Raw genomic sequence first — 209,133 nt, 5'->3', positions numbered from 1 at the left:
CCAGAGCCAGCTGGGCTAGTAACAGCATTGAGCCCGCAGGTCCCTCCATCAAGATAATTCTGAAAATAACTTGTTACTTCGCGATTTTGATTGGCAGGCACCTCAATATAATCGGTGGTGACCCCATTCGGTGTAACTCTTGCGAAAGTACAGGTACACAGCACATCTTGTGATGAATTGACTAACGTAATCGCTCTCGTATCCGAATCATATTCGAAGGCGCACTCGCCCTGTGCATCACCAAAAGTAAAGACTTTTGAAACAGTTTTGACCTTTGAATGGCGTTTGGTATCCTCGGTCTCTAGCAAGAGGAAGAATAGCAGCTCACCGGCGATCATGGTTACGTCTCGAACGAAGCCCCAAAACTGGTCGCTCATTAGAAGCCTCCATTGCGATTATCTTTACAGCATGCCAGTGAGCAGCAGTCTAGAATATCAACAATTACTTCTATCTACTGGAAAGGGCAATGTGGCTAGAAAGACAAGCTTTGGACAGCCTGTGGATAGGATGGTAAGTAATATTACGCCAAGATCAACCGATTGTCAATAGCCTAACGCACTTATTGCGTGATACACGCTTGTGCGCATTACCATAACTCAACCTTGCAGCTGACCCCAAACGGGCATCCGCAGGAGATTGGTACGAATGTCTGTGGACGACGAGATTGCTCCCCTAGTATCGGCGCCAATTTGAGCCGGGCGCCCGCACCGCTTGGCGTACTCACCCGCTTGGCCAAACGCTGATTGTGACGTCGGGCTGCGGGCGCGTGCAGCGCGCGGGCGGGCCGATCGAGGAGATCCGGACGGGCGACGTGGTCTCGTTCGCGCGGGGCGAGAAGCACTGGCACGGCGCTGCGCCGACCACCGCGATAACGCATATCGCCATTCAGGAAGCGCTCGATCGAAAGGCTATCGAGTGGATGAGCATGTCAGCGATGAGCAGTACCAGCGTGACGCCACCGCGCGCTGAGGCAGAAGGCGTGCCCCGGGCGCATGTTCTCCTATGCTTACGGCTCGTGTTCGCGCTTGGAAGAGCGGCCAACTTGTTTGGAAGAGCAGCGCGATTCGTTCTGAACAGAAGCCTTTCCGCCAGAGTGCAGCTACAGCAAAGGCGGAGATATTGCTCAGGTGGCGTTTCCGCGAGCGCATCAGATAACTGATTGTTCTGCGCTCTCCGCTCTGCGCTCCCCTGCTCCAACGCTCCGCTGCTAGCAGTTGCGAATCATCGACGATCCTCAGGTCATTGCCGGAGGAACTGTTCGCTGCCGTGCGAATACCCACACTGGAGATAGACGGGCAGGAAAGTCATGGGATGCTGCGTCAGGCGGCGCAATCAGTCGCAGATACCTTACCGAATGCGCGATATCGCACGTTGAACGGTCAGGGTCACGATATTGTTCCCGCTGTTGTTGCCCCGGTGCTAGAGGAGTTCTGTCGCGCGGGTGTAGGCAGCAGCGCCGCGCCTACTGGCCGCGCTCGAGATCGAGCAGCCGGCGCTTCACGGCGAGCCCGCCGCCGTACTTGATCAGCGCGCCGCCGCTGCCGACCAGCCGGTGGCACGGCACGATGATCGGCACCGGGTTGGCGCCATTCGCCGCGCCGACCGCCCGAAACGCCTGCGGCGCGCCAATCGCGGCCGCCACGGCGGCGTAGCTGCGCACCTCGCCGTACCCGATCGTCAGCAGCTCGTGCCATACCCGCAGCTGAAACGGCGTGCCACGCAGGTCGAGCGCGAGGTCGAAGGCGCGCAGCCGCCCGGCGAAATACGCGCCAAGCTGTGCGGCCAGCTCGGCCAGGCGCGCGTCGTCGGCGGCGCGCAGTGCGCCTGGCGCCCAGCGCGCGGCCCAGCGCTCGCAGGCGCTCGTGTCGTCGGTGGGGAAGCTGAGCTGCGCCAGCCCGCGCTGCGTGAACACCGCGCCGTAGCTGCCTGCCGGGGTGGCCACGGCGCCAATTGTAATCGTCTCGCTCATGCGCTGTATTGTAGGGCAAAACCTGCGGCTGCGCGCGGCCTGTATGCTATACTTGCCGCCTTGGGCGGCCCGTGGGCGCGTGGCGAGCGGGACGGCCCGGCGTGGTATTGCAAAACGAGGATACTATGCGGATCTACAAGGCCAAGGCGCCAATGCGGATCGGCTTTTTTGGCGGCGGCACCGACGTGAGCCCCTACGCCGAGGAGTTTGGCGGCAAAGTACTGAACTGCACGATCGATAAATACGTGCGCTGCCAGCTGCGGCCCAGCGCCGACGGCGGCATCACCATTCGCTCGCTCGACCTTGAAGAAGTCAGCCGGAATGTAACCGGCCACTGGGAGGGGCGCCTGGGCCTGCCCCAGGCCGTGCTCGACGCCATGCCAGCCGCGCAGGGCGTTGAGGTGACGATGTTCTCCGACGTGCCGCCCGGCAGCGGCCTGGGCTCGTCGTCGGCGCTGGTGGTGAGCATGCTCAAGCTGATCTGCACCGCCTACAACATCGCCGCCGACCCGCACGAGGTCGCCGAGCTGGCCTACCGGATCGAGCGCGTCGACCTGGGCATCCCCGGCGGGCGCCAGGATCAGTACGCGGCGGCGTTTGGCGGGATGTGTGTATACCACTTCGGCGGCAAGCGGGTGATTGTCGAGCCGGTGCTGAGCGACCCGGCCATGCTGCTCGAGCTTGAGAGCTGCCTGATGATTGGCTATATCGGCGACCGCACGCTGCTGCGCCATCACCTGATGGAGGATCAGGTGCGCCGGCTCAAAGGCGGCGACACGCTGCGCTACCACGACGAGACCAAAGCCTTCGTCGACGAGTCGGTGAAGCTGCTGCGCGCAATGAAGATCGCCGAGTTCGGGCGGCTGCTGCACGACGCCTGGGAGGTGAAGAAGGCCTTCTCGCCCTACATTGCCCCGCCGATCGTCGACGAGATCTACGCCACGGCGCGCCGCCACGGCGCCTGGGGCGGCAAGATCACCGGCGCGGGCGGCGGCGGCTTTATGGTGTTCGCCTGCCCGTTCGACCGGCGGCTCGAGCTTGAGCGCGCGCTCGAGGGCGCGGGGGTGCGCATGCGCCCGTTCTCATTCACCACCCAGGGCGTGCACGCATGGAGCGTCGAGGTGGCCGAGAAGGGCGCGGGTGGCTAGGGCCAATTCTTTTCAAATAGCCATGAAGAAGCGAAAAAGCGAGGAATGTGCAGCCTCTGATTGCCTTCGACTCTTTGACAGGACGTACGCGGTCGACTGCGCTATCGGCTGGTTCTGCCTGCGGCAGCATGGTACTGCGCTTGCTTTTGTGCTGAGATGTTGGCGCTTTGCGCCAACATCTCAGCACCATCCATGAAAAAGTACCGCTCTGCCGAAGGTAAAAACGCGCACCGCGTAACTCCTGTCTTTGAGCTGTTGTGGCGATCGTCCGCTGGCATTGCTACTTGACACGAGTTGCGCGGCGTCCTCCCGCCAAAATCACTCTTTTTGGCTGGTCGCGGCACCACGTAATCGTGTGCTTGAAAGGTGCTGCGGCCAGCGCGCAGCGGCCGTGACACAACCGCGACGTGGCACGCCGAACCGATCAGCTTGCCCCGTTTTGGCCTTTGCTGCTGCGATGCTGCATATACCGCCAGGCCAGCCGCCGGCGCTGGCGCGAGATCTGCTGCTGCGCGCGCAGCGCCCACAGCCCCACCGGCCCGATCAGCGGCAGCCGCAGCGGCGCCCAGCGGCGCAGCGCGCGCTTGATCTGCACCGACGCCCAGCGGATCAGCCAGGTGCGCCGGCCCACCAGCGCGATGCCTGGGAACAACAGCGGCAGCCCTGGGATCACCGGCAGCACTACGCCGAGCAGCCCCAGCGCAATGCACGTCCACCCCAGCGCAGGCCGCAGCACCGGCCAGGTGTGCTTCCATACCGCGCTCAGCGCGATCTTCGATTGGGCCAGTGGCCCTGGTGTTGCGACCATCGTCATCAGCTCGCTGGCTCGACGATGCGAATCCGGTCGTCGTAGCCGGTGGCGTGCGCTGCGATGCCGAGCAGCTCGGCGGCAATATAGGCTGCCAGGTACGGCGCGATCCGGCCGTTCTCGATGCCTTGCTCGATCATCTCTAGGATCTCCTGCTTGCTGTGCATCGCTGCCTCCACGCTTCCAGAATGCTGAGTGGCGGCCACGCCGCGGGCCGCCACTCCCCGCTTCTCCTCCCCACTGCAGCCAGTATAGCCGGGCGCGGCGCCTGGGCCAAGAGCAAGCTTCCCCGATGCGCCGGGAAGAATTCCCCGCCAATAGCTGGGATTCATGCTCTATGGCGCTGCGATGCGCTGCGATACGATGGTGTTGTAAGCGAGAGGGCTTACGCGGCGGGGTTCGGGGATGCGTAGCCGCCCCGCGCAATTGCTTTTGCACACAAAGAAGGGAACCACACATGGGTAAAAATATACTGAAGCTCACTGCGCTGCTGACCGCGCTGACCGTGCTGTTCATGCTGATCGGCCGGGCTGTCGGCGGTACCGGCGGCATGCTGCTGGCCGGCGTGCTGGCCGCGGCCATGAACCTGGGCGCCTACTGGTTCTCCGACACCCTGGTGCTGAAGATGTCTGGCGCGCGCCCGGCCGACCCCGGCGAGGCCGCGTGGCTGCACGAGATGGTGGCGCGGCTGGCGCAGCGCGCCGGTTTGCCAATGCCGAAGGTGTATATCATCGACAGCGAGACGCCAAACGCTTTCGCCACCGGCCGCAGCCCTAGCCAGGGCGTTGTGGCTGTTACCAGCGGCATTACACGCATCCTCACCCGCGACGAGCTGGCCGGTGTGGTGGCGCACGAGCTGGCGCACATCAAGCACCGCGACACGCTGATCTCGGCGGTGGTGGCGACGTTCGCCGGCGCAATCGCGATGATCGCGAACATCGGCCAGTGGGCGCTGATCTTCGGCGGGTTCGGCGGCGACGACGAGGATGAAGGCGGCGGCGGCGTGCTGGGCGGCCTGCTGCTGCTGATCGTCGCGCCGATCGCGGCCACGCTCATCCAGCTGGGGATCTCGCGGGCGCGCGAGTTCGAGGCCGACGCCGGCGGCGCGCGCATCCTGGGCGACCCGCTGCCGCTCGCCAGCGCGCTCGAGAAGCTTGAGTGGGCTGCAGGGCGCGTGCCAATGCCGGCCAGCCCGGCCACCGCGTCGCTGTACATCGTCAACCCGCTCAGCGGCGGCGGCGTGCTGAAGCTGTTCAGCACCCACCCGCCCACGGCCGAGCGCGTGGCGCGCCTGCGCGCCCTGGCCAGCGGCGGGCTGCGCCAGACGCTTGAGCTGCGGGCCTAGCCGCATGATCGAGCGCGCGGCGCCGGCAAGGCGCTGGGCCTGAGCACACGCAAGGCGAAGGAGCGAACCCGCTCCTTCGCCTTTCGCCGCGCGCGGATGTCTTGTACAATACCTGGCGTTTCGTAAAGCGATCTGTATCGGCGTGCAGTTTTCCGCGCGCAGCCCGGAAAACTGCACACAAATCTGCCGAAGGGCAAAACCCTCACGGCGTACGCCCTCGATAGATTGCGAGAAAGGTTAGTGCGTGGATCAGGCCGGCTCGCCAACCATCAACCCACAAGAGTCGCGCTGGCGGCTGCTGCTGCGGCTACGCTGGCCGCTGGGCGCCGCGATCACCCTGGCGTTCGCGCTTGGGCAGCTGATCGAGCCGCTGCTGCTGGGCGAGCCGCGCAGCCTGGCGCGTCTGCTGCTCGATGTGATAACATGGGGCGTGCTCGGCGGCCTGGCGGTGTGGGTGAGCCTGACGTGGGTTGGCCGCCGGGAGCAGCGCTACCAGGCCGATCTCGAGCGCTCGCTGGCCGAGCAGCACATCCTGAACCGGCGCCTGCAGCGCGCCAACAGCCAGCTCGAGCTGCTGAGCGCCGCCAACCGCCAGATCGCCGAGTCGACGTCGCTCGACCAGATCCTCGACGCGGCGCTGCTCTTTCCGCGCCGGCTGGTTGTGGCGCAGGCCGCCGCGCTGCTACTGCACGACCCGCTCGGGCCGATCGTTGCGCGCGCCGACGGCGCCAGCGCCGACGACCTCGGCCGGCTGCGGGCGAGCTTCCAGCCCGAGCGCGCCGACGCCGGCCGCGAGCCGCTGCTGCTGGTGGCGCCCGATCGGCCTGGCGCCTGCCTGGCGCTGCCGCTGCACGACGGCGCCGTGCTGGTCGGGCGCGTCGAGCTGTACTGCGAGCAGGCCACGCCGCTGCCCGCCGACGAACTCGCCCTGCTCGCGACGATCGGCAGCGAGCTGGCCGAGGCGATCGTCAGCGCGCGCCGCCGATCGCGCGAGGAGCGCGCGATCTACCAGCTCGAGCGCGCGATCGCCGAGGAGCGCGCCCGCATCGCCCGCGATATCCACGACGGCCTGGCCCAGGCGCTGGCCTTCCAGCGCATGCGCGCCGACCTGTGGCTCGATTGGATCGCGAGCGACCCCGAGCGGCTGCGCGCCGAGCTGAAGCAGCTCAAGCAGTCGCTGCGCGAGCAGATTGCCGAGCTGCGGCGGGCGATCTTCGCGCTGCGGCCGGTGCAGTTCGACGACCTGGGCTTCGCCGGCGGGCTGAACCGCTACATCATGGAGTTCGCCGGGCAGCAGGGCTGGCAGGCGCGCGCCGACCTGAGCGGCCTGCCTACGGCGCTGCCGCCCGAGCTCGAGGCCACCTGCTTCAGGATCGTGCAGGAGGGCCTGAATAACATCGCCAAGCACGCGCGCGCCAGCCAGGCCGAGGTGCTGATCGACCAGATCGACGGCGGCCTGCGCATCCGCGTTTGCGATAACGGGCGCGGCTTTGAGCCAGGCCAGGCCGCCGATGGCCCGGCCGACCGTGTGGGGCTGCGCCAGATGCGCGAGCGGCTGGCCGCGCTGCACGGCCAGCTGACGGTGCTCTCACGGCCTGGCGCCGGCGCCGAGCTGCGTGTCTGGATGCCCTGGCGCCCCGCGCCGCCTACCAAGGAATAGCTATATGAGCAAACCACGCCTGCTGATCGCCGACGACCACCGCATGTTTCGCCAGGGTCTGCGCGAGCTGATCGAGCGCAAGACCGATTTCGTGGTGGTGGGCGAGGCCAGCACTGGCCACGAGGCGCTGTCGCAGGCCGAAGCGCTACGCCCCGATATTGTGCTGCTCGATATCCAGATGCCCGATCTGGATGGCGTCGCGGTGGCGCGCCAGCTCGCCCTGTCGCACCCCGAGATCAAGCTGGTGATGCTGACGATGTACCGGCACGACCAGCACGTGATCGAGGCGATCAAGGCCGGCGTGCGCGCCTACCTGCTGAAAGACGCCGACGCCGAGGAGCTGCTCGACGTGCTTGGGCGCGTGTACCGCGGCGAGTCCGCGCTCGACCCGTCGATCACCGCGCGCGTGTTTCAGGAGATCCGCCGCCTGAGCGGCCCGCCCGACGCCGGCGAGGCGCTGACGCCGCGCGAGCGCGAGATCGTCACTCTGCTGGCCGAGGGCCACGACAACCGCACGATCGCGGCGCGCCTGCACCTTTCCGAAAAAACCGTCGGCAATCGCCTCAGCGAGATCTTCCAGAAGCTCGGCGTGGCTAACCGCACTCAGGCCGCGATGGTGGCAATCCAGCGCGGCCTGGTGGCCACGCCCGGCGGCGAGCGCCTGCCATGAGCGAGTATTCTGCGCCTCTGGGCGATATCGCCGTGTGCGCGCCCCAGCGCGCCGACCTGAGCGCCGTTGTCGATCTGATCAACGCCGCGTCGCTGGCCGAGGGCGGCGCGCCCGATATGACGCCCGCGCTGGTGCTGGCCGACTGGGAGGGGCCGAACTTCGACCTGGCGGCCGACGCATGGCTGGCGCTCGATGCGCGCGGCAGCGTGCTGGGCTACGAGACGCTGTTTTACACGCCAGGCGCGGCGTACGCCGAGATCGACGGCTATGTGCACCCGGCGCACAAGGGCCGCGGCATTGGCACGCGGCTGCTGCGCCTGGCCGAGGCCCGCGCCCGCGCGCTAGCCGGCGCTGCGCCGCCGGCGCTGCACGCCAATATCGAGGCGACAAACCAGGCCGCGCAGGCGCTGTTCGCGGCCGAAGGCTACCGGCCGGTGCGCCACTTCTGGCGTATGGAGATCCTGTTCGAGCAGCCGCCCGCCGCGCCTGCTTGGCCGGCCGGCATGGCCGTGCGCGCGTTTGTGCCCGGCCGCGACGAGCGCGTGACCCACGCGGCAATACAGGAGGCATTTCAGGATCATTGGGGCTTCCAGCCAACGCCTTTCGACGAGTGGCGGCAGGCGCAGATCGGCCGCGCCGATTTCGACCCGGCGCTGTGGTTTCTGGCATTCGATCGCGAGGAGCTTGCCGGCGTGGTGCTGGGTTTCGCGCGTACCGACGAGCTGGGCTGGGTGCGCAACCTGGGCGTGCGGCGGCCATGGCGCGGTCGCGGCGTTGGTATGGCGCTGCTGCGGCAGGCGTTTGGCGCGTTCTACGCGCGTGGCATTCGTATGGCTGGCCTCGGCGTCGACGCGCAGAACCTGAGCGGGGCCACACGCCTGTACGAGCGCGCCGGCATGCGCGTGGCCGAGCGCTACGATACGCTTGAAAAAGTCCCGAGTGCATGAGCGCCGCTCTGCGCCGCGAGGCATAAGCATCTGGCGTTGCCGCTGGCACGGCCTTCCCGTAGGGCGCGCATCGTGCGCGCCTTCTCCCTCTCGTGGCAAACCGACACGCCACTCCGCATCACAGGGCATGTGCGTCTGTCATTGCCGCTGGCATAGAGGCTTTCCCGTAGGGCGCGCATCGTGCGCGCCTCATTGTCGTATGGGTGGCGCATGCCTCGTCGCAACGCCCGACTGGCACGGCCTTCGTGCCCGTAGGGCGCGCATCGTGCGCGCCTCATCGCTCCCCGCTCCAACGCTCTGCGCTCAAACGCTTCCCGCTCTCCGCTCCAACGCTCACTCGGGTGGGGTCGGCGGCTTGGCCTTCTTGGGCGGAGCGTTGTAGGCGTTCATGGCAGTGGTGAAACCGTCGCGCAGGACCATCTCCACGGCGTCGGCGACGCGCGCGTGAACCTCGGGCAAGGCCGCCTCTTCGTCGCGCGTGAAGCGGCCCAGCACGTAGCCCGCCGCGTCGCGGCCCGGCGGCCCCTGGCCAATGCCCACGCGAATGCGCGGGAATGCCTGGCTGCCCAGCTGGCCCACCAGCGACTTCATGCCATTGTGCGTGCCGGCGCTGCCGCGCTCGCGCAGCCGCAGCGCCCCGAACGGCAGGTCGAGGTCGTCGTAGATCACCAGCAGCTGCTGGTCGGCCGCCACCTTGAACCACTGGCACAGGCCCACCGCCGCCTGGCCGGCCAGGTTCATATAGGTGAACGGCTTGGCCAGCGCCACGCGCTGCCCGGCGATCGTGCCGAGCGCCACGCGCGATTTGGCGATCTTCTCGCTGAAATCGAGCCCGTGGCGGCGCGCTAGCACATTCACACACTGAAACCCGAGGTTGTGGCGGGTTTTGGTATACTCTTCGCCTGGGTTGCCCAGGCCCAGCACAATCCACACAGTCGGCCCCTCGCTGCGCGAAACCGCGCGCATTGTACACACAACCGCGCGCGCCGGCAAGCCCCGTGGCTATGGTATAATCGGCCCGTTGCAGGTGTGGCCCGCGCGGCCGCATCGAGCGCGGGGCCAGCCGCGCCAGCAGCACCTGCCCTGTGATACGATTTGTAGCCGATTTCACGCTGCCATGCCCGATCTGCCTGCGCCATTCACAACCCCGGAGTGGGTGCGCCACGCCGTGTTCTACCAGATCTTTCCCGATCGCTTCGCAAACGGCGATGCGTCGAACGATCCTGAAAATGCCCAGCCGTGGGGCAGCCTGCCGAGCTTCGACAATTTCACGGGCGGCGATCTGCAAGGCATCATCGACCACCTGGGCTACCTGGCCGACCTGGGCATCACCGCGCTGTACTTGAACCCGATCTTCCAGGCCTCTTCAAACCACAAGTACAACACCTTCGACTATATGCGGATCGACCCGCACTTCGGCGACCTCGCGACGTTCCACCGGCTGATCGCCGAGGCGCACGCGCGCGGCATTCGCGTGGTGCTCGACGGTGTGTTTAACCACTGCGGGCGCGGCTTCTTCGCCTTCAACGACCTGCTTGAAAATGGTGGCCACTCGCCGTACCGCAACTGGTTCTACATCGACCAATTTCCGATCCACCCCTACGACGGCGACAAGCCCGCGAACTATGCGACGTGGTGGGATTTCCGCTCGCTGCCGAAGTTCAACGTGGCGCACCCGCCAGTGCGGCGCTACCTGCTTGGGGTCGCGCGCTACTGGATCGAGCAGGGCGCCGATGGCTGGCGGCTCGACGTGCCGAATGAGATCGCCGACCACGATTTCTGGCGCGAGTTTCGCGGGGTGGTGAAGGCCGCCAACCCCGAGGCGTATATCGTCGGCGAGATCTGGAACGACGCTACGCCATGGCTCGACGGCACGCAGTTCGATGCGGTGATGAACTATTTGTTCCGCGACCTGTGCCGCGACTTTTTCGCGCGCGACAGCTTTCGCGCCGACGCGTTTGGCGCCGGGATCGACCATTTGCTCGGGCTATACCCGCGCCCCGCCACCGAGGTGCAGCTGAACCTGCTCGGCAGCCACGATACCGTGCGCTTTCGCACCGAGGCCAGCGGTGACCGCTCGCGATCGTACCTGGCAGTGCTGTTCCAGATGACCTTCCCCGGCGCGCCGTGCGTGTACTACGGCGATGAAGTGGGCATGGAAGGCGGCCCCGACCCGCTGTGCCGCGGCTGCTTCCCCTGGGACAAGGCCGAGTGGGACGCCGAGCTCTACGAGTGGACGCGGCGCTGCATCCAGCTGCGCCACGAGCACCCGGCGCTGCGCACCGGCGAGTATCGCTCGCTGCTGGCGCGCTCGACGGTGAACGTATACGCCTACGCTCGCTGGGACGCCAGCGAGCAGTTTGTGATCGCGCTGAACAACCGCGATGTAACCCGCACGCTCGATCTGCCGCTGGCGGGCACGCCGCTGCCCGACGGCGGCGAGATGGCCGATCTGCTGAGCGGCGAGAGCTACCCCATCCGCGCTGGCCGTGTCGAGCATGTGCGTGTGCCCCGCCGCGGCGCGGTGGTGCTGCACCGGCTGAGCGCGCCGCATTGAGATCGAGAAGCCCATGTCATTACGCTTTCACGAGATCGCCGAGCAGAACCACCGCATTCTGAACCCATTCACCGAGGATCAGCTGCTGCTGCTTGGCGAGATTTGCGGCATTCGCGCCGGGCAACGCCAGCTCGATCTGTGCTGCGGCAAGGGCGAGATGCTCTGTTGCTGGTCGGCATTGGCCGGTATCACCGGCGTTGGCGTTGACATAAGCCCGGTTTTTCTCGCGGCGGCGCGGCGGCGCGCAGCCGAGCTTCAGGTGAGCGAGCAGGTGTCGTTTGTCGAGGGCAATGCCAGCGTATACCCGATCGCGCCCGGCGCCTTCGATATCGTGAGCTGCATTGGCGCGACCTGGATCGGCGGCGGGCTGGTTGGCACGCTGAACATGGCGCGCCCCGGCCTGCGCGGCCGCGACGCTCTGCTGCTGGTTGGCGAGCCCTACTGGATCGACCCGCCGCCCGACGAGGCGGTCGCCGCGATTGCGGGCGGCAACGCTGCGCTGTTCGCCTCGCTCGCCAGCACGCTCGAGCGTATTGAGTCGGCCGGGCTCGAGCTGGTGGAAATGGTGGCGGCGAATCACCACGGCTGGGATCGCTACACCGCGCGCCAGTGGCTCGCTGTCTCCGACTGGCTGCGCGCCAACCCCGGCAGCCCCGACGCGGCGCATGTGCGCGAGCTTCACGAACGCTACCGGCGCGAGTATATGGCCTACACCCGCCGCTACCTTGGCTGGGCGGTATTCGTGCTGCGCCAGCCGTAGCGCCCTCGCTGATCACGGATCTGCGCTCTGTGCGCGGTTTTTCCGCACGCAGCGCGGAAAACTGCGCTGCCGCTTGGTGGGGGTTTGGGGCGGCATTGTGCTGCACTGCGTGGCGAGCCGATTAATCTATACGTGATCAAGCGCAGGCGTATAATACATTCGCTTGATGACGTACCTGGTGGGTTTGGGGGCGGCGAAGCCGCCCCATTTCTTTTCTTGTGCGGCGCCCGGCAAAGCCGGGCGCCGTAAAGAAAACACAAGTAATCAAACGGAGTTGGTATAAGCACAGGCCAGGAAGCGAACATCGCCTCCCCAAACGGGGAGGCGATGTTCGCTTTTTGCTAGGTTGAGGCAGCGTGAGCGGCTACACTCGTGTCTGCGCGCGGTGGATGCGCACTGTGCGCAGCAGCAGCGTCAGCCCCAGCAGCGCAAAGCCCGAGATCGGCACGCCCGTACTGGTGTTTGGCAGCTGCGGGGCCGGCGCCGGGGTAGGCGTCGCCACTGGCGGCTTGTTCGTCGAAGTCGCCGTTGGCACCACCGTGATCGTTGCGGTCGCGGCGATTATGGCGCTAGGCGCCGCCGTCGCGCTGGGTGCCGCCGTAGCGGCCTGCGCCACCGGGCCGAGCTGCGAGCCAACGATCAGCACTGTGACGATATTCGAGCGCAACGACTGGCCCAGGCCATCGTAGGTGGCTTCGGCTTGGCTCACCAGCCGCGTGCCGATCTCGACCGTATCTTTCACTGTCGCGTTGACCTTGATCTCGACGCCTTTGTCTGGCCCCAGCGTGTCGAGGTTGAGCGTCACAAGGTTGCCCTGGCGCTGCGCGTCGCCAACGTCTGAGCTTAGGCTTTTGATCTCGAGATTATCGGGCAGCGCGCTTGAGATCTGCACATTCTTGAAATCACCGCTCTTCTGCGTGTTGCGGAACGCAATCACATAGGTGATGTCTTGCCCGGTGAAGGCGCTGCCCCAGTCGCTAGCCATGCGGAAGTAGCTGCTGGGCGGCGTCGCGGTGGGCTGGCTGGTGGGCGTGCTGCTGGCCCCCGGCTTGGCCGTGGCCACTGCGGTGCCGCGCCCAGCCGGCCGCGCGGTCGGTCGCGCGCCGGGGCGCGGCGTGGGCGGCAGCGGCGGCAGCAGCGGCGAGGTCGGCTGCGGCGGCGTGGGCGAGCTCCCACCGCCACCACCGCCACCGCCGGGCTTCGACGTCGGCTTCTCGGTGGGCTGCGCAGTGGGCGAGGGGCCGGTGGTCGGTGAGGGGCCGGTGGTCGGCGAGGGGCCGCTGGTGGTGGGCGCCGGGCCGGCCTGGTTGATATCGACGTAGACTTTGTCCGACGCGGCGGTGTTCTGGTTGCCGTCCTGGGCAGCGGCCTGATTCGGCACGCGGCCGGGCTGGGCGTCGCCGCGCACCTTCACGGTGATGCTGATCGTCACCGGCTGGTTGTTCTGCACCGGCACGCTGCAGCTCACGTTCACGCCGGACACCGTGCACGAGCCTTTGCTTGCGCTCGCGCCGACGATCGTGAAGTGCTGGTCGATCGCGTCGTTGACCGTCACAGTGCTGGCGCTGGTGCTGGCGCTGAACACCGACAGCGTGTACTCGAATTGCTGGCCAGGCGAGGCCACGCCAACCGAGGCGCTTTTCACCAGGCGCAGCGGCGGCTCGCCCAGCACCGGCGTAAGCGTTGGCGTTGGCGTGCCCGGCACCGGCGTGTTGGTGGGCGGGCTGGTCGGCGAAGCCGCGGGCGGCGTGGTCGCCGTAGCGTTCGGGTCGGTGGTGGCGGTAGGCGCCGTCGTGGCGGTAGGCGGCGTGGTCGCGTTCGGGTCGGTGGTGGCGGTAGGCGCCGTCGTGGCGGTAGGCGGCGTGGTCGCATTCGGGTCGGTGGTGGCGGTAGGCGCCGTCGTGGCGGTAGGCGGCGTGGTCGCGTTCGGGTCGGTGGTGGCAGTTGGCGCCGTTGTGGCAGTCGGGTTGTCGATCGGCGTCTGTGTGGCGCGCTGGTCGCCGACTGCGCCGGTGTTTGTCGCCTCGGCCTGCGGGCGCGGCGCGGCCGGCGCCACGAGCGGGTTCACCCAGCGGTACGCCTCGGCATACAGTGGGAAGACAATCATCAGGATGGCCACCACAAGCATGGTAACCTCGATGAACGTCCAGCGTGCTGGCCTGCGCCCGGATGTTGGTCGTGTGGTGCGAAAGCGTTGCATAGCTTTAAACCCCCGCTGGTGCCCGCTACGGGCGTGGAGACGGTTTTGATTCGATCAGGTCGGCGACGACCACCAGGCGCTGCGTGTCCCAGTTTGTGCAGGTCATCAGCGTCAGCGTGGGCGTGCTGGTTGGGTCGAGCACTTCGATTTGATTCGGCCAGACATTCTTACTTTCACGCACGCGGTAATGGTAGCGCAGCCCGGCGGCGTCGAGAAAGATGTCGGCGCCGGCGCCGAGCGACCCGAGATCGCGAAACACTGCGCCGCGCATCCCGGCGTGGCCCGCCAGCACGGTGTTGCCGGTATCGCCGGGCAGGCCAGTGCCGTGCAGGTAGCCCGCGGCATAGTCGGCCACTTCCCAGGCGCCGTCGACGACAAACACTTCTTTCACCGGCGTATCGAGCGCGATCGCAGGGATGAGCAGGTGCGTTGGCTCGGGCGCGCCGGCCTCCGGCTCGCTGATGACGCCCTGGCGCGGCGCCAGGAACTCGTTCTCGGGCGGCGGCGGCTCCGTGACGTCGGTGGTGTAGGGCAGCAGCACCGCCGGCGCCGGAGCGCTACGCGGGCGCGCCGCCGGCCCGGCACCGCTGGCGCGTGCGGCCGGGGCGGCTGCCACTGCGATCGGCGGGGAGGGCACTGGGTTCTGGTACTCGTGCAGCCAGTCGCGGATTGGCCCATCGGCCAGCCAGTAGCCAAACACCAGCAGCGCCGCTACGATCACCATTCGCTCGGCGTAGCCCAGCATCGAATCGACCCAGCTGCGCAGCAGAAAGCCGCGCAGCGCGTGCCGCCGCTGCTCGGATGCCGAGCGCAACGCAATCGGCGCCAGCCGCCGTTCGGCGGGCGCCGTGGGCGCGTCGATCAGGTTTTGCAGCAGATCAAGCTCGGCTTGTTTGCGCGCTGTCGAGCGGGACTGTTTGCGAATTGGCATCCTTGGCCTCAGGCGCCGCAACACCCGGCACTATGCCATTAGTGTCCACTGGGGCGATTATACACTAGCCATGGCATGCGTGCAATAGGAAAAAGGTAACTAATGGGAAATTATCGGGCTGGCTGTCGGATGAGTGTAAAGTGATACGTCAGGCTGGCGCCCGGTCGGCTGCTGCGAGGTACTACCGTGCGTAGGCCGTGGGCGCGCTGCCGACAGCCGCCGCCACCGAGCCAAAGCCGTCGCGCCGTAGCAGTGCTGCAAGCTCGCGCTTGAGCTGGTATACCAGCCCCGGCCCGGCGTAGATCAGGCTGGTGTAGAGCTGCACCAGGCTCGCCCCGGCGCGGATATGCGCGTATGCGTCGGCGGCCGAGGCCACTCCACCCACCCCGATAATCGGCGCGCGCCCCTCGCTGAAGCGGTGAATCTGCTCGATCACCTGGCGCGCGGGCGCCGCCAGCGGCCGACCGCTCAGGCCGCCGGCCTCGCCGGACTGCGGGCTGCGCAGCCCCGCGCGCGCCAGCGTGGTGTTGGTCGCGATAAAGCCATCGACGCCGGCCGCCAGCCCCGCCGCGACAACTTCGCTCAGCTGCGCGGGCGCCTCATCGGGCGATACTTTCAGGAACACCGGGCGTGGCCGCGCCATGCGGCGGTTGAGCGCGTTCAGCTCGCCCAGCAGCTGCTCAAGCGCCGCGCGCTCGTGCAGCTTGCGCAGGCCAGGCGTATTCGGCGACGAAATATTGACCGCGATGTAGTCGGCCAGCGGCGCCAGCGCCACAAACGCCGCCAGGTAATCTTCGGCCGCGCGCTCCAGCTCGGTCGTGCGGTTCTTGCCAATATTCACGCCAATAATGAGCGAGCCGCGAGCCGAGAGGCGCGCGCCAATGTGCAGCAAACCGCTCGCGCTTTTCGGCGCTTGCGCCTGGCGGTACCCACGCAGGTTTTGGGCAGCGGCGACCATGCCGGGGCTGTTGAAGCCCATGCGGTTGATCAGCGCGGCGTCTTCCGGCAGCCGGAACAGGCGCGGGCGTGGGTTGCCAGGCTGCGCGCGCGGCGTAACGGTGCCGACCTCGACCGAGCCGAAGCCTAGCGCGGCCATCGGCCCGATCAGCGTAGCGTGCTTGTCGAAGCCGGCCGCCAGCCCGACCGGGTTGGCGAAGCGCAGCCCGGCCACATCGCACGCGAGGAGCGCGTCGTCGGCGGGCGCGAGCGCCGCCACTAGCGCGCGCAGCGCTGGGGTGTCGGCCGCGCGCAGCAGCCCGCTCACCAGGTTGTGCGCGCGCTCGGCCTCGAGCCGGAACAGCAGCGGCTTAAGAGTGCGGTAGAGCATAGAGTGTTCGTTTGTCCTGTTCAGGCGGCTTCTAGCGCCAGGTCGCGCAGATCGAATACCGGGCCATCGCTGCACAGCAGCCGGATGCCGCGCCGCAGCTCGACTGGGCACGCGCCGCAGGCTCCGACGCCGCAGATCAGCGGGCCTTCCAGCAGCGCGCTGGCGAAGCCCGGCTCCCAGCGCAGCCGCGCCGCGCGGATCGCGTTCGCCAAGGTTGGCAGCTGGCCGCTTGGCAGCGCCGCGCACACCTGGTCGGCCCAGGCGATCGGCGGCAGGGATGCCGGCGCAGCCGGCGCCGGGGTCTCGCGCCTGCGTTTTTCGCTGGCACGTTGCTCGTCTGGCGTATTGGCCGCCGCCGATGGCTGGCTCGCCAGCAGGTCGGTCGCCGCGCCAGCGATCGTCTGGTACTCGACCTCGCCGGGCAGCAGGTAGGCCGGCGGTAGTTCGTCGGCGGCGCCGGCGCCGGCCAGCAGCGTCACCGCCACCTGCTGAGCCGCTGCGGCGCGCGCGAGCAGCAGCAGCGCCGCCAGCCCCGGCCCGGCGCCAACGCACAGCAGCGTGCGCGTGCGCGGGCCAAGCGCGAACGGCCGCCCGAACGGCCCGAGCACGTCGAGCACATCGCCGGGGCGCCCGCGCGCAAGCCAGGCCAGGCCACGGTCGTTTGGCGCGAACAGCAGCGCAATCTGGCCGAGCGCCGGCTCGGCCGCAGCCACAAACAGCGGCCGGCGCAGCAGCGGGTCGTCGGCGTCCGGCTCGGCGCAGCGCACCAGCAAGTACTGGCCGGCGCGCGCGCCGCGCGCCAGATCGGGCGCGTCGAGCGTCAGCCAGCGCAGCTTTGGCGTGAGCGCGCGCTGGTCGGCAATTGTGAGAAAGCGCTGTTGGATCATAAGCGTCTGGCGTGCGTCGGCGGTATACGCCTGGTAATCGGCCTACTCGTCTTCCAAAATCCCCTCCAGCCGCGAGGCCTGCTGGAGTATCCCGGTGCTGCCGCCGAAGTTGCCGCGCCGGTAGGCGATCGCGCCGTGGTACATCGTCAGCATCACCTGGCCCTTCAGCCGCTGGCCGTTCACCGGCGTGTTCACGCCTTTCGAGGCGAACTTGCCGGTGTCGACCACCCAATTGTAGTCGGGGTCGAAGATCACGATGTCGGCGTCCGAGCCCGGGCGCAGTGTCGCGGGCGTGCGGCCGAGCACCGAGGCCGGCCCTTCGGTTAGCTTGGCGATCAAGTTCACCAGGTCCATCTCGCCGCGGTGCACCAGCGTCAGCACCAGGCCGAGCGCGGTCTCCAGGCCCGAGATCCCCGGCGCGGCCAGGCGATACTCGCACTCCTTATCGACGTGGCTGTGTGGCGCGTGGTCGGTGGCAATCGCGTCGATCGTGCCGTCGCGCAGCCCTTCGATCAGCGCCTCGACATCTTCCTCGGCGCGCAGCGGCGGGCTGACGCGCGTGCTGGTGTCGTAGGGCGCGATCTTGGTCGGGTCGAGCCAGCCCGGCAGCGCCAGCTCGGGGTCGTGCTTGTGCTTGCGCTTGCCGCGGCCGGTGGGCGCGCGCTGCTCGTTTGGCTCGCCGAGCGAGCCGAGAACCCAGCGGTCGGTCAGCGTCAGGTGGTGCGGCGTGGCCTCGGCCGTCACGTGCACGCCGCGCTGCTTGGCCGCGCGCACCAGCGCCACGCCGCCGGCGGTGCTGACGTGGCAGATGTGGATGTGCGCGCCGGTCATCTCGGCCAGCGCGATGTCGCGGGCGATCTGCACCTCTTCGGCCGCCGCCGGGTAGCCGGGCAGCCCCAGCCGCGTGCTGATCACGCCCTCGTGCATGGCCCAGCCATGGCTGAGCTTGAGATCCTCGCAGTGGCTCATGATCGGCACGCCGAGCATGGCCGCGTAGGCCAGGGCGTTGCGCATCACCGCCGGGTCGCTCACCGGGCTGCCGTCGTCGCTGAAGGCAATGCAGCCGGCCTCGACCAGCTCGGCCATCTCGGTCAGGTTCTTGCCCTCGCGCCCGAGTGTGATCGCGCCGATCGGCTCGACGCGCACCGCGCCGCCTTCGCGCGCGGCGCCCAGCACCTGCCGCACCACGCCGACGCGGTCGTGCGGCGGGCGCGTGTTCGGCATCGCGCACACCGTGGTGAAGCCGCCGCGCGCCGCCGCAGCGGTGCCGGTGGCGATCGTCTCTTTGTGCTCCTCGCCCGGCTCGCGCAGGTGCGTGTGCAGGTCGATGAAGCCGGGGGCGATCACTGCGCCGCGCGCGTTGATCACCTCGATCCCCTCGCCCAGCGGCTCCTGCTCGGTCGAAAGATCCGCCAGGTCGATCACCCGCGCGACCTTGCCGTTCTCCACCAGCACGTTGCCAACCGTCGCAACCCGGCGCGCCGGGTCGATGATCGAGCCATTTTTAATCAGGTAGCGCATTGTGTTCCTCTTTATTGAAACTGGCCGCCTGGGTTTGTGTAGCGCCAGGGCGCGAAGCGAATGCGTGCTCTGCCGGCGGCAGCGCGCGCCACAGCCCCAGCGCCGCCACGATCAGCAGCAGCACGAAGCTGGCCGAGCCGATCGCCGCCCAGGGCTGCGGGAAGCCAAAGCGCGGGTCGTTCAGCGCGAAGCTCACGATCGGCGCCTGCCGCAGGTCGAGCATGCGCAGGTGCGCCACGATCGGCGAGTAGGCCGGCTGGTACAGGTAGATCCGCTCGCGCCCGATGTCGCCGCGCGTTAGGTCGTTGATGTAGATGTTGAAATCGACCAGGATGCCGAGCAAGTTCACGCCAATCGACAGCGCCAGCAGCGCGATCAGGCCCCGCCGCCAGCCCGGCCGCTCCAGCAGCGCCCCCAGCGGCAGCACCAGAAACGGCATGAGCGGCACCAGAAAGCGCGGCCCCCAGCCCCACCCCGCCCACCAGATCCACCACAGCGCGCTCTGCGCCAGCGTCGCCAGCGTCAGCAGCCCGATCAGCGCGGCCTCGGCCCGCCAGCGCCGCGCGAACGGCGCAATCGCCCACGGCAGCGCCAGCAGCAGCGGCACATACAGAAACACCGATTTGCCAGGGCTCAGCAGCAGGCCGTACAGCCCCTCGATCAGGTTGCCGCTGAAGCTCTCGTTGGCGTAGCCGCGCTCGATCGGCGATCGAAAGCGCACCCAGTTGTAGCCCGCCATCGCCAGCGCGAACGGCGCGAGGCCCAGCCCAAACCATACGCACTGCCGGAAGAACGTCGCCCGTTTGCCGCGCGCGGAAGACGATAGACGAGACACGATGGACGTTAGCTGGTAGCCGCTCCGTTCGTCCATCGCCCGCTGTCGATCGTCAGACGCGCTAAGCCACAGATACAGCCCAAACGCCGGCAGCAGCACCAGCCCGCCCACGCGCGTCAGCAGCGCATAGCCGAAGCCCAGCCCGGCGATCAGCGGGCGCCGCGTCGCGATCGCCAGCGCAGCCAGCAGCAGCCCGGCGGCGAATAGCGGCTCGCTGAAGAAGAACCGGCTGTACGGCCAGGCCAGCGTGCCCACGCCAAACAGCAGCGCCAGCGCCGCGCCCACCCGCGCCGACTGGTACAGCCGCGCCGACCAGGCGCACAGCAGCGCGCCGCTCAGCGCGGTTGCCAGCGCCGGCAGCAGCAGCGTGAGGAACCGCCCGACGTAGAACGCGCCAGCGCCGGCGCCAATCGCCCGCCCCAGCACGTACCGCCCGAATGCGTACAGCGGCGCGGCCGCCAGCGGCTGCCCCAGGCCGTACTTCGAGAACAACACTCCGTCGGCGCGCCGCACTGTCTGCGGGTAGATCGCCGCGCCCTCGGGCAGCGAAACCGTGCGCTCGTCCACCATCCGCATTGCGGTGATCAGCATCACCTCGCCGTCGCTGATAAATGGCTGCCCGCCGGTGCTCAGTAGGTAGATCGCCAGCAGCAGCAGCCCGGCCCACGTCGCTACCCGGTCTGCCGGCGCGACGCCGCCGCCCTGCCGCTTGGCTCTCGGTTCTTGGCTCTCGGCTCTCAGCTCTCGGCTCTCGATTCTCGGCTCTTCGCTCGTGGCAGCCGGCGAAATGCAGGCGGCAGGGTGTGGTTCGCCTGTGCCGCCTGTCTGCTCGCTCACGAAACTTCGGCCAGGCGGTACATCAGCGCCATGCGCACCGCCACGCCGTTCGTCACCTGCGTCTCGATCACCGACTGGCGCGAAGTCGCGACGTCGGGCATGATCTCGACGCCCTCGTTCATCGGGCCGGGGTGCATCACCAGGCAGTGTGGCGCGGCGCGCTTCACCCGCGCGGCGTTCACGCCGAACACGCGGCTATACTCGCGCAGCGACGGCAGCAGCCCGGCTTCCTGGCGCTCTTTCTGCAGCCGCAGCGTCATGATCACGTCGGCGCCGGCCACGCACGCGTCCAGGCTGTGGCTGATCGTTACATTTGGCCAGGTCGCCGTCCACAGCGCGGCCGGCCCGAGCAGCGTCGGCGGCGCGCACAGCGTCACCTGGGCGCCCATGGCCGTCAGGCCCCACAGGTTCGAGCGCGCCACCCGGCTGTGCACAATATCGCCGACGATCACCACCTTCAGGCCCTCGACGCGGCCAAGCCGCTCGTTGATTGTGAACAGGTCGAGCAGCGCCTGGGTTGGGTGGGCGTGGCGGCCGTCGCCGGCGTTCAGCACCGAGCCGTGGAAGTGCTGGGCCACCAGGTAGGGCGCGCCGCTCTCGCCGTGGCGCATCACGATGATGTTGGCGCCTAGCGCTTGGAGCGTGCGCACCGTGTCGATCAGCGACTCGCCCTTTTCGACGCTGCTGCCTTTGCTGGTCATCGCCACCACATTCGCCGAGAGCGCCTTGGCCGCCAGCTCGAACGAGATCCGCGTGCGCGTGCTATCCTCGAAGAACATGTTCACCACGGTGGTGCCGCGCAGCGCCGGCACCTGCTTGATCGGCCGGCTCAGCACCTCTTTCATGCTGGCGGTCGTCTCGAGGATCTCAATGATCTCGTCGCGGCTGAAGTCGTCGAGGTCGAGCACGTGGCGGCGGCGGGGTGGCGAAGATTGGGAGTTGGTGGCTGGCGATGCTGCGACTGTGGTATTCGTCAGTGTGGTCATATCGGCTCCCTATTCCCTAACGATAAACACGCCGTCGTCGCTGCCGTCGACCTCGCTCAGGCGCGTTTCGATCCGCTCGTCGCTGGCGGTTGGCACATTTTTGCCCACGAAATCGGCGCGGATCGGTAGCTCGCGGTGGCCGCGGTCGATCAGCACCGCCAGCTGGATGCGCGCGGGGCGGCCTAGGTCGGCCAGCGCGTCGAGTGCGGCGCGCACCGTGCGCCCGGTGTACAGCACGTCGTCCACCAGCACCACCGTGCGGCCGGTGATGTCGAGCGGAATGCTCGTCGAGCGCACCACCGGCGCCGGCCCGCGCAACCCCAGGTCGTCGCGATACAGCGTAATGTCGAGCGTGCCCACCGGCACGCGCTCGCCCTCAAAATCGGCCAGCGCCGTGGCGATCCGCTGCGCCAGCGGCACGCCGCGCCGGCGGATGCCCACCAGCACCACCGAACGCACGCCCTCGTTGCGCTCGGCCACCTCGTGGGCGATGCGCGTGATCGCGCGCCGGATGTCGTCGACCGATAGGATCTGCTTTTCGCTCATGCAGGTGCCTTCACATGCGAAATAGGCCAAACAAAAAGCCCCGCGCTCGCCAATTGGCGAGGGGGGCGGGCAGGCTATGCTGTGGGCGCGCCAAACTGGCGCGGGGTGTCGTCGGAGACATGCAGTCTTCCCTTCTCAGCCTCGCAGGGCCGAATTAAAGGTGGCCGTATCCTAGCATGCTCGCGACTCGGTGTCAAGCTAGGTTGTCAAAACGCTACTTCGCGTATATAATAGTGCCTTGTGTTCAGCACATTGAAACTCGTGCGGGGGGAGGTGAAAGCAACGACAGCCGAATATCGATCGCCCGCTGCGGTGGTCGTGTTCGTATGTCACGCAGGCTATGAAAGTCGAGCGCCGTGAAGGAGAGACCGTCGAGCAGCTGCTGCGCCGCTTCAATAAGGGCGTGGTCGCCGAGCGCATCACCAAAACCTACCGCGAGAAGATGCATTTTGTCTCGAAGAGCGAGCAGCGCAAAGAGAAGCGCCGCCGCGCCGAGCGCAACCGCCGCAAGAAGGCGCTGCAGTCGCACTAGGCCGCAGCACTCGTGCCCATACCGGGGCGCACTGCCCAGCAGTGCCCTGGTATGGGCATTTTGTGTCGGTCAGCTATGCTATAATGTCGGGTGCGCGCCAGCGCATCATGCTGCAAAATAACCTCTAAGGGATCGTTTATATGTTCGACAAACTCGCGAGCCTCGATGCGCGCTACAACCAGCTGAGCGAGCTGATGGCCCAGCCCGACGTGGCGACCGACCACATGCGGCTCCAGCAGATCGCACGCGAGCTGAGCGAGCTCGAGGACGTGGTGATGGCCTACCGGGCCTATAACGACGTCGATCGCCAGGCCCGCGAGGCCCAGCAGATGCTCGACGAGGCCGACGACGCCGAGCTGCGCGCGCTCGCGCAAGACGAGCTCGATCAGCTGCGCGCCCGCCGCGACGAGCTGGCCGGCCGGATCAAGTTGCTGCTGCTGCCGCGCGACCCGAACGACTCGAAGAATGTGATCTTCGAGGTTCGCCAGGGCACTGGCGGCGATGAGGCCGCGCTGTTCGCGGCCGATTTGTTTCGGATGTACTCGCGCTACGCCGAGCGGCGCGGCTGGAAGCTCGAGGTTGTCAACGCCAGCGAGAACGGCGTCGGCGGCTTTAAAGAGGTTGTGTTCGAGGTGCACGGCGAGGGTGCGTATAGCCAGCTGAAGTACGAGGGCGGCACGCACCGCGTGCAGCGCGTGCCGGCCACCGAGGCGCGCGGCCGCATCCATACCTCTACCGCTACCGTCGCGGTGCTGCCCGAGGTCGAAGAAACCGATGTCGAGCTACGCCCCGAAGATTATCGCGTCGACGTATTCCGCTCGGGCGGGCACGGCGGCCAGGGCGTCAACACTACCGACTCGGCCGTGCGGATCGTGTATAAGGGCGGCACCCCCGACGAGATCGTGGTCACCTGCCAGGATGGCCGCTCGCAGCTGAAGAACAAGGCCGCCGCGCTATCGGTGCTGCGCGCCCGGCTCTACGCGATCGAGCAGGAGAAACGCCAGAAAGAGCTCGGCGAGTCGCGGCTGGCTCAGGTGGGCACCGGCGAACGCGCCGAGAAGATTCGTACCTATAACTTCCCGCAGGATCGCGTCACTGATCACCGGATCGGCCAGAATTTCTCGAACCTGCCCGGCATCCTCGACGGCGACATCGACCGCTTGATCGAGGCGCTGGTGGTGTACGATAATACCGAGCGTCTCGAAGCCGTGGGGATCGACTCGTAACTACCCAGGAACGCACGCGGTTATTTCCATACCAGAACCGGGGGTGCCGCCCAGGCTAGCCCCCTTTTTTGACCCCTGAAATAGGCGCTGTCAGCGCGCACGAGGTGGCCTGTGAGTACGCAACAGCCGCTAGCACCGTCGCTAGAAGCTTTTATTGCCGCGATGCCCAAAGTCGAGCTGCACCTGCACCTGGAGGGCGCGGTGCAGCCCGCAACGCTGCTGCGGATCGCCGAGCGCAACCGCGTCGAGCTGCCTGCGCGCGATGTCGCCGGCGTGGCTCAGCTGTTCAACTACCGGCATTTCCACGAGTTTCTGACGGTGTTCATGGTGCTGGCGCGCTCGCTGATGCGCGGCGAGGATTTCGAGCTGCTGGCCTACGAGCTGGGCCACCAGCTCGCCGACCAGAATGTGCGCTACGCCGAGGTGATGGTTTCGGCCTTCCAGTACTTCAATCGCGGCATCGACCTGGGCGAGGTGGTGCAGGGCGCGATGGCCGGCTTTGCGCGCGCCGAGCGCGAGCGCGGCACCCGCGTGCGCCTGGCGTTCGATTATGGCCGCCAGTTTGGCGCCGAGACGGCCTGGAAGGTGCTTGAGCTGGCGATCCAGAATATGCGCTACGGCCTGGTGGCGTGGTCGATCGGCGGCGACGAGCTGAACTACCCGCCCGAGCTGTTCGCCGAGGTGTTCGCCGCCGCGCGCCGGGCCGGCCTGCACCTGATGGCCCACGCCGGCGAGGTCGTCGGGCCTGCCAGCGTCTGGGGTGCCGTCGATGTGCTCCGCTGCGAGCGCATCGGCCACGGCATCCGCAGCATCGACGACCCTGCGCTGCTTGCGCACCTGCGCGCGCTCGGCGTCGTGCTCGATGTGTCGCCGTCGAGCAATCTCTACACTGGCGCGGTGCCCGATATGGCGTCGCACCCGCTGCGGCGGCTGTTCGACGCCGGGGTGACGATTACCTTGAATACCGACGACCCGACGTTTTTCAAGACTACGCTGAACGACGAGTACCGGCTGGCGGCGCGCGTATTTGGCTTCGGCGCCGATGATCTGGCCCAGCTGGCGCTCAACGGCGTGCGCGCGGCCTTTCTTCCGGCCGACGAGCGCGCCGCGCTTGAGCGGCAGTTTGCCGACGAGCTGGCGCGCTTGTAGCCGCGCTAGCGGCGGCGCAGCGGCAGCAGCAAAAACACGGTAGTGCCTTGATCCGGCTCGCCTGCGACCCACATTCGGCCGCCGTGGCGCTGCACCAGATCGCGCGCGATGAACAGCCCCAGCCCCAGCCCGCTGAAGAGCCCGACCACATTGCTGCCGCGCTTGAAGCGCTCGAAGATGCGCTCGCGCTCGGCGGCGGGCACGCCGATTCCCTGGTCGCTCACCGACACCACGGCGGCGCTGCTTCCGCCTGGCTGAGGCTGCTCGCTCAGGCCGATCGAAATTGTGCCGCCGTTTGGCGAAAACTTCACCGCGTTGCCGATGATCGCCTCAAGGCACTGGCTGATGCGCGCGACATCGAAGGTGGTGTACAGCGCCTCGGCTACGCCCTCGATGTCGATCAAGTGTTGATCGGTTTTGATCTGCTGCTCTTGCGCGACCCGCCGCGTGACATCCGCTAGGTCGGCGTAGCTTGGCTCGATATGAATGCGATTCGTGTTGATCCGCGAGGTGTCCGATAGCTGCTCGAGCAGGCCGGTGGCCTTTGTTACCTGCTGAGAGATGACGACTAACCCTTTACGATAGTTCTCGTTCGCATCTTTATTAGCGCGGCGCAGCAGCAGATCGGCGTAGCCCTTGGTTGAGGCCAGCGGGTTCTTGATCTCGTGAACTGCGTGCGCGATGAAGTCGTCCCACTCGTTGCTGAGCGCCTGCTCGGTCTGCTGCGGTTGCTGTGCTGGCCACAGGCTGGCGCCAAGATGCGCGGCGACGACGCGCCAGCGCAGCATATCGGCCGGCTCGCGCGGCTGCGCGACGATCGCCAGCACGCCAAAGGTGGCTTCGGCGTAGCACAACGGCAGCAGGCTCAGCTCGGCCGCGTCGCCGAAGGGAGCGGGCCGCGTGAGCGGCTGCCCGTTGGCGAGCACCTCGGCGACCAGCGGCGCCAGCGCAGTTTCGTCGAGGTTATGCTGGCCCAGGCAGCGCGATGCGTGGGTGTCGCCGCACCAGAGGCCCGCCGCCACAATGCGCGGGTCGCGGCGCAGCGCGGCGAGCACTTGCCGCGCCTGCTCGACGAGATCGGGAGTATCGGCCGCCCGCATCACGTCGAGCAGCCACGCAAGCGGCTCGCGGGCGGAAGGATGTACCATAAGGGGTCTCGTTTCTGTTTAGCGCGGATCTCAAACAGGCGTCAATGTGGAGACCGCCTGGACACTGCCCGTCGGTTGTAGCAATAACTGTTCCAGCGCCAACGCGGCGCGGCTGGGCGAGTTTGCGGCACAAAAAACACCCTTGCGCAGGGTGCTCGTGGCCGGGTTTTGGGATTTTTGGCGGCACGCCGGCCTGCTGCGCGATCAGGCCCGCGTCAGCGCCTTCTCAGTATCGTAGATCTGCACTTGGTCGGCGTCTTCGACATCTTGGAGGAGCTGCGACACCGTATAATATAGCACAGGGTGCATCAGCTTTGGCGCGATCTCGGCCAGTGGCTTGAGCACAAATGCGCGCTGGTGCAGGCGCGGGTGCGGAATGGTGAGCTTGCGCGTTTCGATCTGCACCGCGTCGTAAAACAGCAAGTCGAGATCGATCGGCCGTGGCCCATACTGCACCGGCCGCCGGCCCATGGCGCTCTCGATCGCCTGCATCATCTGCAGCAGATCGAGCGCCTTGAGCGTGGTAGTGCCCGATACCACCGCGTTGATAAATGCATCGTCGCGGACATACCCGAGCGGCGCGGCAACGTACAGCTGCGATGCGCGGGCGATCGAGACGATCGCGCCAAGCCGCTGTACTGCCTCGCGCAGGTACGCCACGCGGTCGCCAAGGTTGCTGCCGAGACCAATATAGACCGTGTGCAGTTTCATATGCCGACTCACAATCGATAGTGGCCCAGGCGAGACGACAATAGACCATAGCGCGCCGAGAGCGGATGGTGGTACTATGCAATATAGAGCGAACTGACGATTATAACGATGCTAGCGGCGACGGGAGTGTTCTTTTCATCGTTTCTTAAAACTTCCGCAGCGCCGCGTTGTTCAAGTGGTAGGATCTGCTATTATAGCGGCGATGTTTTGTATTTGCAAGTAGTTTATTACGAAGGCTTGGTAATAGAATGAGAGATGTGCGCCGGTTTTTTGTGGCCGCCGGAGGGAGCATACGATGACCGATCGCGAGACGCAGTGGCAGCCGCTGCGCTTCTGCTCGCGCTGTGGCGCTCAGCTGGCCGAGCGCGTGGCGAGCGGCCGGCTGCGCCCGGCCTGCCCGGACTGCGGCTTTGTGGTGTATATCAACCCGAAGCTCGCATGCGGCGGGCTGCTCGTGCGCGATGGCGAGGTGCTGCTGGTGCGGCGGCGCCACGAGCCGGGCCGTGGGCTGTGGTGCCTGCCGTGTGGCTTTGCCGAGGCCGACGAGCCGCCCGAGGCGGCGGCGTGCCGCGAGGTGCTGGAAGAGACCGGGCTGGCGGCGCGTGTGGCCGGGCTGTTGGGCGTCTACCACTATACCGACGACCCGCGCGGCGCCGGGGTACTGCTGGTGTTCCACATCGCCTGCGACGACCTAGGCCCGCTGGCTGCCGGCGACGATGCCGACGACCTAGGTTTTTTCGCCCCCGGCGCGCTGCCGCCGATCTCGCACCACACCCACCGCCGCGCGCTGGACGATTGGCTGGCCAGTGCATAGGAGCAACCCATGAGGCGCGACCCGCATACCCAGCACTTGCGTCGACAGCTTCAGCAGCTTATTCTGCTGCGCGAAACCGGGCCAAAGAGCGCGGCCTGGCATGCTGCGCGCTCGCGCATGATCTGGCGCCTGCACGACGAGATCAAACAAAGCGAGGCGCCTGGCGCCGGCGCGGCCGAAGCCGAGAAGCCGGAGCCTGAGCCGCCGCAGGCCTGACATGCCCGGCGCGGCCGCCGGCATGGTATACTTACACCTCTATGAGAGCGCGCGATACCGCCAACACTGCCAAGGTGCTCCTGATCGCCCTGGCCTCGATCGCCGTGCTGCTGCTGGTGTTGCGCCCCGACGCCACCGCGCGCCGGCTTGTCTCGCGCTGGCAGCCGCCGCTTACCGCGCCCGAGCCGCAGGCCAGCCAATCCGCCACCCCTGCGCCAATCAGCGGCGCGGCAATACCCCTAGCCTCGTTTGATACGCATGTCGACGATGGGCTATACCCCGACGAGCGTGCGCCGCTGGCAGCCGACCTCCAGCGCGCGCTGGGCTATGTCGTCGAGCGATTTGGCAGCGGGCCGAGCGCGCGCTTCACTGCTGTGATCGATCGCGACGACGGCTGCGGCCTGCGCGGCATCGCCTACACCGATGTTCGCCAGATGCATGTCTTTACCTGTCCGGGCATCCCGCGCGCCCGCGCGGTTGCGATCATGGCCCACGAGTTTACGCACCAGCTCGAGCAGGATCGCTATGGCGACGCACACATGCGCTCGGATCTGATCCTCTCGGAGGGCGCGGCCACGTGGGCCGCCGGCGAGTACTGGCTTGGCGGCCAGCCTGATTTTCGCTCGTATGTGCGCGAGCAGCGCCGCGCCGGCACCTACTACCCGCTCGCCACCGACTACAGTGGCCTGGGCGTGGGCGCGATGAACGCGCTGTACTACGAGTGGGCCAGCTTTGTCGAATACCTGATTGGCGCATATGGCCGCGAGCAATTCGATCGGCTGTACGTCTCGGGCCAGGGTGCGATTGGCTCGTCGGATTACGCTGGCGTGTATGGCAAGCCGCTGGGCGCGCTCGAGCAAGAGTGGCTCGCCTGGCTCGGCGGCTAGCGCCACGTACGAGCCGTTTGCAACCTGGAGTGTACGCGCTGCCCATGCCCGATGACTGCCTGCTGATCTACGATTTCGCCGACGACGCCGGCCAGCCGCGCCGCTTGCGCTTCGCCAACCCGCGCGCGGTGCTGCTGGCAACTACGCCTGGCGAAGTGCGGCCGGCGCTGCGTGAGCTAGGTCGTGCGACACGCGCCGGCATGTACGCGGCTGGGTTTGTCGCCTACGAGGCAGCGCCAGCGTTCGAGCCGGCCCTGCGCGTGCGCGCGCCGCGCGGCGACCTGCCACTGCTGTGGTTTGGCCTGTTCGACGCGCCCGAGCGCCCCGCCGCAGCGCCGCCGCCCGGCCCGTTCACGCTCTCGGAGTGGCGGCCCGACACCAGCCGCGCCAGCTATGCCGCCGCGATCGACCGCATCCGCGCGGCGATTGGCCGCGGCGACACCTACCAGGCCAACTATACAATGCGGCTGCGCGCCAGCTTCAGCGGCGACGACCGGGCATTCTACGAGCAGCTGCGCGCCGCCCAGGCCGCGCGCTATTGCGCTTACCTGAACATTGGCCGCTACCGTATTCTATCGGCCTCGCCCGAGCTGTTTTTCACGTGGGATGGCGCACGGATCGTGGCGCGCCCGATGAAGGGCACGGCGCCGCGCGGGCGCTGGTTGGCCGAAGATGCGCAGCTTGCTGCCCAGCTTGCCGCCTCGGAGAAGAATCGCGCCGAAAACCTGATGATCGTCGATCTGCTGCGCAACGATATCGGGCGCGTCGCACAGGTTGGCTCGGTGGCGGCGCCGCGCCTGTTCGAGATCGAACGCTACCCGACGGTGCACCAGCTCACTTCTACCGTCACCGCCGCGACGCGCCCCGGCACCGAGCTGGACGATATTTTCGCCGCGCTGTTCCCCTGCGGCTCGATCACCGGGGCGCCCAAGATCGCCACCATGAAGCTGCTGGCCGAGCTGGAAGCTACCGCGCGCGGGGTGTACTGCGGCGCGATCGGGCTGGTGGCGCCGGGCGGTGCGGCCACGTTCAACGTTGCCATCCGTACTGTCACGCTCGATACACGCGCCGGTGCCGCCGAGTATGGTATTGGCGGCGGGATCACCTGGGACTCGACCGCCGCCGACGAGCATGCCGAGGCGCTGCTCAAGGCCGCGCTGCTGGCCGAGCGCCTGGCCGCATTCGCGCTCTTCGAGACGCTGCGGCTTGAGGAGGGTGAGTTCGCGCTGCGCGAGCGCCACCTGGCGCGCTTGGCCGAGTCGGCGGCGTTTTTTGGCTTCGCGCTCAGCCGCGCTGCCGCAGCGTCTGCGCTCGACGAGGCAGCACGCGAGGCTGGGCCTGGCGCCTGGCGCGTGCGCCTGTTGCTGGCGCGCGATGGCGAGCTGCGTGTCGAGCGCCAGCCGCTGGTAGTCGAACCGGCACCAGGGCCGCTGCCGGTGGCGTTTGCGCGCACGCCGGTGGATCGGCGCGACCGCTTTTTGTTCCACAAGACCACGCAGCGCGCGGCGTACGAAAGCCGCCGGGCCGAGCGGCCGGCGGCTTTTGACGTGCTGCTGTGGAATACGGCGGGCGAGGTCACCGAGTTCACCATTGGCAACCTGGTGGCCGAAATCGATGGCCAGCGCTTCACCCCGCCGGTGGAGTGCGGCCTGCTGCCCGGCACGCTGCGTGCCGATCTGATCGAGCGCGGCGAGCTACACGAGCGCGCGCTGAGCCGCGCCGATGTTGAGCGTGCAGCGCGGCTCTGGCTGATCAACAGCGTGCGCGGCTGGGTTCCCGTGCGCCTGTAGCTCCGCGCGGCGCCTACATCGTGCGCTCGCCCGTACGCGGCAGGTTGGTATCAGGCCCTTCGAGCTCGGGCTCGCGCGGCGCGTCGGGCGTGGTGCTGTCGGGCTGCTCAGCGCTGGGAAGCGGCTTCCGCTCCTCGTGGCGCGGGCGTGGCGGCGCGTCTGGGGTAGAGACGCGTGGCCCGCCGGGCGTGGCCGGCGGCACCCCCAAAGTCTCGGGCGGCTGGGGATTGGGCGCGGTGGCCTCCACCGCAGCTGCACGACCGACACCAATCGTTCCGGCGGTGCGCGCCGTATCTTCGATCACCGGCTCAAGGCCATTCGCCGTCGGCTCGAGCGGCACGGCGCTGCGCTGCTCGCGATCGACTGTGGTGGGGTTGGTCGGCGCGCCGTACTCAAGCGCCTGGTTCACCGGCTGCCCGCCCGCGTCGTATGTGGCCACCCGCACGGCTGCGCCACCGCCGGTGAGGTCGGTCTGGTTGTCGCGGATCGACTCGGCGCCGGCGCCGACCATAATCCGGCGCGCCGCGACGCTGTCGGCCTCGTCGACTTTAGCGGCCACGAGCGTCTTGCCCTGGTGCACCTGCTGCTCGTAGCGCTGGGCCTCGGCCTCGGGGATGCCGCTAAAATCGATCAGCGCTGCGGCAATGCCGCCAACCACCGCGCCCGCCACCGCCCCGGTGAGCGCTGCGCCCAGCGCACCAAACGCCACAAATGGGCCAATGCCCGGAATGAGCAGCGCCGCCAGGCCTACCAGCCCGCCCCAGACTGCGCCAACCGCTGCGCCCTCGCCTGCCGACACGTCGTCGACGCTGCTGACGGGCGCGCCCGTCTCGGTGGCGCGCGAGATGATCGACACATCGTCGACGTGGAGCTGGCCGTCGCGCAGCTCTTCAAGCGCGCGCCGCGCGGCGCTCGGGTCGTCGAAAATACCGATAATTGTATTCTTCATGGTGTGCTCCTCGGCGGGCTATGCCGCCCTCGCCGGCCGTGGCGATCGGCCGGATCTGCTTGGCTGTAGCAATGTCTGTGCCAGACCTGCTGGCACAAAAAAGCCCCGCGCTCAGCCGAGCGCGAGGCCGTGGCGGCGGGTTGCGTGCGCCTACCAGTGCCCGCCCCACCTGCCGAAGATGCCGCTGAGGAACAGCAGCACGAAAATCCCCGGCCAGAGCATGGAGCTGTTCACCAGGAACGCCAGCGCCACAATCCAGATCAGTATACCGACAGCGCGGTCGGGGCGGCCGCGCGCGACCTGCCGCACCAGCATCGTCACGCCCATCAGCACCAGAATCCCCGGCCACAGCGCGCCGTTGGCCATCAGCAGCACCAGCCCCACCAGAAACACGATCGGCGCCGGGTTGCGGCGCGGCGCGGACGGCCGGAAGATTGGCGCGGGGCGGTATGGCTGAAGGTGCGGCGGCGTCGCCATGCGCGGGTAGCTCTGGCGCGGCGGCGCGGTGGGCCGTGGCGCGGTGGGCCGTGGCGCTGGCGCGAAGCTGCGCCCGCAGCTGGCGCAGAACTGCGCCTCTTCGGGGTTGTATGCGTGGCAGTGCGGGCAGATCGCGCCGCGCAGCTGTGTCGTCGGGCCGGTGCTTGCGTGCCCCAGCGTCGCGCCGCAGTCGATACAAAAACGCGCGTCGTGCGGGTTCTCGCCGCCACAGCGCTCGCAGGTTGTTGTGTTGGCCATACGGCTGCTCCATGAACTATGTGCGATTACATGTAATCACACGCTAGTGGTTATACGCAGCACGCCGGCAAAAGGTTGCAGCGCGCCGGATCTTGCGTCGCTGGCCCCTCTGAAGCATTGACAGCCCACCGGCGACGCGGTATCATAGCGCGACCCCAATGGACACATACAGCAAGAAGGTTCGGCCCATGCACCGCGCGTACCACCGCTGGGATAGCCCCGCGCTCAACCGTCCCATGGAGTTGCTGGTATTTGGCCACGCCGGCGCGCCGGTGATCGTCTTCCCAACCTCGCAAGGGCGTTTCTACGAATACGAAGATCGCGGCATGGTCGGCGCGCTCGCGCACCACCTCGACCAGGGCTGGGTGCAGCTGATCTGCGTCGATAGCGTCGACGCCGAGAGCTTCTACTGCGAGTGGGCGCACCCGCGCGGCCGGCTCTACCGGCACGACCAGTACGAGCGCTATGTGCTCGACGAAGTGCTGCCGTTCGTGCGCTCGCAGAACGCCAACCCGTTCACCATGCTGCACGGCTGCTCGTTCGGCGCCATCCACGCGATGATGTTCGGTCTGCGCTACCCGACGCGCTTCAACCGCGTGCTCGGCCTCTCGGGCTACTACGACATCCATCGCTTCCTCGACGGCTTCCACGACGAAGAGGTACATCACCACAATCCGATCGACATTGTGCGGCACCTGCAGGAAGGCCAGCTCGCCAACGACCTGCGCCGGATCGAGATCATCATGGCGATCGGGCGCGACGATGGCGCCGCCTGGACCAACCACGCCCTCTCCGACGCGCTCTGGAGCAAGGGCATCTGGCACGCGATGCGCTGGTGGGATGGCTGGTCGCACGATTGGCCGTTCTGGCAGCAGATGATCCAGCGCTATATCAACGGCGCCGACTAGCGTCGGCACTCACCAGCTTGGCAGTAAGCATGCTCGCGCCTGCCGCTGCCGGCCGCCTGCTGTAAGGAGGCATCAATGGCCGATGACCTGCTGAAGATCACGATCGGCGATCTCCTCGACCGGCAAGCTGCGCGCTTTGGCGAGCGCGACGCGCTGATTCACACCGAGCATGGCACGCGCTATAGCTATGCCGAGTTCCGCGACGAGTGCAACCGCGTCGCCAAGGGCCTGATCGCGCTTGGCATCCAGAAGGGCGAGCACGTCGGCATCTGGGCCACCAACTACCCCGAGTGGGTCGTGGCGCAGTTCGCTACCGCCAAAATTGGCGCAGTGCTGGTGACGATCAATCCTTCCTATCGCCTGCACGAGCTTGACTATATTCTGAAGCAGTCCGACGCGGCTACCTTGCTGCTGATCGAGCGCTTCAAGACTTCCGACTACCTCGCGATGATCAACGAGCTGATCCCCGGTCTGCGCGAGTCGGCTCCCGGCGATCTGCGCGCGGCGGCGTTCCCGCGCCTCAAGCGCGTGATCTTTATCGGCGAGGCGCCGCAGCCCGGCATGCTGCGCTGGGCCGACCTCGCGGCGCTCGGCGCGGATGTGCCCGACGCCGAGCTGGCCGCGCGCCAGGCCGCCTGCGCCCCCGACGACGTGATCAACATCCAGTATACCTCGGGCACTACCGGCTTCCCGAAAGGCGCCCAGCTCACACACTTCAATATCGTTGCCGATGCCTCGTATATCGCGCAGTGCATGAACTTCACCGAGCACGACCGGCTATGCATCCCGGTGCCGTTCTACCATTGCTTCGGCTGCGTGCTCGGCACGCTCTGCTGCGTCACCAGCGGCGCCGCCATGGTCATCCCAGCCGAGTACTTCGACCCGGTGAAGACCCTGCGCGCAGTTGAGAGCGAGCGCTGCACCGGGCTGCATGGCGTGCCGACGATGTTCATCGCCGAGCTGCAGCACCCCGACTTCGCCAGCTTCAGCTTTCCCGCGCTGCGCACCGGGATCATGGCCGGCTCGCCATGCCCGATCGAGGTGATGAAGCAGGTGGTCGAGCGCATGGGCGCCGGCGAGATCACGATTGCCTATGGCCAGACGGAGGCGTCGCCGGTGATCACCCAGACGCGCGTCGACGACCCGATCGAGCTGCGCGTGAGCACCGTCGGCCGCGCGCTGCCGAATGTCGAGGTCAAGATCGTCGACCCCGAGAGCGGCGCCGAGCTTCCGCCCGGCCAGCAGGGCGAGCTGTGCACCCGCGGCTTTATCGTCATGAAAGGCTACTACAACATGCCCGAGGCCACCGCCAAGGCGATCGATGCCGAGGGCTGGCTGCACACCGGCGACCTTGCGACGATGGACGAGCGCGGCTACTGCAAGATCACCGGCCGCCTGAAAGACATGATCATCCGCGGCGGCGAGAATATCTACCCGCGCGAGATCGAAGAGTTTCTGTATACCCACCCGAAGATCGCCGATGTGCAGGTGGTGGGCGTGCCCGACATGAAGTATGGCGAAGAGGTGATGGCCTGGGTCAAGCTCAAGGAGGGCGAGGCGGCCGACGCCGAGGAGATCCGCGCGTTCTGCCGCGACCGGATCGCCTACTACAAGGTGCCGCGCTACGTCAAGTTCGTCAACGATTTCCCGATGACCGTCACTGGCAAGATCCAGAAGTATAAAATGCGCGAGTCGGCTGTCGACGAGCTGGATCTGCACGAGGCCGCGCGTGTCGCGATGGCGTAGCCTGCCGATGGCCGGCAGGAACCTACAGCCTGCGGCAGCTATCTTGAGTGCGCGCTTTTCCGCGTTGGTGTGCTCGGCCTTCGGCAGATAGGTGCGCGGTTTTCCGCGTTGGCGTGCTCGGCCTTCGGCAGATTGGATGTGTTCATTTTCCTCGCGCAGCGCGGAAAATGGACGCACGATGAACACAAAGTACCGTGCTGCCGCAGGCTATACCATAATGAAGAACCGCCGCTTTACGCTCTGCTCTAGCTCATAAGGGACGACAATGACCATAACCGGCGAGGCGATCACATTCCCTGCCCAGAGCATGCCGCAGCTACAGGGCTACCTGGCGCGGCCCGATGGCGATGGGCCGTTTCCGGCGCTGGTGGTGATCCACGAGGCATTCGGCCTCAACGACGATATTCGCGCAATTACCCGGCGCTTCGCAGGCGCTGGCTATGTCGCGCTCGCCGTCGATCTGTTCAGCGGGCGCAGCCAGTTCCTGTGCATGGCCCGGCTGTTCGCCGGCATGCTGCGCAACTCGCTCGACCACGCCGGCGTGCGCGATCTCAAGGACGCGCTGACGTTCCTGGAGCGCCTGCCCGGCGTCGATACCGCCCGCATCGGCGCGGTGGGCTACTGCATGGGCGGCAGCCTGGCGATCGCGCTGGCCTGCAGCGATGGCCGGCTCAAGGCGATTGCGCCCTACTACGCCATGAACCCGCGCCCGGTCGCGGCTGTCGCCCGCGCCTGCCCGGTGGTCGGCTCGTACCCCGAGCGCGATTTCACCGCCAAGGCCGGCAGCGCGCTCGAGGCCGAGCTCGATAAGCACGGCGTTGCCCACGATATCAAGATCTACCCCGCCGCCGGCCACTCGTTCTTCAACGGCGGGCGCAACCACAACCCCGAAGCCGCGCAAGATTCGTGGCAGCGGGTGATGGCCTTTTTTGGCGAACATATTTCCAGCAAGCAGTAGGCAAGCTGCATCTGAAGGAGCGATGTGCCGAAGGCTGAGCGCGCCAACTGCGTAGGTTCTACACATACCGAGGAGAATGACCTTGACGAAAAAAATCGGCATCATGGTCGGCCGCGAGAACACCTGGCCGGGCGCGTTCATCGAAGAAGTCAACCGCCGCAACGAGGGTGTCACGGCCGAGTTTGTGAAGCTCGGCGGCACGCGCATGGCCGAGACGTGCGAGTATGACGTGATCGTCGACCGGATCTCGCACGAGGTGCCCTACTATCGCGCCTTCCTCAAGACCGCTATGATGAGCGGCACGGTTATTGTGAACAACCCGTTCTGGTGGAGCGCCGACGATAAGTTTACCGGCGCCAGCATTGCCACCTACCTGGGCGTGCCGCACCCTAAAAGCGTTGCGCTGCCCACGCACTCGTATATCGAAGGCATCGTACACCACGAGTCGCTGCGCAACCTCGTCGACCGCATCCCCTGGGAAGATCACGTCGACTATGTTGGCGGCTTTCCGCTGATCCTCAAGCCCGCCTGGGGCGGCGGCTTCAAAAATGTGTATAAAGTGCACTCCATCGAGCAGCTCTGGGAGGCCTACAACCAGACCGGCACCGAGTGCATGATGCTGCAGGAGTTCATCCAGTGGGATAAGTTCGTGCGCTGCCTGGTGATTGGCCAGAGCGAGATCCAGGTGATCAAGTTCGATATCAACGCGCCCTACCCGCACCGCTACTTCGACGAGCCCGGCTACCTGACGCAAGAAGAGCACGACAAGGTCGTTGAGTATGCCTTTGCGCTCTGCCGCGCGCTTGGCTACGATATGAATACCTGCGAGTTCGCGCTGAAAGATGGCGTGCCCTACGCGATCGACTTCACCAACCCGGCCCCCGATATGGACTACTGGTCGCTGAAAGATAAGTACTTCGCGTGGGTCGTGAAGGCGATGGCCGATATGTGCATCGCCAAGGCCAAGGCCGGCCGCGTTGTGCCGAGCGAGATGCACTGGAGCAAGCTGCTGAGCCCCCAGAGCGCAACAAAATGACAAGATGAAAGGCCTCAGGATGACACACGTATACATCTTGTCATCTTGCATCTCGCCACGAGGAGGCAGAGGCAATGCTTGAGCAAGCCATTTCCCACTACCACGCGCTGCTCGACGCCGATACCGCGCGCGCGACCCAGGCCCAGCTCACCGCCGAGCAGCGCGCGCGCAACCTGTATTTCGGCGAGCGCCCGCTGGTGTCGGTGCTGCGCCCACGCTTCATTACCCACGAGCAGTATGCGCTGGTGCAGCGCGCCTGCGGTACGGTCACCGCTGCGGCGCATCGCCTGGCCGATGCTATGCTCGAAGACGTGGCTCTGCGCGCCGATCTGGCGCTTACCCCGGCCGAAGAGCGCCTGATCGCTATGCACCCCGGCTACCCCGAGGCCAGCGCGCATTCGCGCATGGATACGTTTCTGACGGTCGATGGCCGCTCGCTCCAGTTCGTCGAGTACAACGCCGAAAGCCCGGCCGCGATCGCCTACGAAGATCTGCTCTCCGATGTGTTCGAGCAGCTGCCGGCGATGCAGCGCTTCGCCGAGAGCTACCAGGTTGCCAAGCTGCCGGCCCGTCAGCACCTGCTCGCCATGCTGCTCAAGGCCTGGGAAGCCTTCGGCGGCACTCACCCGCCCGCCATCGCCATCCTCGATTGGAAAGGCCTGCCGACCCACTCCGAGTTTCTGCTGTTCCAGCAGTACTTCCGCGAGCACAACCTCGAAGCCGTGATCTGCTCGCCCGACGAGCTGCGCTACGCCGACGGCCGGCTCTACGCCGATACCGCCGAAGGTACCGCCCAGATCGACTTGGTGTATAAGCGCGTGCTTACCAGCGAGTTCCTGATGCGCTATGGCGATGCCGTGTTCGAGCATCCACTGGTGCAAGCCTACGCCGCTGGCAGCGTGTGCATGGTCAACTCGTTTCGCGCCAAGCTGCTGCATAAAAAAAGCATTTTCGCACTGCTCACCGACGACGCGCACCAGCAGCATTTCAGCGAAAGCGAGCGCGCCGCGATTGCCCGCCACGTGCCCTGGACGCGGCTCGTGCGGCCGGGCGCCAGCACCTACCAGGGCGAGGCGATCGACCTGCTTGAATTTGCGCGCAAGAACCAGGAGCGCCTGCTGCTCAAGCCTAACGACGAGTACGGTGGCAAGGGGATCGTGATCGGCTGGGAGACTGACGCTGCCGCATGGGCACAGGCGCTGGCCGAAGCCCTGCAGAGCCCGTTCGTGCTGCAGGAGCGCGTCGAGATTGCCTACGAAGACTACCCCGCCATGATCGACGGCGCGCTGCATATCGGCCGCCGCCTGGTCGATACCGACCCGTTTCTGTTTGGAACTGAGGTGAGCGGCAGCCTGTGCCGGCTTTCGACAGTGACACTGCTGAATGTGACAGCCGGCGGCGGCTCGACGGTGCCCGCTTTTGTTATTGCCGAAAAAACCCGCTAATCCGAAATTGCAACCTGCAGCCTGCAAAGCCCGCGAGCCGATCTGTGCGCTGCACGTTGCAATTGGAAAGGTGCTCCCATGAGTATGTACGACCCCATGTCGCCCGACTTCCCGTTCACCATCGGCATCGAAGAAGAGTATCAGGTTGTCGACCCCGAGACGCGCGAGCTGCGCTCGTATATCACCCAGATCCTCGATCGCGGCCAGACAATCCTGCGCGAGCAGATCAAGCCCGAGATGCACCAGAGCATCGTCGAGGTCGGCACCAACCCCTGCCGCACAGTCGCCGAGGCGCGCGCCGAGGTGCTGAAGCTGCGCGGCACGATCGCCAGCCTCGCGGCGGTGCACAATCTCAAGATCGTGGCGGCCGGCACCCACCCGATTTCGTCGTGGATGAACCAGGAGATCACGCCGTTCGAGCGCTACAAAGGGGTAGTCGAAGAGATGCAGCAGCTTGCCTTGCAGCTGCTGATCTTCGGCATGCACGTACATGTCGGAATGCCCAACGACGAAGTCGCGATCGAGCTGATGAATGTGGCGCGCTACATCCTGCCGCACCTGCTGGCGCTGTCGTCGTCGTCGCCGTTCTGGATGGGGCGTAACACCGGCTTTAAATCCTACCGCGCCTCGATCTTCTCGAACTTCCCGCGCACCGGTATCCCGCCGTCGTTTCACTCGGCCAGCGAGTTCCAAAATTACATCAATCTGCTGATCAGCACGCGCAGCATCGACAACGGCAAGAAGATCTGGTGGGATCTGCGCCCGCACCCGGTGTTCGGCACGCTCGAATTTCGTGTCTGCGATATTGCAACCAAAGTCGACGAGTGCATCGCGCTGGCGGCAATTATGCAGGCGTTTATCGTCAAGTTCTACCGCATGTTCGAGCAGAACACCACCTTCCGGGTGTATCGCCGCGCGCTGATCAACGAGAACAAGTGGCGCGCCCAGCGCTACGGCCTCGACGGCAAGCTGATCGACTTTGGCAAGCGCACCGAGGTTGAAGCCAAGGCACTGGTGCACGAGATGGTCGCCTTTGTCGATGACGTGGTCGACGAGCTGGGCAGCCGCAAGGACGTGGAATACCTGCTGACGATGTGCGAGCAGGGCAGCAGCGCTGATCGGCAGCTGCGCGTGTTTAAAGACACCAACGATCTGAAGGCGGTGGTCGATAACCTGATCGCCGAGACCATGGAGTCTGTGCCGGTGGTCGATCTGGCGCACCACGGCATGTAGAAGACGCTACTGCTGCTCGTCGATCTTCTTCACCAGGCCAACCACCAGGCGGATGGCACGGTCGAGCGCTTGCTCGTCGACCTGATCGGGCGTATCGTGGGGGCTGCCGCGGAGCGCTGGGTTGCCATCGCCGTCAACCCCGATCAGCGTCAGGGTGCGCTTGCCCGCTCGGCGTAGCGGGCGCGCGAGCGCTGGCTCGCTGGTGTATCGCCGTGGCTCGGCGTCGATCAGCGGGTCGGCGGCCTCGGCCTCGGCTACCAACCGCAGCAGCAGCGGGTCGGCGTGCACTTGTGGCAGCACGCCGTCACGCGTCACGTAGCTCAGCCTGCCACTGCCCAGCGACTCCAGGGCTACAAACATGGTACTCGAATCGAACGGGTAGCGCCGCATCAAATCGGCCAGCCCCGCGCCGCTATCGTGCGCGCCAAGTGCCACGGCCCATAGCTCGGTCTGCTTCAGCGCCGCGAGCATATCGACGCTTTGCAGCAGCGCCGCCAGTGCGGCAGCGTGGTTGGCCGCGCCTGCGGTGGCCGGCGCCCTGGCGAGCTGCAATTCTAACGCGCTGGCGAGCAGCAGGTAGCATGCTGGCGCAAACTGCAGATACCACAGCGCGCGCCGCAGCTCGATCGGCCCGAAGAACGCGCCAGCTCCCAGCAGCGCAATCAGGCCGCAGGCGATCCCGCGGCCGCTCAGCAGCCGCCCTCCCGCCGTCAACGCGCGCGCCAGCCGCCCGCTGGCCGGCGGCGCATCTAGCGGCGCAAGCAGCACAACACGCCAGCGCGGCACGCTGTTGAGCGCGCGCGTCGCTATTACGTTCTGGCTCGGCCGCTTGCGCTGCAGCAGCGGCGCCGCCGGCCGCCATAGCCCCACCAGCGCTGCGCCGAGATTCCAGCAGGCCAGCGCCAGAGACGGAATCGGCAGCCAGTAGTACAGCAGCGCGCTTAGCCAGGCCAGCACCGTAGTCAGCCAGCCATCCCAGCCAATGCCGGTAGGCGCACGAAATGCCTCGGCCGAGACGCGCAGCCCGGCTCTGCGTAGGCGCCCGTCGATATAGGCGGCCGTCTGCGCCTCGGCCAGCGAAGTCGCGCGGCGCGGCCCGATCTCGCCGGCGATACGGTTGATTGAATCTTGCGGATCGTCGCGGAGGCGCCGCAGCAAGCTGCCCGACTGCAGCTCCGAGCTTGGTTGCATGAGTGGGCCGGTAGGGCGAAACGAGCGTTGCATAGTCGGGATCTTCGATCGTAGAAGCCAGTTTGTACACTTTACCACGAAAAATTGCCAACAGCAATGCGCTGCCAAAATAGTACCAACTCCGTTTGATCGCTTTCTGTTTGAGAAGCCCTATCCGGCTTCGCCGGATAGGGCTTCTCATACCAACTCCGTTTGATTACTTATGTTTTCTGGTGCGGCGTCCGGCTTTGCCGGGCGCACCAGAAAAGAAATTTCGGGGCGGCGAAGCCGCCCCGAACCCCACCATAATCCAAGCGATCAGCCGGATTTGGTATCAAACAGAAATTTCAGGGCAGCGCGCCCCGAACCCCCATCCTCCAAATGGCCTTTTCAAACTGCTTCTACGAAAAAGTAATGCTCGTGCTACGCCAAGAGTACTTTGCGCTAAGAGTACTAATGAGCCATTGCTACATTGCGCGAAGCATGCGATGATACAGGTGTAGAAACGTTCTACATCGCACTCATTCATCCAAGTTGAAAGGGGACGTCACACAATGCTACGTAGCTTTTTCGCCAAGGAAGAGGGCCAGGGTCTGGTCGAGTACGCGCTGATCCTGGTGCTCATCGCCATCGTTGTGATTGGTATCCTGACGCTGCTCGGCGGCAAGGTCAGCCAAGTGTTCAGCTCGATCAATAGTGGCCTGGGCTAAGCTTTCGGCTGATGTTCGCATGGGCGCCTCATCCACGAGGCGCCCTCGTTTTACCACTACACCCCTTCATCAGAAAGGCTTCACCAATGCTTCGCAGTTTTTTTGCCAAGGAAGAGGGCCAGGGCCTGGTTGAGTATGCGCTGATCCTGGTGCTCATCGCCATTGTTGTGATTGGTATTCTGTCGCTGCTTGGCGGCAAGGTAAGCCAGGTGTTCAGCTCGATCAACAGTAGCATGGGGTAGCATATCGCTCGCCCAGCCGGCTCGACCATCGCCTGGCGGGGTATGCTCGTATGTAGGCTCCTTGAAGAAAGGTCTTTGGCGATGATACGCAGCTTCTTCGCCAAGGAAGACGGCCAGGGCCTGGTCGAGTACGCGCTGATCCTGGTGCTCATCGCCATTGTTGTGATTGGTATTCTGACGCTGCTCGGCGGCAAGGTAAGCCAGGTATTCAGCTCGCTCAACAGTAGCTTCCGCTAGTTTTCCTTAGCATAGCACCACAAAGCCCCGCGGTAACCGCGGGGCTTTGTGGTGCTCTGGCAAGCAGGCTTATGGAAGCTCTTCGCCGTAGCGCCAGGCGTAATAGTGCCGGCCGACATTGCCCATCTCGACTTGCCAGCCGCTGGGGTTGTCGGGCGAGTAGGTGAGTACGCGGCGCTGGAATGTTTGCATAAGTACGTCGTGTTCGACGCCGCCGACTTTAATGCGCGCCCAGTATGGCTCGCTGATCGGGTAGCCAAGCGTAAAGACCCAGTCGAGCATTGTGTCGGTGTGGTAGCGATTGCTGTCGTACACCAGCCCGCTGGCGTTGAGGTAATCCCAGAATACTTGTGGTATGTTGTGCCCGCTTTCGGCCACGAAGTGCGCCAGCCGGGTTTCGGGGCGCTGCGGGCCGGTGTAATTGCCCACCTGGCCCGCGCGGTTAATCGTCTCGGCCGGAACCTGGCCGGTGTGGTCGCCGGGTTGCTGCCCCGTGACACCGCCAAAGCTGCCGTACGTTGGCGCGTTCGGGTCGCCCGGGTCACCGGCGATTGGGATATCGGCGGGGTTGTGCTGCACGAACTGGCTGTCGCCAATCTGCGTACGCCCGGTTATCAGCTCGACGACGAGCAGGCCGGTAGTGACAAACCAGCGGCTGTTTCGGTCGCCGCGCGGGTTGTTCACTTCCATGCGCCCTTTATCGAAGTACTGGACCTGGCGCAGCCCGCTGGCCGACTGGATGTAGCCCTCGGTGCGGGCCATCAGGCCACGCGGCCCCCAGATCCAGCTGCGCGCGGCACGCTGCTCGGCGATGGGCCTGTCGGTGCGCTGCCAGACACGATTAAAGGCGGGGTCGGCGAAGCCGTGCAGCGGGCCATTCACCATAGGGCCGGGCTTGAACGAGCTTTGGAGGAAGCTATTCGTATTGCTGCTGGATGTTGGCGATGGCGAGGGCGTTGCCGTAGGTGCTGCGCCCGCGGTCGGCGTCGTCGTTGGCGCGAATGTCGGCTGGGGCGCGGTGGCCACGCTGTCGCGCCGGCACTCCTGGCCGGGCAGGCACAGCTTGAGCGTCAGGTCGTACTTGATAAACTGGTTGCCGATATCGCCGACATTCTTCACCTGCAGGTAGTAGAAACCGTCGGCCGATGGCTCGAAGCGAATAGCCGAATCAAGCGAGGGCGCGGTCTGATCGCCTAAATCCTTCGACTCCTGATCGCGGCCGATATCGTCGTTGTAGTCGATGATTGAGACGCCATCGCGATCGGCCAGGTAGATCACCGTATCGGCGCCGGCCTCAGTGTTGGACTGCGCACCCGCGCCCTTGGTACGTGTGTCGGTGTAGATATAGTAGGTTTTGCCCTTCAGGCCGAAGAACTTGACCCAATCGGCGTCGCCGGTGGGGCAGAGCACGTGATCGCGCTGGATCTCGTTCGAAGTGATCAGGCGCGCCTGCTCGGGCAGACCGTCTTCCTCGAACATATCGCGGCAGATCTCGGTGATCTGGGCGGGGGTTGGGCCGTAGCTCTCGGAGTTGATCACGATCGTGTACGAGCGCCCGCCGCCGCCGAGATTGAGCGTATCGCGTACGCGGATGTAGTACAGGCCATCCTGCGGCGCGCGCCACGAGTGGATCTGCGGGCGCGGGTCGGACGCGCCGCCCGAGCCGACATCGCCGCTCGCGGGCGTGGTGGGTGGCCGGAACGAATAATCGTCGTTGAATGTCAGGCGGTTGCCGTTGGCATCGAACAATTCGAGCGACAGATCGAGGCCCGCGTTCATGCGCAGGATGTCGATCGTGTAGACCTTGCCGCCCACCGCGCCGAACTTGAACCAGTCTTCGTCGCCGGTGTTGCAGATGCCGTGGCGCTCGGGGCTGTCGATCAGCAGCTGCCGAGCGCTGCTGATGTCGCCGCCAGGGTCGGGCGTGTCGGGGCAGCCGACGGGCGTAGCGGTGGCGGTGGCGGCTGGGCCGGTGGTAGCCGTAGCGGTAGCCGTAGCAGTTGGTGGTGTGCCATTGATCTTAAACTGAAATGCCGAGGAAATTGTAATATTTGAGTTGCCGCTGGTAGTAGCGCTGCCACCAGCAGTGATAAGCGCATTGTAAGTGCCTGGTGCGATCGTCGAAGGCGTAATCAGCTGAACATTGAAGCTTGCCGTTGGCGAAACGGTTGCCGTTGCGTTTGCTAAGACGATTGTTCCGGGATTTGAATTTGTCACACCTGAAGGTAGGCTTGAAAGCGAAATAGTGAAGTTATACCCAGTGGCAGGATTATTATTTTGCAACTCGAAATTAACGGTGATGACATCGCCCGGATTGCCCGAAGCTGGAATGGGGGCAAGTTGTCTAATTTCAGCTAAAGACGCGGCTACAACATAACTCGTGTGAAATGAATAAGCTACAATAAGTGCAGTAATTAACCCCGCAATGGCAAGATTGCGCGTTTGTGAGCGTGATCGAATCACAAGATATGCTCCTGCGTAGCGAACGGCCAGGCAGCCGCATTATAGCAGATGGGGCCCTTGCGTCAAGAAGTTTTGCGTTGAGATTTACCCCTTTTACCTAGAAGGTAGTGATTCGCGCGATCTTCTGGGTATCATCCCTGAGTCTGTGTGCGATTTTTCCGCGCTCAGCGCGGAAAAATCGCACACAAACGTAGCTGCTGCAGGCGAGAGTGCGGCATTAAGATGCCGAACAGCGCAGCTGCGTAAGCCTTATTAATGTTCGGCCATGCGGCGGCCCAGCGCGCCGGCCACGGCGGCGACGCGCGGCATAAGCGCGGCGAAGTTTTCGAGAGTCAGCGACTGGCCGCCATCGCTCCGAGCGCGGTCGGGGTCGGGATGGATCTCCATGATCAGGCCGTCGGCGCCGGCCGCGACCGATGCCAGCGCCAGCGGCGGCACCAGGTACCACTTGCCGGTGCCGTGGCTTGGGTCGGCGATCACCGGCAGGTGCGAGCGGCGCTTGGCCAGCGCCACGGCATTCAGATCCATGGTGTTGCGCGTGGCCGTCTCGAACGTGCGAATGCCGCGCTCGCACAGGATGACGTTGGGGTTACCCTGAGCGATCACATACTCGGCGCTCAGCAGCCACTCTTCGATCGTAGCCGAGAGCCCGCGTTTGAGCAGCACGGGCATGCCGGTACGGCCAACCTCTTCAAGCAGCTGGTAGTTCTGCATGTTGCGCGCGCCGATCTGCAGCACGTCGGCGTAGCGCGCCACCAGCGCCACGTCGGTGGGCGTCATCACCTCGGTGACGATCGGCAGGCCGGTTTCGGCGCGGGCCTTGGCCATGAGCTGCAGCGCCTCTTCGCCCATACCGCGGAAGGTGTAGGGCGACGAGCGCGGTTTGAAGGCGCCGCCGCGCAGCATGTTCGCCCCAGCCTCGCGGGCGGCGCGCGCGGTGTGCATGATCTGCTCTTCGCTCTCGACCGCGCACGGCCCGGCGATCACCACGCACGATCCATCGCCGACCTTGACGCCGCGCACGTCGACGACGGTGTCGTGCGGGTGGAACTCGCGCGCGGCGAGCTTGTAGGGCCGGGTGATGCGCGCGGTCTCCTGCACGCCCTCGAAGCGCTCGATCTCTTCTTGCAGGGTTGGCGGGATGGCGGCGCCCACCACGCCGATGATGGTACGCTCTTCGCCGCGGATCAGGCGGCCCTGCAGCTGGTGCTCTTTCAGGCGCTGCAGGATTGTGTCGATGTTGCCCTCGGTGGCAGTGGCGCGCATGATGACGATCATTGTTAGGTTCTCCTTTGTGTGATTAACTTTCTCGTGAATGCCGATGGTATTAGGACTTGCGCAGCTGGCGCCCTCAGCCTGTCGCAGAGCGGTACTTTAGCTCTTGAGGTGTGCGGTTTTCCGCGTGGAGCGGGGAAAACCGCACACAAAATGATCGGCAAGTACCAGGCTGCCGCAGGCGAATGCACCGCTTCGAGAAGCCGAACAACGCAACTGCGTAAGTTCTAGGTATGAAAAAGCTGAGCGCGTTTGCTACGCTCAGCTTGATGGTGCCGCGATATGGTCGCGCGCCTCGGCGTGCGCGTCGGCCGGGCGGGCTGCCGCAAGCGTGCTGGCGCGCTCGGGGCGTAAGTTACGGGCGCCGTGAATGTAGACATGGCGGATCTCGGCGGCGCTGCGCGTCGTATTCCAGTGAATCAGCACGCGAATGCAGCGGCCGAGGCTGCCGGGAACCGCCATCTCGTGCGTGCAGAGCAGCGCGGTGTCGAGCCAGCCGAGCTGGCGTGCGGCCAGAGCCGGGAACTCGGCGTTGAGATCGGGCGTGGTGCTAAAGATCACGCTGGCGATGTCTTCGGTGTGAATGCTGTTTTCGGCGATCATTAGCTCGAGCATCTCGCGGGTGGCCGCGAGGATGTCGTCGCGCGTGTTCGACTCGGCGGTGGTGGCGCCACGGACGCCCCGGCAGGCGTAGGTCATCGTTTCCTCCACTTCACGACACAGAAAAGGCGTGGAGCCAGTTGCTCCACGCCTGTTTGAGTTCGATAGCTCTAGTCTCTACTCAACGCGAAGCAACCAGTCCTTTCGGCCGGTAAAGTAATAAAAGCTAAAATAAAAGCTGTGATTACGACCAGGCATGAGGATGCTCCGCCGCCGTTGAATACGCGCAGAGTATACCAGCGAACGCCGTATCAGTCAACTGCGATTGGTTGGCAGTATGGGCAAAGGTGCGTACCGCGCTGGGCCACCACGATCTTCTCGATCGGCGTGCCGCAGCGCGGGCATGGCGCGCCAGCGCGGCCGTAGACCTTGAAGTGGTTCTGGTTGCTGCCGGCTACGCCGTAGCCGTTGCGGTAATCGCGCAAGGTGCTGCCGCCGTGCTCGAGGCCCTGGAGCAGCGCCAGGCGAATGCCTGAATGCAGGCGTGCCACCTCTTCGTCGGAAAGGCTGGCGCTCTGCCGCAGCGGGTGGATCTGCGCATTCCAAAGCGCTTCGTCGGCGTAGATATTGCCGATCCCGGCGATCAGGCGCCCATTGAGCAGCAGCGGCTTGATGCGGGCGTTGTAGCGGCGCAGCAGCGCAGCCAGCAGCTCGGGGGTGAAGGCGTCGGTGAGCGGCTCGACGCCGTGGGCGCTGTCGAGCGCGGCAAGGCCTGCAGCATCGAGCAGGCGCGCCCGGCCGAACTTGCGCGTATCGTGGAAAAATACCTGGCGGCCATCGTCGAGCAGCAGCACGAGGTGGGTGTAGGCGTCGGGTTCGGCCGCGGGGCCGTGCACCGTCAGCGAGCCGGACATACGCAGGTGCAGCGCGAGCGACCAGCCGTCGTCGAGCGTCAGCACGATCCACTTGGCGCGGCGGCCAGCCGCGCGCACCACGCGGCCCTGGATCAGATCGAGAAACTGATCGACCGCCGGCGTCTCGACCATGCGCTCCCAGTCGAGGCGCGTGACGGCGACGATCGTGCGGCCAACGATCTGCTCGCCCAGGCTACGGGCGGCGTGTTCGACTTCGGGCAGCTCGGGCATTGCGGTTAGTTCCCTTGCGTGCAGCCCTGATGCCGGCGCCTCGCGCGAGCATCAGGGCACAAAAGATAGCAAGCGCGCACGGCGGTGCAATCGCCCCGAAGCCTCCCGGGTGCGTCATGCAGAGGCGGCGGCCGGCGCGAGCTTGCGCGCCGGCCTCGGCAACCGTGACAGAGCTGTATTCTACCGCAAGAGGGAAGAAACTGTTCAGGCGATCACCAGGCCGGCCAGCCCGATCGCGCGCTGCTCGGCGAAGTAGTGGCGAAATTGGCGCTCGTGGTGGGCCTCTTTCACCAGCGCGTAGATTGCTTCACGCCGAAATGGGTCGTTGAACGCTTCGGCCAGCAAGCTGACCGGGAGCAGAAACTCGGGCCGCTCGCCCAGCTGGTAGATCGCAGTATCGCCGCCGTGCGAGGCCAGCAGCCCGGCGTCGGCGAGCTCCTCCAGCGCCTCGGCGAGCGCCCAGGGGTTTTCGCGCACGCGCTCGCCGAGGGTTGTTGCAGTGGCGGCCAGACCAGGGTGGATCAGGAACTGAAGCAGCAGGTGGAGCTTCAGCCGCGAGTCGATCAGCCTTGGAGCGATTAGGTGCTCGTAGTTGGCATACATAGCGGTCCTCATTGATCGCAGCCGGATGCACGTGACCTGGCCATCTAATGCAAAGATATTGAGCAGAGTATAGCAAGCGACCCATGAGGAGAAAAGAGGAGGATCTCCCGATCAAGGTGGAGGAATCTTCACTTTCAGCCAACTACAGCTCGTCAGGCGTAGGCCAACCGCAGCAGCAGATCGGTCTGCTCGGCGGTATGTTTCAATGCGACGAGGCGCTTCAAGACGTCGTGGGCGAACACGCGCTTGAGGATTGGGTCGAGCACAAAGCCGAGCCACGGCGGGTTGGCGGCGATATGGTAGCGAAAAATGACCCGCGTCGTGGCCTCGGCGTGCGGCTGAAAGCGCCACGATCCGGCGAACGCCGAGATCAGCGCCGGGCCGCGCGTCATCTTTACCGCCACGACCTTGGGCGGCTTGAACGAGACGTACTCGGTTTCCATGGCCATGCCGTTGCGCGCGACGCACAAGGCGCGCACGCCCAGGCCGGCAGCGTTCGCGCCGCCGACCAGCCGGGCCTCCTTCAGGAATGGATCCCAATCGAGGCGGTGGTCGTAGTCCTGCGTCAGGCGGAACAGTGCCATTGGCTCGGCGCTGATGATGATGCTTTGCTCAAAGGTTGGCATGATAATCGCTCCGTGGTAAGTTCGTGTCAAGAGAGCAAGCCACCCCGAAGCCCAGCGCGTGAGCCGGGAGGCTGCCCCGAGCTACGCGGCGCACTTATGAGCTCAGGCGGCGCAGGCTACGCGCACGGCGATGGAGGTTCAGCGGCAGCGGGAAGGGCGGGCCGCCAAGCAGCCACTTTTGGAATTGGCCGGCGACCTTGGCGCCCTGCTGGGCGTCGAGCGCCTGCCAGCGCGGCAGCATGCTCTGCTCGATCCAGCGCCAGCGCTCGGGGAAGATCGCCATGTTCGTGCCCGGCGCGAAGTCGTCGATGGTTTCGATATGGCCGGGGATGGGCGAGAGCACCCAGCCGGACATAAGCCTCCACAGGTGCTCGTTGCCGTCGTAGACCACCGGCTGCAAAATCTGGCGCTGCTCGTAGTACAGCAGGTCGCGGTTGCCGGCCCACACTAGCGCGGAGTTGGCGTGGCGCTGGCCCTCGTCGATCAGCTGCCAGGCGCGGTACACAAAGCGGTTGAGATGGCCCGCGCGGAATACGCGCCTGATCTCGGCGAGACCACCGGTTTCGTAGGCCATATGCTGCCAGTAGATATCGTTGAAGACTGCCAGGTTGCCGATGCCGAGCGTACCTGCGATGGCGGCAACCTCGCGGCCGAACAGATTGACCAGCGTCGTCAGGTGTGACTGATGAAGGTAGTGCGTCATATACATGCCGCGGCCAACCGCCGCCGAGGTAAGCGCGGCCATGCCGGCCCACTTGTAGATCGCAGGGTTGCGCAGGTACATCTCGGCATAGGCGGCGGTGACGAACTCGTTGCGGCGTACGACGGCGCGGTGATCGAAGCCATCGGCGGGGCGATATTCGATCCGCCGGTTGGCGCGCGCCTGCCACTGAGCGCGTAGCCCGGCTGTAGCGGAAGCATGTGTTTCGGTTGGCGATGTCATGGCTCGGCGGCTCCTCACGCGAACGTCGAATAGTGTTCGGTGTATACGACGCGCGGGGTGCGCACGGGGTTACACCGCTTCGCAGCACAGTGGAATGAATCTAGCCGCCTGAGGGCTGCTCGTAGCGCGCGACGACCTGGCGGGCGGTTTCGAGCACCAGCGCGCGCAGCGCCGGCGGGGCCAGCACCTCGGCGCGCGAGCCAAACCCAAGCACGTATTCGCAGGCATGCTGCTCGCCCTCGAACAGCATTTCGACGCGGAGCATGCCAGCGTCGCCAGCAGGCTCGGCCGACAGCACGCGCGCATAGCGGCCGAGCGCGCGCATATACTCGAGGCTTGTGGCGTCGGTGCGCAGGGTGGCGTGGTACTGCGGCAAATTCGCGCGAAACTCGGCCTTGGAGTGCTCCCAGTAGGCCGCGAGGTCGAAATTGGCCGGGCGCACGCAGGCGGCGCCGGTTGGCTCGGCGCGCTGGATGCGCGCGACACGATAGGTGCGGACGGCGTCGTCGACTGCGGCGACCAGGTACCAGATGCTGCCCTTGGCCACAAGCCCGAGCGGGCTGGCCACGCGCTCGACGGCGGTGCTGTCGGCGCGGCGATACACCATGCGGATCTGCTGATCGGCCCAGACGGCGGCCTGGACTGCGGGCAGCAGCGGCACCGCCTCGGCCGACTGGCCCCAGCCCGCGCCATCGATGTGGAGCCGCGCGCGGGCGTGCTCGGCATCGTGGCGGGCGCTGCCTGGCAGCGCGGCCTGGAGCTTCAGCAGCGCGGCGTCGGCGGCCTGGCGCAGGCCCAGGTCGTTCAGGACGCGGCCGGACTGCGCCAGGAACAGCGCGCGCACCTCGGCCTCGTTCAGGCCGTTGAGGCTGGTGCGGTACGCTTCAAGCAGCGACCAGCCGCCGCCGACGCCGCGCTCGGCGACGATCGGCACGCCGGCAGCGCCGAGCGCCTCCATGTCGCGATGAATCGTGCGGGCCGACACCTCGAGGCGCTGCGCAAGCTCGCGCGCGGTGGTGCGCTGCTGAACTTGCAGCAGCAGCAGGATAGACAGCAGCCGATCGGCGCGCATGGGCTTTTTCCTTGGGCTTACGCAGCTGCGCTGTGCGGCTCCTCAATGCCGCATTTTTGCCCGTGGCAGCAGAGAAACTATCAAGCACCGCTCTGCCGAAGGCCGGGCGCGCCAACCGCGTAAGTCGTAAAAAAATATGACAATAGATGGCATATTTTATTGCTATACTTGGGCCGAAGCAAGCGAACTGAGCGAACGGAGCATGCGCATGAAGTATGGCTTTGTGTTTCCCGGCAACGACGTGCACGAGGCGGTGGCGTTTGGCATCGCGGCCGAGCAAGCCGGGTGGGATGGTTTTTTTGTCTGGGACTCGGTGTGGGGCGTAGACCCGTGGGTGACGCTGGCGGCAGTAGCGGTGCAGACCAAGCGCATCCGCTTGGGCACCATGCTGACGCCGGTGTCGCGGCGGCGGCCCTGGAAGCTAGCCGGCGAGACATCGACGCTCGACCAGATCTCGGGCGGGCGAGTGATCCTGGCGGCGGGCCTGGGCGCGCCCGACACCGGCTTCGAGGCATTTGGCGAAGAGACCGACCGCAAAATCCGCGCCGAGCTGATGGACGAGGGCCTGGCGATTATCGAGGGGCTGTGGCGCGGCCAGCCGTTTAATTTCAGCGGCAAGCACTACCAGGTGAAAGAGACGACGTTTCACCCCGCGCCGCCGCCGGTTCAGCAGCCGCGCATTCCTGTGTGGATGGTGGGCGGGTGGCCGCGCGAGAAATCGATGCGTCGGGTGCTTGCGTGGGATGGGCTGCTGCCAAACAAGATGGAGGCCGACGGCAGCCACGGCAAGGCCAGCCCCGACGACCTGCGCGCTATGAAGGCGTTTATCGACGAGCGCCGCACGCGCGACACGCCATTCGACATTGTGATGGAAGGAGTGACGCCAGGCGACCCAGCGCGCGCCGCCGAGCAGATCCGGCCGTACGCCGAGGCCGGCGCCACGTGGTGGCTCGAGGCGATCTGGACCTCGCCGAGCCTCGACCCGGTGCGCGAGCGCCTGCTGCAAGGGCCGCCGGCGCAGCCGTGATGCCTACGAAGGCTGAGCCCGCCAACTGCATAATACCAAATTCGCTTGATTACTTACACTTTGGTGGGGGTTTGGGGCGGCCGCCCCAACCCCCACCAAAAAGAAAGTGGCAAACGCTGAGTTTACTCGGCCGCCGAAGCGGCCTGGGTGTCGTCGAGCGGGGCGGCTGTGCGAAGCTGCTGCTGCAGCCAGGCAGGAGCATCGCGACGGCTGCGTAGCTCGGCGGCGCGCTCGGCGAATGGGAAATCGAAGCCGTGGCGCGCCTGAAGCGCGGCGGCGCGGCGCGCTACGGCCTGCGCACCCAGGTGCGCCGGCCCGGTGCCGAACAGCACCAGCGAGAACTTCAGATCGAGCAGCGAGCCGGCTGGGAAGGCGGCCAGCAGCGCGCGGGCCTTGGCCGCGCAGCGCGGATCGGATTTGAGGATGTTGGCAGCCAGCACACCGCCAGGGGCTAGCCGCCGAGAACATAGCGCGTAGAACTGGGTTGTCGCCAGGTGGTCGAGCTGATCGGTGTCGTCGCGGAATGCATCCATGACGATCAGGTCGTAGGCGTGCGTGCTGGCCGCGAGAAAGCTGCGCGCGTCGGCGATATGCAGGATCTGGCGCGTGTCGAATGCCACGCCGAAGTAGCGCGGTGCGACCGTGGCGAAGGCTGGGTCGATCTCGACGTTGTCGATCGTCAGCTCGGGCAGGTGGTGGTGCAGCACCAGCGAGACGCGCCCGCCGCCAAAGCCGAGCACACACGCGCGGCGCGGCGCGGGCCGCCAGAGCAGCCCCAGCAGCAGCGCCTGAGTGTAGCGGGCAAGCAGGTGCAGCGGCCGCGCCGGGTCGATGCGCGACATGGGGCCTTCGAGCGTGCCGGACGCGCCGACAAAGAACAGGCCGATCTGGCCGCCCTGCGCGATGATGCGGATGTGGTGCATGCCGGCGCGCGCGTCGTAGAGCACGCCGTCGGGCAGGTGGCGCAGCGGCGCCAGCCGGCGCTCGATCGCGGCCAGGTTGGCGCGCTGCCAGTCGGCTGGCTGCATAGGCTACTTGTCGCCGCGCGGGTAGAACCAGTGGATGTAGGCGCACTGGTCGCAGATGTAGCAGTCGGCGCTGGGGTTCGACCAGTCGACGCGGAAGAATGTGGCGAGCGCGGTGTTGAGCTGGGCGCGCGTGGTATAGAAGTGGTCGTTCTGGCAGACCACGCAGTGTAGCGGCTGGCCGTTGACCTCGATCGGCTGGCTTTCCTGTGTGCTCATAGTATTTCTCCTTCTTCTTCTCCAGTGCGCCTGATCGCAGATGCTACTCAGGATTGCGCATCGGCAAGCCACTGGCCAAACTCTGGCGACTCGACTTTGGCCAGCGCCTTGTGCCACTTTGTCAGCGTCCAATCCCAGAAATCGTACTCGATTGTGCTGATGCTATTCTGGATGCTGCCCCACAGCACCCAGCCGATATTCGACATACAGTGGTAGAGCCACATACGCGCGATAAGCGCGCGGCTGGGCTGGCCAAAGTAGGCCGCGCAGAGCTGTTCGACCTGCTCGGGCGCGAAGTCGTTCTCGTTGCAGATGTTGCCAAGCTCGAAGCATGGGTCGTTGTTGCCGCTATACTCGTAGTCGACGAGCCGGAGGCGCGTGCCGTCGTCGATAAAGTTTTCGGCCAGCAGGTCGTTGTTGCAGGGCACCAGCGGCAGCGGGCGCGCGCTAATCGCCGCCTCGATGCGCCGGGCGACCGGCACGTAGCCCATGTAGCCGTCGGGGATGCGGAAGCCGTGGCGCGCCACGATCTCGAGGTAGAAATCCATCGTGCGGAACATGTTGAAGGTGTTGGCAAAGGCCGGGCCGGCGTGCAGCGCGCGCACCGACGCGGCGATGCGCGCGATCTGCTCGGGCTCGCGTAGGCGTGCGCTGGTCATGGTTGGGCCGTCGATGAACTCCAGCACCATCACCGGGATGTCGGGCAGGTAGTGAGCCAGCCGGGCGCCGACGCCAGTGCTGGCGGCCGCGAGCGTGTTGTGGTACTCGTGCTCGCGGTTCACCGCAAGCAGCTCGGTGCTGGCACCAGGGATGCGCACGACATAGCGCGCGCCGCCGACCTCGACACGGTAGTTGGTGTTGGTAAGCCCGCCGGTGAGCGGTACCGCGCGCACCTCGCGGCCGTGCCACTCGGGGATGCGCTCGATCACCTCGTCGATCGTGGTCATGCTTCCGCCTTACGCTATGTGTTGCTAACACGAGCTATGGGGTGGGGACTCGTGGGTGGATTTGCCGCCCCCGAACACTTCCTTTATGGGCAGTCGCGCCAACCGCCGTGGCCGCGACTGCCCATAAGAGGGCTCGCGCCCTCCAAGCCTCCCGCGCGGTGGGCGTTTTCGCCCTCGGCAGAGCGCTGCTTTTTCTGGTGCTCCGTGCCGAAATCGTGGCGCCAACACCGCTGCACAGAAGCTGGTACGAAGCTTGCTGCTACGCGCGCCCTGGTACTCACAGCTCGGCGCGGGCGAGGCGCTGGCGCAGCAGGTGATCGGCCAGCACCAGCGCGAGCATGGCCTCGGCGATCGGCACCAGGCGCGGCAGCACGGTTGGATCGTGGCGGCCGTGGATCTCGATCGCGCTCGGGTTGCCGGCGCGGTCGACCGTCTGCTGCTGCTGGGCGATCGAGGCTGGCGGCTTGGCGGCCAGGCGCACGCTAATCTCTTCGCCGGTGCTGATGCCGCCGAGAATGCCGCCGTGGTGGTTGCTGGCCGTGCCGATGCCGCCATCATCGCGGCGTATGAACGGGTCGTTGTTTTGCGAGCCGCGCAGATACGCCACGCCGAAGCCCTCGCCCATCTCGACGCCCTTGATCGCCGGGATGCTGAACATCGCCTTGCCGATATCGGCCTGCAGCTTGTCGAACACCGGCTCGCCGAGGCCGGGCGGCACGCCGCGCGCGCGCACCTCTACCACGCCGCCGAGCGAATCGAGGGCGCGGCGGGCCTGGTCGACGCGCTCGATCATCTGGGCCGCCACTGCGGCATCCGGGCAGCGCATAATATTGCGCTCGATCTCGGCTTCGTCGAACACCTGGGCCTTCAAGTCGCCGAGCTGCGCTGTCCAGGCCACGATGCTGACGCCATAGCGCGCCAGCAGCAGCTTGGCCACCGCGCCGCCGGCCACGCGCCCGATCGTCTCGCGCGCGCTCGAGCGCCCGCCGCCGCGCCAGTCGCGAAAGCCGTACTTGGCGTCCCAGGTGTAGTCGGCGTGGCCGGGGCGGTAAAGATCCTTGATGGTGTCGTAGTGCGACGATTTGGCGTCGGTGTTGCGCACCATCATGGCGATCGGCGTGCCGGTGGTGCGGCCCTCGAACACGCCGGAAAGGATCTCGACGCGGTCGGGCTCCTGGCGCGCCGACGAGACCTTGCTCTGGCCGACGCGCCGCCGGTCGAGCTCGCGCTGGATGTCGGCCTCGCCGAGCGCCAGGCCAGCCGGGCAGCCATCGACCACGCAGCCGACTGCGGGGCCGTGCGACTCGCCCCAGGTGGTAAGCCGGAAGACCTGGCCAAATGTATTGCCTGCCATGGAGGTTCCTCGTTCTTCATTGTGCGAATGCCTAGATACCGAGCCGGAGCGTATCGCCTCGGAGCTGCGCTGAAGCTCGGCATTGCCCGGGTCGGCGCGCAGCGCCCGCTCGATCTGGCCGAGCGCGCGTTCGCTGTGGCCAGGGCGGCCCAGCGCTAGCCCCTGCGCGCGATCCCAGCTAGCGAGGCTAAGCGCCAAGCCGGCGCCGCAGGCCGGGCATGCGTCTGAACGCGCCAGCAGCCAGGTATACGTATCGATCGAAGCGCCGCTCATCAAGCGTTCGCGGGTGATGGTGCCGGGCCACAGGTTGCTCAAGCCGCAGACGTGCCTCGGGCAGCCGCCTGCGCGTTCTTCTGCCGAAGCGCGGTTACAGCAGGTTCAGCTGCTCAAGCTCGGGCGCTGCGGCGTACAGCTCGGCCTTGCGCCCGCGCAGAAACGCCTCGACATCGGCAAGGTACGCCTTGGAGTTGGGGTAAAGCTTGCGGATCTGCGCGTAGGCCAGGCCGAGCGTGTGTAGGTAGGTACGATCGCCTGGGCGCATGCGATTTGCCACCGCCCACTCCTGAATAGCCATATACCACATGCCTCGATCGCGATAGCCGATGCCGCTATTGTAGTGCTCGGCGTGGTCGCCCTTCTCGACGACCGGGTCGAAGCGGATGAGCGGGCCAAAGAAATCGCGGTAGCTGAGGAGCGTGAGGATGATCGGCAGCAGCACGAGCAGCACGCCCAGCAGCAGTGGCAGCACGGTAGCGGCCATCATCAGCGCGCCCGACCACGGGCCGGCGCGGGTGGCAAGCGCGGCCAGGCTGCCGATCAGCGCGGCGCCGCGCAGCAGCAGGCCCACGCGCACGGCAACGCCGACGACGATCAGCGCGATATTGAGGAAGAAGAACGCACGGTTGCGTGCCCATAGGCCGCGCGCGAGGCCGATGCAGATCAGGCCGAACAGCAGCAGCGCGGCCAGCACGATCGCGAGGAAGCCGCTTGGCGCGGCGCCTGCGGCCGAGGCCGGCGTGGCGGGCGGCAGCAGCAGCACTACGCCGAGCAGCGCCGCGCCGACGATCGCGAGGACGCCGCCGATCACCCAGACGACCCCGAGCATTGTGAGCGCCAGCGAGCGACGGGCCGGCGGCGCGTCGCGCACCATCAGGCTCTGGCGGCACTGGGTACAGCGCTGCTGCTTGAGTGTGGTTGGCGCGCCGCAGAATGGGCAGGGGTGCTCGGCCGGGGCGCCGGGGCGTGGCTCGGCCGCAGCGGCGGGCTGGGCTGCCGGGCGGCTGGGCAGGGCTGGCGTGGCCGGCAGCACGGGCGGGCGCTCGGGCACTGGCGCGGCCACCTGCTCCATAAGCAGAGTTGGCGGCGGCGGATTCTGATTGATCGGCTGGGGCGGCTGATGATTCGGCCGCACAGCTGGCGCGCCCGGCCCGAGCGGGTCGAACACCGGCGCGCGCAGCCGGGTGGTTGGCGGGCGCTGTGTGGGCGCGGCCTCGGCCGCCGTGTACTGCGCGGCTGCGCGCTCAAGCCCCTCGCGTTTCAGGTTCAGGGTCGTGGTGGTGACGGCATTGGCATCGCGGCGGGGTGGAGCTGGCTGAGGTTCGGCCTGGCCAACGCTGCGCTCGTGCTCGGGCGGCTGCGGCGCTACGGCGTCGCCGTATTGCTCGGTGATCAGCGCCAGGCCCTTTTTGGCCGGCGCACTGTCGGGGTTCAGGTCGAGCACGTTCTGCAGGCAGGTGCGAATATCCGCCGGGTCGTCGACGACACCCGAGAGCCAGAGCCAGCCCAGCTCGCTGCGCTCGTCGGACTCGACCACGCGCGTCAGCAGCTGGCGTGCTTCATCGCGCTGGCCGGCCTTTGCGGCGGCGATACCCTGGCGCAGCAGTGTTTCTATGGCCGCGTCCATACCACCTCCCCTTCGATCATTGTGAGCTCGGATGTGACCGCGTGTAGCTCGGCGGGGTCGATTTTAAACGGATCGGCCGAGAGTACCGCCAGGTCGGCCAGCGCGCCCGGCACCAGCGTGCCCTGCTCGTGGGCCGCGCCGGCTGCCACTGCCGGGCCGGCAGTGAAGCCGCGCAGGGCCGATGTGATATCGACGCGCTGCTCGGGGCGCCAGCCGCCGGGCGGGGTGCCGTCGCGGCGCTGGCGGGTAACAGCCGCGTGGATGCCGAACCAGGGGTTCAGCGGCTCGACCGGCGCGTCGGAGCCGAACGCCAGCGTAGCGCCGGCCTCTTGGAGCGCGTGCCAAGCGTAGGCGCTCGCGCAGCGATCGCCCCACAGCTGTTCGGCCATGTCCATATCGGAAGTAGCGTGGATCGGCTGCATTGAGGCGATCACGCCAAGCGCTGCGAAGCGGGGGATGTCGTCCGGGTGTACGATCTGGCAGTGCTCGATCCGGTTGGGTATAGCGCTAGAATCGCGAGCCGCGCGCTGCGAGCCAGCTGCGTCGCTGTCGCCTTCCTGCCCCAGCAATGCGTACTCGATCGCGTCGAGCACGCGGCGGTTGGCGGCGTCGCCGATCGCGTGGATGGCTACGGCGATGCCGCCAGCCAGGGCGCGCTCCACCGCTGCGTTCAGCGACTCGGTGTCCATGGTCGCCGCGCCAAGGTGACGGCGGCCCTCGTAGTGCGAGAGCATCTCGGCCGTCTCGGAGCCAAGCGAGCCGTCGGCGAACATCTTCACCGCGCCGAGGCGTAGCCAGCGGTCGCCGAAGCCGCTGCGCAGGCCTAGCTCGAGCGCGTGGTCGAGCGCGTCGAGCCCGAGGTGCACCAGGCAGCGCAGGCCCAGGTGGCCGCGCGCGCGCAGCGCCTGCAGATCGCGCAGCACACTGGCGCTATCGCCGGCGGCGAGGCTGGATGGGATATGCGCGCCGGCCATACCGTACGAGTGGGCCTCGACACAGGCGGCGCGCAGCGCGTCGAGGCGTTGGGCCTGCGTGGTTGGCGGGATATGTGCGCGCACCAGGTCGATCGCGGTTTCGAGCAGAATGCCGGTGGCGCGCTTCTTTTCGCGCCCGATCGTGCCGCCAGGCGGGTCGGGGGTGGTGTCGTCGATGCCGGCCAGCTCGAGCGCGCGGCTGTTGGCCCAAGCCGAGTGGCCGTCTTTGCGCACCAGCAGCGCGGGCCGGCCGGGCGTGAGTGCGTCGAGGTCGGCCGCACGCGGCCAGCGACCGCCCCACAGCGTGTGATCCCAGCCGCCGCCAAGCAGCCATTCGCCAGCGGCGAGCTGGTGCGCGGCGTCGCCGACGCGGCGCAGCACATCGTCGTAGTCGGCCAGGCCGTCGAGCCGCAGATCGCGGCGAGCGAGCGCGTAGCCCACCAGGTGCACGTGCGCGTCGGTGAGCGCAGGGATCACCGCGCGGCCGCGCAGGTTGATTGGCTCGGCGCGCCCACCCATAGCGGCCTGCACCTTGCCCTCGCTGCCGACCGCGGCCACCCGGCCGTCGCGGATGCCGAGCGCCTGGGCGCGCGGCAGCGCTGGGTCGAGCGTGTAGATCGGGCCGTTATAGAGGATGCTGGATGGCATGGCCGGTTCCTCGTGCGATGATTGTGTGTGGTTGTATGGTACGGATCGAGGGCGATTCTGTCAAAGATCTGTCAAAGACTCGGTTGCAAACCTGAAAGCGTCGGTCGCGCCAAAGCCTGTCGCTCTTCTGCCGGGCCGCGGCAGCAGGCGAAAGGCGGCCTAGCGGACGATTTTCACAGCGTTGCGGGCCTCGACGGTCACGCCGTCGGGGGTGATGATCCGCAGACGCAGCAGGTAATCGCCGGGCGGCAGCTCGGCGGTGCGCCAGACCCCTAGGATGCCGTCGGTGACGCCGAACGCGCCCTCGGCGAGCGGCTGCCACGCGTCGGGCCTGGCGGCGCTGCTCCAGTCGAGCGTATAGCCGCCGCGCGCAGTGCCGCGCACGAGCACCTGGGTGGTGGTGATCGTAGCGCCGGCGGCGGGCTGGCCGATCAGCGCGATGCTGGCCTCGGGCTTGCTCTGTGGTGGCGGGCAATATTTGCTGGGAACCTGCGGCACGCCGTGGTCGGCGGCCCACTGCTGGAACTGGGCCGGGTACACCGGGAAGCGCTGCTCGCGCACCTCGGCGGGCGGGCTGTAGGGCGCGGCCAGGCAGCTGCCGTCGCCGGCCACCTTCACGGTTTTAAAGAACACATCGCTGGTTTTGGGCTCGGTTCCGGCGACAAAATGCTCTTCGATGCGGCTCGGGCAGGCGTCGGCGGCAAGCGCGCCAGTGTCGGCGCAGATCGCGGCGGTGCTAATGCCCGAGGGCGATGGGAATGCCAGGATCGGCCGGCCGGCGTGGTAGCGATCCATGATCTCGCGCCAGATCGTGCCGGCGCCGTTCACGCCGGCAACCTCCTGCATAGGCGCGCCGTCGCTGTTGCCAACCCACACGCCTACCGTCACGTCGCGGGTGAAGCCCACCGCCCACGAGTCGCGCCAGTCGTTGCTGGTGCCGGTCTTCACCGCCGCCGGCCGGCCGTCCGGCAGTTCCATCACGTTGCCGGGGCCGAACATATACTCGCGCGCGAGATTGTCGCTGAGAATATCGGTCAGCAGGTAGGCGATCTGCTCGCCATGCTCGCCGAGTGCCTGGCGGCCGGGCGCCTCGCTGATGTTCTCGAGCACCTCGCCGCGCGAGTTCGTGACTTTCAGGATCGGCACCGGGTCGCGCTTGTAGCCGCCGTTGCGGATGGTATTGTACACATTCGTCAGGTCGAGCAGCCTGACCTCGCCGGCGCCCAGCACCAGCGCCAGCCCGTAGGCCGATGTGTCGTTCAGCGTGGTGATGCCCATGGCGTGGGCTTGCTCGACGAAGTTCTCGACGCCGACGAACTCCATGGCCTTGACTGCCGGGATGTTGAGCGAGTTGGCCAGCGCCATGCGCAGGCGCTGCGGGCCGTGCCAGCTGTCGTCGTAGTTGTGTGGGGCGTAGACGGTGCCGTCGGACAGCTTGAACTCGGTTGGCTCGTCCCACAGCACGGTCGCGGGCGTCCAGCCGCGGCGCATCGCGGCGGCGTAGACGATCGGCTTGAGCGCCGAGCCGGGCTGGCGCGGCGCCAGCGCCACGTTCACCTCGCCGTCGATCGCCTGGTCGTTGTAGTCGGCGCTGCCGACCATGGCCAGCACCTGGCCCTCGGGCGAGAGCATCACTACGCCGGCGTTCGAGGCGTTGCGGGCGCGCAGCTCGGCTAGCCGCTCGCGCACCACGTGCTCGGCCTCGGCCTGCCAGTGCAGATCAAGCGAGGTGACGACGCGCAGCCCGCCGCGGTAGAGCACATCGGGGCCGTAGCGCTGCTCGAGCAGCTGGCGCACGTAGAACACAAAGTGCGGCGCTACCAGGCTGGTCTGCTGCGGCACAAAGTTCAGCGGCGCGCCAAAGGCCGCGCGCGCCTCGGCGGTGGTGATGTAGCCGAACTTGACCATCAGGCCGAGCGTGATCTTCTGGCGCGCCTTGGCGCCCGCAAGATTGGTAAGCGGGTTGAGCACCGTCGGCGACTGCGGCAGGCCGGCGATCAGCGTGGCCTCGGCGACGTTCAGCTCCCACACGTGCTTGCCGAAATACGTCTGCGCGGCGGCTTCGACGCCGTAGGCCTGGTTGCCGTAGTACACCTCGTTCAGGTACATGCCGAGGATCTGATCTTTGCTGTACTTGCGCGACACCTTGAAGGCCAGAATGGCCTCGCGCAGCTTGCGCTCGAACGACACCGCGCTGCGCTGCTCGGGCGGCAGCAGCACATTGCGCACCAGCTGCTGGGTGATCGTCGAGGCGCCGCTCACCACCTCTTGCGACTGGTAGTTCTGGAGCATGGCGCGCACGATTCCGCGCAGGTCGACGCCGGGGTTCTCGTAAAAGTTGGCGTCCTCGACGGCGATCGTCGCGTCGCGCAGGGCCTTGGGCATGCGCTGGAGGTCGACTACGGTACGGCGGCCGCCCTGCGGGTCGACCAGCTCAAACAGCAGTGTCTGGCCGTCGCGGGCGTAGATCTGGGTGGTTTCGGCTGGGCGGTGGCGGCCAATGCCAGCCTCAAGGCCCTCGAGCTCGCGGCCATAGTAGTAGTAGACACACAGCCCGGCCAGCACGGCCAGCTCGATCGCCAGCAGTGCAAGCTTGACAAAGGCCAGCAGCAGGCGGCCCACGAACGCCAGGGCGCCCAGCAGCGGCGCGCGGCGGGTATGCGGCTGGAAGGCGGGTGCACGTGCCATAGTGCCGGCAGTATAGCATGTTCTGCTGCTGGGCGCAGGCAAAAGCCGCTCCTGGCCAGGGCAGATGCGGCGCCAGACCCTCTGCGCCCGCCCCCGCTTCGCCGAAACCGCCGGCAGCGCGGCACTAGCCTGCGCGCTTGCGCCGCAGATCGATCATCTGGCGTATCTCCTCGCCAATAACCCATTCGGCCTGCGCCTGATCGTCGTCCAGCGACAGGCGCGGCACCGGCAGCGGCTGCCCCTGCGGAGAAACCGAGACCATGCTGAAATAGCCGGTTGTGCATACGCGCTTGTCGCCTTTCAGCGGGTGCTCGGCGTAGATATGCACGCGCACAATCATCGAGGTGCGGCCGACGTAGATCACACGCGCAATCGCTTCGATGATCTCGCCTGCGTGGATCGGCGTGCGAAAGTCGATCCGCTCGCTGGAGGCGGTGACAAGCGGCTGACGGCAAAAGCGTAGGGCGGCGATTGCCGCGGCTTTGTCCATCATCGCCATGACTTCGCCGCCAAACATCGTGCTGAAGTTATTCGTTTGATTCGGCAGCACAATATCGCAGGTGCGAATCTCGGGCGCGGGGCGGGCTGCTTGTTCGCTCATACGATCCGCTCCTTCACAGGAATTACGCGGTGTCCTCCCGCGCGGGAGGCTTTGGAGGGCGCAAGCCCTCCAAAATCATCTCTTTTTGGCCGCGAACGGCCAAAATGGACACAGAAGATCAACACGTACCACGCTGCCGCAGGCTCAATCTCGGCGCTTGAGGAAGCCGAATGACGCAAGTGCGTAGCTCCTAAATGTACTGCCTTTGGTGAAATTGAAATTGCCTCTTGACAGCGCAAACGTTTTCAACTATGATTTCGGCAACGCAAACGTTTTCAGTAGAATAACCCTTCACCGCTGGCTCGCACCGCTCGCGTCCCCCCAGCCAGCGAACCTGGCCGCATCGCGTCGTCCGAGAGCAGTGATGATCGTAGAGCCAGCCATGTCGAAGCGCACCATCATCGAGATCGCAGAGCGCGTGGGCGTATCGCCGGCCACTGTTTCGCGCGCGCTGAACAACGTACCCGGCGTCAGCCCCGACAAGCGCCGCCAGATTGTGGCGGTGGCGAATGAGCTGAACTACCACCCCAACGCGATCGCGCGCAGCTTGCAGGGCCAGCGCACCAACACCGTCGCGTATGTCGCCGATGTCAGCAATCGGCCTGCGGCCGACCTGCTGTTCAAGGATTTTATCACGGTTCTGGCCGAGCGCTGCGCGCGCTTCAACCTCGACCTGCTGATCCACCCGGCGACCAACGGCGCGGCCAACCTGGCCGACCTGGCGCGGCTGCTGCGCTCGGGGCGCGCCGATGGCTTGATCCTCGCCGACACGCGCCAGCACGACCAGCGGCTGAAGCTGCTGGCCGAGCAGAACCTGAGCTTTATCGCCTTTGGCCGCAGTGCCGTCGACGTGCCTTACGCCTATGTCGACGTCGACGGCGAGCTGGGCATCTATACCGCCACGCGCCACCTGATCGAGCGCGGGCATCGCCGGATCGCGTTTTTGGGCATGCCGCTCGATTACTCGTACGCGCTGCACCGCCGCGACGGCTACCTGCGAGCCATGCGCGAGTTCGCCCTGCCGGTCGACCCGCAGCACTTCACTGTGGCGCTCACCAACGAGAGCGAAGCGCGCCTGACCATGGAGCGCCTGCTGGCGCTGCCCGAGCCGCCAACCGCGTTTGTGGCCGCCAGCGATATGCTGGCGATTTACGCAATGAGCGTGGCCATGAACCACGGGCTGCTGGCCGGCCGCGACTATGCGATCACCGGCTTCGACGACCTGCCGCTTGCGGCGCATACCGCCCCGCCGCTCACAACTATGCAGCAGCCGTTCGACCAGGTGTGCGACGAGTTGATTGCGATGTTTCTGCGCGTGCTCGGCAACGAGCCAGGGCCGCGCCAGGTGCTGCTGCCGCCACAGCTGATCGTGCGGGCGACAGCCTGACCATAACCTGCGTCGTGGGTGGCGTCTCTGATTACGTCACCCATATTTCTGGCCTCGGAGCGCAAACGTTTACGTTCATACCATTTCGCAGCAGAAGCTGTGCAGCGGCGAGCGATACCATGATGCAGATTGCGCAACATAGCTTGCAATTTGGCCCGCACCGCGTGGCGGGCGGCGAGGGCGCCAGGGAAGCGATTCCGTACTTCCTGGCTGGCCGCAAGCTGTACTATGTCGGCCTGGTCGGCGGCGGCATCCAGCCGATCGGCGCCGAGCACCTGGCTGGCGAGATGGGTGGCATCTGGGCGCACCCGGTCAAGGTGGCCGATGGCCTGACGCTGCAGGTGGCCGAGCCCGGCGAAGAGCCACCTGCGCCCTCGGCCGTGACGCTGACCGAGGCGCTTTCGCATGTCGAGTGGCGCTATAGCCAGGCCGACCTGGCGGTGCGCCGGCGCGACTTCGTGGCCGAGGAGCATGCCGCGTTTGTGTCGCTGCTGGCGCTGCGCAACGATGGCACGCGCCCGCGCGCCGGCGAGCTGCGGCTTTCGATATGGCTGAAGTTTCTGGGCTGCTGGTTTGGCGGCCTGAGTGTCGGCGGCGGCGAGTACTGGCTCGATGGCTCGGCCGTGCTGGGCTACGATCGGCTGTGGCAGGGCCGCTGGGGCGTGGCCTTTGGCGCCGGCATTGCGCCCACCCACTGCGAGTTTGCCCCGCACGGCCAGGGCCGCGTGGCGACGCTAGTGTACCCGTTCGCGCTGGCGCCGGGCGAGCAGGCCGCGTGGGAATTTCTGCTGGTCGCCGACCACGAGCGCGGCCACGAGGGCGCGCGGCACCTGCTTGGCCAGCTGGCCGGCACCGGCGAGGCGCTGCTAGCCGACAAGATCGCGCGCTACGAGCACACCGCCTTCACTGGCGTGGCGCTGGCCACACCCGACCCGGCGGTTGACCGCGCGTTCGCGCTGGCGAAAGCCAACCTGCAGCTGCTCAGCGCCGACTATGCGCCGAACCTGCCGCCCTACTTCCTGGCTGGCATTCCCGAGTACCCGCAGCTGTTCGGCTGCGACACCGAGTACACCGTGCCGGGCGCCGCCGCCGCCGGTTTCGCCGACCTGTGCAAAAGCGCCCTGCTGGCGCTGGCCAACTACGGCGCGCGCGGCTGCGGGCGCATCCCCCACGAGATCACGACCAACGGCCGCGTGTTTCACCCCGGCAACACCCAGGAAACGCCGCAGTTCGCGCTGGCCTGCTGGGATTACTTCCGCTGGACTGGCGACGAGGCGCTTTTGCGGCTGGCCTACCCGCTGTGCAAGGAAGGCGTCGACGAGTACCTTCCGGCGCTGTGGGGGCCGTCGGGCGGCTTTTATCCGATCGGCGACGGGGTGGTCGAGCGCCAGGGCATGGGCTCGCGCAAGCTCGACAGCACCTGCTACCTGTTTGGCGCGCTGCGCGCGCTGCGCGACATGGCTGCGGTGCTGGGGCTGCAGGCCGACGCCGAGCGCTATGCCGGGCGTATGGCCGAGCTGGGCCAGCGCTTCGAGCAGGACTGGTGGCTCGAGGCCGAGGGCATGTACGCCGACTCGCTGCATACCGACTTGCAGCCGCAGCTCGACGGCCACTGGACGGTGGTGCTGCCGCTGCAGCTTGGGCTGGCCGATGAAGCCCGCGCGCGCCGCGCGCTCGAGCGGATCGCCCGCGAGTGGGTGAACGAGTGGGGGCTGGTGCATACCCGCGAGCGCGAGCAGCTGGTGTGGACACTTCCGACGGGTCTGCTGGCGCTGGCGGCCTTCCGCTACGAGCGTTCCGAGCTGGGGCTGCGGCTGCTGCTGAACATTGCCGAAACCACACTTCATGGCACGCTGGGTGCTTTCAAAGAATTGATCCCGATTGGTTTGTGTTTTGTGCAGCTATGGTCGGCTGGGCTATATGTACAGGGCGTTGTCGAGGGCCTGCTGGGCCTGCAGCCGCTGGCGCACCGCCACGAGCTGGCTGTCGCGCCGTGCCTACCGCACGGCTGGCCCTCGGCGCGGCTGGCCGAGCTGCGCATGGGCGCGCACACCCTGACGCTCGAAGTAGCACCGCAGGGCTTGCAGCTTGAGCACCACGATGGCGCTGAGGCGCTGCGGGTGCGCTACCGCGCGCCGGCGCCGCTGGCGGCGCTGGGCGGGCCGGCCGCGAGCGCGGCCAGCCTCAGCGACGCCCGCTGGATCACAATTGAGGTTCCGCCTGGCCAGGCGCTTGAGGTGGCCTGCACGGCCGACCGCGCCGACATTCGGCTCGGCGCGTTGCCACACTCGGAAAGGAGGTGATCGCAGCCGGCGCTCCGCGCGCCGGGCCTACCAGAAAACTCGCCGATGAGACAGACAGACTCCCGAAGAGGTTAGAGATTTATGGAAGTGCAAGGAGGCAAACAGATGGTGTCTCGCAAGCAGATCAGCACCGCGCTCCTGCTACTCGCGCTGATCGTTCCCATGCTGGCAGCCTGTGGCGGTGGCACCGCCGCGACGCCCACCAGCGCGCCGGCGGCTAACCCGACCGCCGCGCCCGCCGCTGAGGCTACCGCCGCGCCGGCTCCCACCGCCGCGCCCGAGCCGACAGCTGCGGCCGCCCCGACTGCTGCGGCCGAGCCGACCGCCGCTACCGCCTCGGGCGGCGCCATGGCCGGCGCGCCTAAGCTCGCCGTTGAAGACGGTGCCGAGCTGCGCGTCTCGAGCTGGGGCAACCCATCCGAACAGAAGGTCAACACCGACTCGTTCGCGCGCTTCAATGCAATGTACCCCAACGTCAAGATCAAGTACGAGCCGCAGCCCGACAACTTCCAGACCAAGATCAAGGCCGATTTCGCCGGCAGCACCGAGCCCGACGTGTTCTACCTCGACTCGTCGCTGATGACTGCGCTCGCGCCCAACGACCTGCTGCTGTCGCTCGACAGCGCCATGGCCGAGGGTGGCGTGAAGACCGGCGACTACGTCGGCGACCTGGTTACGCTGTTCCAGCAGAATGGCAAGACCTACGCGCTGCCGAAGGATCAGGGCTCGCTGGCGCTGTTCATCAACAACGACATCGCCCAGAAGGGCGGCGTCGACCCGGCCAGCCTGAAGACGTGGGACGACGTGACCGCCGCCGCCAAGAAGATGACCTCGGGCGAAGGGCCAGCCAAGATCTATGGCATGTGCTCGAACGCCGATAGCCAGCGCGGCACTGCCTTCATCCTGCAGACCGGCAACCCGATCATCGACAATGGCAAGGCCGTGTTCAACAAGGACGACGCGATCAAGGCGGTAGAGTGGTGGTATAGCTTCAAGAAGGACGGCACCGGCGAGCTGTTCAAAGAGCTTGGCGCTGGCTGGTGTGGCGAGGCCTTTGGGAAGGGCAAGGTTGGCATGGTCGTCGAGGGCGGCTGGATGCTGCCGTTCCTGGCCGACCCGAGCAATGGCGCGCAGAACGTGAAGTACACCGCCGTGCCGCTGCCCATCCCGCAGGGCGGCAAGCCGGCCACGCTGGTGTTCACCAACGGCTGGGCCGCCTCGGCGCGCACCAAGTACCCGAAGGCCGCCGCCGCGCTGGTGCTGTTCCTTACCAGCGCCGCGAACCAGAAGCCGATCCTCGAAACCGGCTTCGCGCTGCCGACGATCAAGAGCCTGCTGACCGACCCGTACTTCGAGAAAAACCCCAACGCCAAGGTACTGGCCGAGGCGCCGTCGTACGGCAAGGTGGCCGACCTGGTGTTTGGCGGGCCGGCCAAGAAGGACGACGTGCTCAAGCCGATCGGCGACGCGTTCGAGCAGATCTTCTCGGGCGGCGCCGATGTCAAGAGCGCGCTCGACCAGGGTGCTCAGGCGGCCGACCAGGTGCTGAGCCAGTAGGCACGCCGAGCAGGTAGATCCGGCACCACGCCGGTGTGGTGGTAGCGCTGGCGAGGCGCGGCCACCACACCGGTACACCAAGGAGGGTTTTCCATGGCCACCTCCACCACGGCCACCGGCGCCCGAACTGCGCGCCAGCGTACCCTGGCGCGCCAGGAGGCGTTTACGGCCTATGCTTTTATCGCGCCATACCTGATCATCGCGGGCATCTTCACCGTGGCGCTGCTGGTGTATGCGTTCTATATTAGCTTCACCGACCTCAAATCGCCGCTCTCGCGTACCTCCAACTTTGTGGGCCTGGCGAACTATATCAACGCTTTCAAGGACGCTGAGTTCCAGATCTCGCTGATCAATGTCTTCTGGTATTTTGTGATTGTCACAACATTCCAGACGATCGGCGCGATTATCGTCGCGATGCTGCTGAACAGCAAGCTGCGCGCCCAGCGGCTCTACCGCACGCTGTTCTACGCGCCCAGCGTGGCCTCGTCGGCAGTGATCTCGATGATCTTTCTGTGGCTGTACCTGCGCACCGGCTGGATCAACTACTTCCTGGGCACCGACGTAGCCTGGATCAACGATGCGCGCGGCCTGTTCCAGCTGCTGCTTTCGCCGTTCGGCGTGAAGATCAGCTCGACATTCCTCAAGGGGCCAAGCATCACCTGGATGGCGCTCATGGCTATGAATATCTTTACGACCATCCCATCGCTCATGGTGATCTTCCTGGCGGCGCTGCAAGACATCCCAAGCTACGTGTACGAGGCCGCCGAGATCGACGGCTCGACCGGGCTTCACGCGTTTTTCAATATCACCCTGCCGCTGCTGCGCCCGGTGATCACGCTGGTGATTGTGCTCGGCACGATCGGCACATTCCAGGTGTTCGACCAGGCGTTCATCATGACCAAGGGCGGCCCGCTTAAGTCGACGCTCACGCCGGTGCTGCTGATCTACACCAAAACACTGGGCGAGGGCACGTCGTCGAATGCGGCGCTGGCGGCGGCGATGGCGTTTATTCTGGCGCTGATTATCTTCTTCTTTACGTTCATCCAGCGCCGCTATATCGAGAGCTCGAGCGAGCGGTTCTAGCGTGCGTGTAAGGAAGGAGAACCCATATGGCTGTTTCGGTTGAGCAGCGCCCGCTGGCGGTGGCGTCGCCGCAGCGATCGCCTACGCAGACAGTCTCAGTCGCTTTGCGCTATATCCTGATCACCATCCTGGCGACGATTGTCTTTATGCCGTTCATCCTCTCGTTTCTCGGGACGTTCAAGAGCAACCCCGAGGTGACGGCCTACCCGCCGACGTTTTTGCCGCGCGAGTGGCACCCCGAGAACTGGGTGCAGACCTGGAGCGTCGAGATCAGCGGCGCCGGCAGGAATGTGTTCGCGCGCTGGTTCTTCAATAGCTTCTGGCTGGCCGTGCTGAACATGGCGACGCAGGTGTTTTTCTGCTCGCTCGCGGCCTACGCCTTCGCGCGCATGCGCTTCCCCGGCAAAGAGCTGATCTTCTCGTTTATCATCGCCAGCATGGCCATCCCCGGCGCGGTTACGCTGATCCCTGGCTATGTCTTTTTCGCGAAGCTCGGCTGGATCAACACCTACCTGCCGCTGATTGTGCCCAAGCTGGTGGTGCCGTTCGGCATCTTCATGCTCACGCAGTTCTTTAAGTCGATCCCGCGCGAGCTTGAGGAGGCGGCGTATATGGATGGCGCCAGCCGCTTCCGTACCTACTGGAATGTGGCGATGCCGCTCTCGCGCCCCGCGCTGATTACACTGGCGATCATCCAGTTCCAGGGCTCGTGGAACGATTTCCTTGGCCCGTTGCTGTACCTGCGCGATGCCAAGCTGCTGACGCTCACCGTCGGCCTGAACTTCTTCAAGACGCAGTACGCGGTCGAGTGGAACAAGATCCTGGTCGGCTCGATGTTCAACGCCATCCCGATCCTGATCATCTTCTTTATCTTCAATAAGTATTACATGGAAGGCGCAAGCTATAGCGGCCTGGCCGGGCAGTAAGACGGGTTCTGTCTCCTGGACGTAACTATGGGATATCAAGCGGCAATTTTCGACATCGACGGCGTGCTGGTCGATTCGCCCCACGAGCTGGCCTGGCGCGAGGCGCTGGCGCGGCTGATGGCCGGGCCTTGGGCTGGCCAGGCCGGCGCCACCAGCTACACGCCCGAGCGCTTCACGAGCGCGGTGTATCAGGCATATGTGTCGGGTAAGCCGCGCGAGGCCGGCGCGAGCGCCGCGCTGGCGTACTTCGGCATCGCCGACCCCGACGGGCGCCGGCTGCGCGAGTACTGCGATACCAAGCAGGCGCTGCTGCTTGCGCTGATCGAGCGCGGCGCATTCACCGCGTTCGACGACGGCATTCGCCTGCTGCTGCGCCTGCGCGCCGCTGGTGCGCGCGTGGTGGCGGCGTCGTCGTCGAAGAATGCCGATCTGTTCCTGCGGCGCGTGTCGCTTGAGCGCTTCGGCGATGCGTTTACACTGCCACCCGGCGCGACGCTGCTCGACATGTTCGACGCGAATGTGAATGGGCACGCGGTGCCGCGCGGCAAACCTGATCCGGCGCTGTTTCTGCTGGCGGCTGCGGCGGTAGGCGCGCTGCCTGCCGCCTGCGTGGTGGTCGAAGATGCGCCGGCGGGCGTGCAGGCGGCCAAGGCCGGCGGCATGGCCTGCGTGGGCGTGGCGCGCCGCGGCGATGCCGCCGAGCTGCGCGCCGCCGGCGCCGATTGGGTCGTGGCCGACCTCGACGCGCTGCCGCTGGCCGAGCTGGCCTAGGCGATTGACAATCCGATGGGCGCAGTGTACATTCAACCCACTTTCATGCCAGCAGAGGAGGCCCGAGATGCGGACACACTCGCCTATCTGGATGCGCCGCGCCGCCCTGGTGGCCGTTGTGGTGCTGGCCGCCTCGTGCGTTGCGGCTAGCATGGCGAGCGCGCGCATGGCCTCGGCCACGGTGCGCGCCGACGCGCTGCGGCAGGCGCACCGTAGCTGGGATAGCCGGCCGTTCGTGCGCTACCGCATGGTGCTGCAGGCGCCTTCGTGGTGCCGTATGGACATGGAGATCAGCAACGAGCAGATCGCGAAGGTGTACGAGAACTCGTGCCCCGGCGCGCCCAAAACCGTGAGCGACCTGTTCGATTTTGTGCGCCAGCTCGACAGCCACCCCGACACGGTGTACTGCGCCGCCGATGGCTGCGAGTGCGTCGAGCAGCGCTTTGTGCTGGCCGAGTACGACGCGCAGTTTGGCTTCCCGCGCGTGATCCGCGCGCGGCGCCAGCGCACCGCGAACCTCGATGGCCTGTGGGCCTACATGCTGGCGCGTGGCCTGCCAAATTGCCTCACGCCGCGCGATACCGAGGTTGTGCGCGTGCTGTCGTTTCAGCCGCTTTCGTAGGGCGCAACCCTGCATTATTCTGGGAACGTGAGTCGTGAACGCGCGCTGTGCTCACGGTTCACGTTTCGTGTTTCTATAGGAGCTAGCGCTATGAGCGAGCAAGGAGGACTGCTCACATTCTCGCCCGTCGGCGAATCGGGCTGGGTGATCGAGGTATTGGGGTACGACCCGGCGCTCGAGCCGACGATCGAGGCGGTGTTCGCGCTGGTGAATGGCTACAGCGGCACGCGCGCGGCGCTGGAAGAAGGCTGCCGCGCCGCCCGGCCGGCTACGTTTGTGGCTGGGGTGTTCAATACGCCCACCCACCCGCAGGCGGCGGAGCTTGAGGCGCCTATCCCCGAGCTGGTCGTGGCGCCCGATTGGTCGCGCCTGCGGATCTTTGTCGAGGGCGACGAGCTGACGCTCGACCGCGCCGAGCTGCTGAGCCAGCGGCGCGTGCTCGATATGCGCCAGGGCGTGCTGATCCGCGAGTGGCGCGTCCGCGACGCGGCTGGGCGCGTTACCAGCCTGCGCAGCCTGCGCTTCGCCTCGCTCAACGACCGGCACGCGCTGGTGCAGCTGCTCATGCTGATGCCCGAGAATTACAGCGGCCGCCTCGCGCTCGAAAGCCTGGTCGATGGCCGGGTTGCCAACGAGAATAATACTGTGCACCTTGCCCCGGCCGAGGTGCGCGCCGGCGCGGCCGATCAGCTGCTGGCGATGCGCACGCTGCAGTCGGGCTACCTGCTGGCGTTCGCCGCCCACGCCGACCTGCGCGACGCCGACGGCCGGGCGATCGACGGCGCGCCGCTGCTCGAAGAGCGCGTGGTTGGCATGCGCTGGGAAGTCCAGGCCGAGGCCGGCCGCATGCTCGAGCTGCGCAAGCTGGTGGCCTGCGTCACCTCGCGCGATACCGCCGACCCCATCGCAGAGGCCCAGCTGCGGCTCGCGCGGCTGGTGCAGTCTGGCGGCGGCGCGCTGCTGGCGGCCCAGGCCGGCGCGTGGGCCGCGCGCTGGGCCGCCACCGACATCCAGATCGCCGGCGACCCAGCCACCCAGCGCCAGGTGCGCTTCGCGCTCTACCACCTGATCGGCGCGGCCCACCCCGACGAGCGCGCCTCGATCGGCGCGCGCGCGCTCACCGGCGAGCGCTACCGCGGCCACGTGTTCTGGGATACCGAGACGTTCGTGTGGCCGTTTTACCTGTTCACCGACCCGCCCACCGCCCGCGCGCTGCTGATGTATCGCTACCACACGCTCGCCGGCGCGCGCAACAAAGCCCGCGACTTAGGCTACCGCGGCGCGCTGTTCGCCTGGGAGTCGACCGACACCGGCGAGGAGACTACGCCGCCGTTTATCAATGTGCCCGGCCTGGGCCGCCAGGCCATCCTCACCGGCGTCGAAGAGCACCACCTTGCCGCCGATATCGCCTACGCGGTCGAGCAGTATCGCCAGGCGAGCGGCGACGAGCAGTTCTTCCGCGAGTACGGCGCCGAGATGCTGCTCGACATTGCGCGCTTCTGGGCCAGCCGCGCTACCCGCGGCGCCGACGGCCGCTACCATATCCTCAAGGTGATCGGCCCCGACGAGTACCACGACTCGGTCGACGACAACGCCTACACCAATGTCATGGCACAGTGGACGCTGCGCCGTGGCCTGGATGCCGCCGCCACGCTGGCGCGCGACGATCCCCCGCGCTGGGCCGCGCTGCGCGCCAGGCTCGGCATTGCCGACGACGAGCTGGCATTGTGGCGCGCGGTGGCCGACGGTCTCGTCGACGGTTTCGACGCGGCGACCGGCCTGTTCGAGCAGTTTGCGGGCTACTTCCGGCTGGGCGAAGTCGATCTGCGCGACCACGACACTGCCGTGCAGACGCTCGACGTGAAGCTCGGCTGGGATACCCTGCAGACGCTCCAGGCGCTCAAGCAGGCCGACGTGGTGATGCTGCTGTTCCTGCTGTGGGATACCTTCGCCCCCGAGGTGCGCGCGGCCAACTTCCGCTTCTACGAGCCGCGCACCACCCACGATAGCTCGCTCAGCCCGAGCTTCCACGCGCTGGTGGCAGCGCGCCTGGGCGACTTGCCGATGGCCGAGCGCTACCTGCGCCAGGCCGCGCGGATCGACCTCGACTTCACGCGCAAGGGCTGGGCCGGCGCCAGCGGCGGCGTGCATATCGCGGCCCAGGGCGGTATCTGGCAGGCGCTGGCGTTCGGCTTCCTCGGTATGCGCCCCAGCGACGAGGGGCTGCGCTTCGAGCCACATATTCCGTCAGCGTGGCGCGAGCTGCGCATGCCCATCCAGTGGCGTGGCCGGCAGCTGCGCGTGGCCGTGCGCCCCGGCTCGCCCGGCTCGCCCGGCTCGCCCGGCTCGATCGAGGTGCTGGTCGAATCCGGCGCGCCGCTGGCGCTCGCGGTCGGCGATGGCCCTTGGCAGACGGTGGCGCCTGGCGCGAAGCTGGGGCCGCTGCCGTATGCCTAGCAACGGGCGGCGTACCTTATTCGGCTGAATACGTGCTGTATGGTGGGGGTTTGGGGGCGGCTTCGCCGCCCCCGAATTTCTTTTTGTGTTGCACTGCGTGGCGAAGCCACGCAGTGCAACACAATCTATAGAGCAATCCTATTATGAGACCGATAGGATTGCTATACGTGATCAAGCGAAGAGCGTAGAAGCCCTACATAATTGTAACTTGCCCATGTACAGTATAGACAACCAAGCGCCTGCAAATCGACCCGCGCCCGGGGGCGGCCCGACGCCATGACGCGTTGCGTAGAGCGGTGAAGTGGTCTATAATCGCACGCTGACCGCCTGAACTGTGAAAGGGAGACCCCATGAAGCTAGACGCCGCCGTCGCCGTCGATGCAGCTCATCTACGCGATGTGGCTGCCACGGCGCGCGCCGCCGAAGAGCTCGGCTTCGCCGGCCTGTGGGCAGCTGAGACGCAGCACAATGGCTTCTTTCCGCTGGTGCTGGCCGCCGAGCACACCAGCCGTGTCGAGCTTGGCACCGCCGTGGCGATCGCCTTCCCGCGCAGCCCCATGGTGATGGCTCAAAACGCCTGGGATCTGCAGGCGCTCTCGGGCGGGCGCTTCCTGCTTGGCCTTGGCACCCAGGTGAAGGCGCATATCGAGCGCCGCTACGGCATGGCCTGGGACGCGCCGGTGGCGCGGCTGCGCGATTATATCGGCGCGCTGCGCGCAATCTGGCACAGCTGGCAGACTGGCGAAAAGCTCGATTATCACGGCCAGTTCTACCAGCACACGCTCATGACGCCGTTTTTCAACCCTGGGCCGATCGCCAACCCGCATATTCCAATCTATATCGCTGGCGTGAACGAAGGCCTGGCCCGCCTGGCAGGCGAGACGTGCGAGGGCTTTCATGTTCACCCGTTCCATAGCGTCGCCTATATCAACCAGGTGGTGCGCCCGCAGGTGGTCGCCGGCGCGTCGCGTGCCGGCCGCGCCCCCGGCGATGTAGCGCTGGTCAGCAGCGTGTTCGCGATCACTGGTCGCAACGCAGCCGAGATCGAGGCTGCGCGCGACGCCGCCCGCGAGCAGATCGCGTTCTATGCCTCGACGCCAACCTACCGCGTGGTGCTGGCATGCCACGGCTGGGAAGATATCGGCGAGCAGCTCTCGCGCCTCGCCGCCATGAAGCGCTGGAGCCAGATGAGCGCGCTTGTGGGCGACGAAATGCTCGAGGTGTTTACCGTGCAGGCTCCGCCCGATCGCATCGGCGCTGCGCTGCGCGCGCGCTACACCGGCGTGCTCGACCGGGTGTTTTGCTATATGCCCTACACGCCTGGCCCGCTCGACGAGCTGTGGCGCGCCATGATCGCCGCGGTGCACGCATAAGCCTGGCCCAGCCGCACGCGCATATCGGCGACGAGTAAGTTCCAGGAAAGCGGAAACGGCTGCCATCACGGCAGCCGTCGCAGAGGGGCGATGGTGAGGTCAAACCAGCGCAATCGTGCCCAGTAGCGCTGCTGGTGCCCATCGCAACACCAGTACGTTTTTAGGATCTAAATTAGCAAGAAGCGTGCCACGGCTTGATCGCGCACCGCCGCTCAACCCGCGAGAATCTTTGCACGCGATCACGGCCTATGCTACAATACAGCGCCTCCCGATGACATATAGGCGCCCCATACAGGTGAAAGCGATGCTTTGCCGTTGGGAACGCATGTGGTTATACCGAAACTACGCCGCCGCTGCCACGCCGGCATGCTGGCGTGGGCAGTATTATGCGTTGGGCCGGGTATGCGGCCCGCGGGCGGCGATTGGTCAGTCGAATGAAAGGAGAACGACGCATTGATGCTCGGCCGGGCGCTGCCGCCCAATGATGCTATGTTGTACGATCGTGCTGGTCGTTTCGATGTTGAAGGAGTGCTTGTATGGGTCAGCTAAACCAATCGCAGCTTTACGCTGTGCTGGTGGTGCTTGGGATCGCCATCCTCAGCCTGGTGTATACCTTTTTTCTGCGCTCGCAGATCCTCTCGCAGGATAAGGGCACGGCGCGCATGCAAGAGGTGTGGGGCTTTATCAAGGCCGGGGCAAATGCCTACCTGGGCCGGCAGTTCCGCACGATCGTCATTCTGATCGGCGTGCTGACGCTGGTGATGGCCGCCAGCGTGTTTGTGGTGCCTCCCACGGCCGAGGCTAACGAGATGTTTGGCGCCAATGCCACCACCTACGTGGCGATCGGCCGCGCGATTGCCTTCCTGATGGGCTCGCTGTTCTCGTACTCGGTGGGCTTCATCGGCATGAACGTGGCCGTCGAGGGCAACGTGCGCGTGGCCGCGGCCTCGCGCAAGGGCTACAACCCGGCCATGCAGATCGCGTATAAGTCGGGCTCGGTCACTGGTATGCTGTGCGTCGGCCTGGGCCTGCTTGGCGGTACGCTGATCTTCTTGGTGTTCGGCATGGCCGCCCCCGACGCGCTGCTGGGCTTCGGCTTTGGCGGCTCGCTGATCGCGCTGTTTATGCGCGTGGGCGGCGGTATTTACACCAAGGCCGCCGATGTCGGTGCCGACTTGGTCGGCAAGGTCGAGGCCGGCATCCCCGAGGACGACCCGCGCAACGCGGCAGTTATCGCCGACCTTGTCGGCGATAACGTCGGCGACTGCGCCGGCATGGCCGCCGACGTGTTCGAGAGCTTTGAGGTTACGCTGGTGTCGGCGATGATCCTGGGCATCGTGCTCGGGGCCGCCTCGGCATCGCCCAACGTGCCCGGCTCGGCGCTGCGCTTTGTGGTCTTCGCACTGCTGCTCCGCGGCATCGGCGTGATCGCGTCGATCATCGGTAACCAGTTCGTGCGCACCGACGAGCGCCGCCGCAACGCGATGGCTGCTATGAACAAGGGCTACTATATCGCCGCCGCCATTGCGGTGCTCGGCTTTATAGCGATCACACCCTTCTTCATGACCGACCCGACCACCGGGCAGGTCGATTGGCGGCCGTTCCTGGCCACGCTCTCGGGTATCATCCTGGCCATCGTGCTCGACAAGCTCACCGAGTACTTCACCTCGACGCACTACTCGCCGGTGAAGGAAACCAGCAGCGCCTCGCAGACTGGCGCGGCCACCAACATCCTCTCGGGCCTGTCGCTGGGCATGGAGTCGAGCGTGTGGGCGATCATTGTGATCGGCCTGTCGATCCTGGCCTCGGTGCTGATCTTCAGCGGCTACTCCAGCAACGCGACGATCCAGTTCGCCTCGGTGCTGTACGGCGTGTCGCTTACCGGCATCGGCATGCTCTCGCTCACCGGCAATACGATCTCGATGGACTCGTTCGGCCCGATCTCCGATAACGCCAATGGCATCGGCGAGATGGCCGGGCTCGATAAGAACGCCCGCAACGTGATGGACGACCTCGACGCGGTCGGCAACACCACCAAGGCCGTCACCAAGGGCATCGCGATTGGCTCGGCGGTGATCGCCGCCGTGGCACTGTTTGGCTCGTTCCTCACCGATACCGGTAAGGTGCAGCAGCAGCTTGGCCAGACGCCGCTCTCGGGTATCGATGTGGCCTCGCCGCTGGTGTTCATTGGCCTGCTGGTCGGCGGCGCGGTGCCGTTCCTGTTCTCGTCGCTGACGATCCGCGCGGTGTCGCGCGCGGCTTCGCAGATTGTGAACGAGGTGCGGCGCCAGTTCAAGATCCCCGGCTTGATGGAGGGGAAGGTGCTGCCCGACTACGCCCGCGCCGTCAGCATCTCGACCTCGGCGGCCCAGAAGGAGCTGGTCAGCCTCGGCGTGATCGCGGTGATGGTGCCGGTGCTTGTCGGCTTCCTGCTGGGCGTCGAGGCGCTCGGCGGCTTCCTGGCCGGCATCATCCTCTCGGGCCAGCTGATGGCCGTGTTCCAGTCGAACGCTGGCGGTGCCTGGGATAACGCCAAGAAGTACATCGAGGAAGGCAACTACGGCGGCAAGCACTCCGAGCCGCATAAGGCCGCCGTCGTCGGCGACACCGTCGGCGACCCGCTGAAGGACACCGCTGGCCCGGCGCTTAACCCGATGATCAAGGTGATCAACCTCGTGGCGGTGATCATCGCGCCGATCGTGGTCACCGTGCGCGTGCCAGGCCAGTCGATCGGCATCGGCGTGATTGTGGCGATGCTGCTGTGCCTCGCGGCGCTAGTCTGGGCGATCTGGCAGAGCAAGCGCGAAGGCGAGTCTGTGGCTGTTGAGCCAAGCTCGCCGGTGCCGAGCGCCAAGAAAGCCTAGCTGCTGAAAGCCTGCGTAGGAACAAGAGTGCGAGGGGCAATGCCCCTCGCACTCTTGTTGCCTGACGTCGTGGCCACATTCGTGGCCACGACCCGCCAGAAACACTGCCGCCAACAGAAAAGCGACGGGCCGCAATTGCGGCCCGTCGCTTTCGACTCTCGAACTGGCAAGGAGCTACCAGCGGCTCGAGCGGCGCTGCTGCTGGAAGCAGTCGTCGCAGTAGACAGGCTTGTCGCCGCGCGGCAGGAACGGCACTTTGGCCTCCTTGCCGCAGTTGGCGCAGGTGACGGTGTGCATCTCGCGCTCGCCGCCGAAGCTGGCGCGACCGCCACCACCGCCACCGCCGCCGCCACGCCGGCTGCTGTAGCCGCCGCCGCCGCCGCCGTAGCTGTCCCGGTCGCTGTAGCCGCCGCCGCCGTAGCTGTCCCGATCGCCGTAGCCGCCGCTGCTTCGGCCACCGCCCTGCTTGCGCGCCTGACGGCAGGAGGGGCAGCGCGAAGGCTCGTTGGTGAAGCCTTTCTGCGCGTAGAACTCTTGCTCCCCTGCCGTGAACACGAACTGCGTGCCACAATCCCGGCACGTTAACGTTTTGTCAGCGTAGCTCATCGCTCGCCATGCTCCTTTGGATCGGCTACGATCCACTCCTGAAACCAGTTGCCGAACGGGGGTTTGGGTTACGACAAGCTCTCGGGACTGCGCTTGCAGCGGGCAAAGCATCCGGGGCACTTCGCGGGGACCAAACCTTGCCAGCCACTATATCATATGTTTTATTACAATTCAAGGGTCAGATCGCAACCGTGGGAGAAAATCTCACTACTCTTGTAAAGAGTTTTGCTCTTTTAACCAGGCAGCCAGCGCCCGATCGCCGCCGCGAGGTGTGCCGTGTAGCCTGGCAGCAGCGGAATAGCGCCCACTCCGCTAGAGTACTCTTCGGGCAGGCCTGCGCCAGGGTAGAGCAGCAGCGCTGTAAGGCTGGCGCGCCGGCCCTCACGGCCAATCGCGCCGAGGTACGTGTACGCGTCGGCTAGCGCGTCCTGCGGCACGCGCTGGCCATCGGCCTCGACCCGGTACTTGGCGTCGAGGATGATCGCCTGCGGTGGCTGGCCGGCAGCGCGCAGCTCGATCGCCAGGTCGGGCACGTGGGTGTAGCGGTCGAGCGAGCCCAAGCCAGCAGCACCAGGCGCTTGGCGCCGGGCGCCGCCGGCCTCTGCCGCATCCTCAGCTCTCGCTTCTCCTCGTGCTGGGCGATAGCGTGGCTGGTAGCGCAGCGTGATCGTCCACTCGCCACGTGTAACCTCGAGCAGCGGCGCGCGCTCGCTCAGCGCGACGACGTGCTCGAGCGCGTCGTCGCGCGGCTGGCGCACCTCAATCAGGTGTTGGGCGCGCAGCTCGCCGCCAAGCGTCAGCAGCGCTTCGGCCACCTGGATGGCGCACCAGCTTTCGTACAGCCGCGGCAGGTCGGCGATCGGCGTGGCGAACAGCGGGCTATCGAAGGCGAACTGCGGCTGCTGGCGCAGCGCCTGCCACATGCGGTATACCTCGCGATAGTGCGCGTCGCGCTGCAGCAGCGGGGTGGCGCCGCGAAAGGCCAGCAGCGCGTGCACCTCGGCCAGAAATGGCAGCGCCTGTAGCTCGCGCAGTGTGGCGCTAGCTTCGGCGCAGCCGGCCACAATCTGCTCGGCGCGCGCGCGGCGCGCCATCGCGAGGTCGGCGGCGGGCGCGCTGGCCGCCAGGCGCGCGGCCTCGCGCGTGGCCAGCGTGCCGACAAAGCGCGCCCGCCGCGCCAGCAGCACCAGCAGGTGCTTGAGCAGCCTGTGCTCGTAGGTGTCGGCGCTGGGTTGGCCGGCGCGCCCTGCAACTTCGCGCGGCAGCACACCGCCGCCAGGCCGCAACGCTGCCTGAAGCTCGGCCGCAACCTCGGGTGGCGCCGGGTCGAACTCGCCGCGTGCCAGCCCGGCCAGCGCCGCCGCGCTAATCTCTGCGGCGGTGCCCAGCGGCTCGCGCGTGGCTACGTCGCGCAGCTGCTCGCGCGGCTGCGCGGCGATGCGACGTACTGCCCGCGCAAACACGCCGAGCCGGTCTTCGAGCAGCGCATAATACTCTTCGGTCGGGCTGAGATTCCAGGGTGCGCCGCGTTCGAGCGCGGCGCCTTCGGCGCTGGCGCCGCCCAGCGCCACCACCAGCCGGTAGGCCACCCGTTGCAGGTCGTCGATCAGCGCCTCGTAGCGCGCCTGGTCGATCTTGCGCGCCATCACGCGCAACGCCAGGTCGCGCCGGGCCGTGCCCGAGCTCTCGTCGATCGCCAGCTCGACACGGTGCAGGCCCACTGCCGTGCCTGGGTTCCAGCGCCAGCGCCAGGTGGCCTCGCCAGGGCGCAGAAATGGCTCGAGCACGATGCCGTCGATGCGCAGCACTAGGCGCGCGCCCGGGGCTGCGCTGCATACGAACTCGGCCGGCTGGTGCTCGGCCAGCGCGGGAAGCTCGGCTGTGGCGGCGGGGCTGACATCGATCTCGATCATAGCGGAAGCAGATCTGGCTGCACGTGCGAACGCGGCCGAATTCTACCACGTTTTATGAATCGGTCGAGGGCGGCGGCGTCGGCAGCGGGTCGTTGGTGTCTGTCACCTGGTCTTTGCGTACCCAGCCGATCATGCGCCACTCGCCTCGCACAAACCCTTGGTACCAGCCATTGCGCTCGGCGAATACGAAGAAGCGGCCGCGCGCGTCGAGGTGCTTGAGCACCTTGGCAGTGTCGTTTGGCGCGGCGCGCACATCGGCGCCAGCCACGTCGAGCGCGCGCTGGGTCTTGTACTCTGGCGGCAGGAGCGCTGCGCCGTCGCTCGGGTCGCGCGTGTTCAGGTAGCGCACAATGCCGTTGGCAATCCCCACCGCCGCGCGGTCGGCCTGGCCAATAAACAGCGCTCGGTCGGCGGCGTTGGTGAGAAAGCCCATCTCAATGATGATCGCCGGGGTGGTGCGGGCGATCGAGTGCTCGTGGCGGCGGTAGTTGAAGGCGTAGTAGCCGCGCATATTGATGGTGATTGCGCCGTCTTCGGGCAGGCCGGTGGCGGCGCCATACTCGGCCTCCACGCTCTCGAGCAGCAGCTGCGAGGCGCGCGAAGTACGCCAGGGCGTCGCGAGTTTGAAGCCACGCGCGCCGGCATTGGCCGAGCCATCGGCATGGATCGACACAAACACGTCGGCGTCGTAGCTGGATGGAATGGTAGCTGGCAGCAGGTCGACGGCCAGGCCATGGCTGGTGAGCAGCGCGGCGACACGCTGCGCGACGTCGAGGTTCACATCGGCCTCGGCATAGCCAGCGGCGTGTGCGCCCGACGAAGTGCGCAGGCGCGCTAGCTCGTCGGGTAGCTCGCTCGCTTTCCAGTGGCCTGCCTGGATGCCAACGCGCGCTACGCTGCCGGCCGGGCGCGGTGATGGTGTGGGAATGGCGCTCGGCGTGGCGGTCGGTGGGACGGGCGTATTCGTAGGTACAGCTGTGGTAGTCGGCGATGGCGGCCGGGCGGTGTTCGTGGGCAGCATGCTGGCCGTGGGTGTATCGGTGTCGCGGGCGGCAGCCAGCGCCACAGCGGTCGGCGGCAGCGGCGGCGCAGCGGCGGGCGCCGGTGCATAGAAGGCGAACAGCCCCGCGCCAACCAGCGCTGCGAGCATTCCGAACAGCAAACGTTTGTGGAATAGCCGTGCGGCCACTGGGTACCCCTGCGGATGCTGTGAACGGCGAATGGTGAATGGCGGCAGTATAGCATAGCTGCCCGGCGCCGAGAACCTCGCGAGATGAGAGGTATATGAGTGTGTGCGGCGTGAGGCCTTAGCCTGCATACTACTTTCTCACGGACGCTGAGCGCCGCTCATACCCGTATCTTTATGCTCACCTCCTGCGCTTTATGATCAGATTAATAACAATTTCGAATACAAACTGTAGTAAATCTTCGATATATGAACAAAATTTATTCCAAATAGACCATTATATTATTTTTTTGCTACACAAAAATCATTGACCGCAAAACTCCGCTTTGCTATCATCTCAATACGTGCGCCGTCGCTGCAAACCGTTTAAATAGGCAAGGATCCACGCATGATACGCCTCATTATCCTACGTGTGTTCGAGAGCTACTTTCGCCACCGCTGGCTGAATCTCCTCCCCGTTCTTATGATGATCGTCGCTGCGGGCGGCTATATTAGTCTCTCCAAGCCCGAGTTTGCGTCGCGCGGAACGCTGTATGTTCAAAAGTCGTCGCTTCTCTCGTCGCTTACCCAGATCCAGAACGATGGTATCTCCTGGAGCACGCCTACCCAGATCGCGCTGAATGAGCTTTCCGAGCTACTTCAGACCGATGCATTTATTCGCTCGGCAATCAAGAAGACCGATCTGGAAGCGAAGATGTCCGGCGACCCGAGCGACGTTACCGCGACCATGGACGATTTCCGCACCGCGATCCAGGTGCAGATGGTTGGCGACAATCTGATAGAGATCAGCGCGCTCAACCGCGACCCTGTGCTGGCTCAGCAGCTAGCCCAGGCCACAATCGACGCCTACACTCAATGGAAGCTTAACGGCGATCAGCAGGAAAGCGCGGTCGCGCAGTCGTTTTTCGCTCAGGTCATCCCGCCCTACCAGCAGGAGCTGCAAAAAAACCGCGACGACCTCAAGGTGTTCTTGCAGACGCATCCGCAGCCGCTGCGCGGCGAGCGCCCGCCTGAGGAGCAGGTGCAGCTCTCGCAGCTCCAGTCGGCGATCAACTCGGCTTCCACTCGCCTCGAAAATGCGCTCGAGAAAGAAGAAAGCGCGCGCCTGGCTCAGTCGCAGGCCGAAAGCAATGTGCGCCAGAACTACCTCCTGATCGATGCGCCAATCGTGCCGCTCAAGCCCGAGCGCAGCTTGAGAACAATGGCGCTCAGCGCGGCGATCTTTGTGGTTGCCGGCATTGTGCTGAGCATTGTCGGCGTGATCGGTGGCGCGCTGCTCGACCGCAGCTTCCGCTTCGCTATCGATGTTCGTAATGGCCTTGACCTGCCCGTGCTTGCGCTGGTTCCCAATGTCGGGCGCTTGCCTGCTGTGCTGCCGGTGGCTCAGGGTATGCTCGCCAGCCTGAGCCAGGCGGCGAGCGCGCCGGCCGCGCAAACCCAACAACACGACGATACGCTTGCTGTTGGGCTGCACGATCAAGCGGTCGCCTGAAATTGTGCCAGGCACGCCAGTTACTCGCCGAGCAGAATAGAGCCATGATATGCGTAGTAATGCAACGACTGTCGTTAAAAATGCCACAGTGCTGATGGCCTCGCAGCTTATTACCTGGGCGCTAACGTTGGTGCTCACCGTCGTACTCGCGCGTTACCTTGGGGCCACACTTGTTGGCGAATATACGCTGGCATCGTCGCTCTGGACGATCATGGGCGTGTTCATCAACTTTGGCATGGACACGCTGCTGATCAAGCAGATTGCCCGATCGCCTGAGCAGCTGCCCGAGCTGCTGGGCACCACCATGATCGCGCGCACGGCGCTGTTCCTGCTGAGCTGCGGCGCTGTGGCGCTGTATGCCTACTTGGCCCATTTTTCGCCGACAACCCTGGTGCTCGTCGCGCTGCTGGGCGTCGCACAGCTGGTCACCCAGATCTACCTGGCCACTCAGGCGGCGCTCCAGGGCATCGAGCTGATGGAATATGTCTCGATCGCCGGGATCATTAGCCGTGTCGCTAATACCGCGCTGGGCATCGCCGTACTGCTGCTTGGGTACGGGGTGTATGGCATTGCGATCGTCACCATTGTTGCGATGCTGGTGGGCCTGGTGTTGCAGTATGGCGTATTGTGGCGGCGCTATCCTATCCGTATTGCCTTTAACCTCCAGCATATGTGGTCGATTATGCGCGCGGGGCTGCCATACCTGGCTTCCAGCCTTGGCCTTGTGGCCTATGGCCAGGTCGACGTGCTGGTGATCTCGTCGCTCATAAATACAACCCAGGTAGGCTGGTATGCTTCGGCGTCGCGCCTGTTCGGAACAACCATGTTCCTTCCGGTGATCCTCACCACTGCAGCTTTCCCAAGCCTAACGCGCGCCTACGCCAACGCCTCGGACTCGGTGTCGCGCATTATTCAAAAAAGCTTCGATCTCATGCTGGTGCTCAGCGTGCCGCTTGGCCTGGGGCTGTTCGTCTTGGCCGATCCGCTGGTGGTGCTGCTCTACGGCGCCGATTTTGCGCCAAGCGGCCCGGTGCTGGCGCTGATGGGGCTGGTGCTTATTCCCACCTACCAGAATATTTTGCTTGGCCAGTTTCTTACCTCTACCGATCGGCAGAATGTCTGGACGGTCGTGATTCTGGTCGCAACTGCCCTGACCGTACCGCTCGATATTGTTCTGGTACCTTGGTGCCAGCAGCAATGGAGCAATGGTGCTATTGCTGGCTCGCTGAGTTTCCTGATCACCGAGGTCGTTATGGCCGCCGTGGGTATCCGGCTGCTCCCCAAGGGCTCGCTCGGGCGCTCGAGCATCGGCGTAGGGCTGCGTGTTCTGGCGGCTGGTGTGGTCATGGCGGCCATCTCCTGGTGGCTGCGCGACATCTTCATCGTCGTTCCAATTGTGTGCGGGGCGATTGTCTATGGCGCGCTGATCTTGTTGCTACGCGTTGTACCGGCTGAAGATCTTCAGCTGTTAAAAGAAGTCAGCCTGAAAGCGCTGGGCCGCCTGCGCAGGCGTGGCGCGAATACTGTTCCAGCGGAAGGGGCAAAAACGCCATGATGCTATTGCGTCGAAAAAAACAGCCAGCCGCCGAGGACCACGAGCTACCGTTGCTCCTTCGCTCGGCCACCGGCGATCTGCTGCATATCTTTCCCGCCGAGGTGATTGGTAGCATTCGCCATCTGGAAAATACACTGATCTACAACCAGACACTGCCCAAGAGTCTCGCGCTGGTTGCCGCGTTCAGGGGCGAGGGCGTCACGTACACTGCACTGGCGCTGGCTACCACGCTCGCCAGCGACCTCCAAGCGCGCGTTTGCGTTGTCGAGCTGAACTGGTATGCGCCTGGCCTGCAGGCGCGCCTGTCCGAACCCGTCGTCGCGACGCCACTAGGCCGCCGCAAGAAGAAGCCGGCCGAACCAATCGAGCACTCTGGGTTTGTGGCGGGGCCGGGAATCGCCGGGGTGCTGACTCAAGCCTGCGCGCTCGACGATGCTCTCATCGCCACCGAGCTGCCAAATCTCATGCTTCTTCCCGCCGGTGTGTTGCCGGCCGAGCAGCGCCCTTCGATGGCTCGCAGTGAAGCGCTCAAGAACTGCCTGGCTCAGCTTGCCGAGCGCTTCGATCACCTCGTGCTCGATATCCCGGCCATCAGCGCGACTACCGATGCGATTGCGCTGGCATCGTTGAGCCAAGGCTGCTGCCTGGTGGTGCGTCAGGGCGTTACACCGGTTTCAAGTGTGCGTCGCGCGCTCGACTCACTCGTGCATCTGAATATGCTCGGAGTGGTGCTTAATCAGATCGGCTCCGATCTGCCACGCTGGATGAATCGCTTGGTGCCACAGGAGTAAATCAATGAAGCTGTTCATGGGGTTTATCGTAGCGACGTTCATCATGGCGACGGTTCTGCGGCGATATGAACTACGCATCAACCAGTGGATGGTCTTTGGCCTGGCTATTTGTCTTTCAATCGCTTACTTCTTCTTTAATCAGATTTAGGCTTCATACAGTGAGCGATACATTTCTCACATATTCTGGCCCGCTTAGCAGCACAGCTCAGGCTCGCCGTTCAGCAATGGCGTGGGGCCTGTGGCTGGCCGCTCTGCTTGGTTTCACTGCGCTCACCGCGCTGCTGATGATCCGTGGCACGCCAAGCTTCGCAGTAGTCGGCTGGGTCTGCTTTCTCGTGGGCATTGTCGCGGTGCTCTACGAGCCGCGCTATGGTGTCTACCAGCTGGTGGGCTTCGGGCTGGCGGGCGATATGCTTCTGACGCCGTGGTTCCCGTTCGTGAAGAATTTGTCCAGCGCCGAGTCGCTGCTGTACATTGGCCGAGCCACAAGCTTTAGCCCGGCCGAGATCTTCATTGGCCTCACATTCATCTCGTGGCTTGGGCGCGCCGCGATGCAGCGCAAGTTCAAAGGTTTTGGCGGCCCGTTGCTGTGGCCCGCGCTCGGGTTTACGTTCTTTGTGCTCTTCGGTTTGCTCTATGGCATTACACACCACGCCGATCGCAAGATTGCGCTCTGGGAGGTACGCTTTATCTTGTGCCTTCCGGCGATGCTGTTCCTTACCAGCAACCTGATCAAGACACGCCAGCAGCTCAATACGCTGATCTGGGTCGCCATGACGGCGCTGTTCTTCGATGCCTGCAATGGCGCGTGGTTTGTCGCCACTATATTGAAATATAACCTGCACTCGGTTGAGTCGATCGCCGAGCACTCTTTTTCGATCCACCTGAATACTGCCTTTGTGCTGGCTGCGAGTGTCTGGATGTTCCGCGGCTCGCGCGCTAAGCGCGTCATCCTGCCGCTCATGATGCCGATCATGCTGTTTAGCTACTTTGCTAACCAACGGCGCGCTTCGTTCATTACCTTGGCGCTCGCCCTGGCTCTGATGGCCTATGTGCTCTACTTTGTGCACCGCAAGGTTTTCTGGACGATCATGCCAATCGCTGTGGTGCTCGGCGCTGTGTATCTCGCGGCCTTCTGGAATAGCAGCGGCGGGATTGGCATGCCGGCGCGCGCCATCCGTTCGGTGATTGCGCCACAGCAGGGCGGCCGCGACGACTCGTCGAATGTGTATCGTGTGATCGAGAATACAAACGCTAAGTTCACTATTAAGTCACGGCCGCTCACCGGTATCGGCTTTGGTAATAAGTTTTTTATTGTTGCGAAGATGCCTGACATCAGCTTTTTCGAGTGGTGGGAATATATCACCCACAACTCGATCATGTGGATCTGGATGCAGATGGGCGCCGGCGGCTTTCTCGCGATGCTCATGCTGGTCGGTATGTCGATCGTTGTCGGCTCACGCGCCCTTTGGCGGATGCCCGGCGGCGATCTGAGCGCAATCACGCTTACCGCAACACTGTATATTGTCATGCACTTCGTGTACGCCTACGTCGATATGTCGTGGGAAGCTCAAAGCATGCTCTATGTCGGCACTATGATGGGCATCGTCAACTGCGTCGAGCGGCTTGCCGATACCCCGGTTCCGGCGCCGGCGAAGCGCTGGCCCTGGCAACCCGAACCGCTGCCTGTCCCTGGTCTTCGCCCACTACACGAGGGTCCATATGCCGCTGGAAAAGCTACTCCACGTCGCTCGCGAAGAGACAAGCGGCCTGCATCCCCGGCTCCTGCTTACGCAGATGTGCTGCGCCCTGCTGCCGAGCCACGTCGGTAGCCGCCTGCGAGTATACGCGCTGCGTGCGGCTGGCTTCCGGATCGGCCATGGCAGCGTGATGTGGGGGATGCCGCGTATTACCGGCAATCGCGATCTGTACACGCGGCTGTCGTTCGGCCGCCGCTGCCTGGTAAATGTCGGCTGCTTCTTCGATCTGGGCGCCTCGATTACCATTGGCGATGGTGTCGCGCTTGGGCACCAAGTGATGATTTTGACGACGAGCCATGCATTTGGCCCAGCCGAGTTTCGCGCTGGGCCTACCTATACAAAGCCGGTTGTTATTCAGGATGGCGCCTGGTTAGGCGCACGGGTGCTGGTATTACCCGGTGTAACTATTGGCGCTGGGGCAGTGGTGGCTGCTGGTGCCGTGGTTACCCGCGATGTTCCCGCGAATGCGCTTGTAGCGGGTGTGCCGGCGCACCCGATCCGGAGCTTATAATGCGCGAAGAAAGTGTTATTGCGGAGAAAGCCCGAATGTTTAAGGTTAGCGTAGTTATTCCCACTTATAATCGCCTCATGCGCCTTAAGCAGGTGCTGTCCGCGCTTGCTGAACAATCATACCCGCTGGCCGACTTTGAAGTGATTGTTGTCTCGGATGGATCGAGCGATGGCACACACGAGTATGTGAATCATCTGGTAATGCCGTATCGCCTGGCGCTCGTTACCCAAGCAAACCAAGGCCCCGCCACCGCGCGCAATACCGGCATTGCACACTCCAGCGGCGAATACATTCTTTTCATCGATGACGATGTTGTGCCAGCAGCTCAGCTGATCGCCGAACATATGGCGCTGCATGAGCAAGCGGGCGCAGATGTGGTAGTGCTTGGCCCGATGCTCACGCCGGACGATTTTCGAATGTCGCCGTGGGTGCGCTGGGAGCAGGCAATGCTGATGAAACAATATCAGAGCATGCAGAAGGGACGCTGGCAGCCAAGCCCGCGCCAATTCTACACTGGCAACACCTCGCTGGCGCGCCGGCATCTCAATGCGAGTGGCGGTTTTGATCCGGCCTTTCGACGCGCTGAGGATGTCGAGCTTGCATATCGCCTGGCAAGCCATAACTTACGCTTTGTGTTTCACCCCGCCGCCGTGGGCTATCACTATGCCGAGCGCAGCTTTCGCTCGTGGATCGAGACGCCATATACCTATGGCCGCAACGAGGTGATCTTCGCGCGCGACAAGCAGCAGATGTGGCTGCTGCCGGCCGTGTACGAAGAGTTTCACCACCGGCACCCGATTGTCCGCGCGCTCGTGCGCGTGTGCCTTGATCGCAGAAGCATAAGCAAAGGTGTGGTTGCATGGCTCAGAGTGCTGGGCCAGCAAAGCGATCGCTTTGGTATCGAGCGCATGGTTGAGATGACCCATAGTGGAATGTTCAACCTTCGGTACTACCAGGGGATTGCCGACGAGCTGGGTGGGCGGAAGATATTCTTATCGCAGGTGCAATAGCAATGTTTACACTTTTTCGGCACGATGCATATCGCTGGGCGGTGTACTACCTGGGCCGCCCGATTAGCGACCCCGATCAACTGACATTTGGCGATCTATCACGGCTGCTGTTCCAACATATGGCGTTGCGCGCGGTGGCTTGGTTTCGGTTGGGCTCGTGGTTTAAGCGCAAGCGCATCCCTCTGTTCCCCGGTTATATTCAGCGCCGTATCTACCGGCGCTATGGTCTCGAGATTGTGGTTGGCGCCGATATTGGCGGCGGTTTGTATATTGCGCATCCAATTGGTACAGTGATTGCGCCTAAGCGCATGGGCGCGAATTGTAGCATCATCGCGGCTGTTACTATCGGCATGCGTAATCAGTGGGACTTTCCCGAAATTGGTGATAACGTCTTTATTGGCGCTGGGGCACGGGTGTTAGGTGGTATTTCGGTGGGAGATCATGCAGTAATTGGCGCTAATGCGGTTGTTATTCACAATATTCCGGCTGGAGCTACGGCCGTCGGTATTCCTGCAAAAGTTGTTCGGCAGTCTTCTACGCTGGCAAAATAGCACAAGATCGGCGATAATACATAGACGAAGTAATATGCAATTAGTGCGAGCCGAGCTTGAAAATATCGCAATCTTTTAAACACTCCTCTGCGGCGCTTTTGCTATGCCTAGCGCTGAGCGCGTGTACGAGTTTTGCATCAAGCACCGAGCTTACGCCAACACCGCACCCTACCCCTTCGATTGCGCCGATCTTTGGCGATGCCCCAACCCGTATTGCAACTCCCACCGCCCTGAGTATCCCAACGGCCACTGCGACGCTCGTCCTCGAGCCTACCGCCACCGCAAGCGCCAATATCCAGCCGACTCGCCTTCCTGATAAGATTGAAGTGATCTCGATCTTCGACGAGAAGCTTAACCCTAACTGGAGCTTGGATACCAGCCAGAACGTGCGCTACGATATTGCGAATACCTCCTTCGCTGAGAAGGGGAAAGTCGCCATTCTCGTGCAACCGGCCAAGGGCTTTGGGCGCTTGTTCTTCTCGGTAAAAAAAGACTCGCGCGATATCTACGGTACGGATCGGGTGTTAGGTGTGAGGTTCTGGGTAAGTGGTGGCGATCATATCATCGCCACGAGCGATCTAGCCGTAACAGTGACGGGTAGCAATCAGTATACATACTGGGTAGCCAACGACACGTCGGTAAAAATTAATACTGCGGTGACCCCAGACGCGCCGCTCTTTTCCGAGACACGCCTGTACGATTTGGGGGTCAACCGCAGTATTCCGGCTAAATCGTGGGTTGAAGTGATTGTCTGGCTCGACAAGCTGCTATACGATCCACAGTATCGGTACGTCACTGGCGTGTATATTAAAAACGACGAGCTGTTTACCGATACGTATTACCTAGATCGCGTTGATCTTCTTCTTCAGGCGAAGACCTAGAAACTTCAGCGCCCCTGCCCGCTGGTCGTCCTGCTCCACCGCTGGGGCTGGGTCGGCCGCATACGGCTCCTCAGCACGCCGCGCCGCCAGCAGCTGCCCAACAGTCGCAATAACCTCGTCGGAGCCAACCGGCTTGGTCAGAAAGGCGATCGCGCCGGCTTCGTGCGCGCGCATCTGATCTTGGTCGTGAACGCTGCCGGTTAGAATGATCACTGGTATCGCACGGTAGCGCTCGTCGCTGCGCATCTGGTGAAGCAGCTCCAGGCCGTTCAGCTCTGGCATATGCAGATCTGTTATCACCAGGTCGAACTGCTGCTCGGCTAGCCGATCGAGCGCCTGACGGCCGTTGAGCGCGGTTGTAGTGGCATATTGGTGCTGTTGCAGAATAAAGCTCATCAGCCGTTGGCTGGTCGAGTGATCATCAACAACAAGAATATTTGGCATGGTATAGTTCCTCGATATCACTCAGAGATGCTTCATCAGGCACCAGTGATTGTTGCCTGGCGCGGGATGGTACGAAACTTCGTCCATCAGGCTACGGATAATATACAGGCCATAGCCGCGCACCTGCGGCTCCTCGAATGTTGGCGATGATGTGCGCTCGATGTCGAACGACTCGCCATGGTCGTACATATCAATCGTAAAGCGCCTGGGATGCTCGGCGAGCGTTAGCACGATCGAGATGCGCTGCTCTTGCCCACCAGCATAGGCATGGTCGACAATATTGGCGCAGGCTTCGTGGGCGGCCAGCTGAATCGTGTAGGTAACACTTTCGCGCTGTTCAAGATTTTCGACACGCGCCAGAATCTCTGCAATGCAGGCACTCAATACACTTAGGTATTTGGTCGTCGCAGGGAGTTCAATTCGTATAATTTCAGGATACTGCGTGCTCACACCGCCACTCCTTTGATCACCACAAGCGTCTGATCGTCATCCTGCGGCCGGCCGACGCTAAACGCATCGACTGCGGCGAACAAGATCTCGGCAATAGCTCGCGCCGACATTTCAGACGATATTGCCACTAGGTTGAGCAAGCGCTCATAGCCGAATAGTTCTTCGTCGGGGCTACGCGCTTCGTTGAAGCCGTCGGTTGCAACAACCAGTACATCGCCGATATCCATCTGGATTGTGTGGTTTCGGCCCATGCTCGTGCTCAGTACGCCGATTGGCGGGCTGTCGGCGCCGAGCAGCTGCGGCGTGCCGCCCACTGGGCAGTAAATCACTGGCGAATGGCCAGCGTTGGCGTACAGCATTGTCCGATTAAAGGCTTGATACTGCCCAATAAACGCTGTTGAGAACATGCCAACCTGCAAGTAATCTTCGAACAGATCCTCGTTCGAGTTGCGCATCACTAGCTCGGGCGTCGGGTTTGGCATGTAGCTGGCTTTGCTGTGGATCGCGGTGCGCGTCATTGTCATCATCAGCGCGGCCGATAGCGCCTTTCCACTCACATCGCCAACCGCAAACATCAGCGGCCGCTGTGGCTGGTGGATGAAATCGTAGAAGTCGCCGCCGATCTGGCGCGCCGGCCGCGAGTTCGCTGCGATATCGAGCCCCGGTACCGAAGGGAGCTGCTGCGGTAGCAAGCGCAGTTGAACGCGCCGCGCCAGGTCAAGGTCGTTCTGGATTTTGCGCTGCTCGAGAGTCTCTTGGTGTAGCAAGACTTGCTCGATGTGTGCGCTTGCCTGGTCGATAATCGCGCGGGCCAGCTTCACGTCGGGTGTCGAGAAACCGGTTGGCTTATTCAAAAGCCCCAGGCCTGCGATGAACGAGCCGCGAATGCGGATAGGGATAAAGCAGAGATTATCGGCGCCCGTCGAAAACGCTTCGATCAAGCTGCCGGTCGTTAGCGACATCTCACGTTCACGTACCTGTGCTTGGCGAAAGATTTCCCAGATCGCCGCTTCATTGCCAAAGTTTGCCGGGTATTGAACCACGATCGGGTCGCGGGTCGCGAAATCGAAAATCGCGAAACCGGCGCGCGTTTTCACCAGTCGCATCGCTTCAAAAAGCAGGCCGCGCAGCGTGTCGTCGATAGTGGTGTAATGGCGCAGCGACCGCGCCAGTTGGTATACGGCCAGTAAGCGATCCTGGCTCTCGACCAGCTCGGCAGTCATGGTATTCAGATCTTCTTCGAGCTGAATGAGGTGCGATACCAGGCCGGCTTCGGCAACCAAGCGTTCTTGTGACAGGAGATCGCTCAGGCCGGCGATGCGCAGCTCGCCGAGCACGCGCTCTTCGAAATAGATTGGCACAACCAAGCTTGGCCGATCGAGCATGCGCTTGTCGGGCCAATATGCCAGTGGCGCACCGTCGCTCCAAACACCGAACGCCGAGGCGCCACTTGCCAGCCATGCTTTTGCGAGCGTAGCAAAATGTGCACGTTGATTTGCTAAAACATTTGCCAGCATAACAGTTTAGCTCGCAAAAGCACCAATGGCGTGATCTTCGTCGACAAAAATCTGAAAGGCCTTATCAAGGCGAGTGAGCTCGAAGATCATAAATACTTGCTGCTGCAAACCACACAGATACAGCTCGCCATTACGCTTTCGGCAGCGATTCAGCCCCTGAACAAGCGTAGCAAGGGCGGTTGAGTCGACGAAATGCACATTTGCGAGGTTGATGACGATCTGCGGCTGCTCAAGCGGTGTATTCTTTTCGAGCCAATCGCTGACTGCCGGTGCGACATAATTATCGAAGCGGCCGGCCAGGCGAAGCACCGCAACCGAACCAGCAACATGCGATAGTAAATTCATAATCTCGAGACTCCTTAAACTCCATTGACTTTATCGATACGTCCATAATATCCCTGCGCTTCCGGGCGCAGGCGCCGTAGCCACACCAGCGGCGTACGCAGTACGATGGCCAGATCTACGCGCCAGCTGCGCGTAGCAGTATAGTATGCATCCGCGATGAGCATGTCGTCGAGGGTGCTGTGCGGTGTTGTCTGCACATACCATAGGCCGGTAAAGCCGCACGGGTATTCGTTCCGCTTTTGGTGCCACGCCTCTTGGAGGTAGTCGGTCTCTGCTGGCGAGAGCGGCTTAACACCTACAAGGGTAATATCGCCGCTCACGATATTCCATAGCTCGGGCAAGCGATCGAGCTCGAGGCTATGGAGCAAGCGGCCAAGCGGGTACCACGAGCCGTTGTCGCGTTGGGTGCGGAATGCCAGCAGGTTAAACTGCTGCGGCTCGTTCGCGTCGCCGATAGCTCCGTGCTGGCCTATGCGCGGCAGGCGCGCCAGAACCTTGCCGCCAGATACTATGGCAATAAATACGGCGATCGGCAGCATGATTGGTATAGCCACGAGCAGCAGCAGCATTGCGACGGCCCGGTCGAGCAGGCGCGCGAGCTGATTTTTAGGGAACACGCCGGCGGTGATACCCGAGAGTAAAAAATCATCGACGACGTCAATGCTGTCTGATGTATTGATATCAATGATCTTGGAGTGCGACACCACACGCTCGCGCACGTGAACGAGGTGCCCGATATAGCTACGCCGTAGAATAGTGCTACGCTCGACGGTTGCCTCGTCGTCGATGACGACGCTTGAACCGATCACAACTTCGGGGCCGAGCTCGGCGCCATAGCCGATCCGGCTGCCTTCGCCAATACAGAGAGGCGGGGCCAAGCGCGCGCTTGGATGGATGAGGTGGTTAGGCCCGACCCAGATGCCTGGCGCAATCTGGTGCCCCTCGATCGAGGGGTAGCGTACGGTTGGCAGCGCGGCTATCTCGGGCAGCTGGGCGAGGTGCTCGGGGCGATATGCGCTATACAGAAACACGCGCTGCGCTTCATGATACAGCTGAAATGTGCTCAGTGGATTGTAATATCCGTTGGTTCGATAGGCGTGAACAAGCTCGCCTGCCTTGAGCACAGCCGGTAAAAATTGGCGATAGACATCGAAGTGCGTACGAGCTGGAATATAGTGTAGCAGCCCAGGATCGCAGATAAATGCCCCGGTAAAAGTATCGAGCGATGGGGTAGTGCTGCCGAGGCCTGAGACGTGCCCAACGGTATTGGCGTTCACAGGCATCGCCGGCGAGCCAGACAGATCGTGCTGAACCATCAGCGTCAAAGGCCCGCCATGCGCTTGGTGCGCAGCCAGCGCCGCATCTACATCGAGGTCGAGGATACAATCGGCGGGCAGCACCAGCACTGGCTCGTGGATCAGCTGCGCAGCCCAGCGTAGTGCGCCTGCATTGCCCCACGCCTCCCGCTGGGTGATATATTCGATCTGCATATTCCAGCGGCGCCCGGTGCCGAAGTAAGCCGCGATACTGCCAGCATTCTGGTGTAGGCTGATCAGCAGCTTCTTATAGCCCGCGCGCGCGAGTAGCTCGATCATGATCGCCATTACCGGCCGATTGACCACTGGAAGCAGCGGCGGGGCGATGGTATGTGCCAGCGGTTCGAGCTTTGGTTCTTCACCAGTTGCGAGAAGCAGTAGTTGCATGGATTTCCTGATGCTACAGTGATGGCGAGGCCGGAACGAGCGAGCCTGGTATACCCATGGCCGTTTCGACATCGTCATAAATATCGAAGAAATGATCTAGGCGTATCAACGAGAGAATACGAAATAGATCGGGCGGAACCGAGGCCAGCCGCAGAGCGCCGCCGGCGGCACGCGCGCGATTGGCGAGCGCCACGAGCGCACCCATGGCCGTGCTGTCGAGAAATGTTGCGCGGCTAAGATCGACGACCAGGAATGGCGTGATGCTCAATGCTTCTTCGGCGCGCTCGACAAAGCTGGCGTAGTTGCTGGTATCCATGCGGCCGGTGATATTCAAGATGACTTTCTGATCGACGATGATGCTCTCGGAGGTTGGCAGCAGGGGCGCCGGTAGACTACCCTGGCGCATCGCCCACCATTGCCGCACAAAAAAATACCCGAAATAGCCGAAATCGTGCACGTAGCGCCGCCACAGCCGCCGCGGCTCTTGCAGCAGCCGGTATAACCATTCCAGGCCCATATTCTGCATCCAGATGGGCGCGCGCCGTGTGATGCCGGCGATCATATCGAACGTACCGCCCACACCAATACAGACCGGCACATTAATCATCTGAGCGTACATCCGGATCCATTTTTCTTGTTTAGGGTTTCCGAATGCGACTAAAAGGATATCAGGTTTTGCCGATCTAATCTGATCAAGAATTGATCGATCCATTTCCTGTATGGGAACATTTGGTGGTGAGATCACACCGGCGATCTGTAGACCAGGATAGCGCTCCTGGAGTATCTCGGCCGTGCGTGTCCCGACGCCTGGGCGGGCCCCGAGCAGAAAGATCGAGAACCCTTTCTCGGCGGCGCGCTCGGCCAGCGCCGGCACCAGATCCGCACCGGTGACGCGGTTCGCCAGCGGGACGCCCAGCAGTCGGGCGCCAAGTACCAATGGCATCCCATCGGCCGTGGCCATATCCGATTCCTGTAAAATTCGGCGCAGCTCGGGATCATGCAGTGAGTTGACCACAAAGTCGGCGTTGATTGTTGCGATCTGGTGGCTGCGCCCGGTAGTGCGACCTGCTGCGATAAACTCTTCCAGGCGCCCGAGCGCTTGCGGCATGCTCAGGTCGTCGATCGGCACGCCGAGGATAATGAGCAATTTGCGCATCGTGCTATATCACTTTCTTAGATCAAACCTGAAACGCGGAAACGTGCACGATCTGTCGATGAGTGCTAGTAAGCGCCACGGCTGGCAAGCACGGCTGGAATAGTTTTGATCAGAATCTCGATGTCTTTCCACAGGCTTTGTTCGGAAATATACTGCAGATCGAGCTCGATCCAACGCTTGAAATCGACATTGCTGCGCCCCGACACCTGCTGCAAGCCGGTAATGCCGGGCACTGCGTTCAGCCGCCCGATCTGCTCGTATTCGTACTGCGATACTTCGCGTGGCAGCGCGGGCCGCGGGCCCACCAGGCTCATCTCGCCTTTGATCACATTAAACAGCTGAGGTAGTTCATCGATGCTGAGCTTGCGAATAAAGCGACCCACTCGCGTAACGCGCGGATCATTTTTCATCTTGAACACAGGGCCATCAGCTTCATTCTGGGCCATTAGCTCCTGCAGGCGCTGCTCGGCATCCACATACATCGAGCGAAACTTGTAGCATGGAAAGTGCTCGCCCCAGCGACCGACGCGTGTTTGTCTGAAGAGAATTGGGCCAGGCGAGTCGAGCTTGACCGCGATCGCCGTCAGGATCATGATGGGCGAAACCAGCAGCAGTGCGAAGAGCGAAACCGTAAGATCGAGCGCGCGCTTGATATTGCGCATGATTTTGCGGCGGATGACCCATAGCACGAGCGTAAATCGTAGGCGCTGGCTGGCTCGCACGCTCCGAAAGCGCTGCTTAGAGTAAATTTCGAGCATCCGAGCTGCTTTTGTATCTAGCTGAAGATTGGTGCCCGTGGTAGTCATAGACGGCCCCCATATTACTGCTTGGTAATGTATATTGGAGTTATGCGTTACCCTAGGTAGAATGATTGTACTGATCTTGAATGAATACAGTCTTCAATTCTTTGGGCTTGTGCCTAAATATTTGTTTATGTATCATTGCGAGCAGTACGCGTCCAGCCGTTTCTATCAAGACCCAGTAGTACGCGTATGTATAGTGCAATCTTCCAGAGGATGAATACGGGCGAGTATAATAGTGATAGATATACACGGCCTGGTGCTTGAGCTAATACAAGGCTCGAGATAATATATATTCCCTGAATAGCAAGCAGCGATAAGCTGATTACGATGCCAACGGTGTTTTGTAAGATTCCCGCGACGATCAAGCAGCAGAGTGTGAGCGCTGCAACGATCGACAGCGGCGGGATCAGCTGCTCTATTGCCGCGTCGAGCAATAAGAAGCTACGCCGCGCCAGGGCCTGGCGCAGCAAGCGTGGCACGTAATTGCGAACCATCTCCTGGCGGCCGCGCTCCCAGCGTACATTTTGCGTCTGTGAAGCCCCAAGTGTGTTGGGCATTTCGGCCCAGACGATCGCGTCAGGCGCAAAAGCCACGCGTTTGCCGTCGAGTATCAAATTCATGTGATACTCAATATCTTCGGTGAGCGATGCCGGCCAGCGGTGTTTGCGGATGATATCGGCTGCGAACACCATCCCATTGCCCTTTAGCCCGGCCGAGCCGTCAACGACGCTCCGCGCGAGCGGCCGCAGGTAGTGTAAGGCTGCCAAGGCCACCGCGCGCAAGCTCGCGCTCCACGAGGTATCGGCGTCGCGCACGGCGTAGTATGCCTGAATGGCCTGCTCGCCGCGCGCCAGCCGCGCGTCCATAACCACCAGAAAGTTGGGCGACAGGATCGAGTCGGCGTCGACAATGAGCAGGGCATCGTAGGTTTCGCCGCTGGCCCATATCCGGCCCAGCAGCCATTCAAGCGCGTAGCCCTTGCCGATATTCACTGTATCAAAGCGTTCGTGCGCGATGGCGCCGTGCTGGCGTGTAAGCTCAGCGGTACGATCCGAGCAGTTATCGGCGACCACGTGCACCGCGTAAAGCGAGCGCGGGTAGTCGAGCTGCTGAAGATTGCTCAACAGGCTGGGTAGCAGCCGCTCTTCATTATGCGCTGGGATCAGAATGGCAAAGCGGTGCGTTGGCGGTTGGCCACGCGCGGCGGTGCGGCGTGGCGCGAAACAGGCCAACACAGTCAGGAACAGCAGATACCCTACTATTATCGTCAGCAGCGCCTCGGTCAGAAGCAGCAACCCTTGCAGAGCGAAGATCATAATTGAGGCTCCCTTGCGCCGCCGGCCGTGGCCGACGCGGTGATGATGCAGGATGGGAGAGACGCAAGCGACGGTTTCGCTTATGCGTGCTGCCGAGCTTCTAGATGCACTAGTTTCGCGAGCCGCTCGACATAAAGATCAAGATTCATCGACTGCTCGATCCGGCGGCGGCCAGCCTGGCCCATACGCAAGGCGATGTCGGGATGTGCCAGCAGGTAGTCGATCGCCTCGCGCAGGGCTGCCGGGTCGCCAGGCGGCACGTAGATGCCGGTCTCGCCGTCGACGACGACATCGGTTTGGCCGGGGGTGCGCGAGCAGATCACGGCGCGGCCCATGGCCATGGCCTCGAGAATGGCAGTGACGCCTGCCTGGAATTCGACATTTTGCAGCGGCATAACCATGAATGCGCTATCGGCATACAGCTGCCGAAGATCGTACTGGCTGAAGCGGCGCACGGTGACATTTGCAGGAATATGTTGGCCCTGTGTGTTGTCGGTGCGTTTCGACCAGGGGCTTGCGGCGGCAATCATGATCTGGGCCGGCAGGTTCTCGACGGCTCGGAGCAGCGTGGGGTAATCGCGCGCTTCCAGGCCCACCGAGCAGATAATCGGCGTGTTGCCGGGTTGAGGTGTGGCGTGCTCGGGCGAAAAAAAGTGGGTGTCGACCATGAATGGCGTGAAAACCACCCGCTCGGGCGTGACGCTCCAGCGCTGTTCAATAAATTGCTTTTGCCAGGTGGAGTACACGAGAAAGCGATCGATGCGCCGTTGAAGACCAAGGTAATCGAAAAAGAGCATCTTCTTTTTTACCGACAGAATGTGCACGATCATAAGGTGCCGGGCGCGGCGCATACCCAGCCCGAAAAAGCGCTCCATCAGGGCAAGCGGAATACCGACCTGCTCGCCGTCGGTAAAAATAGCCTTGTAGATATGGCGCTTCCGGAAGCAGGCCCAGGCCAGCACGACATCTGAGCCGCCCAGTCGCTCGAGCAGGCGTCCTATCCGGCCGCTTGCGCGGCGCGCTGCGGCGTAATCGATCACGTCGGCGTTGAATGCGCGCGCCAGCTCAAGGTAATCGGCGCGCGGTCGCATGCCTTTGGCTATCTGCTCGGCTGTATCAGGCGCGATCGAACCCGATACCGTCAGTAACACATCGGCCATGTTTCTCCCTTTTAGCTACGGCATGGTAGCGAAGCCATAAATTGGACAAAGGCTACACTGTATGTACCGCCAAGGCGTGCTGAAAAGTACTGTATCAGGCGTATTGGTGAGCACGCTCGTTCGTACGCGCCACGTGCTTTAGCAGCTCGATCAGGCGGCGAGTATTCGCCTCGGCGTCGAATGTTTCGGCGACAACCTGCGTCGCTCGCGCGCCCTGGCGCAGCCGCAGGGCCGGGTTGGAAACCAGCTGGCGAAGCGCCTCGGTGAGCGCGCTGGTGTCGCCAACCGGCACAAGCGCGCCGGTCTCGCCATCGCGGATGATTTCGGGGATGGCGGCAACGCGCGTAGAGATCGCTGGGAGGCCAGCGGCGCCAGCCTCGGATAGCACCATAGGCAGGCAGTCGCCATAGGTTGGCAGGCAGAAAATATCGGCGCGGTAGTACAGCTCTTTGAGCGCGACGCTGTTGGGCTGCATATTGGTGTATACGAACAGGCCCGGCTCTTCGGGCAGCTGGGCGCGCGTCACGACGTGCAGCTCGGCGCCGAGCGCCCGCACCGCGCGAAATGCCTCGAGCAGCAGCATGCCGCCTTTGCGCTCGAAGTCGCCGCCAACAAACAAGATATTCACCGGCCCGCTATGCGCAATGCGGGGAACCGGCCGCGCCCACGATCTGACATTGACCCCAGGCGGTATGACCGTGATCTTCTCAGGCGCCACCTGGTAGTCGTTCACCAGGCTTTGTTTCGCCCACTCGCTCCAGGTAACCAGATGCCGCGCTGCGCGAAAGCAGTCGCGGTTGAGCTGCCATTTGAGACGCTCGAGCCAGGCTGGGCCAGGGGTGTGGCTGTATACCTGGCCCAGCTCGTCGTACTGCAGCGGCGTGGCGTCCAGCGATACGACGCTTGGTATCCGCTTGATCCAGCTTGTCGAGAATACCGCCGGCACTTGGGTGTGGAAGAAGAGTGCGTCTAGGTTGGCGCGAGCCGACATCTGGGCTACGGTGCGGCGTGCGCGCACACCCGCACGAACAGTCCAATTGCTCTTGTAGACGGGTAGCTTACCAGCAAAACCGCGCGCCTCGAACGGCACCAAGCCCCAGTGCGCATTAACCTCGGGATCGAGCGATACGTTGGTTTGGAGATTTTTCGTGTGGGTGATGTGCCCCAAGGCTTGCTCGAGGACGAACCCAAATTGGAACGTTGTCATGTTATTTAGCCTCGATAACCACTAGCGAAAGCGAATAGGCTGGCAGAACAAGCGATGTGGGCGCAACGCCCGGCAGGGTGGTGCGAACGATGGTTTCGGCGGCCTGGCTATACCGGAAGAGCGTGGCCTGGCCCGCAGGTAAGGCGCCAGGCGAACCGAGCGAAACTGTAGCGGCGCGCTGTGGATCTTTGTTGATCAGCAGGAGCGTGAGCCGGCCGCCGTCGCTCTGTGCCGCGAAGGCGCTTACCCAGCCGGGCTGGCTGCTGGTTGCGGCGAGCGAGACATTGCCGAAATGGCCGCCCTGGTTGTCGTAATTGCTAAACAGCTTGAACGCGTAAAATCCGGGGCTGTTGGGCTCGGGGTAGCGCCAATAATTGGCCAAATACACGTCTTCGCGGCCCATAATGCCAAGCACCTCGGCCAGTGCCAGGGCGCCATTCATCGTGCGATCGGCGCCCCAGTTCCACTCTGTGATGCCAAGCTTTGTGCCAGGGTAGTTTTGCGCGATCAGCTTGTGCATGCGCGGGATCAGCGCGACTGGCTGATTGATCCACGATTCGTCAACGTATGTTTCATCCCACAGCGAGCGTGTGCTGCGCAGGCGCCGCGCGGCTGTGTCGGCGTCCGCGTCGTCGTTGTACAGCCCCTCCGGGTAGTAGTGAATGTCGAGCACGTCGAGCGTGCGAACGCCGGCAGTTTCGTCGTGCTGGCGCACCTGCTGTAGGAACCAGGGTAGAAAATCCTGGCCGTCGTGTGCTGCGCGGTCTTGGTCGCCGGCGGCCGAGTTCCAGTAGTAATACCAGCAGCAGCTCACTGGGCCGAGCAGTTGGGCGTTGGGGTTTTGAGCGCGCACGGCGCCGGCATACTTCAGGTAGGTGTCGCGGATCTCGTCGTAGGTTGTGCAGCTTGGGTGTACGTCGTAGTGCGTATGCCCCCAGATATCGGGCTCGTTGTCCATCGCGACAAACTGCGGCGTGTATAGCGCGCCCTTCAGGTGCCGCAGCCACTCCAGATCCGACTGCACATCGATGGGCACATTGGCGCGTTTTGGGTCGGCGATGGCGCCCGGCTTTTCGCAATTTGCCTGGCTGGCATCGCCGCATTGCCCATCGTCTGTCGGGAATGAGCAGGTATTGGTATCGTTGTTTTTCGCCACCCAGCCCAGGGTCGGGATGGTGAGCAGCGCTGCGGCGTCAGCGTCGCGCGTATCGCGCATGAAATCGTCGCTGGCCGATTTCCCGGTGTAGCCATAATCGCCATTGCGATACTGCCAGTCGCTGGCGGCGTTCCAGGCATTGCCAAGCCGCCAGTTGTAGCGGGTGCTGGGGTTGCCGCCCCAGCGGTTGATGCCTGGCCGCAGGGCGTGCAGCACCTCGCTTGGCGGGTTATTCAGGCCATAGATCAGCGGGCTAATCGGATGCCGTCCGCCGGCTGGATCGATGCTGATGCTGAGGTCGGCTGCGACGGCGGGCGTGGCTGAAGCGCTAGCCGCAGCTGGTGTTGGCTCCGGCGTCGCAGTGGCGTGAGCTGCGATGGCCGGCGATGTGGTTGGAGTGCGAGCTGGCGGCAGCGCTGGCGCTGGCTGTGTGCCGCAGCTGGCAGTTGCGAGCAGAAGCAGCAAAACGATCCAAAATCGATACTGTCCTGCATATCTTCGTGTCGGGTTTACACGGTACATAGGTGATCTCGCGGGTAATCTTCCTAAAGCAATTGATACGAAACAAAAAGTAATTACGCCACGTTGCGCTATCTATACCGGCAAACGCCTGCAAACGATACTGAGGCGCCTGGATATAGGTACTTGAATAAAAATATATCTAAGTAAAAATTTAATAATATTATTGGTTGCGTTTTAAGTGAAAAACATTTTAAAATAACCATATATTTGCTAGTAGAAGTAATATGCAGCAAATCATTGCTGATCATATGTCAGCGTTGCCACTAGCAAATCGTCGTATCAGAACACTACAGGAGGTGGGACATCATGCTGGGAATCAGTGTTATCGGCTATGGCTACTGGGGCCCGAACCTGGTTCGGAACTTTTCGCAGGTGGCGAATGCGCGCGTTGTCAGCGTGTGCGATCAGCGGCCCGAGCGGCGCGCCCATGTCGAGTCGGTGTACCCGGCGATTCGCACCTGCGCCGATGTGCGCGATGTCTGGTCGAACCCGGCTGTCGACGCGGTGGCGATCGCCACGCCGGTTTTTTCACACTTCGACCTAGCGCTCCAAGCGCTGCGTGCCGGCAAGCACGTGTTCGTCGAGAAGCCGTTCACCACGACATCGGCGCAGGCCGAGCAGCTGGTAGAGGAGGCTGAGAAGCGCCAGCTAACGCTGATGGTCGATCACACCTTTGTGTACACCAGCGCGGTGCGCAAGATCAAAGAGCTGATTGATAATGGCAGCACCGGCAAGATCTACTACTACGACTCGGTGCGCGTGAACCTGGGCCTGTTTCAGCACGACGTGAATGTGCTGTGGGACCTGGCGGTGCACGATCTGTCGATCATGGACTACCTATTTGAGCGCAGCCCAGTGACGATCGCCGCGACCGGCATGGCGCATGTACCGGGCCAGCCCGAGAACCTGGCCTACCTGACGTGCTACTTCGACAACGACCTGATCGCGCACTTCCACGTGAACTGGCTGGCGCCGGTGAAGGTGCGGCAGACGCTGATTGGCGGCGCACAGAAGATGATCGTGTACGACGACATCGAGATGAGCGAGAAGATCAAAGTCTACGACAAAGGTATTACGCTCAGCGATAACCCGGCCGACATCTACCAGCTCAAGGTCGGCTACCGCGCCGGCGATATGTGGGCGCCGCGCCTGGACAATATCGAGGCGCTGCAGATCGAGGCCAACCATTTTGCCGACTGCATCGCCAACAAGCGCAAGCCCCTCACCGACGGCACGGTGGGGCTGCGCGTGGTGCGTATTCTTGAAGCCGCATCGCAGTCGATTGCACAGCGCGGCGCGCCGATCAACCTGTAGGCATTGCAGCCGCTTGAGGCGGCATTGAAAAAGGAACAGCCAATGATCCCATTTGTCGATCTCAAGGCCCAATATCAGTCGATCAAGGACGAGGTGAACGCGGCAGTGCTGGGCGTGCTCGAGAGCAGCCAGTTTGTGCTTGGCAGTGCCGTGGCCGCGTTTGAGGCGCAGTTCGCGAGCTACTGCCAGGCCAGCTACGCGATGGGCGTGAACACCGGCACTAGCGCGCTGCACCTGGCGCTGCTGGCGGCCGGGATCGGCCACGGCGACGAGGTGATCACCACGCCGTTCACATTCATCGCGACGGTGTCGGCGATCGATTACACTGGCGCCAAGCCTGTGTTTGTGGATATTGACCCGGCATCGTTCACGATCGACCCGCAGCAGATCGAGGCGGCGATCACGCCGCGCACCAAGGCGATTCTGCCGGTACACCTGTATGGCCAGCCGGCCGACATGGATGCGATCATGGCGATTGCGCGCAAGCACGGCCTGCTGGTGATCGAAGACGCGGCGCAGGCCCACGGCGCAGAATATCACGGCAAGCGAGTCGGGAGCATTGGCGACTTGGGATGCTTCAGCTTCTACCCGGGCAAGAACCTGGGCGCGTATGGTGAAGGCGGCGCGGTGACGACCAACAACCCCGAGTTTGCCCGCAAGGTGCGTATGCTACGCGATTGGGGCGCTGAGCGGCGCTACTACCACGACCTGAAGGGCTTCAACTACCGGCTTGAAGGCGTGCAGGGCGCGGTTCTCGGCGTCAAGATGCGCTACATCGAGCAGTGGACCGAGGCGCGCCGCAGCCACGCCGCGCGCTACGACGCGCTGATCGGCGGCGGGGCGTATGGCGTGCCGGCAGCTGCGGCCGATCGGCGGCACGTGTACCACATCTACGCCATCCGCCACGCCCAGCGCGACGCGCTGCAGTCGTATTTGCACGATCGCGGCGTGAGCACCGGCATCCACTACCCGATCCCGGTGCACCTGCAGCGCGCGTTCGCCGAGCTTGGCCACAAGGCCGGCGATTTCCCACATTCCGAGCTGGCGGCCAACGAGGTGCTTTCGCTGCCAATGTTCCCCGAGCTACAGCCGGAGCAGCAGGATGTGGTCGTCACAGCGCTGCGCGAATGGTCAGAGCAGTAGTAACGAAGGAGGAAAACTGTGAGCAACACAGCAAAGCGAGTGCTCGTCACCGGCGGCGCGGGCCTGATCGGCTCGCACATTGTCGATCTGCTGATGGATCGCTACGAGCGCGGCGCGGTGGGCGAGATCGTCGTGATCGACAACTTTGTGCGCGGCCGGCGCGAGAACCTGGCAGCGGCGCTGGCGCGCGGGCCGATTACGATCGTCGAGGGCGATATCCGCGACCGCAGCCTGCTGGCCGAGGTGACCAAAGGCATCGATCAGGTATTTCACCTGGCGGCCATTCGGATCACGCAGTGCGCCGAGGATCCGCGGCTGGCGCTAGAGGTGCTGGGCGATGGCACATTTAATGTGCTTGAGGCCGCAGTGAAGGCCGGCGTACAAAAGGTGATCGCCTCGTCGTCGGCGTCGGTGCTAGGCCTGGCCGACGAGTTCCCCACCACTGAGCGGCACCATCCCTACAACAACCGCACGATCTACGGCGCGCTGAAGGCGTTCAACGAGGGCCTGCTGCGCAGCTTCAATGATATGTACGGCCTGAATTACGTGGCGCTGCGCTACTTCAACGTGTATGGCCCGCGTATGGACATCTACGGCGCGTACACCGAGGTGCTGATCCGCTGGATGGATCGCATCCTCGAAGGCAAGCCGCCGCTGATCTTTGGCGATGGCAAGCAGACCATGGACTTCGTGTTTGTGGAAGACATCGCGCGCGCCAACCTGCTGGCGGCCGAGTCGGCGGCCACCGACGAGGTATTCAATGTCGCGAGCGGTGTCGAAACCAGCCTGAACGACCTGGCGTACGCGCTGATGCGGGTGATGGGCGTCGATATGCATCCCGAGTATGGCCCCGAGCGCAAAGTCAACCCGGTGCCGCGCCGCCTGGCCAGCACGGCGCTGGCGCGCGAGCGGATCGGCTTCGAGGCGCAGATCGACCTGGAGGAAGGTTTGCGGCGGCTGGTGGCGTGGTGGCGCAGCCAGAAGAACGAGGTGAGCGCATGACCGCCGCGAGCACGACGCGCAATATTCCGCTGGCAAAAACTGTGATGGGCGAGCTCGAGGCCGAGGCGGCGAAGCGGCCGATCATGTCGGGCTGGATTACGCAGGGGCCTGAGGTAGCGGCGTTCGAGCGCGAGTTCGCGCAGTATACCGGGGCCGCGCATGCCTGCGCTGTATCGAACTGCACCACCGCGCTACACCTGGCGCTGCTGGCGGTGGGCGTGCAGCCCGGCGACGAGGTGATCACCGTTAGCCACTCGTATATCGCCACGGCGAATAGCATCCACTACTGCCAGGCCCGGCCGGTGTTCATCGATATCGACCCTGCCACACAGAACATGAACCCGGCGCTGATCGCGGCGGCGATCACGCCCCGCACCCGCGCGATACTGTGCGTCCACCAGATTGGCATGCCCTGCGATATGCCGGCGATCCTGGAGGTGGCGCGCAGCCACGGCCTGCCGGTGATCGAGGACGCGGCCTGTGCCAGCGGCAGCGAGATCCTCTTCGATGGCGTATGGCAGCGCATTGGCAAGCCGCACGGCGATATCGCGTGCTTTTCGTTTCACCCGCGCAAAGTTATCAGCACCGGCGACGGCGGTATGCTCACGACCAACCATCCCGAGCATGACGCGCAGTTCCGGCTGCTGCGGCAGCACGGCATGAGCGTGAACGACCGCGTGCGCCACTCGGCGCGCGAGGTGATTTTTGAAGAGCACGCCACGATCGGCTTCAACTACCGGATGACGGACATTCAGGCCGCAGTGGGCCGCGAGCAGCTCAAGCGCCTGCCCGAGATCGTGGCGGCGCGACGGCGGCTGGCCGAGCGGTATGCTCAGCTGCTGGCCGATGTGCCGGGCCTGCAGCCGCCCGCCGAGCCGGCGTGGGCGCGCAGCAACTGGCAGAGCTACAGCGTGCGCCTGCCCGAGTGGTGCGATCAGCGCGCCGTGATGCAGTACCTGCTCGACCGGGGGGTGGCCAGCCGCCGTGGCATTATGTGCGCTCACCGCGAGGCGCCCTACCGCGAAGCCGCGCGCGACTTCAGCCTGCCCGAGTCGGAGCGCGCGCAGGATCGGACGATCATCCTGCCGCTCTTTCCGCAGCTGGATGCCGAGGATCAGGCGTACGTGTGCGACGTAGTGCGCGAGGCCTGTGCGAAGCGCTAGCATCAAGCAGCGCCCGCATGCTTGAGCACGTCAGTTGCTCATTCTTGCGGCTTTCGAAGGCAGGAATGAGCAACTGAACAACCTATGCTAGAAACAAAGGGGGACGTGAGACATATGAGTAAATCGATCGTATCGCTGCAGAGCAATCAAACCGCGCGATCGAGCGCTCGAACAAAGGTGTTGCTCTTTACTAATAGTATTGCGGTTGGCGGTATGGAAGAGCATGTCGAGCTGCTCGCGCGGCACCTGAACCGCGAGCGCTTCGAGGTGTTCAGCATTTGCCCCGAGTGGCAGGCCACCGAGCCATTCTACAGCTCGCTCGCGCACGAGTCGGATCACATCGCCAAGGTTACGCCCGATCGGCGCTATGGCCTGCGCAAGCTAGCCCGCGAGACGCTGCGAATGTACCACTACCTGCGTACCTGGCGGATCGACGTGATGCACATGCACTCGACGACATTTCGCGGGCAGATCTTCGCGCTGCTGGCGGCGCGCCTGGCCGGCGTGAAACGCGTCTATGTCACCGAGCACCTTGCGCCCGACTATGCGCTGCCGCTGGCTGAGCGCGTGGTTCGCTCGGTGATCAGCCGCCTGGTCGACGGGATTGTGTGTGTGTCGAAGAAGAACTACGAGGCGCGTGCACAGTATATCTACACGCCCGAGAGCCGTACGCTGGTGGTGAACAACGGCGTCGATCTCGACGACTTCCCGCCTATTCCCGACAGCACGCTCGCGAGCTTGCGCGCCAAGCACCAGCTTCCCGACGACGCGCTGCTGATCGGCACGGTGGTACGCTTCGAGCCCGAGAAGGGGCTGAACTACCTGCTCGACGCGATGCCGGCGATCCGGGCCGCGTGCCCGAATGCCTACCTGCTGATGGTCGGCGATGGATCGCTGCGCGCTGAGCTGGAGGCTCAGGCCGAGCGGCTGGGCTTTGCGGAGTATGTGCGCTTTGTCGGCTTCCAGAGCGACCCACGGCCGTACCTCGGGCTGATCGATGTGTTTGTGCTGCCGGTGCCGGTTGGCTCGATGTCGATTGGGCTACTCGAAGCGATGGCGATGCGCCGGGCTGTGGTGATTACGTTTGGCGGCGAAGGTGAGGCAGTGGTGCATGGCGAGAGCGGCTTCTGCGCCACGCCGCGCGACCCGGCCTCGATCGCCACCTATGTGACGGAGCTGCTGCAGGATGCCGAGCTGCGCGAGCGGATGGGCAATGCAGCGCGTCAGCGCATCGCCGATACCTTTTCGGCTCAGCAGGTGGCGCTGGCGCTTGGCAAGCTGTATAGCTCGCCGAGGTGATAGGAGTGGGTGTATAGCTCGCCGAGGTGATTAGGAGTGAATGAAAGCTATGGCTTACCGTATAGGATTTTTGATGGATCAGATCGCCGGGCATGTGACGAACTATCACAACCTGCGCGAGGCGGCTCAAACTGAACCTGAGTTCAACGCAAGCTGGTACGAGATTCACTATTATAAATCTGGCGGCGCAATCGAGAAGCTGCGTGAGCGCGTTGTGCCGTTTGTACCAACATATTTTTCAGGCATATCGCGGGGCGCCTGGGAGACGCACAAAGCGCTCCGGGGGCAGCGCTTCGACGCACTGTTCAGCAATGCGTCGGTCGGGGTGTTCTTTTCGCGTACATTCAGGCACATCCCGACGATGATCGACTTCGACTCGACCCCGCATCAGATCGACCAGATGGCGGCCTATTCAACCGGCAGCCCCGACCCTAAGCCGGTGGCGCAGCTCAAATGGCGGCTTTCGCAGCGGATGATGGAGGCCGCCGCATTGCTGCAGGCATGGTCGAACTGGGCCAAAGACTCGGCAATTCGCGACTACGGCGCTGATCCGAACAAGGTGATTGTCAACCCGCCGGGCATCAAGCTTGATTTCTGGAAGCCCGCGCCCGAGCGCGCCGAGCGCGACGCGAGCCAGCCGCGGCGGATTCTGTTTGTCGGCGGTGACTTTCGGAGAAAGGGCGGGCCTGTGCTGCTGGAGTGGTTTCGGCACCAGGCCGCCGGGGCATATGAGCTGCACATTGTGACGCGCGAGGCGGTAGACACCGCGCCGGGGGTGTATGTCTACCACAACATGCAGCCGAACTCGGCCGAATTGCTCAAGCTTTACCACCAAAGCGACTTGTTTGTGCTGCCGAGCTTGGGCGAGTGCTTTGGCATCGCCACAGTTGAGGCGATGGGCGCCGGGCTGCCCGTGATCACCAGCGATGTCGGCGGAGTCGCCGACATCGTCGATGTTGGCGGGAACGGCTTTATTGTGCCGAGCGATAACGCGGCTGAGCTGGGGCAGGCGATCGCCGGAGTGTTCGCCGACGAGCAGCGGCGCGTGGCAATGGGGATCCAATCGCGGGCGCTGGCGGAACAGCGGTTTGATGTGCGGCGGAACGCGGCGCGCACGTTTGGCTACCTGAGGCAGCTTGCCGATGAGCACACGCTGCCGAATCTCAAGGCTCGTGTAGAAAGGAGCGACGAAGTATGACATCGTTCAACCCAAAACAACTGATTACTACGGCTGTGAATAAAACCGGCACGCTGCTGCTGAGCCCGCCCTATGGCGGCAGCGGCTATTTTCGTAACCACGGGCCGCGCAATGTGCGCAAGGTGGCGCTCACATTCGACGACGGTCCGAGCAAGCCATGCACCGAAGAGCTGCTCGACGCGATGGGCGAGCTCGATGTCAAGGGCACGTTCTTCTGTGTTGGCGTGAATACGCGCTGGCACCCTGATGTTGTGCAGCGCGCGTTTCAGGCCGGGCATGTGATCGCCAACCACTCGCTTGAGCACAGCCGCAAGGCCGGGATCCGGCCCGGTAACGACTTTCGGCATATCGACGGCGGCGCCCAGATCATTAGCGAGGTGATTGGCTGCTGGCCGCGGCTGTACCGCCCGCCGTGGGGCTGGCTCACGCCCTGGGAGGGCCGGCGGCTCACGCAGCGCGGCTACGCTGTGATCGGCTGGGATGTGTATACGCTGGATTGGAAGCTGCCCGAGCCTGACGGCGCGATGGTGGCCGAAGACGCGCGGAAGATCACCCGGCCTGGCTCGATCCTGCTATTCCACGACGCGAATGCCGGCGTGCAGTACTGGCATAAGACCGAGACCACCCACGCGATCAAGCGGATCGTGCCGGCGCTGCGCGCCGATGGCTATGAGTTCGTGACGGTGCCCGAGCTGCTGGGAATCCCGGCGTATGCGCCGCTCGACCAGGCGCCGGGCCGAGCCCAGGCAGCAGCCGCGCCGGGCTCTACGGCGCCGGCAAAGCAGCGCTAGCCAGCTGAACGGGAGCAGAGCAATGGCAACTTCTGCCCACACCGCCGCTGGCCCGGCTGAGGCGCCAAGCCGGCCGCTGGTGTCGGTGATTATCACCACGCGCAATCGCTCGAAACCGTTGAAGGAGGCGATTGAGAGCGTGCTGGCCGCGCGGCACGAGGCGTTCGAGCTTGAGCTGATCGTGGTCGACGATGGCTCGACCGACGACACGGCCGATCTGACGCGCCGCTACCCGGTGGTGTACCTGCAGGCCGGCGGCGTGGGCATGGCCCGCGCGCGCAACGCCGGCCTGCACGCCGCGCGCGGCGACTTCGTGACGCTGCTCGACGACGACGACGCCTGGCTGCCGGGCAACGCCGTGGCGCAGCTGGAACTGTTCGCGCGGCATCCCGAGTTTGGCGCGGTGCACGCTCAGGCGCTGCTGGCCGACGCGAATCTGCGGCCATTTGGCGAGCCGGTTCCGGCTGGGCCGCTGCCGTCGGGCTGGCTGTTTGAGGAGCTGCTGACCTACTGGCCGCAGGTAGGGACGATCCTGACGCGCCGCGCGGCGGCGACCGAAGCTGGCGATATGGATCCAACGCTGTCTGGCGACACCGATTGGGATTGGCTGCTGCGCGTCGCACGCCGCCACCCGATCGGCCGGGTCGAGCAGCCGGTGATGCTGTTTCGGCAGCGCGCCACGGCCGAGGAGCAGCTGGCGTGGCGGCGATTTCCGGCAATGGTGACGATCTTTCACCGGCATACTCGGCCGCTTGGGCTGGCCAAGCGGCTGCGGCTGCAGCCGATATTGTGGCGGCATCGTGGGTGGTGGGCCACGGTATTCTTGCAGTATGCCGGGCAGAACTGGGCCGACGGCGAGCGTGGCCGGGCGTACCGCAGCCTGTATTATGCATTTCGCTGCTCGGTGCCGCACGCGCTGCTGGGCTGCCTGCGCAGCTGGCCGCTGCGCTCGCCGGCGCGCGGCAGCGCCGGCGCCACGCCAGGCGCGCTGTAGGCGTTGCCTTTTGGAGATTGCAAAAAGGAAAGAAACGATGGCAACCATTCACCCGACTGCTGAAGTATCTCCGGCCGCCGAGATCGGCGCAGGCACGCGCGTGTGGAGCCATGTGCAGATCCGCGAGCGCGCGCGCATTGGCCGCAACTGCATCATCGCGCGGAACGTGTATGTCGAGTGTGACGTGACGGTCGGCGATAATGTGAAGATCCAGAATAATGCTTCGCTATATGTTGGGCTGACGGTGGAGGATGGCGTGTTCATTGGCCCGCACGTGATCTTCACCAACGATCGCATCCCGCGCGCGATCAACCCGAATGGCACGCTGAAGAGCGCCGACGACTGGCACGTGGGCCAGACACAGGTGCGCTATGGCGCCGCGCTGGGCGCTGGCACGGTGGTAGTCACGGGCGTGACGATTGGGCGCTGGGCGCTGGTCGGCTCGGGCTCGGTGGTGACGCACGATGTGCCCGACCACGCGGTGGTGGTGGGCAACCCGGCGCGCGTGATCGGCTACGTCAGCGCGGGCGGCACGCGCTGCGCCAGCCAGGACGAAGCGCGTGCGCTGACCGAGCGCGAGATCGCCGGGTAGGCAATGTGATAGCAAGTCGCACCTCGCGCCGGGGCGCTGCAGCGCCCCGGCGCGACCTGTTGGGAGCAGAGCTGGCACGCCTGGCAATGCTGCTGGCACATGTGCCCGGCTACGAGCGTGCGGCGTACGGGGGCGATCCAGCGCAATAGGGAGCGGAATTGCCTGTGTGGGCGCCGTCACCACAGCGCGAGTGCGGCGCGCGCAGATTGCGAGCATATGTCAATAGACGACCGTGCGGGTGCATGCTACCGTAACGCCGAGGACGAAGGTGAATAAACGGTAAAGGAGCATGCATCGTGAATTCGATCAAGCCACTCGTGCGCTCGTGTGCGCTGCTGTTTACGGGCGCGCTGCTCGCGACCCTGATTATTCCGCTGGCTACCCGCTCGTCGTGGGCGGGGCAGCAGAGCTTCACGCTTGCGCCCGGCGATACGATAACGCTTAGCTGCCCGACGAAGCTCAGCGGCCAGGTGCGTGGCCAGCAGTCGGCGGTGAGGTGCGCGGCCACTGCAGCGACCGCGACTGCGACCATAGCCGCCACGGCCACCAGGCTGCCGGCAGCGCCAACTGCGACCACGGTGGCCGTGCCAACTGCGGCGCCCGCCGCGCCGACCGCAACCACAGCGCCGGGCGACCCCGGCGCGGCGCGCACATTTCTGGAGCCCTTCAGCGGCCAGCCGGCCGGCCCGCAGCCGTGGAAGCCGGCGAGCTGGGATGTGACGGTGCACTCGCGCGATATTGCCACCTGGGAGCAGCTGGAGCCGATCGAGGCGATGCACGGCAGCGACTGCAGCCCCGAGCCGGCGCGGCATATGATCAGCTCGTATGACGAATCCGTGTTTCAGTGCCGCGACCACCTGATGACGGCGATCAAGGCCGAGGGCTACGGCGTGATCTACCTGACGCCAAACCAGATGGTCGATTTCTCGGGCGGCGAGGCAGTGGTCCGCTTCGACCTGAGCACCTTGCGCACCTCGCAGCGCGATTGGGTTGACCTGTGGATCTCGCCGTACCAGGATCAGCTGCAGCTGCCGCTTGAGGACTGGCTGCCCGACCTGCAGGGCGAGCCGCGCAACGCGGTGCATGTGCGCATGGATCTGATGAACAACGGCACAGGCTTTCGCGCGGCGGTGATCAAGAACTTCGCCACGACCGACCTGCCGGGCAATATCGTGGCGTACGAGAGCGTGCTGACGCCCGATGCGAAGCGCCGCGACACGTTCGAGCTGCGCATCTCGCGGACGCATATCCGGTTTGGTATGCCGGGCTATAACCTGGCGTGGGTCGACGCGAATATCGCCGACCTGGGCTGGGATCGCGGCGTGGTGCAGTTTGGCCACCACTCGTATAACCCGGCCAAATCGGACGGCTGCGGCAGTATCTGCCAGCCGAATACGTGGCACTGGGACAATATCAGCATCAGCCCGGCGCTGCCGTTCACACTGCTGCGCGCCGACCGCCGGGTGGTGGACCCAACCACGGCGGCAGGCGTGACCTTTGCCGCGCCGGCTCCGGCGAACGCGAACCTGCGCTTCGTGGGCATCGGCAGTGCGATCGAGGCCAGCTTCGACGGCGGCGCGACCTGGCAGGCGGCTACGCCGCAGGCGCAGAAGCTGCATGCCGACGACCACTTCAGCTCGTACTGGATGCCTCTTCCGGCCGGCGTGGTGAGCGTGCAGTTTCGTGGCACCGACTGGTGGGGCGGCAAATGGCAGGTGCGCGACCTGAGCATCTGGGCGCAGTAATCGCAAGCGGGGATAATCAAAGCCGGGCGAGCCATACTGCGTAGCTCGCCCGGCGAGTGTGTTGAGCGGGCAAACTAGAGCGTAAAGACCTTTGCGGCCATATCGCCGATCATCGCGGCGATCGTGAGCGATGATGTCGCGCCGGGCGATGGCGCGTTGCGTACGTGGATCACCGGGCCTTCCTGGTGGAACACGAAATCGTCGACCATGCTGCCGTCGGGGGCGAGCGCCTGGGCGCGAATGCCAGCCGGGCCAGGCACCACGCCATCGGCGGTGATTGCGGGGACGAAGCGCTGCACCGAGGCCACGAACAGCTGCTTGCTCCAATCGCGCACCATTTCGTCCATCCCGACGCGCCAGTAGCTACGCGCCAGGCGCTGGAAACCGCGATAGCCAAGCGCGTCGGCCAGATCGGGCAGGTTGACATCCCAGCGCTGGTAGCCCTCGCGGCCGAACGCCAGCACGGCGTTGGGGCCGAGCCACATCGATCCGTCGATCTTCAGCGTCGAGTGGACGCCCAGGAACGGGAAGGCCGGGTCGGGCACCGGGTAGATCAGCGCGTTGATCAGGTGGCGCTGCGACGGCGCGAGGATGTAGTAGTCGCCGCGAAACGGCACGATCCGGGGCTCGCGCGGGGCGCCGCTGAGCGCAGCCATGCGGTCGGAATAGACGCCGGCGCAGGTGATCAGGTAGCGCGTCTCGATCATGCCGGCCGGGCAATCGACCCAGACGCGGCCGCCGGTATTGGCGATCTGGCGGACCTCGTAGCCGGTGAGCACCTCGCCGCCCATGGCGCGGATATCGGCGGCGTAGGCATCGGCGACGCGGCGGTAGTCGACGATCGCGGTGCTTGGCGAGTAGATCGCCTCAAGGCCAGTGGCGTGCGGCTCGATCTCGCGCAGCCGCTCGGGGCCGATCAGCTCAAGGTCGGGGATGCCATTGGCCAGGCCGCGCTGGTAGAGCTCGTGCAGGCGCGGCAGCTCGCCGGGGGTGGTGGCGACGACAACTTTGCCGCAGACGTTAACCGGAATGTTGCGCTCCTCGCAGTAGTGCTTCATGGCGGCGGCGCCCTGCACGCACAGGCGGGCTTTGAGCGAGCCAGGCTTGTAGTACAGGCCGGAGTGGATCACCCCGCTGTTGCGGCCAGTCTGGTGCTGGGCGATCGCCGGCTCTTTGTCGAGCACGGCGAGGCGCAGCTTTGGGTAGCGCAGCAGCAGCTCGCGCGCCGTTGCAAGCCCGACGATACCAGCGCCGACGATCGCGAGGTCGACGCGGCGGTCGCTTTCGTTTCCTACGTGGCTCATGATCGTACGATTCCTTGTGCTTTTTTCAGAATCTGGTACTGTTAACATTTATTATGGTGTTCTCGTTGAATATAACGCCGTTGAGGAGTAGATGATGCGGTCTCGTTCAATGCTTGCACTCTGGCTGCTGATCGCACTGATAAGTATAATCGGCTTTGGCGCGCTGGCTGCGATGGTACACCGGCCGGGCTTCACGCAGCAAGATTTCGCGATGACTCAGCGTATGCATGCGGACAATGGCGGCGGCTACGAGAGCGTGCTGCTGATCATTGGCGAATTTGGCCGTTCGATCCTGGTGTTTCTGATGCTTGAGCTGGTGGTGTGGCTGTGGCTGCAGCGCCGGCTTCGCGACCTGGCCATACTGCTGGCGGTGGTGGGCGGCGGGTTTGTTGCCAACTACGCGGCGCGGCAGCTGATGGCCGCGCCACGGCTGCCGTTGCACGCGCCGTTTGTGCTATGGCGCGACACCGGCTTCCCCAGCGGGCACGCGATGATGGCGACGATCACATATGGGCTTCTGCTGTGGGCAGTATTTCCCCGCATCCCGCGCCAGCAGCGTGGCGCGGCGCTGGCCGGCGTGGTGGCGCTGGTGCTGCTGGTGGGCTATACGCGGCTATACTTCGGCGAGCACTACCTGAGCGATGTGGCAGGCGGCTACGCGCTTGGCCTGGCGTGGCTGGCGGCTTGCCTGGCCGCGCTAGGATGGTGGGGTGGCCAGCGCAGCTAGCATGCAGCAAAACCTCGGGCGCGGCTTTGCCGCGCCCGAGGTTTTGTTGCCGTGCGCAATGCCCGGCGAAGCTCCATTCAAGCGAACGGATGCCGAACAATCGCCAGATGGCTCAGCGCGCGATACGGGCGCGCAGCGACGCGGCTGCGCGGCGTACGGGCGCCAGCCGCAACGCCAGCAGCAGCGCGAGAATTGCGCCGTACACCAGCGGCTCGCGGATGTCGGCCTTGACAAGCCAGACGAAATGCACCACTGCCAGGATTGCGGCCAGGTAGACCAGCCGGTGCAGCTGCTTCCAGCGCTTCCCGAGCCGGCGCATCCAGCCTTTTGTCGAAGTAGCGGCGAGCGGCAGCAGCAGCAGAAAGGCCGCGAAGCCCACCAGCACGTAGCGCTTTTCGGCGATCGTCTGCTGGATGAGGCCCCAGTCGAGGCCATAATCGAGCACTGCGAAGATCAGCAGGTGCAGGCAGACGTAGAAGAACGCGTAGAGCCCAAGCGGGCGGCGCGACGGCAGCACGAACTTGAGGCCGAACAGCGTGTTCAGCGGGGTGCAGACGAGCGAGAGTACCAGCAGCGTGATCGCCGTTTTGCCGGTGCGGAAGGTGATATCCTGGATCGGGTTGGCCGTCAGGTGCCCGCGATAGGCATCCCACACGATCAGCGCGAGCGGGATGAGCGCACCGATATGCACTGCAATGCGCAGCCAGGTGGCTGGCGCGATACCCAGCGGCGCGAAACGCGCCTTGCTGGCGGCCGAGGCAGTCGTTTTTTTCAGCGGCGTAGCAGACATAAGCTTTCTCTGAGGCACGGAGCGCGCGCAAAGCGGCTAGATGGTTTCGGCCTGGCGTTGTGCGCGCTGCGTAGGAAGAATGCCAGATAGGCGCCTAGTAGTTGGCGCGCAGATCCATGTTGGTATAGAGCTGAGCGACTTTGTCGGCGTAGCCATTGAACGGCAGCGTTTTACGGCGCGATAGCTCGCCAATACGCCGCTCGGTAGCTTGCGACCATCGCGGATGCGGCACAGCCGGGTTGACGTTGGCGAAGAAGCCGTACTCGTTTGGCGCGGCGGCCATCCACAGGCTGGTTGGCTGGTCGGCCACCAGGTCGATCTTCACGATCGCCTTGATGCTCTTGAAGCCATACTTCCAGGGCACCGCCAGGCGCAGCGGCGCGCCGTTCTGGGGCAGCGCGGGCTTGCCGTACACGCCGGTGACCAGCAGCGCCAGGTCGTTCATGGCCTCATCGAGGCGCAGCCCCTCGACGTACGGCCAGGTGTACCAGCCGCTCTGCTGGCCGGGCATCTCCTCGGGGCGCATGATGCTCTCGAAGCGCACATACTTCGCGCCCGCGGCCGGCTCGGCGTCCTTCAGCAGCTTGTTCAGTGCGAAGCCGGTCCAGGGGATGACCATTGACCAGCCCTCGACGCAGCGGTGGCGATAGACATGCTCCTCCTGGGGGTAGCGCTTCAGCAGATCCTCGATCGCGATCTTCTGAGGCTTGTTGACCATCCCGCCAACCTCGAGCGTCCACGGCGTGGTTTTAAAGTTCTGGGCCAGCGTCGCGACGCCCTCTTTATCGGTGGTGAACTCGTAGTAGTTATTGTAGCCGGTGACTGCGTCGAAAGGCGTGAGCGCATCGCCCAGCTCGTCGGTGGTGCCTTTGGTGGCGCCTGGCGCTGGTGTAGCGGCATTTGCGCCGGGCGCGGCCGGGGTGCTAGTGGTGCCGCAGGCGGCGAGTGCCAATGCGCCAAGCGAGAGCGCGCCCGCGCTGCGGATGAACTGGCGGCGCGTGCGAAACAGGTGCTCGGGCGTGATCTCGGAGGTGAGAATTGTATCCATGGTTATGCTCCCTTTGAGCTAGCATTTGTGTACCAGGAAGACTATAGCCGGCGATTATTAGGCAGAAATAACGGAAATCTTACAGGCCGAGCAAGCTTTATTGCGGCGTAGTGTGCGATGCCCAGCATGAACCAATCCTGCGCGCCAGCTCTGCCGCAGGCGAAATGCACCGCTTCGAGAAGCCGAACAACGCAACTGCTACTATAAATAGATACGAGTTACGCGGTGGGGTTCGTGGGCGGCTTTGCCGCCCCGAGAACTTCTTGGCTGGTCGCGGCCACCGCCGTGGTCGCGACCAGCCAAAAAGAGTGATTTTGGAGGGCTTGCGCCCTCCAAGCCTCCCACGCGCGAGGACACCGCGTAAGCCCTGTAATTGATATACGAAGCGGCGAGCGGGGAAGATCTGCCGCCAGGGTGGCGCAGCGTAGGGTAGCCGCGCCGCGCCATGGGCGGCGCGGGCGGGTTGCGTGGGGCGAGTGGGCTAGGCGGCTTCGGATTTTGCGCGGATGCTGGCGACGGTGGCGCGCCAGTCGACGCGCGGATGCTGGGATTCGATCTCGGCGACGACCGCGTCGACCACGCTCGCAGCGCTGCCATCGCGCGTCTGCTCGTCGCCCCAGTGGTAGGCATCGGTGTACTCGTCGGAGCCGATCCAGCCGACCGACATAGCCGCGAGGTCGACGGCTTCCTGGAAGCGATCGTGCAGCGCAGCTTTGGCGCGGCCGCCCTCGCCTTTGGCGCGCACCTGCACCGGGATGTCGACCCAGTAGAGTATTTGGTAGGTTGCCATTGCGTTCCTCCTTCTATGGCGAGTGTTTCGTGTGCTGCCGGAGACCGTGATAGGGCGGGCAGGCGGCTGGGGCTACTTGGGCTGGCGGCTGGTGTTGCGGCGGGCGCGCGGCGGGCGGGGCGCAGGGGCTTCGGGCAGCGGCTCGGCCAGGCGCGGCCGGTAGCGCTCGTGCGCAATCTCGGCCATGAGCTCGGCCAGGCGCGCCTCGAGCTGGCCGTAGCCGGTTGGCCGAATTTCGAGTGGCAGCCCAAGCGTGCTGGCGACCGCGCTGGCTTTCGCGGCCAGCGCCGGGTCGTCGCTCTGCGCCAGGTAGACCAGCCGGCGATAGTTGGCGAAGTAGGTATCGCGCAGCTCCGGGAAGCGGTCGAGGCCGAGGCCCTTGAGGATGGTGCCCTCGAACCCGCGCACCAGGAAGTCGGTAAGGAAGAACGTGCCGGGCTCGTGCGCCATCATGTGATCGAAATCGCGGCCGGCGTACATCTCGTAGCAGTGCGGGCCGGCGATGCGCGGCACATTGTAGCGATCGAGCACGCCGTCGAGCTGGCCGCCGGTGCCGCAGTCGCCGTACACCACCACGACGCGCTCGAAGCGCGGGATCAGCTCGCGCAGGCGTCGCTCGACATCGGGGCCGATGCGCTGCGGCACCATGTGATCGCTCGCCGCCACGCCGAACAGCGCCACATCCCAGCCGTGCCGCCGCACGATTGCGACGACCTCGCGGGCCAGCGCGCCGCAGAGCACGAAGGCGGTTGCTGGGGTGTGTGTTTCGGGCTTTGGGTTGGCCATGTGTTCGATGCACGCCTCTCACTGGCAGGATGTAGGCGGCGGGGGCTCGGGGTGGCGAAGCGGCCCCCGAGCCTTCTTTTTGGCGGCGAGCCGCCGGTTTGCCACCGGCGCGCCGGCAGCCAGCTAGGCGCTGCGGCGGGCGCGCCGGTCGTCGCGGGCGCGGCGTGTTGCCTCGGGCGACTGGCGCTGCGCTGGCGCGCTGGCAAGCTCGATACCAGCCAGCTCGAGCGGCGGCAGCGTGTGCAGTGCCTGGGCGATCGCGCGGACATGCGCGGGCGAGCTGCCGCAGCACGCCCCGATGATCGTGGCGCCGAGCGCGCGCACGCGGCGGGCGTACTCGGCCATGATCGCGGGCGTGCCGTTGTACACGGCCTGGCCGTCGATCATCTCGGGCAGGCCGGCATTGCTTTTGGCGATCAGCGGGGCGGATGCGCCGGCCTGGCTCATGCCGAAGATCACGCCTTCGATCTCGGCGGTGCCGTTGCCGCAGTTCCCGCCGAACGCCGCCAGCCCAAGCTCGCCCAGCTCGGCCACGGCCTGGGCCGGGCTGACGCCCATCATAGTGAACCCGCGCGTGTCGAAGGTCATGGTGGCGGCGATGGGCAGCTGCGGGGCGGCCTGGCGGGCGCCGGCCACGGCCGCGCGCACCTCCTGCAGGTCGCTCATGGTCTCGACCCACAGCACGTCGGCGCCGCCGGCGGCCAGGCCGGCCGCCTGGGCGGCAAAGCCGGCCACGGCGGCATCGTAGGTGAGCGCGCCCATTGGCTCGAACAGCTCGCCGCTCGGCCCGATCGAGCCGGCCACCACGGCGGCGTCGCCGGCCTCGGCGCGGGCAAGCTCGGCGGCGGCCTGGTTCAGCTCGAACACGCGCCCGTGCAGGTTATGCAGCTTCAGGCGGAATGGCGAGCCGCCGAAGCTATTGGTGAGGATGATCTGCGCGCCGGCGTCGAGGTAGCCGCGGTGCACCGCGCGCACGTGCGGCTGCTTGTCGGGCAGCACATTCCAGAGCTCGGGCGGGTCGCCAAACAGCAGGCCCGCGGCCATCAGCATGGTGCCCATGCCGCCATCGGCGACGATCGGGCCGCCCCGCTGGATCAGATCGAGGAAACGGTTGGACATGGCTTCATTCCTTGCTGTCGATATGATGCGCGAGCGTGGCGCATGGGCAGATTGTAGCAGATAATTGCAGTTTGCGTCACCAGAACGGCCGGATCGCGTCGGCGGCCCTCGCGGCGGCGAGCTGATCGGCCGGCGCGATTGCGCTGTGGCCTGGCGCGTAGCTGCGGGCGGGCAGGGCACGCTGCGCGCCATGGGCGGCCGAGCCGAAGTCGCTGGCGCGGGCCAGCGCGGGCGCGGCGTGGGCGGCGGGCTGGGCGCCAGCGCGGAAGCGCGCGAGCCGGAAGAACTCGATGTTGTGGCGCGACTCGCCGCGCTCGGCCAGATCGGCCATGATCTCGCCGATGACGCTGGCGAACTTGAAGCCATGGCCCGAGCACGGCGACGTAAACGACACCTGCGGGTACTGCGGGTGCAGATCGATGATGAAGTGGCGGTCGGGCGTATTCGTGAACATGCACGAGCGCATGGTCATGGTCGGGCCGGCGCCGTCGGGGAAGTAGCGCTCGGCGAACTCGCGCAGCAGCTGCTCGTCGTAGTCGTTCGGCTCGCGGTCGAGCGTTTCGGGGTTCACCGCCTCTTCGAGGTGGTGGTAGCGGCCGAACTTGAAGCCGGGGATGCCGAACACCGGGAAGCCGTAGTAGCGGCCCTCGCCGACCAGCAGGTTGAACACCGGGAAGCGCGCGGGCGTGAAGTGCTCGGGGCGGCGCGGCTGGAGCCAGGCCAGCACCTGGCGCTCGGGCGTGAGCAGGCCGGCCAGCGGCGGCAGCAGCGTGCTGTTCCAGGCGCCGGCGGTGATCACCAGCCGGTCGGCCTCGTAGACGTCGCGGTTGGTGGTGACGCGCACGCCGTCGGCGAGCGGCTGCCACTCGAGCACGCGCTCGCGGCCGTGCACCTCGGCGCCAAGCGCCTGGGCAGCCTCGACATACGAGATAATGCAGCGCTCGGGCACCAGGAAGCCGCCCTGCGGCTGGTAGAGCGCCAGCGTTTCGTGCGGCAGGCGGTAGCCGGGGAAGCGCTGGGCGATCTCGGTGCCGGTGAGCACCTCGTGGGCGAGGTTGTGCTCGATCGCCGACTGCAGCGCGCCCTGGAACACGCGGCTGTCGGGCGGGCCGGCGTCGATCGAGCCGATCGTGTGCAGCAGCTGCTCGCCGGCGCGGCCCTGGATCTCGCGCCACAGCTCGTACGAGCGGTGCAGCAGCATCACGTAGGTCGGGTGCTCGTAGTAGGCCAGGCGGATGATGCGGGTGTGGCCGTGCGACGAGCCCATCTCGTGCGGGATGTCGAAGCGCTCGAGGCCAAGCACCTGCTTGCCGCGCTTGGCCAGCTCGTAGATCGTGGCGCTGCCGGCCGCGCCGACACCGATCACGATCGTGTTGAAGCGTTTGGTAAGGCGCTGCATATAACACCCTTTATTGTTACCACCAAGACACCAAGACACAAACAAGACCAGGCATTGATTGCTACCAGGACGCCAAAACACCAAGTAGTTTGAACACTTGGTGCCTTGGTGGCTAACCGGTTACGCCTTGGCGCGCAAGCGGGCGCCCTGCGGATCGAAGAACGGGGTGGGCGTGACGATGGCGGGCACTGGTTTGCCCTTCACTTCCACCAGCACGCGGCTGCCGGGCCAGGCGTGCGAGGTGCGCACGTAGGCCAGCGCCAGCGTCTTGCCGAGGGTGTGGCCGCGCTCGCTGAACGTGACGTGGCCGATCTCGTCGGCCGGCAGGATGCGATCTTTGCTGGTGCCGGCCTCGGGGCCGCTGAGAATCTTCTCTTCGTTGGGCGTCACCGCGCCGATGCTCCAGACCTTGGCGTTTGCGACGGCGGGCAGCTCGCCCTGCAGCGTCAGGCCAACCCAGCGCTCGGCGATGCCTTGCTCCTGCACGCGCAGCAGCGCCTCGCGGCCAATGAAGTCGCGCTTATCAAAGCGGATCCAGCGGTCGAGCCCGACGTGGAATGGCGTGTAGTCTTCGTTGATGTCGTTGCCATAGAGCGGGAACGCCTTTTCGAGGCGCAGCGACTGCATGGCGGCCACGCCGTAGGGCTTGAGGCCGAACTCGCGGCCGCGCGCCAGCAGGAACTCCCACAGCGCGCCGGCCTCTTCGGCCGGGGCGTACAGCTCGTAGCCCAGCTCGCCGGTGTAGCCCGAGCGCGAGATCAGCAGCTCGGTTTCGTTGATGGTGGCGGGAGCGAAGCGGAAGAACTTGAGCGCGTCGACGTCGGCGCCCTGCGTAACCGACTTGAGGAAATCGCGCGAGCGCGGGCCCTGCACCACCGGCAGCGCCACCGCCGCGCTGATGTCGGTGACGTAGGTGCTGGTGCCGATTGCGTGGTCGGCGATCCAGCGAGCGGTCTTCTTGCGCGGCCCCGAGCTGGTGACGACCATGAAGTGCTCGTCGTTGAACTTATAGACCGTGATGTCGTCGACCACGCCTCCGTCGTCGCGGCACATGGTCGAGTAGCGCGCCTGGCCGGGCAGCAGGTCGCGAACCTCGTTAACCAGCAGCATGTTGATCAGGCGCTCGGCGCCAGGGCCTTTGACGTCGACCTCGCCCATGGTCGAGAGATCTTGCATGCCGACGTTGGTGCGGGTGTTGACGTGCTCTTCGACCGGCGAGGCATACGACAGCGGGAACAGGTAGTCGCCGCCGCCTTTGACCATCTGCGCGCCCATGCGGATGTGGTTTTCGTAGAGCGGTGTCCGACGTTCGGCCATAGAGGCTCCCTTTCAGTTGGGCCGCGTGCTGGTGGTGGCGCCGGCCTCGCGCGTACCGTACGCTTGGGCGGGGCTAGGGTACCACAGCGGCACGCAGAAACGGTGTTTATGATGCCGACGGTTTCAGCTGCTCGCGCAGCGACACGAGCTGCGCAAGGTGGGTGTTGTCGTGGCTTACCAATTCTTGCACCTGGTCGCGGAGCTTGGTCGCGCCGATCGTGGCGTGCACCAGCGGGCGGCCCCAGTCGCGCTGCTCGAGCCCCTGGAGAAAGGCCACGGTTTCGGCGCGGCGCCGCACGAACTCGTCGAGCAGCTCGGCCAGCGGGCGCGCCAGGTCGTGGGCGCTCTCGTCGGGGTGCAGGTACGGCTCGAACGGGTTGTCTTGCTCGACGACGCGGCGCAGCCGTGCGAGGTATGGCGCCTCGATATAGGCCAGGTGCGCGACGACGTCGGCGGCGCACCACTCGCCGGGCGCCGGGCGCCAGCGCGCCGCTGCGTCGTCCAGGCGGCGCAGCATGCGCGCCAGATCGCGCGGCGTGGCCTCGAGCGATTCGATCAGGACACTGCGTCGGGACATTTACTTCTCGCTTTGCCACAAAGACGCAAAGACTCAAAGTTCATAGGGCCTTCCTGTCCTGGCGCCTTCGTGGCAGTTAGGCGTGGCCTCGAGCGATTCGATCAGGACACTGCGTCGGGACATTTACTTCTCGCTTTGCCACAAAGACGCAAAGACTCAAAGTTCATAGGGCCTTCCTGTCCTGGCGCCTTCGTGGCAGTTAGGCGTTACCACGGCGCTCGCGCCGCCTGCGCGCCCGGTCGCTCTCGGCGGCCTCGGCGCGGGCCGGCAGGATGCCGAGCGCGTCGAGGTGCGGGAACGCATCGGACATATGCGGCATGTGCATTGCGCCGACGAACTCGGCCTGGAACTCGGGGTCGATCGCCGTCTCGATATACTCGACCTGGCGCGCGGCTTGCGCGGCCTCGGCGCGGCGCGACTTGCTGAGCAGCGCGATGCGCGCGCCGTCGCCGGCGGCGTTGCCGACGGCATACACCTGCGACAGCTCGCAGTCGGGGTAGAGGCCTAGCACCATGGCGCGCAGCGGGTCGATGTAGCTGCCAAATGCGCCGGCCAGCACGATCTTATCGACCTTGGCCACGCCGCGGCGGTGCATCAGCAGCTTGCAGCCGGCGTAGAGCGCGCCCTTGGCAAGCTGAATATTGCGCACGTCGTCCTGCGTCACCACAATCTCGCGGCCGGTGGCGGTCTGCTCGGCGGTGGCGAGGATGTACTCGGCTTTGGGGCCGTTCCGCCTGATGCGAGACGAAGGATCAAAGACCAAGGACGAAGGTGTGCTATTGTCAAGCTGCATTCTTTCGTCATTTGTTATTCGTCTTTGATCCTCTTCGGCGAAGCGCCCATCCGCACGCAAGATCCGGCTGGTGAACAGCTCGGCCACAGCCTCGATAATGCCGGAGCCGCAGATGCCGGTGGCGCCGATCTCGGCAGGCTCGAGCTCGTCGGACCAGCCCTCGCGGCCGATGACCTTGAAGCGCGGCTGCCCGCTGGCCGGGTCGATCCGCACGCGCTCGATCGCGCCGGGGGCGGCGCGCTGGCCGTGGGTGATCTGGGCGCCCTCGAAGGCCGGCCCGGTGGGGCTGCTGCAGCTGAGCAGCCGCTCGCGGTTGCCGAGCAAGATCTCGGCGTTGGTGCCGACGTCAATCACCAGCATGATCGCATCCTGCTGGTCGGGCGCCTCGGCCACCAGCACGCCGACGTTATCGGAGCCGACGTGGCCGGCCTCGAGCGCCATGAAGTGCGCGTTGGCGCCGGGATGCAGCTTCAGCCCCAGGTCGCGGGCCTTGACATCGACGGGGGCGTGTGTCGCGAGGGTGAACGGCGCGCCGCCCAGGTCGGTCGGGTCGAGGCCGAGCAAAATATGATGCATCACCGTGTTGCCGGCCAGCACGATCTCGTGGATGTCGCGGGCGCGCAGGCCGGCGGCGTGGGCCGCAAGGCCGGCGAGCTTATTCAGCCCGGCGATGATCGCCTCGTGCATCTTCTTGAGGCCATCGGCGTGCATCATGGCGTAGCTGACGCGGCTCATCAGATCTTCGCCATACGTCACCTGCGGGTTCATCATCGACTCGGTGGCCAGCACGGCGCCGCTGCGCAAGTCGCACAGGTGCGCGGCCACGGTGGTCGATCCGACGTCGACGGCCAGACCGTACAGGCCTTCGTGGTAGCCGGGCAGCACGTCGATCACCTCGGCGTCGTTCCACACCACCACGCTGATGCGCTGCTTGCCGGATTTCAGCGCCGCGCCGAGCCGCCGCAGCGCCTGCAAATCGATCCGCAGGCCGTCCCAGCCCCACTCGCGGCGCAGCGCATCCTGAAGGCGCTCCCAATCGCCCTTGCGAGCGCCGAGCGCGTGCGGCTCGACCTCGACGAACACCTGGCGCACGGTCGGGTCGATCGCGATCGTGCGCTCGGTGGCGGTCTTGCGGATGATCTGGCGGTGCGACTGGCTTTCGGGCGGAACCGTCACGAGCACATCGCCGCGCACGCAGGCGGCGCACGCCAGCCGCGCGCCGGTGGGCATGCCGCCGTGATCGGCGAAATAGCCCTGCTCGGTGGCGTCGGCCGGTGTCAGGTGGCCGCCGGCCGAGCTGATGGCGTACTTCGCGAACTCGCCGCTCTCGACCAGAATCTTGCACTTGCCGCACGTCTGCCGGCCGCCGCAGATGCTGTCGACATCGACGCCAAGCTGGCGGGCGGCGTCGAGCAGGCTGGTGCCCTCGGCCACCGTGCCCTGGCGCCCCGAGGGCTGAAAGACGACGCGATAGGTTGTTGGTGTTTCGTTCATGGTATGGTTCGGGCTTACGCAGCTGCGTTATGCGGAAAATCGCCCTGCCGCAAGCTGGGCGTGCCAACTGCGCAGGCCATAATGGTATATCTGGCAATCTGGCTCAACGACGCGACGACACGATGCCAGAGCGCGCGATTCTGGCATCGTGTCATCGTGCCACCCAATCGAGCAATGGCTCGGGCGCCCTCGCGCTTCTGCTCGGACAGCGCCTTCTCAGAGATCGCGGCGCTAATTGGCGCGGCGGCTGGCCATATACTGTTTGGCCAGCTCGACCGCGACCGCCGCGTCGCGGCCGTAGGCGTCGGCGCCGACGGCTTTGGCGAACGTCTCGGTGACCGGGGCGCCGCCGACCATCACATACACCGCGTCGCGCATGCCCTCCTCGCCGAGGGCGTCGATCACCACCTTCATGTACGGCATGGTAGTAGTGAGCAGCGCGCTCATGCCAATGATATCGGGCTGGTGCGTCTTGATCGCCTCGATGAACTTGTCGGCGTCGTTGTTGATGCCGAGGTTGATCACCTCGAAGCCGGCGCCCTCCATCATCATGGCCACCAGGTTCTTGCCAATGTCGTGGATATCGCCCTTGACTGTGCCGATCACCATGGTGCCGATGCGCTCGGCGCCAGTCTCGACGAGCAGCGGGCGCAGGATCTCCATGCCGGCTTTCATGGCATTGGCGGCCATGAGCACTTCGGGCACGAAGAGCACGCCGTCGCGGAAGTCGACGCCGACAATATCCATGCCGGCCACCAGGCCCTTGCCGAGTACCTCTTGTGGGCTGTAGCCACGGCCGAGCGCCTCGCGCGTTTCGGCCGCGACCTCCTCTTTCATGCCGTCGTAGAGGTCATCTTGCATTTGCAGCCACAGATCGTCGTCGCTCAGATCCGAAAAGTCCATCGGGTTCGCTCCTCCTCAAACAAAGGATCCACAGTGCGCCTAGCTCGGCTCGCCGCCGCGCCGCGCGGCGCGGCGGGCCCTCGCGGGCGGCGCGGGCCGCATCGGCGGCGCTTGGCGCGGCGCCGGCGGCCGCGGCCGGGGCGGCGGCGCTGTCGCGGTGTGCGCCGATCCAGGCCAGGCAGTTTTCGTCGTAGCCCATCATCAGGTTGGCGGCCATGATGCTCTTCTTGATCTCGCCCTCGATCGGGTTGGTGATCGCGCAGGCCATGCCCGCGCCGATCGCCATGGCCAGGAACGTGCCGTTGAGCGCCGGCCGGTCGGGCAGGCCAAACGAAATATTGCTGGCGCCGCAGGTGGTATTGCAGCCCAGCTCCTCGCGGATCATGCGCACCAGCCGGTACAGCGTGGCTGCGGCGCCGGGCACCGCGCCGGCCGGCATCGCCAGCGGGTCGATTATAACATCCTGGCGCGGGATGCCGTACGCCTCGGCGCGCTCGACGATCTTTTTGGCCACCTTGAAGCGCTCGACCGGGTCGTACGAGATGCCGGTCTCGTCATTCGCCACGCCGATCACCGCGGCGCCGCGCTCGGCGACCATGGGCAGCACTACCTCGAGGCGCTCTTCCTCGCCCGTCACCGAGTTGACCAGCGGCTTGCCCTTGACGACCTTCAGCCCCTCGCGCAGCGCCGCCACCACCGAGGAATCGATGCAGATCGGCACCTCGACCACCGACTGCACCACGCGGATGGCCTCGGCCAGCAGCGCCGGCTCGTCGGCGAGCGGCACGCCGGCGTTTACGTCGAGCATATGTGCACCGGCGGCCACCTGCGCCAGCGCGTCGGCGCGCACGCGGTCGAAGTTGCCGGCGGCCATCTCGGCGGCCAGCAGCTTGCGCCCGGTGGGGTTAATGCGCTCGCCGATGATCACGAACGGCCGGCCAGGGCCGATCATAACCGTCTGAGTAGGCGATGAGACGATCGTTTCCACGCTGTTTCCTCTTTAGCTTTGCTTCCCTGTATGCGTCGTAGGCGGCCTGCCGCCGCATTTACACGAGCGGCACGTCGAGCAGCGCCCTATCGCCGGCGGGCGCGGCCGGCAGCGCAGCGCTGGCGCGGCGCGGGAACAGCCCGGCGCGGTGAATGATCTCGGCCACGGCTTCTTCCTGGCGGTAGGCCATCACGTGCACGCCATGGACGCCTTCGATCGCGCGCACCTGCTGGATGATCTCGATGCAGATCTGCTTGCCCTCTTCGGCCTGGCGGTTTTTAGGCGTCTTGTTCAGCCGCTCGACCAGCGCGTCGGGGATCCAGACGCCCGGCACCTTGGTGCGCATAAACTCGGCGGCTTTGGCCGAGCGCAGCGGCCCGACGCCCACCAGGATGTACACCTGCTGGTGCAGCCCCAGATCGCGCACGCCGCGCATGAACTGCTCGAAGCGCGGCACGTCGAAGCAGTACTGCGTCTGGATGAACTGCGCGCCGGCGGCGATCTTTTTGCCGAGCCGGTGCGGCCGCCAATCGTAGGGCGGGGCAAACGGGTTTTCGGCGGCGCCGAGAAAGAGCCGCGGCGGCGTGCTGAGCTTGCGCCCGCTCAGAAACACCCCTTGGTCGCGCATGGTACGCGCCACGCGCAGCAGCTGGATGGAGTCGAAGTCGAACACGCGCTTGGCCTCGGGCTGATCGCCGGCGGTGACGTCGTCGCCGGTGAGGCACAGCACATTGCGCACGCCCATCGCCGCCGCGCCCAGCAGATCGCCCTGAATGGCGATGCGGTTGCGGTCGCGGCAGCTGACCTGCAGCACCGGCTCGTAGCCGGCGCGGGTGAGCAGCGCGCAGCAGCTCAGGCTGCTCATGTGGCAGTTCGCGCCCGAGCCGTCGGTGGCGTTGATCGCGTCGCAGACCTCGGCCAGCACCAGGGCATTTTTATACACATCGGCCGGGTCGGCGCTGTCGGGCGCGTCGAGCTCGGCGGTGACGGCGAAGCGCCCCGAGCGCAGCACGCGCTCGAGGCGGCTGGCGGAGGCGAGCTGGTGAACGGGTGGGCTGCTCATGGTTCATCACTTCTACTGGGCACACCGGGCGACGCCGCAGCGCTCGCCGGTTGATTTTACCGCCGCTCTCCCGCCTGCCAGCCCTTTGGCGCCCTGGTGTCGATGCCGTCGAGCATATTGACCCAGGCCGACGTACCCTGGAGCTGGCGGTTGACCGGCGGCTGGACGACCTTGATCTCGTCGGCGTAGATCAGCATATGCCGGCTGCGCTCCCAGGCCTGCGCCCACACGCAGGGCAGCTCGGGGATCACCTCGCAGTGGCCGTTGGGGCGCACTCCGCCGCACGGCCCGTTGCGCAAGTTTTTGGGGCAGTTCATCGGGCAGGTCATGCCGGTGCTGTGCAGGATGCACTGGCCGCACATCTGGCAGTTAAATGCGTAGCCCTTGAGCAGCTCTTCGCTGCGCACCATCGCGCGCTCGGCCAGGCGCGGCGCGAGCCGGCGGGCCAGCGGGTAGCCCAGCGCGATCAGCCGCTTCGAAGCCGCGTAGGCCAGCTCAAGCAGGCGCGGGTGGTTCTTGAGCAACTCGCTGCCCGGCGCGCGGCGCGCCTCTTTCATGATTGCGGTCATCCTGTCCTCACTCCCCGCCGCTGGAGGGCGGGGGCAGGGGTGCTAAAACAGCCCAAGCTAGAAGTCGTGCGGCTCGAGCGCGATCGCGGCCTTGCGGCGCGCCACGAACTCGCGCAGCGCCTGGGCGGTGCCCTGGTCGAGCGCGGGCTGCTCGTAGCTGGCCAGCAGCTGCTTGACCTTGGCGTTGGCGCGGGCGTAGCTGTCGGGCGCGCCGTTCAGCTCCCACTGCTCGGCCGAGTTGTAGTCGAACAGCTCGGCGCGGTAGAACGCGTCGCGGAAGTGGCGCATGGTATGGCCGGTGCCGAGGAAGTGGCCGCCGGGCGGCACCTCCTGAAACGCGTCGAACGCGAACGCCTCGTCGGAAAGGTCGACGCCCTTGGCCCACGTGTGCAGCATGCCCAGGATCTCGCAGTCGAGCACGAACTTCTCGTAGCCCGACACCAGGCCATTTTCGAGCCAGCCGGCGGCGTGCAGCACGAAGTTCGTGCGCGCCATGATCGTCGGGATCATCACCATGATCGACTCGTAGCCGGCCTGGGCGTCGGGCAGCTTCGAGCTGGAGAAGGTGCCGCCGCCGCGGAACGGCAGGCCGTAGTGGCGTGCCATCTGCGCGCTGATATACAGCGCCACCTGGCTCTCGGGCGTGCCGAAGGTCGGCGCGCCGCTTTGCAGATCGATCGTCGAGAGAAACGAGCCGTAGATCACCGGCGTGCCGGGGCTGATCATCTGGCACAGCGCGATGCCGGCCAGCGCCTCGGCGTTCAGCTGGGCCACCGTGCCGGCGATGCTGGTGGGGCCCATGGCGCCGGCCAGGATGAACGGCGTGATGATCATCGCCTGGCGCGCGCGCGCGTACACCTTGATGCACGAAAGCATGCGGTCGTCGAAGCGGCGCGGGCTGCTGACATTGATCAGCGAAAGCAGCGCCGGGTGCTCGCGGATGGCATCGGCGCCAAACACGATCTCGGCCATGGCCACGCTGTCGGCAGCGTTCTTGCCGGCCGTCACCGAGCCCATAAACGCCTTATCGCTATAGCTGATGTGGCTGAGCAGCATATCGAGGTGGCGCGTCGCCACCGGCTCGTCGGTCGGCTCGACGACAGTGCCGCCGGAGTGGTGGATGTAGGGGCTCATGTAGGCCAGCTTGACGAAGTTCTGGAAGTCGGCCAGCGTGGCTTCGCGCCGCCCGCGATCGAGATCCTGCACGAACGGGCAGCCGTACACCGGCGCGAACACGATCTGGTTGCCGCCGATGGTGACGTTGTTCTGCGGGTTGCGCGCCAGCTGCGTGAACTGGCGAGGCGCCATGCCCGCATACTTGAGGATCAGCTGCTCGTCGAAGAAAACCGTCTCGCCGCGCACATCGGCGCCGTGGTCTTTCAGGATCTGGCGCGCCTCCTCGTCGTAGAAGTCGATCCCTAGCTCGCCCAGAATGCGCATCGACATATCGTGCACGCGCTGCACGCCCTCGGGGCGCAGCAGCTCGTACACCGGCAGGTCGTAGCTGATCGGCCGCATGCGCGCCGCGCCGGCCGCGTTGGCCTGGCGCGCGCGCCGCTCGCGCCGGCGATCGGTTGCTTCGGTCATGTGCTTCCTCTTCAGGCAGGCTCTTAGAACAGCCCCACGGTGTTGCCGTTTTCGTCGATGTCGATGCTGTGCGCCGAGGGGGCCGTGCCCAGCCCCGGCATGGTCACCATATCGCCGGCCAGCGGGTAGATAAACCCGGCGCCGACGCTGGCGCGGGCCTCGCGGATGTGGAAGGTGTAGCCGGACGGCGCGCCCTTGAGCTTGGCGTCGTGGCTGAGGCTCAGGTGCGTCTTGGCCATGCAGATCGGCAGATTGCCGAAGCCGTTGGCCTCGAACGAGGCGATCTGCTGGCTGGCTACGTCGGTATAGCTCACGTCGTCGGCGCCGTAGATCCGCGTGGCGATCGTGTGGATCTTGTCTTTGATCGGCATGTCGAGCGGGTAGAGGAACTGCGGCGTGGCGCGCGAGCGCTCGGCGGCGGCCACTACCTTGCGGGCCAGGTCGAGGCCGCCGGCGCCGCCTTCGGCGAAAACCGTGCTGACGGCCATGTCGTCGGCGCCGGCGGCGCGCGCGATCTGGCGCACCGCCTCGATCTCGGAGGGTTTGTCGTCGGGGTAGGCGTTGAGCGCCACCACCACCGGCACGCCAAAGGCGCGCGCGTTCTCGATCTGCTTGCGCAGGTTCGCGCCGCCGGCCAGCACGTCGTCGGGGTTTTCGGCCAGCAGCTCGGGCGGCAGCGGCTTGCCGGGGGTGATCTTGTACTTGCCGGTGTGGCTCTTGAGCGCGCGCACGGTGGCTACCACCACCGCCGCGGCCGGCCACAGCCCCGAGGCGCGGCACTTGATATCGAAGAACTTCTCGCCGCCCATGTCCATGCCGAAGCCGGCCTCGGTGACGACATAGTCGGCCACGCGCAGGCCGATCTGGTCGGCGACGATCGACGAGTTGCCGTGGGCGATGTTGGCGAACGGGCCGGCGTGCACGAACGCCGGGGTGTTCTCGATCGTCTGCATCAGGTTGGGCTTCAGCGTCTCGCGCATGATCACGGTGGCCGCGCCGGCGGCGCGCACGTCGTCGGCCGTCACCGGCTTGCCGTCGGCGGTGAACGCCACCACCATCTGGCCGATGCGCTGGCGCATGCTTTTCAGCGCGGCGGTGTTGGTGTTGCCGGTCGCGAGCGCCAGGATGGCCATTAGCTCGCTGGCGACGGTGATGTCGAAGCCGGTATCGCGCGGAATGCCGTTCTTCTCGCCGCCCTGGCCGATTGTGATCTGGCGCAGAAAGCGGTCGTTGACGTCGAGCACGCGCCGGATGGCGATGCGCTGCGGGTCGATGTTCAGCGGGTTGCCGTGGTACCAGCTATTGTCCACCAGCGCAGCGATCTGGTTGTGGGCCTGGCCGATCGCGTGGATGTCGCCGTTCAGGTGCACAATGCTTTCTTCGAGCGGCACCACCTGGCTGTAGCCGCCGCCGGCGCCGCCGCCCTTGATGCCGAACGCCGGGCCGAGCGAGCTTTGGCGCAGGGCGATCGCGGCATTCTTGCCCAGGCGGTTGAGCGCCATGCCCAGGCCGATCGTGGTGGTGGTTTTGCCCTCGCCGAGCGGCGTTGGCGTGATCGCGGTGACGAGAATATACTTGCCAAGCGGCCGGTCGCGGTAGCTGTCGAGCAGGCTGAGGTCGATCTTGGCCTTGTAGCGGCCGTGGTACTCGATATACTGCTCGGGGATGCCCAGGCGCTCGGCCACCGAGCGGATGTGCTCGATGTGGGCCTCCGAGGCGATCTGCAGGCTGGTTTTCACAGGGTTGCTCCTTTGTGAATAGCGAAAGCAGATCGGAGGCCGCCGAGCCATGTCGATCTGCTGAGCCGCCGCGTGGCGGTGCCTAGCCGTAGTAGCCGAGGCGGTTCGAGATTCGTGCCGCGGCGGCGATCGCCAGCGCGCCAAACTCCCTGAGGCGGTCGGGCGCGATGCGGTACGATGGCCCCGAGACGCTGAGCGCCGCCACCACCGTGCCGTCGGCGCCGCGCACCGGCGCTGCTACGCCGTGCAGGCCCTCTTCGATCTCGCCGATCGCCTGGGCGTAGCCGCGCTCGCGCGTGGCCGCCAGGTCGGCGCGCAGCGTGGCCGGGCTCACGAGCGTGCGCTCGGTGAAGCGCGGCAGCGGGCGCGCCAGGATGCGATCGATGTCGGCGGCAGGCGCGAACGCCAGCAGCGCCTTGCCATTCGCCACGCAGGAGAGCGGCGTGCGCCGGCCGACCCAGTTGGCGTCGCGCACCAGGTGCGGCGCGTTGATCTGCTCGACGTTGATCACCTCGTCGCCGTCGCGCACCGCCAGGATCACGGTCTCGCGCGAGGCTTCGGCAAGCTCGATCATCACCGGCCGCGCGGCCGCGCGCACGTCGCCGAAGTGCGTCACCTGGCCGGCCAGCCGCACCAGCATAAACCCCAGGCGGTATTTCTCGGTGCCGGGCACGCGCTCGAGCAACCCCTCGCGCTCCATGGTGGCCAGCAGCCGCGAGGCGGTGCTCTTGTGCAGCCGGGCCTTGCGGCTCAGCTCGCTCACGCCTAGCTCGGTCGGGCCGTTGTCGAACACCTTCAACAGCGCCGCGGCACGCCGCACCGACTGAATCAGAGTGCCCGCCTCTTGTTCGTCGAGGTGTTGCATAATATGGAACATAAACCGGATAGTGCAACACCATCGTACCACCAGGCCACAGCGCTGTCAATAGGCAGATGCGTGGCGCGGCCGGGCAGCAGCGTGTGCTGGCAGGGTCAGGCGTACCTGGGAGCTACGCGAGCGCAGAGCACAGCGGCGGCATGCTGGCGCGCGCGCGGCGCAGTTTTCTTGACTTTCTGGTAAAAAGCCATATACTCGTGGTACACTCGAAGGCTATGCAATCACAAACTCGCCGTGTCACGGTTTCAGCGTTTCCTTGGCGGCGCGCAGCCGCTGGCCTGCTTTTGGTTGCGATCGGCTCATAGGAGGTTTCATGAACGTACGCTCCCCTTCGCGGCGGATGCTCGCGCTGGCCGCGACGCTGGTGCTGGTGTCGCTGATGCTGGCGGCCTGCGGCGGCAGCGCGGCCAGCCAGCCCAAGATCACCCTGAAGCTCGCGGAAAATGCCTGGACCGGCTCGTCGATCAATGTGAACGTGGCCAAGATCCTGCTTGAAGAAAAGCTGGGCTACAAGGTCGAGCTGGTGAAGCTCGACGAGAATGCCCAGTGGCCCGCGCTGAGCAACGGCGACCTGAGCGCGAGCCTCGAGGTGTGGCCGTCGGGCCACGCCGACAACATGAAGCAGTATATCGACGAAAAGAAGGTGGTCGAGAACCTCGGCCCGCTCGGCGTGGTCGGCAAGATCAGCTGGTACGTGCCGACGTACGTGGTGCAGGATCACCCCGAGCTGGCCACAATCGATGGCTTCAAGAAGCCCGAGGACGTGGCGCTGTTCAAGACGGCCGAGTCGGGCGATAAGGGCCAGTTCCTGGCCGGCGACCCGAGCTGGGTGCAGTACGACGAAGATATCATCAAGAACCTGGGCCTCGATCTCAAGGTGGTGCGCGCCGGCTCCGAGCAGGCCGTGCTGGCGGCGCTCGACGCCGCCTACAGCCGCAAGCAGCCGATCCTGTTCTACTTCTGGACGCCGCACTCCATCCACGCCAAGTACGAGCTGACGCCGGTGAAGCTGCCCGAGTACACCGACGCCTGCTACTCCAAGGCCAAGGATGGCGGCGTGGCCTGCGACTACCCCAAAGACGTGCTGTTTAAGATCGCCTGGAACGGCCTGAAGGACAAAGCGCCCGACGCGTACCAGTTCCTCAAGAACATGCAGTACAGCGACAAAGATCAGATCGGCATGATCGCCGCGGTCGAGCTCGATAAGAAGACCGCCGAGCAGGCCGCGCGCGACTGGGTGACGAAGAACGAGGCGGTGTGGAAGGCCTGGCTGCCGCCGGGCAAGTAGGCGGCCCACGGCACGGTACCTCGATCTGCTGCGCCTGAATGCCCTCGCATCCGGGCGCGGCAGACCGGGCCTCACGGATCTGCCGAAGGCCGAAAACGCCGGCTGCGCAGGCCCTTCGGCGGCCTCGATTGAAAGAGAGACAGCGTGAGCGAAACCGGTAGCTCAGCCAAAATCATCTGCCGCGACGTGTGGAAGGTGTTCGGGCGCACCCCCGAGCGCGTGATCAGCCAGATCAGCCCCGAGCAAACCCACGCCCAGGTGCTCGAGCAGACCGGCCATGTCGTGGCGGTGCGCGGCGTCTCGTTCGAGGTGCAGAAGGGCGAGACGTTCGTGGTGATGGGCCTCTCGGGCAGCGGCAAGTCGACGCTGGTGCGCTGTGTTTCGCGCCTCACCGACCCGACGCGCGGCGAGATCCTGTTCGATGGGCGCGACATCATGCGGATGGGCGAGGCCGAGCTGCGCGAGCTGCGCCGCCACACCATCAGCATGGTGTTCCAGAACTTCGGGCTGTTCCCGCACCGCCGCGTGATCGACAATGTCGCGTATGGCCTGGAGGTGCGCGGCGTCAAGAAGCTCGAGCGGCTGGAAACCGCCGCGCAGATGATCGAGCTGGTGGGCCTGAAGGGCTGGGAATACCACCTGCCGCGCCAGCTCTCGGGCGGCATGCAGCAGCGCGTCGGCCTGGCGCGCGCGCTGGCGGTGAACCCCGAGATCCTGCTGTTCGACGAGCCGTTCAGCGCGCTCGACCCGCTGATCCGCCGCGAGATGCAGGACGAGCTGCTGCGGCTTCAGAGCACCCTGCACAAAACCAGCATCTTTATTACCCACGACTTCGCCGAGGCGCTCAAGCTCGGCGACCGGATCGCGATCATGCGCCACGGCCAGTTTGTGCAGGTTGGCACCCCCGAAGAGCTGGTGCTCAACCCGCGCAACGACTACGTGAACGCCTTCGTGAAAGACGCGCCGCGCGCCAAGGTGATCACTGCGGCGACGATCATGGCGCCCTGCCCGCCCGATTTCGACCGCAGCGGCTGCCCTACCGCCGCGCCCGACGCCAAGCTTGAAGATGTGATGCCCGCGCTGGTGGCGACCGACCGGCCGATGGCGGTGCTCGACGGCGCCGGCCGCGCGCTGGGCTATATCGACCGGGCGCGCGTGCTGCAGGCACTGGCGGGCGAGCGCTGAGCCTCCGCCGAACCAGTCGCCAGGCGATCGTGCCCACGGAACCATCAAACGCTCACGAGGTGCGTGCTATGACCACACCCGCACAGGCGCTTCCAAACACCCAACGGTTCTGGCAGCGCCTGGCCGCGCCGCTGGCGGTGGTGGCGCTGCTGGCGCTTGCCGGCGCGGCGCTGCGCCTCGTGCCGCTGGCCAGCAGCCAGTTCCCGGCGGCGTGGAACCTGGGGCTGCGCGCGCAGGTCGACGCGTTTCAGAGCTGGGTGATCGGCGCGCGCGCGAGCCACCCGATCTTCGTGTACTTCTTCGAGCCGCTCAGCGCCACCATCGATGCCGGCATGCGCTTCGCCGAAGACATCCTGCTCGAGGCGCCCTGGCCGGCGCTGGTGCTGGGCTTCGGCCTGCTGGGCTACCTGCTCTCCGGCGCGCGCCTGGCGCTCGGCTGCATGGCCGCGCTGCTGCTGATGGGCCTGTTCGGCCTGTGGGAGCAGAGCATGCAGACGCTGGCGCTGATGGCGTTCTCGGTGCTGTGCGCGCTGCTCGTGGGCATCCCGCTGGGCGTGCTGGCCGCGCGCAGCGATCGCTTCGACGCGGTGCTGCGGCCAATCCTCGACGCGATGCAGACCATGCCGGCGTTTGTGTACCTCATCCCGGTACTGCTATTCTTCGGCGTCGCGCGCGTGCCGGCGGTGGTGGCTACGCTGATCTACGCCATCCCGCCAGCCATTCGCCTCACTAGCCTGGGCATTCGCCAGGTCAGCCCGCCGGCGATCGAGGCCGCGCGCGCCTTTGGCTCGACGCCGCGCCAGCTCCTGTTCAAAGTGCAGCTGCCGCTGGCGCTGCCGGCGATCATGGCCGGTGTGAACCAGACGATCATGATGGCGCTGGGCATGGTGGTGATCGCCGCCATGATCGGCGCGGGCGGGCTCGGCAGCGAGGTGCTGGTGGCGCTGCAGCGCCTGCAGGTGGGCCAGGCGTTCGAGGCCGGGCTGGCGATCGTGCTGCTGGCGATCATGCTCGACCGGCTGAGCGATGCGCTCAGCAAGCTCGACTTCGCCGACCTGGGCGGGCCGCGCGCGCTCGAGCTGCCAACCTGGATGCCGGCCGCCTGGGAGCCGGGGCTGTATCGCGCCGCCAACCGGCTGAACCAGGCCGCGCGGCTGCCGGCAGGCCTGCTGGCGCGGCTGGCGCCGGGCGAGGCCTGGCGCGAGCGCATCCGCCGCGCCGCGCCGCTGATCAACAGCCTGCTGATCATCGCGCTTGTCTACCTCGCCGACGCCGCCGCGCCGTTTGGCTCGTTCCCCGACGAATGGCGCCTGCCGCTGCGCGACCCGATCGACGCGGCGGTGGCGTGGATGCGCGATAACCTGTACCAGATCGGCGACCTGCCGATCGGCACCGGGCCGCTCAGCGATTTCATGACGATCTACCTGCTCAACCCCATGCGCACGCTGCTGCGCGACCTGCTGCCCTGGCCGGTGGTGACGCTTGGCCTGGCCGCGCTGGCCGGCTGGGCCGGCGGCGGCCGCCTGGCGCTGCTCGCAGCGCTCGGCATGCTTGCGATCGGCCTGCTGGGCATGTGGTCGTTCAGCATGGACACCTTCAGCCAGGTGATCGTCACCATGGCCGTGACGGCGGCGGTAGCGCTGCCGCTGGGCGTGCTGGCCTCGCAGAACGCCACCGTGCGCGACCTGCTGCGGCCGATCCTCGATTTTCTGCAGACCATCCCGACATTTGTGTACCTGGTGCCGGTGATCATGCTGTTCAACGTTGGGCGCGTGCCGGGGCTGATCGCCGCCGCGCTCTACGCCATCCCGCCGGGCATCAAGCTCACCGAGCTGGGCATTCGCCAGGTGCCGGGCGAGGTGGTCGAGGCCGCGCGCGCATTCGGCGCCACCCGCCGCCAGACGATCTTCAAGGTGCAGCTGCCGCTGGCGCTGCCGGCGATCATGCTGGGCGTGAACCAGATGATCATGATGGTGCTGGCGATGGTGATCATCGCCGGGCTGGTCGGCGGCGAGGGCCTGGGGCTCGAGGCGGTGTCGGGGCTGGCGCGCAACCAGACCGGGCGCGGGATCGAGTCGGGCCTGGCGATCGTGATCCTGGCGATCATTCTCGACCGGATCACGCAGGCCTGGGCCGCCCGGCAGGCCTAGCCGCCGTTTTTGCCCCTGCCCTCTGGCCCTCGTTGCCGCAAGCGGCGGCGAGGTTTGCCCTATACGCGTTGTGCTGCGGCCGATACATGGCCAGGCGCAACGCGTACTATATTCTGTGGCGCTTGTTTGGGCAGATCTGGGGCGATGCCCTGCCAGCGGCAGCACGGCTCGTGCAACGTCTTTCGACCCCTCCCTACCCCCCTCCCTGCCAGGGGAGGGGGAAACATCTGGCTGTGGTGCGGTCGCGGCGGCGACCGCACCACACAGCCAACAACCATCCCCCGCTCCCGCGCGCGGGGCGGGGGCAGCGAGGGTGAGGGCCGACGTTGCACGAGCCCTGCCAGCGGCAGCGCCCATATTGACATTGACGCTGCGTCAAGGTTTATAGTTATGAGCATTATTCGCATCGGCAGCTTTGCGCGCATCGCCCAGGTATCGACGCGGGCGCTGCGCCTGTACGATAAACTGGGCCTGCTGAAGCCCGCGCTGGTCGACCCCGACACCGACTATCGCTACTACTCGATCGACCAGCTGCCGCGGCTGAATCGCATTCTAGCGCTGAAGGACCTGGGCTTCTCGCTCGAGCAGATCGCCGAGGCGCTGCGCGGCGAGCTTTCGGCCGAGCAGCTGCGCGGCATGCTGATGCTCAGGCGCGCCGAGGCCGAGCGGCGCGTGGCCGAGGAGCAGGCGCAGCTGGCGCGGATCGAGGCGCGCCTGCGCCAGATCGAGCAGGAGCACACGCTGGCGAGCTACGCGGTGGTGCTGAAGCGCGTCGAGCCGCTGTGGGTGGCGGCGGTGCACGCGCGCATCCCCGAGTATATTACGTCGGAGCCGATCTTTATCGGCTTGTTCGAAGAGCTCGATCGCTTCCTGCGGCGCAGAGGGCTGCGCGGCGCCGGCCCGCGCATGGCGCTCTTCGACGATCTGGAGGCGCGCGATCACGATCTGCAGGCGCAGGCCGCTGTGGCGCTGCCTGGCCCGCTCGCCGGCGACGATCGGGTCGAGGTGTACCGGCTGCCTGGCGTGGCGCGCATGGCCTGCGTGGTGCACCACGGGCCCTACGACGAAACGCTGATCCAGGCCAACACCGCGCTGCTGCGCTGGGCCGATACGAATGGCTTCCGCGTGCGCGCGCCGACCCGCGAGGTCTACCTGCACTACCAGGCCGGCGGCGACCCGGCGCGCTTTGTGACCGAGATCCAGTTTCCGGTGGAGCCAGGCGCGGCCAGCTGAGCGCGCCGCGCGCCCCCACGCGATTCCAGCCCCCGTGCGCTACCGGGCTAGGCCGAGATGCTCGTACCCATCCGGGCGCGATCGATCGCGCCCGTACAGTGGCAAGCCGAAATCCTGTGAACTGAAGCACGCCTAAGCGAGAGATCACCATGAGCGAGCAAGCCCAGCGATTCGACACGATTATTGTGGGCGGCGGGTCGGCCGGCTGCGTGCTGGCCAACCGCCTCAGCGCCGACCCCGGCCAGCGCGTGCTGGTGCTCGAGGCCGGCCGGCCCGACTCCCTGTGGGACATTTTTGTGCACATGCCGGCCGGGCTCTCGTACCCGATTGGCAACAAGTACTACGATTGGTGCTACCGCTCCGAGCCCGAGCCGTTCATGCACAACCGGCAGATCTTCCACGGGCGCGGCAAGATTCTGGGCGGCTCGAGCAGCATCAACGGCATGATCTTCCAGCGCGGCAACCCGCTCGATTACGAGAAGTGGGGCCGCGAGCCGGGCCTCGGGCACTGGGATTTTGCGCACTGCCTGCCGTACTTCAAGCGCATGGAGAGCTGCCTGGCCGGCGGCGACGAGTTCCGTGGCGGCGATGGCCCGCTGATCCTCGAGCGCGGCGCCACCAGCAACCCGCTGTTCAAGGCGTTCTTCGCGGCCGTGCAGCAGGCCGGCTACCCGCTCACCAGCGACGTGAACGGCTATAAGCAGGAGGGCTTCGCGGCCTTCGACCGCAACGTACACCGCGGCCGGCGCCTGAGCGCGGCGCGCGCCTACCTGCACCCGGTGATGCACCGCCGCAACCTGCGCGTCGTCACGCGCGCGCTCACCACCCGCATCCTGTTCGAGGGCCGGCGCGCCGTCGGCGTCGAGTACTCGGTGCGCGGCGGGCCGGCCCAGCGCGCCTACGCCGGCGAGGTGATCTGCTGCGGCGGGGCGATCAACTCGCCGCAGCTGCTGCAGCTCTCGGGCGTCGGCAACGCCGCCGAGCTGCGCGCGCTGGGCATCGCGGTGGTGCACGACCTGCCGGGCGTCGGCGAGAATCTGCAAGATCACCTGGAAGTGTATGTGCAGCATATCTGCAGCCGCCCGGTGTCGGAGTATCCCGCGCTGCTGTGGTATAACCAGCCGTGGATCGGCTTCCAGTGGCTGTTCTTCCGCAAAGGCCCGGCTGCTACCAACCACTTCGAGGCCGGCGGCTTCGTGCGCAGCAACGACGACGTCGACTACCCGAACCTGATGTTTCATTTCCTGCCGCTGGCCATCCGCTACGACGGCACCTCGCCAAGCGGCGGCCACGGCTACCAGGTACACGTCGGCCCGATGTACTCCGACGCGCGCGGCTCGGTGAAGCTGAAGTCGGCCGACCCGCGCCGCCACCCCGCGCTGCGCTTCAACTATCTCTCGACCGCGCAAGACCGCCGCGAGTGGATCGAGGCGATCGCCTGCGCGCGCGCGATCCTGCGCCAGCCGGCCTTCGACGAGTTCAACGGCGGCGAGATCTCGCCCGGCCCGGCCGTGCAGAGCGACGCGCAGATTCTTGATTGGGTCGCGCGCGACGGCGAGACGGCCTACCACCCTTCGTGCACCTGCCGGATGGGCACCGACGCGCTGGCCGTGACCGACCCGCACAGCATGAAGGTGCACGGCCTCGAGGGCCTGCGCGTCGTGGATGCCTCGGTGATGCCGTATGTGACCAACGGCAATATCTACGCGCCCACGATGATGCTGGCCGAGAAGGCCGCCGACCTGATCATGGGCAACACGCCGCTGCCGCCGCAGTACGTCGAGTTCTACCGGCACCGCAAGCCCGCGCCGCTCGCGGCCGAGGCAGCGCTGCCCGCAGCCGAAACCGCCGCCTAAGCCTGGCTGCATCGCTCGTAGCCCGGTGTTCCGCGCAAGGAGGAAACCCTATGCATATGCCCGTGCTCGAAACCGATCGCCTGCTCATCCGGCCGCTCGCGCTCGCCGACCTTGACGTGATCCACCGGATTCTCGATGTCGAGCAGGCCGACGCCGAAACCGGCACCGCCGGCGCGCAGTCGCGCGAGCAGCGCCGCGCCTGGCTCGAGTGGAGCGTGATGAACTACGACCAGCTGGCCTGGATGTACCAGCCGCCCTACGGCGACCGCGCGCTGGTGCTGAAGGCCACCGGCGAGCTGATCGGCGCGGCTGGCTATGTGCCGGCGCTGGGGCCGTTCGGGCTGCTGCCGTCGCTGCGCGGCGGCGACAGCAGCGCCAGCGCGCGGCGCTTCACCCCCGAGTTTGGGCTGTACTGGCAGGTGGCGCTGGCGCACCAGCGCCAAGGCTACGCCAGCGAGGCCGCGCGCGCGCTGATCGACTACGCCTTCGCCCATCTCAACCTGAAGCGGATCATCGCCACCACCGCGCACGCAAACCTCGCCTCGATCGGCGTGATGCGCAAGGCCGGCATGCGCATCGAGACCAACCCCGAAAGCGACCCGCCGTGGTTCCAGGTGGTCGGAATCAAAGACGCCGAGCTATGATACAATAGCCTCGCGATTTTTATCACGACCGGTGGAGAACAGCGTGGCGACGCAAATGATTGTGACGCGCGGCCTGGCCAAGCGCTATGGCGAGGTGGCCGCGCTCGATGGCATCGACCTTGACATTGCGGCGGGCAGCATCTACGCGCTGCTTGGGCCGAATGGCGCCGGCAAGACCACCACCATCAGCATCCTGACGACGCTGGCCCTGCCGAGCGCCGGCAGCGCCCAGGTGGCCGGCTTCGATGTGACGCGCCAGGCCAACGAGGTGCGGCGGCGCATCGGCGTGACGTTTCAGGATCTGGTGCTCGACCCCGACCTGACCGGGCGCCAGGTGCTCGATATTCACGGCCGGCTGTATCGCCAGCCGCGCGAGCTGCGCCAGCGCCGCATCGCCGAGCTTGTCGAGCTGGTGCAGCTTGGCGACGCGATCGACCGGCTGGTGAAAGGCTACTCGGGCGGCATGAAGCGGCGGCTCGAGCTGGCGCGCGGCCTGATGACCGACCCGCAGGTGCTGTTCCTCGACGAGCCGACGCAGGGGCTCGACCCGCAGAACCGCGCGACGATCTGGGACTATATTCGCATGCTCAGGCGCGAGCGCGGCCTCACTCTGCTGCTGACGACGCACTATATGGAAGAGGCCGAGGCGCTGGCCGACACCGTGGGCATCATCGACCGCGGGCACAAGGTGGCCGAGGGCGCGCCGGCCGCGCTGGCCGCCGAGCTAGGCGCCGACCTCATCCGCATCAGCGGGCGCGGCGACGCGGCGCACCTAGCCGAGCGGCTGCGCGCGCTGCCGTTCGTCGACCGGGTGACGCCGCTTGAGCACCTGATCGAGGTGGGCGTGGATAACGGCAGCCGGCGCGTGGCCGAAGTGGTGGCGCAGGCCAGCGGCAACGGCTTCACAATCGAAGACGTGGCGGTGGCGCGGCCAAGCCTTGGCGACGTGTTTCTGAAATACACCGGGCGGGCGCTGCGCGACTGATCGGGCTGTGAGCAATGCTTATGAATGCAACAATCACCATTTGGTCGAAGCACATGACCAAATTCTTCCGCAACCGCGAGGAGCTGGGCGGGCTGCTGCTCCAGCCGATCTTGTGGGTGGTGCTGTTTGGCGTGGGCATGGGCGCGCTGGTGCGCAATGTCGGCGGCAGCGACTACATGTCGTTCATGCTGCCGGGCGTGCTGGCGCTGACGGCGCTAGGCGGCGCGGTTGGCGGGGGCATGGCGCTGCTCGACGAGCGGCTGCGCGGCATTATGAAGGAGTACCTGGCCGCGCCCATCCCGCGCCTCAGCATTCTGCTTGGCAACGCCGCCAGCACGATCACCAAGGCGCTGTTCCAGGCGGCGATTATTCTGCTGGTGGGCGGGCTCATGGGCGCGCGCATCACCACCAACCCACTTGGCTGGCTGGCGCTGGTGGTGCTGCTGGCGCTGTTCACGCTTGGCTTTGCCGGTATCGCGCTGGCCTTCGCGGCGCGCTCGCAGAGCATCATGGGCTACCACGGGCTGATCTTCCTGTTTAATTTGCCGCTGCTGTTTGCCTCGAATGCGCTCTACCCGCTGGTGAACATGCCTGGCTGGATCAAGACAATCGCGCTGGCGAACCCCACCACATACCTGATCGACGCGCTGCGCGCGCTGACGTTCGGCGGCAGCGCGACGATCGCGCTGCCGATCTCGTTCGCGGTAACTGCGCTGTTTGCCGCGCTCGGCACAGCGCTGGCGCTGTGGTCGTTCCAGCGCACCATCCGCTGATGCGCTACCACTCTTCGTACAGCCGGCGCAGCGTGGGGTTGCGCTTCAGCCGGTCGAGGTAGTTGCGCTTGGCGGCGTACACCTGGCTGGCGCTGGCGAACAGCTTGGGGTGGCGCGCCATGATCGCGGCAGGGCGCAAGCTGTACATCAGGTTCTCGACCAGGATCACCTGCTCCTGCTCGGTCTGCACCTCGGCGCGGGCGATCCGCCAGAACTCCAGCCGGTTGATCTTGCCGATCACCTGATCTTCGAGCGGCACAGCCTCGGCGCTGTCGAGCGCCTGCGCAATGCGCTCGTGCTGCATCTCGCTGCGCGCGCAGTCGATCACCGCGCTGGTGACGCAGGTGCGCAGGTAGGCCAGCAGCGCCGCCAGCGTGGGGATGCTGGCGAAGCGCTCGGGCGTCAGCGCCGACCACGCGCGCGCGAACGCCAGGTCGGCGATGTCGCCGCCGTGGTCGAGGATCGTGGCGCTGGCGCTGCAGCGGCCGGCCCAGGCGATCAGCATGGCGCGGTAGCGCGCCGCACCCTCGGCCCACGCCTGCTCGTCGCGCTCGACGATCGCACGGCGGAACAGCTCGTACCCATCGGTCTGCTCGTGTGAATTGTTGTGTGGCTGCATGCCTCCTCCTATGATATCCACTGGCGCGGCGCCGCGTAGTCGCGGCGCCGCGCCGTTGTCCCGCCTCTGTATCTATCAATACAGCTGCGGCGGATTTATCATAGGACTTTCGCTTGCGTGGATTTTTGCCTGCGGCAGCATGGTACTTTTGACTGTTTTGTGTGCGGTTTTTCCGCGCGGAGCGCGAAAACCGCACACAGCGGCGCCTGGCTTCGTTGGACGCTGCAGAAAAGCAATTCGGGGGCGGCACTGCCACCCCCGAACCCGCGCGATCGTATTAGATTTTCTTTGAGTCTGGTTCGCCAGGCATGCGTCAGCTATCTGTTACTTCAGTAGTGCCGCTTGACGTCCGATGATTGCCTAGCTTGGAATTGATATAGCCTAGCACATCACCCGGCGCGATGTGGTCGCTCGCGTGCGGCGGCATCGCGCCGCTCGCGAGCGGCGCGATGCCGCCGCACGCCGAGCGCGGCAAAGATCCCGGTGACCACTGGTGTCGCGAACGAGGTGCCCGACCAGCGCGCCAGCCCTTGTTTATTGGCCGCACCGTTGGGGAAGCTGCCGATGTATAGCCCCAGCACGCCTCGGTTCGGGTCGGCCAGGTCGCCTACCTTGTCGCCGCCGAACGCCGCGAGCCCGACGTTCACCGGGAAGTCGGCCTCGTTGCTGTAGGGCGCCATGTCGCCGGCGTAGTTCAGCGCGGCCACGCCGACGACGCTATCGTAACGAGCGGGGTAGCGCGCATCGGGGTGTTTTTGTATCACTTGCCCACTACCGTCGACCGTTTCTTTGCCGTCGTTGCCGGCGGCGGCGATCACCCTGGTCGATTGTTGATCTAGGAGGTTGCACACGGCCTCGAATGGCTCGATCAAGAGTGGAATTTTGTCGGCCATGCTTTCGTACACATTTGCCCAGAACGGATCCTCATGAGCGAGCAATTCGAGCAGCACTGTGTCGGTCGGCGGAAATTCAAAAAATAGGCTGGCGTTGACGAGCACAACCGCGCCTGTATTCTCGAGGGCGAAGTTGGCGGCGCGCTCAAAACCGCGCGTGATTGTTTCAAGCGTGCCTACACCGTATGGGTTCAGCACCTCTACCAGGTGCAGCCGCGCGGCCGGCGCGATCCGGTTGATGATGCTGGCCACGAACAGGCCATGATCGCTCATGACATAATCATGGTCGGGCAGGAACGTGTTGGCGAGCTCGAGCAAGTGGCTGTAGCCGGCATATTCGATCCGTGGCGCATCGTAGATGTAGCCGAGCGCGCCGTTTGGCCCGATCAGGTTGTCGAGTAGACGGTTATACGGCGTGTCGTCCGGCTGTGCGTTGGTGTTGCTAAGTGGCTCGTCGACCCACTTGCGATACGCGCGCTTCAGATCGACCTCGCACGGCGCGGTGTCGAGAATAAAGATGTTGGCACAGGCGCCGCGCTCGGCCAGGGTTGTTTCCAGCCCAAGCTCGGCGGGTAGCTCGACTGGATTGAGCTGTAGTGTTGAAATAGTCGCCGGGTCAGGTGGCACTGGCCTGCTGCCAGGCCCGCCTGAGCCGTCGGGCTCGGGCGCGCCGCCAGAAAACCAGTTGGCCGTGGCCTGGCGAATGCGAAAAGCGCCCTGGCCGTATGGCAAATCGCGGATCTTGTCGTTGATATGAGCTAGCAGAACTAAGAACTCAAGCTCATCCCGCCGCTCGGGCTCGACGACACGCGCGAACGCCAGCGAAAACCTCTGGAGCTGGCCCTCGGGCCTGCGCTCGCCGCGATTAAACGTCACAACCCGGTCGGGGTCGAATTGGATTGCGTCGAATGGAATGATATCCGCAAAGAGATTATGCCGCTCCTTGATCTGGCCAATAATGTTCCTCGGCGTCAGATTCTCGTCGTGCTCGATATACAGCGCGAACTCATTCGGCGCGAAGTGTACGCGGTGGCGTAGCTGCTGGTTTGGGTCATACGCTTGAGTCATACATGCTTTCCTTTCACGTGGGTTATGCCAACACGACTTGAACATGCGACATGGAGCATGGACAAAAGGCAGAAGACCAAGGACGAATAGCGCGGTCGCCCGTCCTTCGTGCAGCCTTGACGGATCTCTCGACCGCTTTGGTATTACTCACCCGACAATGGCCGTGGGTCGCCGGCCAGCTGGAACGCACCCCAGAAGGCCGGATGCAGATCAGGCGCGTCGGCGTGGATTGCCCGTTGCGCGGCACGCAGGGCTGCCGTCTTCGATGCCCCGGCGTGTAATGATGTATACAGGCGCTGCATAAAATCGGTCGTCAGCGCGTCAGGGATCTGCCACAGGCTGGTGATCAGCGCGCCCGCGCCGGCGTACAGGAAGCCGCGCCCCAGGCCGATCAGCTCGTCGCCGGCGGCCACGTGCGCGCGGCCAGTCTCGCAGGCGCTGAGCGTCACCAGCTCGTAGCTCAGATCGTGCTGCAGCAGGTCGTCGGTGTAGAGCTGCCCGTCGCCAAGCTCGATATACGAGAGATCCGGCTGGTCGAGCCGGTGCTGGCCGTGGGCGGCGATGTGCAGCAGCTGTGTTGGCGGGCTGCCCAGGCGCGCGCGCGTCGCCGCGCTTTCGGCGTGGATCTCGCCGCCAAACAAATCGTGGACGATCCGCGCTTCGGCGAGCGTCTGGCTGAGCCGCCCTTGCCAGGAATGGCACAGTACTCGCGCGCCGGGCGCACGCTGGGGCGGGCGCCGCGTCAGCAGGCCGGCCGCCGGAAGCACCACAACTTCGCGGCGCTCGATCGCGTAATGCTCGCCGTCGTACAGCAGGTGGAATGGCAGGTAGTGCAAGGCGCCGTACGGCACGACAATCAGGCGCTCGATGCCGCCCCAGCTGCCCGCCAGCGGTGCAAGCAGCGCTTCGTATAGCTGGCCCAAAATCCGGTGGGCCACGCGGGCAAGGTTGCGAGATAGCGGCGTGCCTGCGCCGGCTTTCAGCGCGAACTCGACATTTGCCCGAAGCTGCGCGATCAGCTGGTCGATCGCGGCGGTGCTTGTGGGCAGCCGGCGCATGGCAAGCTCCGACCGGCCAAGCGTGAAGGCCCACATAGTGTTCCCATCGTTGTAGAACTCGACCAGCAGCGTGCCTGGCGCAAGCTGCTGCTGCACTTCGCCGGTCTGCGGCGCGGCGACGGCAGCCTGTCGGTCATCGCCACTTTCCAAATACAGCTGCTCGGTGATCGCGCGCATGCGCCCCTCGCGTAGCGCGACCTCGGCGCGCGCCTGCTCGGGTGCAATTCGCGGCTGCTCGCCCTCCTCAAGCGCCACCTGCTCGTAGGCAAGGTGGTAGAACCAGCGGTGCTCGGCGCGCAGCCGGCTCAGCTCCTCTACCAGCGATTGGTAATGCGCACCGGTGTTGCGCCAGCGCAGCTGCTCGCGATTCGATAGATAGCCCAGAATATTCTGTGATTTTGCGCCTTCCAAAGCTTCAAACGCGCATACAGCCTGCCCGGATCCGAGGTACAGCCGCATGATCGCCGCGAAGGCTTCTCCTCTGGTATCGAGGAAGTTCGAGCGCAGCGTGATTGTCAGGCGGCGCTGGAGCTGATCGATGGTGGCGATTGCCGCGCGGTAGTGGCGGAGCGCGCGCCGCTCCTGGCCAAGCCGTTCGGCAATTGCGCCGAGCAGCAGGTGGGCGTCGTAGCGCAGCGTTGGGATGCTGCTTTTGCCGATCGCCAGCGCGGCGCGCGCACAGCTGGCGGCGGCGTCGGGCGCGCCCAGCGCAAGAAACGATTGCCCGCGCAGCACGTTGGCGGTGCCATACTCGACTGGGTATTGGCGTAAGCTTGCGATGCTGGCAGCGGCGATATCGAGCGCGGCCAATGTGTCGCCGGTGCGCAGCGCTAGCTGCCCACGGCGCAGCTGTGCAATATCGTGCCAGGTGGGCGCGCCAATGCTTGCAAACAATGTTTCGGCCTGTTTGAGCGCGTATGCCGCGGCCTGTGTCTGGCGCAGGTTGGCCTCGGCGGTTGCCAGGTGGATGAGGGTAAGGCCCTCGCGATAAGCGGACTCGTGCGCGCGGTACTCGCCGATGACGCGCTGCGCCAGGTCGCGCGCCTCGGTGTAGCGATTGAGCAGCAGGTAGATTTCGACAATGTCACGGTCGACGTGGGTCGCGTCAAGCGCCAACCCCTGGCTGCGGTACGAATCACGGACGTGGTGCAAAACGCTGAGCGCTGTGCGGTACTGCCCCTGCAGCATTGCTATATGCGCCAGGTTGTGCTCGATCAAGGCCATGCCGCGCGGCTCGCGCCGCTGCTCAAAAAGCTGCTTTGCCTGCTCGTAGTAGTGCTTGGCTTTGCCGAATTCGCCGAGCATGTGGTGGCAGAACCCCAGGTTCGTGGCGAGCAAGCTGGTGTGCTGGGCGTTGTTGCGGCTCAGCTGGGGCAGGATCTGCTGCGCTGCCAGGTAGAGCTCCAGCGCGCGCTGCTGGTTGCCGAGCCGGCTGTACGTCATGGCCAGGTTGTTGTACAGCCCGAACAGGCGCTCGTGCTCGGCGTAGCGCTGAAAGATGCCGCGCGCAATTTCGGCGTCGTCGGTGGCCTGCCGTACCTGCTGAAGCTCCTGGCAGATCACCAGCCGCCCGATGCGCGTGCGCGCCCAGCCCACCTCGTCGCCGATCGAGCCGAACAGCTCGCCGGCGTGGCCAAGCAGCCGCCAGGCTTCTTCGACATTGCCGACGAACTTGAGCGCGTCGCCGCGCGCCATGGTGCCGAGCGCCTCTTGCCATACATCGCCGCGCGCCCGGCCGATCGCTACGATCAGGTCGGCGAACTCGACCGACTGGTTGGCGTTGATCCACCAGTGCCGGTCGGCCTCGCCCTTGAGGTACTCGACCAGCGCGGCGGCGTCGGCATCGCTCAGCTGCGCGAGCAACAGCGGCAGCATGGCTGGCGCGGCCCGCAGCCGCGCGGCCAGCTCGGCCGGGTCGACGATCTGGAGCATCTCGGTCATAGTGCGCTCGATGTGCAAGAGCGAGGAGCCAGAAGCGGCCACACTCCGCTGTGAGCCGCGGGCTGCTCGCTGCTGGCTGGGGGCTGCTGCCTGCCAACGACCAAATGCCGACTGCCAACTGCCAATAGCCGACTGCCGACGACGAACTGCGTGGTACAAGCTGCCGAGTTTGTCCGACTGCGTGTTTGGATGTGAGCGGGTGGCGCGAGGGGGTGAAATGAGGGGTGCTGTGGCTCGCTCTATATACTAAACGGGCGGAAAAGGCAAATTCGTGGTTAAAATATGATGTACAATAGTGGCTCTTTTACCCACGCTGCTGCGTGCTGTGCCACGAGCGCCAGCTCGACGGAGAAGCCCATGAGCGCTGCCGACAGCCTGTCGATCGACGACCTGGCGCGCCTGTGCGCGTCCGAGACCGACAAGTTCAACCGGCGGCTGCCGAGCGATACGCGCTTTTGTTTCGAGCTGTTCCGGCGCGCGCTGGCGGGCGGCGTCTCCGAGGCATTTACGCAGCTCTACCGGATCTACGATCGCCAGATGCAGGCGTGGGTGCAGCGCCACCCGCAGTTCGTCTACAGCGACGAGAGCGCCGAGTATTTCGCCAGCGCGGCCTGGGCGCGCTTCTTCTTCGCGCTGCGCGGGGCAAAGTTCGCCGAGTTTCGGTCGCTGCCGGCGGTGCTGAGCTACCTCAAGCAGTGCGTGCATACGGCAATCGCGCTGTACCTGCGCGACCAGCAGCGCGCGCGGCTTGCGCCGCTCGACGCCGGCCAGCTGGCCGATCTGCCCGACTTGCCCGCGCGCGTGGTGAACGAGCAGATCGCCCGGCGCATCGTCGCGCTGCTGCCCGACGAGCGCGACCGGGTGCTGGCGCACGCGCGCTTTGCCGAGCAGCTGATGCCGCGCGAGATCGTGCGCGCCTACCCCGGCTGGTGGAAGGACGAGCGCGCGGTGTCGGTCGATATCTACCGGATACGGCGGATCTTGCGCGCGGATGCCGAGCTGCGCAGCCTGCTCGACCTGCCCGAGGCCGAGCCGTAGAAGCTGTTAGAAGCTGTTTGAAAAGGGTGGTTTGGAGAGACTTTGTCCCTCCAAGTTTCCACTTTTCTGGCGGGTGGCGGCCACATTCTGGCCGCCACCGCGCCAGAAGAGAAGTGCGAGGCTATGCCCCTCGCGCACCCCCTTTTCAAACAGGCTCTCAGCACCATCCATGAAAAAGTACCGCCCTGCCGAAGGCAAAAACGCGCACCGCGTAACTTGTGTGAATAAGTACTATTTAGTGGATTGATAAATTCGCCGCGATTGTATTTATCTGCATGCGATGACCTATTTCATCCCGGCTAGCACAGGTGGAACATGACGTGTAGCATCCCGCCGCCGCTCACGAGCGATCAGCTCTCCGCCGCGCTCGACGATCTGGCCGAGCCGGATGTGCTGGCGCACCTGGCCGGCTGCGCGCACTGCGCTCGGCGCCTTGCCGACGCGCGCGCGTTCGAGCGGCGGCTGAGCGCGCGCCTGTACCGCTGGGATTGCCCATCCCCCGACGAGCTTGCCGAGTACGCGCGCGGCCGGTCGGTCTCGCCCCAATCGCTGGCCGATCACCTGGCCGGCTGTGCGCGCTGCGCTGGCGAGCTGGCCGATCTGCGCGTATTTCTCGCCGATGCCGCCGCGCCCAATCCGCTTCCCGCTGCGGCCCCACCGCGCCGCCCGATCGCCGCACCGCAGCGTATTGCCCGGCTGCTGCCGCACCAGCCTGCCGCAGCCCTGCGCGGCGCCGGCGATGGCCCGCTGGTGGCCAATGCCGGCGACGTGACGATCTTTCTCGATTTCCAGCCGCGCGCCGATGGCTTGCTGGAGGCCCAGGGCCAGCTGGTGGCCGACGACCAGGCCGCCTGGGAGGGGGCGCTGGCCGAGCTGCGCCAGGGCGGCGCGCTTGTCGCCACAGCCGCCGTCGACGACCTGGGCTCGTTTCAGCTGGCGGCGCTCGCCCCCGGCTCCGCCGAGCTGCGCGTCACCAACGCGGCCGGCCGCATGATCGTGGTCGCGGATATCGGCCTGCGCTAGCCGCCGGCCCAGCCGACTAACCCCAGCCGCTCGAGCAGCCTGAAATACGCCAGCAGCCCCTCGGCGTCGCGCACGTCGGTCTCCAGCTCGGTGAGGTCGAGGATCTCGCCCAGCGTGCGCGCGCCGTCGGCCCAGTACAGCGCCACGTCGGCCGGCAGATCCATGAACTCGCCGTGGCGCCGTATTGTGCTGCGGGCGGCGGCGCGCTCGGCCTCGGGCAGGCGCCGCAGGTAGGGCTGCAGGCTGATTGGCCCACGGAAACGCCGCACCGGCACGAGCCGCGCCTCGGCCTCGGGCAGCGCCGGGCGCTCGGCGACGCGCCAGCTCTCGAGCGCGTCGCGCGCGCGCGCCCAGGCCGCGTCGGCGACCGCGCGCGCCTGCTCGCGCCAGGGCCGCGCGTCGAACGCCGGGTCGAGCCGGCGCAGGCTCTCGAGCGCGGCCTCCTGCCGATCGAGCCGGAACGCCACGCGCGCGCCCCACTCGGGGCCGTGGGGCGCGGCCCCGCCCAGCGCGGCGGTGGTGGCGCTCTGCAGCTTGCGCGCCAGCCGCACCTCGAAGCGATAGTTCATCTCGCGCGCGAGCCATGCCACCTCGCGCGGGCCGGCGCTGGCCACGAAGTAGGCGTAGGTTGCCGCCAGCGCCGCCGCCCGCGCCAGCGAGCGCGGGTCGACACGGTCGAGCGTGTCGGCAGTGGTGTGGTAGAAGCGGTCGGGCCACTGGATGAGCATTGGCGAGGGCACGCCCACCGACGGATCGCCGAAGATGTAGTGGTCGCTGCCATTGGAGAACGGCACCACTGCGTGGCGGAACAGCGGGAACTCGCCCTGGCCGTTGAAGGTGTGGGCCTGGCCGAAGTAGCCCTCGCGCAGCGCCTCGAGCAGCGGCGCGGCGAAGCTGGGCATGGCGTCGGATGTGCGGATCAGCAGCCACGAGCTGCCGCACTGCTCCTGGTCCTCGCCGACCATGTCGAGGTTCAGGCCGGCGACCAGGCGCGGTAGCTCGGCCTCGTGCGCGGCAAGGTACGCGTACGTTCCGGTCATCTCGGGCATCCACAGGAAGCGGATGCCGCGGCGCGGCTGCGGCAGCGCGCCCGACGCGATCAGCGCCGCCAGCGCGCGCGCCGCCTCCATGGCCGCAGCCGCGCCGCTGGCGTTGTCGTTGGCGAAGGGCGCCGGGTGGCACAGGTGCGCGCTGATGACCACCTCCTCGCCGGTGGCGCCAGGGATGAGCGCCGACACCGTCTCGATCGTGCCGTCGGCGAAGTGGCTGCGCACGCGCGCGCGCGCCCGCACGGCCTGGCCGCGCGCCTGGGCCCGCGCGATCGTTCGGCGCAGCTCGGCGCCGGCGCGCGGGCTGAGCGCGAAGCCGAACGCGCGCGTCTCGCCGCCCCACCACCACCACGACGCGTACTGGATGTCGTCTTGCAGGTCGCCGGGCGGGCAGACCTCGGGCACGCTGCGCATGCCGTCGAAGATCAGCCCGGCCGCGCCGAGCTGCTCGATTGCCAGCGGGTGCGCGGCCATCGGCATGCTGCGGGTGAGCACGAGCTTGCCGCGCACGTCGAGCCCGGCGTAGTGCTCGGGCCGGTCGCCGCCCTCGACGGCCACCACCTCGTACTCGCCGTCGGCCGGGGCGCTGCGCGGCATCAGCGAAAGCGGCACGGCACGGTAGTCGGCGAGGCGCCGCAGCTCGCCGCCCGGCTCGACCAGGTGCAGCGTGGCGTCGTCGCACCACCACTCCTGAAACATCGGCTCGGCCCAGGCATAGGCGCCCTCGCGGGCCGGAAATTGCTCGAGCTGAGCCTGCGGCCCGTAGCTGGCCACGGTGGCGCGCAGCCACTCGGCGGCCTCGCGGTACATCGGGCTGGCCTGGATGCGGTGCCACTGGCTGATGCGCGCGACTAGGCGCTTGGCGGCGTCGCCGGAGACCTCGGCGTTGAGGGCGGTGAGGAGGTGCTGGTACATCGGGTTTCCTTTAGTTGCTTGTGTGCGGGCTATGCGAATGGTGTTGGGGGCTGCGCGCCCCCGTACTCCGTGAGGCGTATTCGGGGGCTGCGCGCCCCCGCGCCCCGTGAGGCGTTCGGGGCTGCGCGCCCCCGTGCCCCGTGAGGCGTATTCGGGGGCTGCGCGCCCCCGTGCCCCCGTGAAGTGTAGTTACGGGGCTGCGCGCCCCGTGCCCTGCGGCAGGGGCGTGCCGACGCCCCTGCACCCGGATGGGGCGCTGCCCCAGGCCCCTTAAAGAATGCCGTCACCACCGAAATGCTGGTGGCTCATGCCCCGTGGCATCGAAGAACGTGAAACAGTTGCCCTAAGGCGTACGCGCATCACATTGTGGTACCAAAGAACGTGAAACGGTTGCCCTGAGGCGTACGCGCATCACATTGTGGTACCAAAGAACGTGAAACGGTTGCCCTGAGGCATGATCGCATGACATTGCTCGCTGGCACGGCGCTCTTTCAGCCGGAAAGGTTGTAGGAAAACCGGCAGGGTTTTCCTACTCGAGGCACGGGGGCGAAGCGCCCCGACTGTCTCCCTACTCGGGGGCACGGGGGCGAAGCGCCCCGAAAGACTATCCCATGTCCCCACTTGGGGGCACGGGGGCGAAGCGCCCCGAAAGACTATCCGATGCCTCCACTCGGGGGCACGGGGGCGAAGCGCCCCGACAATGCTTCCCTACTCGGGGGCACGGGGGCGAAGCGCCCCGAAAGAATATCCCATGTCCCCACTTGGGGGCACGGGGGCGAAGCGCCCCGACAATGCTTCCCTACTCGGGGGCACGGGGGCGAAGCACCCCGCACACCACCAGGCCAGATATGATACCATAAAGACCTGCGCATAGCTGATGGAGAAAGGCACGATGGCTATTTCGATGTCACGGACGCGGCCGCTTCCGCCCGGCCGGCGTGGTTTCCCCGTGCTCGGCGAGACGGGCGACTGGGCGCGCGACCCGCTTAAGTTCGCCCGCGATCGGCACGCGCGCTACGGGCCGGTGTGGCGCACTCACCTCATGGGCCGGCCCACCGCGGTGCTGCTTGGCCCCGAGGCCAACCGCTTCATCCTCGGCACGCACATGCACCTGTTCTCGTCGCGCCAGGGCTGGAGCAAGACGATCACGTCGCTGATCGGCGACGGCCTGTCGCTGCTCGACGGCGCCACGCACCGCCGCCACCGCGCCATGATTATGCCGGCGCTGCACGGTGCCGTGCTGCAGGGCTATGCCGCCGAGATGCAGGCGCAGGTGGCGGGGCATGCGCAGCAGTGGCTGGCGCTGGGCGAGCTGCGGCTGTTCGACGGCTTCAAGCGCCTGAGCTTCGATATCGCGACCCGCCTGATGCTTGGCCCGCAGCTCCAGGACGAGGCGGCCGAGTGTTTCAAGCTATTCCGTACCTTTACGCGCGGCCTGTTCGCGCCGCCGGCCTGGCGCCTGCCCTGGCTGCCCTACGGCCGCGCCTGGGACGCCGGCCAGCGCCTGCGGCCGATCCTGGCGCGGATTGTGGCCGAGCACCGCCGCGCCCCCGCCGATACCATCCTGGGCACGCTGGTAGCCGCGCGCGACGAGGCCGGCGAGGGCTTCAGCGACGCCGAGCTGATGGACGAGCTGCTGGTGCTCCTGTGGGCCGGCCACGATACGATCACCTCGCTGCTGACGTGGGTGGTGTATGAGCTGGCGCGCCACCCGGCCGTAGACGCCGAAGCGCGCGCCGAGCAGCTCGCGCTGGGCGGGGCTGCGCTCGACGCCGCCGCTCTCAAGCGCATGCCCGCGCTCGACCGGGTGCTGCGCGAGGCCGAGCGCCTGCACCCGCCCGCGCCCGGCGGTTTCCGCGCGGTGGTCGAGGAGTTTGAGTACGGCGGCTTCCACATCCCAGCCGGCTGGAATGTGATGTACTCGAGCGTGTTCACCCACCACATGCCCGAGCTGTGGCACGATCCCGAGTGCTTCGACCCAGCGCGCTTCGCCGCGCCGCGCAACGAGGGCCGGCAGCCGTTCTGCATGGTCGGCTTTGGCGGCGGGCCGCGCGTGTGCGTGGGCCTGGCGTTCGCGCAGATGCAGATGCGCATCGTGATGGCGTACCTGCTGCGGAATGTGCGCTTCGAGCTGCTGCCTGGCCAGCGCTTCGACCCGGTAGCAGTGCCGACGCGCATGCCGCGCGACGGGCTGCGCGTGCGCGTGCAGCGGAGCACGTGATCTGCCGGATTCGATATTACTCTTCGGCGCGCCGAAGCAGCCGAAACGCCCGGCCGAGCGCGACTATCGCCAGCGCGGCTAGCAGCAGCGCCGCGCCGAAGCTCAGCGCGAGGCGCAGCGCCAGCGCGAGCGCCCCGAGCAGCAGGCCGGCGCCCAGGATGCCGAGCAGCTGCCGCAGATGCGCGCGCTCGACTGCGGCGGTGTCGCCGGAGGCGCCGCGAATGCGCGCGGCGAAGCGCTCGAGATCCCAGCCGGCCAGCGCCGCCGCCACCCCTGCCAGCGCCAGCGGGCCGGCGACGCCAAGCGCCACGCCGGCCGCCGCCGCGCCAGCCAGGCCCAGCAGGCCAAGCGCGCCTGCGGCCGGCCACGCGCGGCGCAGCCCCACGAGCCACGCGCCGCCAATCGCCAGGCTGGCCGCCGCGCCCGGCCAGCTCGCGGCCAGCGCGTAGCCCAGCGCCAGAAGCAGCGTGGCCAGCCCGATCGCCAGCGTGGCCGCGCGACTCATAGCAGGCTCCTCGGCGGGGCGGGCCGGCTGAGCGCCGCCGCAGCCACCTGCTGAAACGGCTGTGTCACCTCCCACTCGACCACCGCCACGCCGGCGCGGCGAATGTCGTGCAGCAGGCTGGCGCGCGCCAGCCGCGCCAGGCGCGCGCCGAGGTCGGCCGCGTTGCCAGGCGCGAGCGCCGCGCGCTCGTAGGCCACCGGGTCGGGGCTGACGACCAGCAGCTGGTAGCCGCGCGCGCGCAGGCGCAGCAGCACGTCGCGGTCGCGCGGCAGCAGCGGGCTGACGAGGATCAGCTGGGAGCGCGCCGGGAACAGCCGCGTGGGGATGCGGTCGAAATCTTCGAATACCGGCGCGTCGCCCAGCTCGGCGCGCGCCAGCGCCCGCAGGATGCGCTCGCGCTGCACCTTGCCGTAGCCGGGGAATGTCCAGCTCAGCGTGTTGCCGTACACCAGCAGCCCGACCCGGTTGCCCTGGTCGAGCATTCCGGTCGCAAGCGCTGCGGCGGCCTGCACGCCATGCTCAAGCAGCGAGCCCTGGCCGGTGCGGATGTCGCTGGCCTGGCGCACGTCGAGGATAATGCCGACCTCGACGGCGCGCTCTTGCTCGAACTCGTTCACGAACAAAGCCTCGGCGTGGCGCGCGCTCACTCGCGCGCTGATCCAGCGGGTCGGGTCGCCCGGCTGGTAGGCGCGCACGCCGAAGAACTCGACGCCTGGCCCGCCCTGGCGCGCCGGCACCGACCCCGCGTAGATCTGCGTCTGGCGCGGGCGAATGGCCAGCCGGCGCAGGCCTGGCACCTCGGGCACCACGAACAGCTGCCCCGGCGCGGCCAGCGGCTGGCTGCGCGTCAGCAGCCCCAGCCGGTCGCGCGCGTGCGCCAGCACTTCCTCGAATTGGTACAGCCCGCGCGGCCCGCTGACGGTGTAGGCGAGCTCGATCGACGCGCCCGGCGCGAGGCTGGCCACCGCGCGGGGCGCGCCGCCAACCAGCGCGAGCCGCGCGGGCACGCGATCCTCGAGCAGCAGCTCGGCGATGGCCGGGCCGGTGTTGGTGGCCAGCACGCGCACTTCCACCGGCGCCCCCGCCGACACCCGGTCGGCGCTGAGCGTGCGGGCGACGCGCAGGCTGGGCGCGGACGGCCGCGCCAGCAGGCCGGCCGCCAGGTACACCAGCGGCGGCAGCGCCAGCGCCAGCAGCGCGCCGTTCAGCGTGGCGAGCCCGGCCAGCACCAGCGCATAGATCAGCAGGCCAAGCCAGAGGGCCGCGCGCATCAGCGCCCCCTTTCGACCGCCGGCACCGCCACCGAGCGCAGTGTATCGGCGACGACGTCGTCGGCGGCGCGGCGCTGCATCCAGAAGTCGGGCGTCAGGATCAGGCGGTGGATCAGCGCCGGCTTGACGAACGCCTTGACATCGTCGGGAATGACGTAGTCGCGGCCCTCAAGCGCCGCCTGGACGCGCGCCAGCTTCAGCAGCGCCAGCGAGCCGCGCGGGCTGGCGCCTACCGCCACGCGCCGGTCGCGCCGGGTGGCGTCGGCCAGCAGCACGATATAGCGCTCGATGTCGGCGTCGACATACACTTCCTCGATCGCGTCGCGCAGCGCCAGCAGCTCGTCGCGGCCGGTCACCTGGCCGATCGGCTGCTCGTCGGCGCGGCGCTCGCGGCGCCTGCGCAGGATCTCCTGCTCTTCGTCGACGGTCGGGTAGCCGACGGCCAGCTTCATCAGGAAGCGGTCGAGCTGAGCTTCGGGTAGCTGAAAGGTGCCCTCGTACTCGATCGGGTTCTGGGTGGCGATGACCATAAACGGCTCGGGCAGCGCCATTGTCTCGCCCTCCAGCGTCACCTGGTGCTCCTGCATGGCCTCGAGCAGCGCGCTCTGGGTTTTGGGCGAGGCGCGGTTGATCTCGTCGGCGAGAATGATGTTGGCGAAGATTGGGCCTTTGCGCAGCTCGAAGCGACCCTGCGCGCGGTCGTACACATAGCTGCCGGTGATATCGCCCGGCAGCAGGTCGGGGGTGAACTGGATGCGGCGAAACTCAAGCCCGAGCGCGGTGGCGAAGCTTTTGGCGATCAGCGTCTTGGCCAGGCCGGGGTAGTCTTCAAGCAGCACATGCCCGCCGGCCAGCGTCGCGGCAAGGATCTGCGCCAGCAGCGGGCGCTTGCCGACGATCGCGCGCTCGACTTCGGCGATCACGCGCGAGGCGGCGCGCGCCACGTCATTCACGGCCTGGCTCATAGGATGCTCCGATCGTTGTATGCAGCGATTGCTCGAAGAACGCCAGCGCCACCGCCGGGTGGAGATCGAGCGGGTCGGGCGGGGTGGCCGGGCGCGGCGCCAGCGGCCACAGCCGGCGCGGCGGCTGCTGGTAGCTGCGCCGCCCGGCGCGCAGATACTCGCGCACGGGCGCCGGCATGGCCACGCGCTCGCTTTCGAGGTACTGCCAGGGCGCCGGCTCGTCGGCCGCCAGCAGGGCCACGGCCAGCTGGGCCAGGCGCGCGGCGAGCAGCCAGCGCGCGTAGTGCTCGCGCTCGGCGGCGGCGGCCAGGCTGGCCCACTCGGCTACCGCCGCGCGCGCGGCGCCGGGCTGCGTGGGCGGCACAGGCCGCCGCCGGGGCGGGGCGGCCAGGCTGCGCCACGCGGCCACTGCGGCCAGCGCCACAAACGCGCCCCACACGATCGCCTGCGGGATGCTGCCGAGCAGCACGCCGGCCAGCCAGAGCAGGTACAGCAGCGGCACCACCAGCGCGTCGCGCAGGCCGCCGGTGATCGCCAGCGCCAGCAGCGCAAGCAGCAGCAGCGCCAGCGCGGCCACGCCCAGCCGGCGGCTCACTGCGCGCCTCCGTAGGCCCGCGCGATCGCCGTCAGGCACTCAATCGCCTCGTGCTCCTCGGCGGCGTCGGCGTGGCGCGAGCCATAGCGTACGCGCTCAAACAACCGCGTCAGCCGGCGAATGTGCTCGTCGCGCAGGCCGGCGGCGGCCAGCTGGGCCTCGAACTCGCGCGGCGTCGCGCTCGGCGCGCGCGCGACGCCGCGGCTCTCGCCGAGGATGCGGCCCATCTCGCGGTAGCAGCGCAGCACGGCGTCGCGCAGGTCGGCGCCGGCGGCGATGCCCTCGGCGGCGGCCTGGGCCTCGTCGGCGAGCAGCGCGCTGGCCGGGCGCTCGGCGCGCTCGGCGCGGGCGCGCCGCCAGGCCAGCCAGATCGCGACGATCAGCAGCGCCGCCGCGAGCAGGCCGATCGCGGCTACCAGCCAAGGCGCGGGCTGTGGGTCGAAGCTGGGGAATGGCTCGGCCGCAGCGGGTGGCGGCGTAGGCAGCGCCGCCTGGGGCGCGGCGGTTTGCTCGCCGGGAAGGGCGCGTAGCAGCGCCAGCAGGAGGTACACCAGCGTGATCGCCGCCAGCGCCAGCAGTAGCCTACGCAGCAGCTCGCGCCGCAGATCGGCCGAGACGATCAGCGCTGCCGCGAGGAATGCCAGCAGCCCGAGCCAGATCGCCCCGATAATTGCCTGCCAGAACGCCAGCGACGCTGGGTCGACCGCGCGGGCTGACGCGCCGCCGCCGAACAGCACGCGCAGCGCGCCGAAGTCGTACAGGTGGCCGGGCGCGAAGGTGAGGCGCGGGAGGCCGGCGGCGAGCAGCACCAGGGCGCCGATCGCGCCGCCAAGCCAGATCAGCGCCCAGATGCGCTCGCGGGGCATGGCAACTCCCGATTCGCTGTGGCGCCGCGCGGGCACGCCCAATGCGGCTGACGGTCGGGCGATTATACCAGCCCTGCGGCCATGCCGGCAAACGCCCGGCGCGCTGCCCTGAGGCATGCGCCACCGGCGCTCGGCACGCGGCGGCGCTCGTTTCACTTCCCGCGCCGCGCCGCTGGACATGCGGCGCCGTATCGGGTAGCATGGCGGCGAACCAGCAGCCCGCCGAACCGTATGCCCGAGCCACTACGCCAGAGTATCGAGGCCACCATCGCGCTCAGCGACGCTGAGTTCGCGCTGGCGCGCGCCATGTTCACGCCGGTTGCCGTGCGCAAGAAGGCGCTGCTGCTGGCGGCCGGCGAGCCCTGCCAGGCGATCTACTTCATCGAGCGCGGCGCGCTGTTCTCGTACGCCGCCGACGCGCGCGGCGATATCCACGTGGTGCAGTTTGGCATCGACGGCTACTGGATCGCCGATCTCTCGAGCTTCTTCTCGGGCGCGCCGGCGCTGTTTACGATCGAGGCGCTGACCGACAGCGCGCTGCTGGCGATCGACGGCGCCGGCTTCGCGCGGCTGTGCGACGAGCTGCCCAAGTTCGAGCGGCTGTTCCGCATCCAGCTTCAGAACGCCTATATCGAGCTGCAGCGCCGCATCGCCCGCACATTCGGCGACGACGGCCAGCGCCGCTACCTGGCGCTGCTGGCGCAGCACCCCGAGATCGTGCAGCGCTTCCCGCAGTACCTGATCGCCTCGTACCTCGGCATCAAGCCGCAGTCGCTCAGCCGCATCCGCCGCGCGCTCAGGCACGCCGCCGATGAACCTATGTGAATGACAGGCCGCGCGCCTGGCGGTATGATTGCGGCTGCGCGCGGATGTGCCCGATCATCGGCGCGCCGGCACGACGATACATCGAACGATAGGAACCAACGCAATGGACTGGAGCAAATCGGTGAAGCCGGCCGGGATGCGGCTGCACGAGTTCGGCAACCTCACCGACACCTTCGCGGCCACCGAGAAGATGCCGCTGCTGTTTGTGGGCCACGGCAACCCCATGCTGGCGATCACCGACAATGTGTTTAAGCACGGCTGGCAGGAGCTTGGCCGGCGCCTACCGCACCCCAAGGCCATCCTGTGCATCTCGGCGCACTGGCTGACGCGCGGCACGTTTGTGACAATGGCCGATCCGCCGCGCACGATCCACGACTTTGGCGGCTTCCCGCAGGCGCTCTACGACGAGCAGTACCCCGCGCCCGGCGCCGTCGACTACGCGCGCATGACGATCGAGAATGTCAAGCGCGTGGCCGTGCACGAAGACTACGACTGGGGGCTCGACCACGGCGCCTGGTGCGTGCTGAAACCGATGTTCCCGGAAGGCGACATCCCGATCTTCCAGCTGAGCATCGACGCCACCCAGCCGCCACAGTACCACTACGAGCTTGCGCGCGAGCTGGCGTTCTTGCGCGGCAAGGGCGTGCTCATCGTTTCTAGCGGCAATGTGGTGCACAACCTGCGCATGATGCGCATGCACGGCAGCACCTACGACTGGGCGGTCGAGTTCGATGCGATCGTCAAAGACAAGCTCGAGGCCCACGACGACCAGCCGCTGATCGAGTACCAGCGCTTCGGGCGCGTGGCCCAGCTTGCGGTGCCGACCAACGACCACTACCTGCCGCTGATGTACACGCTGGGCCTGCGCGACGCCAGCGACGAGCTGTCGTTCTTCAACGACGAGTTCGACCTTGGGTCGCTCTCGATGCGCAGCGTGATCTTGAAGTAGCCGCGCGCGCCGCACTCCGCCGGAGCGAGCACAAGGCCCGCCTTGGGCTCACGCCAAGCCCCGTCGCGCCGCCGCTCGGGAACCGCCTGGTGTCTTGGCGCCTTGTGTCTTGGTGGTAAACAGGCTGTTCAAACAGCCTCTGAGACGTAATACCAAATCCGGCTGATCGCTTGGATTATGGTGGGGGTTCGGGGGCGGCGAAGCCGTTCCCAAAATTTCGTTTTCTTGTGCGGCGCCCGGCAAAGCCGGGCGCCGCACAAGAAAACACAAGTAATCAAACTGAGTTGGTATAACCACCAAGACACGAAGATACCACGATCGTGTCTATCGTGTTGGTGCTTTCTCAGCGGAGAACCGCTTGGTGCCTTGGCGCCTTGGTGGTAAACCGGCTGTTCAAACAGCCTCTTAGGGTGTCTCGGGTGCTGCTTTGCGGCTTGAATGGAACGCGTTCTTCCTTGAGTGGAACGCGTTCTTTCTTGAGTAGAAGGCGTTCCTCCTTGAGTGGAACGGGTTCTTCCTTGAGTAGCAGGCGTTCCTTCTTGAGTAGCAGGCGTTCTTCCTTGAGTAGCAGGCGTTCTTCCTTGAGTAGCAGGCGTTCTTCCTTGAGTAGCAGGCGTTCTTCCTTGAGTTCGCGCTAACCCTAATACACGCCTGGCCAGTAGGGCGCCGTCAACGTCCGGCGCTCTTTGCTTTCATCGCCTCGCCTGCGTGCAGAGCATTCCCCGACTCTAGGAGGCGCAGGGGCAGGCTAGGGTGATCGGCACGACATTGACATCGCCCAGCCCACGCTCGCCAAACGCTGGCGCCAGCCGCACCCCTGTGCTACAATGCCGCCATGATCACCGACTTCGCCGCTCTGCTGCGCCGTATACCCGGCTACAGCGGCCAGATCGCGCACGTGCAGCCGCTTGCGCCACGCTCGCCGGCTTTCGCCGAGCCGCTCGCGCCGCTGCCCGCCGCGCTCGCCGCCGCGCTCGATCGGCGCGGCATCGCTCGGCTGTACGCCCACCAGGCCGCCGCGCTCGACGCGGCCCGCGCCGGCGCGCACATTGGCGTGGTGACGGCTACAGCCAGCGGCAAGACGCTGTGCTACCAGCTGCCGGCGCTTGAGGCCGCGCTGACCGACCCGCACAGCCGCGCGCTGTTCCTGTTCCCCACCAAGGCGCTGGCCCACGACCAGCTGCGGGCGCTGAACGAGCTGCTGGGCGGGCTGAACGCGGCGGATCAAAGCACAAAGAGCAAAGACCAAAGCGACGAGAATTCGGCTTTGCTCCTCGGCCGTTCGCCCTTTGCCATACATGCGGCGACACTCGATGGCGACACGCCGCGCGGCGAGCGCGACGCCGTGCGCGCCCGCGCGCAGATCATCCTCTCGAACCCCGACATGCTGCACCGCACCCTGCTGCCCGACCACGCGCGCTGGGCCGGGCTGCTGCGCAACCTGCGCTTTGTGGTGCTCGACGAGTCACACGTCTACCGTGGCGTGTTCGGCAGCCACGTGGCGCTGATCGTCCGGCGGCTGCGGCGGCTGTGCGCGCACTACGGCGCCGCCCCGCAGTTTATCTGCTGCTCGGCCACCAGCGCGAACCCGCGCGAGCACCTGGCCGCGCTGGTCGGCGATGGCGTGACGCTGATCGACGGCGATGGCGCCCCGCAGGGAGCGCGCGAGTTTATGCTCTGGAACCCGCCGGTGATCGACGAACGACGAAAGACCAAAGACCAAGGATCGTCGTCACGCCTTTCTTCGTCCTTCCCCGCTCGTCCTGCGCCCGAGAGCGGCCGCCGAAGAAGCACCAACATCGAAACGGCCAGCCTGCTGGCCATGCTGGTGCGCGCCGACGTCAAGACGCTGGCGTTTACGCGCACGCGCCGTGGCGCCGAGCTGGTGCTGCGCTACACCCGCGAGGCGCTGTCGCAGGCCGGCTCGCCGCTGGCCGAGCGCGTGGCCGCGTACCGCGCCGGCTACACGTCCGAGGATCGGCGGCGGCTCGAGCGCGCGTTTACCAGCGGCGAGCTGCTGGGCCTGGTGAGCACCAACGCGCTTGAGCTTGGCGTCGACATTGGCGGCGTCGACGCGGTGGTCATCGGCGGCTTCCCCGGCACGGTCGCCAGCGCCTGGCAGCAGGCCGGGCGCGCGGGCCGCAGCCAGGGCCATAGCCTGGCGCTGCTGGTGGCGCAAGACGACCCGCTCGACCAGTTTTATATGCGCCACCCCGAGCAGTTCTTCGCCCGCCCGCACGAGCACGCGCGCGTCGCGCTCGAGAACCCGTTTATCCTGGCCGACCAGCTGCGCTGCGCGGCGGCCGAGCTGCCGCTGCACGACGCCGACGCGCTCTGGTTTGGGGCGGCGTTCGCCAACCTGCGCGACTGGCTGCTGCGCCACGGCGAGCTAGCGCCAACCGCCGATGGCGGCGCCGCGCTGGCAGCACGCCACCCGGCCGCCCAGGTGAACATCCGCAGCGCCGATGGCGAGCCGGTGGCGCTGCGCGATAGCGAGAGCGGCCGCACGATCGAGCAGGTCGCGGCAACGCGCGCGCCGTTCGAGGTGTACCCCGGCGCGATCTACCTGCACCAGGGCGACGCCTACCTGGTGTCGGCGCTGCACACGCGCCACGCCGAGGCCCGCCGCAGCCAGGTGAACTACTACACCCAGCCAGGCGACGAGACCGCGATCTCGGTCGAGCGGGTGCAGCAGCAGCGCGCGCTCGGCCCGATCAGCCTGAGCCTCGGCGTGGTCGAGGTGACGCGCCAGGTGACCGGCTACAAGCGCAAGGAGCACTACAGCGACGCGGTGCTGAGCGAGCACGACCTGGCGCTGCCGCCGCAGAAGTTCCGCACGATCGCGGTGTGGTGGACGGTTCCGGCCGAGCTGTGCCGCCGCGTCGAGGACGTGTGCGGCGATGTGCTCGACGCGCTGCACGCCATGGAGCACGCCTGCATCGCCTTGCTGCCGCTGTTTGCCCAGTGCGACCGCGCCGACATCGGCGGGCTCTCGCAGGACGCGCACCCCGACACCAAGGCCGCGACGATTTTTGTGTACGATGGCGTGCCTGGTGGCGTCGGCATCGCGCAGGTCGGCTACGAGCAGGCCGAGGGCTGGTGGGAGCAGACGCGCGCGCTGCTGATCGACTGCCCCTGCGCCGAGGGCTGCCCTGCCTGCATTCAGTCGCCGAAGTGCGGCAATGGCAACCAGCACCTTTCCAAGGTCGGCGCGGCGGCGCTGGCCTCGCTGCTGCTCGGGAAGCCGGCGCCCACCGCCAGCACGCTGCCCTCGCGCGGCGCGGCGCGCTCCAGCGGCACCGCCACGCCGCAGAGCCTGATCGAAGACCTGCGCGGCCGGCTCGAGCGCGCCCGCGCTACCCCGGCCGGGCCGCGCCGCGCCGCGCTGCTGGTGGCGCTGCGCTACCGCATCAGCGTCGAGCGCGACAAGCTCGCCAGCGAGGCCGACCGCGCGGCCCTGCGCGAGATCGAGGCTGCGGCGGGCGCGCTGTAGTGTAGCGCGCGCCTCGCCGGATCACGTTGCTGCCGTAGGCAGAACAAGCCTATATCGCAGGCGACCGCGTACGTCCTATCAAAAAGAGATGATTTTGGAAGGCTTGCGCCCTCCAAGCCTCCCGCCTGCGATGACACCGCGTAACTCGTGTACATCAGGGAGCGCCCTGCCGAAAACTGAGCCAGGGCTTGTGCAACGTCTTTCGACCCCTCCCCCTACCTCCTCCCCTGACAGGGGCGGGGAAACACATCTGGCTGTGAGGGCCGACGTTGCACGAGCCTGAAAACTGAGCGCGCCAACTACGTAAGCCACGAAGATATCAGCTATAATCAGCCCGCTTTGTCTGCTATCTACGAAGGAGCCACCTATGGAGAACAATCGCTTGCGGGTCGGCGTGATCGGCGCCGGCATAGGCGAGCTACACCTGGCCGCCTATCGCAAGCTGCCGCGCGTCGAGATTGCGGCGCTGGCCGGGCTTGACGACGAGCGCGTGCGGCGCGTGGCGGCCGAGCAGGGCGTGCCGCAGACGTTCCGCGAGTATGCCGACCTGCTGGCCGCGCCGGGCATCGACGCGGTGAGCGTGTGCTTGCCCAACGCGCTGCACCTGCCGGTGACGCTGGCCGCGCTCGAGGCCAACAAGCACGTGCTGGTGGAGAAGCCGCTCGCGCGCACCGCCGACGAGGGCCGGGCCATGGTCGCGGCCGCGCGCGAGCGCGAGCGCGTGCTGATGATTGCATTTAACCATCGCTACCGCGGCGATGTGCAGTGGGTCAAGCAGTACGTCGAGTCGGGCGCGATCGGCCGGGTGTACTACGCCAAGGCGCACTGGATGCGCCGCGCCGGCATCCCGCGCCTGGGCAGCTGGTTCGTCAGCAAAGAGCAGGCCGGCGGCGGCCCGCTGGTCGACCTGGGCGTGCACGTGCTTGATATGGCAATGTACCTGATGGGCGAGCCGCGCGCCACTGCGGTGAGCGCGAACACCTACGCCGAGTTCGGGCCGCGCGGCCTGAAGAACTGGGATCTGCGCGACCAGTTCAGCAACGAGCGGCGCCCCTACGAGGTCGAGGACCTGGGCACGGCGTTTGTGCGGCTCGAGGGCGGCGCGACGCTGCTGCTCGAGGCCAGCTGGGCTACCCACAGCGCCGCCGGCGACGACTTCGGCGTGACGCTCTACGGCACCGAGGGCGGCGTCGAGCTGATGGTGCGCAACTACACCCACGAGAACACCGTGCGTGTCTTCTCCGACATCGGCGGCGTGCCGACCGACATGGCGCCGAAGATCCGCAAGCAGGGCGGCCACGACACGGTGATCGAGCGCTTTGTGGCGGCGGTGCTCGACGGCGCGCCGCAGGTGCCCAGCGCCGACGATGGGCTGCGCCGCGCCGAGATCATCGACGCGTGCTACCGCTCGGCCGCCGAGGGCCGCGAGATAGCGATATAGCCAGGCGGCACGCCGCCTGGCTCAGGCCGATAGATCTGCCCGCTCGCCAGAGCCACCGCCGTGGAGCGAGCGGGCAGCCGTTCTTTGCGCCGGCGAAACGCCAGCCAGTGCCGCCGCTATGGCACGCGCACCCCCCTAACGTCACCTCTTTACCCAGCAGCGCCTGCACGCCAGCCGTGGGCAGCGCGCCGACAACTGTGCCGGCGGCGGCGCTAAAGGCCGTTGAGGTGCACCCAATTCGAGCCTGCGGCTGTTCGCGTGCGGCGGGCTTAGCGCCGAGGCCAAAAAAAAGCGCGGGGGCGGCTTTGCCGCCCACGCGCCCGGCAGATTGTTTGGCTATACGCAGCGGCCGCCTACGGCGTCTGCACGCTCGATGTCGTCTGCGCATCGCGCGTAGTGCCGACGCCATGATCATACACCATCTTGCCGCCGTAGTGCCCGGTGAGCACCACCAGCGCCAGGCCAGCCACGGCGGCCGTCGTCCACAGGCCGCGGGTCAGGCGCGCCACGCCGGCCGGCAGCGAGCGGCCGCCGCGCAGGCGCGCGAACATAGGCTCGGTCAAGAACAGCAGGCCGCCCTCGATCAGCAGCAGCAGCCCGTAGATATTGCGGGTCATCTCGCCCAGCTGGGCGTGGGTCTCGAGCAGCGAGCCTTCGGCCACGGCCTGCGGCACCGAGCCGGGGTCGCTGATGTCTTCGAGCTCGGGCATCATCTGCTCGGCGCGGTGCTCGGCGGCCTCGCCAGTTTCGGTGGCGAGCACTGCCGTGGCCACGCCGGCGGCCAGCAGCAGCGCCGCCGCGATGCGCAGGCCGCCTTTCGACCAGAACAGGCTGAGCAGGGTAAAGACGACGGCGGCGGGGATCAGCACGAGCGGCGCATGCACGATCAGTGGGTGGAGCGAAGCAGTTGTCGGCATTGTTTTCCTCACATTGTACGGCTTGAACGACGGTTTGATACTAAGTGTATCAGTTACGGGCGGATTGTAGTGTTCCAACATTGGAATCATCTTAAGCATAGCACTGCAGCGTCTACTATTGTGGATCAGAATCTGCTCAAAAACCGCTTGACATAGCTATATAGTAGGAGTATACTGCGATTTAGGCGAACCTAATAAATATATTTTACCTGGCAAAGCAGCCACGGCGGTAGGTATACAAGCGGTTTCACCCAGGCTCGTGTGGCCTTTCGCCCGGCCGAAACAGCGCCGGCGCGCAGCACTCGCAGCAAGCACAGGAATGTGGAGGCATCCCCATGGTCGAAAGCAGTCCCTCGCAGCGCTACTCTGCCGAGCCTGGCTGGCGGCTCAAGCGCGCCATGCCCTCGCTGCCGGAAGTCTTCGCCTCGGTGCACGTGCCCACCAGCGGCGGCTTCTGGCGCAAGCTGCTGGCCTTCGCCGGGCCAGGGCTGATGGTCTCGGTTGGCTATATGGATCCCGGCAACTGGGCCACCGATCTCGCGGGCGGCGCCCAGTTTGGCTACCTGCTGCTCTCGGTGATATTGATCTCGAACTTCATGGCCATCCTGCTGCAGCACCTCTCGCTCAAGCTCGGCATTGCCACCGGGCGCGACCTGGCGCAGGCCTGCCGCGACCACTTCTCGCCGCCGGTGGCGATGGTGCTGTGGGTGCTGTGCGAGGTGGCAATCGCCGCGTGCGACCTGGCCGAAGTGATCGGCTCGGCGATTGCGCTGAACCTGCTGTTCGGCATCCCGCTGGTGGCCGGCGTGCTGCTGACGGCTGCCGACGTGCTGGTGGTGCTGCTGCTGCAGCACCGCGGCTTCCGCTACCTCGAAAGCCTGGTGGCCGGGCTGATCTTTCTGATCGGCGGCTGCTTCGCCTACGAGCTGATTGCCGCGCAGCCGGCGATGGGCGCGCTGCTGGTCGGGCTCATCCCTTCGCCCCAGGTTGTCTCTAACCCTGGCGCGCTGTATATCGCGATCGGTATCCTGGGCGCCACGGTGATGCCGCATAACCTGTACCTGCACTCGAGCATTGTGCAGACGCGCGCGTTCGAGCGCGACGATGCCGGCAAGCGCCAGGCGATTACCTTCGCGACGATCGACTCGACCGTGGCGCTGCTGTTCGCGTTCTTTATCAATGCCGCAATTCTGATCACCGCTGCGGCTGCATTCCACGGCACCGAGCACGCCAACGTGGCCGACATCCACGACGCCTACCAGCTGCTGACGCCGGTGCTCGGCGCGACATTCGCCAGCACGGTGTTTGGCGTGGCGCTGCTGGCTTCGGGCCAGAACTCGACGCTCACCGGCACCCTGGCCGGCCAGATCGTGATGGAAGGCTTTCTGAACATTCGCATGCGGCCGTGGCTGCGCCGGCTGATCACCCGCCTGATCGCGATCGTGCCGGCGGTGATTGTCGCGGCGCTGTATGGCGAGCGCGGCACCGGCGAGCTGCTGGTGTTCAGCCAGGTGATTCTGTCGCTGCAGCTGAGCTTCGCGGTGGTGCCGCTGGTGATGTTCACCAGCGACAAGCAGAAGATGGGCGCGTTTGTGAACCCGCGCTGGCTGAGCTGGCTGGCCTGGGCGGTGACGGCGGTGATTGTGGTGCTGAACGGCTACCTGCTGGTTCAAACTGTCGCCGGCTGGCTGTAGCCTAGCCGTGCTGCGCGCCGCGCCTTCGCCGGTAGCGCGCAGCACTGCCTCTCCCTCGCTGCAGATGCGGCGCGGCTATGCCGCGCCGCATCTGCATGCCGGGCACCGGGTGCTTTCCCCTGAAGAGATTTTAGCTAATTCTAAGCAACTGCCGCGCTTTTCTAAGACGCTTCTTAGAGAAATGGGCTAGACTTGTGCGAGAACCTTCGTGATATCTGGAAGGAAGCGCGCATGGCTGCCACATCTCCACCTCAGACGCCCAGGCTCAGGCGGCTGCTGAAGAAGCTCTCGGTGTCGGGTTTCGTGCTCTTCACCTTCGTGGCGTACGCGATCCACGAGCGCGTGGCTGGGCCGGCCGGCACGCCCGCCGAAGCCGGACTCGCGCCCACCGCGCTGGCGCCAGCGCGCTCCGCGCCAACAGAAGCCCCGCCGACACGCGCGGCGCCAACAAAAGCCCCGCCAACCGCCGCGCCGGCCACAGCCGCGCCAACCGATGCCCCGCCAACCGCAGCGCCCGCGCAGGCGCTCGGCCCATACAAAGACGGCACGTATGTCGGAACCGAAATAGACGCGTACTACGGCCTGGTGCAGGTTCAGGCCACGATCAAGCAGGGCACGCTCGCCGACGTGCAGTTCCTCGAATACCCCAACGACCGCCGCACCTCCATCCGCATCAACAACATCGCCATGCCGTACCTGCAGCAAGAGGCCATCCAGCTGCAGAGCGCACAGGTCGACGTCATCTCGGGCGCGACGCTCACCAGCGAGGCGTTTATCGAGTCGTTGCAGGGCGCGCTGAATAGCGCCAAAGTGAAGGCCAATGCATGAAGCAGACCCGGCTGATCATGGGGATGCCGGTCAGCGTTGAGGTGGCCGACGCCGCAGTGCCCAACGGCATCTTCGAGCAGGTATTCGCCTTTTTTACGTCGGTCGACGCGGTGTTCAGCACCTACAAGCCCGAGAGCGAGATCAGCCGGATCAATCGCGGCGCGCTTACGCTGGCCGAGGCCAGCCACGACATGCGCACGATCTTCGCGCTGGCCGAGCAGACGCGCCAGGAGACCGGCGGCTACTTCGACATTGCGCGCGGCGGCGCCTACGACCCGTCGGGGATTGTGAAGGGCTGGGCGATCTACCAGGCCGCCCAGATCATGCGGCTGGCCGGCTGCCGCAACTTCTATGTCGACGCCGGGGGCGACATCCAGGCGACTGGCTGTAATCGCCACGGCCAGCCGTGGCGCGTCGGCATTCGCAGCCCGTTCGCCATCAACCAGATCGTGAAGGTGCTGGCCGTGAGCGACCGCGGCGTCGCGACGTCGGGCACCTCGATCCGTGGCGAGCACATCTACAACCCCATGGTCGCCGGCCCGCTGGCGACCGACGCGGTGAGCCTGACGGTGATCGGCCCGAATATCTACGAGGCCGATCGCTTCGCCACCGCCGCTTTCGCCATGGGCGCCGCCGGCATCCTCTTCATCGAGCGGCTCGAAGGCTTCGAGGGCTACCTGATCGACCGGCACGGCCAGGCGACTTTCACCAGCGGCCTAGGGAGGTATATCGACAATGATCGCCTTGACTGACGCGCTGATCAACCGCTTCACCATGTACCGGCTGACGCTCTACTACCTGATCTTCCTGCTCGGCGTGGCGCTGGCGCTCTCGTTCGGCGGCGTGCTGCCCTACGATCCCTTTGCGCTGCTGTTTTCGATCGGCTTTCTGGTGGGCGTCTGCGGCATCGCCAACACGCTGTTCGCCAAAGCCTTCGGCGTGCCGGCCAACAGCGAGTCGGTGTATATCTCGGCGCTGATCCTCGCGCTGATCATCACGCCAATCACGGCCTACCACGATCTGTGGTTTCTGGCGTGGGCCGGCGTGTGGGCCATGGCCTCGAAGTATATGCTGGCGATCCGCCGCCGGCACCTGTTCAACCCGGTGGCGTTTGCCGTGGCGCTGACGGCGCTGACGATCAACCAGACTGCGAGCTGGTGGGTTGGCACGACGCCGATGCTGCCGTTCGTGCTGCTGGGCGGGCTGCTGCTCGCGCGCAAGATCCGCCGAGGCGCGATGATCGCCAGCTTTGCCGTGGTGGTGCTGGCCACCACGGTGCTGGCCGGCCTGCTTGGCCGCGAGGGCGTCGGCGTGGGCCTGCAGAACACGCTGCTGTACTCGCCGATGCTGTTCTTCGGGTTTGTTATTCTGACCGAGCCGCTGACCGCGCCGCCGACGCGCAGGCTGCAGATCGTCTACGGCGCGCTGGTGGGCCTGCTGTTCACGCCGCAGTTCCATATCGGCCGCCTGTACACCTCGCCCGAGGTTGCCATTCTGGTGGGCAACCTGTTTGCATACCTGGCCAGCCCGAAGGGCAAGCTGGTGCTCCAGCTCGCGCGCAAGGTGCAGGTCGCGCCCGACGTGTACGATTTCTTTTTCGTGCCGCAGCGCAAGCTTGCGTTCGTGCCGGGGCAGTACATGGAGTGGACGCTCGGCCACGACGATCCCGACAGCCGCGGCAACCGGCGTTACTTCACGCTGGCGTCGTCGCCCACCGAGAACCACATCCGCCTGGGCGTCAAGTTCTCGCGCGCCTCGAGCAGCTTCAAGCGGGCTATGCTGGCGATGGACGCGCAGACCGAGATCGTGGCCGGGCAGCTCGCGGGCGATTTTGTGCTGCCGCGCGACCGGCAGCAGCAGTGCGTGCTGATCGCCGGCGGCATCGGCATCACGCCGTTCCGCAGCATGATCAAGTACCTGCTCGATACCGGGCAGCGCCGGCCGATCACGCTGTTCTACGCCGGCAAAACCCCCGCCGACCTGGTGTACCGGGAGGTATTCGAGCAGGCGCGGCGCGATCTGGGCATCCGCACGATCTATAGCGTCAGCGAGGCCGGCGATCTGCCGCGCGCGAGCGGCATGGTTGGCCGGATCACGCCGCAGCTGATCCAGCGCGAGGTTCCAAGCTACCGCGAGTGTGTGTTCTATATCTCGGGGCCGCCGGCCATGGTGAATGCGTTTCAGCGCGCGCTTGGCGAGATCGGCATCCGGCCGGGTCAGATCAAGACCGATCTGTTCTCGGGGCTAACCTAGAGGCCGATCGCCTGGAGCCGGGCGGCGACCGCCGCTACCCCGCGCGCCCACGGCCAGCGCTCGGCTTCCTGGCGCGCGGCCTGGCCCAGCGCGCGCCGCCCGGCCTCGTCGCGCGCGGCCTGGCGCAGCAGCTCCACCAGCGCGTCGCCGTCGGGCTCGGCCCACTGCGCGCCGCGGTAGTGCGTGGCCTCGCTGCCGGTGGGCGCCAGGCCGCGCGTTGGCAGCGGGTAGCCATTCCGCGCGTTCAGAAACGTCGTCTGGCCGCTCCAGTCGGTGGCGATCGCCGGCAGGCCGCAGGCCATGGCCTCGAGGACGGGCATGCCCCAGCCTTCGCCGCGCGTCGGCAGCACAAAGCAGTCGGCGCCCTGGTACAGCTCGATCAGCTGCGCGCCGCTCAGCGGCTGGTTGTAGATCAGGCCGACCGGCGGGTGCGGATCGGGCAAGGCGCGCGCCAGCTCGCGCAGCGGGTTTGGCAGCGGCATGCGGCAGTCGATCTTCAGCAGCAGCAGCACGTCGTCGGTGGGGCGGAAGGCCGCGCGCCAGGCGCGCAGCAGCACATCCCAGCCCTTGCGCTCACCCCACTCGAACACCGAGAGAAAGATGGTGCGCTCGCGCAGCCGCGCGCGCGGCTGCGCGGCCGGCCTGAAGCGCGCGGCGTCGACGCCCAGCGGGATCACGTGCACCGGCCGCGCCACGCCGCTCGCGCGAAACACCGCCGCACCCCACTCGGTCGGCGTCCACACCTCGTCCATCTGGTTGGCCTGCTCGACCCAGCTCGCGGGCAAGCGGTCGGTTTCGAGCATGGTAAAGCCGACGCGGTAGCGCCCGCTGTTCTTGCTGAAGCGGTCGCCGGGGGCATACACTACCTGGGGTGCGTCGAGGCGCAGCGGCTGCGCCTGCAGCTCGCGGATGCGCGGGTGCATGCCGCCGGCCTGCACCTGCTCGTCGTAGTCGGTGCCGTACAGGTACAGCGGCCGCACCGCGACGCCCAGAGCGTCGAGCCCGAGCACGTACGCCAGCGATGAGCCGCTGTAGCCGGTGAGCGCGGCAAATGAGGAGTGCCAGGTGAGCATAGCAAAACTCAAAGCTCAGCATTTTAGGGCTTACGCAGTTGGCGTGCTCCGCCGCAGGCTGCAACCTCGTCGCTTTACGAGGCCGAATCACGCAAGCGCGTACCCGAGATTTACCGCTGGGCAAGGTGCTCTTCGATCCGCCGGCGGGCGCTGCGCTCGTCGTCGAGCTGCACCACCAGGCTGTCGACGATCCGCACGAGTGTGGCGTGGGTGGCGCTGATCTCAGCCAGCTCGCGGCCGAGCAGCCACCAGGCCAGCCGGGTGCGCAGCCGCGCCAGCAGCCCGCGCGCCGGCGGCGGCCGCAGCTCCCAGCTGCCGTGCAGCGCGGCTAGCTGGCCAGCCAGGTACGGGTCGCCCAGCGCCACGTTTGTCAGCGTCGGCAGCGCCGCCAGCGGCGACGCGCGCTCGGCCAGCCCGCGCTCGATCGCGCTCAGCAGCGGCTCGTCGCCCTGCGCGGGCGTGATCGTGAACAAGGCCGGGCGTTGGTCGGGCATGGGTGCTCTCGCTGTTGGCCGGGGTGCCGGCCGGGCTACCTGCTGAAAAACGCGCGGTTGGCCTGCACCCAGCGCACCAGCCGCTCGATGCCCTCGGCCACCGCAACCTGCGGCCGCCAGCCGAGCATGGCCTCGGCCCTGCGGATGTCGCTCACATACACCGGCTGGTCGCCGGGCCGCCAGTCGCCGTAGCGCACCGCGATCGGATTGCCGGTGAGGCGCTCGAGCAGCGGGCCGAACTCGGCCCAGATCGACAGCGTGTTGTCGATGCCGCCGCCGACGTTGAAGATCTCGCCGCCGACCTTGTCGATGCGCTCGAGCGCGGCCATGTACGCGGCCACCAGGTCGTCGATATACAGCATATCGCGCACCTGCTTGCCGTCGCCGTAGATCGACAGCGGCCGGCCCATGGTGGCGGCGATCACGAAGTGCGCGGCCCAGCCTTGATCCTCTACGCCAAACTGGCGCGGGCCGTAGATGCAGTTCGAAACCTGCATACCACCGGCGATAAACACGTGGGAATCGTCTTCAACCTCCAGGTCGTAGACATCGGTTTCGCCCAGCTCTTCGATCTGCGCCAGGCTATCCCAGTGCAGCGGGCCATCGGCGTGGTAAAGCTCGCTGGTCGTGTCGAACCACTCCGGCGTTGTGTGCGTCCAGGTCCAGCGCAGCAGCGTGTTCAGGTGCCGGCTGCGCTCAGGGCTGAAGCCATAGCCGATCGCCGCGAGCTTTGGGTAAAGGGCGTAGCCGCCCAGCAGCCGCACCGTCATTTGCACGGTCGTCCCGCGCTTGTAGATCGTCGGCTGGGCCTCGAAGCACGAGGTCTCAATGCCAAACTCGGCCAGCAGGTCGCGCAACTGCTGTAGCCAGCGCCGTCCGCTCGCCAAGAACTCGACATCCTTCGACTGCGCGAACGAAGGCGCGATGTATGAGTCGGCGTACACCCGCCCCAGTTCGGCACCGAAAAAGCCGCGCAGAAACGCGCGCTTGACCAGGCGATGCCCGCCTGAGACCCATGCCGGCAGCTCGTACGCTACTCGCACCTTATCACCTACGGGTACGCCAAGCTGCTCGAACAAGGTGAAAACAGCGATTGTTTGCTGCTGAATACGGTACGAACGGCCTTTGATCACATGGCCGCTCGGCATGGCTGACTCTGATATGCTCTCGATAATGCCGCTAGTCGGCAAGCCCAGCCACTCGAGCCACTGCGCGACCTGTGACAGCTCGTCGGTTAGGCCGTAATGCTGCACATAGTACGAAGGGTTTGTGCGCGAGATGCGTTGGTGCAGCGACAAGTTGCCATCGCCGAATAGGCGGCCGACGATCTCGGCGACTGCTAGTAGCCGATCGCCTCGCAATGGCAGCAGGCGCTCGGCGATTGCGGTAGCCTCGTTCAGGCACCGTGGATCCGAAGTTTTTGCCTGCACTGCCGCGAGATATTCCTCAGCATCCAGCGCAATGTCAGGCACATCTTCCCAGGCTGGGGCGTAGCGTGCCTCGGGCAACACCGCCAGGAAGTCACCATAGGTGAACTGCTGATTGCTGTACAAGCCATGGGGGCGAACCATGCGATGGTCGGGCGTCAGCGTCAGCGCCATGCCGTTCATTGTGGTTAGGCGCCGCACTGGCTTCACTCCCGTCTTCCACACATGCTTCACACGCGTCCAGCCCTGGCCGTTATGCACCACGTCGCCTGCGCGCAGTGCTGCGATCGGCTTGGTGCCAAAGGGCGTGAGCACCGGCTGGTCGGCCGCCAGGCACGACTGGCGGAATACCACGGTCTTCAGGCCATAGATCCGCGCGTAGTCGCGCACGTACTGGTCGGCCGCGCCCTTCGAGCAGCCGTAGGGCGAGTGGAAGTCGAGCAGCTGCGTCTCGGCCACGCCGTAGGGCAGGTCGCGATACATGTAGCGCGTGGCGTGCTGCTCGATCGTCACCGTCTCCATGCCGCCATAGACCTTGTTGGTCGAGGCGAAGAACACGATCGGTGGTCGGCCGGCCAGGCGCGCGGCCTCGAGCACATTCAGGGTGCCAAGCGCGTTCGCTTCGAAATCGCCGCGCGGGTCGGCCACCGAGGTGGTCACGGCCACCTGGCCGGCGAGGTGATATACCACGTCGTGGCCGTCGACGGCCGCGAGCATCGCCTGGGCGTCGCGGATGTCGGCGTGCACAAAGTGCAGCCGCGCGCCGTACTGCTCGCGCAGCCACTCGAGGTTCAGCGAGGTCAGCGGCCGGCTCAGGTTATCGAGCACGGTCACGGCCTCGCCGCGCGCGAGCAGTGCGCTCGCCAGGTTGCAGCCAATAAAGCCCGCCCCGCCGGTGATGAGGTGTTTCATAGTGCCATGCATCCATCTTCTAACTCAACAGCCGCCATAGTATACACCAATCCGGGAGCACGACGCTCGGGCGCCGCGCCCACCATGGCACGCGGCCACGCAGGGCTCTCGGCACACCCCTGGGCGCGGGTTGCGCAGGCCTCCGCCCACGCCGAGGGGGAGAAGGCGCGCACGATGCGCGCCCTACGGGAAAGAATGCCGTACCAGCGTCAACGCCGTATGTTCATGCCCCGGAATGAACCAGCAGATTCTTCTGTGCCACAAGGCAGGCGCCACCAAGGCGCAATAGACACCGGCATCCATTACGGAGCCTGGGGGCAGCCCAGGCCCTGCCTCACCCCGAGAGGGAAAAGGCGCACACGATGCGCGCCCTACGGGAAAGAATGCCGTACCAGCGTCAACGCCGTATGTTCATGCCCCAGAATGAACCAACAGATTCTTCTATGCCACGAGGCAAGCCCTCAGGGCAAAGCATCACGTGCTTCTGCGCCACGAGGCAGGCGCCACTGCCGTTGTCCCAGCGACGGCTTTTTTAGGATCTGGGGCGTAGCTCCCGAAGGCCTTTGGAAAGGCGAGCACGAGGCGCGCACGATGCGCGCCCTACGGGAAAGGCCGTGCCAGCGTCAACGCCGTACGTTCATGCCCCAGAATGAACCAACAGAGTCTTCTATGCCACGAGGCAAGCCCTCAGGGCAAAGCATCACGTGCTTCTGCGCCACCAGGCAGGCGCCACCAAGGCGCAATAGACACCGGCATCCATTACGGGGTCTGGGGCGCAAGCCCCAGCGGCGGGGTGCAGGGGGCTGGCGGCAGCCCCCTGCCGCAGGGCGCGGGGCCGCGCAGGCCCCGGCAGGCACCCAAAGGCGCAGAGCGCCACACAGGGCGCGGGGCCGCGCAGGCCCAGGCAGGCACCCATACGGGGAGGGGCGCGCACCATGCGTGCCCTACGGAGGAGTGCATAGGCCCCGGCGCAGCCGGTTGTCAAGGCCGTGCCGCCGTGCTAGAATAGCCCCGCTCTCGCGCAATAGGAACACCGATGGACGACGCCACCCGCAACCAGACGCTCCAGCGCCTCGACGAGCTGTGGCATATTCGCCAGCCTGCGGCGGCCGGCGCCGAAAGCCTGGCCAGCCGCGCGATCTACCGCCTGCTCGGCGGCATCATCGAGCAGCAGAACGCCTTCAACGCTGCGGTGGTGCACGCCTTCCAGGCGCTCTCGGCCAACGACGACCGCCGCCACAGCGAGCTGCTCGGCCAGCTCCAGGGCCTGCAGGTTCAGCTGGGCGCGCTGGCCCGCCGCGCCGCGCTGATTGAGCAGCACCTCGCCGAGCACGACGACGCCGATACCGCCCTGGCCGCCCGGCTGGTTCAGCTCGAGCAGCAGCTTGCCGAGCACCACGAGGCGCGCCCCGCATGAGCGTCGCGGTGATCATCCCGCTGCATAACGGCGCGGCGTTTGTGCGCCCGTGCCTGCGCGCGCTGCTGGCGCAGCGCGGCGCCGCCTTCGAGGTTTACGCCGTCGACAATGGCTCGTCCGACGACGGCGCGGCGATCGTCGCCGCCGAGTTCCCCCAGGTTCACCTGCTCAGCACCCCCGAGCCGCTCGGCTTCGCCGGCGCGGTCAACCGTGGCATCCGCGCGGCCGCCACCGCCGCGCCCGAGGCGTTTGTGCTGCTAAACCAGGATACCGAGGTTCACCCCGGCTGGCTCGCCGCGTTGCTCGCGCCGCTGTCTGACCCGGCCGTCGGCGTGGTGGGCTGCAAGGCGCTGTTCCCCGACGGCACGATCCAGCACGCTGGCGCCGAGATCCTCTGGCCGCTCGGCTACGGGCGCAACCTTGGCTACGGCCAGCCCGGCGCCGGCCAGCACGATGCCCCGGCCGAGCCTGAGTATGTCGCGTTTGTCGGCGTAGCGCTGCGCCCGGCGATGCTCGATCAGATCGGCCTGCTCGACGAGGGCTTCAACCCGGCCTACTTCGAGGACGCCGACCTGTGCCTGCGCGCCCGCGCGGCCGGCTGGCGGGTGCTCTACACGCCCCAGGCGACTCTGACGCACCACGAGGGCGCGGCCGCCGCCGCCGGCGACTACCGCCACGCCGCGCTGATCGAGCGCAACCGCCTGCGCCTGCTGCTCAAACACGCCTCTGCTGCCGCGCTGCTCGGCGAGTTTCGCGCCGCCGAGCAGCGCCAGCTCGCCGATCGGGTCGAGTCCGGCGGCGCTGGCGTGCTGCGCCGCGCCTACCTCGACGCCCTGCTGATGCTGGCCGAGCTTGCGCCGGCCGCGCCCTGGCGTGGGCAGCGCCAGGAGCTTGCCGGCATGCTGGCCGAGCTGCGTGGCCGTGCGGCTGGCGCCAGCCGCGCGGCCCGCGCCGCCGCCGCAGTGGCGCCCACGCCCGCCGCGCCGCGCCTACAGGCCGACCCGCGCCCGCCCGCGCTGCCGCCGGTGGCGATTATCATCCTTACCTGGAACGGCCTCGCGGTGACGCAGGAGTGCCTGAGCAGCCTGCGCGAGCTGACCAGCGGCGTCGAGTACCAGGTGATCGTGGTCGATAACGGGAGCACCGACGGCACCCGCGAGTATCTGCGTACGCTCGAGTGGGTCACGCTGATCGAGAACGCGACCAACGAGGGCTTCACGAGGGGCAACAACCGCGGCTTCCGCGCCGTGCCGCCCGGCGCCGATGTCTTGATGCTCAACAACGATACCCGCATCATCCATGCCGACTGGCTGGCGCGGCTGCGCGCCACCGCCCACAGCGACGCGCGCTACGGCGTCGTTGGCTGTAAGCTGCTGGCGCCAAGCGGCCGCCTCGCCCACGTCGGCACCTACATGCTCCCCGACGCGCTGTGGGGCTGGCAGGTCGGCGGCGACGAGGAGGATATCGGCCAGTACCCCGGCGTGCGCGAGGTCGAGGGCGTGATCGGCGCGTGCATGTACATCCGCCGCGACGCGCTCGAGGCGATTGGCCCGCTCGACGATCAGTTCTTTTCGTACTACGAGGATACCGACTACTGCCTGCGCGCGACTGCCGCCGGCTACGCGATCGTGTGCGACGGCGATGTGCGCGTGGTTCACTACGAGAATGTCAGCACCAGGCTCAACAACGTCAACTTCTGGAAGATGTACGGCGCGTCGCAGGCGATCTTTCGCGCGAAGTGGGAGGGCTACTACCGCGCCAGGTACCGCCAGCGCCTGCTGTGGCACGCCCAGGTGAGCGCTCCCAGCGGCTACGCCGTGTCGTCGCGCAAGCTCGTGCTGGCGCTCGATGCGCGCGGCGTCGATGTGCGCCTGGCCTTTCTGTACGGCAACGCCTACGCCGAGCCCAGCAGCGGCGACCCGCGGGTCGAGCAGCTGCGCCAGCGCGCCAAAGACACCGCGCTGCCACAGGTGCTGTATGGCCCCGGCGATCTGTTTCACAAAAACAGCGGGCGCTATCGCGTCGGCTATACCATGCTCGAGACCGATGGACTGCCCGATGAGTGGGTGCGCCAGGCCAACCAGATGGACGAGATCTGGGCGCCAAGCCAGTTCAACGCGGCTACCTTCCGCTCCAGCGGCGTGGCCCGGCCGATCTATGTGGTGCCGCTCGGCGTCGATCCGAACTACTTCCACCCCGGCATTGCCGCGCGGCGCATGAGCCAGCGCTACACGTTTCTGTCGGTGTTCGAGTGGGGCGAGCGCAAGGCGCCCGAGCTGCTGCTGCGCGCCTATCACGCCGCCTTCGGCCCGCGCGACGACGTGCTGCTGGTGCTGAAGGTCGATAACCGCGACCCCGATGTGAACGTGGCTCAGCAGATCGACGCGCTGGGCCTGCCCGCCGATGGCCCGCCCGTCGCGCTGCTGCTCAACCACGATCTGCCGGCCTACCAGCTCGGCGGCCTGTATCGCGGCGCCGATTGCTTTGTGCTGCCGACGCGCGGCGAGGGCTGGGGCATGCCCATCCTCGAGGCCATGGCCTGCGGCCTGCCGGCGATCGCCACCGACTGGAGCGCACCAACCGAGTTTATGCGCCCGGAGATCAGCTACCCGCTGCGCGTGCGCGGCCTGGTTCCCGCCGTGGCGCGCAACCCGTACTACGCCGGCTTTTCCTGGGCCGACCCCGACTTCGATCATCTGGTGCATCTGCTGCGCTATGTCTACGACCAGCGCGACGAGGCCCGCGCCGTCGGCGCGCGCGCGGCCGCCGCTGTGGCGCGCGACTGGACGTGGGAGCGCGCCGCCGCGCTGATCAGCGCGCGCCTCGAGGCGTTGGTATTATAAACTAGGACAAACGCAGTTGGCGTGCTCAGCCTTCGGCAGAGCGGTACTGTGCTCCGCGCGGAAAAACCGCATACAGAAGTTGGAGAAGTACCATGCTGCCGCAGGCGCAATCTTGTCGCTTGAGGAAGCCGAACAGCACAAGTGCGTAACTCCTAATAAACATATGGATCCTACAACCATTATTTGGCAATCGCGCTGGGGCCTGCCGATCGGCTACTCGGCCCACTCCGAGGAGCTGGCGCTGGCGCTCGAGGCGCGCGGCGTCACGCTGGCCCACCGGCCCTCGCCCTGGCCTGTGGCCGGCACGATTACGCACCCGGCGCTGCTGGCCGCCGCCGCGCTCCCGCTGCCCGCTGGCGCGCCGCAGGTTAGCTACGACCAAGCCGACCTGTTCTACACCGCGCATCCCGGCTACAAGATCGGCTATACCATGCTCGAGGTCGACGGCCTGCCTGCCGATTGGGTCGCGGCCTGCAATGCCATGGATGAGGTCTGGACGCCGAGCCGCTGGGGCGCCGAGACGTTTCGCGCCGCCGGGGTGCGCCGCCCGATCTACCCGATGCCGCTGGGCTACAACCCCGCGCGCTTCCACCCGGCCCTGCCGGGCCGCCCGCTGCGCGAGCGCTACACGTTTCTGTCGGTGTTCGAGTGGGGCGAGCGCAAGGCGCCTGAGCTGCTGCTGCGCGCCTATAGCGCCGCCTTCGGCCCGCGCGACGACGTGCTGCTGATCGTGCGCACCAACAATTTCGACGGCGATGTCGACGTGGCGCGCCAGATCGCCGCGCTGGGGCTGCCGCGCAATGGCCCGCCCGTGGCGCTGCTGCTCAACCACCACCTGCCCGCCGCCGAGCTGGGCAGCCTGTATCGCAGCGCCGATTGTTTCGTGCTGCCGACGCGCGGCGAGGGCTGGGGCATGCCCATCCTCGAGGCCATGGCCTGCGGTCTGCCGGCGATCGCTACCGATTGGAGCGGCCAGACCGAGTTCTTCGACGAGCAGGTTGGCTTCCCGGTACGCGCGCGCGCGCTGGTGCCGGCCGAGGCTAAGTGCGAGTACTACCACGGCTGGCGCTGGGCCGAGCCCGACTTCGAGCAGCTCGTCGAGCGTATGCGCTATGTGTACCAGCACCGCGACGCGGCTCGCGCCGTGGGTGTGCGCGCCGCCGAGGTTGCCGCCGCGCGCTGGACGTGGGGCCACGCCGCCGAACGGATCGTCGAGCGGCTCGGGGCTATCGGCGTGCAGCAGCGTGGATGATCGCTCTACGAGATCGCGAGCGTAGCAATGCATATTGGCTTCGACATCTCGGTGCTGCGGATCGCGCAGGCTGGCGTGCTCGAGTACACCCGCGCCATCCTGGCCGAGCTGCTGCGCGCCGGGGCACAGCACCGCTGGACGCTGCTCGACATGCTGCCGCTCAATCCTGGCCGCCCTATGCAGGCCGATCCTGGGCTGTTCGACGCGCCGCACGCCCGTGTGGTTCGCGTGGCCGGGCTACAGCGCGGCTACCTGAGCATGCTGCCGTTCGCGCGAGCCGGCCGCGCGCACGCCCTGGCCGAGCGCGCCGACCACGCGCTCGACGCGCCGTGGTCGCTCGCCGCTACCGGCGCGGTAGGCCTCCAGCTGCGCGCCGCGCTCGGCCGCGCCGATGTGTTCCACTGCTCCGACCAGTTCCAGTACCGGCCGCCGCGCGGCGCCGCCGTGCTTACGATCCACGACCTCACCACGCTCTCGCATCCCGAGTGGCATGTGAGCGATAATACCGCGCTGCACAGCGCCAAAGATCAGTTCGCCGCCACGCGCGCTACCCACCTGATCGCGGTGTCGCATGCCACCAGGCGCGACATCGAGCGCTACCTCCATGTGCCCGCCGAGCGCATCAGCGTGGTGTACGAGGCCGCCGGCCCGCAGTTCGCTCCGCGCGCGCCCGCCGAGGTGCAGCCGGCGATCGAGCGCTACGGCCTGCACCCCAACGGCTATATTCTTACCCTCGGCACGATCGAGCCGCGCAAGAACCACGTCCGCCTGATCGAGGCCTACGCCCGGCTGCGCGCTACGCTGGCCGCGCAGGGCCTGGAGGCGCCGCCGCTGGCAATCGCCGGCGGGTACGGCTGGAAGTTCGAGCAGATCCTCGCCGCCCCCGAGCGCGCCGGCGTAGCCGGGTATGTGCTCTGGCTCGGCCGGGTGCCCGCCGCCGAGCTGCCCCTGCTCGTGGCTGGCGCGGCGGCGTTTGTCTACCCCTCGCTCTACGAGGGCTTCGGCTTGCCGGTGCTCGAGGCGCTGGCCAGCGGCGTGCCAACCGTCGCCGCCAACATAAGCTCGCTGCCCGAGGTGCTCGGCGACGCCGGGCTCTACTGCGATCCGCTCGACAGCGCCAGCATCGCCGAGGCGCTGGCACAAATACTGGCCGACGAAGCCACCGCCGCGCGACTGCGCCAGGCCGGCCCTGCCCGCGCCGCGCAGTTCTCGTGGGCGCGCGCGGCCCGCGAGACGCTGCAGGTGTACCAGCACGCCGCCGAGACTGTGCGCCGCGCGTAGCTAGCCGTCTGTTCCTATTTCATAATTAAAACGCTTACACTTTGCAAGCATGGGTGGGTTGCTGCGGGCCGCGCCGGGCGGTACATGAAACAATGGATCCGCCAGGTGCTTAGGCGCGCTACTTAACCACTCTGAAACACACCCGGAGTGTACCCATGCATCGTAAGGCCAAACGTCCGTCTCGCCGTGTAGCAGCGCAGCCAACCCCCGAAGCCACAGCGCCAGCCCCCGAAGCGGCAACGCGAGCCCGCAAAGTCGCTGCGCGAGCCCGCAAAGGCGCCGGAGCAACCTCAGAAACGCTCACGCCTACCTCGGAAGCTGCCGCGCAAACCCGCAAAGGCGCCGCCCCGCCCGCCAAGCGCGCCAAGCCGCGGCAGAACCGCAGGCTGCCGTGGGGCGAGAAGTACAGCACCACCGACTCGATGGAGCAGCGCGCATATACTGCGAGAATGGCGCTCCTCTTTATGCTCGAAAGCGAGCGCCAACGCACGCTGCTTGCCAACTATGGCTACAGCGCCGAGCGCTTGAAGGAAGGCCTCGCTCTTCACCACCATGCCTGGGAGCTGTTCATCGATCAGTCTTCGCAGTATGGCGCGAGCATCGCTGCAATCAATAGGCACCACGCCGCCCAGGCATCTGCTCGCAGTATATTCGCGCAGCACCGCGCGATTGCGCAGGTCGCGCTGCGCGGCGAGCGCGCGCTCGCCCAGGCGCTTGGCCTCGGCGAACAATGCCCACGCGCGCAGACCGCCTGGCAGCACTATGCCGAGCAATTCTACGCCAATGCGCTGAACGATGAGGCGATCCTGGCGCACCTAACGGCCTACGGCGTCAACGCCGAGCAGATCGCCGTAGGGCAGCGCCAGCTGGCCGCCGTGTCGATACGCTGCGGGCGCGCCAGCAGCAGCATGCCCGTGCTGTGGCGGCCACGCGCGCGCGTAACCAGGCGTTTGTGGCCCTCGACGCCTGGATGCGCGACTTTCAAACGATCGTGAGCCTGATTCCTCGTTAGCTGTTCACCTGGGCGCGCAGCCTGCCCGCCAGCGCCGCGCCCAGGTGAGCATTTGATCACACTTTCGCCAGCCGCGCTGGCGCGGTGGCTGCGCTGCCCGGCGTGCCGCTGCCGCGCCAGCGCGTGCGAAGCGTCAGGCAGCCACGGCGCGCGTCCACAGCGCTGCGTCAACTATCGTGCCTCAGAGCGTCGGCCTTCGGCGGCCACCCCCGGATGCTATAATGAACACATTGGTTCGCCGCACGACATCGCCGCAGTACAACAGCGAAGGAGCACACACCACTATGGCTCAATTTCGCCTCCGTAGGGCATTTCCCCTGCTGACACTGGCACTGGCACTGGCTTCCTCGGCTCTGTCGAACTCCAGCACGCTCGCGGCACCCGCCATCGCCGCCGCGCCCACCGTACACCCAGGCTTTCCCGTCTCGCTGAATGGCGCGCCTGTGCGCTTCGGCTCGGTCGCGCTTGGCGATGTGAACGGCGACGGCGTGAGCGATATCGTCGTCGGCGCGAGCGACGGCAAGGTGCACGCCTACACCGGCAGTGGCGCCAAGCTGTGGGAGTACGACACCGGCAATATGGCGATCGAAAGCAAGCCCGCCATCGCCGACCTCGACGGCGACGGCACGAACGAGGTCGTTGTCAGCGCCGGCAGCACCTTCACTGCCCAGAACAGCGGCGCGGGCGTGTATGTGCTGCGCAGCAACGGCACGCTGCGCTGCGCCTTCACCGCCACCAACGACTTCGACGGCAACAAGGTGCCCGATGGCGTCTACTCCTCGCCCGCAGTCGCCGACCTGAACGGCGACGGGCAGAAGGAGATCATCTTCGGCGGCTTCGACGCGCAGGTGCGAATCATGAACAACAACTGCGTCGTCACCAAGGGCCGCTTTGTGTTCGATACGATCTGGTCGTCGCCCGCGATCGCCGATATCAACGGCGACGGCGCGCCCGAGATCATCATCGGCGTCGACTCGCACGTCGACCCCGGCAAGAAAACCCTCGACGGCGGCATCCTGCACGTCTACGACAGCAACCTGATCGACATCGCCGGCTTCCCCAAGCAGATCGACGAGGTGATCTGGTCGTCGCCGGCCATTGGCGACATCAACGGCGACGGCAAGCTCGATATCGTGGTGGGCACCGGGCGCTGCTACAACGGCGTGGCCGCCTGCGCGCCAGGCGGGCGCGTGCACGCGGGCGCAGGCGAGTATATCAACGCCTGGGACGCGAGCGGCAATGCGCTGCCCGGCTGGCCGCGCGCGATTCCAGGCCAGTACGCCTTCGCCTCGCCCGCGCTGGCGAACATGGACGGCGACCCCGAGCCTGAGGTGATCGTCAATACCGCCGAAGTAAAGGATGGCCTCAGCACGCCGCCCGATGGCTGGGTGCACGTGTTCAACGGCAATGGCTCCGAGCTGGCCGGCTGGCCGAAGAAGCCGCTGATCCCGGCCGGCGCCAGCGGCACCATCAGCTGGAGCACCAACGCCTCGCCGGTGGTGGCCGATGTCGATGGCGACGGCAGCCCCGAGGTGTTCGTGCCCTCGAACTTCGACATTGTGGCCTGGAACAAGGCCGGCGGCCAGCTTACGCGCACCACCATCCCGCCGCAAAATGGCCAGTGGGCGCTCAACACCGAGTTCAGCGTCAACGGCGCTGCGGCGGTCGGCGATATCGACGGCGACGGCAAGCTCGAGCTGGTGGCGGCCGGCGCGCGCGGCAACCAGAGCACCGGCGGCCTGTATGCCTGGGATTTCGACGGCGCCGCGAGCCAGTCGGCGCAGCCGTGGCCGGCCTTGCGGCGCAGCGCGAACAACAACGCGCTGCTGCTCGCATCGGGCCTGCACGCCTCGAGCAGCAGCGTATCGCTGCTGGTGCAAGCCAACACCAGCCGCACGCTCGCGCTCGGCATCAGCGACCTGGCCGGCGGCGCGATCGCCTGGAGCGCCAGCGACGATCAGCCCTGGCTCGCCGCCAGCCCCGGCAGCGGCAGCACGCCCGGCAGCATTACGCTGACGCTCGACGCGGCCGGCAAGGCGCCGGGCAGCTACGATGGCACCGTCACGCTGAGCTCGGCGGTCAACAACCTGTCGATCAGCGTGCATATGCTAGTGGCTGCACAGGTACACGACATGTTGGTGCCGGTGGCGCGCCGCTAAGCAGCTTCCGTCTGCGCGCTTTCTGTTGCCTGCGGCAGCATGGCATTCAGCCATCTTTCTCTGACTTCGGCTTGGTGGGGGTTTGGGGGCGGCGAAGCCGCCCCCGAATTTCTGATTGTGTTACACTACGTGGCGAAGCCACGTAGTGTAACACAATCTATGAGGTTTGGAGGGTCGCAGGCCCTCCAAAGGTTTGCGTTTTTCGCGCTGTGGCAGAGCCGCCGCTCTGCCGCAGCGCGAAAGAGCACCTGGCAAAAACTGCGCTATAATGCGCGCGGCGCAGCCACAGCAGCGAGGAGTTTATGGCGATCATCTGGGTCGAGCCCGAGGGGCACAGCGTCTTCGCGGCGCTCGAAGCTGTCGAGCGCGCGGTCGATCAGCACCAGCGCGTCGCGCAGCTCGACGAGCGCTTCATGGCCGATACCTACCTGGCCGAGAATGTCGCGCAGATGCACGCTACCTGGTCGCTCGACCTGGGGCGCGTGGTTGCGCGCGCGGGCGCGCTTGGCCGCGCCTTCGAGCTGGGCCAGCGCGCCGCGCGCAAGCTCACGTGGTGGTACCAGCTGCCGCAGCTGCAGCAGGCCAGCGAGTTTCACGGCGCGGCAGTGCGCGTGTCCGAGGCGATCGTCACGCACCTGCACCACCTCACCAGCCGCGTTCAGTCGCTCGAGGCTATGCACAGCGAGCAGCGTCTGCGCTCGATCGAGGGCCAGCTCAAGGCCCTGCGCGACGAGCAGCGCCAGCTGCGCGCCCGCGTCGCCGAGCTTGAAGCCCGTCTCGCCGAGTCTGGCCGGCCGCCCGCCGAGCGCTAACATTTCCAGGCTGCGGCGGGCGCCGCGCTGTGGTGATGCAAAAGACCGCTGTGCCAGCCTCAGCCACATTCGGCTATGCCTCAGGGCAGCCCGATACGCCTCTCTGTGCCGCGCGGCGTGCCGGCCGCGCCTTCACACCTACTCATCCTGCGGCGCGTCGGGGTCGTGCAGCCGGTACATCAGCCGCAGCGCTGCCGCGTTGAACGAGCGCTGCTGCGCCAGCAGCGGCGCCAGCCCGCGCCGGATCAGGCGTACCGCCAGGCCGCGCAGCCCCGCCGGCGCTGGCGCATCCAGCCGCCAGCTCGCCTCCATCTGCTGTATCAGCTCGCGCTGCTGCTCGCTCATTGGCATGCTCCTCGCTATCGCGGCGCGCGCGGGTTCGGCGTGCCGCACCACTTCGCCGCGCCCGGCGCGCTGCACCCACGCGGCCAGCGGCGCCAGCACGTGCTCCCAGGCAAACTGCTGGGCTAGCGCGCGCGCGGCCACGCCGCACGCGGCCAGCCTGGCCGCGTCTCCCAGCAGCGCGTCGATCGCCTCGGCGGTGGCAGCCGCGTCGCTGGGCGGCACCACCGCGCCCAGGCCGTGCGCGCGCACCAGCTCGGCGGCGGCATCGCCGTCGCTCACCAGGCTGGGCAGCCCCGCCCACAGGTGATCGAGAAAGCGCGAGCGCACGGCGGCGTAGGCGGTCTCCAGGTGGTTGCGGTGCAGCGAGACGGCGATCGTCGCGTCGAGCAGCACATCAGCGCGGCGCTCGTAGGGCACCCACTCGTCGTAGAAGAACACGTGGCGGCCGAGCAGCCCGCGCGCCTCGGCCAGGGCGCGCGCCTGCTCGGGCATGCGCATCGCTGCGGCGGCGCCGGGGTGCCTGCCCGCCAGAAACACCAGCCGGGCGCGCGGCTGGCGTGCGATCAGCGCCGGCATCGCCTCGATCAGCGTCAGCGGGTCGAGCCAGTCCCACAGCCCGCCCGTCCACAGCAGCAGCGGGTCGTCGGCGGCGATGCCCGGCAGCACGCCGCGCAGCGCCGAAGCCCGCCGCTGCGGCGGGGTTGGGTCGAGGCCGAATGGCGCGACGTCGAGCAGTGCGCGCGCGGTAGGGTCGGCGTCGATCTGGCCTGGCGTGAGCCGGCCGGCCAGCATCAGCGCGCCAAGGTACAGGTCGCGCTGGCGCTCGGTGGCGCACACGAAGAAGTCGCCGGCCGCCAGCTGGCGCGCCAGCAGCTGGCCGTCGGCGGCGGCGCGCGCCGCGCGCGCCTCGGCGGGCGCCGCGCGCAGCAGCTCGAGGTTTTCGAGCAACACCGGGTCGTACAGGTCGAGCGCCAGCGGCTGTGCGATCGTCGCCAGCTCGGGGTGGGCTTCCAGCACGAACCCATTCGCCACCACCAGGTCGGCCGCAGCCAGCCACCGCGCCAGCGTAGCCGCGTCGCCCCAGGTGTAGCCGCCGGCACGAAACCCATCGGGCGCCAGATCGATCGCGCCGGGGGCGATCAGCGTCAGGTCGCCCAGGCGCGCGAGCGCGCGCGCGATCTGCCAGGCGCGGATGCCCGTCCCGGCCATGCGCTGGCCGACTACGTCGTGGCTGATGATCAGAATGCGCGGAGGCGCGGCTTGGCTCATTGCTCGTCGGCGCTCTATTCTATGTAGGATTTACGCAGCTGGCGCTCTCAGCCTTCGGCAGAGTGGTACTCTCTTCGTGTATTGTATGCGGTTTTCCCGCGCGGAGCGCGGAAACACCGCATACGGAGCTGCCGCAGGCTGCCATCTCGCCGCTCGAGGAAGCCAATAGCGCAAGTGCGTAACTCTACGATAATCGGGCGGTGCGTCGCGCGAATGGTACAGCCGTTTGAGGGTGCCGTCAAAGCGTGGGCGCTTTGGCGCCGCTGCAGCCGTTTGGCTTGTGCGTCAATCCTTGTTGCTTCTATGGTATACTCTGTAACCCTGTAGTGTATGCGGCCGTCTGCCGCATCGCGCACGGCAGGTTCCCACGATACGCATACGCAAGTAGCGAGCCGGATGGCGTGATTTTCATCGTGCCAGATCGCGCCTATTCGCCGACGTCAAACGGTAACTGTGCAAACAGTGCGCGCCTGGCCTGGCCGGCGCGTGGGCCACGGGCGCGCCGAGCGTGGGGTTGTGGCACGATGGCCTATCCCCGGCGCCGCTCGAAGGGCTTTGCACCCGAGAAGATAGATGCTCTGGTTTCTGCTTGCGGCTCTCGCGCCCGCGCTCTGGGCGCTGAGCAATCACATCGATAAATACCTGCTCGGCCAGCGCCGCAGTGTGGGCACGCTGATGATCTACTCGGCTGCCGTCGGGGTGGTGCTGCTGCCGATCATTGCGCTTGTGCAGCCGCATGTGCTGAGCATCACGCCGCTGCACGCCGCGATCGTGCTGGTGAATGGCGTGCTGTATGTGCTCAGCCTGCTGCCGTACTACTACGCGCTTCAGCGCGACGAAACGTCGCTGGTGGTGCCGCTGTTTCAAACCACCGCGATCTTCAGCTATGTGCTCGGGCTGGTGTTTCTCGGCGAGCAGCTCAGCCTGCCGCAGCTTGGCGCCGCGCTGCTGATCATTCTCGGCGCCGTGGTGGTGGCGCTCGAGCGCGGCCGCCAGCGGCCGCGCGTGAAGGCCGACGTGCTTGGCCTGATGTTGCTGGCGGCGCTGCTGAATGCGTTCAACTGGTTTTTGTTCAAATACGTCGCCATCCAGGAAGATTTTTGGGTGTCGAGCTTCTGGGAGTACACCGGATTTGCGCTGGTGGGCGCGTGCCTGCTGTTTGGCGTGCGGCAGTATCGCGAGGAAGTGCGCGCCTCGCTGCGCGACGGCGGCTGGCGGTTGGTGCGCCTGGTCTCGCTGAATGAGGCGATCGGCGTCAGCGCGAAAATGGCCACCAACCTTGCGTCGCTGCTGGCGCCACTGGCGCTGATCGCCACCGTGCATAGTCTTCAGCCGTTGTTTGCATTTGCCTATGCGGTTCTGCTTACGCGCTATGCCCCGCGCTATGGCCACGAGCAGCTGAGCCGGGCGATTATCGCGCAGCGCCTGCTGGCGATCTGCCTGATCGTCGCCGGAACCTGGGCGCTCTCGGCGTGAGCCGCTGCGGTAGAGGGAGGTATTGGTGCAGATTGGTCTGTTGTTCGAGCGTAAAGCCGATTACCAGTTTCTCGAAGGCGATCCGTCCGACTGCAACTCAGAGCTACTATCGGCAAAAGAAGAGCGCGAGCTGATCGATGGCCTTGAGGCCGCCGGCTACAGGGTTATTCCGATAGGCGACACCACCGCGCTGCTCGCTCGGCTCGATTACTGGCGCCAGCACTGCGATCTGGTGCTGAACCGCTCGGTTGGCTACCGCGGCGCCGAGCGCAAGAGCTTCGCACCGGCCATCCTCGAGGCTGCCGGCATCCCGTATATCGGCTCGACCCCGTATGTGCTTAGCCTGACGCGCAATAAGTACCACGCCAAGCTGGTGGCCCGCGATGCCGGCCTGCCGACGCCACGCGCGGCGCTGGTGGCACCCGGCATCGAGACGCGGCTCGACGGATTGCCCTACCCGGCGATCGTCAAGCCGGTGGCCGAAAGTTCGAGCATTGGCATCGAGCAGGGCAAGGCGGTGGTGGCATCGCCGGCGGCCGCGCGCGAGCGCGCCGAGCTGCTAGTGCGGCGCTACGCCCAGCCCGCCCTCGTCGAAACCTTTGTCGATGGCATCGAGCTTGAGGTGCCTATCCTTGTCGACCCTGAGCCGCGCGTGCTGGGCATTCTGGCGGTAACCGTCAACGGCAGGCTGCCCGATGGCTCGCACTACCTCGCTACCGAGGAAGTCTACAACGACGGCTACGACTACGCCGACCCGCCCGAGCACATCGATCGCGCGTATGTCGCCGATCTGGCGCTGCGCGGCGCGCGCGCGCTAGGCATCCGCGATTACGGCAGGCTCGATTTTCGCGTCGATGCCGACGGCACGCCCTGGTTTATCGAGGCCAGCACGCACCCGCACATCCAGCAGCTTTCCAGCTTCTACCGCCTCGCACAGCGCCAGGGCCTCAGCTACCCGGCCATGCTCGATATGCTCGTGCAGAGCGCGGCCCGTCGCTACGGAGTATGATCATAATCTCATATTGAAGCGTTAATAGCCGCTTGCACTATGCTCTTGTCGTATGTTATGCTATTCTTCCAGGCAGCCTGTATCGGCTAGCCCGCGCCGATATTGGTGCGCGCTAGCACGGCAGCTATATTCACACTGCATGTGCCGGCTGGTTTGATATACCCGTGCCAAGCTGGCTAGCCAGAGTTACAGTGGCTACGGCGACGGTTTACGTCTATGCTTAACCCAACCGAGTCGAACCAGCGCGTTGGCCTGCGTCCGCGCGTCGACGCTATATCCGAGCAGCGGCTCTTTGGGCAGAAGCGCTTTGTGGCTCTGCGCTTCAAGATCCTGTTCCTGCTCGGCGTTGGCCTGCTTGGCCTGCTGGTTGCGCTCGCGTTGCCACTGCGGCTGCTGATCCTCGAAAGCTATGTCACCCTCGAGCAGCAGACGCTGCGCACCGAGCTTGGCCGCGCCCACGATGCCTTTAAGATTGCCGTGACCAAGCTCGACCACTCGGCCACTGGCTATGCGACGTGGGACAATAGCTATGCGTTCGTGCAGGATCACAACGAGAACTTTCTGAACGTCGACCTCGCCGACCCTTCGTTTCCTGCCGAAGACATGAACCTGCTGCTGATCGTCGATACCAACGGCCAGCTGGTCGGCGGCAAGGCCTACGATCTGGCGAATGGCCGCGCAATGCCCATCCCAGGCTACTTCCGCCAGCCCACCGTGACGCAGAGCGCGCTGTTCAAGCATAACGCCCTCGATAGCGCGATCAACGGCTTTGTGCTGCTGCCCGAGGGGCCAATGCTGGTGGCCTCGCGCCCGATCCTCACCAGCGATGGCCACGGCCCGATCCGCGGCGCGCTGCTGATTGGCCGCTTTCTCGACGCCGGGCTGGTGCGGCAGCTCGCCGATACCACCCACCTCCAGCTCAATATTGTGAAGCTCGACGATGCGCAGCTGATCAGCGAGGCCAGCGAGCTTAGCAAGAACCAGCCCGAGCAGATCCACGCGCTCTCGACGCAGTCGATCATCGGCTATTCGCTGCTCTCGGATGTGTACGGCCAGCCCAACCTGGCTATCCGCGTCGAGATGCCGCGCAATATCTATAGCCAGGGCGTGTCGACGGTGAACTACTTCGTGATCGCGCTGATCGTGGTGGTGGTGGTGAGCTGCGGCGCCGGTATGCTGGGCTTCGAGCGCCTGGTGATCAGCCGCGTGTCGAAGCTCGACGCGCGCGCCCACGCGATCGGCGCCAGCGGCGACCTCTCGCTGCGCATGGAGACGCAGGGCAACGACGAGCTGACGCGCCTGTCGTACTCGATCAACACCATGCTGACCGACCTCGAGCGCGCCCAGGTGCGGCGCCGCCAGGCCGACGAGCTGCGCGCCCAGACGCAAGAAGAGCTGCTGCGCTCGCGCGAGCAGTTCAGCCAGATGCTGGTGCACGATCTCAAGACGCCGCTCACCGCCGTGCTGGGCTACCTCGATATTCTGCTGATGACTGAGCTGAGCGAAGATCAGCAGTCGGTGGTGGCCGGCGCCCAGCTTGGTGCCAAGAGCGGCCTGATGCTGGTGTCGCAGATCCTCGATGTGGCGCGACTGAGCGAGGGCCGCCTCGAGATCCGCCGCGAGCCGGCCGATATTATGCAGATGCTCAACACCTGCGCCGAAGAGCTGCGCTCGTGGGTCGAGCTCGAGCAAAAGAAGATTGACGTGGCGCCGAGTCCGGCTTTTCCGCCGCTGCTCGTCGATATTAGCTTGCTCCAGCGCGTGATCAACAACCTTGTGTCGAATGCGGTGAAGCATACGCCCGTCGGCACGCTGATTACCCTTGGCACCCGCCACACCGAGGCCAACGTTCAGATTATCGTCCACGATAATGGCCCCGGCATCGCGCCCGAGCGCCTGCCACACCTGTTCGAGCGCTTTAGCGTCACCAGCCCCGATGGCACCCGCCAGAGCAATACCGGCCTGGGCCTGGCGTTCTGCAAGCTTGCCGTCGAGGCCCACGGCGGCACGATCACCGTGCTAAGCTCGCCGGGCAATGGCTCTACCTTTGTGATCGCTTTCCCACTCGACGCGATCGCCTACGCCAGCGACTAGTGGCATTCCTCTTGGTAGCTTTCTTTGTGCGATAGCCTGCCCGCCAAAGCCGGGCAGGCTATCGCACAAAGAAATTTCGGGGGCGGCGAAGCCACCCCCGAACCCCACTGTCTAGGGCTCGTACAACCTTGGCCCTCACCCCCTTACCTCCCTCTCCCGCGCAGCGGGGAGGGGGTAGGGCGAGGGGTCGACAGACGTTGCACGAGCCCTGCCCCACTGTCAAACCCACTTGCCGAAATAGCCATCTTTCGGTATTATTAGCACTGTCGTTATGAGTCTGCTAATTGCCGATGGAGGGCACCCACATGACAGCTGAAACCAGTGCGGCCACCGAGCCAACGCCGGTTCCGTTCCGCGCCGAAGTCAAGCAGCTGCTGCACATTCTGGCGCACTCGCTGTATACCGACCGTGAGATCTTTCTACGCGAGCTGATCTCGAACGCGTCCGACGCGCTGTACCGCGTGCAGTTCGAGATGCTGACGAACCAGAATGTGCGCGACGCCGAGGCCGAGCTGGCTATTCGCATACAAGGCGACGACGCGGCCAAGACGATCACGATCACCGATACGGGCATCGGTATGACGCGCGAGGAGCTGATCGAGAACCTGGGCACGATTGCGCAGTCGAGCGCGCGCGCGCTGATGGAGCGGCTCGAGGCCGGCCAGCGCAGCGAGATCATCGGCCAGTTCGGCGTGGGCTTCTACTCGGCGTTTGTGGTGGCCGACGAGGTTACCGTGATCTCGCGCTCGTTCCGGCCCGAGGCCGAGGCCGCGCAGTGGCGGTCGCACGGCGGCGATACGTTCACCGTCGAGCCGGCCGAGCGCGCCGAGCGCGGCACCACGATTATCCTGCGCCTGAAAGACGACGCCGCCGAGTTTGCGCAGGATTGGAAGCTGCGCCAGATCATCAAGAAACACTCCGATTTCGTGGCGTGGCCGGTGTATGTCGGCGACGAGCGCGCCAACCAGCAGACGGCGCTGTGGCGCCAGCAGCCGCGCAATGTCGAGGCCGAGAAGTACCCCGAGTTCTACCGCCAGCTGACGATGGATTTCGAGGAGCCGCTGCTGCACGTGCACCTCTCGACCGACGCGCCGGTCGATCTGCATACGATCCTGTTTGTGCCGGCGCGCCGCGAGCGCGGCCTGATCGAGCGGCGGATCGAGGGCAAGATCAAGCTGTACTCGCGCAAGGTGCTGATCCAGGAAGAAGCCAAGGACCTGCTGCCCAGCTACTTCCGCTTCGTCGAGGGCGTCGTCGATAGCGAAGACTTGCCGCTGAATGTGTCGCGCGAGATGGTGCAGAGCAACCCGGTGCTGGCGCGCATCAAGAAGTCGCTCACCGGCAGGCTCACAAAAGAGCTGGGCGAGCTGGCTACGAGCGATGCCGAGAAATATGCCGCGTTCTGGAAGGAGTTCGGCGTGTTCCTGAAAGAGGGCATCGCCGTCGAGCTGAACGCGCGCACCGACCTGCTGCCGCTGCTGCGCTTCCACAGCACCAAATCTGGTGATGGCCTGACCTCGCTGGCCGAGTACAAGAGCCGCATGATCGACGGCCAGAGCGAGATCTACTACGTGATGGGCAGCGATCTCGAGAGCATCCGCCATAGCCCGCACCTCGAGGCGCTTGAAGAGCGCGGGCTCGAGGCGCTGCTGTTTGTCGAGATGATGGACGGCTTCATGCTCAGCGGGCTGCGCGAGTACGAGGGCCACAAGCTGCGCAATGTCGACGACCCGAACCTTGCATTGCCGGGCGAGGCCAAGCCTGGCGAGGTGCAGGTTTCCGACGAGCAGTTCGCGCAGCTGGTGAATGCGTTCAAACAGCAGCTTGGCGAGCGCGTGGCCAGCGTGCGCGCTTCGAATGTGCTGCGCACCAGCCCGGCGCGGCTGGTGTCGCCCGACGATGCGCCCAATCGCGAGATGGAGCGCATCCAGCGCATGCTCGAGCGCGATTTCAAGGTGCCCGCGCGGATCATCGAGCTGAACCGCGGCCACGCGCTGATCGCCGACCTGGCGCGCCTGCTCGAGGCGAGCCCATCTGACCCGCTGGCCGGCGCGCTGATCGAGCAGATCTACGAGAGCGCGCTGCTGATCGAGGGTTTGCACCCCAACCCGGCCGCTATGGTCGAGCGCATCCAGAAGCTGATGGAGGCGGCGGCCAGGCGCGGCTAGGCGCCTGTGCGCAGGAGTTGGGGCAGGTGCAGGCTGCGCAGCCGCGCTGCTTCTGGCACGCTTTCTGCTTTTGGTATACCAGGATGTTGATGCTACCGAAGGAGCAAACCGATGACTCTGGTTGGCCTGTTGCTACTTATCCTGGTCGGGGCAATCTGTGGCGGCATCGCCGAGGCGCTGGTGGGCTACAGCCCTGGCGGGTTTCTGGCGTCGGTGGCGATCGGCTTTCTGGGCGCGCTGATTGGTACATGGCTGGCGCCGCGCCTGGGTCTGCCTTCGCTGCTGCCGGTGACGATCGAGGGCTTCCGGATCGAGATCGTCTGGTCGATCCTTGGCGCGGTGATCCTGCTGGCGATCCTGAGCGCGGTGCGCCGGCCGTACTACCGCCGGCGACGCTATCGCTAGCGCCGGGCGTCGCTCCACATTTCGGAGCGTTGAATGCCGAGGGTTCGGGGGCGGCAAAGCCGCCCCCGAATTTTCCTCTCGGAGCGTTGAATGCCGAGGGTTCAGGGGCGGCAAAGCCGCCCCCGAATTTTCCTCTCGGAGCGTTGAATGCCGAGGGTTCGGGGGCGGCAAAGCCGCCCCCAAATTTTTGTTTAGCAATGCGCTGCCCGGCGAAGCCGGGCAGCGCATTGCTAAACAACCGTGATCAAATTGAGCTGGTATACGCTCTCGCGGCGGTTGAGCTACACCCTACGGAAAGAACTCGATATCGCCGAGCGGCCAGTAGCGCAGCACCACATGCCCGACGATCTGGCCGGCATTGATCGGGCCGAAGCTGCGCGAGTCCAGGCTATTCACGCGATTGTCGCCCATCATGAAATACTCATCGGCGGCGAGCGTCAGCGGCCCGCAGGTTGCGTTGCAGCTCGTGTCGATGCCGTGGATGTACGGCTCGTCGAGCGCGGCACCATTGACGAGCACCTGGCCATCGCGGATCTCGAGTGTGTCGCCGGGCAGGCCGATCACGCGTTTGATCAGCGCGTCTTCGTCGCGCGCGGGGGTACGGTAGAACACCACCACCTGGCCGCGCTGCAGGGCGAATGGCGAGCTGTGCCGTGAGTCGGCGGCGTGCGCGGTGCCTACCACCAGGTTCGACCACAGGCTGTCTAGCTTGCTTACCAGGACGCGCTGGCCTTCGTGGAATGTGGGCTCCATGCTGATCTGGTGCACTTCAAAGCGCCCGACCAGTGCCGAGAGCACCAGGAACAGCACCAGCGCCTGCACGCCGGTCCAGGCGATTTCCAAAAGCTGTGCGCCGCGCCGGGGCCGGCCTGGCTTGGATTCATCACTCAACCGCATGACTCCCTTAACACGCGCTTCATACATATGTATTCTAGCATGCTGCCTCCGTGTGCAATGGTTTCAGTTCGATCACAATACGATACGCGCCACGTCGCCGCATGCATTACGATCGGCATTCGCAATATTTGTACCAGCGGGCGTAGGAATGCATGGCGGCGCCCGGCTTCGCCACGCAGTGCAAAAAGAAGTTCGGGGGCGGCGCAGCCGCCCCCGAACCTCCACCCTACAGCAAGTGTTCGGCTGAATTTACTATTAGTGGGCTGCGGGTGTTGGCGGGGCCTCGCCGGCGGCGCCGCGCCCGGCCCAGCGGAATGGCCAGCCGGGCATGAACAGCCCGATCACAACTGCGGCCAGCGCGACATAAAATGTGAGCAGGTAGGTGCGCTCGAATCCCACCAGGTTTTCGCGGCATGCCTGCTGCACGCCCGCCAGCGCCTGCGCGCGCGCCACTGCGGGCACGCCTGGCGGCACATTCTGGTCGGCGGGCACGCCTGGCGTCTCGCACAGGCCGAACGGCGCGCTAGCGGCGCGCTGGCCGGCCTGCTCTTGGAACTGGCGGCTCTGGGCCTTCACCGCCGGTGAAAGCGCGCTGGCCAGCACGGTGGCCAGGATGGCCACGCCGAGCGACTGCACCACGAAGCGCGTGCCATTGATCAGCGACGAGCCGCGCGCCAGCGCCTGGCGCGGCACCGCCGCCAGCGCAGTGGCGAACGTGGTTTGCACCGTGAGCCCCAGCGCCGCGCCGCGCAGCGCCAGCAGCATCAGCAGCGTCGCGATCGGCGTGTCGGCCTGGATCTTCGAGAGCTGCCAGGTATTGATCGCCAGCAGCGCGAAGCCTGTGGTGATCAGCATGCGCGGGCCGATGCGGTCGTAGAGCCGCCCGGCCAGCGGCGTGATCACGCCCGAGGTGAGCGCCAGCGGCAGCAGGATAAAGCCGGTCTGTAGCGCGGTGCGCCCGCGCAGCGCCTGCAGGTACACCGGCAGCAGGAACTCGGCGCCGAACAGGCCGATCACCGTGACGTAGCCGATCAGGCTGGCGGTGAGAAAGGTGCTGTTGCCGAAGAGCCGCAGGTTCAGCAGCGGCTCTTTGGCCACAAACAGCTCGACGATCGCGAATGCGACGAGCGAGACGCCGCCGACGGCGAACCAGAGCAGCACATTCGCGGCGCCCCAGCCCTGGTCGGCGGCGACCGACGCGGCGTACAGCACCGAGCCAAAGCCCACCACCGCAGTGACCAGGCCGAGCGGGTCGAGCGCGGGGATGCGCTCGGGCCTGCGCTCGCGCAGGAAGCGCGAGGCCAGGAACACGCCCACGATGCCGATCGGGATGTTGATAAAGAAGATCCAGCGCCACACGCCCTGATCGACCAGCAGGCCGCCCATGATCGGCCCGAGCGCCGGCGCCACCACCAGCGCGATGCCGAAGATGCCGAGCGCGGTGCCTTGCTCTTTGGGCGGGAAGGTGCTGAACAGCAGCGCCGAGCCAAGCGGCTGCGCGATGCCGCCGCCGAAGCCCTGCACCGCGCGTGCCGCCACCAGCAGCCAGATGCTCGACGAGATCGTCGGCGCCAGGCCGCAGAGCAGCGAGCCGAACACAAAGGCGGCCAGGCCGCCGACATACATGCGCTTGATGCCGAAGCGATCGGCGAGAAAGCCCGACAGCGGCGTGGCAATGCCCAGCGCCAGCGTGTAGATGCTGATGATCCACTGCGCGTTGTTCAGGCTGGTGTTGTACTCGCGCCGAATCGTCTGGAATGCCACGTTCACCACCGTGGTATCCAGGATGATCATGAAGATGCCAAAGATGACCGAGATCAGCACCTTCCACTTGTAGGCCAACCGCCCCTCCGGCTGAGGCTGGGCGGGGGCCGCGCCATACGCCATGATCAGTTGCTCCTTCTTCTGCTTCTCTTCAACCTATGCGCCGGCCGCGCGCTGCGGGCGCTGCTCAGGCATTGCCTGGCTCGGCCTGGAGCGCGACCATCGCGGCGATCTCGGCGGCGGCGCCGCCGCTTTCGGGCATACCTTCGAGCAATTCGCGCACCAACGCCAACAGCAGCTGGTGCTTCTCGGCGCCCATGGCGGCGAGGCTGCGCACCAGCCCGTCGTCATCGCCCACCGGCGGCACGTCGCCAAGCAGCGCGCTGCCGCGAGCGGTAAGCTCAAGCGGCGTGCGCCGGCGGTCGCGCGGGTCGTGGCTGCGCGCCACCAGCTCGTGGCGCTCGAGACCGTCGACCGACGGCACCAGCGTGGCCGGCGCCAGCAGCAGCTTGCGGCTTAGCTCGCTAATGGTATAGCGCTGGTGGCTGAGCATGCGCAAGATCGCGTACTGCAGGGTGCTAATTGGCTGGCCATAGGCCTGCAGGCGCTGCTCGAGATCGCGCCCGACCAGCCGCGTCAGGATCGAGCAGAGGATGCGCAGCTCGAGCGCCGCGCGCTGTAGTTCGTTCATTGTTCTCGATCACTCGCGCGGACAGCACGAGCGGTAGTGCCGGGCGCTGTGCCCGGCACTACCGCTCGTGCTATCGGCAGTCGCTTCTGCGTAGCTCGTGGAAGCTAGGGATAATGCTATGTACCCTAATCATTTGCTGGCAAATTATAGACTGTGCGCGGGTGCATGTCAAGCATGTTGCGCATCTAGCCAGCCCTCGATCGCCTGTGCGTGCTTCTGGTAGTGGCGATACGACTGAAACGGCAGGATCTGCACGAGCGAGCGGCCGTTGAAGAGTGTGTGCGGCTGCGCCAGGCTGTCTTCGCCGAGCTGCGATACCGCGCTGTAGAGCGCGTCGTAGGCGCTGCGGCCGAGCGCAAGCGCCTCGGCGGGGGCGCGGCCGGCGTGCTCGTACACAAACAGGGCGTTGAGCTGCTCGCTCGGCAGCTGGTTTATGTCGCCGGGCAGCTCGGGGTGCGCGCCGCGGTAGCGCGCCAGCTCGGCGGTGTGGTATGCGTCGAGCGCGGCGACATGCGCGGCAGCGATCTGCCCGTGCTCGAGCATGTCGCGGCTGTGCGCCGCCGCGTACTCTTCGTAGGCCGTCACGTGCGCCAGCACCTCGCAGATCGACCACTCGCCGTCGACGCCTGGCACATGCATGTGCGCAAGGTCGACACGCGCAAGCACGGCTTCCCATTCCGCCCGCCCCTGCGCCAGCGCCGCCAGCAGCGTCTGCTTGTCGGTGGGTGTCTCCATTGTGGCTAGCTCCTTCTACCTGCGGCAGCAGGGTACTGTACTTTCTTTTGTGCTCAGATTACGTGGTGGGGGTTCAGGGGCGGCTTTGCCGCCCCGAAAACTTCTTTTTTTGGCAGGTCGCTGCCGCCGCCGTGGCAGCGACCTGCCAAAAAGAGTGGCTTTGGATGGCTTGCGCCCTCCAAGCCTCCCACTGGGAAGGGCAGCGCGTAAATCCTATAATTGAAAGTTTGTGTCATGATCAAGACGATCGGCGCGGCCAGGGTATTACGCGCGCCGGGAGCTGGTACAATAGGCTTCATTGGAATTAAAGGAGGAATCATGGCAATGCTATCGGGCGCGGCGCTGCTCGCGCAGATCGACCGGCTGGCGGTGCCGGCCGGGCAGCTGGCGCTGTGGTCGTTGGGGCAGGCCGGCTTTGCGCTGAAGGGCGGCGATACTGTTGCGTATATCGACCCGTACCTATCGGACTCGATCACCGAGAGCGGCGGGCCGGCGCGGCGCTTCCCGAGCCCGCTGGCGCCCGGCGCGGTGCGCCACGCCCGCGTGGTGTTCGCCACCCACGAGCACATGGACCACGCCGACGCGCCGACGCTTGGCCCGCTGATGGCCGCTTCGCCGCACGCGCTGCTGGTGACATCGCCGCAGGGCCGCGAGATCGCGCTGGCGGCCGATGTGCCCGACGAGCGCATTGTGCTGCCGCGCCTGGGCGAGCGCACGCAGCTTGGCGAGCTGGCCTACACAGCTATTCCGGCCGCGCACTATAGCTACGAGGTCGACTCGGAGGGCCGCTCGCGCTGGATGGGCTTTCTGATCGAATGGAATGGCGTGACGCTGTACCACTCGGGCGATACGATCGCCATCCCGCAGATCTTTGAGGCGCTGGCGGGCACGCCGATCGACCTTGCGCTGCTGCCGATCAACGGCCGCGACTACTTCCGCGAGCAGCAGGAGATCACCGGCAACATGTGGCCGGGCGAGGCGGCCGAGATGGCGGTGCGGCTGGGCGCGCGCGTGCTGATCGGCATCCACAACGATCTGTTTGCCGAGAATCGCGTCGGCGCGGGGATGCTGTTCGAGGAGATCGACCGCCGCGCGCCATTTCAGCGCTGCCATATGCTCGCGCCCGGCGAGCTGTACCTGTACGCGGGCTGAGCCGCTGGGGAAACGACGCACGCGCTCCCGGCTAGCCCGCAGGAACTGCTACAGAGGTATTGCCCATGAACAGCCGTCACCTGGTCGATCCCGCGCTGCTCGCGCTGCTCGACCTGCTCCCTTCCACCCCACTTACATCAGAAAGCCTGGCCACAAACCGGGCGCGCACCGCCGCGATGGTCGCGAGCATGCCCGTGCGCGAATCGCCCAACCTTACCATTCGCGAGCGCTACGTGCCCGGCCCCGCAGGCGCGCCGGATGTCCGTATTTTTCTGTACCAGCCGGCGCAGCCAGCACAGCCGACCGCTGGCATACTCTGGCTCCACGGCGGCGGCTATGTCGGCGGCAATGTCGAGCTTGAGGATGTACGCGCCCGGGCGCTGGCCGCCGAGCTTGGCTGCGTCTTGGTGTCGGTGGACTACCGCCTGGCTCCCGAGGCCACCTTTCCCGGCCCGCTCGAGGACTGCTACGCCGTACTGAGCTGGCTCTACGCCAACGCGGCAGAGCTGGGCGTCGACTCCGGCCGGCTGGCGGTTGGCGGCGGAAGCGCCGGCGGCGGCCTTGCGGCAGCGCTCGCGCTGCTTGCCCGCGACCGTGGCGAGATACCGCTTGCCTTTCAGCTGCTCATCGCCGCTATGCTCGACGATCGCACCGCCGCGCGCGACACGCCGCACCCGTACACCGGCGAGTTCATCTGGACGCGCGAGTCAAACCGCTTCGCCTGGGCGGCGCTGCTCGGCCAGGAGCCTGGCAGCAGTGGCGTATCGGCCTATGCGGCCGCCGCTCGAGCGGAGAATGTGGCGAACCTTCCGCCCGCCTTCATTGCCGTAGGCGCGCTTGACCTTTTTCTCGAGGAGAACATGGAGTATGCCCGGCGCCTGCTCTACGCCGGCGTGCCAACAGAGCTGCATGTGTACCCAGGCGCGTACCATGGGTTTCAGATGGTTCCTGCTGCGTGGATGACGCAGGCTGCCGCACGCGATCAGGTCAGCGCTGCTCGGCGGGCGCTCAAGCTGTGATACGCTGTTCGCTTGATCACGTATAGATCGTGTTGCACGACGTGGCGAAGCCACGTCGTGCAACACAATAAGAAGCTGTTTGAAAAGGGTGGTTTGGAGGACGAAGTCCCTCCAGTATCCATTGTTCTGGCGGGTGGCGGCCACATTCGTGGCCGCCACCCGCCAGAAGGAAGTGCGAGGGGCATAGCCCCTCGCGCACCCCCTTTTCAAACAGGCTCTAAGAAATTTGGGGGCGGCGAAACCGCCCCCAAACCCCCACCAATTGGTATCAATTGCTGGCAGCGCCCGCAGCGCAGGTCTATCGAGCCTTGTGCGACTGGAGGAGTGACCATGACTCAGCACCGGATCTTCGGAACGAGATTCTCAGGTGTATACCGGCTATACATTCAGAAAGCAGAGCGTAAAAACCGCACGAAAGAAGAGGTCGACCAGATCGTCTGCTGGTTGACCGGCTACAGCCAGACGGAGCTCCAGCGGCACATCGAACATGAGAGTGACTTCGAGACCTTGTTTGCCCAGGCGCCGCTGATCAATCCAAACACCGCGCTGATCAAAGGTGTAGTGTGCGGGGTGCGCGTGGAAGAGATCGAAGATCCGCTCATGCGCAATATTCGCTACCTCGATAAGCTGATTGATGAGCTTGCAAAGGGCAGGGCGCTGGACAAAATCCTGCGGCAGCCGGTCTCTTCGTAATACCCTGCCTGGCTTCGCCAGGCAGGGCATCACAAAAAGAAATTCGGGGGCGGCGAAGCCGCCCCCGAACCCCGATCCGATCACACAGCTGCCCCCGCGCACCAATGATCACGGCTCGCCTACACATTGTGTCAGCTCAGTCTACACGTTGTGTAGGCTGGTCTACATGTTCTGTAGGCTGGTCTACATGTTCTGTAGGCTGGTCTACATGTTCTGTAGACTTCTCTACATGTTGTGTAGGCTCGTCTACATGGTGTGTCAGCTCAGTCTACATGTTCTGTAGACTTCTCTACATGTTGTGTAGGCTGGTCTACATGTTCTGTAGACTTCTCTACATGTTGTGTAGGCTTGTCTACACGTTGTGTAGGCTTGTCTACACGTTGTGTAGGCTGGTCTACACAAAACTCCCGGCCCGCCGGAGTGTCTCAGCGCGCGTCGAGCAGATCGTCGACTGCGACATGGAAACCCTCCAAAAGCGCCGAGCGCGCGGTTTCGCCGCGCTTGAATACGCCATATTCGTGATAGGCCGCCTCTGTCAACCGCAGCTCCGTAATTGTCGCCTCGATTGGGTTAACGATCCAATACTCCGGGACGCCCGCCTCAGCGTAGTCCGTTTCGTGTATTGTATGCGATTTTCTGCGCGGAGTGCGGAAAACCGCATACAGAAGATGGAGCAGTACCACCTGACAGCAGCTGACGGTGCGGCGACTAGCGGCGCGCCAGCGGCAGGTAGGCCAGGTAGCGCTGCTCGACGCGGAACAGCACGCCGTTTGAGAGCCCGCCGCCCGGCGCGGGGTTGGTGACGCTGACGCTCAGCGTGGTGACTTCGTCGAGCAGGTTGGCCGGGATGCTGACGACGATCTGGCCGCTGCCGATCGACGATGGCGTGAGCGTTGTATTGCCGAACTGCACTGTTGCGCCGGCCACGAACCCCGCGCCGGTAATCGTCAGCGTCAGCGGGCCGCTGCCCACCGGCGCCGAGCGCGGGCTGATGCTTGTAATCGCCGGCACGGGGTTCTCGCCTACGTTTGTGATCGTGAAGGTGCGCGTGTTCGACTCGCCGCCTTTGGCCTGCGGGTTGACCACTTTCACGCTGGCGCTGCCGGCGCTGGCCACCAGGTTGGCCGGTATCTGCACGGTGATCTGGCTGGCCGCCGCGCTGATCGGCGCGAGGGTTGTTCCGTTCCAATCCACCGTCGCGGCGGCGTCGAAGTTGCTGCCGAGCAGCGTGAGCGTAAACGCCGGGCTGCCGGCGGTGGCCGACGCCGGGCTCAGCGCGTCGAGGGTTGGCTTTGCGACGTTGGTGATCGTGAATGTGAGCGCGTTCGACGCGCCGCCAGTCTGATCCGGGTTGACGACGCGCACGCTGGCCGAGCCGGCGCTGGCGAGCAGGCCGGCCGGCACCTTCGCCACAATCTGCTCGCCGCTCGACGCGCTGATCTGCAAGGCCGCGCCGTTCCAGTCGACAGTCGCGCTCTGGTCGAAGTTCAGCCCGTTCAGCGTGAGTGTTAGCTCGGGGCTGCCGGCGGCGGCGTTGTTCGGGCTGATGCTGCTGAGCAGCGGCGTGGTGGGAACGGAGCTGCCGACCACGGTGATCTTGCCGGTCATGCCGGTGTGGATCGAGCAGTGGTAGTTGTAGCTGCCGTTGTTGCCAAAGGTGTGCAGAAATACGTCGCCGGTGCCCAGCAGCGGCGAAACCCAATTCTCGAAGCCGTTGGGGTCGCTGATCGTGGTATGGCTGGTCGCGGCGGTGTTCTTCCAGCGCACGGTGGTGCCGGCCTGCACCACCAGGTTGGCCGGCTGAAAGGCGAAATCGACGATCGTGACGCCGGGCAGCTCGAATGCGCCAATATCGCAGCGCCCGGTTTGCGGGCGCGCCACGCCGCGCTGGTCGCTGGCCGGGCAGGCGTTGCCGCCGCTGCCCGGCGTGGCCGGGTTGCCGGCGTCGAGCGCCGGCGACACCGCCAGCGGCGCGTGGGTGCGGGTTGGGCCGCCGTTGTTCGCAAGCCCGGCGAGCAGCGCCTCCTGGTTGAGCTTGTCGCCGCTGGCGGCGGGCACCACGCAGGCGCCTGCTACGACGCCCACCAGGTTGTAGCCTTGCGAAGTGAGCGTACCCGAGCAGTCGGGCGCGGTCGCTCCGCTATTTTCGGCCAGCAGGGTGTTGCGCAGCGCCGCCGACTTACCGGCGCCGTTGAGCACGCCGCCGCCGAGGCCATTGCTGGCGCTGTTGCGCGCGATCGTGGCGCTGGCGAGCGTGGCGCCGCCGCTGTTGGCCAGCCCGCCGCCGCTGGTGGCGCTGTTGCCGCTGAGCGTGGCGTTTGTGAGCGCGAGCGTGCCGGTGTTGAAGATGCCGCCGCCATTGCCGCTGGCGCTGTTGCCACTGAGGGTGCTTTCGGCCAGGGTGAGCGGGGCGCTGCTGTACACGCCGCCGCCATTGCCGCTGGCGCTATTGCTGCTGATCGTCGTCTCGGTGATCGTCGCCGTGGCGGCCAGGCTCAGGCCGCCGCCGGCGCTGGCGCTGTTGCCGCCGATCGTGCTGGCGCCGATGCTGGTTGCGCCGGCTGCCACAATGCCGCCGCCGCTGCCGCCAGGCGCGCTGTTGCCGCTGATGCTGCTGGCGTAGAGCGTGAGCGTGCCGGCGTTGGCGATGCCGCCGCCGCCGAGCGCGCCGCTCGACGCGTTGTTGCTCACGGTGGTGCGCCAGAGCGCGAGCGTGCCGGTGTTGGCGATGCCGCCGCCGCTCGCGGCGCTATTGTTGCTCACTGTGCCGTCGCTGAACGTGAGCGTGCCCTCATTCAGGATGCCGCCGCCATTGCCGCCGGCCTGCTTGCCGCCCGCAATCGTCAGGTGGCCGAGCGTCGCCGCGACGCCGGGCAGCACGTGGATGACCCGGTCGTCCCAGCCATTGGCGACGCCGATCGTCGCTGTGCCCGAGCCGCTGATCGTCAGCGCGTCGCGGATGTCGAGGTCGCCGCTGGCCGCAAAATCCTCGCCCGCACCGGCGATCGACAGCGTGTAGCTGCCGGCGGGCACGACGATCGTATCGGCGCCGGGGTTATTGTTTGCCGCGATCAGCGCCTCGCGCAGCGAGCAGTCGGAGCTGTCGCACGCGCCGTCGATGCTATCGCTGAACTTGGTGACGAGAAAGGTAGTTGGCGCGGCCTGGGCCGCGAGCGCCGGTGCAAGCAGCGCCGTGGCCAGTAGCAGGGTGCTCAGGCGGCGCGCGCTGCGGCTAGATCGTGCGAGGAGCATGTCCATGCGATCTCCTATCGGCAGTGATTCTTCGCACAACATGCGGGCAGTGGTATTGTAGCACGAACCGGCCGCGTACGATAGCTCGCCGTACGTGGCCACAGGGCTCGTGCAACGTCGGCCCTCACCCCTACCCCCTCCCCTGTCAGGTGAGGGGTAGGGGGAAGGGTCGACAGACGTTATCCTGCTAATTGCTCGCCGTATGTGGGGTTCGGGGGCAGCGAAGCCGCCCGCGAAATTTGGCTTTGCACTGCGCTGCCCGGCAAAGCCAGGCAGCGCAGTGCAAAAGGCGGAGTTGGTATTAGCCTTCGAGCGCATCGAGCGGCGTGGGGCTAGCCGCAGGGAACTCAAGCGCAATCGCCTGCATCGGCTCGCCGTCGGTCCAGGCTAGGTGCGGGGTATCGGCGGGCCAGAGCACGGCGTAGCCCGCGTGTACGCGCTCGGCGGGCGCGCTGGCGCCGCCCACGCGCACGTAGCCGCTGCCGCCGATCACCATGAACAGGATCGGGTACTCGGCGGCGTGCTCATCGAGCGTGGCGTCGGCGTCGAAGAATAGCCCGAACACAGCCACTGGCTGGTCGAGAATAACCGGCAGGCCCTGGTAGCGCTCGGCCATATCGGCCTCGGTCATCAGGGCGGCGATTGCGGCTGGCAGCAGGATCACCGAGGCCTGCACGCCGCGCGCGCCGGGGCGCTGGATGGGATGGCTCATCTCGGTGCCGAACTGGCGGATGTCGCTCATAGGTATGGTGCTCCCTCATCATCGGCCCGATTGTACCACGATTGGCCGCGCCGCCAGCAAAAAACCTCTCCCGCAGCGCGGGAGAGGTTGCGGCCGCCAGGCTTTGGCGCGCGCTCAGGCCAGCCTGCTGCGGCCCCAGCCAAGGTACAGGCCGGCGCCGATCAGCAGCAGCGGCAGCCACACCAGCCCGCCGGCGAACAGGCCGGGCAAGCTGGCGACCGCGACGATCGTGCCGATGGCGAACAAGACCACCGCCGGGATCGCCGGCCACGCGCTCTGCTTGTTGAACAGGATCCGGCCGCCGAACAGCACCGCCATGAAGCCGAGCGCCAGGCCCCACAGCACCGACACGCCGTTGGTCATATCGGCGAAGGCCACGCCCATGCTCAGGCCGGCAAGAATGCCGCCGGGGATCAGCAGGCCGTAGATCCGCTTCCAGAACGAGAAGAACAAAAAGCAGCTGGCGATTGTCAGCAGCACCATGCCGCCTTCGTACTCGACGTGCAGCGGGCCGAGGCGCCCTAGAAACAGCAGCATGCCAACGGCGATCAGGCCCAGCGCCAGCGTGTTGTTGCGGTTGTTGGCCAGCGGCCGCGCTGGAGTGGTGTAGGAAGCAGCGCTCAGCTGCTGCGTCTGCAGGCCGGCTGAAGAGCGCTCGGCCTGGCGCGCGCGCTCGGTATCTTGCTCGGAGTAGTTGGGGTTCATGAAGCCTCCTCGCTACGAGATCGTACGTACTGCTATTTATGATGACGAATGGCCTGGCGCAAATGTTGCGGTTTGCTGACTGCGTGCTGTAAGGAGCGATCAAACAGAGCTGATTTGAGAAGCTGCCTGAAAAGGGTGGTTTGGAGGGACGAAGTCCCTCCAAATATCACTCATTCTGGCGGGTGGCGGCCGCGAATGTGGCCGCCACCTGCCAGAAGGAAGTACGAGGGGCGATGCCCCTTGCGCACCCTCTTTTCAAACAGGCTCTGAGAGTTAACAAACAGATCACACGGTGTGAAAAATATCATTGAGATCGGCGCGTGCTCGGATATGCTAACCGCACGGAAATCGAACCATACGCGGAGGGAGCACCGACATGAGCAGCGCGAACAGCCAGCAGACAGCACCGCGAATGATGATGTACTCGCAGGATGGTTTCGGCCTCGGGCATATGCGCCGCACCACATCGATCGCCAACCAGATCGTGCGCGAGCGCCCCGACGCGGCCATTCTCACAATGGCTGACTCGCGCCTTGGCCAGTTTTTCGAGACCAGCGCCAACCACGATTACCTGAAGCTGCCGTCGATCTTCAAGGCCGGCCCCGGCGACTGGCGCGCGGTGAGCTTGCCGATGCCATTCGAGGCTGTGTCGGGCATGCGCCGCGAGCTGATCCGCAGCGCGGTGATGAGCTACCAGCCGCATGTCTTGCTTGTCGACCATATGCCGCACGGCGCGATGGGCGAGCTGCTGCCGACGCTCGATGCGCTGCGCGCCAGCGGCGCGCCGACGCGGATCGTGCTGGGGCTGCGCGACATCCTCGACGCGCCCGAGGTCGTGCGGCGGCGCTGGGATGTCGAGGGCGCGTATGAGGCGATCGAGCGCTACTACGACAGCGTGCTGGTGTACGGCAAGCGCGAGGTGTTCGACCTGGCCGAGCAGTACGGCTTCTCGGCGAGCGTGCGCGAGCGCATCCAGTACACCGGGTATGTCTGCACGCCGCAGACCGCGCGCTACACCGCGCGCGCGCGCGCCAAGTACATCCCCAGCGGCGACACCCAGACGAAGCTGATCGTCGCGATGGCCGGCGGCGGCGCCGACGCCTACCCGATGATGCGCGCGATGCTCGACGCGCTGCCGGCGATCAGCGCGCAGCAGAAAGTGTACCTGGCGATTGTGGCCGGGCCGTTCATGCCGGCCGAGCAGCGCCGCGACCTTGAGGCGCGCAGCCGCGGCCTGCCGGCGCGTGTGTCGATCTCGGTGAACGACCCGATCAGCTATATCGAGGCGGCCGACCTGACGGTGGCGATGGCGGGCTACAACACCACCATGGAGATCCTGCGCTCGGGCAAGCGCGCCGTGCTGATCCCGCGCCGTGGCCCCAGCGCCGAGCAGCGGATGCGCGCGCGGCTATTCGCCGAGCGCGGCTGGGTCGAGATGATCGACCCCGACGAGCTGGAGAGCGCGAATGTGGCCGCGCAGGTGTGCGCCGCGCTCGATCGCGGCCCGCGCATGAGCGCGGAGACGCGGCCCGATGTCGATGGCATCAACGGATCGGCCAGGATGATCCTGGAGATGATGCAGTCCGCCGCCGAGGAGGCCAGTATGCTCGATACGCTCGAGCTGGGGCTGCGCCTGCCGGCGCTGACGCTGCCGGCATAGGGCGGGGCTGATTCACACGCTGTTCGCTTGATCACGTAGTGATTGTGTTGCACGACGTGGCGAAGCCACGTCGTGCAACAAAATCATAATTTGGGGGGCGGCGAAGCCGCCCACAAACCCCCACCAAAGTGTACGCCATCAAGCGAATTTGGTATAACACGAGGGACGCGGTGGGCGTTTTGCCCTTGGCAGAGCGGTACTTTTTATTCCTGGTGCCTCAATGTTGGCGTAAAGCGCCAACATTAGGGCACGAAAGATCGGCATGTTTTTTTTGGCCGGCCACGGCCCTGGTGATATGGCTAACGCTGACAAAAAGGTGTAGAATAGCGCTATCTGCAGCCTGCACTCATAATGCTTAGGAGTTACGCACTTGCGTGACTCGGCTTCCCCAAGGTACGAGATTGAGCCTGCGGCAGCATGGTACTGGTTCACCTTCTGTATGCAATTTTCCGCGCGGAGCGTGGAAAATTGCATACGATGCGGAAAGAGTACCGCTCTGCCGAAGGCTGAGAGCGCCAAGTAAGCCCTATATGCTACTCAATGGGGGGACGATGAGCCAGCAATTTTCGTTCGACCCACAGCTGCCCGCGCTGCCGCTTGCGTTTGATCTTGACGCAGTGGCGCGCCTGTTTGCCGAGCACTGGCCGGCAGAGTCGGCCGGCCCGATCAGCATAGGCAAGATCAAGCTGCAGGATACCAAGTACCAGCCGCACGCGCGCTGCGTCACCACCTACGCGCTGAGCGCCGAGCGGCCAGGCGCCCCCGCCGAGCCGACGATCGGCGTGCTCGAGATCACGCCCGACGGCGCGCACCACCGCTTGTATACCGACGACCCTCATCTGCCGTGGATGGCCGAGGCCACCAGCCCCGATGCGATGCGCGCGCGCTTCGCCACGCTGCTGCCGGAAACTACGATCAACGGCTGCACGATCGCGCCGGTGCGCTACCGGCCAGGCGTGCGCTGCGTGTTTCGCTACGACCTCGACACCAGCGCCGGGCCGCAGACATTCTTTGGCAAGCTGCTGCGAGAGGGCGGCGAGCAATCGCTGGCGACGATCACCGCGCTGCACGATGCGCGCGAGCGCAACCCAGGCATGCCGCGCGTGCTGCCGCCGCTGGCCTACTGGCCCGACGCTCACCTGCTGCTCCAGGATGAGGTGCAGGGCGGCGCCGAGCTGAACGACCTGGCCTTCGACCCCAAAGAAGACGCCGGGCTGCGCGAGCGCTGGCTGCGCGATGCCGGCGCGCGCCTGGCGGGGCTGCACGGCTGCGCCGAAGTGCCTGGCCCGCCGCGCACCATGGCCGACGACCTCGACGAGCTGCGCGAGTACACTGCGCCAATGGCCGCCGTGAACCCGGCGCTGGCCGACCAGTACGCCGCCGCCGTCGAGCGAGTCGCCGCGCTGGCCGCCGAAGCCGCCGAGCCGCCAGCCAGCGCCGGCCACGGCGCGTTTCG

At 66.0% G+C, this 209,133-nt stretch carries 177 protein-coding genes and 2 pseudogenes; 91 read left to right on the top strand and 88 right to left on the bottom strand.

All coding sequences use genetic code 11. From position 1 onward, the window contains the following. Positions 1-377, bottom strand: a 377-nt coding sequence (locus tag U0177_RS12455; RefSeq protein WP_409570957.1) for a hypothetical protein, incomplete at its 3' end; no start/stop codon positions are given. Positions 378-688: 311 nt separating this feature from the next. Here U0177_RS12455 and U0177_RS12450 point away from each other — a divergent pair. Next, positions 689-969 (top strand): annotated as a pseudogene (locus U0177_RS12450) (cupin domain-containing protein); the annotation flags it as partial. A 493-nt stretch (positions 970-1,462) separates the two neighbouring features. Here the strand turns inward: U0177_RS12450 and U0177_RS12445 are convergent. Next, positions 1,463-1,969: a methylated-DNA--[protein]-cysteine S-methyltransferase gene (locus U0177_RS12445; RefSeq protein ID WP_409570956.1), complete on the bottom strand. Its 507-nt coding sequence runs from the start codon at positions 1,967-1,969 to the stop codon at positions 1,463-1,465. A 125-nt stretch (positions 1,970-2,094) separates the two neighbouring features. On the opposite strand from U0177_RS12445, the gene U0177_RS12440 reads away from it, so the two are divergent. Beyond that, entirely contained in the window at positions 2,095-3,117 is a 1,023-nt protein-coding gene (locus U0177_RS12440) for a GHMP kinase (protein ID WP_409570955.1), read from the top strand. A 424-nt stretch (positions 3,118-3,541) separates the two neighbouring features. Here the strand turns inward: U0177_RS12440 and U0177_RS12435 are convergent, their stop codons facing one another. Both U0177_RS12435 and U0177_RS12430 read right to left on the bottom strand, forming a co-directional pair. Then, positions 3,542-3,925 (bottom strand): hypothetical protein, encoded by a 384-nt coding sequence (locus U0177_RS12435; RefSeq protein WP_409570954.1) that lies wholly within the window; start codon positions 3,923-3,925, stop codon positions 3,542-3,544. Positions 3,926-3,930: 5 nt separating this feature from the next. After that, positions 3,931-4,092 carry a hypothetical protein gene (locus U0177_RS12430; RefSeq protein ID WP_409570953.1) on the bottom strand — a complete coding sequence of 54 codons (162 nt, stop codon included), beginning with the start codon at positions 4,090-4,092 and terminating at the stop codon, positions 3,931-3,933. 290 nt (positions 4,093-4,382) lie between these two features. Here U0177_RS12430 and U0177_RS12425 point away from each other — a divergent pair, with 290 nt between their 5' ends. From U0177_RS12425 to U0177_RS12410, 4 genes are all read left to right on the top strand, one after another. Beyond that, positions 4,383-5,270, top strand: a complete 888-nt coding sequence (locus tag U0177_RS12425; RefSeq protein WP_409570952.1) for a zinc metalloprotease HtpX — start codon at positions 4,383-4,385, stop codon at positions 5,268-5,270. Positions 5,271-5,514: 244 nt separating this feature from the next. After that, the gene (locus U0177_RS12420) at positions 5,515-6,930 is read left to right on the top strand and encodes a histidine kinase (protein WP_409570951.1); all 1,416 of its coding nucleotides are present in this window, start codon (positions 5,515-5,517) and stop codon (positions 6,928-6,930) included. A gap of 4 nt (positions 6,931-6,934) precedes the next feature. After that, the gene (locus tag U0177_RS12415; RefSeq protein WP_409570950.1) at positions 6,935-7,600 is read left to right on the top strand and encodes a response regulator; all 666 of its coding nucleotides are present in this window, start codon (positions 6,935-6,937) and stop codon (positions 7,598-7,600) included. Next, complete coding sequence (locus U0177_RS12410) at positions 7,597-8,547, top strand: GNAT family N-acetyltransferase (RefSeq protein WP_409570949.1); 951 nt, start codon at positions 7,597-7,599, stop codon at positions 8,545-8,547. Before U0177_RS12415 ends, U0177_RS12410 begins: the two co-directional genes overlap by 4 nt. Positions 8,548-8,880: 333 nt before the next feature. On the opposite strand, the gene pth is transcribed toward U0177_RS12410, so the two are convergent. Next, positions 8,881-9,480 (bottom strand): aminoacyl-tRNA hydrolase, encoded by a 600-nt coding sequence (pth, locus tag U0177_RS12405; RefSeq protein WP_409570959.1) that lies wholly within the window; start codon positions 9,478-9,480, stop codon positions 8,881-8,883. Between the two features lie 184 nt (positions 9,481-9,664). On the opposite strand from pth, the gene U0177_RS12400 reads away from it, so the two are divergent. Continuing rightward, positions 9,665-11,104, top strand: a complete 1,440-nt coding sequence (locus tag U0177_RS12400; RefSeq protein ID WP_409570948.1) for an alpha-amylase family glycosyl hydrolase — start codon at positions 9,665-9,667, stop codon at positions 11,102-11,104. A 13-nt stretch (positions 11,105-11,117) separates the two neighbouring features. Continuing rightward, on the top strand, positions 11,118-11,864 hold the full coding sequence (locus U0177_RS12395; RefSeq protein ID WP_409570947.1) for an SAM-dependent methyltransferase: 747 nt from the start codon (positions 11,118-11,120) through the stop codon (positions 11,862-11,864). Between the two features lie 364 nt (positions 11,865-12,228). Here U0177_RS12395 and U0177_RS12390 read toward each other — a convergent pair whose 3' ends face one another. The 8 genes from U0177_RS12390 to pyrR form a co-directional block, all read right to left on the bottom strand. Next, a complete protein-coding gene (locus U0177_RS12390; RefSeq protein ID WP_409570946.1) occupies positions 12,229-14,064 on the bottom strand; it encodes a hypothetical protein in 1,836 nt (611 codons plus the stop codon). A 25-nt stretch (positions 14,065-14,089) separates the two neighbouring features. Beyond that, positions 14,090-14,995, bottom strand: coding sequence for a sortase (locus U0177_RS12385; RefSeq protein ID WP_409570945.1), 906 nt, complete (start codon positions 14,993-14,995; stop codon positions 14,090-14,092). A 181-nt stretch (positions 14,996-15,176) separates the two neighbouring features. Then, a complete protein-coding gene (locus U0177_RS12380) occupies positions 15,177-16,322 on the bottom strand; it encodes a quinone-dependent dihydroorotate dehydrogenase (RefSeq protein WP_409570944.1) in 1,146 nt (381 codons plus the stop codon). 20 nt (positions 16,323-16,342) lie between these two features. Then, complete coding sequence (locus U0177_RS12375; RefSeq protein WP_409570943.1) at positions 16,343-17,209, bottom strand: hypothetical protein; 867 nt, start codon at positions 17,207-17,209, stop codon at positions 16,343-16,345. A gap of 42 nt (positions 17,210-17,251) precedes the next feature. Further along, the gene (locus tag U0177_RS12370; protein WP_409570942.1) at positions 17,252-18,730 is read right to left on the bottom strand and encodes a dihydroorotase; all 1,479 of its coding nucleotides are present in this window, start codon (positions 18,728-18,730) and stop codon (positions 17,252-17,254) included. Further along, positions 18,714-20,402, bottom strand: a complete 1,689-nt coding sequence (locus tag U0177_RS12365) for a hypothetical protein (RefSeq protein WP_409570941.1) — start codon at positions 20,400-20,402, stop codon at positions 18,714-18,716. The genes U0177_RS12370 and U0177_RS12365 overlap by 17 nt, the downstream gene beginning before the upstream one ends. After that, entirely contained in the window at positions 20,399-21,388 is a 990-nt protein-coding gene (locus U0177_RS12360) for an aspartate carbamoyltransferase catalytic subunit (protein WP_409570940.1), read from the bottom strand. Before U0177_RS12360 ends, U0177_RS12365 begins: the two co-directional genes overlap by 4 nt. Positions 21,389-21,397: 9 nt before the next feature. Next, positions 21,398-21,934 (bottom strand): bifunctional pyr operon transcriptional regulator/uracil phosphoribosyltransferase PyrR, encoded by a 537-nt coding sequence (gene pyrR, locus U0177_RS12355; protein ID WP_409570939.1) that lies wholly within the window; start codon positions 21,932-21,934, stop codon positions 21,398-21,400. 340 nt (positions 21,935-22,274) lie between these two features. Here pyrR and rpsU point away from each other — a divergent pair, with 340 nt between their 5' ends. The 3 genes from rpsU to add all read left to right on the top strand — a co-directional run bounded on the left by rpsU (position 22,275) and on the right by add (position 24,841). Next, complete coding sequence (gene rpsU / locus U0177_RS12350; RefSeq protein WP_409570938.1) at positions 22,275-22,466, top strand: 30S ribosomal protein S21; 192 nt, start codon at positions 22,275-22,277, stop codon at positions 22,464-22,466. A 140-nt stretch (positions 22,467-22,606) separates the two neighbouring features. After that, a complete protein-coding gene (gene prfA, locus U0177_RS12345; protein ID WP_409570937.1) occupies positions 22,607-23,692 on the top strand; it encodes a peptide chain release factor 1 in 1,086 nt (361 codons plus the stop codon). Positions 23,693-23,803: 111 nt separating this feature from the next. Then, positions 23,804-24,841 carry an adenosine deaminase gene (gene add, locus U0177_RS12340; RefSeq protein ID WP_409570936.1) on the top strand — a complete coding sequence of 346 codons (1,038 nt, stop codon included), beginning with the start codon at positions 23,804-23,806 and terminating at the stop codon, positions 24,839-24,841. A 5-nt stretch (positions 24,842-24,846) separates the two neighbouring features. Here the strand turns inward: add and U0177_RS12335 are convergent, their stop codons facing one another. Together U0177_RS12335 and folK are read right to left on the bottom strand one after the other, a co-directional pair. Next, the gene (locus U0177_RS12335; protein ID WP_409570935.1) at positions 24,847-25,989 is read right to left on the bottom strand and encodes a sensor histidine kinase; all 1,143 of its coding nucleotides are present in this window, start codon (positions 25,987-25,989) and stop codon (positions 24,847-24,849) included. Positions 25,990-26,193: 204 nt separating this feature from the next. Further along, positions 26,194-26,700 (bottom strand): 2-amino-4-hydroxy-6-hydroxymethyldihydropteridine diphosphokinase, encoded by a 507-nt coding sequence (gene folK, locus U0177_RS12330; RefSeq protein ID WP_409570934.1) that lies wholly within the window; start codon positions 26,698-26,700, stop codon positions 26,194-26,196. A gap of 295 nt (positions 26,701-26,995) precedes the next feature. On the opposite strand from folK, the gene U0177_RS12325 reads away from it, so the two are divergent. The 4 genes from U0177_RS12325 to pabB are packed head-to-tail and all read left to right on the top strand — an operon-like array spanning position 26,996 to position 30,407. Beyond that, entirely contained in the window at positions 26,996-27,514 is a 519-nt protein-coding gene (locus U0177_RS12325; protein WP_409570933.1) for an NUDIX domain-containing protein, read from the top strand. 9 nt (positions 27,515-27,523) lie between these two features. Continuing rightward, entirely contained in the window at positions 27,524-27,730 is a 207-nt protein-coding gene (locus tag U0177_RS12320; RefSeq protein ID WP_409570932.1) for a hypothetical protein, read from the top strand. A gap of 41 nt (positions 27,731-27,771) precedes the next feature. Beyond that, a complete protein-coding gene (locus U0177_RS12315; protein WP_409570931.1) occupies positions 27,772-28,617 on the top strand; it encodes a hypothetical protein in 846 nt (281 codons plus the stop codon). Positions 28,618-28,661: 44 nt separating this feature from the next. Further along, positions 28,662-30,407, top strand: a complete 1,746-nt coding sequence (pabB, locus tag U0177_RS12310) for an aminodeoxychorismate synthase component I (protein ID WP_409570930.1) — start codon at positions 28,662-28,664, stop codon at positions 30,405-30,407. 13 nt (positions 30,408-30,420) lie between these two features. Here pabB and U0177_RS12305 read toward each other — a convergent pair whose 3' ends face one another. Then, positions 30,421-31,356, bottom strand: a complete 936-nt coding sequence (locus U0177_RS12305) for a hypothetical protein (protein ID WP_409570929.1) — start codon at positions 31,354-31,356, stop codon at positions 30,421-30,423. A gap of 150 nt (positions 31,357-31,506) precedes the next feature. Continuing rightward, a complete protein-coding gene (locus U0177_RS12300) occupies positions 31,507-32,091 on the bottom strand; it encodes a zinc ribbon domain-containing protein (protein WP_409570928.1) in 585 nt (194 codons plus the stop codon). A 188-nt stretch (positions 32,092-32,279) separates the two neighbouring features. Here U0177_RS12300 and U0177_RS12295 point away from each other — a divergent pair, with 188 nt between their 5' ends. From U0177_RS12295 to U0177_RS12270, 6 genes are all read left to right on the top strand, one after another. Continuing rightward, entirely contained in the window at positions 32,280-32,999 is a 720-nt protein-coding gene (locus U0177_RS12295) for an esterase family protein (RefSeq protein ID WP_409570927.1), read from the top strand. 75 nt (positions 33,000-33,074) lie between these two features. Then, on the top strand, positions 33,075-34,745 hold the full coding sequence (locus U0177_RS12290; RefSeq protein ID WP_409570926.1) for an AMP-binding protein: 1,671 nt from the start codon (positions 33,075-33,077) through the stop codon (positions 34,743-34,745). Between the two features lie 265 nt (positions 34,746-35,010). After that, positions 35,011-35,703 (top strand): dienelactone hydrolase family protein, encoded by a 693-nt coding sequence (locus U0177_RS12285; protein WP_409570925.1) that lies wholly within the window; start codon positions 35,011-35,013, stop codon positions 35,701-35,703. A gap of 76 nt (positions 35,704-35,779) precedes the next feature. Beyond that, entirely contained in the window at positions 35,780-36,739 is a 960-nt protein-coding gene (locus tag U0177_RS12280) for a RimK family alpha-L-glutamate ligase (protein ID WP_409570924.1), read from the top strand. A gap of 74 nt (positions 36,740-36,813) precedes the next feature. Further along, on the top strand, positions 36,814-38,184 hold the full coding sequence (locus U0177_RS12275; RefSeq protein WP_409570923.1) for a circularly permuted type 2 ATP-grasp protein: 1,371 nt from the start codon (positions 36,814-36,816) through the stop codon (positions 38,182-38,184). Between the two features lie 78 nt (positions 38,185-38,262). Further along, a complete protein-coding gene (locus U0177_RS12270; RefSeq protein ID WP_409570922.1) occupies positions 38,263-39,417 on the top strand; it encodes a carboxylate-amine ligase in 1,155 nt (384 codons plus the stop codon). A gap of 6 nt (positions 39,418-39,423) precedes the next feature. On the opposite strand, the gene U0177_RS12265 is transcribed toward U0177_RS12270, so the two are convergent. After that, on the bottom strand, positions 39,424-40,641 hold the full coding sequence (locus U0177_RS12265; RefSeq protein ID WP_409570921.1) for a hypothetical protein: 1,218 nt from the start codon (positions 40,639-40,641) through the stop codon (positions 39,424-39,426). A 500-nt stretch (positions 40,642-41,141) separates the two neighbouring features. Here U0177_RS12265 and U0177_RS12260 point away from each other — a divergent pair, with 500 nt between their 5' ends. From U0177_RS12260 to U0177_RS12250, 3 genes are all read left to right on the top strand, one after another. Next, complete coding sequence (locus U0177_RS12260; protein ID WP_409570920.1) at positions 41,142-41,297, top strand: Flp family type IVb pilin; 156 nt, start codon at positions 41,142-41,144, stop codon at positions 41,295-41,297. 86 nt (positions 41,298-41,383) lie between these two features. Beyond that, positions 41,384-41,539 (top strand): Flp family type IVb pilin, encoded by a 156-nt coding sequence (locus U0177_RS12255; RefSeq protein ID WP_409570919.1) that lies wholly within the window; start codon positions 41,384-41,386, stop codon positions 41,537-41,539. Positions 41,540-41,620: 81 nt separating this feature from the next. After that, positions 41,621-41,776 (top strand): Flp family type IVb pilin, encoded by a 156-nt coding sequence (locus tag U0177_RS12250; RefSeq protein WP_409570958.1) that lies wholly within the window; start codon positions 41,621-41,623, stop codon positions 41,774-41,776. 69 nt (positions 41,777-41,845) lie between these two features. Here the strand turns inward: U0177_RS12250 and U0177_RS12245 are convergent, their stop codons facing one another. The 8 genes from U0177_RS12245 to U0177_RS12210 form a co-directional block, all read right to left on the bottom strand. Continuing rightward, the gene (locus tag U0177_RS12245; RefSeq protein ID WP_409570918.1) at positions 41,846-43,993 is read right to left on the bottom strand and encodes a PPC domain-containing protein; all 2,148 of its coding nucleotides are present in this window, start codon (positions 43,991-43,993) and stop codon (positions 41,846-41,848) included. A gap of 498 nt (positions 43,994-44,491) precedes the next feature. Then, entirely contained in the window at positions 44,492-45,517 is a 1,026-nt protein-coding gene (aroF, locus tag U0177_RS12240) for a 3-deoxy-7-phosphoheptulonate synthase (RefSeq protein ID WP_409570917.1), read from the bottom strand. Between the two features lie 258 nt (positions 45,518-45,775). Then, positions 45,776-46,213 carry a chorismate mutase gene (gene aroH / locus U0177_RS12235; protein WP_409570916.1) on the bottom strand — a complete coding sequence of 146 codons (438 nt, stop codon included), beginning with the start codon at positions 46,211-46,213 and terminating at the stop codon, positions 45,776-45,778. A 212-nt stretch (positions 46,214-46,425) separates the two neighbouring features. Beyond that, positions 46,426-47,259: a bifunctional DNA-formamidopyrimidine glycosylase/DNA-(apurinic or apyrimidinic site) lyase gene (mutM, locus tag U0177_RS12230; RefSeq protein WP_409570915.1), complete on the bottom strand. Its 834-nt coding sequence runs from the start codon at positions 47,257-47,259 to the stop codon at positions 46,426-46,428. A gap of 204 nt (positions 47,260-47,463) precedes the next feature. Continuing rightward, positions 47,464-47,862 carry a hypothetical protein gene (locus tag U0177_RS12225; RefSeq protein WP_409570914.1) on the bottom strand — a complete coding sequence of 133 codons (399 nt, stop codon included), beginning with the start codon at positions 47,860-47,862 and terminating at the stop codon, positions 47,464-47,466. 152 nt (positions 47,863-48,014) lie between these two features. Further along, a complete protein-coding gene (locus tag U0177_RS12220; RefSeq protein ID WP_409570913.1) occupies positions 48,015-48,488 on the bottom strand; it encodes a type II toxin-antitoxin system RatA family toxin in 474 nt (157 codons plus the stop codon). A 94-nt stretch (positions 48,489-48,582) separates the two neighbouring features. Beyond that, the gene (locus U0177_RS12215) at positions 48,583-49,431 is read right to left on the bottom strand and encodes a DUF2515 family protein (RefSeq protein ID WP_409570912.1); all 849 of its coding nucleotides are present in this window, start codon (positions 49,429-49,431) and stop codon (positions 48,583-48,585) included. 100 nt (positions 49,432-49,531) lie between these two features. Further along, a complete protein-coding gene (locus U0177_RS12210; protein WP_409570911.1) occupies positions 49,532-50,503 on the bottom strand; it encodes a helix-turn-helix transcriptional regulator in 972 nt (323 codons plus the stop codon). A gap of 208 nt (positions 50,504-50,711) precedes the next feature. On the opposite strand from U0177_RS12210, the gene U0177_RS12205 reads away from it, so the two are divergent. Continuing rightward, positions 50,712-51,530: an LLM class flavin-dependent oxidoreductase gene (locus U0177_RS12205; protein ID WP_409570910.1), complete on the top strand. Its 819-nt coding sequence runs from the start codon at positions 50,712-50,714 to the stop codon at positions 51,528-51,530. A 122-nt stretch (positions 51,531-51,652) separates the two neighbouring features. Here U0177_RS12205 and U0177_RS12200 read toward each other — a convergent pair whose 3' ends face one another. From U0177_RS12200 to U0177_RS12165, 8 genes are all read right to left on the bottom strand, one after another. After that, positions 51,653-52,558 (bottom strand): spermidine synthase, encoded by a 906-nt coding sequence (locus U0177_RS12200; protein WP_409570909.1) that lies wholly within the window; start codon positions 52,556-52,558, stop codon positions 51,653-51,655. A 3-nt stretch (positions 52,559-52,561) separates the two neighbouring features. Then, positions 52,562-52,774 carry a hypothetical protein gene (locus tag U0177_RS12195; protein WP_409570908.1) on the bottom strand — a complete coding sequence of 71 codons (213 nt, stop codon included), beginning with the start codon at positions 52,772-52,774 and terminating at the stop codon, positions 52,562-52,564. Positions 52,775-52,821: 47 nt separating this feature from the next. Beyond that, positions 52,822-53,721, bottom strand: coding sequence for a phosphotransferase (locus tag U0177_RS12190; RefSeq protein ID WP_409570907.1), 900 nt, complete (start codon positions 53,719-53,721; stop codon positions 52,822-52,824). Between the two features lie 277 nt (positions 53,722-53,998). Further along, positions 53,999-55,075 (bottom strand): chorismate synthase, encoded by a 1,077-nt coding sequence (gene aroC, locus U0177_RS12185; protein ID WP_409570906.1) that lies wholly within the window; start codon positions 55,073-55,075, stop codon positions 53,999-54,001. A 367-nt stretch (positions 55,076-55,442) separates the two neighbouring features. Next, positions 55,443-56,978 carry a tetratricopeptide repeat protein gene (locus U0177_RS12180; protein WP_409570905.1) on the bottom strand — a complete coding sequence of 512 codons (1,536 nt, stop codon included), beginning with the start codon at positions 56,976-56,978 and terminating at the stop codon, positions 55,443-55,445. Beyond that, positions 56,963-58,600, bottom strand: coding sequence for an amidohydrolase (locus tag U0177_RS12175; RefSeq protein WP_409570904.1), 1,638 nt, complete (start codon positions 58,598-58,600; stop codon positions 56,963-56,965). The genes U0177_RS12180 and U0177_RS12175 overlap by 16 nt, the downstream gene beginning before the upstream one ends. Before the next feature lie 159 nt (positions 58,601-58,759). Next, the gene (locus tag U0177_RS12170; protein ID WP_409570903.1) at positions 58,760-61,288 is read right to left on the bottom strand and encodes a transglycosylase domain-containing protein; all 2,529 of its coding nucleotides are present in this window, start codon (positions 61,286-61,288) and stop codon (positions 58,760-58,762) included. A 124-nt stretch (positions 61,289-61,412) separates the two neighbouring features. After that, positions 61,413-61,889, bottom strand: coding sequence for an acyl-CoA thioesterase (locus U0177_RS12165; RefSeq protein WP_409570902.1), 477 nt, complete (start codon positions 61,887-61,889; stop codon positions 61,413-61,415). Positions 61,890-62,271: 382 nt separating this feature from the next. On the opposite strand from U0177_RS12165, the gene U0177_RS12160 reads away from it, so the two are divergent. The 3 genes from U0177_RS12160 (at position 62,272) to U0177_RS12150 (ending at position 67,136) form a co-directional block, all read left to right on the top strand. Then, the gene (locus tag U0177_RS12160; protein ID WP_409570901.1) at positions 62,272-63,276 is read left to right on the top strand and encodes a LacI family DNA-binding transcriptional regulator; all 1,005 of its coding nucleotides are present in this window, start codon (positions 62,272-62,274) and stop codon (positions 63,274-63,276) included. 119 nt (positions 63,277-63,395) lie between these two features. Continuing rightward, the gene (locus U0177_RS12155) at positions 63,396-65,579 is read left to right on the top strand and encodes an MGH1-like glycoside hydrolase domain-containing protein (RefSeq protein WP_409570900.1); all 2,184 of its coding nucleotides are present in this window, start codon (positions 63,396-63,398) and stop codon (positions 65,577-65,579) included. 105 nt (positions 65,580-65,684) lie between these two features. Then, entirely contained in the window at positions 65,685-67,136 is a 1,452-nt protein-coding gene (locus U0177_RS12150) for an extracellular solute-binding protein (protein ID WP_409570899.1), read from the top strand. Here the strand turns inward: U0177_RS12150 and U0177_RS12145 are convergent. Further along, positions 67,106-67,231, bottom strand: coding sequence for a hypothetical protein (locus U0177_RS12145; RefSeq protein ID WP_409570898.1), 126 nt, complete (start codon positions 67,229-67,231; stop codon positions 67,106-67,108). The two genes, U0177_RS12150 and U0177_RS12145, sit on opposite strands and share 31 nt — an antisense overlap. Between U0177_RS12145 and U0177_RS12140 the strand changes: the two genes are divergently transcribed. The 7 genes from U0177_RS12140 to U0177_RS12110 all read left to right on the top strand — a co-directional run bounded on the left by U0177_RS12140 (position 67,230) and on the right by U0177_RS12110 (position 77,232). Then, positions 67,230-68,219 carry a carbohydrate ABC transporter permease gene (locus U0177_RS12140; RefSeq protein ID WP_409570897.1) on the top strand — a complete coding sequence of 330 codons (990 nt, stop codon included), beginning with the start codon at positions 67,230-67,232 and terminating at the stop codon, positions 68,217-68,219. The genes U0177_RS12145 and U0177_RS12140 overlap by 2 nt on opposite strands. Positions 68,220-68,245: 26 nt before the next feature. Beyond that, positions 68,246-69,145, top strand: coding sequence for a carbohydrate ABC transporter permease (locus U0177_RS12135; protein WP_409570896.1), 900 nt, complete (start codon positions 68,246-68,248; stop codon positions 69,143-69,145). A gap of 27 nt (positions 69,146-69,172) precedes the next feature. Beyond that, a complete protein-coding gene (locus U0177_RS12130) occupies positions 69,173-69,916 on the top strand; it encodes an HAD family hydrolase (RefSeq protein ID WP_409570895.1) in 744 nt (247 codons plus the stop codon). Positions 69,917-69,983: 67 nt separating this feature from the next. Next, the gene (locus U0177_RS12125; protein WP_409570894.1) at positions 69,984-70,538 is read left to right on the top strand and encodes a hypothetical protein; all 555 of its coding nucleotides are present in this window, start codon (positions 69,984-69,986) and stop codon (positions 70,536-70,538) included. Positions 70,539-70,628: 90 nt separating this feature from the next. Then, positions 70,629-72,995: a glycoside hydrolase family 65 protein gene (locus U0177_RS12120; RefSeq protein WP_409570893.1), complete on the top strand. Its 2,367-nt coding sequence runs from the start codon at positions 70,629-70,631 to the stop codon at positions 72,993-72,995. Between the two features lie 350 nt (positions 72,996-73,345). Next, on the top strand, positions 73,346-74,368 hold the full coding sequence (locus U0177_RS12115; protein ID WP_409570892.1) for a TIGR03617 family F420-dependent LLM class oxidoreductase: 1,023 nt from the start codon (positions 73,346-73,348) through the stop codon (positions 74,366-74,368). A gap of 536 nt (positions 74,369-74,904) precedes the next feature. Further along, positions 74,905-77,232 (top strand): sodium-translocating pyrophosphatase, encoded by a 2,328-nt coding sequence (locus tag U0177_RS12110; RefSeq protein WP_409570891.1) that lies wholly within the window; start codon positions 74,905-74,907, stop codon positions 77,230-77,232. Between the two features lie 174 nt (positions 77,233-77,406). Here U0177_RS12110 and U0177_RS12105 read toward each other — a convergent pair whose 3' ends face one another. The 3 genes from U0177_RS12105 to U0177_RS12095 form a co-directional block, all read right to left on the bottom strand. Next, positions 77,407-77,838 (bottom strand): zinc-ribbon domain containing protein, encoded by a 432-nt coding sequence (locus U0177_RS12105; RefSeq protein ID WP_409570890.1) that lies wholly within the window; start codon positions 77,836-77,838, stop codon positions 77,407-77,409. Between the two features lie 233 nt (positions 77,839-78,071). Next, complete coding sequence (locus tag U0177_RS12100) at positions 78,072-79,751, bottom strand: DUF2357 domain-containing protein (RefSeq protein ID WP_409570889.1); 1,680 nt, start codon at positions 79,749-79,751, stop codon at positions 78,072-78,074. A gap of 52 nt (positions 79,752-79,803) precedes the next feature. Continuing rightward, positions 79,804-80,901 (bottom strand): N-acetylmuramoyl-L-alanine amidase, encoded by a 1,098-nt coding sequence (locus tag U0177_RS12095; RefSeq protein WP_409570888.1) that lies wholly within the window; start codon positions 80,899-80,901, stop codon positions 79,804-79,806. A gap of 424 nt (positions 80,902-81,325) precedes the next feature. Here U0177_RS12095 and U0177_RS12090 point away from each other — a divergent pair, with 424 nt between their 5' ends. Genes U0177_RS12090 through U0177_RS12050 form a run of 9 tightly spaced genes read left to right on the top strand, consistent with a single transcriptional unit; the run spans position 81,326 to position 89,488 of the window. Next, positions 81,326-82,429, top strand: coding sequence for a lipopolysaccharide biosynthesis protein (locus U0177_RS12090; protein WP_409570887.1), 1,104 nt, complete (start codon positions 81,326-81,328; stop codon positions 82,427-82,429). A 49-nt stretch (positions 82,430-82,478) separates the two neighbouring features. Then, positions 82,479-83,984 carry a flippase gene (locus tag U0177_RS12085; RefSeq protein ID WP_409570886.1) on the top strand — a complete coding sequence of 502 codons (1,506 nt, stop codon included), beginning with the start codon at positions 82,479-82,481 and terminating at the stop codon, positions 83,982-83,984. Beyond that, the gene (locus U0177_RS12080; protein ID WP_409570885.1) at positions 83,981-84,775 is read left to right on the top strand and encodes a chromosome partitioning protein; all 795 of its coding nucleotides are present in this window, start codon (positions 83,981-83,983) and stop codon (positions 84,773-84,775) included. Before U0177_RS12085 ends, U0177_RS12080 begins: the two co-directional genes overlap by 4 nt. A gap of 4 nt (positions 84,776-84,779) precedes the next feature. Next, the gene (locus tag U0177_RS12075) at positions 84,780-84,923 is read left to right on the top strand and encodes a hypothetical protein (protein WP_409570884.1); all 144 of its coding nucleotides are present in this window, start codon (positions 84,780-84,782) and stop codon (positions 84,921-84,923) included. Between the two features lie 10 nt (positions 84,924-84,933). Further along, positions 84,934-86,607 carry an O-antigen ligase family protein gene (locus U0177_RS12070; protein WP_409570883.1) on the top strand — a complete coding sequence of 558 codons (1,674 nt, stop codon included), beginning with the start codon at positions 84,934-84,936 and terminating at the stop codon, positions 86,605-86,607. Beyond that, on the top strand, positions 86,498-87,046 hold the full coding sequence (locus tag U0177_RS12065; protein ID WP_409570882.1) for an acyltransferase: 549 nt from the start codon (positions 86,498-86,500) through the stop codon (positions 87,044-87,046). The genes U0177_RS12070 and U0177_RS12065 overlap by 110 nt, the downstream gene beginning before the upstream one ends. Continuing rightward, positions 87,046-88,056: an exopolysaccharide biosynthesis glycosyltransferase EpsD gene (gene epsD, locus U0177_RS12060; RefSeq protein WP_409570881.1), complete on the top strand. Its 1,011-nt coding sequence runs from the start codon at positions 87,046-87,048 to the stop codon at positions 88,054-88,056. Before U0177_RS12065 ends, epsD begins: the two co-directional genes overlap by 1 nt. A gap of 2 nt (positions 88,057-88,058) precedes the next feature. Next, positions 88,059-88,607 (top strand): serine O-acetyltransferase, encoded by a 549-nt coding sequence (locus U0177_RS12055; RefSeq protein WP_409570880.1) that lies wholly within the window; start codon positions 88,059-88,061, stop codon positions 88,605-88,607. A 56-nt stretch (positions 88,608-88,663) separates the two neighbouring features. After that, positions 88,664-89,488, top strand: coding sequence for a hypothetical protein (locus tag U0177_RS12050; RefSeq protein WP_409570879.1), 825 nt, complete (start codon positions 88,664-88,666; stop codon positions 89,486-89,488). Here U0177_RS12050 and U0177_RS12045 read toward each other — a convergent pair. From U0177_RS12045 to U0177_RS11995, 11 genes are all read right to left on the bottom strand, one after another. Beyond that, positions 89,450-89,932, bottom strand: a complete 483-nt coding sequence (locus U0177_RS12045) for a response regulator (protein WP_409570878.1) — start codon at positions 89,930-89,932, stop codon at positions 89,450-89,452. The two genes, U0177_RS12050 and U0177_RS12045, sit on opposite strands and share 39 nt — an antisense overlap. Positions 89,933-89,953: 21 nt before the next feature. Continuing rightward, positions 89,954-90,382 (bottom strand): ATP-binding protein, encoded by a 429-nt coding sequence (locus U0177_RS12040; RefSeq protein ID WP_409570877.1) that lies wholly within the window; start codon positions 90,380-90,382, stop codon positions 89,954-89,956. After that, positions 90,379-91,899: a PP2C family protein-serine/threonine phosphatase gene (locus U0177_RS12035; RefSeq protein WP_409570876.1), complete on the bottom strand. Its 1,521-nt coding sequence runs from the start codon at positions 91,897-91,899 to the stop codon at positions 90,379-90,381. The genes U0177_RS12040 and U0177_RS12035 overlap by 4 nt, the downstream gene beginning before the upstream one ends. A 6-nt stretch (positions 91,900-91,905) precedes the next feature. Next, on the bottom strand, positions 91,906-92,244 hold the full coding sequence (locus tag U0177_RS12030) for an STAS domain-containing protein (protein WP_409570875.1): 339 nt from the start codon (positions 92,242-92,244) through the stop codon (positions 91,906-91,908). A gap of 14 nt (positions 92,245-92,258) precedes the next feature. Continuing rightward, on the bottom strand, positions 92,259-93,947 hold the full coding sequence (locus tag U0177_RS12025; RefSeq protein ID WP_409570874.1) for a sugar transferase: 1,689 nt from the start codon (positions 93,945-93,947) through the stop codon (positions 92,259-92,261). A 13-nt stretch (positions 93,948-93,960) separates the two neighbouring features. Then, positions 93,961-95,103: a WecB/TagA/CpsF family glycosyltransferase gene (locus tag U0177_RS12020; RefSeq protein ID WP_409570873.1), complete on the bottom strand. Its 1,143-nt coding sequence runs from the start codon at positions 95,101-95,103 to the stop codon at positions 93,961-93,963. 65 nt (positions 95,104-95,168) lie between these two features. After that, a complete protein-coding gene (locus tag U0177_RS12015; RefSeq protein ID WP_409570872.1) occupies positions 95,169-95,909 on the bottom strand; it encodes a sugar transferase in 741 nt (246 codons plus the stop codon). Between the two features lie 125 nt (positions 95,910-96,034). Next, the gene (locus tag U0177_RS12010; protein ID WP_409570871.1) at positions 96,035-97,222 is read right to left on the bottom strand and encodes a glycosyltransferase family 2 protein; all 1,188 of its coding nucleotides are present in this window, start codon (positions 97,220-97,222) and stop codon (positions 96,035-96,037) included. Between the two features lie 80 nt (positions 97,223-97,302). Next, positions 97,303-98,262 carry a glycosyltransferase family 4 protein gene (locus U0177_RS12005; RefSeq protein ID WP_409570870.1) on the bottom strand — a complete coding sequence of 320 codons (960 nt, stop codon included), beginning with the start codon at positions 98,260-98,262 and terminating at the stop codon, positions 97,303-97,305. Positions 98,263-98,476: 214 nt separating this feature from the next. Continuing rightward, positions 98,477-99,589, bottom strand: a complete 1,113-nt coding sequence (locus tag U0177_RS12000; protein WP_409570869.1) for a glycosyltransferase family 4 protein — start codon at positions 99,587-99,589, stop codon at positions 98,477-98,479. Position 99,590: 1 nt separating this feature from the next. Beyond that, positions 99,591-101,210, bottom strand: a complete 1,620-nt coding sequence (locus U0177_RS11995) for a glycoside hydrolase family 44 protein (protein ID WP_409570868.1) — start codon at positions 101,208-101,210, stop codon at positions 99,591-99,593. A 363-nt stretch (positions 101,211-101,573) separates the two neighbouring features. Between U0177_RS11995 and U0177_RS11990 the strand changes: the two genes are divergently transcribed. The 10 genes from U0177_RS11990 to U0177_RS11945 all read left to right on the top strand — a co-directional run bounded on the left by U0177_RS11990 (position 101,574) and on the right by U0177_RS11945 (position 112,508). Beyond that, on the top strand, positions 101,574-102,581 hold the full coding sequence (locus U0177_RS11990; protein ID WP_409570867.1) for a Gfo/Idh/MocA family protein: 1,008 nt from the start codon (positions 101,574-101,576) through the stop codon (positions 102,579-102,581). A 42-nt stretch (positions 102,582-102,623) separates the two neighbouring features. Further along, positions 102,624-103,724: a DegT/DnrJ/EryC1/StrS family aminotransferase gene (locus tag U0177_RS11985; protein ID WP_409570866.1), complete on the top strand. Its 1,101-nt coding sequence runs from the start codon at positions 102,624-102,626 to the stop codon at positions 103,722-103,724. 18 nt (positions 103,725-103,742) lie between these two features. After that, positions 103,743-104,726 (top strand): NAD-dependent epimerase/dehydratase family protein, encoded by a 984-nt coding sequence (locus U0177_RS11980; protein WP_409570865.1) that lies wholly within the window; start codon positions 103,743-103,745, stop codon positions 104,724-104,726. Beyond that, positions 104,723-105,889 (top strand): DegT/DnrJ/EryC1/StrS family aminotransferase, encoded by a 1,167-nt coding sequence (locus U0177_RS11975; RefSeq protein ID WP_409570864.1) that lies wholly within the window; start codon positions 104,723-104,725, stop codon positions 105,887-105,889. Before U0177_RS11980 ends, U0177_RS11975 begins: the two co-directional genes overlap by 4 nt. 213 nt (positions 105,890-106,102) lie before the next feature. Then, positions 106,103-107,188, top strand: coding sequence for a glycosyltransferase family 4 protein (locus tag U0177_RS11970; protein WP_409570863.1), 1,086 nt, complete (start codon positions 106,103-106,105; stop codon positions 107,186-107,188). A 73-nt stretch (positions 107,189-107,261) separates the two neighbouring features. Continuing rightward, complete coding sequence (locus U0177_RS11965) at positions 107,262-108,386, top strand: glycosyltransferase family 4 protein (RefSeq protein WP_409570862.1); 1,125 nt, start codon at positions 107,262-107,264, stop codon at positions 108,384-108,386. Next, positions 108,383-109,177, top strand: coding sequence for a polysaccharide deacetylase family protein (locus U0177_RS11960; protein ID WP_409570861.1), 795 nt, complete (start codon positions 108,383-108,385; stop codon positions 109,175-109,177). The genes U0177_RS11965 and U0177_RS11960 overlap by 4 nt, the downstream gene beginning before the upstream one ends. A gap of 22 nt (positions 109,178-109,199) precedes the next feature. Further along, complete coding sequence (locus U0177_RS11955) at positions 109,200-110,171, top strand: glycosyltransferase family 2 protein (protein ID WP_409570860.1); 972 nt, start codon at positions 109,200-109,202, stop codon at positions 110,169-110,171. A gap of 37 nt (positions 110,172-110,208) precedes the next feature. Continuing rightward, positions 110,209-110,763 carry a DapH/DapD/GlmU-related protein gene (locus U0177_RS11950; protein WP_409570859.1) on the top strand — a complete coding sequence of 185 codons (555 nt, stop codon included), beginning with the start codon at positions 110,209-110,211 and terminating at the stop codon, positions 110,761-110,763. A 296-nt stretch (positions 110,764-111,059) separates the two neighbouring features. Next, positions 111,060-112,508: a hypothetical protein gene (locus U0177_RS11945; RefSeq protein ID WP_409570858.1), complete on the top strand. Its 1,449-nt coding sequence runs from the start codon at positions 111,060-111,062 to the stop codon at positions 112,506-112,508. A 74-nt stretch (positions 112,509-112,582) separates the two neighbouring features. Here U0177_RS11945 and lhgO read toward each other — a convergent pair whose 3' ends face one another. After that, the gene (gene lhgO / locus U0177_RS11940; RefSeq protein ID WP_409570857.1) at positions 112,583-113,812 is read right to left on the bottom strand and encodes an L-2-hydroxyglutarate oxidase; all 1,230 of its coding nucleotides are present in this window, start codon (positions 113,810-113,812) and stop codon (positions 112,583-112,585) included. Between the two features lie 94 nt (positions 113,813-113,906). Between lhgO and U0177_RS11935 the strand changes: the two genes are divergently transcribed. After that, the gene (locus tag U0177_RS11935) at positions 113,907-114,539 is read left to right on the top strand and encodes a phosphatase PAP2 family protein (protein WP_409570856.1); all 633 of its coding nucleotides are present in this window, start codon (positions 113,907-113,909) and stop codon (positions 114,537-114,539) included. Positions 114,540-114,651: 112 nt separating this feature from the next. Here U0177_RS11935 and U0177_RS11930 read toward each other — a convergent pair whose 3' ends face one another. The 16 genes and pseudogenes from U0177_RS11930 to U0177_RS11855 form a co-directional block, all read right to left on the bottom strand. After that, entirely contained in the window at positions 114,652-115,329 is a 678-nt protein-coding gene (locus U0177_RS11930) for a sulfite oxidase heme-binding subunit YedZ (RefSeq protein WP_409570855.1), read from the bottom strand. Between the two features lie 94 nt (positions 115,330-115,423). Continuing rightward, positions 115,424-116,377: a protein-methionine-sulfoxide reductase catalytic subunit MsrP gene (gene msrP / locus U0177_RS11925; RefSeq protein ID WP_409570854.1), complete on the bottom strand. Its 954-nt coding sequence runs from the start codon at positions 116,375-116,377 to the stop codon at positions 115,424-115,426. A 481-nt stretch (positions 116,378-116,858) separates the two neighbouring features. Next, complete coding sequence (locus U0177_RS11920; protein WP_409570853.1) at positions 116,859-117,167, bottom strand: virulence factor; 309 nt, start codon at positions 117,165-117,167, stop codon at positions 116,859-116,861. 72 nt (positions 117,168-117,239) lie between these two features. Next, positions 117,240-117,953, bottom strand: a complete 714-nt coding sequence (locus U0177_RS11915; RefSeq protein WP_409570852.1) for a DUF1638 domain-containing protein — start codon at positions 117,951-117,953, stop codon at positions 117,240-117,242. 123 nt (positions 117,954-118,076) lie between these two features. Beyond that, positions 118,077-119,072: a homocysteine S-methyltransferase family protein gene (locus tag U0177_RS11910; protein ID WP_409570851.1), complete on the bottom strand. Its 996-nt coding sequence runs from the start codon at positions 119,070-119,072 to the stop codon at positions 118,077-118,079. Positions 119,073-119,337: 265 nt separating this feature from the next. Then, positions 119,338-120,471, bottom strand: a pseudogene (gene solA, locus U0177_RS11905) (N-methyl-L-tryptophan oxidase); the annotation flags it as partial. 120 nt (positions 120,472-120,591) lie between these two features. Next, positions 120,592-121,788: a glycine cleavage system aminomethyltransferase GcvT gene (gene gcvT / locus U0177_RS11900; RefSeq protein WP_409570850.1), complete on the bottom strand. Its 1,197-nt coding sequence runs from the start codon at positions 121,786-121,788 to the stop codon at positions 120,592-120,594. Between the two features lie 106 nt (positions 121,789-121,894). Further along, entirely contained in the window at positions 121,895-122,365 is a 471-nt protein-coding gene (locus U0177_RS11895; RefSeq protein ID WP_409570849.1) for a DinB family protein, read from the bottom strand. Positions 122,366-122,564: 199 nt separating this feature from the next. Beyond that, complete coding sequence (locus U0177_RS11890) at positions 122,565-124,652, bottom strand: ASKHA domain-containing protein (protein ID WP_409570848.1); 2,088 nt, start codon at positions 124,650-124,652, stop codon at positions 122,565-122,567. 231 nt (positions 124,653-124,883) lie between these two features. Next, positions 124,884-125,555 carry a corrinoid protein gene (locus U0177_RS11885; protein ID WP_409570847.1) on the bottom strand — a complete coding sequence of 224 codons (672 nt, stop codon included), beginning with the start codon at positions 125,553-125,555 and terminating at the stop codon, positions 124,884-124,886. Further along, the gene (locus U0177_RS11880; protein WP_409570846.1) at positions 125,503-126,543 is read right to left on the bottom strand and encodes a dihydropteroate synthase; all 1,041 of its coding nucleotides are present in this window, start codon (positions 126,541-126,543) and stop codon (positions 125,503-125,505) included. The genes U0177_RS11885 and U0177_RS11880 overlap by 53 nt, the downstream gene beginning before the upstream one ends. A gap of 58 nt (positions 126,544-126,601) precedes the next feature. Next, entirely contained in the window at positions 126,602-127,606 is a 1,005-nt protein-coding gene (locus U0177_RS11875) for a methylenetetrahydrofolate reductase (RefSeq protein WP_409570845.1), read from the bottom strand. A gap of 56 nt (positions 127,607-127,662) precedes the next feature. Beyond that, positions 127,663-128,175 (bottom strand): methylenetetrahydrofolate reductase C-terminal domain-containing protein, encoded by a 513-nt coding sequence (locus U0177_RS11870; RefSeq protein WP_409570844.1) that lies wholly within the window; start codon positions 128,173-128,175, stop codon positions 127,663-127,665. A 57-nt stretch (positions 128,176-128,232) separates the two neighbouring features. Continuing rightward, the gene (locus tag U0177_RS11865; protein ID WP_409570843.1) at positions 128,233-129,762 is read right to left on the bottom strand and encodes a trimethylamine methyltransferase family protein; all 1,530 of its coding nucleotides are present in this window, start codon (positions 129,760-129,762) and stop codon (positions 128,233-128,235) included. A gap of 23 nt (positions 129,763-129,785) precedes the next feature. Then, complete coding sequence (locus U0177_RS11860; RefSeq protein WP_409570842.1) at positions 129,786-131,501, bottom strand: formate--tetrahydrofolate ligase; 1,716 nt, start codon at positions 131,499-131,501, stop codon at positions 129,786-129,788. Positions 131,502-131,583: 82 nt separating this feature from the next. Next, the gene (locus U0177_RS11855) at positions 131,584-132,366 is read right to left on the bottom strand and encodes an IclR family transcriptional regulator (protein WP_409570841.1); all 783 of its coding nucleotides are present in this window, start codon (positions 132,364-132,366) and stop codon (positions 131,584-131,586) included. 325 nt (positions 132,367-132,691) lie between these two features. On the opposite strand from U0177_RS11855, the gene U0177_RS11850 reads away from it, so the two are divergent. The 8 genes from U0177_RS11850 to U0177_RS11815 all read left to right on the top strand — a co-directional run bounded on the left by U0177_RS11850 (position 132,692) and on the right by U0177_RS11815 (position 142,492). Further along, complete coding sequence (locus U0177_RS11850; RefSeq protein ID WP_409570840.1) at positions 132,692-133,666, top strand: ABC transporter substrate-binding protein; 975 nt, start codon at positions 132,692-132,694, stop codon at positions 133,664-133,666. 144 nt (positions 133,667-133,810) lie between these two features. Then, positions 133,811-134,851: a glycine betaine/L-proline ABC transporter ATP-binding protein gene (locus U0177_RS11845; RefSeq protein ID WP_409570839.1), complete on the top strand. Its 1,041-nt coding sequence runs from the start codon at positions 133,811-133,813 to the stop codon at positions 134,849-134,851. A 68-nt stretch (positions 134,852-134,919) separates the two neighbouring features. After that, entirely contained in the window at positions 134,920-137,001 is a 2,082-nt protein-coding gene (locus tag U0177_RS11840) for an ABC transporter permease (RefSeq protein ID WP_409570838.1), read from the top strand. Between the two features lie 390 nt (positions 137,002-137,391). Continuing rightward, positions 137,392-138,234 (top strand): MerR family transcriptional regulator, encoded by an 843-nt coding sequence (locus tag U0177_RS11835; RefSeq protein WP_409570837.1) that lies wholly within the window; start codon positions 137,392-137,394, stop codon positions 138,232-138,234. A gap of 149 nt (positions 138,235-138,383) precedes the next feature. Further along, positions 138,384-140,090 carry a choline dehydrogenase gene (gene betA / locus U0177_RS11830; protein ID WP_409570836.1) on the top strand — a complete coding sequence of 569 codons (1,707 nt, stop codon included), beginning with the start codon at positions 138,384-138,386 and terminating at the stop codon, positions 140,088-140,090. Between the two features lie 50 nt (positions 140,091-140,140). Further along, complete coding sequence (locus U0177_RS11825) at positions 140,141-140,734, top strand: GNAT family N-acetyltransferase (RefSeq protein WP_409570835.1); 594 nt, start codon at positions 140,141-140,143, stop codon at positions 140,732-140,734. Positions 140,735-140,777: 43 nt separating this feature from the next. Next, positions 140,778-141,719, top strand: a complete 942-nt coding sequence (locus tag U0177_RS11820) for an ATP-binding cassette domain-containing protein (RefSeq protein WP_409570834.1) — start codon at positions 140,778-140,780, stop codon at positions 141,717-141,719. A gap of 20 nt (positions 141,720-141,739) precedes the next feature. After that, on the top strand, positions 141,740-142,492 hold the full coding sequence (locus tag U0177_RS11815) for an ABC transporter permease (protein ID WP_409570833.1): 753 nt from the start codon (positions 141,740-141,742) through the stop codon (positions 142,490-142,492). A 4-nt stretch (positions 142,493-142,496) separates the two neighbouring features. On the opposite strand, the gene U0177_RS11810 is transcribed toward U0177_RS11815, so the two are convergent. The 3 genes from U0177_RS11810 to U0177_RS11800 form a co-directional block, all read right to left on the bottom strand. Further along, positions 142,497-143,111 carry a sigma-70 family RNA polymerase sigma factor gene (locus U0177_RS11810; protein WP_409570832.1) on the bottom strand — a complete coding sequence of 205 codons (615 nt, stop codon included), beginning with the start codon at positions 143,109-143,111 and terminating at the stop codon, positions 142,497-142,499. 389 nt (positions 143,112-143,500) lie between these two features. Continuing rightward, positions 143,501-145,072, bottom strand: a complete 1,572-nt coding sequence (locus U0177_RS11805; protein ID WP_409570831.1) for a S8 family peptidase — start codon at positions 145,070-145,072, stop codon at positions 143,501-143,503. Positions 145,073-145,215: 143 nt separating this feature from the next. Then, complete coding sequence (locus tag U0177_RS11800; RefSeq protein ID WP_409570830.1) at positions 145,216-148,071, bottom strand: CHAT domain-containing protein; 2,856 nt, start codon at positions 148,069-148,071, stop codon at positions 145,216-145,218. 357 nt (positions 148,072-148,428) lie between these two features. Between U0177_RS11800 and U0177_RS11795 the strand changes: the two genes are divergently transcribed. Further along, positions 148,429-149,109, top strand: a complete 681-nt coding sequence (locus U0177_RS11795) for a hypothetical protein (protein WP_409570829.1) — start codon at positions 148,429-148,431, stop codon at positions 149,107-149,109. Positions 149,110-149,424: 315 nt separating this feature from the next. Next, positions 149,425-150,132: a hypothetical protein gene (locus tag U0177_RS11790; RefSeq protein ID WP_409570828.1), complete on the top strand. Its 708-nt coding sequence runs from the start codon at positions 149,425-149,427 to the stop codon at positions 150,130-150,132. Here the strand turns inward: U0177_RS11790 and U0177_RS11785 are convergent. Further along, positions 150,129-152,096, bottom strand: a complete 1,968-nt coding sequence (locus U0177_RS11785) for a DUF4910 domain-containing protein (protein ID WP_409570827.1) — start codon at positions 152,094-152,096, stop codon at positions 150,129-150,131. The genes U0177_RS11790 and U0177_RS11785 overlap by 4 nt on opposite strands. A gap of 892 nt (positions 152,097-152,988) precedes the next feature. Here U0177_RS11785 and U0177_RS11780 point away from each other — a divergent pair. Beyond that, the gene (locus tag U0177_RS11780; RefSeq protein WP_409570826.1) at positions 152,989-154,317 is read left to right on the top strand and encodes a cytochrome P450; all 1,329 of its coding nucleotides are present in this window, start codon (positions 152,989-152,991) and stop codon (positions 154,315-154,317) included. A gap of 16 nt (positions 154,318-154,333) precedes the next feature. Here the strand turns inward: U0177_RS11780 and U0177_RS11775 are convergent, their stop codons facing one another. Genes U0177_RS11775 through U0177_RS11755 form a run of 5 tightly spaced genes read right to left on the bottom strand, consistent with a single transcriptional unit; the run spans position 154,334 to position 158,519 of the window. Next, entirely contained in the window at positions 154,334-154,822 is a 489-nt protein-coding gene (locus tag U0177_RS11775) for a hypothetical protein (RefSeq protein WP_409570825.1), read from the bottom strand. After that, positions 154,819-156,093: a DUF58 domain-containing protein gene (locus U0177_RS11770; RefSeq protein ID WP_409570824.1), complete on the bottom strand. Its 1,275-nt coding sequence runs from the start codon at positions 156,091-156,093 to the stop codon at positions 154,819-154,821. The genes U0177_RS11775 and U0177_RS11770 overlap by 4 nt, the downstream gene beginning before the upstream one ends. Then, positions 156,093-157,058, bottom strand: a complete 966-nt coding sequence (locus tag U0177_RS11765; protein ID WP_409570823.1) for an AAA family ATPase — start codon at positions 157,056-157,058, stop codon at positions 156,093-156,095. Before U0177_RS11765 ends, U0177_RS11770 begins: the two co-directional genes overlap by 1 nt. Beyond that, positions 157,039-157,653 (bottom strand): hypothetical protein, encoded by a 615-nt coding sequence (locus U0177_RS11760; RefSeq protein WP_409570822.1) that lies wholly within the window; start codon positions 157,651-157,653, stop codon positions 157,039-157,041. Before U0177_RS11760 ends, U0177_RS11765 begins: the two co-directional genes overlap by 20 nt. Next, a complete protein-coding gene (locus U0177_RS11755) occupies positions 157,650-158,519 on the bottom strand; it encodes a DUF4129 domain-containing protein (protein ID WP_409570821.1) in 870 nt (289 codons plus the stop codon). Before U0177_RS11755 ends, U0177_RS11760 begins: the two co-directional genes overlap by 4 nt. 231 nt (positions 158,520-158,750) lie before the next feature. Here U0177_RS11755 and U0177_RS11750 point away from each other — a divergent pair, with 231 nt between their 5' ends. The 4 genes from U0177_RS11750 (at position 158,751) to U0177_RS11735 (ending at position 165,227) form a co-directional block, all read left to right on the top strand. Continuing rightward, positions 158,751-159,344 (top strand): Crp/Fnr family transcriptional regulator, encoded by a 594-nt coding sequence (locus U0177_RS11750; RefSeq protein WP_409570820.1) that lies wholly within the window; start codon positions 158,751-158,753, stop codon positions 159,342-159,344. A 103-nt stretch (positions 159,345-159,447) separates the two neighbouring features. Next, positions 159,448-160,293, top strand: a complete 846-nt coding sequence (gene ygiD, locus U0177_RS11745) for a 4,5-DOPA dioxygenase extradiol (protein ID WP_409570819.1) — start codon at positions 159,448-159,450, stop codon at positions 160,291-160,293. Between the two features lie 835 nt (positions 160,294-161,128). After that, positions 161,129-163,786: a DEAD/DEAH box helicase gene (locus U0177_RS11740; protein ID WP_409570818.1), complete on the top strand. Its 2,658-nt coding sequence runs from the start codon at positions 161,129-161,131 to the stop codon at positions 163,784-163,786. Between the two features lie 367 nt (positions 163,787-164,153). Then, on the top strand, positions 164,154-165,227 hold the full coding sequence (locus U0177_RS11735; protein WP_409570817.1) for a Gfo/Idh/MocA family protein: 1,074 nt from the start codon (positions 164,154-164,156) through the stop codon (positions 165,225-165,227). Between the two features lie 353 nt (positions 165,228-165,580). On the opposite strand, the gene U0177_RS11730 is transcribed toward U0177_RS11735, so the two are convergent. After that, the gene (locus U0177_RS11730) at positions 165,581-166,144 is read right to left on the bottom strand and encodes a DUF2231 domain-containing protein (RefSeq protein ID WP_409570816.1); all 564 of its coding nucleotides are present in this window, start codon (positions 166,142-166,144) and stop codon (positions 165,581-165,583) included. Between the two features lie 335 nt (positions 166,145-166,479). On the opposite strand from U0177_RS11730, the gene U0177_RS11725 reads away from it, so the two are divergent. From U0177_RS11725 to U0177_RS11710, 4 genes are all read left to right on the top strand, one after another. Then, a complete protein-coding gene (locus tag U0177_RS11725; protein WP_409570815.1) occupies positions 166,480-167,838 on the top strand; it encodes an Nramp family divalent metal transporter in 1,359 nt (452 codons plus the stop codon). Between the two features lie 231 nt (positions 167,839-168,069). Then, complete coding sequence (locus U0177_RS11720; RefSeq protein WP_409570814.1) at positions 168,070-168,666, top strand: FMN-binding protein; 597 nt, start codon at positions 168,070-168,072, stop codon at positions 168,664-168,666. Continuing rightward, positions 168,663-169,418 carry an FAD:protein FMN transferase gene (locus U0177_RS11715; RefSeq protein WP_409570813.1) on the top strand — a complete coding sequence of 252 codons (756 nt, stop codon included), beginning with the start codon at positions 168,663-168,665 and terminating at the stop codon, positions 169,416-169,418. Before U0177_RS11720 ends, U0177_RS11715 begins: the two co-directional genes overlap by 4 nt. After that, complete coding sequence (locus U0177_RS11710) at positions 169,402-170,919, top strand: oxidoreductase (protein WP_409570812.1); 1,518 nt, start codon at positions 169,402-169,404, stop codon at positions 170,917-170,919. Before U0177_RS11715 ends, U0177_RS11710 begins: the two co-directional genes overlap by 17 nt. Here the strand turns inward: U0177_RS11710 and U0177_RS11705 are convergent. The 3 genes from U0177_RS11705 to U0177_RS11695 form a co-directional block, all read right to left on the bottom strand. Further along, positions 170,916-171,992, bottom strand: a complete 1,077-nt coding sequence (locus U0177_RS11705) for a glycosyltransferase (RefSeq protein ID WP_409570811.1) — start codon at positions 171,990-171,992, stop codon at positions 170,916-170,918. The genes U0177_RS11710 and U0177_RS11705 overlap by 4 nt on opposite strands. A 110-nt stretch (positions 171,993-172,102) precedes the next feature. After that, positions 172,103-172,486 (bottom strand): hypothetical protein, encoded by a 384-nt coding sequence (locus tag U0177_RS11700; protein ID WP_409570810.1) that lies wholly within the window; start codon positions 172,484-172,486, stop codon positions 172,103-172,105. 35 nt (positions 172,487-172,521) lie between these two features. Further along, positions 172,522-174,825: a GDP-mannose 4,6-dehydratase gene (locus tag U0177_RS11695; protein ID WP_409570809.1), complete on the bottom strand. Its 2,304-nt coding sequence runs from the start codon at positions 174,823-174,825 to the stop codon at positions 172,522-172,524. A 1,036-nt stretch (positions 174,826-175,861) separates the two neighbouring features. Here U0177_RS11695 and U0177_RS11690 point away from each other — a divergent pair. The 7 genes from U0177_RS11690 (at position 175,862) to U0177_RS11660 (ending at position 185,601) form a co-directional block, all read left to right on the top strand. Beyond that, a complete protein-coding gene (locus U0177_RS11690) occupies positions 175,862-176,242 on the top strand; it encodes a hypothetical protein (protein ID WP_409570808.1) in 381 nt (126 codons plus the stop codon). Then, a complete protein-coding gene (locus tag U0177_RS11685) occupies positions 176,239-179,085 on the top strand; it encodes a glycosyltransferase (RefSeq protein ID WP_409570807.1) in 2,847 nt (948 codons plus the stop codon). The genes U0177_RS11690 and U0177_RS11685 overlap by 4 nt, the downstream gene beginning before the upstream one ends. Positions 179,086-179,248: 163 nt before the next feature. Then, positions 179,249-180,337 carry a glycosyltransferase gene (locus U0177_RS11680; RefSeq protein ID WP_409570806.1) on the top strand — a complete coding sequence of 363 codons (1,089 nt, stop codon included), beginning with the start codon at positions 179,249-179,251 and terminating at the stop codon, positions 180,335-180,337. A 27-nt stretch (positions 180,338-180,364) separates the two neighbouring features. Beyond that, complete coding sequence (locus U0177_RS11675; RefSeq protein WP_409570805.1) at positions 180,365-181,618, top strand: glycosyltransferase family 4 protein; 1,254 nt, start codon at positions 180,365-180,367, stop codon at positions 181,616-181,618. Between the two features lie 464 nt (positions 181,619-182,082). Continuing rightward, on the top strand, positions 182,083-182,613 hold the full coding sequence (locus U0177_RS11670; protein ID WP_409570804.1) for a hypothetical protein: 531 nt from the start codon (positions 182,083-182,085) through the stop codon (positions 182,611-182,613). A 301-nt stretch (positions 182,614-182,914) separates the two neighbouring features. Further along, complete coding sequence (locus tag U0177_RS11665) at positions 182,915-184,789, top strand: FG-GAP-like repeat-containing protein (protein WP_409570803.1); 1,875 nt, start codon at positions 182,915-182,917, stop codon at positions 184,787-184,789. 302 nt (positions 184,790-185,091) lie between these two features. Continuing rightward, positions 185,092-185,601 (top strand): hypothetical protein, encoded by a 510-nt coding sequence (locus U0177_RS11660; RefSeq protein ID WP_409570802.1) that lies wholly within the window; start codon positions 185,092-185,094, stop codon positions 185,599-185,601. 138 nt (positions 185,602-185,739) lie between these two features. On the opposite strand, the gene U0177_RS11655 is transcribed toward U0177_RS11660, so the two are convergent. Then, positions 185,740-187,215: a glycosyltransferase family 4 protein gene (locus U0177_RS11655; protein WP_409570801.1), complete on the bottom strand. Its 1,476-nt coding sequence runs from the start codon at positions 187,213-187,215 to the stop codon at positions 185,740-185,742. Positions 187,216-187,788: 573 nt separating this feature from the next. Here U0177_RS11655 and U0177_RS11650 point away from each other — a divergent pair. From U0177_RS11650 to U0177_RS11630, 5 genes are all read left to right on the top strand, one after another. Continuing rightward, positions 187,789-188,691: an EamA family transporter gene (locus tag U0177_RS11650; protein WP_409570800.1), complete on the top strand. Its 903-nt coding sequence runs from the start codon at positions 187,789-187,791 to the stop codon at positions 188,689-188,691. 25 nt (positions 188,692-188,716) lie between these two features. Then, a complete protein-coding gene (locus U0177_RS11645) occupies positions 188,717-189,700 on the top strand; it encodes a hypothetical protein (protein ID WP_409570799.1) in 984 nt (327 codons plus the stop codon). 216 nt (positions 189,701-189,916) lie between these two features. Then, positions 189,917-191,794 (top strand): CHASE4 domain-containing protein, encoded by a 1,878-nt coding sequence (locus U0177_RS11640; RefSeq protein WP_409570798.1) that lies wholly within the window; start codon positions 189,917-189,919, stop codon positions 191,792-191,794. Between the two features lie 305 nt (positions 191,795-192,099). Further along, complete coding sequence (gene htpG, locus U0177_RS11635; RefSeq protein ID WP_409570797.1) at positions 192,100-193,962, top strand: molecular chaperone HtpG; 1,863 nt, start codon at positions 192,100-192,102, stop codon at positions 193,960-193,962. A gap of 111 nt (positions 193,963-194,073) precedes the next feature. Beyond that, entirely contained in the window at positions 194,074-194,367 is a 294-nt protein-coding gene (locus tag U0177_RS11630; protein ID WP_409570796.1) for a GlsB/YeaQ/YmgE family stress response membrane protein, read from the top strand. Positions 194,368-194,655: 288 nt separating this feature from the next. Here the strand turns inward: U0177_RS11630 and lepB are convergent, their stop codons facing one another. The 4 genes from lepB to U0177_RS11610 all read right to left on the bottom strand — a co-directional run bounded on the left by lepB (position 194,656) and on the right by U0177_RS11610 (position 198,454). Beyond that, positions 194,656-195,210: a signal peptidase I gene (gene lepB, locus U0177_RS11625; protein ID WP_409570795.1), complete on the bottom strand. Its 555-nt coding sequence runs from the start codon at positions 195,208-195,210 to the stop codon at positions 194,656-194,658. Positions 195,211-195,519: 309 nt separating this feature from the next. Next, positions 195,520-197,151, bottom strand: coding sequence for a DHA2 family efflux MFS transporter permease subunit (locus U0177_RS11620; protein WP_409570794.1), 1,632 nt, complete (start codon positions 197,149-197,151; stop codon positions 195,520-195,522). A gap of 64 nt (positions 197,152-197,215) precedes the next feature. After that, complete coding sequence (locus tag U0177_RS11615) at positions 197,216-197,719, bottom strand: MarR family winged helix-turn-helix transcriptional regulator (protein ID WP_409570793.1); 504 nt, start codon at positions 197,717-197,719, stop codon at positions 197,216-197,218. Between the two features lie 168 nt (positions 197,720-197,887). After that, on the bottom strand, positions 197,888-198,454 hold the full coding sequence (locus tag U0177_RS11610; RefSeq protein WP_409570792.1) for a DinB family protein: 567 nt from the start codon (positions 198,452-198,454) through the stop codon (positions 197,888-197,890). Positions 198,455-198,772: 318 nt separating this feature from the next. Between U0177_RS11610 and U0177_RS11605 the strand changes: the two genes are divergently transcribed. The 3 genes from U0177_RS11605 (at position 198,773) to U0177_RS11595 (ending at position 201,318) form a co-directional block, all read left to right on the top strand. Beyond that, positions 198,773-199,606, top strand: a complete 834-nt coding sequence (locus U0177_RS11605; RefSeq protein ID WP_409570791.1) for an MBL fold metallo-hydrolase — start codon at positions 198,773-198,775, stop codon at positions 199,604-199,606. Between the two features lie 65 nt (positions 199,607-199,671). Next, complete coding sequence (locus U0177_RS11600) at positions 199,672-200,625, top strand: alpha/beta hydrolase (protein ID WP_409570790.1); 954 nt, start codon at positions 199,672-199,674, stop codon at positions 200,623-200,625. A gap of 330 nt (positions 200,626-200,955) precedes the next feature. After that, positions 200,956-201,318, top strand: a complete 363-nt coding sequence (locus tag U0177_RS11595; RefSeq protein WP_409570789.1) for a DUF2200 domain-containing protein — start codon at positions 200,956-200,958, stop codon at positions 201,316-201,318. Between the two features lie 425 nt (positions 201,319-201,743). Here the strand turns inward: U0177_RS11595 and U0177_RS11590 are convergent, their stop codons facing one another. From U0177_RS11590 to U0177_RS11575, 4 genes are all read right to left on the bottom strand, one after another. Continuing rightward, positions 201,744-202,001: a Uma2 family endonuclease gene (locus U0177_RS11590; RefSeq protein ID WP_409570788.1), complete on the bottom strand. Its 258-nt coding sequence runs from the start codon at positions 201,999-202,001 to the stop codon at positions 201,744-201,746. A 25-nt stretch (positions 202,002-202,026) separates the two neighbouring features. Further along, entirely contained in the window at positions 202,027-204,576 is a 2,550-nt protein-coding gene (locus U0177_RS11585) for an IPT/TIG domain-containing protein (protein ID WP_409570787.1), read from the bottom strand. A 295-nt stretch (positions 204,577-204,871) separates the two neighbouring features. After that, a complete protein-coding gene (locus U0177_RS11580) occupies positions 204,872-205,312 on the bottom strand; it encodes a cupin domain-containing protein (protein ID WP_409570786.1) in 441 nt (146 codons plus the stop codon). Positions 205,313-205,426: 114 nt separating this feature from the next. Next, entirely contained in the window at positions 205,427-206,017 is a 591-nt protein-coding gene (locus U0177_RS11575) for a hypothetical protein (protein WP_409570785.1), read from the bottom strand. A 376-nt stretch (positions 206,018-206,393) separates the two neighbouring features. Between U0177_RS11575 and U0177_RS11570 the strand changes: the two genes are divergently transcribed. Together U0177_RS11570 and U0177_RS11565 are read left to right on the top strand one after the other, a co-directional pair. Continuing rightward, entirely contained in the window at positions 206,394-207,677 is a 1,284-nt protein-coding gene (locus tag U0177_RS11570; protein WP_409570784.1) for a glycosyltransferase family protein, read from the top strand. Between the two features lie 551 nt (positions 207,678-208,228). Continuing rightward, on the top strand, positions 208,229-209,133 hold a 905-nt coding region (locus tag U0177_RS11565; protein WP_409570783.1), incomplete at its 3' end, for a hypothetical protein.

Source organism: Kouleothrix sp., assembly GCF_046328425.1.
Lineage (GTDB): Bacteria > Chloroflexota > Chloroflexia > Chloroflexales > Roseiflexaceae > Kouleothrix.
This window is presented reverse-complemented; position numbering and strand designations above follow the sequence as displayed.

Excerpts from the sequence above, each read along its gene's own strand:
- U0177_RS12445 (WP_409570956.1), bottom strand. The coding sequence starts at position 1,969 with ATGAGCGAGACGATTACAATTGGCGCCGTGGCCACCCCGGCAGGCAGC.
- U0177_RS12440 (WP_409570955.1), top strand. The coding sequence starts at position 2,095 with ATGCGGATCTACAAGGCCAAGGCGCCAATGCGGATCGGCTTTTTTGGC.
- U0177_RS12435 (WP_409570954.1), bottom strand. The coding sequence starts at position 3,925 with ATGGTCGCAACACCAGGGCCACTGGCCCAATCGAAGATCGCGCTGAGC.
- U0177_RS12430 (WP_409570953.1), bottom strand. The coding sequence starts at position 4,092 with ATGCACAGCAAGCAGGAGATCCTAGAGATGATCGAGCAAGGCATCGAG.
- U0177_RS12425 (WP_409570952.1), top strand. The coding sequence starts at position 4,383 with ATGGGTAAAAATATACTGAAGCTCACTGCGCTGCTGACCGCGCTGACC.
- U0177_RS12415 (WP_409570950.1), top strand. The coding sequence starts at position 6,935 with ATGAGCAAACCACGCCTGCTGATCGCCGACGACCACCGCATGTTTCGC.
- U0177_RS12410 (WP_409570949.1), top strand. The coding sequence starts at position 7,597 with ATGAGCGAGTATTCTGCGCCTCTGGGCGATATCGCCGTGTGCGCGCCC.
- U0177_RS12400 (WP_409570948.1), top strand. The coding sequence starts at position 9,665 with ATGCCCGATCTGCCTGCGCCATTCACAACCCCGGAGTGGGTGCGCCAC.
- U0177_RS12395 (WP_409570947.1), top strand. The coding sequence starts at position 11,118 with ATGTCATTACGCTTTCACGAGATCGCCGAGCAGAACCACCGCATTCTG.
- U0177_RS12390 (WP_409570946.1), bottom strand. The coding sequence starts at position 14,064 with ATGCAACGCTTTCGCACCACACGACCAACATCCGGGCGCAGGCCAGCA.
- U0177_RS12385 (WP_409570945.1), bottom strand. The coding sequence starts at position 14,995 with ATGCCAATTCGCAAACAGTCCCGCTCGACAGCGCGCAAACAAGCCGAG.
- U0177_RS12380 (WP_409570944.1), bottom strand. The coding sequence starts at position 16,322 with ATGCTCTACCGCACTCTTAAGCCGCTGCTGTTCCGGCTCGAGGCCGAG.
- U0177_RS12375 (WP_409570943.1), bottom strand. The coding sequence starts at position 17,209 with ATGATCCAACAGCGCTTTCTCACAATTGCCGACCAGCGCGCGCTCACG.
- U0177_RS12370 (WP_409570942.1), bottom strand. The coding sequence starts at position 18,730 with ATGCGCTACCTGATTAAAAATGGCTCGATCATCGACCCGGCGCGCCGG.
- U0177_RS12360 (WP_409570940.1), bottom strand. The coding sequence starts at position 21,388 with ATGACCACACTGACGAATACCACAGTCGCAGCATCGCCAGCCACCAAC.
- pyrR (WP_409570939.1), bottom strand. The coding sequence starts at position 21,934 with ATGAGCGAAAAGCAGATCCTATCGGTCGACGACATCCGGCGCGCGATC.
- rpsU (WP_409570938.1), top strand. The coding sequence starts at position 22,275 with ATGAAAGTCGAGCGCCGTGAAGGAGAGACCGTCGAGCAGCTGCTGCGC.
- prfA (WP_409570937.1), top strand. The coding sequence starts at position 22,607 with ATGTTCGACAAACTCGCGAGCCTCGATGCGCGCTACAACCAGCTGAGC.
- U0177_RS12335 (WP_409570935.1), bottom strand. The coding sequence starts at position 25,989 with ATGGTACATCCTTCCGCCCGCGAGCCGCTTGCGTGGCTGCTCGACGTG.
- folK (WP_409570934.1), bottom strand. The coding sequence starts at position 26,700 with ATGAAACTGCACACGGTCTATATTGGTCTCGGCAGCAACCTTGGCGAC.
- U0177_RS12325 (WP_409570933.1), top strand. The coding sequence starts at position 26,996 with ATGACCGATCGCGAGACGCAGTGGCAGCCGCTGCGCTTCTGCTCGCGC.
- U0177_RS12320 (WP_409570932.1), top strand. The coding sequence starts at position 27,524 with ATGAGGCGCGACCCGCATACCCAGCACTTGCGTCGACAGCTTCAGCAG.
- U0177_RS12315 (WP_409570931.1), top strand. The coding sequence starts at position 27,772 with ATGAGAGCGCGCGATACCGCCAACACTGCCAAGGTGCTCCTGATCGCC.
- pabB (WP_409570930.1), top strand. The coding sequence starts at position 28,662 with ATGCCCGATGACTGCCTGCTGATCTACGATTTCGCCGACGACGCCGGC.
- U0177_RS12305 (WP_409570929.1), bottom strand. The coding sequence starts at position 31,356 with ATGAAGAATACAATTATCGGTATTTTCGACGACCCGAGCGCCGCGCGG.
- U0177_RS12300 (WP_409570928.1), bottom strand. The coding sequence starts at position 32,091 with ATGGCCAACACAACAACCTGCGAGCGCTGTGGCGGCGAGAACCCGCAC.
- U0177_RS12295 (WP_409570927.1), top strand. The coding sequence starts at position 32,280 with ATGCACCGCGCGTACCACCGCTGGGATAGCCCCGCGCTCAACCGTCCC.
- U0177_RS12290 (WP_409570926.1), top strand. The coding sequence starts at position 33,075 with ATGGCCGATGACCTGCTGAAGATCACGATCGGCGATCTCCTCGACCGG.
- U0177_RS12285 (WP_409570925.1), top strand. The coding sequence starts at position 35,011 with ATGACCATAACCGGCGAGGCGATCACATTCCCTGCCCAGAGCATGCCG.
- U0177_RS12280 (WP_409570924.1), top strand. The coding sequence starts at position 35,780 with ATGACCTTGACGAAAAAAATCGGCATCATGGTCGGCCGCGAGAACACC.
- U0177_RS12275 (WP_409570923.1), top strand. The coding sequence starts at position 36,814 with ATGCTTGAGCAAGCCATTTCCCACTACCACGCGCTGCTCGACGCCGAT.
- U0177_RS12270 (WP_409570922.1), top strand. The coding sequence starts at position 38,263 with ATGAGTATGTACGACCCCATGTCGCCCGACTTCCCGTTCACCATCGGC.
- U0177_RS12265 (WP_409570921.1), bottom strand. The coding sequence starts at position 40,641 with ATGCAACGCTCGTTTCGCCCTACCGGCCCACTCATGCAACCAAGCTCG.
- U0177_RS12260 (WP_409570920.1), top strand. The coding sequence starts at position 41,142 with ATGCTACGTAGCTTTTTCGCCAAGGAAGAGGGCCAGGGTCTGGTCGAG.
- U0177_RS12255 (WP_409570919.1), top strand. The coding sequence starts at position 41,384 with ATGCTTCGCAGTTTTTTTGCCAAGGAAGAGGGCCAGGGCCTGGTTGAG.
- U0177_RS12250 (WP_409570958.1), top strand. The coding sequence starts at position 41,621 with ATGATACGCAGCTTCTTCGCCAAGGAAGACGGCCAGGGCCTGGTCGAG.
- aroF (WP_409570917.1), bottom strand. The coding sequence starts at position 45,517 with ATGATCGTCATCATGCGCGCCACTGCCACCGAGGGCAACATCGACACA.
- aroH (WP_409570916.1), bottom strand. The coding sequence starts at position 46,213 with ATGACCTACGCCTGCCGGGGCGTCCGTGGCGCCACCACCGCCGAGTCG.
- mutM (WP_409570915.1), bottom strand. The coding sequence starts at position 47,259 with ATGCCCGAGCTGCCCGAAGTCGAACACGCCGCCCGTAGCCTGGGCGAG.
- U0177_RS12225 (WP_409570914.1), bottom strand. The coding sequence starts at position 47,862 with ATGTATGCCAACTACGAGCACCTAATCGCTCCAAGGCTGATCGACTCG.
- U0177_RS12220 (WP_409570913.1), bottom strand. The coding sequence starts at position 48,488 with ATGCCAACCTTTGAGCAAAGCATCATCATCAGCGCCGAGCCAATGGCA.
- U0177_RS12215 (WP_409570912.1), bottom strand. The coding sequence starts at position 49,431 with ATGACATCGCCAACCGAAACACATGCTTCCGCTACAGCCGGGCTACGC.
- U0177_RS12210 (WP_409570911.1), bottom strand. The coding sequence starts at position 50,503 with ATGCGCGCCGATCGGCTGCTGTCTATCCTGCTGCTGCTGCAAGTTCAG.
- U0177_RS12205 (WP_409570910.1), top strand. The coding sequence starts at position 50,712 with ATGAAGTATGGCTTTGTGTTTCCCGGCAACGACGTGCACGAGGCGGTG.
- U0177_RS12200 (WP_409570909.1), bottom strand. The coding sequence starts at position 52,558 with ATGCAGCCAGCCGACTGGCAGCGCGCCAACCTGGCCGCGATCGAGCGC.
- U0177_RS12195 (WP_409570908.1), bottom strand. The coding sequence starts at position 52,774 with ATGAGCACACAGGAAAGCCAGCCGATCGAGGTCAACGGCCAGCCGCTA.
- U0177_RS12190 (WP_409570907.1), bottom strand. The coding sequence starts at position 53,721 with ATGACCACGATCGACGAGGTGATCGAGCGCATCCCCGAGTGGCACGGC.
- aroC (WP_409570906.1), bottom strand. The coding sequence starts at position 55,075 with ATGGCAGGCAATACATTTGGCCAGGTCTTCCGGCTTACCACCTGGGGC.
- U0177_RS12180 (WP_409570905.1), bottom strand. The coding sequence starts at position 56,978 with ATGGACGCGGCCATAGAAACACTGCTGCGCCAGGGTATCGCCGCCGCA.
- U0177_RS12175 (WP_409570904.1), bottom strand. The coding sequence starts at position 58,600 with ATGCCATCCAGCATCCTCTATAACGGCCCGATCTACACGCTCGACCCA.
- U0177_RS12170 (WP_409570903.1), bottom strand. The coding sequence starts at position 61,288 with ATGGCACGTGCACCCGCCTTCCAGCCGCATACCCGCCGCGCGCCGCTG.
- U0177_RS12165 (WP_409570902.1), bottom strand. The coding sequence starts at position 61,889 with ATGAGCGAACAAGCAGCCCGCCCCGCGCCCGAGATTCGCACCTGCGAT.
- U0177_RS12160 (WP_409570901.1), top strand. The coding sequence starts at position 62,272 with ATGTCGAAGCGCACCATCATCGAGATCGCAGAGCGCGTGGGCGTATCG.
- U0177_RS12155 (WP_409570900.1), top strand. The coding sequence starts at position 63,396 with ATGATGCAGATTGCGCAACATAGCTTGCAATTTGGCCCGCACCGCGTG.
- U0177_RS12150 (WP_409570899.1), top strand. The coding sequence starts at position 65,685 with ATGGTGTCTCGCAAGCAGATCAGCACCGCGCTCCTGCTACTCGCGCTG.
- U0177_RS12140 (WP_409570897.1), top strand. The coding sequence starts at position 67,230 with ATGGCCACCTCCACCACGGCCACCGGCGCCCGAACTGCGCGCCAGCGT.
- U0177_RS12145 (WP_409570898.1), bottom strand. The coding sequence starts at position 67,231 with ATGGAAAACCCTCCTTGGTGTACCGGTGTGGTGGCCGCGCCTCGCCAG.
- U0177_RS12135 (WP_409570896.1), top strand. The coding sequence starts at position 68,246 with ATGGCTGTTTCGGTTGAGCAGCGCCCGCTGGCGGTGGCGTCGCCGCAG.
- U0177_RS12130 (WP_409570895.1), top strand. The coding sequence starts at position 69,173 with ATGGGATATCAAGCGGCAATTTTCGACATCGACGGCGTGCTGGTCGAT.
- U0177_RS12125 (WP_409570894.1), top strand. The coding sequence starts at position 69,984 with ATGCGGACACACTCGCCTATCTGGATGCGCCGCGCCGCCCTGGTGGCC.
- U0177_RS12120 (WP_409570893.1), top strand. The coding sequence starts at position 70,629 with ATGAGCGAGCAAGGAGGACTGCTCACATTCTCGCCCGTCGGCGAATCG.
- U0177_RS12115 (WP_409570892.1), top strand. The coding sequence starts at position 73,346 with ATGAAGCTAGACGCCGCCGTCGCCGTCGATGCAGCTCATCTACGCGAT.
- U0177_RS12110 (WP_409570891.1), top strand. The coding sequence starts at position 74,905 with ATGGGTCAGCTAAACCAATCGCAGCTTTACGCTGTGCTGGTGGTGCTT.
- U0177_RS12105 (WP_409570890.1), bottom strand. The coding sequence starts at position 77,838 with ATGAGCTACGCTGACAAAACGTTAACGTGCCGGGATTGTGGCACGCAG.
- U0177_RS12100 (WP_409570889.1), bottom strand. The coding sequence starts at position 79,751 with ATGATCGAGATCGATGTCAGCCCCGCCGCCACAGCCGAGCTTCCCGCG.
- U0177_RS12095 (WP_409570888.1), bottom strand. The coding sequence starts at position 80,901 with ATGCTCGCAGCGCTGGTTGGCGCGGGGCTGTTCGCCTTCTATGCACCG.
- U0177_RS12090 (WP_409570887.1), top strand. The coding sequence starts at position 81,326 with ATGATACGCCTCATTATCCTACGTGTGTTCGAGAGCTACTTTCGCCAC.
- U0177_RS12085 (WP_409570886.1), top strand. The coding sequence starts at position 82,479 with ATGCGTAGTAATGCAACGACTGTCGTTAAAAATGCCACAGTGCTGATG.
- U0177_RS12080 (WP_409570885.1), top strand. The coding sequence starts at position 83,981 with ATGATGCTATTGCGTCGAAAAAAACAGCCAGCCGCCGAGGACCACGAG.
- U0177_RS12075 (WP_409570884.1), top strand. The coding sequence starts at position 84,780 with ATGAAGCTGTTCATGGGGTTTATCGTAGCGACGTTCATCATGGCGACG.
- U0177_RS12065 (WP_409570882.1), top strand. The coding sequence starts at position 86,498 with ATGCCGCTGGAAAAGCTACTCCACGTCGCTCGCGAAGAGACAAGCGGC.
- epsD (WP_409570881.1), top strand. The coding sequence starts at position 87,046 with ATGCGCGAAGAAAGTGTTATTGCGGAGAAAGCCCGAATGTTTAAGGTT.
- U0177_RS12055 (WP_409570880.1), top strand. The coding sequence starts at position 88,059 with ATGTTTACACTTTTTCGGCACGATGCATATCGCTGGGCGGTGTACTAC.
- U0177_RS12045 (WP_409570878.1), bottom strand. The coding sequence starts at position 89,932 with ATGCCAAATATTCTTGTTGTTGATGATCACTCGACCAGCCAACGGCTG.
- U0177_RS12035 (WP_409570876.1), bottom strand. The coding sequence starts at position 91,899 with ATGCTGGCAAATGTTTTAGCAAATCAACGTGCACATTTTGCTACGCTC.
- U0177_RS12030 (WP_409570875.1), bottom strand. The coding sequence starts at position 92,244 with ATGAATTTACTATCGCATGTTGCTGGTTCGGTTGCGGTGCTTCGCCTG.
- U0177_RS12025 (WP_409570874.1), bottom strand. The coding sequence starts at position 93,947 with ATGCAACTACTGCTTCTCGCAACTGGTGAAGAACCAAAGCTCGAACCG.
- U0177_RS12020 (WP_409570873.1), bottom strand. The coding sequence starts at position 95,103 with ATGCGCAAATTGCTCATTATCCTCGGCGTGCCGATCGACGACCTGAGC.
- U0177_RS12015 (WP_409570872.1), bottom strand. The coding sequence starts at position 95,909 with ATGACTACCACGGGCACCAATCTTCAGCTAGATACAAAAGCAGCTCGG.
- U0177_RS12010 (WP_409570871.1), bottom strand. The coding sequence starts at position 97,222 with ATGATCTTCGCTCTGCAAGGGTTGCTGCTTCTGACCGAGGCGCTGCTG.
- U0177_RS12000 (WP_409570869.1), bottom strand. The coding sequence starts at position 99,589 with ATGACAACGTTCCAATTTGGGTTCGTCCTCGAGCAAGCCTTGGGGCAC.
- U0177_RS11990 (WP_409570867.1), top strand. The coding sequence starts at position 101,574 with ATGCTGGGAATCAGTGTTATCGGCTATGGCTACTGGGGCCCGAACCTG.
- U0177_RS11985 (WP_409570866.1), top strand. The coding sequence starts at position 102,624 with ATGATCCCATTTGTCGATCTCAAGGCCCAATATCAGTCGATCAAGGAC.
- U0177_RS11975 (WP_409570864.1), top strand. The coding sequence starts at position 104,723 with ATGACCGCCGCGAGCACGACGCGCAATATTCCGCTGGCAAAAACTGTG.
- U0177_RS11970 (WP_409570863.1), top strand. The coding sequence starts at position 106,103 with ATGGAAGAGCATGTCGAGCTGCTCGCGCGGCACCTGAACCGCGAGCGC.
- U0177_RS11965 (WP_409570862.1), top strand. The coding sequence starts at position 107,262 with ATGGATCAGATCGCCGGGCATGTGACGAACTATCACAACCTGCGCGAG.
- U0177_RS11960 (WP_409570861.1), top strand. The coding sequence starts at position 108,383 with ATGACATCGTTCAACCCAAAACAACTGATTACTACGGCTGTGAATAAA.
- U0177_RS11955 (WP_409570860.1), top strand. The coding sequence starts at position 109,200 with ATGGCAACTTCTGCCCACACCGCCGCTGGCCCGGCTGAGGCGCCAAGC.
- U0177_RS11950 (WP_409570859.1), top strand. The coding sequence starts at position 110,209 with ATGGCAACCATTCACCCGACTGCTGAAGTATCTCCGGCCGCCGAGATC.
- lhgO (WP_409570857.1), bottom strand. The coding sequence starts at position 113,812 with ATGAGCCACGTAGGAAACGAAAGCGACCGCCGCGTCGACCTCGCGATC.
- U0177_RS11935 (WP_409570856.1), top strand. The coding sequence starts at position 113,907 with ATGCGGTCTCGTTCAATGCTTGCACTCTGGCTGCTGATCGCACTGATA.
- U0177_RS11930 (WP_409570855.1), bottom strand. The coding sequence starts at position 115,329 with ATGTCTGCTACGCCGCTGAAAAAAACGACTGCCTCGGCCGCCAGCAAG.
- msrP (WP_409570854.1), bottom strand. The coding sequence starts at position 116,377 with ATGGATACAATTCTCACCTCCGAGATCACGCCCGAGCACCTGTTTCGC.
- U0177_RS11920 (WP_409570853.1), bottom strand. The coding sequence starts at position 117,167 with ATGGCAACCTACCAAATACTCTACTGGGTCGACATCCCGGTGCAGGTG.
- U0177_RS11915 (WP_409570852.1), bottom strand. The coding sequence starts at position 117,953 with ATGGCCAACCCAAAGCCCGAAACACACACCCCAGCAACCGCCTTCGTG.
- U0177_RS11910 (WP_409570851.1), bottom strand. The coding sequence starts at position 119,072 with ATGTCCAACCGTTTCCTCGATCTGATCCAGCGGGGCGGCCCGATCGTC.
- gcvT (WP_409570850.1), bottom strand. The coding sequence starts at position 121,788 with ATGGCCGAACGTCGGACACCGCTCTACGAAAACCACATCCGCATGGGC.
- U0177_RS11895 (WP_409570849.1), bottom strand. The coding sequence starts at position 122,365 with ATGTCCCGACGCAGTGTCCTGATCGAATCGCTCGAGGCCACGCCGCGC.
- U0177_RS11890 (WP_409570848.1), bottom strand. The coding sequence starts at position 124,652 with ATGAACGAAACACCAACAACCTATCGCGTCGTCTTTCAGCCCTCGGGG.
- U0177_RS11885 (WP_409570847.1), bottom strand. The coding sequence starts at position 125,555 with ATGGACTTTTCGGATCTGAGCGACGACGATCTGTGGCTGCAAATGCAA.
- U0177_RS11875 (WP_409570845.1), bottom strand. The coding sequence starts at position 127,606 with ATGAGCAGCCCACCCGTTCACCAGCTCGCCTCCGCCAGCCGCCTCGAG.
- U0177_RS11870 (WP_409570844.1), bottom strand. The coding sequence starts at position 128,175 with ATGACCGCAATCATGAAAGAGGCGCGCCGCGCGCCGGGCAGCGAGTTG.
- U0177_RS11865 (WP_409570843.1), bottom strand. The coding sequence starts at position 129,762 with ATGACCGAAGCAACCGATCGCCGGCGCGAGCGGCGCGCGCGCCAGGCC.
- U0177_RS11855 (WP_409570841.1), bottom strand. The coding sequence starts at position 132,366 with ATGCAACACCTCGACGAACAAGAGGCGGGCACTCTGATTCAGTCGGTG.
- U0177_RS11850 (WP_409570840.1), top strand. The coding sequence starts at position 132,692 with ATGAACGTACGCTCCCCTTCGCGGCGGATGCTCGCGCTGGCCGCGACG.
- U0177_RS11840 (WP_409570838.1), top strand. The coding sequence starts at position 134,920 with ATGACCACACCCGCACAGGCGCTTCCAAACACCCAACGGTTCTGGCAG.
- U0177_RS11835 (WP_409570837.1), top strand. The coding sequence starts at position 137,392 with ATGAGCATTATTCGCATCGGCAGCTTTGCGCGCATCGCCCAGGTATCG.
- betA (WP_409570836.1), top strand. The coding sequence starts at position 138,384 with ATGAGCGAGCAAGCCCAGCGATTCGACACGATTATTGTGGGCGGCGGG.
- U0177_RS11825 (WP_409570835.1), top strand. The coding sequence starts at position 140,141 with ATGCATATGCCCGTGCTCGAAACCGATCGCCTGCTCATCCGGCCGCTC.
- U0177_RS11815 (WP_409570833.1), top strand. The coding sequence starts at position 141,740 with ATGAATGCAACAATCACCATTTGGTCGAAGCACATGACCAAATTCTTC.
- U0177_RS11810 (WP_409570832.1), bottom strand. The coding sequence starts at position 143,111 with ATGCAGCCACACAACAATTCACACGAGCAGACCGATGGGTACGAGCTG.
- U0177_RS11805 (WP_409570831.1), bottom strand. The coding sequence starts at position 145,072 with ATGACTCAAGCGTATGACCCAAACCAGCAGCTACGCCACCGCGTACAC.
- U0177_RS11800 (WP_409570830.1), bottom strand. The coding sequence starts at position 148,071 with ATGACCGAGATGCTCCAGATCGTCGACCCGGCCGAGCTGGCCGCGCGG.
- U0177_RS11795 (WP_409570829.1), top strand. The coding sequence starts at position 148,429 with ATGAGCGCTGCCGACAGCCTGTCGATCGACGACCTGGCGCGCCTGTGC.
- U0177_RS11790 (WP_409570828.1), top strand. The coding sequence starts at position 149,425 with ATGACGTGTAGCATCCCGCCGCCGCTCACGAGCGATCAGCTCTCCGCC.
- U0177_RS11785 (WP_409570827.1), bottom strand. The coding sequence starts at position 152,096 with ATGTACCAGCACCTCCTCACCGCCCTCAACGCCGAGGTCTCCGGCGAC.
- U0177_RS11780 (WP_409570826.1), top strand. The coding sequence starts at position 152,989 with ATGGCTATTTCGATGTCACGGACGCGGCCGCTTCCGCCCGGCCGGCGT.
- U0177_RS11775 (WP_409570825.1), bottom strand. The coding sequence starts at position 154,822 with ATGAGTCGCGCGGCCACGCTGGCGATCGGGCTGGCCACGCTGCTTCTG.
- U0177_RS11770 (WP_409570824.1), bottom strand. The coding sequence starts at position 156,093 with ATGCGCGCGGCCCTCTGGCTTGGCCTGCTGATCTATGCGCTGGTGCTG.
- U0177_RS11765 (WP_409570823.1), bottom strand. The coding sequence starts at position 157,058 with ATGAGCCAGGCCGTGAATGACGTGGCGCGCGCCGCCTCGCGCGTGATC.
- U0177_RS11755 (WP_409570821.1), bottom strand. The coding sequence starts at position 158,519 with ATGCCCCGCGAGCGCATCTGGGCGCTGATCTGGCTTGGCGGCGCGATC.
- U0177_RS11750 (WP_409570820.1), top strand. The coding sequence starts at position 158,751 with ATGCCCGAGCCACTACGCCAGAGTATCGAGGCCACCATCGCGCTCAGC.
- ygiD (WP_409570819.1), top strand. The coding sequence starts at position 159,448 with ATGGACTGGAGCAAATCGGTGAAGCCGGCCGGGATGCGGCTGCACGAG.
- U0177_RS11740 (WP_409570818.1), top strand. The coding sequence starts at position 161,129 with ATGATCACCGACTTCGCCGCTCTGCTGCGCCGTATACCCGGCTACAGC.
- U0177_RS11735 (WP_409570817.1), top strand. The coding sequence starts at position 164,154 with ATGGAGAACAATCGCTTGCGGGTCGGCGTGATCGGCGCCGGCATAGGC.
- U0177_RS11730 (WP_409570816.1), bottom strand. The coding sequence starts at position 166,144 with ATGCCGACAACTGCTTCGCTCCACCCACTGATCGTGCATGCGCCGCTC.
- U0177_RS11725 (WP_409570815.1), top strand. The coding sequence starts at position 166,480 with ATGGTCGAAAGCAGTCCCTCGCAGCGCTACTCTGCCGAGCCTGGCTGG.
- U0177_RS11720 (WP_409570814.1), top strand. The coding sequence starts at position 168,070 with ATGGCTGCCACATCTCCACCTCAGACGCCCAGGCTCAGGCGGCTGCTG.
- U0177_RS11715 (WP_409570813.1), top strand. The coding sequence starts at position 168,663 with ATGAAGCAGACCCGGCTGATCATGGGGATGCCGGTCAGCGTTGAGGTG.
- U0177_RS11710 (WP_409570812.1), top strand. The coding sequence starts at position 169,402 with ATGATCGCCTTGACTGACGCGCTGATCAACCGCTTCACCATGTACCGG.
- U0177_RS11705 (WP_409570811.1), bottom strand. The coding sequence starts at position 171,992 with ATGCTCACCTGGCACTCCTCATTTGCCGCGCTCACCGGCTACAGCGGC.
- U0177_RS11700 (WP_409570810.1), bottom strand. The coding sequence starts at position 172,486 with ATGCCCGACCAACGCCCGGCCTTGTTCACGATCACGCCCGCGCAGGGC.
- U0177_RS11695 (WP_409570809.1), bottom strand. The coding sequence starts at position 174,825 with ATGAAACACCTCATCACCGGCGGGGCGGGCTTTATTGGCTGCAACCTG.
- U0177_RS11690 (WP_409570808.1), top strand. The coding sequence starts at position 175,862 with ATGGACGACGCCACCCGCAACCAGACGCTCCAGCGCCTCGACGAGCTG.
- U0177_RS11685 (WP_409570807.1), top strand. The coding sequence starts at position 176,239 with ATGAGCGTCGCGGTGATCATCCCGCTGCATAACGGCGCGGCGTTTGTG.
- U0177_RS11680 (WP_409570806.1), top strand. The coding sequence starts at position 179,249 with ATGGATCCTACAACCATTATTTGGCAATCGCGCTGGGGCCTGCCGATC.
- U0177_RS11675 (WP_409570805.1), top strand. The coding sequence starts at position 180,365 with ATGCATATTGGCTTCGACATCTCGGTGCTGCGGATCGCGCAGGCTGGC.
- U0177_RS11670 (WP_409570804.1), top strand. The coding sequence starts at position 182,083 with ATGCTCGAAAGCGAGCGCCAACGCACGCTGCTTGCCAACTATGGCTAC.
- U0177_RS11665 (WP_409570803.1), top strand. The coding sequence starts at position 182,915 with ATGGCTCAATTTCGCCTCCGTAGGGCATTTCCCCTGCTGACACTGGCA.
- U0177_RS11660 (WP_409570802.1), top strand. The coding sequence starts at position 185,092 with ATGGCGATCATCTGGGTCGAGCCCGAGGGGCACAGCGTCTTCGCGGCG.
- U0177_RS11655 (WP_409570801.1), bottom strand. The coding sequence starts at position 187,215 with ATGAGCCAAGCCGCGCCTCCGCGCATTCTGATCATCAGCCACGACGTA.
- U0177_RS11650 (WP_409570800.1), top strand. The coding sequence starts at position 187,789 with ATGCTCTGGTTTCTGCTTGCGGCTCTCGCGCCCGCGCTCTGGGCGCTG.
- U0177_RS11640 (WP_409570798.1), top strand. The coding sequence starts at position 189,917 with ATGCTTAACCCAACCGAGTCGAACCAGCGCGTTGGCCTGCGTCCGCGC.
- htpG (WP_409570797.1), top strand. The coding sequence starts at position 192,100 with ATGACAGCTGAAACCAGTGCGGCCACCGAGCCAACGCCGGTTCCGTTC.
- U0177_RS11630 (WP_409570796.1), top strand. The coding sequence starts at position 194,074 with ATGACTCTGGTTGGCCTGTTGCTACTTATCCTGGTCGGGGCAATCTGT.
- U0177_RS11620 (WP_409570794.1), bottom strand. The coding sequence starts at position 197,151 with ATGGCGTATGGCGCGGCCCCCGCCCAGCCTCAGCCGGAGGGGCGGTTG.
- U0177_RS11615 (WP_409570793.1), bottom strand. The coding sequence starts at position 197,719 with ATGAACGAACTACAGCGCGCGGCGCTCGAGCTGCGCATCCTCTGCTCG.
- U0177_RS11610 (WP_409570792.1), bottom strand. The coding sequence starts at position 198,454 with ATGGAGACACCCACCGACAAGCAGACGCTGCTGGCGGCGCTGGCGCAG.
- U0177_RS11605 (WP_409570791.1), top strand. The coding sequence starts at position 198,773 with ATGGCAATGCTATCGGGCGCGGCGCTGCTCGCGCAGATCGACCGGCTG.
- U0177_RS11600 (WP_409570790.1), top strand. The coding sequence starts at position 199,672 with ATGAACAGCCGTCACCTGGTCGATCCCGCGCTGCTCGCGCTGCTCGAC.
- U0177_RS11595 (WP_409570789.1), top strand. The coding sequence starts at position 200,956 with ATGACTCAGCACCGGATCTTCGGAACGAGATTCTCAGGTGTATACCGG.
- U0177_RS11585 (WP_409570787.1), bottom strand. The coding sequence starts at position 204,576 with ATGGACATGCTCCTCGCACGATCTAGCCGCAGCGCGCGCCGCCTGAGC.
- U0177_RS11580 (WP_409570786.1), bottom strand. The coding sequence starts at position 205,312 with ATGAGCGACATCCGCCAGTTCGGCACCGAGATGAGCCATCCCATCCAG.
- U0177_RS11575 (WP_409570785.1), bottom strand. The coding sequence starts at position 206,017 with ATGAACCCCAACTACTCCGAGCAAGATACCGAGCGCGCGCGCCAGGCC.
- U0177_RS11570 (WP_409570784.1), top strand. The coding sequence starts at position 206,394 with ATGAGCAGCGCGAACAGCCAGCAGACAGCACCGCGAATGATGATGTAC.